Source organism: Streptomyces roseifaciens (genome assembly GCF_001445655.1).
Classification (GTDB): domain Bacteria; phylum Actinomycetota; class Actinomycetes; order Streptomycetales; family Streptomycetaceae; genus Streptomyces; species Streptomyces aureoversilis.
Window position 1 is genome coordinate 2898281 of record NZ_LNBE01000004.1, and the last position, 230686, is coordinate 3128966.

Sequence of the window (230686 nt, forward strand, 5' to 3'; positions counted from 1 at the left end):
GCTGAGCCGGGTCCCGATGACGGAGATGCGGGAGGGGGCGGAGACCCCGGAGGGCACACGGAGCCCTTCGTGGCTTCAGATCTCCTCCCGCATCAGCCGTAGGTACACCACCGAGAACAGCGCCCCCACCAGCAGCAGGAGCAGCGCCACCGCCGTCCCGTAGCCGATCAGCGACTTCAGGAACGCCTGGTCGTACATGAAGACCGGGAGCGTCTGACTCCTGTTGCCCGGGCCGCCGCGCGTCATGGCCCAGATCAGGCCGAAGACGGACAGCGTCTGGAGGGTGTTGAGCATGAGGTTGGTGGCGATGGAGCGGCGGATCATCGGCAGCGTGACGTGCCACAGGCGCCGCGGGCCACTCGCGCCGTCGACCTCCGCCGCCTCGGTGATCTCCTGCGGGATCTCCGCGAGCGCCGCGGAGTAGACCAGCATGGAGAAGGCCGTGCCGCGCCACACGTTGGCGAAGGAGACGGCCAGGATCGGCAGGGTGAACAGCCAGTTCTGCGGGGGCAGGTGGAGCTGCTCCAGGACGGCGTTGAGCGTGCCCCGCCGGTTGAAGAACGTGTAGAGCAGGAAGCCGGCCACGATCTCCGGCAGCACCCACGCGGCGATCACGACCGCGCCCGTGAGCGTCCGTACGGGACGGGAGGCGCGCCGCATGAGGCCCGCGAGGGCGAGGCCCAGGCTGTTCTGGCCGACGATCGAGGACAGCACGGTGAAGACGAGCGTCAGCACCACCGCGTGGCGGAAGCCCTCGTCGGCGAAGGCCCGGCGGAAGTTGGCGAAGCCGACGAACGAGGCGGAGGCCTGACCGGTCAGCTGCGTGTCGGTGAAGGCGATGGCCACGCAGTAGGCGACGGGCCCGGCGAGGAAGAGCAGCAGGAGGACGCTGGCGGGGGCGATCGGAAGCCAGCGCAGCGCCCGCCGTGCCCGCGGCCTGCCTTCGTCCCGGCGTCGCGCCCCGTTCCGGCCCCGCGCCCCGCCCCGGCCCCGCGCGGCGGGCACCTTGGTCGCATCCCCCGCCGCAGGCGTCCCGGCCGTCCCGCTCACCGCGCCCGTTCCCGCGCCGTCACTCCCGCCGCACCGGCGATCGACTTCAGCTCCTCGTCGTAGCGCCCGGCGGCCCGCTGCACGGAGGCGTCGCCCGTCGTCACCGCTTCCATCGCGTCCCGGATGGCGCTGGAGACCTGCGGGTAGACCGGCAGCGCGGGCCTGTAGTGGGTGAACTTCACCAGTGCCGTGAAGAAGTCGACTCCGGGCATCGACGTCAAGTACTTGCGGGAGGCCGCCACGTCGTCCCGTACGGCGATCTGCGCGTCGCGCACCGTCCACTCGGTGGCGTTGTCCGTCGTCTGCAGGGTCTCGATCACCTGCCAGGCCAGGTCCGCCTTGCCGGACTTGGCGCTGACCGACCACGTCCAGCCGCCCGACAGGCTGACCGCCCCGGGCGCCGCCCCGTTCTGCGTGGGGAAGGGCGCCCGGCCCATCACCGAGGTCCACTCGGGCCAGGGCCTGGAGCCGCCGGGCTGCCAGTACTTGCCGAGCCAGGAGCCGTCGAGGGCGATCGCGAGCTTGCCGGAGGGCAGCCATTCGGTGGCGACGCGGTTGTCGACGTTGGGGTCGAGCGCGTCGGCGGGGTCCGGGCCGAGCTTGTCGGCGAAGACGGTCCGCACGAACTCCAGCGCATCACGGAACCCGCGGCTCCCGGAGACCCACTTGCGCACCGCCGGGTCGTACAGCGGGTCCTTGCCCGTCCCGTACAGGAGCATCTCGAAGCCCTGCATGGTGGCGGCCTCGCCCGGCGCCTTGCCCGTGTACACGTTGAGCGGAGTGACCCCGGGGACCTTCTCCTTGACCCTGCGGGCCGCGTCCAGCACGTCCTTCCAGGTGCGCGGGTGCCAGTCGGCGGGCAGCCCCGCCCGCGCGAAGACCTCCTTGTTGAACCACAGGCCGCGGGTCTCGGTGCCGTCCGGCACCCCGTACGTCTTCCCGTCCTCGCCCTTCACCGCCGCCTTCGCGGCCGGGGCGAACCGGCTCCAGTCCTTCCAGCCGGCCAGCTTGTCGTCCAGCGGGCGCAGGTAGCCCGCCTTGATGTCGGAGTTGATGAGGAAGGTGTCCTCGCGGACGATGTCCGGCGCGGTCTTCGGCGACCGCATCATCTGCTGCAGCTTGGCGTAGTAGTCGGCCTGGGAGGCCTGTACGGGCACCAGCTGGAGCTTCTTGCCGTCGTGCGCGCGCTCGAACTGTCTCTTGATCCCGGCCAGGTAGTCGTCCATGATCCGGGTCTTGTTGTCGGTGGTGCGCTGGTAGGCGATCTTCACGGTGTCCGGATCGCCGCCGGAACCCCCGCCGCACGCGGTGAGGGAGGCCGCGGCGAGGGCCGCGACGGAGAGCAGCACGGGAGCGGTGGGGCGCACGGGCGACCTCCTGGGGGCAGGCCTCGGCGCCCGGGACGGGGCCTCGGCGGGCTGCGCCTTCCTGAGTTCGTACGTTCCCGCTCGGTGCCGCCTGCACGCGTCGTGGTGGCGTCTGCTCGTGTCACCCCGGGCCGGGGCCGGGGCCGGGGACGGGGACGAGGACGGGGACGAGGACGGGGACGGGGACGGGGACGGCCGGGTCAGGGCCGGCTCTGCCAGTGGTAGCGCAGTTCGGGGCGGCCGATCTGGCCGTAGCGGGGCGTACGGGCCGCCCGGCCCGCCGCCACGAGGTGTTCGAGGTAACGGCGTGCGGTGATCCGGGAGATGCCCACGGCCGTCGCCGCCGTCCCCGAGGACAGGCCGGCGTCCCCCGCGGACCGCAGCGCGTCGGTGATCGACCGGAGGGTGGCGGGGCTCAGCCCCTTGGGCAGCGCGGCGGGCTGGGGGGCGCGCAGTGCGGCGAACGCGCGGTCCACCTCCTCCTGCCCGCTGGCCTCGCCCGCGACCGAACGGAACTCGGCGTAGCGCGCGAGCCGGTCCCGGAGGGTGGCGAAGGTGAACGGCTTCAGGACGTACTGCACGACGCCGAGGGAGACCCCTTCGCGGACGACCGTCAGATCGCGCGCCGACGTGACGGCGATGACGTCGGCGGTATGCCCGGCGGTGCGCAGCGAACGCAGCAGCTGAAGGCCGTGCCCGTCGGGGAGGAAGAGGTCGAGCAGCAGCAGGTCGACGGGCGTCCGCTTGAGGAAGTGCGAGGCGTCGCCCAGGGAGTGCGCGATCCCGGCCACCGTGAAGCCGGGCACGCGGCCCACGTAGAGGGCGTGGGCGTCGGCGGCCACGGGGTCGTCCTCGACGACGAGGACACGGATGGGCCGGGGGGCGGCGGCGGGTCTGCTCATGAGGGCACTCCGGTCCGTGGGGCGGGCGTTGCGGGCACTGCGGGCGTCGGGGGCGACGAGGGCGTGGCGGGCGCCGCGGACGTCTCCGCGGGGCGGGCGGCGTGCAGGGGGAGCCGGACGGTGAACTCCGCGCCGCCGCCCGGTGCGCCGGTGACGGAGACCGTACCCCCGTTGCGGCGCACGGCCTGCCGGACGAGCGCGAGGCCGAGGCCGCGGCCGTGCGGCGCGCTGCCGGGCGACTTGGTCGACCAGCCGCGCCGGAACACCTCCTCCATCGCCTCGGGCGCCACTCCCGCCCCGGTGTCCCCGACGCGCAGCAGCAGGTCGCCGGCGTCGGCGCGCAGGGTGACGGTGACCTGCGCGTGCCGGACCTCCGCCACGCTGCGGTTGGCCTCCTCGGCGGCGGCGTCCACCGCGTTGTCGACCAGATTGCCCAGGACGGTGACGAGGTCGCGGGCCGGCAGGTGGTCCGGCAGCAGGCCGTCGTCGACGTGCGTGTCGGGGGCGAGGACGAGCTCCACGCCGCGCTCGTTGGCCTGCGCGGCCTTGCCGAGCAGCAGGGCCGCGAGGACGGGCTCCGCGACGGCGCCGACCACCTCGTCGGTGAGGGCCTGGGCGAGCTCCAGCTCCGCGGTGACGAACTCGACGGCCTCGTCCGCGCGCCCCAGCTCGATCAGCGAGACCACCGCGTGCAGCCGGTTCGCCGCCTCGTGCGCCTGGGAGCGCAGGGCCTCCGCGAAGCCGCGCACGGAGTCCAGCTCGCCGGAGAGCGCCTGGAGTTCGGTGTGGTCGCGCAGGGTCACCACGGTGCCGTGGCGCTCGCCCCCGGAGACCGGCGAGGTGTTGAGGACGACGATGCGGTCGGCGGTCGCGTGGACCTCGTCGACGCGCGGCTCGGCCGCCAGCAGGGCGTCCGTGAGGGCGGGCGGCAGGCCGAGGGCGTCGACCCGGCGGCCGATCACCTCCCCGGTGAGGCCGAGGAGTTCACGCCCGCCGTCGTTGATGAGGGCGATGCGGTGCTGCCCGTCGAGCATCAGCAGCCCCTCGCGCACCGCGTGGAGCGTGGCCTCGTGGTAGTCGTGCATCCGGCTCAGCTCGGTGGCGTTCATGCCGTGGGTGTGACGGCGCAGCCGGGCGTTGAGCAGGTACGTCCCCGCGCCGCCCAGGGCCAGCGCGCCGAGGGCCACGCCGAGCAGGGCCAGCAGCTGGCGCCGTATCTCGGCGCTGATCGCGTCGACGGTGATGCCCGCGCTCACGAGCCCGGTGACCCGGTCGCCGTCCATGACGGGCACGACCACGCGGACCGACGGCCCGAGCGTGCCCGTGTACGTCTCCGAGAAGGTCCTGCCCTGCAGGGCCGGACCGGTGTGGCCCAGGAAGCGCTCGCCGATGCGCTCCGGGTCCGGGTGGGTCCAGCGGATGCCGTCCGGGCTCATGATCGTCACGAAGTCGACGCCGGTGTCGGTGCGCACGCGGTCGGCGTACGCCTGGAGAACGAAGGGCGGGTCGGCCGAGCGCACCGCGTCCCGCACCGACGCGGAGGCGGCCACGGCGACCGCCGCCGCCGTCACCTCGCGGCGCGCCGCCTCCTCGGCCTGGCCGCGGTCCGCGACGTACGCGAAGGCCGCGCAGCCGGCCACCACGAAGGCGACCAGCACGATCTGCATCGCGAAGAGCTGGCCGGCCAGGCTGCGGGGGCGGCGGATGCGGGGTCTGCGCATGGCGGACAGTGTGCACCGGCCCGCGCCCGTGAACGTAATGCACATAAGGGTGACCACGGTCACAGAGGCGTGCATAGTCACCGGAGCCCCACTCGTCGGGAGAGCGGGGCGCCCCCAGACTGTTGCTCTGCACCCGCCCGCATCCGCTCGCTCGCACTCGCTCGCGTCCGCTTGCCCGCCGGGACCGATGCAGTGCGCCCAGAGCCGCGACGACGAGGAGACCCCGTGACGGCACAGGCAGCACCACCGGCCGTCCAGCCGCCCCGGCGGCCGGACCGGACCCACTACCTCTACCTGGCCGTGATCGCGGCCGTGCTCGCCGGCATCGCCGTCGGCTTCGCGGCGCCGGGCGTCGCGGTCGAGCTCAAGCCGCTCGGCACCGGCTTCGTGAACCTGATCAAGATGATGATCTCGCCGGTCATCTTCTGCACGATCGTGCTGGGCATCGGCTCCGTGCGGAAGGCCGCGAAGGTCGGCGCGGTCGGCGGCCTCGCCCTCGGCTACTTCATGGTCATGTCCACCGTCGCGCTGGCCATCGGCCTCGTGGTGGGCAACCTCCTGGAGCCCGGCAGCGGGCTGCACCTGACGGACGCGGTGCGCCACGCGGGCGAGGCGCAGGCCAAGGGCGGGAGCGAGTCCACGACGCAGTTCCTGCTGGGCATCATCCCGACCACCATGGTCTCCGCCTTCACCGGCGGCCAGGTGCTGCAGACCCTGCTCGTCGCGCTCCTCGCGGGCTTCGCCCTGCAGGCCATGGGCACGGCGGGCGAGCCCGTCCTGCGCGGCATCGGACACATCCAGAAGCTGGTCTTCCGTATCCTCGCCATGATCATGTGGGCGGCCCCGGTGGGCGCCTTCGGCGCCATCGCGGCGGTCGTCGGCGCGACGGGCACCGACGCCCTGAAGTCCCTCGCCGTCATCATGATCGGCTTCTACGTCACGTGCGTGCTGTTCGTGATCGTCGTGCTCGGCACCCTGCTGCGGCTGGTGGCCGGGGTCAACATCTTCACGCTGCTGAAGTACCTGGGCCGCGAGTTCCTGCTGATCCTGTCGACGTCGTCGTCGGAATCCGCCCTGCCGCGCCTGATCGCCAAGATGGAACACCTGGGCGTGAGCAAGCCCGTCGTCGGCATCACCGTGCCCACCGGCTACTCCTTCAACCTCGACGGCACGGCCATCTACCTGACGATGTCGTCGCTGTTCATCGCGGAGGCCATGGGCGAACCGCTGGCGCTGGGCCAGCAGATCTCGCTGCTCCTGTTCATGATCGTCGCGTCCAAGGGCGCGGCCGGCGTCACCGGCGCGGGCCTCGCCACGCTCGCGGGCGGCCTCCAGTCCCACCGCCCCGAACTCGTCGACGGCGTCGGCCTGATCGTCGGCATCGACCGCTTCATGAGCGAAGCGCGGGCACTGACGAACTTCGCGGGCAACGCGGTGGCGACGGTCCTCGTCGGCACGTGGACCAAGGAGATCGACAAGGAGCGGGTGGGCGAAGTGCTCGCCGGGCGGATGCCGTTCGACGAGACGACGCTGAGCGGCGACGGGCACGGGCACGGGGGCGGGGACGGCCATGAAGGCGGGGGAGCCCTGCCGGAGCCGAAGGAGCCGGCGGGTGTGCCGGCCTGAGGCCGGCTGTCAGACCCTTCTGCCAGGCTGCGGGGCATGGAAACGACTCCGCAGCTGCCGCGGTCGCCGCAGCCGCCTCAACTGCCCCACCTGCAGCTGACGATCGACTGCGCCGACCCCAAGCGGATGGTGGCCTTCTGGACGGAGGCGCTGGGGTACGTCCCCGAGCCCCCGCCGGAAGGCCACGCCACGTGGCGGGACTACTGGTCGGCCACGGGCGTGCCGGAAGCGGAACTGGCGGACGGCGCCGGGGAGACCCCGGAGTCGATCGTCGACCCCGCGGGGCGCGGACCGCGGGTGTGGTTCCAGCAGGTCCCCGAGCCGAAGACCACCAAGAACCGCGTCCACCTCGACCTCAAGGTGGGCGGCGGCCGTGGGGTCCCGCTGGCGACCCGTACGGTACGGGTCACCGTGGCGGTCGACCGGCTGACAGCGGCAGGGGCGACGGTGATCCGCGTGATGGACGAGCCGGGCATGGACTACTACGGCGTCGTACTCCAGGACCCGGAGGGCAACGAATTCTGCGTGGCGTGAACGGGGGCGGGCGACGGCTGTCGCCCGCCCCCGTTCACGAACCGAAGCCCCACCTGTCCCTTCCCCGGGCGGCGCTCAGAGCGTTCAGGGGGCGTGTGGGTGTGCAGGGCATGTCCCGCGCTGGACGTGGGTTCGTCTGCGGCGGACGCTGCCGTTCGCATGCGCGGCTCTCGTGTGCCAGGGGGATATGTGTACAGCGTTCTCTACGGCAGTTCCCGTATCACTCTCACCTCCGGCAGCGGTACCCGGCTCGAGCGTTCGGAGTTGCTTCTCCGCGACCCCGGTCCACGCCGTCGGCCGTCCGCTGCCGCACCCCTTCTCCTCGGGCGGGAGGAGGAGCTGGCCGCCGCCCGGACGGAATGTCTCGCCGGGCGGCCGGTGGAGTTCCATGCTCCCTGCGGGTTCGGAAAGACCAGCCTCCTCCTGGCCATTGCCGGGGGCGGCGGGAGGCGCAGCGCGTTCGCGCGCGTGGCCGGGAATCCGCTGGAGGACGTACTCCAACTGCTCATGGACGACTTGTACCTGTCCGTGGAGCGGGAACGGGTGAAGTACCCCCGGACGGTCTGCGAGCGGCTCGTCAATCACCTCCGGCCGCTGATCGTGCTGGACGAGGTGCCGCCCGGCTCGCGGATCCCGCGGCAGTTGTCGGCCGCCCTGCCCGACTGCGTGCTGGTGGTGGGCGCGGAGCGCCCCGTGCTGGGCGGGCCGGGGACGTCCCGGCTCCTGGCGGGGCTGCCGCCGGACGCCGCGCTCGACCTGTTCGCCCGCTCGCTGGGCCGCCCGGTACAGGACGCGGAACTGCCCGTCGTCCGGCGGTTGCTGGAAGCCGTACGGTTCCGGCCGCTGCACATCCGGCAGGCCGCGGCGCTGGTGCGGGCCGGGCACCCGGCCGAGACGCTGGCCCGCACGGCCGCGCGGGATCCGCGGGAGCTGGACCGGCTGAGTGCGGGTTCTCTGTCCGGGCCCGAGCGGACGGCCCTGGTGGCCTTGGCGCTCGTGGCCGGAACCCTGGTGCCGGGGAACTGGGTGTCGGCCGTCGGCGACATCACGTACGCGCTGCAGTCCCTGATCTCCCTGCACGAGCGCGGGCTCGTCGAGCGGCCGGAGGAGGACCGGTTCGGGCTGCCGGTGTGCCTGAAGGAGAGCCTGCGGGGGCTGTCGCTCGGTGCGATCTCGTTGAGTACGGGCGTCAACGGGCTCGCCGACTGGCTGGACGGCGCGCTGCGCGGCGACGTGCACAGCCTCACGGATGCACTCCAAGGCGTGGAGGGCATCGTCGGCCTGCTCGGCGTCGCGGCCGAGCAGGGGGAGTGGCGGGGCGTGATCCGGCTGGCGAAGATCGCCGAAGCCGCGCTGTTCGCCGGCCTTCGGTGGCAGCAGTGGAAGGAGGTCCTGGAGAAGGGCGCGGAGGCGGCCAGGAGGATCGGCGACCGGGCGTCGGAGGCGCTGTTCTCCCACCAGCTGGGCACCGTGGCCTACGTCGAGGACCGCGCCGCGGACGCCCAGGCCCATTTGCGTCACGCGCTGCGGCTGCGGGAGGAACTGGGCGATACCTCAGGCGCGGGCCTGACCAGGGCGAACCTGGAGTACATGGCGCCGTCCGGGACCCTCCCGGGCGACGGCCGTGGCGGTGGCGGGGCCGGGCGCGACTGGGTCCGGCGGGCGGCGCCGTGGTGCGCAGGGCTGCTGGTCGCCGTCGTGGCCGTCGCTGCCGTGCGGGCAGTGGTTCCCGATGGCACTCCGGGCCCGGCCCCGAGCCCCTCGGCTTCCGGCGTCAGCAGCAGCCCGGCCACCGCCGGGCCGACGGACCCCGGCCCTACCGACGAGGCGAGCAGCACGCGCGACGGCACCAGCTCCGGTCCCGGCCCGAGCCCGGCCCGTACGACGAGTTCCCCGTCCAGCCCCGGTCCCAGTCCCAGCCCCAGTCCGACCCGTACGAGCCCTTCCCCCAGCCCGAGCCCCAGCCGTACGACGGCGAGCCCCTCCCCGAGCCCCAGCCGTACGACAAGGAGTCCGTCCCCGAGCCCCAGCCGTACGACGAGGAGTCCGTCCCCCAGTCCCAGCCCCAGCCGTACGAGCCCTTCCCCCAGCCCCAGTCCCAGCCCGAGCCGTACGACGCCGAGTCCGTCCCCCAGCCCCAGCAGCAAGAGCCCCAGCCATGACGACGGCGAGCGCTTGACGTAGCCCCTGTCCCCCCGCTGCTGTCCCCCGCCCCGGTCCCTAAGCCGGCACCAGCCCCGCCACCAGCTCGGTCGCCTCCCTCGCCGGCACCCCCGCTGCCGTGAGCGCCGTCACCGCCGCCGAGCGGCCCGCTTCCGCCGGGCTCAGGACGCCGTCGTTGACCGCCTGGAGCAGGCCGAAGAGGATCTGCTCGCGGACGTAGGCCAGGGCGATGGCCGGCAGCGGGGAGGTGAAGCGGCCCTCGTCCAGGCCGCGTTGGAGCATCGCCGCGCACTCGCGGCGCACCGGCTCCAGGCGGCGGTGGATGCCTTCGACGGTGACGCTGCGCTGGGCCATGGAGATCAGCAGGCGGTAGCCGTCGGCGATCTCCCAGGCGGCGAGCATGGAGCGGGCCAGGGCCTGGGCGGGGTCGTCGACGTCGCGCAGGGCCTCCGCCTGGGCGATCTCGACCGAGTTCGCGGCGTCGTCGACGAGGGCGCTCATCAGCGCCTCGCGGCTGGGGAAGTGGCCGTAGACCGTGCGCCGGACGACACCTGCCGCCCGTGCGATCTGGTCCATGCTCGCGTCCGGGTCGCGCAGCAGCTCCGCGAGCGCGATGTCCATGATGCGGCGGCGATTGGCGTCCGCTCTGCCGGCCATTGGTCTCTTCTCTGTCCGTGGAGTCCCGTGGAGTCTCTGCATCGAGTCTCTGCCGAGGAGGGGGGCTTCGGGCGCAGCCTCCGTGGCCGACATCCTGCACCTCATTTTGCACCGGGCGTCGCCGTCCCGTAATTTGCACACTGCTGTGTAATTGCACAACCGTGTGCAAGATAGTGCGCAAGACAGGAAGGGGTGACCGATGGGCCTCGCGATGTCGACACCGGTCGACGAGATGGACGGTCCGTACAAGAGGCGATGGGCCGCGCTGGGCGTGCTCTGCATCAGCCTGCTGATCATCGTCATGGCCAACACGTCCCTGACGGTCGCCGCCCCCGACATGGTCCAGGACCTCGGCCTGGGCAGCTCCGACCTGCAGTGGGTCATCGACGGCTACACCGTCCCGTACGCCGCGCTGATGCTGATCCTCGGCGCCGTCGGCGACAAGTACAGCCGCCGCGGAGCGCTCGTTCTCGGCCTTCTCGTCTTCGGCGCGGCCTCCGTCGCCGGATCGATGGTCGACAGCTCGGCCGGGGTCATCGCGTCGCGCGCCGTCATGGGCGTCGGCGCGGCCATGATCATGCCGGCCACGCTGTCCCTGCTCGCCGCGACCTTCCCGCGCGAGGAGCGCGCCAAGGCCATCACCATCTGGACGGCCACCGCCGGTCTGGCCATCGCCGTCGGCCCGCTCGTGGCCGGTGCGCTGCTGGAGGACCACGGCTGGGCCTCCACCTTCCTCATCAACGTGCCGATCGCCTTCCTCGGCATCATCGGCGCGCTGGCGCTCGTCCCGCCCTCCAGGGCGACGGGTCCCGGCAAGGAGGCGGCCAGGATCGACTACATCGGCGGCCTGCTGTCCGTCGTGTGGGTCGGCTCGCTCATCTACATGATCATCGAGGGCCCGCACTTCGGCTGGGGCGCCAAGGCGATCGCCGCCGCGGTCATCGCGGGCGTCGGCCTGGTCCTCTTCGTCCTCTGGGAGCTGCGCCACCCGCACCCGGTCCTGGACGTCCGCCGCTTCGCCCAGCGCGCGTTCGCCGGGTCGACCATGGCCGTCGCGCTGTTCTTCCTCGCCGTCTTCGGTGCGTTCTACTACCTCACCCAGCACCTGCAGTTCGTCCTCGGCTACTCGCCGCTGGACACCGGCGTGCGGATGCTGCCGCTGGCCGGCGCGGTGTTCGTGGGCGGTGCGCTGACCGCGGTCCTCACCCCCAAGGTGGGCATGAAGGTCACCGTGGCGTGCGGCATGACCGTCGGCACGGTCGCCATCGCGCTGCTCGCCCGCGTCGACGAGTCCTCCACGTACGACGACTTCGTCCTGCCGCTGATCATCCTGGGCCTGGCCATCGGCCTGTCCCTGTCGCCGTGCACCAACGCCATCATGGGCTCCTTCCCGGAGGACCAGCTGGGCGTCGGCGGCGCCGTCAACAGCACCTCGATCGAGATGGGCGGCTCCCTGGGCATCGCCATCCTCGGCACCGTGCTCGCCAAGACCTACTCCTCCAACCTCGGTGACGCCGCCGCGAAGGCGGCCGAGGCCGGCGGCCCCAGGCTGCCGGAGAAGGCGCTCGCCGTCGCGCAGGACTCGGTGGGCGCGGGCCTGGCCGTGGCCAAGGAGGTCGGCAAGCAGGTCGCGGCCGGCGCGGCGCCGAAGGTCGGCCCGGAGAAGGCCGCCGCCCTCGGGGCGCAGCAGGCGCAGACCGTGGTCGAGGCCGTGCACAAGTCGTTCGCGGACGCCGTCGCCCACACCAGCGTCGTCGGCGCGGTCGTCCTCGGCGTGGGCACGGTGCTGGTCGCCTTCCTGCTGCCGGGCCGTGAGAAGAGCAAGCCGGAGGCCGCGGCGGCGGCCGGCGCCGAGGCCGAGAAGGAGACGGCCGCGGCCTGAAGCCGCCAGACCTCCGTATGGAGCCCCGGACCCCTGTGGGTCCGGGGCTCCGTCATGCCGCCGGGGCCGTCCTCACACCGCCCGCCACCACACCGTCGCCAGCGGCGGCAGCGTCACCGTGATGCTCGCCGGGCGGCCGTGGTGGCGGGTGGCCTCCGTCTTGACCGGGTCGGGGGTGGTGACGCCGCTGCCGCCGTAGCGGCCGGCGTCCGTGTTGAGGATCTCCTGCCACGCCGTGAACCGGCCGGGCACGCCCAGGGCGTAGCCGTGCCGCACCACGGGGGAGAAGTTGCTGACGGCCAGCAGGGGCGCGCCCTGGGCGTCGAAGCGCAGGAAGGCGAAGACGTTGTCCTCCGCCGCGTCGCCCACCACCCACTCGAAGCCCTCGGGGACGGTGTCCCGCTGCCACAGGGCGGGCGTGGCCAGGTAGGCGGAGTTCAGGTCGCGGACCAGGTCCCGTACGCCCCGGTGGTCCGCCTCGGCGGAGTAGGACGGGTCGAGCAGCCACCAGTCGGGGCCGTGGGCCTCGGACCACTCGGCCCCCTGCGCGAACTCCTGGCCCATGAAGAGCAGCTGCTTGCCCGGGTGCGCCCACATGAAGCCGAGGTAGGCCCGGTGGTTCGCGCGCTGCTGCCACCAGTCGCCCGGCATCTTCGACACCAGGGCGCGCTTGCCGTGGACGACCTCGTCGTGCGAGATCGGCAGCACGTAGTTCTCGCTGTACGCGTAGATCATCGAGAACGTCATCTCGCCGTGGTGGTACTTGCGGTGCACCGGCTCCTTCGAGACGTAGACGAGGGAGTCGTGCATCCAGCCCATGTTCCACTTCAGGCCGAAGCCGAGGCCGCCGAAGCCGCCCGCCCCGATGTGGTGCGTGGCGCGGGTGACGCCGTCCCAGGCCGTGGACTCCTCGGCGACGGTGACGACGCCGGGGCAGCGGCGGTAGACGGTCGCGTTCATCTCCTGCAGGAACGCCACCGCGTCCAGGTTCTCCCGGCCGCCGTGGACGTTCGGCGTCCACTGGCCGGCTTCGCGGGAGTAGTCGAGGTAGAGCATGGAGGCGACGGCGTCCACCCGGAGCCCGTCGATGTGGAACTCCTCGCACCAGTAGACGGCGTTGGCCACGAGGAAGTTGCGCACCTCCGTACGGCCGTAGTCGAACTCCAGCGTGCCCCAGTCGGGGTGCGCGGCGCGCAGCGGGTCCGCGGGCTCGTACAGCGGCCGCCCGTCGAACTCGGCCAGCGCCCACTCGTCGCGCGGGAAGTGCGCAGGCACCCAGTCCATGAGCACCCCGATGCCGGCCGCGTGCAGCGCGTCCACCAGGTGCTTGAAGTCGTCCGGGGTGCCCAGGCGGGCGGTGGGGGCGTAGAAGCCGGTGATCTGGTAGCCCCAGGAGCCGCCGAAGGGGTGCTCGGCGATCGGCATCAGCTCCACGTGCGTGAACCCGAGGTCCTTGACGTACGCGGGCAGCTGCTCGGCCAGCTGCCGGTACGTCAGGCCGGGGCGCCAGGAGGGCAGGTGCACCTCGTAGACCGAGAAGGGGTGCTCGTGGACGGGCTTCTCCGTGCGGGCCGCCATCCACTCCGCGTCCTGCCAGGTGTGGTGCGAGGCGTGCACGACCGACGCGTTCGCCGGCGGGGCCTCCGTGCGGCGCGCCATGGGGTCCGCGCGCATGGTGTGCGAGCCGTCCGGGCACGTGATCTCGAACTTGTACAGCGCCCCCTCGCCGATGTCCGGCAGGAACAGCTCCCACACCCCGGACGCGCCCAGCGACCGCATGGGGTGGCCCGTGCCGTCCCAGTAGTTGAAGTCGCCGACGACCCGTACGCCCAGGGCGTTCGGCGCCCACACCGTGAACCGGGTCCCCGCCACCTCCTCGTGCACCATCGGCGTCGCGCCCAGCGCCTGCCACAGCTGCTCGTGGCGGCCCTCGTGGATCAGGTGCAGGTCGAGGTCGCCGAGCGCGGGCAGGAAGCGGTACGGGTCGCGGACCTCCAGCTCCGTGTCCTCGTAGCCCACCAGCAGGCGGTAGTCGGGGAGCTCGCTGAGGGGCAGCACCGCCGCGAAGAGGCCGTCCCCCTCGTCGTACAGCTCCACCCGCAGGCCCTTCGCGCTGACCGCCACGGAGCGTGCGAAGGGGCGCAGGGTGCGGAACGCCACGCCGCCGGGCACCGGGTGCGCTCCCAGCAGGCCGTGCGGGTCGTGGTGCGCGCCGTGCAGCAGCCGGTCGCGGTCCTCCGTGCCCAGCGGCTCGGCGGGCCGCACCCCGCGCCGCGCCGGGGGCGTGCGCTTCGGGCCCCGTGCCGCTGCGGGCTTGCGCGGCGCGTCCTCCTTGCGCGGCGCGTCCTCCGCTCCGGGCAGCAGGCCGGGCACCGGTTCGGGCTCCCGCTCCGCCTTCGCGCCCCGCCCCGGCAGGAACGTGGCCGGGACCCCTCGCGCGGCACCGGGATCTCCGGGTCCGGGCTCGTGGGGCGAACGACGGGACGGCGGTCGAGCGGTCACGGTGCGGTCCTCCTCGGAGCCTCCCGGCCGGCGGCGCCGGGAGCGGAATCGGTGGTACGGGAACGGCGGGAACAGCGGGGACGGCGGGAAAGGGGAGTCACGGGGTCTGCTCCCTCTCCGGACGGGACGGGCGCCCGCCCGGCGGGCCGGCCGCACCGGGCGGCTCCGCCGCGCCCCCCGCCGGCTCCGCCAGCCGGCGGATGGCCGCCATCGGGACCGGGAGCCAGTCCGGGCGGTGCCGGGCCTCGTAGAGGACTTCGTAGACGGCCTTGTCCGTCTCGTGGGCGCGCAGCAGCTGCGGGTCCTCGCGCGGATCGCCGTGCACCGAGCCGTAGCCCTCGCAGAACGCGGCGCGGGCGCGCTCGGACCAGCTGGTGCCGCTCGCCCGGCCGACCGCCGCCGCGTAGTCGAAGGAGCGCAGCATGCCGGCGACGTCGCGGGCGGTCGGCTGCGGCCGGGAGCGTTCGGCCAGGGGCCGGGCCGGCTCGCCCTCGAAGTCGATCAGGGCCCAGCGCCCGTCCTCGGCGGTGCGCAGCGCCTGTCCGAGGTGGAGGTCGCCGTGGATGCGCTGGGCGCGCCACGTGCGCCCGGCGCGGCCGAGGGCGGCCAGGTCGTCGTAGGCGCTCCGCAGGGCGGCCCGGAACGGGCGCAGCGCCGGGACGGCGTCGGCGGCGGCGTCCAGGCGGCGGGTCATGGCGGCGGCGAGGTGCTCGAGCTGGGGGCGGCGCAGCACCACCGTGGGCAGCGCCTCGGCGAGCGCGCCGTGCACTTCGGCGGTGGCGTGGCCGAGCGCGCGGGCGGAGGCGGTGAAGTCGGCGCGGACGGCGAGGGCGCTGAGGGCCAGCTGCCAGCCGTCGGCGGAGCCGGGCAGGTAGGGCTGGAGCACGCCGAGCGTCATGGGTTCGGTGCCCGCGCCGGGCACGACGGCCTCGAACCAGGCGGCGGGGGCGGGCACCCGGGCGCAGCCGGTGCCGGCGAGGGCGCGGGGGAGTTCGAGGTCGGGGTTGGTGCCGGGGCAGACGCGGCGGAAGAGCTTGAGGATATACGTTTCGCCGTAGACGACCGAGGAGTTGGACTGTTCGGCGCCGATGAGGCGGGGGGCGAGCCCGGCGCCGATCACGACGCCCTCCTCGCGGCTGAAGCGCAGCGGTCCGAGCCGGCCGGGCAGCCGCAGCCGCTCCAGCAGGAGGCTGGCCAGCCGGGGGTCGGTCAGGCCCTCGTAGACGGCGCGGCCGTGCAGCGGGCCGCCGACGGGGCGGCCGATGAGCGCGGGCGCCAGGTGCGGCGGCAGGACGTCGTGGACGCCGAGCAGGAGCTGGTAGCAGTCGTCGGTGCCGGCGTGGACGGCGGGGGCGGCGTTGGCCGGGGCGTCCGCGGGCCGGCCGCCGGCGGGGGCGCCGGGCTGCTGGGCGCGGACGAGCAGGTGGAGCAGGCCGGGGACGGTGGCGCCGGTGTGGTGGGGCAGCAGCTCGGTGGCGGCGACGAGCGTGAAGCCGGTGATGGGACGGCCCTTGCCCGCGAACCACCGCTGACGCGGCAGCCACTCGGAGAGCAGCGGCACCAGCGAGCCCAGCAGCCCCGCATCGGCGGCCTCCTGGCCCGGTGCGTGGGCCGCGGGAGCGGCGCGGACCGAGGACAGCAGCGGACCGGGGGCGCCCCCCTTCCGTCCGGTGTCCCGGCGTCCGGTGCCCCGGCGGGACGGTGCAGCGTCCGACATGGCGTCGCGTCCTTTCCCCGGGGCACGGCATATGGGGCAAAGTGTCCCGGATCGCGGTCCCGGATTGCGGCATTGACCGGTGCGCGGTGCTGGGGTCCCCCGCCGGAGGCGGGGGGTGTCGGGCGAGGATCGTCCGTTCGGTCGGCGCCTGCGGCCCCTGGTGCGGGCGTGCGGCGGCCGGGCAGCGGCCCCGCGGCGGTCCCGAAGCGGAAGCGATCCGTTCGGCCCGGCCCGTGCGTAGTAGTGAGGGTGCCCAGGGTTCGCGGGGGAAAACCGCCCGTGCGCGACGGGCCGGCGGGCGCCGGCGCGCACGGGAGCGCCCTCAGTGGCCGGCCTGCGGCGGCGCGCCACGGCGGAGCCGGAACCAGTAGAAGCCGTGACCGGCCAGGGTCAGCAGATAGGGCAGTTCGCCGATGGCGGGGAAGCGCACCCCACCGATCAGCTCGACGGGATGCCGGCCGCTGAACGCCCGCAGGTCGAGCTCGGTCGGCTGTGCGAAGCGGGAGAAGTTGTTCACGCAGAGCACGAGGTCGTCCTCCCGCTGCCCCGGCAGCCGCACTTCGCGCAGGAACGCGAGCACGGCGGGGTTGCTGGAGGTGAGCTCGGTGTACGAACCGAGCCCGAAGGCCGGGTTCTGCTTGCGGATCTCGATCATCCGGCGGGTCCAGTGCAGCAGCGACGAGGGGCTGCTCATCGCGGCCTCGACGTTGGTGACCTGATAGCCGTAGACCGGGTCCATGATGGTCGGCAGGTACAGCCGGCCCGGATCGCACGAGGAGAAGCCGGCGTTGCGGTCGGGCGTCCACTGCATCGGGGTGCGCACGCCGTCGCGGTCGCCGAGCCAGATGTTGTCGCCCATGCCGATCTCGTCGCCGTAGTAGAGGATCGGAGAGCCGGGCAGGGAGAACAGCAGCGCGGTGAACAGCTCGATCTGATTGCGGTCGTTGTCGAGCAGCGGGGCCAGCCGGCGGCGGATGCCGATGTTGGCGCGCATCCGCGGATCCTTGGCGTACTCCGCGTACATGTAGTCGCGCTCTTCGTCGGTGACCATCTCCAGCGTCAGCTCGTCGTGGTTGCGCAGGAAGATGCCCCACTGGCAGCGCGACGGGATGGCCGGCGTCTTGGCCAGGATTTCCGAGACCGGGTAGCGCGATTCCCGCCGCACGGCCATGAAGATGCGCGGCATCACGGGGAAGTGGAAGGCCATGTGGCATTCGTTGCCGCCGGTCTCGTAGTCCCCGAAGTAGTCGACGACGTCCTCGGGCCACTGATTGGCCTCGGCCAGCAGCACGGTGTCCGGGTAATGGGCGTCGATCTCGGCCCGGACGCGCTTGAGGAACGCGTGCGACTGCGGCAGGTTCTCGCAGTTGGTGCCCTCCTCCGCGAAGAGGTACGGCACCGCGTCCAGCCGGAAGCCGTCGATGCCGAGGTCCAGCCAGAACCGCAGCGCGGCGAGGATCTCCTCCTGCACGGCGGGGTTCTCGTAGTTGAGGTCCGGCTGGTGGGAGAAGAAGCGGTGCCAGTAGTACTGCTTGCGGACCGGGTCGAAGGTCCAGTTCGAGGTCTCGGTGTCGACGAAGATGATGCGCGCGTCCGGATACCGCTTGTCGTCGTCGGCCCAGACGTAGTAATCGCCGTAGGGGCCTTCGGGGTCGCTGCGCGACTGCTGGAACCACTCGTGCTGATCGCTCGTATGGTTCATGACAAAGTCGATGATGACGCGCATGCCGCGCTGGTGCGCCGCGTCCACGAACTCCACGAAGTCGGCCAGGTCGCCGAACTCCGGGAGCACCGAGGTGTAGTCGGACACGTCGTAGCCGCCGTCGCGCAGCGGCGACTGGAAGAACGGCGGCAGCCACAGGCAGTCGACGCCCAGCCACTGCAGGTAGTCCAGCTTGGCGGTCAGACCCTTGAGGTCGCCGATGCCGTCGCCGTCGCTGTCCTGGAAGGACCGGACGAGCACCTCGTAGAAGACGGCGCGCTTGAACCAGTCGGGGTCCAGGTCCTTGGCGGGAGTGTCCTCGAAAGTGTCGGGGACGGGCTCATTGACGATCATGGTGTGGGTGACCCTCCGATCGGTGAGGACGGTCGCAGCGAGAACACGTGCGCGGGCGCGATGGAACGGCCCGGCTCGAGGCGCACATAGTTGTCCCTGCCCCAGTGATAGGTCTCTCCGGTGAGCTCGTCGCGCACCGGGACGGACTCGTGCCACGCGAGGCCGAGTTCCGGCATGTCCAACGAGACCGTGGCCTCCTGGGTGTGGTGGGGGTCGAGGTTGACGACCGTGAGTACGCACGAGCCGCCCGCCCGCTTGGAATAGGCGATGACGGCGTCGTTGTCGGCGTAATGGAAACGCAAGTTGCGCAGTCGCTGCAGGGCGGGATGGCGCCGGCGCAGCCGGTTCAGCAGGGTGATCAGCGGGGCCAGGCTGCGGCCCTCGCGTTCGGCCGCGTCCCAGTCGCGCGGGCGCAGCTGGTATTTCTCCGAGTCCAGGTATTCCTCGCTCCCGGGGTGCACCGGAGCGTTCTCGCACAGCTCGTATCCGGCGTACATGCCCCAGGTCGGCGAGAGCGTCGCGGCGAGCACGGCGCGCGCCTCGAAGGCGGCCCGGCCGCCGTTCTGCAGATAGGCGTGCAGGATGTCGGGGGTGTTCACGAAGAGGTTGGGCCGCATCGACGCGGACGCCTCCCCGGAGAGCTCGGTGAGATAGTCCGTGAGCTCCTGCTTGGTGTTGCGCCAGGTGAAATAGGTGTAGGACTGCTGGAAGCCGATCGCGCCGAGCGTGCGCATCATCGCGGGCCGGGTGAAGGCCTCGGCGAGGAAGACGACGTCCGGGTCGGTGCGGCCGATCTCGGCGATCACCTTCTCCCAGAACGCCACCGGCTTGGTGTGCGGATTGTCGACGCGGAAGATCCGTACGCCGTGCCCCATCCAGAACCGCAGCACCCGCAGGCTCTCGCGGACCAGCCCGTCGAAGTCCTCGTCGAAGGCCAGGGGATAGATGTCCTGGTACTTCTTGGGCGGGTTCTCGGCGTAGGCGATGGTGCCGTCGGCGCGGTGGTGGAACCACTCGGGGTGCTTGGCGACCCAGGGGTGGTCCGGGGAGCACTGCAGGGCGAAGTCGAGGGCGACCTCCATGCGCAGCTCGCGGGCGCGCGCGACGAAGTGGTCGAAGTCCTCGAAGGTGCCGAGGTCGGGGTGGAGGGCGTCGTGACCGCCCTCGGCCGAGCCGATCGCCCAGGGGCTGCCGACGTCGTACGGGCCCGCGGTGAGCGCGTTGTTGGGGCCCTTGCGGTAGGCGGTGCCGATGGGGTGCACCGGCGGCAGGTAGACGACGTCGAAGCCCATCGCGGCGATGGCCGGCAGCCGCCGTGCCGCCGTGCGGAGCGTACCGCTGCGGGCGGGCCGGCGCCCTTCCGCGGGCGTCGCCCCCTCCGAGCGCGGGAACATCTCGTACCAGGAGCCGAACAGGGCCCGTTCGCGTTCCACCAGCACCGGCACGGGGCGGCTGGTGGAGACCAGCTCGCGCAGCGGGTGCTCGGCCAGCGCCGCCGTGACGGGCGGCGCGAGGGCGGCGGCGAGCCGTGCGGTGGGCGGGCGGCCCGGGTCGCGCAGCGCGTCGACCGCGGCCAGCACCGCCTCGCGGCCCTCCTTCTTCGGCACCCCGGCGGCGGCGCGCTCGTAGATCAGCGCCCCTTCCTCCAGGACGAGTTGGACGTCCATCCCGGCCGGGATCTTCACCGAGGCCCGGTGCCGCCAGGTCGCCACCGGATCGCTCCAGGCCTCCACCGCGTACGTCCAGCGGCCCTCCGAGCCGGGGGTGACGTCCGCGCCCCAGCGGTCGGAGCCGGGCGCGAGTTCGCGCATGGGGGTCCAGGGGCCGCTGCGGCCCGCCGGGTCGCGCAGCACCACGTTGGCGCCGAGCGCGTCGTGGCCCTCGCGGAAGACGGTGGCGGTGACCTGGAAGGTCTCGCCGACGACCGCCTTGACCGGCCGGCGGCCGCAGTCCACGAGCGGCCCGAGGTCCAGGACGGGGATACGACCGATCATGGGATCACCTGGGAGTTCGACGGAATCGGAGGGGCGGTGCGGGTGGGGCGAAACATCGGGTCTGGCGAGTTCTGCTCTTTCTATCTGCTCCGCCGGCGGTCGGCCGGGTGCGGGCATGACTGCTCCTGACCGCGTTCACTCGGGTGGGTGCGGAAGACGTGCGGAGGGGCGTGGGACGCGTACACGAGGCGGCGGCGGACTGCGACTCCCTGCATACCGCTTGAGCTTTCCCACCGGTCCCGGCCGGGCATGCCCGCACCGTGGGACCTACCGGTGCGTAGTTCCCGTGGCACCCGGTGGGGAGGATGGTCGGCACGCCGTCACCCGTACGAAGTCTCCCCGTTGGGCCGATCGTGTGCAATGCGCGAAAACCGGGTAACCGGCGGCCAGACGGGGGAATGGCGCTCCGCTCCGGTCGTCGAAGGCCGTAGCGGTAACCGGCCGCCGCCGTTCCCGCTGTACGCGCGGCGTATTTACGCCTCGTACAGGTGCATCAGCCGCGGGGACGACGCGTGCGGTCCGCTTCTCCGTACCGTCCACCATACGGACGCCGTTCCCGGCCATGCACCCGTCCGCCGGGCGTACCGGGCGTACCGGGCGCACCGGGCGGCAGCCGGGGCTCCGGCAACCGCCCCAGGGGGCGCACTTCCCGCCTGCACCTGCCAGGAGCAGGCAGTTGCCGCGAAGCGCCACGAAGCCCCCGGGCGTCCCCGCTACCGTCGTGGGGGTGAAGGCCATTCGTCGATTCAGTGTGCGCCCCGTTCTGCCGGAGCCCCTACGACCGCTCAGTGAGCTGGCGCGCAATCTGCGCTGGTCCTGGCACCCCGAGACCCGTGAGCTCTTCCAGGCCGTCGACCCCGAGGGCTGGCGGGCCGCCGCCGGCGACCCGCTGCGGCTGCTGGGCTCGGTCCCCGCGGCGCGGCTCGCGGCCCTCGCGGACGACCGCCGCTTCCGCCGCCGGCTCGCCGCCGCAGCCGACGACCTGCAGGACTACCTCACCGGCCGGCGCTGGTACCAGGAGCAGCCCGAGGGGCTGCCCGCCGCCATCGCCTACTTCTCGCCCGAATTCGGCATCACCGCCGCCCTCCCGCAGTACAGCGGCGGGCTCGGCATCCTCGCCGGCGACCACCTGAAGTCCGCCAGCGACCTCGGCGTCCCCCTCATCGGCGTCGGACTGCTCTACCGGCACGGCTACTTCCGCCAGTCCCTCTCCCGCGAGGGCTGGCAGCAGGAGCACTACCCCCTGCTCGACCCCAACGAGCTCCCGCTCACCATGCTGCGCGAGCCCGACGGCAACCCCAGCCGCATCGCCCTCGCCCTCCCCGGCGGCCGCTCCCTGCGCGCCTACATCTGGCAGGCCCGGGTCGGCCGGGTGCCGCTGCTGCTCCTCGACTCCGACGTCGAGGAGAACGGCCCCGGCGAGCGCGAGGTCACCGACCGGCTCTACGGCGGGGGCGGCGAGCACCGGCTGCTGCAGGAGATGCTCCTGGGCATCGGCGGCGTCCGCGCCGTGCGCACCTACTGCCGCCTGACCGGCCACCCCGAACCCGAGGTCTTCCACACCAACGAGGGCCACGCCGGCTTCCTCGGCCTGGAGCGCATCCGCGAACTGGTCGACGACGGGCTGGACTTCGACGCCGCCCTGGAGCGCGCCCGCGCCGGAGCCGTCTTCACCACCCACACCCCCGTGCCCGCCGGCATCGACCGCTTCGACCGCGAGCTGGTCGCCCGCCACTTCGGCGCCGCCGGCGAACTGCCCGGCATCGACGTCGAACGCGTCCTCGAACTGGGCCTGGAGACCTACCCCGGCGGCGAGCCCAACCTCTTCAACATGGCCGTCATGGGGCTGCGGCTCGCACAGCGCGCCAACGGCGTCTCCACCCTCCACGGGCAGGTCAGCCGGCAGATGTTCGCCGGCCTGTGGCCGGGCTTCGACGCCGAGGAAGTGCCCATCGACTCCGTCACCAACGGCGTCCACGCCCCCACCTGGGTCGCTCCCGAGGTGATGCGCCTGGGCGCCCGCCGGGTCGGCGCCGGCCGCGCCGAGGACGCCCTGGCCGTCGGCGGCGCCCAGCGCTGGGACGCCGTCGCCGACATCCCCGACGCCGACATCTGGGAGCTGCGCCGCACCCTGCGCGAACAGCTCGTCGAGGAGGTGCGCGAGAGGCTGCGCGCCGCCTGGCGCGAGCGCGGCGCCGGCACCGCCGAGCTCGGCTGGATCGACGGCGTGCTCGACCCCGGCGTCCTCACCATCGGCTTCGCCCGCCGCGTGCCCTCCTACAAGCGCCTCACCCTCATGCTCCGCGACCGCGACCGCCTCATGGACCTCCTCCTGCACCCCGAGCGGCCCGTGCAGATCGTCGTCGCCGGCAAGGCCCACCCCGCCGACGACAGCGGCAAGCGCCTCGTGCAGGAGCTCGTGCGCTTCGCCGACGACCCGCGCGTGCGCCGCCGCCTGGTCTTCCTGCCCGACTACGGCATGGCCATGGCCCAGCGGCTCTACCCCGGCTGCGACGTCTGGCTCAACAACCCGCTGCGCCCCCTGGAGGCCTGTGGCACCTCGGGGATGAAGGCCGCCCTCAACGGCTGTCTCAACCTCTCGGTGCTCGACGGCTGGTGGGACGAGTGGTACGAGCCCGACTTCGGCTGGGCGATCCCCACCGCCGACGGCGCGGCCATGGACGACAACCGCCGTGACGACCTGGAGGCGGCCGCCCTCTACGACCTGCTGGAGCGGCGCGTGGCCCCGCGCTTCTACGACCGGACGCAGGGCGGGCTCCCCGGCCGCTGGATCGAGATGGTGCGCCGCACGCTGACCACGCTCGGCCCGAAGGTCCTCGCCGGGCGCATGGTGCGCGAGTACGTGGAGCGGCTCTACGCCCCCGCCGCCGAGGCCCAGCGTGCCCTCACCCCCGCCGCGGCGAGCGAGCTGGCCGCCTGGAAGGCCCGGGTGCGGGCCGGGTGGCCGGGCGTGGCCGTCGACCACGTGGAGGCCGTCGCCGACACCGCCCTCAACGGCACCGCGACCCTGGGCTCGACGGTCTCCCTGCGGGTGAGCGTCACGCTCGGCTCGCTGGACCCGGCGGACGTGGAGGTGCAGGCCGTGGCCGGGCGGGTCGACCCCACCGACCGGCTGAGCCAGACCGCCACGTTCCCCCTCAAGCCGGCCGGCGGCCCCGCCCTGGACGGCCGCCGCCTGTACGAGGGACCGCTCACCCTCGACCGCACGGGCCCCTTCGGCTACACCGTCCGCATCCTGCCCTCGCACCGGCTGCTGTCCAGCGGCGCGGAGATGGGCCTGGTGACGCTGCCGTCGGAGGCGACGGGCGAGGCGGCGGGGGTGCTGTTGCGCTGACGCGCGGTCGCCCCGTGCGTACATGCGTAGGGCGCCGTCCGGGGGAGTCATGCTCACCCCGGACGGCGCCCGGTTCAAGGGGTTCGCCGCTGTCTCGCGGTTCGTGCGTGGCTGGTCGCGCAGTTCCCCGCGCCCCTCACGGGGCGCATGGAGAACTCAGAAGCTCAGCTTCCAGCTGTTGACCGTGCCGCTGTCCGCCGAGTACACGTCCTGCACCTGCAACTTCCACGTGCCGGTGGCGGAGACGCCCGAGGCGTCGACCGTGTAGCTGGCCTTCACGTCCTCCGCGGAGTCCCAGGCGTCCGAGTCCTTCAGCCGCCACGTCTTGCCGTCCGGCGCGACCAGGTCGATCCGCAGGTCGCCGCGGTAGGTGTGGGTGATGTTCACGTCCACCTTGAGGGCGGAGGAGCCGTTGCCGCTGCGGGTCACGACGACCGGCGAGGTCACGGCGCCGCCCGCGTCCGGGATCGCGACGGGGGTGTTGTTCTCGAAGACGCTGCCGCCGCCCGTGGTGTTCACGGTCCACTTGAAGGACGCGCTCGAGGACTTGCCGGCCGAGTCCTTGACCGTGACGGTCACGTTGCCGGTGCCGGTGGCGGTCGGCGTGCCGGAGATCAGACCGGTGGAGGCGTTGATCGACAGGCCCGCGGGCAGGCCGGTGGCCGAGTAGCTCAGGGCACCGGAGTTGCTGCTGGTGGCCTTGATCTGCAGGGAGACGGCGGTGTTCACGATGCTCGTCTGGTCACCGGGCGCGGTGATGCTGACCCCGGTCCCGGGGGTGGCCCGGCTGCCGACGTTGACGGCCGCCCAGGCGTTGGCCACGTTGTTGTACGTCTCGCTGCCCACGCCGAAGAGCTCACCGGCGGCCCACAGCGTCGCGTCGCGCGCACCGGCGTAGTTGGTGTTCGACTGCATGCGCCCGGTCAGCGCCTTGAACCAGATCTTCGCGGCGTTGTCCCGGCCGATGCCGGTCACGGGCAGGTTGTCGGAGGTCGGCGAGTCGTAGGAGACGCCGTTGATCACCTTCGCGCCGCTGCCCTCGGAGGCGAGGTAGAACCAGTGGTTGGCGGGGCCCGACGAGTAGTGCACGTCGATGCCGCCGATGCCCGAGTACCAGGCGTCCTTGGAGCGGGTGTCCTTGCTGGGCTTGTCCATGTAGCGCAGCGGGGAGCCGTTGCCGTTGATGTCGATCTTCTCGCCGACGAGGTAGTCGCCGACGTCGTTGGGGTTGTTCGCCCAGAACTCCACGGCGGCGGCGAAGATGTCGGAGGTGGCCTCGTTGAGGCCGCCGGACTCGCCCGCGTAGGTGAGGTTGGCGGTCGCCGAGGTGACGCCGTGCGTCATCTCGTGCGCGGCCACGTCGATCGAGGTCAGCGGCTTGGCGTTGCCGGAGCCGTCGCCGTACGTCATGCAGAAGCAGTCGTCCGACCAGAAGGCGTTGACGTAGTTGTTGCCGTAGTGCACCCGGCTGTACGCGCCCACGCCGTCACCGCGGATGCCGCTGCGCCCGTGCACGTTCTTGTAGTAGTCCCACGTCAGCTGGGCGCCGTAGTGCGCGTCCACGCCGGCGGTGGCCGCGTCGCTGGTGGTGCCGTTGCCCCAGACGTCGTCGGCGTCGGTGAAGAGGGTGCCGGTGCCGGAGGAGCCGCGGTTGAGGTTGTAGGTCTTGTGGCCGCCGCGCGAGGCGTCGTTGAGCTGGTAGGAGCCGCCCGACTGCGAGGTGCCGATGGTCACCTGACCGCTGTACTTGCTGTTGCCGGTGCCCTGCTTGACACCCTGGAACTCGAAGAGCTTCTCGCCCGTCCGCGCGTCGGTGATGACGTGCAGCTCGTTGGGCGTGCCGTCCTCCTGGAGGCCGCCGACGACGGTCTCGTAGGCGAGGACCGGCTTGCCGCTCGCGGCCCAGATCACCTTGCGGGGCGCCCGGTCGGCCTTGCCGGCCTTCGAGCCCTGCGCGCCCGCGGCCTTCACGGCCTCCTTCTCGGCGGCGGCCGCCGAGAAGGACGGGGTGGTCGTCGCGATCGTCATCCGGGCCTTGGTCGCCTTGGCGACGCTCTTGACGCCGCCGCCCTTGGTGGCGTCCACGACGAGGTCGCCGCCGAGCACCGGCAGGCCCTCGTACGTCCGCTCGTAGCGGGTGTGGGTCGTGCCGTTGACGTCCTTGACGACGTCCTTGACGACCAGCTTCTCCTTGGCGCCGAGGCCCAGGGTCCGCGCGGTCTCCGCCTTGGTCGCGTCGGCCTGGCGGATCAGCTCGGCGCGCTGCGAGGGAGTGAGCTTCACGGGCATGGCGCCCGGGTCGGCCTTGGCGACGACCTTGCGCGGTGCGCTGCCCGCTCCGTCGTCGGTGCGGGCGGCCGCGGTCCCGGTCTGGGTGCCGACGGCGAGCATCGCCGAGACGGCGACCAGCGCGCCGGCGGCGACGGCTCTCTTCTGGGGGGTGGGTCTCACGCTGACTCCTTCTGCGAGGGCAGATCAGGCAGAACAGAACAGGTGGAGCTGGGGCCGATGGATCCCGTCCGATGGGTCCGGTCCGATGAATCCGGCGGGTGCGGTGAAACGTCGTGGAGCGCTGCGCTTCCCCGTGTGCGGTGGCCGCCGGGTGCTGCCGGTCGGTGCCGCGGGACGGGGGTGGGAGGCGTGGGGCCTCGGGGGACAGCAGGCGATGCAACGTGCCGGTGGAGCGGGGCCGACGCCCGGTGGCCGTGCCGTGGGGAGCCGCGCGTCAGTGGAGGGAAGAGTGCCATCGCAGGCATGTACGTGTCAGGAGTCCGGAGGCAAGTTGGCCGGAATCCGTCCGTTGACGAAAGAACGAGGTCCGCATAGCGGTGCGGGGCGGTGCCTGTCGCGGCCGCCACGCGTCCGGGCCGGTCGTAAATGGCTGGCGCGCGTCGTGACGCGGCGGGATCCTCCGGAGTGTCCCGGCCGGTGCGAGCCCCTGTGATCGCGCTCCGGCCCGCCCGGAAGGGGAGCCATGACGACCGCCGACGCGTCCGAGCAGCCCGAGCCGTCCGGGCCCCGGCCCGAAGTCCGTACCGTGGCCGGAGCGGTGCGCGGTACCCGGGAGGCGGGTGCGGCGGTCTTCCGCGGCATTCCGTTCGCCGAGCCGCCCGTGGGCCCGCTGCGCTTCGCCGCGCCGCGGCCGGTCCGGCGGTGGGACGGGGTGCGGGACGCCGTGTCGTACGGACCGCCGCCACCGCAAGGCGGCCATTTCGGCATGGACGCGCTGGCGCAGGACGCGGTGGGCGGCGACTGGCTGACGGTCAACATCTGGTCCCCCGAGCCCGGCCCGGGCACAGGGCTCCCGGTGATGGTGTGGATCCACGGCGGGGCCTACACCATCGGCATGTCCGGCCTCCCCGAGTACGACGGCGGCCGCCTGGCGCGGGACGGCGGCGTCGTCGTGGTGACGTTCAACTACCGCGTGGGTCCCGAGGGCTTCGGGCAGTTCGAGGGGGCGCCCGCCAACCGGGGCCTGCTCGACCAGATCGCCGCCCTGGAGTGGGTGCGTGACAACATCGCGGCCTTCGGCGGCGACCCGGACCGCGTCACGGTCTTCGGCCAGTCGGCGGGCGGGGGATCGGTCGCCGCGCTGCTGGCGATGCCACGTGCGGCCGGGCTCTTCCGCCGGGCCGTCGCGCAGAGCGCGCAGGGCACGTTCTTCTCGCCGGAGCTGGCCGCCGACATCGCCGGTGCCTGCGCGGCCGGGCTGGGGCTGAGGCCCACGGCGGCCGACCTGGCCACGGTGGCCCCGGCGCGGCTGTCCGCCGCCGGCGATGCGGTCGGCGCCGAGGCGGCCCGGTGGGCGGACCGCTGGGGGCGGGTCGCGCACAGGCCGATCCTGTTCTCGCCGGTCGTCGACGGCGATGCCCTGCCGGTCACTCCGTGGCAGGCCCTGGCCGACGGCGCAGGCCGGGACGTCGGCCTCCTCGTCGGCCACACCCGGGACGAGCAGCGGCTGTTCACCGCGCTCGACGGACTGCTCGGCCAGGTGACGCAGGAGCAGGCGACCGCCGCCCTGGACGCCTTCGCCCCGGGCCCGGACGGTGCGCGCCGCTACCGCGAGGGTCTTCCTGCCGCGAGCCCGGAGGAGCTGTACGAACTGGTCCAGTCCGACTGGCTGTTCCGCATGCCTAGCCTCCACCTCGCCCAGGCGCAGACCGCCGCGGGCGGCCGGGCCCACGTCTACGAGCTGACCTGGCCCGCCCCGGGCATGGGCGGTGCCTTCGGCGCCTGCCACGGCCTCGACGTGCCGCTCGTCTTCGGCAACCTGGACCGCGGACAGCCGGCCGTGCTGATCGGCGAGGGCCCGCCCCCGGAGGCGGAGGCGCTGTCCGCCCGCATGCGCGCCGCATGGACGGCGTTCGCCGCCCACGGCGACCCCGGCTGGCCCGCGTACGACGCCGGACAGCGCCTCGTGCAGCTCTTCGGCACCGCACCGGCCGTCACCGCCTACCCGGAGGAGACTTCCCGCCTGGTCTGGCAGGACCACGCCTTTCCCGTGCTGCCGCTGACCGGCGGGTAGCGCAGGCCCGGCCCGGGCCGCCCCCGGGCGGCCCCGTCAGGCCAGGCTGTCCCGCCAGGCCCGGTGCAGGTCCGCGAAGCGGCCCGTGCCCCCGGTCAGTTCGGCCGGGGAGCCGTCCTCCACGACGCGGCCGTCGGCCATCACCAGGACGCGGTCCGCGATCTCGACCGTCGACAGCCGGTGCGCGATGACCACCGCCGTACGGCCGCGCAGCACCGTGGTCATCGCACGCTGCACCGCCTGCTCGCCCGGGATGTCCAGCGAGGACGTGGCCTCGTCCAGGATGAGTACCGCCGGGTCGGCGAGCAGGGCCCGCGCGAAGGCCACCAGCTGGCGCTGTCCGGCGGAGATCCGGCCGCCGCGCTTGCGCACGTCGGTGTCGTAGCCGTCCGGCAGGGCCGTGATGAAGTCGTGGGCGCCGATCGCCTTCGCGGCCTGCTCGATCTCCTCCCGGCCGGCCCCGGGGCGGCCGATGGCGATGTTCTCCGCGACGGTGCCGGAGAACAGGAAGGCCTCCTGCGTCACCATCACCACACCGCGCCGCAGCTCCGGCACGGCGAGCGTGTCCAGCGGCACCCCGTCGAGGAGCACCCGGCCCTCGGTGGGGTCGTAGAAGCGGGCCAGGAGCTTGGCGAGGGTGGACTTGCCGGCCCCCGTCGAGCCGACCACCGCGACCGTCTGCCCGGCGTGCAGCGTCAGGTCGAAGCGGGGCAGCACCTCGCCGCCCGTGCGGTAGGCGAAGCGCACCCCCTCGAAGACGACCTCGCGGCCGGGCAGCCCCGCCCGCCGCTCCGGCAGCGCGCGCGGCTCGGCGGGCTCGGGCACGCCGGGCCGCTGGGCGAGCAGGCCCGCGATCTTCTCCAGCGAGGCCGCGGCCGACTGGTAGGAGTTGAGGAACATCGCCAGCTGGTCGATCGGGTCGTACAGTCGCCGCAGATAGAGCACCGCCGCCGCGAGCACGCCCAGCTCCAGGCCGTCGCCCGCCACCCGGTAGGCGCCCCAGAGGACGACGGCGGCCAGCACCACGTTGGCCACGAGGCGGGAGAGGAAGACGTAGCGGGCCATCTCCAGCAGTGCCCGGGTGTTGGAGTGCCGGTGCCGGTCGTTGAGCTCCGCGAAGTGCGCGGCGTTGGCGCGCTCCCGGCGGAAGGCCTGGACCGGGCGGATGCCGTTCATGGTCTCGGTGAACTTCACGATCACCGAGGCGATGGCCGTGGAGCGCTCGTGGTAGACCGTGTGCGCGCGCCGCCGGTAGGAGCGCATCAGCAGCTGCAGCGGGACGAAGGAGAGGACGGCGACGGCGCCGATGCCCCAGTCCAGGTAGAGCAGGGTGGCCGAGATGTACACGACCGCCAGGCAGACCCCTATGAGCTCCTGCAGCCCTTCGTTGATCAGCTCGCGGATCGACTCGACGTCGGTGGTCGCGCGGGAGATGAGGCGCCCGGAGGTGTAGCGCTCGTGGAAGTCGACGCTGAGCGACTGGGCGTGGCGGAAGATCCGGCCGCGCAGGTCGAGGAGGACGTTCTGGCCGATGCGCGCGGACAGCCGGACGAAGACGTACTGCAGCAGGCCCGCGGCCAGGGCGCACACCACGTACGCGGTGCCGACGGCGATCAGCGGGCCGTAGTCGTCGCGGCGGGCGGCCGGCACGGCCCGGTCGATGGCGAAGGCCACGAGGAGCGGCCCCGCCTGGACGGCCGCCTGCTGGAGCAGCATGACGAGGGCGGTGAGCCGGACGCGGCCGCGCGCCGGGGCGAGCAGCGAGCGCAGCAGGGCGCGCGAGGCGCCCTTGGGGGCGGGCAGGACGTCCTTGTCGAAGGAGTCGCCGTCCTCCGCGCCGCCCGCCGCGGGGCCGGTCCGCTCGTCGTCGGCTGCGGTGGGGTCGGGTGCGGTGGTGGTCATCGCCGGCCTCCCTCGTGCCGTGCGTACGTCCGGTCCGCCGCGGCACTCCGGTCCTCGTCGCCCGCCATGAGCGAGGCGTACTCCCGGCTGGTGCGCAGCAGTTCGTGGTGGGTGCCGACGGCGGTGATGCGCCCTCCGGAGAGCAGGGCCACGCGGTCGGCCAGCAGGACCGTGGAGGGGCGGTGGGCGACGACGAGGGCGGTCGTGGTGGCCAGCACCTCGCGCAGGGCCGCCTCGACCAGGGCCTCGGTGTGCACGTCGAGCGCGGAGAGCGGGTCGTCCAGGATGAGGAAGCGCGGGTCGCCGACGACGGCGCGGGCCAGCGCGAGCCGCTGGCGCTGCCCGCCGGACAGGCTCAGGCCCTGCTCGCCGACCTGGGTGCCGGTGCCCTCGGGGAGGGAGTGCACGAAGCCGGCCTGGGCGACCTCCAGGGCGCGGTCCAGATCGGCCTCCCGGCCGGCGTCGGCGCCCATCAGGACGTTCTCCCCGACGCTCGCGGAGAACAGCGTCGGGTCCTCGAACGCCACGGAGACCAGCTCGCGCAGGCGCTCGCGCGGCATGGCGGCGATGTCCTCGCCGTCCAGCGTGATCCGGCCGGACGTCGCCTCGTGGAGCCGGGGTATGAGGGCGGTCAGCGTGGTCTTGCCGCTGCCCGTGGTGCCGACGAGGGCCATCGTCTCGCCGGGCCGGATGTGCAGGTCGACGCCGTGCAGGACGGGCGGGGCGTCCGCGGGGGCGTCGGGGTAGCGGAACCCGACGCCCTCCAGGCGCAGCCCGCCGCGCTCGCCCTCCGGGCGCGGGGAGGAGACCGCGCCGGCCTTGCCGGAGGCGGCCCGGTCGGCGGGGGCCGGGACGTCCATGACCTCGAAGTAGCGGTCGGCGGCCGTGGCGGACTCGTTGGCGATCGCGATCAGGAAGCCGAAGGACTCCACAGGCCAGCGCAGCGCCAGCGCCGTCGACAGGAACGCCACCAGGGTGCCGGCCGAGAGCTCGCCGTCGGCGACCTGCAGCACGCCGAGGACGAGCGCCGCGCCGATCGCCAGCTCCGGCAGGCTCATGATGACCGCCCAGAGCATCCCCAGCAGGTGCGCCTTGCCCAGCTCGGTGCCGCGCAGCCGGCCGGAGAGGGCGTCGAAGGCCCGCTCCTGGCCGCGGTGCCGGCCGAAGCCCTTGATGATGCGGATGCCGAGGACGCTCTCCTCGACGATCGTGGCGAGGTCGCCGGACTGGTCCTGCGCGGTGCGCGCGGCCCGGGAGTAGCGCTCCTCGAAATACGCGCAGAGGATCACCAGCGGCGCCACCGGGGCGAGCAGCACCAGCCCCAGCGTCCACTCCTGCACCAGCAGGACGACGAAGCCCACCAGGATCGTCACGCCGTTGACCAGAAGGAACGTCAGCGGGAAGGCCAGGAAGATGCGCAGCAGCATCAGGTCCGTCGTGCCCCGCGAGAGCAACTGCCCCGAGGGCCAGCGGTCGTGGAAGGAGACCGGCAGCCGCTGCAGGTGCCCGTAGAGGTCCGCCCGCATGTCCGCCTCGACCTTCGCCAGCGGTCGCGCCACGAGGAAGCGGCGCAGCGCGAAGAGCGACGCCTCCACCACGCCGAGCACGAGCACCAGCGCGCCGCCCAGCCACACCCCCGAGGGGTCCTTGCCGGCGACCGGGCCGTCCACGATCCACTTGAGCGCGAGCGGAATGACGAGGCTGGCGCAGGACGCGACGACGGTCACGGCGGCGCCGGCGATCATCGTGTTGCGCACCGGCCGCACGTAGGGCCACAGGCGCAGCAGCGAACGGACGGCGGACCGTCTCCCGGGCGGGCTGGGGGCTTCAGAGGTATCGGTCATCACGACCGAGAGTACGGTTCACCACTGACACCGCTCACTCGGTTTTTGCGCCCAGAACCTTACGGGGCTGCGGAATTGGAGCCTCCGTTCCTGCTTCCGCCCGCTCCCTCGTCACCCGCCACAGGAGCACCGAGCGCGCTCCCACCGTGATGCGCGCGCCCGCCGCCCGGCGCTCGCCCGGCGCCGCCCCCTGCTCCTCCCGCGCGGTGTCCACGAGCAGTTCGTAGCCGTCCGCCCACGGCGGGCCCGGCAGGGTGAATCCCGCGTCGGCCGGGCCCGCGTGCAGCACGGCCAGGAAGCTGTCGTCCGTGACCGGCTCGCCCTGCTGCCCGCGCTGGGGGATGTCCCGGCCCGAGAGGTACATGCCGAGCGTGGCCGCCGGCGCGTACCAGTCGGCCTGCGTCATCTCCGTGCCCCCGGCCGTGAACCAGGCCAGGTCCCGCAGCCCGTCCGCGCTCTGCGGGCGGCCCGAGAAGAAGGAGCGGCTGCGCAGGACGGGGTGGGCACGGCGCAGCGCGAGGAGCCGGCAGCACAGGTCCGCGAGGGCGCGCCAGCCCGGCTCCTCCAGCAGCGACCAGTCGGTCCAGCTGGTCTCGTTGTCCTGGCAGTAGGCGTTGTTGTTGCCGCCCTGGGTGCGGCCCATCTCGTCACCCGCGACGAGCATCGGCACGCCCGTCGACAGCAGCAGGGTGGTCAGCAGGTTGCGCAGCTGGCGCCGCCGCAGGGCCCGCACCGCGGGGTCGTCCGTGGGGCCCTCCGCGCCGCAGTTCCACGACCGGTTGCCGTCGGTGCCGTCGCGGTTGCCCTCGCCGTTGGCCTCGTTGTGCTTGTGCTCGTAGCTGACCAGGTCGCGCAGGGTGAAGCCGTCGTGGGCCGTGACGAAGTTGACGGAGGCGTAGGGGCGGCGGCCGCCCCAGGCGTAGAGGTCGCTGGAGCCCGAGAGCCGGTAGCCGAGGTCGCGCACGTCGGGCAGGGCGCCGCGCCAGAAGTCCCGGACGGCGTCGCGGTAGCGGTCGTTCCACTCCGTCCACAGCGGCGGGAAGGAGCCGACCTGGTAGCCGCCCGAGCCCACGTCCCACGGCTCGGCGATGAGCTTGACGCGGCGCAGCACGGGGTCCTGGGCGATGACGGCGAGGAACGGCGAGAGCATGTCGACGTCGTGCATGGAGCGGGCGAGCGCCGCCGCCAGGTCGAAGCGGAAGCCGTCGACGCCCATCTCCGTCACCCAGTACCGCAGGGAGTCGGTGATCAGCCGCAGGACGTTCGGCTGGACGACGTGCAGGGTGTTGCCGCAGCCGGTGTAGTCGGCGTAGCGGCGCTGGTCGCCCTGGAGCCGGTAGTAGCGGCGGTTGTCGATGCCCTTCAGGGACAGCGTGGGGCCCAGCTCGCCGCCCTCGGCGGTGTGGTTGTAGACCACGTCGAGGATGACCTCCAGGCCGGCCGCGTGCAGGGCGCGCACCATGCGCTTGAACTCGCCCACCTGCCGGCCGTCGGTCCCGGACGCCGCGTAGGCGGCGTGCGGGGCGAAGTAGCCGATGGAGTTGTAGCCCCAGTAGTTGCGCAGCCCCCGCCGCAGCAGGTGGTCCTCGTGCGCGAACTGGTGCACCGGGAGCAGCTCCACGGCCGTCACCCCGAGCCGCACCAGGTGCTCGACGGCCGCGGGGTGCGCGAGCCCGGCGTACGTGCCGCGCAGCTCCTCGGGGACGCCCGGGTGGCGCTTGGTGAAGCCGCGCACGTGCAGCTCGTAGATGACGGAGTCGGGCCAGGGCGTCTTGGGCCGGTGGTCGTCCGCCCAGTCGTCGCCGTCCGCGACGACCACGCCCTTGGGGACGTACGGGGCCGAGTCGCGCTCGTCGCGGACGGTGTCGGCGACGTGCTGCTGGGGCCAGTCCCGCACGTGCCCGTACACCTCGGGCGGCAGGGAGAAGTCGCCGTCCACGGCGCGGGCGTAGGGGTCCAGCAGGAGCTTGGCGGGGTTCCAGCGGGCGCCCGTCCAGGGGTCCCAGCGGCCGTGGACGCGGTAGCCGTAGCGGCGGCCGGGCAGCACCCCGGGCACGAAGCCGTGCCATATCTCGTGCGTCAGCTCGGTGAGGGGCAGCCGCGTCTCGCCCTGCGGCGGGCCGTCCGGGCCGCCGTCCCCTCCGCCGTCGAACAGGCACAGCTCGACGGCTTCCGCCCCGCCGGCCCACAGGGCGAAGTTCGTCCCCGCCGTGCCGTCGGCGGCGGTCCTGAAGCGGGCGCCGAGCGGCTCGGGGCTGCCGGGCCACACCGTGGCGCCGGGCAGCGGCCGCAGGGCCGGGTCCGGGCGGGGGCGTCCGTTGACGGCGGCGCCCGGGGCCCCCGCGGGCCGTCCGGCCGTGCGGTCGTCCTCGGGGTGCCGGGTCCGGCGGCCGCCGAACTCGTCCCCCCGCTCCGCCTCTTGCTCGGGTGCGCTCGACACGTCTTCGCCTCCGGCGGCTCGCGGGCAGCGCGCCGGGCGCCCGGCGTCCCGTGCCGGGCGGCGGCGGTTCCGTCCTTGCCCCCAGTTCTGCCCAGAACCACGCGTGCGCTCACACGGGTGATCGGGCGCCGGGCCGGGCGGCACAGGGGTCTGCCCGCCTGCGGGCAGCGGCCCGCCCCCGGGCCGGAGCACGCGGGTGGCCGGATTATGATGCTCACCTTCAGCCACGGGGATCACCCTCGCCGCATGTCTCGTACCACCGTTCCCATTTGGGACCGAACGGTGACATTCCACGGGACGGCGGCGCAGGAGCCCCTGTGGTTATCTATCGCCAGCGCGTGAGCCGCGCTTTCGGGGGCGCCGCGTGGCCGCGGGCCGTGCGAGGGGAGAACACCGATTTTGAACGTGCAGCTGATACCGAGAGGGCGCGCAGCCCGGCGCAGGGGTCTGTTCGCGCTGCTCCTCGGCGCGCTGATGCTGCTGGTCACGGCCTGTGGCGGCGGTGACGACGACGGGAAGAAGAGCGGCGCCAAGAAGGTTCCGGACGGCCCGTCGGAAGCCGTCGTCTCCATCGCGCCGGAGGACGGCGCGAAGGACGTCGCGACGGCCGGTGCGCTCAAGGTCACCGCCCAGAAGGGCAAGCTGACCTCCGTCAAGGTCGCCGACGCCAAGGGCCGTACGGTCGAGGGCAGGATCACCGACGACGGTGCGGCCTGGGAGCCCACCGCCCACCTCGGTGCGTCCGGCAAGTACACGGTCGACGCCCTGGCCAAGGACGACGACGGCCGCCCGTCGGCCAAGCACGCGTCGTTCACGACGCTCACCCCGCAGAACACCTTCGTCGGCTACTTCACGCCGGAGGACGGCAGCACGGTCGGCGTGGGCATGCCCGTATCGGTCACTTTCAGCCGCGGCATCACCGACCCCAAGGCCGTCGAGCGCGCCATCAAGGTGAAGACCGAGCCGGCCGTCGAGGTCAAGGGCCACTGGTTCGGCAACGACCGCATCGACTTCCGGCCCGAGCAGTACTGGAAGGCCGGCACCAAGGTGACGGTCGACCTGAACCTCGACGGCGTCCAGGGCCGCCAGGGCGTGTACGGCTCGCAGTCCAAGACCGTGAAGTTCACGGTCGGCCGCAGCCAGGTCAGCACGGTCGACGCCAAGTCCCACCAGATGACGGTCGAGCGGGACGGCAAGGTCGTCAGGACCATCCCGATATCCGCCGGCGCCCCCGCCAACCCCACGTACAACGGCCAGATGGTCATCAGCGAGAAGCACGAGGTGACGCGCATGAACGGCGCCACCGTGGGCTTCACCAAGGGCGACGGCAAGGGCGAGTACGACATCCCGGACGTGCCGCACGCGATGCGCCTGTCCACCTCCGGCACCTTCCTGCACGGCAACTACTGGTCCGGCTCCTCGACCTTCGGCGCGGAGAACGCGAGCCACGGCTGCGTGGGCCTGGAGGACCAGCGCGGCGGCGGCGACCCGAACACGCCGGCGGCCTGGTTCTACAAGAACTCCCTCATCGGTGACGTCGTGGTCGTCAAGAACTCCGACGACAAGACGATCAAGCCGGACAACGGGCTCAACGGCTGGAACATGCCGTGGTCCGAGTGGGGCAAGAGCACCCCCCAGGCCGGCTGACGGCCCCTCGCACACGCCCTGCGGCCCGGAACACTCGCGACCGAGTGTTCCGGGCCGCCCGGCGTTCGGGGCCCGATCGGGGGGAGCCGTCGAACCCCCGTGTCACTAACCTGGTGCCATGACTGTGCATCTTGAGGTTGCCGAGGGCGTCGGAACCATCCGCCTGGACCGTCCGCCGATGAACGCGCTCGACATCGCCGCCCAGGACCGGATCCGCGAGCTCGCCGAGGAGGCGACGCGCCGCGAGGACGTGCGGGCCGTCGTGCTGTGGGGCGGGGAGAAGGTGTTCGCCGCAGGGGCGGACATCAAGGAGATGCAGAAGATGGACCACGCCGCGATGGTGGCGCGCTCCCGCGGCCTGCAGGACTCCTTCACCGCCGTCGCCCGCATCCCCAAGCCCGTCGTCGCCGCCGTCACCGGCTACGCCCTCGGCGGCGGCTGCGAGCTGGCGCTCTGCGCCGACTTCCGCATCGCCGCCGACAACGCCAAGCTCGGCCAGCCCGAGATCCTGCTCGGCCTGATCCCCGGCGCGGGCGGCACCCAGCGCCTGGCGCGGCTGATCGGCCCGTCCAAGGCCAAGGACCTCATCTTCACCGGCCGTATGGTCAAGGCCGACGAGGCGCTCGCGCTCGGCCTGGTCGACCGTGTCGCGCCCGCCGCCGAGGTGTACGAGCAGGCGCACGCGTGGGCGGCCCGGCTCGCCGCGGGCCCCGCGCTCGCGCTGCGCGCCGCGAAGGAGTCCGTGGACGCCGGTCTGGAGACCGACATCGACACCGGCCTCGCCATCGAACGGAACTGGTTTGCGGGCCTGTTCGCGACCGAGGACCGGGAGATCGGCATGCGCAGCTTCGTCGAGGACGGGCCGGGCAAGGCCAAGTTCGTCTGACGTGCGGCCGGTTGGCGGCGGTCCCGGAGCGGGCCGCCGCCGCCCTCCGGCGTTGACGCACGGTCGTGCCGGCGTCCACCCCGGGGTGCCTCTTGTGGGGGAATCACGCGCAGTACGCGACCGCGTGGAACCGCCGTTCCGGCCGTTTCGGGCGATCTTTCCGGCCCCTCTGGTCGCCGCAGGTCAGTCTGGGTTTCCGGGCCGATTTCCTGCCCTTGGCATATGTCGTCGCAGGGGCTCGGAGGGGGTCGTTCCGGTCAGGTGAATCCCTACGTTCCAGCCCCGGCCGTGCTTGCGGCGGCCATGATGGGGGCATGGCGGGCCTGGAAGGAACGGAGCAGCCACGGCAGCGAGCCGGCACGGCCGCTGTGCGCTGGTCGCCGACCGTGGAGGATGAGCTGGCGCTCAAAGCGCTCGATCTGTTCGGCAACCCCACACAGGGCGAGGTGCGCCTGCCCTCCCGCCCCGAGTCGGCCGTCGCGGCCCGCCGGCTGACCCAGTCGGTGGTCCTGCGCCAGTGGGGCCTCTCGGGCCAACTCACCGAGCACGCCGTCCTGCTGGTCTCCGAGCTCGTCGGCAACGCCGTCCGCCACACCGGCGCGCGCTACTTCGGCCTGCGGATGCTGCGCCGGCGGGGCTGGCTCCGCATAGAGGTCCGCGACCCCTCGCGGGGGCTGCCCTGCCTGATGCCCGTGCACGAGCTCGACGTCACGGGCCGGGGGCTCTTTCTCGTCGACAAGCTCTCGGACCGCTGGGGGGTGGACCTGCTGGCGCGCGGCAAGACCACCTGGTTCGAGATGCGGGTCGCCGACCGCTGAGGCACGGCACGGCCTGGACACAACGAAGAGGCCCCCATCCGTCGGCATGCGACGGGCCGGGGGCCTCTTCGGGCGCCGCGGAGAATGGGGTGTGTTCCGCGGCGGATGACGACCTGGCTCGGGTCAATGAGGGTCGTGGCTTCCGACTATGGCAGACGGGGTGCGTTCCAGCCAAAACGGCTATTTGTTCAATTCGGGCAAGGCTGCCTATTTCTCTCCGCAATCAAAGGTGAGGTGGGCCACGTGCCTTGAATTCTTCGAATGGATCAGCGGAAGCACTTATTTTTATGCGGAATTACACAGAGTGAGATCTGGCCGTGATCAGCCTGATCGAAAGGGCGGCTAATCTGTGCCGGTCATACCAGCACACCAAGGGGAGGCTCACATGGCTGACATGGAGAGCGCACGCGAGACGTTCGCCAAGTTCGACATCGACGGGGACGGCTTCATCACGGCCGCCGAGTACAAGAAGGCCATGGCGCAGCTCGGCGACCACTTCGTCACCGAGACCGTCGCCCAGTCGATCATCGACTCCAAGGACGGCAACGGCGACCGCCTGCTGTCCTTCGAGGAGTTCTGGAACTCCGTCAACAAGGGCTGACCCGCACGGAACGGCCGACCCTCGTGGAAGGCCGGCCCGGGCCGCGCCGTCGCGGCCCGGGTCAGCGCCAGCCGCGCCGCTGCGCCCCGGCCCGGCGCCGCCGGTCGTTGCACAGCAGGCACCGGCCCCAGCCCGGCGGCAGGGGATCGGTCTTGTCCCCGTACAGCGGGTCCACGGGGCCCTTCGGGTGCTCCGAGCAGCCCGTGGCCGCCAGGCCGCCGCCCAGGGCGTTCGCCGCGGTCAGCGCTCTGCGCAGGGCGTCCACCAGCTGCTCGGCCTCATGGGGCGCGGGTGCGGCGGCGTCGAGGGAGAAGGCGATGTCCGAGGCGGTGGTGAGCGCGCTCTGGAGTTCGCGCAGGTCTGCGTAACTCATGTCCGTGAGCGTAACGGCCGCCACTGACAACCCCGTCCCGCCGCCCGTCGCACAAGGCCCTGCGGTACGGTCGCGCCATGCCGGAGGCCCAGTACATCGCCGTGATGACGACGACCGACAGCGAGGAGCGTGCCAGGCACCTCGCCACCACCGCCGTCGAGGCGCGGCTCGCCGCCTGCGCCCAGATCGACGGCCCCGTCACCAGCGTCTACCGGTGGCAGGACGAGGTGCACAGCGACACCGAGTGGCGCGTCCTCTACAAGACCGCAGCGGACCGCTACGGCGAGCTGGAGGCCCACATCAAGGGCGCGCACACCTACGGGAACCCGGAGATCGTCGCCACCCCCGTCGCCGCGGGCAGCGACGCGTACCTCGCCTGGCTCCGGACGGAGACGCGCGTCAGCCGCGGCTGAGGACCCAGCTCCGCTCGGCGCCCGCCGAGCCCGTGTCGCGGACCGTCCGCACCCCCTCGCCCGTCGCGTCGCGCGACGAGCCGGTGCGGTGCGTGGCCTGCTCCCAGATGCGGCCGTCCGCCTCCGCGACGACCTTCTGCCGCCCGCCCGAGCCGACCGGCTCGGTGCGGAAGCGCTGCCCGGCCGCGTCCGCGTCGCACGGCACGGTGACGAGCAGCGCGCCCTGTCTGCCGATGCAGCGGTAGGGCTGCGCCTGTGAGGAGAACTGGTGCGTGGCCGAGCTGTAGACCCAGGTCTGGGCGGCCCGCCCGGACTCCCGGCACGGCTGCAGCGCCACCAGCCAGGGGCGCAGCGTGCCGCGCGGGTCGCGGTAGCCCGATCCTTCGACGGTCAGGCAGCCGCCGTGCACGCCGTTGTGGATGCGCACGGCGCCGGCGGGCGCCGCAGGCGTGGTCCCGGCGTCGGCGCCGGCCAGGGGAGCCGTGACGCCGAGGGCGGCGACGGCGCCGAGGATCGCTGCGGTGGCGCGGAGGGAATGGCGCATGGCGAGAGCTCCTCGATCAAGGGGTGGTAATGGAACGAGGGCGTTGACATTACTGACGGCAGTGATCCGCTGACACGCTGTTTCCGGCCATGGTCATTTCCACTCGCACGCCATGATCAGCCGGGATATCCTCACCGAAACTTTATGAAGTACGGACAAAGGACAGTAAGGCACTTGAAGGCGATACGTAAGAGCGTCGTGGCCGTCACGGGGGTCGCTCTCGCTCTGAGCCTGGCGGCGTGCGGCGGCTCCGGCGGCGGCAAGGACGAGCCCTCGGGCTCCGGCGGCGGGAAGAGTGACAACGGCGCAGACAAGGCGCTCAAGGCCGCGGAGCCGGCCGGCACGCTCAAGGCGGCCGCGGCCAAGGGGGCGCGGGAGAACACGTACCGCACCAAGGGGACGCGCAAGGACAAGGACGGCGAGTACGTCACCGAGGGCGCCTTCCAGGCGAAGCCCCACGCGTCCGTGATGAAGGACGTGGGCCCGAAGACGGCCGAGTACCCGGACGGCGTCAACCACGTCATCACCGTGAACGACAAGATGTACTTCAACGGGGAGAAGATCGCCGGCAAGAAGTGGTGGACGTTCAGCGTCGAGGGCGTCGACAAGAGCAAGGATCCGTCGTCGGAGCTCTTCGTCCGGATGACGTCGGCCCTCGCCACGTCCAAGGACGTGAAGAACGCGGGCGTCGAGACGGTCGGCGGCCGCCGCGCGGCCCGCTTCCAGGGCACGGTCGTCGTGTCCGAGCTCGCCGCCTACAAGGGCGACGCGATCACGGACAAGGACCGCGACTTCGTCGTGAACGGCTACAAGAGCGACGGCGTGCAGCAGGTCGAGCTCGTCGTCTGGGTGGACGGGGACGGCGTGGTCGTGAAGACCGAGGAGTCGGGCAAGGGCTCCAAGGGCGAGTTCCGCCGGACCGACGAGTACCGCGACTGGGGCGCGGACCTGGGCATCAAGCCCCCTCCGGCCGCCGAGACGGCGACCGAGAAGGAGGTCCTGGAGCACGAGATGAAGAAGCAGCAGAAGTAGCTGAAGTAGCTTCCCGCACGCGAGAGGCGCCCCCGCCCGGCATCGGCCGGGCAGGGGCGCCTCTCGCGCAGTGGTGCGGCTCAGCGGCGCGTCAGCACTCGATGATGTTCACGGCCAGACCGCCGCGCGCCGTCTCCTTGTACTTCACGCTCATGTCCGCGCCCGTCTCCTTCATGGTCTTGATGACCTTGTCGAGGGAGACGTGGTGCCGGCCGTCGCCGCGCAGGGCCATGCGGGCCGCGGTGACCGCCTTGGCGGCGGCCATGCCGTTGCGCTCGATGCACGGGATCTGGACCAGGCCGCCGACCGGGTCGCAGGTCAGGCCGAGGTTGTGCTCCATGCCGATCTCGGCGGCGTTCTCCACCTGCTCGGCGGAGCCGCCCAGGACCTCGGCGAGGCCGCCGGAGGCCATGGAGCAGGCGGAGCCGACCTCGCCCTGGCAGCCGACCTCGGCGCCGGAGATCGAGGCGTTCTCCTTGAAGAGCAGGCCGATGGCGCCCGCGGCGAGCAGGAAGCGGACGATGCCGTCCTCGTCCGCGCCGGGCACGAAGTTCATGTAGTAGTGCAGGACGGCCGGGATGATGCCGGCGGCGCCGTTGGTCGGCGCGGTCACGACGCGGCCGCCCGCGGCGTTCTCCTCGTTGACGGCCATGGCGTAGATCGTGATCCACTCCATGGCGCGGGCCTGCGGGTCGCCCTCGGCGCGCAGCTGGCGGGCGGTGTTCGCGGCGCGGCGGCGGACCTTCAGGCCGCCCGGCAGGATGCCCTCGCGCGACATGCCGCGCGCGACGCACGCCTGCATCACGCCCCAGATCTCCAGCAGGCCCTCGCGGATCTCCTGCTCGGTGCGCCAGGCCTTCTCGTTCTCCATCATCATCGCGGAGATCGACAGGCCCGACTCGCGGGACATCCGCAGCAGCTCGTCGCCGGTGCGGAAGGGGTACTTCAGGACGGTGTCGTCCAGCTTGATGCGGTCCTCGCCGACCGCGTCCTCGTCCACGACGAAACCGCCGCCGACGGAGTAGTAGGTCTTCTCCAGCAGGGGGGCGCCGGCCTCGTCGTAGGCGAAGAGGGTCATGCCGTTGGCGTGGTACGGCAGGGAGCGGCGGCGGTGCAGGATCAGCTGGGTCGACTCGTCGAAGTCGATCTCGTGGGTGCTGCCGATCTCCGCGCCGAGCAGCCGCAGCCGCTTCGACTCGCGGATGCGCTCGACCTCGGCGTCGGCGAGCTCGACGTCGACGGTGCGCGGGGAGTAGCCCTCCAGGCCGAGCAGGACGGCCTTGGGGGTGCCGTGGCCGTGGCCGGTGGCGCCGAGCGAGCCGAAGAGCTCGGCCCGGACGGAGGTGGTGTGGGCCAGGAGGCCCTCGTTCTTCAGCCGTCGCGTGAACATCAGCGCGGCCCGCATGGGACCCACCGTGTGGGAGCTGGACGGGCCTATGCCGATCGAGAAGAGATCGAAAACGGAGATGGCCACGGTGGCTGCTCCCTGTCTGCTTGGAGGTGGTACGGGTCGTGCTGGGGGGCGCCCACGGTGGTACGGGGGCGGCGCGTGGTGCGGGGCACCGGGCGCTCACTCTTCAGTGTGCCCGGTGCCCCGTACCGATGCGTAAATCGGATGCCGATGTGTTACTTCAGGCCGGGGTACAGCGGGTGCTTGTCCGCCAGGGCCGTGACGCGGCCGCGCAGGGCCTCCGCGTCGTAGACCGGCTTCAGCGCCTCGGCGATGATGTCGGCGACCTCACGGAAGTCCTCCGCCTGGAAGCCGCGGGTGGCCAGCGCCGGGGTGCCGATCCGCAGACCCGAGGTGACCATCGGCGGCCGCGGGTCGTTCGGGATGGCGTTCCGGTTGACCGTGATCCCGACCTCGTGGAGGCGGTCCTCGGCCTGCTGGCCGTCCAGCTCGGAGTTGCGCAGGTCCACCAGCACCAGGTGCACGTCCGTACCGCCGGAGAGGACGGACACGCCCACCTCGGCGACGTCCGGCTGCACCAGGCGCTCGGCCAGGATCTTCGCGCCCTCCAGCGTACGCTGCTGGCGCTCCTTGAACTCCTCGCTGGCCGCGACCTTGAAGGAGACGGCCTTCGCAGCGATCACGTGCTCCAGCGGGCCACCCTGCTGACCGGGGAAGACAGCGGAGTTGATCTTCTTGGCCAGCTCGGCAGTGGAGAGGATCACACCGCCGCGGGGACCGCCGAGGGTCTTGTGCGTGGTGGTCGTCACGACGTGCGCGTGCGGCACCGGCGAGGGGTGCAGCCCGGCGGCGACGAGGCCCGCGAAGTGGGCCATGTCGACCATCAGGTACGCGCCGACCTCGTCGGCGATCCGGCGGAAGGCGGCGAAGTCCAGCTGGCGCGGGTACGCGGACCAGCCGGCGACGATCAGCTTCGGGCGGTGCTCCTTGGCGAGGCGCTCGACCTCCTCCATGTCGACCAGGTTGGTCTTCTCGTCGACGTGGTAGGCGACCACGTTGTAGAGCTTGCCGGAGAAGTTGATCTTCATGCCGTGGGTCAGGTGCCCGCCGTGCGCGAGGTTCAGACCCAGGATGGTGTCGCCCGGCTTGAGCAGCGCGAACATCGCGGCGGCGTTGGCCTGCGCACCGGAGTGCGGCTGGACGTTCGCGTGCTCGGCACCGAAGAGCGCCTTGATCCGGTCGATGGCGATCTGTTCGACGACATCGACGTGCTCGCAGCCACCGTAGTAGCGGCGGCCGGGGTAGCCCTCGGCGTACTTGTTGGTGAGGACCGAGCCCTGGGCCTCCATGACCGCGACCGGAGCGAAGTTCTCCGACGCGATCATCTCGAGGGTGGACTGCTGGCGGTGGAGTTCGGCGTCGACAGCGGCGGCGACGTCGGGGTCGAGCTCATGGAGGGAGCTGTTCAGCAGAGACATGAGTTCTTCCTGGACTTCCTGGGCGAGGGAGGGCGAGGGGTGGGGTCAGCCTGCGGTGAAGCCGTCGTACTCGGCGGCGGAGAGGAGGTCCGCCGGCTCGTCCGTGATCTTCACCTTGAACAGCCAGCCGCCCTCGAAGGGGGCGGAGTTCACCAGCGAGGGGTCGTTCGCGACGTCCTGGTTGGCCTCGGTGACCTCGCCGGTCACCGGGGAGTACAGGTCGCTGACCGACTTGGTCGACTCCAGCTCGCCGCAGGTCTCGCCCGCGGTGACGGTGTCACCGACGGCCGGGAGCTGGGCGTAGACGACGTCACCGAGCGCATTGGCGGCGAACTCGGTGATGCCGACCGTGGCCACGCCGTCCGCGTCGACGGCCGACAGCCACTCGTGCTCCTTGCTGTAGCGCAGCTGCTGGGGGTTGCTCATGGCTAGATTCTCCTGGATGCGCGTGAGTGCTTGTGCAACGGGTCTTGACAGAGGGAGACGAGAGAGGGCAGGGGAGCCCCCGGGCGAGCCACGGGGAAGATCAACGCTGCCGCTTGTAGAAGGGCAGGGCCACGACCTCGTACGGCTCGTGGCTGCCGCGGATGTCCACGCCCACGCCCTGCGTGCCGGGGGCGGCGTGCGCCGCGTCCACGTAGGCGATGGCGATCGGCTTGCCGAGCGTGGGGGAGGGGGCGCCGGAGGTGACCTCGCCGACGACCTCGCCGCCGGCCACCACCGAGAAGCCGGCACGCGGCACGCGGCGGCCCTCGGCGACCAGGCCGACCAGCTTGCGCGGCGGCTGCGCCTCGGCGCGCTCCGCGGCCGCCTGCAGCGCGGCGCGGCCCACGAAGTCGCCTTCCTTCTCGAACTTCACGACCCGGCCCAGGCCCGCGTCGAACGGGGTGGTCGCGGTCGTCAGCTCGTGCCCGTACAGCGGCATGCCCGCCTCCAGGCGCAGCGTGTCGCGGCAGGAGAGCCCGCACGGCACGAGGCCGGCGTCCGCGCCCGCCTCGGTGAGGGCCTGCCACAGCTTCACGGCGTCGCCCGGCGCGACGAACAGCTCGAAGCCGTCCTCGCCGGTGTAGCCGGTGCGGGCGATCAGCGCGGGCACGCCCGCGACGGTGCCCGGCAGGCCCGCGTAGTACTTCAGGCCGTCCAGGTCGGCGTCCGTCAGGGACTTCAGGATGGCGGGCGAGGCCGGGCCCTGGACGGCGAGGAGGGCGTAGGCGTCGCGGTCGTCGCGGACGGCCGCGTCGAAGCCGGCGGCGCGCTCGGTCAGCGCGTCCAGCACCGTCTGCGCGTTGGAGGCGTTGGCGACGACCATGTACTCGGCGTCGGCGAGGCGGTAGACGATCAGGTCGTCGAGGATGCCGCCGTCCTCCCGGCAGATCATCGTGTAGCGGGCGCGGCCGACGGCGACGCTCCCTATGTTGCCCACGAGGGCGAAGTCCAGCAGGGCGGCGGCCTGCGGGCCGGTCACGGTGATCTCACCCATGTGCGAGAGGTCGAACAGACCGGCGCGGGTGCGGACCGCGACGTGCTCGTCGCGCTCGCTGCCGTAGCGCAGCGGCATGTCCCAGCCGGCGAAGTCGGTCATGGTCGCGCCGAGCTCGCGGTGCAGGGCGTCGAGGGCTGTGCGGCGAGGGGTGTCGGTCATGGTGTGGGCTCCCGGACATGGCAGTGAGGACGTCCTCCCCATCTGTCATCGGAACCTGAGAGGTTCACCGGAAGCCGCCGCGACACGCGGGGGTCCGGCTTGCACCTTGGGTGGAGCCGCGCACGGTGCGGCCCGCTTTTCAGATCTGCCTCGTCCGCGCGGTACGGGGCCTGAGAGATTCAAGGGAGGAACTTGCTCCTTCGGCGCCCAGCGCACACGGCGTAGCGTGCAGCCTGGGACTCTCCCGCGCGGATTCGAGCGGCCGGTATGCAGTTGGATACGCAGTTGGCGCGCACATCATTGCACGTACGGACGCGTTACGGACTGCCTGGCGGCCCCCGAATTCGATTACCTTTCCTTTACGTTCTGTGGGTAGGGGGCAGTGACGGGCAGTGACCGGGGCCGGGGGAGGGGCGGAGCGGATGGGAACAGCACCGACGGCAGGGAGGACCGGGCCGGCGCGGGCGCACGGCGCGGCCGCGGCGGAGAGCGGCGCGGCGCGGCCCCGGAGGGAGGTGTGCGACCTGCGCTCCGGAGCGGGCCGCGGAGAGCTCCGCTTCCCCGCAGGGGACGTGCTGATCGTCTCCGGGCTGCCCGGCAGCGGGAAGTCCACGCTCATCCGGCGGGCCGTGTCCGTGCTGGACGCGCAGGACGGCATCGTCTGGTGCGTCGACTCCCAGGACACCCGGGAGCGGCTGGAGCGGCACGCACCCCGCTGGCTGCCGTACGCGGCCTACCGGCCCTTCGCCCGGCTCGCGCACTACGCGGCGCTGTGGCGCGCCCTGCGCTCCACCGCGAGCGCCGTCGTGCACGACTGCGGGCAGCGCGGCTGGGTCCGCCGCTGGGTCGCGCGTGACGCACGGCGCCGGGGCGGCGCGGCCCACCTGCTCCTCCTCGACGTGCCGCCGGGCACCGCACTGGCCGGGCAGGCGGCGCGGGGCCGCGGCGTCTCGCCGTACGCCTTCCGCCGGCACCGGAAGGCGATGGCCCGGCTGCTCGCGGCGGTGTCGGAGCCGCCGGTCCCGGACCGCCCGGGTCACCTGCCGGCAGGGGTCGCCTCGGTGGTCCTCCTGGACCGCGGGGCGGTGGACGCGCTGCGGAGGATCACCTTCGAGTAGGCGCGTGCGCGGCGCCGCCTACAGCGGCAGCGGTGCCGGCAGTGTCGAGCCGTCTCCCGCCAGGGGGAGTTTCGCCAGGAGGTCCTTCACGACGGCGAGGGCCTCCGTGATCGCCGACTGGACGCCTTCCGAGTCCTTCTTCGCCGCCGCGTCGATCAGCTTCTCGATCGCCTTGTGCAGCTTCTTCAGCAGGTCGTGGACGTCGTCCGGCGGGGCCGCCGCCGGACGCCCCGAGGAGGGCGGGGACTGCCGCAGGGAGTCCGTGAGCCGGTCCGCCGACGACCGCAGCCGCTGCTGCATCTCCTTGAGCGCGCCGGTGTCCGGCGTCCTGGACTGCGCCTCCTTGCCGATCCGGGAGACCAGCGTGAGCGCCTCCCCCAGCTGTCCCACCGCGTCGAGCTGCTGGTGGACGGCGGCCGCGGACTTCGGTTCGGTGGCCGGGAGCACGACGGACATGTCGGGGTCCGGTGCGTTCACGGCGGCCAGGGAGGGGCCCGCGACGCCGACGGCCACGGAGCCGCAGGCGGCGACGGCTATCGCCGAGGCGGCGAACTTGTTGACACGCATGCTGGAGGTTCCCTTCGGTGCGAGGAACCGGCGGGCCGGCGGGGCCGGCGCAGCCGGTGGCGCTGCAGGGCAGCTGCCCGATCACCGTCCGGCCTGCGGTGCCCCTGTGCAACCGGGTGGCTGCGGCCAGTGCCGTGACGGGAGGGGATGAACGCCCGTACGGCCCGCCCTGACCTGGGACATCACCGGCGATTTCGGCCACCGGCAGGAGCCCGCGGGGGTACAGCCGTTAGGGTGCATGTGCGGCTACGTCGAGAGTGGTTGGGCGGCATTGGACGAGTTGGACGAGATGAGCATCCCCGGGCAGTACGGCTGGAGTCCGGCCACCGGCGGCGGCGCGCCCGCGGCCGCCCCGCCCGGCTGGCCCGCCAATGAACTCGAAGAGGTGCTCGCCGCCTCCGTGGGCGTGCCCGGCACGGGCGCCCGCATCGTGGAGGCGCTCGGCCGCAGCCACGTCTGGGTTCCGCTTCCGTCCGGCGGCGGTCCGGACAGCGCCGACCTCGACCTGCCCACGCTGGAGCTCGGCGGCCAGGCCTTCGTGCCCGTCTTCAGCTCCGAGGGGGAGTTCCTGAGGGTCGCGGGCGAGCGGATGCCCTACGCCGTCGCCCCGGCCGTCGAGTTCGCCCGCGGCCTGCCCCCGCAGGTGGGCATCGTCGTCAACCCCGAGGGCTCCGTGGGCGCGCCGCTGCCGCCGCCCGCCGTCGCCGAGCTGTGCCGGGCCGGCCGCACCGTCCTGGACGGCGACGCCACCGGCGGCCGCGTGCGGCTCTTCGAGCCCGACTGGCAGGACGAGCCCACGGCCTTCCTGGCGGCCGCCGGGCCGGAGTTCGCCGCCGCCGGGGTCGTCCGCACGGCGCGGCGCGCCCTCGCGAGCGTCGAGGGTGCCGATCCGGCCCTGTTCATCGGCGTCGAGCTCGACCTGCCGGACCCCGACAGCCGGTCCGCCGCGCTGGCCGCCGTCGGCCGCGCGCTCGGCTCCGTGCCCGTTCCCTGGCCCGTCCAGCTGGTCTTCCTGGACGTGGCGCGGGACCCGGTCGGCGACTGGATGCGGGACCGGATCCGTCCGTTCTACGACCGCGACCTGTGACTCCTCCCCTGTCCGCCCCGGCGGGCTCGTAAGCTGGTCGGACGACCACGGGTGCGCGACGGCGCTCCCGGGTCGCAGCAGTCAAGGCCGAGAGAAGAGGCGGACCCAGGTGAGCGCGGGCGCGGAGAGCGGCGTGGAGCAGATGCTGCGCCAGGTGGCGCCCGGACGGTACGACGCGTACGAGGAGCTGCTGCGTTCGCTGGCCGAGGGCCGGGTCTGGATGCTGCTCTGGCACGGCCAGGCGGGCTCGCCCGACGCCCAGTACGGCAACATGGAGGTCGAAGGGCTCGGCTACGCGCCGTGCGTGACCTCCGCGCAGGAGCTCGCGGCCAGCGGCTGGAACCGGGCCCACGAGGTGATCTCCGGCCGGGACGTGGCCGAGGCCCTCTACCCCGGCCGCTGGGGCCTGTGGCTCAATCCGCACGCGCCCGGCGGCGGCGTGGGCATCCCCTGGCTCGACCTGCGCCGCATCGCCGGCGGCCTGGACCGGCTGCCGGCCGGCCCGCTGCGGGTGAGCGAGCCCGGCGTGGACATCCCGCAGTTCTACGCCCTCCTCGGGCAGAACGCCCACCGCACCCCCGCGGTGCGCTCGCTGCGCCGCGCCTGGGTGCAGCCCGCGCTCGGCACCGCGTACCTGGCCATCGGCCTGGACCTCTACGACAGCTCGCAGGGGTCCGTGGAGTCCGTGCGGCTGATGATGCAGCAGTCGATCGGCGCGGTCCCGGAGGGGCTGCCCGTCTCCACGGTGGCGATGTCGGACGAGCACGACCCGGTCGCCATGTGGATGCGGGCCAACGCCCGGCCGTTCTACGACCGCGACGCCTACGGCGGCGCGGCGGCGGGCGGCTCGCAGGCCGCGCCGACGGGCTACGGATACCCTCCGCAGCCCCCTCAGGCCGGCGTCTACTGACCGCCGACGGGCCGCAGTTGTCCGTATAACGGAACTCCTCTCCACACATCACGGTTGCGCATCCTTTGCCGACCGGGTCTGGCGGGTGATCGCGGGGGCGTTGAAGACTCCCGCCACAAGGACTCCCGGTCCTGCGTACGGTCCCGCGTACGTCCTGTGCACGGCCTGCTCTGCGTGAACTTCCCGCACCATCGCACCTTTCGCACCAGTGATGTGAACCAGCCGCATGCGCGGCGGGCGTTGGGCCGGTCGGCACCGGCCGAGAGGGGTCCCTCAGACGATGACGGCACCACTGCACGACACGGGCGCGGCGGAGACCGCAGCCGTCGACGTCGCCGCCGGCGTCCCGGCCAAGGCCATCGAGGGCCGTTCCCCCTGGCGGATCGCCTGGATCAGGCTCAAGCGGGACAAGTTCGCGCTGGCCGGCGGTGTCGTCGTCCTGCTGCTCATCCTGGTGGCAGTCCTCGCGCCGGTGATCGTGAGCCTGCTGGGCCATCCGCCCAACGAATTCCACGAGGACCAGATCGACCCGCTGTTCAGCACCCCCAAGGGGGACTGGGGCGGCATCAGTTCGGACTTCCTGCTGGGCGTCGAACCGACGAACGGGCGCGACGTCTTCAGCCGCATCGTCTACGGGGCCCGGGTCTCGCTGCTCGTGGCCTTCCTCTCGGCCGTCGTCGCCGTCGTCATCGGCACGGTGTTCGGCATCGTCGCCGGCTTCTTCGGCGGCTGGGTCGACGCGGTGATCAGCCGGGTGATGGACCTGCTGCTGGCCTTCCCGCAGCTGCTCTTCATCATCGCGCTGGTGTCGGTGGTCCCCGACTCCCTCTGGGGGCTGACCGGTTCCGGCGTGCGCATGGGCGTGCTGATCGCGGTGATCGGCTTCTTCGGCTGGCCCTACATCGGGCGGATCGTGCGCGGCCAGACCCTCTCGCTGAGGGAACGGGAGTACGTCGAGGCGGCGCGCAGCCTCGGCGCGGGCCGCGGCTACATCCTCTTCCGCGAGCTGCTGCCCAACCTGGTGGCTCCGATCACCGTGTACACCACGCTGATGATCCCCACCAACGTCCTCACCGAGGCCGCCCTCAGCTTCCTCGGTACCGGAGTCAAGCCCCCCACGGCATCGTGGGGCGAAATGCTCGCCAGAGCCGTCGACCACTACGAGGCGGACCCGATCTTCATGATCATCCCGGGCCTCGCCATCTTCGTCACCGTCCTCGCCTTCAACCTCTTCGGTGACGGCGTACGGGACGCGCTGGATCCCAAGGGTTCGCGCTAGCGCCCGGCCTCCGGCGGCTCCGCTCCGCCGGCTCGCACGTGTCCCACCGCCCCTGTCGGTCCGTCAGGAGGCTCTGTCCGCAAACCCGCCGCCCGCTTCCCCGGACGGCGACGAACACGGAGGTCGCGACACCTTGAGAACACAGAGAAATTCGAGGCGGAGGCCGGCCGCCGGGGCGGCCCTCGTGGTCGCGGCCCTGGTCACCACCGCCGCCTGTGGCGGCGGCGGGAGCAAGAGCAGCAGCGGGGACGGCAAGGGCGCGGGCTTCAACGCCGGCGTCGGCAAGCTCGCCGCGGCCTCAGACAAGAAGGGCGGGGAGCTCAAGTTCATCGGCACGCAGGACGCCGACTCCTGGGACCCGCAGCGCGGTTACTACGGATTCGTGTGGGACTTCGCCCGCTACTACACGCGGACCCTGGTCACCTCGAAGCCCGCGCCCGGTGCCCAGAGCTCCGAGGTCGTGCCGGACATGGCCACCGACACCGGCAAGGTCTCGGACGACAAGAAGACCTACACCTTCACCCTCAGGCCGGGCCTGACCTGGGAGGACGGCCAGCCGGTCACCGCCCAGCACATCAAGTACGGCATCGAGCGCACCTGGGCCACCGACAAGATCTCCGGCGGGCCCACCTGGCTGATGCAGGTCCTGGACCCGGAGAAGACCTACAAGGGCCCGTACAAGGACGAGAGCAAGGACAAGCTGGGTCTGAAGGCGATCGAGACGCCGGACGAGAAGACGATCGTCTTCAAGCTGCCCAAGCCCAACGGCGACTTCCTGCAGATGCTCGCGCTGCCCGCCGCGGCCCCGGTCCGCCCCGACAAGGACACCGCCGAGCGCTACGGCCAGAAGCCGTTCTCCAGCGGGCCGTACAAGTTCGTCTCGTACAGCCCGAACAAGGGGCTGGAACTGGTCCGCAACGACAAGTGGAACAGGGACTCCGACCCGGTCCGCAAGGCCCTGCCGGACAAGATCTCCGTCACGCTGATCACCAACGCCGACGACATGGACAACCGGCTCCTCAAGGGCGACTACGACCTCGACATCAACGCCACCGGCATGGGCTCGGCGGGCCGGCAGAAGGCCCTCAAGGAGCGCAAGGGCAACGTCGACAACCCGCAGACCGGCTTCATCCGCTACGCGGCGTTCCCCAAGACCGTCGCCCCGTTCGACAACGAGCACTGCCGCAAGGCCGTCATCTACGGCGCCGACCACACCTCGCTGCAGACCGCGCGCGGCGGCCCCCAGGCGGGCGGCGACATCGGCATCAGCATGCTGCCGCCGGCCGTCAAGGGCCACGACGCCGGCTACGACCCGTACAACATGAAGCAGGGCAAGCCCGACGTGGCCAAGGCCAAGGAGGAGCTGAAGGCCTGCGGCAAGCCGGACGGCTTCAGGACGACCATCGCGGTGCGCAACAACAAGATGCAGGAGGTCGCCTCCGCGGAGTCGCTGCAGGCGTCCCTGAAGGCCATCGGCATCGATGCGCAGATCGACAAGTACGACGGCGCGCAGAGCACCGGCATCATCGGTTCGCCCAAGAACGTCAAGGCCAAGGGCTACGGCATCATCATCATGGGCTGGGGCTCGGACTTCCCCAGCGGCCAGGGCTTCCTGCAGCCGATCGTGGACGGCCGCTTCATCCAGCAGAGCGGCAACCAGAACTACCCCGAGCTCGACGACCCGGCGGTCAACAAGCTCCTGGACGACGGCATCGCCGAGACCGACCCCGAGAAGGCCGGGAAGGTCTACCAGGAGGCCAACAAGAAGGTCATGGAAGGCGCCTGGTACCTGCCCTTCACCTACGAGAAGAACATCATCTGGCGCAGCTCCCGGCTGACCAACGTCTACACAGCCGACGCCTACAACGGCCGCTACGACTACGCCTCGCTGGGCGTCGTCAAGTGACAGTCCGTCCGCTCCGCCGGCGCACCCGCCGCTAGGCACGAAGGGCAGGTGAGGGCCGAGCGCGACGACCGGGGACGCCCCCCTCTTCCCCAGGGGGGCGCCTCCGGGCCGCCGCCGGGCCGACCGCAGTGTTCGCTTATATCGTCAGGCGGCTCTTCGCCGTCATCGTGATGCTGCTCGTGGTCATCCTGGTGACCTTCGGCATCTTCTTCGCGATCCCGAAGTTCACCGGTTCCGACCCCGCGCTGATGTACGTCGGCAAACAGGCGGACCCGGAGGCCATCGAGGGCATCCGGCAGAAGCTGGGGCTCGGGAAGCCGATCCTCGAACAGTTCTGGAACTTCGTCACCGGGCTCTTCGCCGGCCGGGACTACGTCAGCACGGGCGACTCCATCCACTGCCCGGCGCCCTGCTTCGGCTACTCGTTCCGCCACGAGAGCCCCATCTGGCCCGAGCTGACCAGCCGGCTGCCCGTCACCCTCTCGCTCGCCGGCGGCGCCTGCCTGCTGTGGGTCACCGGCGGCGTCCTGACCGGCGTCGTCTCCGCCCTCAAGCGCGGCACCGTCTGGGACCGCACCGCCATGACCGTGGCCCTGAGCGGCGTCTCCCTGCCGATCTACTTCACGGCCCTGCTCTCGCTCGCGGTCTTCAAGTACAAGCTCGGCTGGGTCGGGGGCGAGTACACCTCGTTCGCGGACGACCCCGGCGGCTGGTTCGGCGGCCTGATCCTGCCCTGGGTGACCCTCGCCTTCCTCTACGCGGCCATGTACGCCCGGCTGACCCGGGCCACCATGCTGGAGGTCCTCGGCGAGGACTACATCCGCACGGCCCGCGCCAAGGGCCTCGCCGAACCCGTCGTCATCGGCAAGCACGCGATGCGCTCCACCATGACCCCGATCCTCACCGTGCTCGGCATGGACCTCGGGGCGCTGGTCGGCGGCGCCATCCTCACCGAGACGGCCTTCAGCCTGCCCGGCCTGGGCCAGGCCGCGGTCGCGGCGATCAACGAGCGCGACCTGCCGATGATCCTCGGCGTCACGCTGATCACCGCCTCCGCCGTCGTCTTCGCCAACCTGGTCGTGGACCTCCTGTACGCCGTGATCGACCCCCGAGTGAGGCTCTCGTGACCACCGACCCCGCCCCGCACCCGGGGCAGCCGCCCGCCGCCTTCCTCGACGTGCGCGACCTGCGCATCCACTTCCCCACCGACGACGGGCTGGTCAAGTCCGTCGACGGGCTCTCCTTCCAGCTGGAGAAGGGCAGGACGCTCGGCATCGTCGGGGAGTCCGGGTCGGGCAAGTCGGTCACCTCGCTCGGCATCATGGGCCTGCACACCGTCGGCCAGTACGGCCGCGGCAAGGCCCGCATCTCCGGCGAGGTCTGGCTCGACGGCAAGGAGCTGATGACCGCCGACCCCGACGAGGTGCGGCGGCTGCGCGGCCGCGAGATGGCGATGATCTTCCAGGACCCGCTGTCGGCCATGCACCCGTACTTCACGATCGGCCACCAGATCACCGAGGCGTACCTGGTGCACAACGCCGGCGCGGACAAGAAGGCCGCCCGCAAGCGCGCCGTCGAGCTCCTGGACCGGGTCGGCATCCCGCAGCCGGACCGCAGGGTGGACGACTACCCCCACCAGTTCTCCGGCGGCATGCGCCAGCGCGCCATGATCGCCATGGCGCTCGTCAACAACCCCGAGCTCCTCATCGCGGACGAGCCGACCACCGCCCTGGACGTGACCGTGCAGGCGCAGATCCTCGACCTCATCCGCGACCTGCAGAAGGAGTTCGGCTCGGCGGTCATCGTCATCACCCACGACCTCGGCGTCGTCGCCGAGCTGGCCGACGACATCCTCGTGATGTACGGCGGCCGCTGCGTGGAGCGCGGGCCCGCCGAGAAGGTCTTCTACGAGCCCCAGCACCCCTACACCTGGGGCCTGCTCGGCTCCATGCCCCGCATCGACCGAGAGCAGACCGAGCGGCTGATCCCGGTCAAGGGCTCCCCGCCCAGCCTGATCAACGTGCCGTCCGGCTGCGCCTTCAACCCGCGCTGCCCGTACGCCGACGTGCCCGCCGGCGGGGTCACCCGCACGGAGCGGCCCGAGCTGCGCCCGGTGTCCGGCGGCGCCGCCGCCCCGGGGAGCGGCGGGCACTGGTCCGCCTGTCACCTGCCCGCGGAGGAACGGACCCGCATCTGGACCGAAGAGATCGCGCCGAAGCTGTGAAGGACCACGAGATGACCATTCCCGCGCAGCAGGCGAACGACGGGCCCGCGGCCCTCCTCACGGTCGAGGGCCTGGTCAAGCACTTCCCGATCACCAAGGGGCTGCTGCGCCGCCAGGTCGGCGCGGTGCAGGCCGTGGACGGCCTCACCTTCGACGTCCGCACGGGGGAGACCCTGGGCGTGGTGGGGGAGTCCGGCTGCGGCAAGTCCACCATGGGGCGGCTGATCACCCGGCTGCTGGAGCCGACGGGCGGCCGGGTCGCGTTCCAGGGCAAGGACATCAGCCACCTGAGCGTGGCGGGCATGCGCCCGCTGCGCCGCGACATCCAGATGATCTTCCAGGACCCGTACTCCTCGCTGAACCCCCGGCACACCGTCGGCACCATCGTCGGCGCGCCGTTCAAGCTGCAGGGCATCGCCCCCGAGGGCGGGGTGAAGAAGGAGGTGCAGCGGCTGCTGGAGCTGGTGGGGCTCAACCCGGAGCACTACAACCGCTACCCGCACGAGTTCTCCGGCGGCCAGCGGCAGCGCATCGGCATCGCGCGCGCCCTCGCGCTCAAGCCGAAGCTCGTCGTCGCGGACGAGCCGGTGTCCGCGCTGGACGTGTCGATCCAGGCTCAGGTGGTCAATCTGCTCGACGACCTCCAGGACGAGCTCGGCCTGACGTACGTGATCATCGCGCACGACCTGTCGGTCATCCGCCACGTCTCGGACCGCATCGCCGTGATGTACCTCGGCAAGCTCGTGGAGCTCACCGACCGCACGTCGCTCTACACCAAGCCGATGCACCCGTACACCAAGGCGCTGCTGTCCGCCGTGCCCGTGCCCGACCCCAAGCGGCGCACCAAGCGCGAGCGCATCCTGCTCAAGGGCGACGTGCCCTCGCCGATCTCGCCGCCGTCCGGGTGCCGCTTCCACACCCGGTGCTGGAAGGCGACGGAGGTCTGCGCGGCGCAGGAGCCGCCGATGGTGGCGCTGGAGCCGGGGCACCAGGTGGCCTGCCACCACCCGGAGAACGCGCCGGAGGGGGCCCCGGCGGGCTGAGGGTCCGGAAGGGGCTTCCGGCTGAGTAAGAATGTCTGGTGCTCACCGACCTGTTCAGCCCCTCCGTCCAGCATTCGCTGGACATCGCCGGGATCTTCGTCTTCGCGATCTCCGGTGCCCTGCTCGCCGTCCGGAAGAACTTCGACGTCTTCGGCATGGCGGTCCTGGCGGAGGTCACGGCGCTGGGCGGCGGGCTGATCCGGGACGTGATCATCGGTGCCGTGCCGCCCGCGGCCTTCACCGACCTCGGCTACTTCCTCACGCCGCTGATCGCCACGGTGATCGTGTTCTTCCTGCACCCGGAGGTCGAGCGGATCACCAAGGCGGTGGGGGTCTTCGACGCCGCGGGGCTCGGGCTGTTCTGCGTCACGGGCACGGTCAAGGCGTACGGGCACGGGCTGGGCCTGGTCTTCGCCGCCACGCTCGGGCTGGCCACGGCGGTCGGCGGCGGCGTGCTGCGCGACATACTCGCGCACGAGGTGCCGTCGCTGCTGCGCTGGGACCGCGACCTGTACGCGGTGCCGGCGATGGTCGGGGCCGCGCTGGCCGCGCTGCTGCTCCGCTTCGAGGCGCTCGACGGCGCGACGTACGCGCTGCCCGTGGTGACCGCGTTCGTGCTGCGGCTGTTCGCGATGCACTTCCACTGGCGGGCGCCGCGCGCGTGGCACCGCCGGAGCGCGGCTTCGGAAGAGGTGTGACGGCGCGGTGTCACCCGGGTCGTTGACCCTTCACCTAGAGCCTACCGATGGGTAACTTCCGGGTGTAGCGTGACCGGCATGGCACAGGCAACCATCGGTGACAGCGAATTCGACCGCGACAGCGCACTGACCCCCCGCGCCCCCGGCGTCCACGACGTGGAACTTCCCGCCGGGTGGAGCATCGGCGGCGCCGTCAACGGCGGCTACCTCCTCGCCCTCCTCGGCCGGGGCCTCGGCGCGCACCTGCCCCACCCCGACCCGTTCACCGTCACCGCGCACTACCTGTCCGTCACCCGGCCCGGCCCCGCGGTCATCCGCACCGAGACCGTGCGCACCGGCCGCGCGCTCTCCACCGGCCAGGCCTCCCTCGTGCAGACCGCCGCCGACGGCACCGAGACCGAGCGCATCCGCGTCCTCGCCACCTACGGCGACCTCGGCGCCCTCAGCGACGACGTCCGCACCACGGCCAAGCCGCCCGCCATGCCCCCGTACGAGCACTGCCTCGGCAAGGAGCACGGCGACGCCTCCCACCCCCTCGCCGAGATCGCCGCCCGCCTCGACATCCGCCTCGACCCCGCGACCGCGGGCTGGGCGGTCGGGCAGCCCGGCGGGAGCGGCGAGATGCGCGCCTGGTTCGGCCTGGCGGACGGCCGCCCCCTCGACCCGCTGGCACTGCTGCTCGCGGTCGACGCACTCCCCCCGACCACCTTCGAGCTGGGCCTGACCGGCTGGGTGCCCACCGTCGAGCTGACCGCCCACATCCGCTGCCGGCCCGCCCCCGGCCCCGTCCGCATCGCCGTCACCACGCGCAACCTGGCGGGCGGCTACCTGGAGGAGGACGCGGAGGTCTGGGACAGCGAGGACCGGCTCGTCGCACAGTCCCGGCAGCTGGCGGTGGCCCCACGGCACTGACGGGCCGGAGCCCGCCCCGTGCCACAGGCACGGGGCTACGCCACCTCCCGCCCCAGCCACGCCGCCAGCCGCGCGTACGCGTCCGCGCCCTCGGGCGCGGGCCGCACCGGACCGAACGGGACCTCCCCGCCCCGCCGGTCCGCCGGCAGGAACTGCTGCGCCCAGCCCAGCGCCGGTTCGGCCAGCTCCTGGTCCAGCGGGAGCGGGTGCCCCAGCGCCTGCGACAGGTCCCAGGCGTGCGTGACGCTCTCCAGCACCATGCCGGACGTCAGGTACACGGCCCCGGGGAACGTCCCCCACTCCACGCTCACCTGCCGCGCCAGCTTGGCGTCGTCCGCCCAGGCCGCCGCCAGCCGCGCCCGCCCCTCGTCGTAGGCCCGGCCCCAGGCGTCGTCCGCGACGTCCGTGGGCGGCTTGCTCCACTCCACCGTGCCCTTCTCGCCCAGCTGCGCGCCGTCGTGCACGCCGGCCACGAGGTGGCCCAGCAGGGCCCGCACGTCGAACTCCGCGCACGGGGTCGGGTCGCCGAGCCGCTCCGCGGGCACGGCGGCGACGAGGGCCGCCACCTGGGCGACGGCGCGGTCCATCAGGGGGCGGGGGTCGGTGAGGGCGGCCGTGCCGGTCATGTGCGACTCCAGGAGATCCGTCGGTTCGGGAACACGCAGAGCATCCCGCCATAACCTGACAACCGTCGTCAGGTTTTCCTACGGACCCCGGGGCATCCTTGATCCCGTGAAATCCGACCGCCTGCTGTCGATCCTGCTGTTCCTCCAGACCCGCGGCCGCGTGCCCGCCCGCGAACTGGCCGACCGGCTCGAGGTGTCCGTCCGCACCGTCTACCGCGACGTCGAATCCCTGTCGGCCGCAGGCGTGCCCGTCTACGCCGAGCGCGGCCGCCACGGCGGCATCGCGCTGCTCCCCGGCTACCGGACGGACGTCACGGGCCTCACCGCCGACGAGGCCCGCGCCCTGTTCGTCCTCGCGACCGGCAGCACGCACGCCGACCTCGGCCTCGACGGCGCCCTCGGCTCCGCCCTGCACAAGGTCATGGCCGCCCTGCCCGCCCCGCACCGCCCCGCCGCCGAGGCCACCAGCCGCCGCATCCTCGTCGACCCCGTGCGCTGGCTGAACGGCCCCGGGGGAGGCCACGAGGGTGCCGACGTCGGCGAGCTGCAGGCCGCCGTCTTCACCGACCGGCGGCTGCGCCTGCGCTACCGCCACGGAGGACAGGAACAGCCCCGCACGTACACCGTCGACCCCTACGGCCTCGTCGCCAAGGCCGGCGTCTGGTACCTCGTCGCCGACCGGCGGGCCCGGCCCCGGCTCTTCCGCGCCGACCGCATGACCGCCGTGACCGTCACCGCGGACGCGGTGCGCCGCCGCGCGGGCGTGGAGCTCGCCGACGCGTGGGAGGTGCTGCGGCGCGGGGTCGAAGAGCGCCCGGCGGACCTCCGGGTGACCGCCACGGTGCGGCGCTCGCGGCTCGACATGTTCCTGCGCATCCTCGGCCCCCTCCTGGCCGTCCCGCCCTCCGCGGACGACCCCGCCGTCGTCGAACTCCGCCTGCCCGAACTCCGCGCCGCCCGCTCCCTGCTCTCCTTCGGCCCCGACGTCGAGGTCCTCTCCCCGGAGGAGGTCCGGGCGGACCTCGCGCGGGTCGCGGCGGCGACGGCCGAGCTGTACGGGGGCGGGCCGCGGCGCCCTGACGGCGCCCCACGGGCAGGCGGCGGCCCGGGGGCCGGAACGCCCGGTACGGCGCCCGGCCGCGCCTCGTAGAATCGTCCCCACCATGGCCTACCTCGACCACGCCGCCACCACCCCGATGCTCCCGGAGGCGGTGCAGGCGATGACCGCCCAGCTCGCCCTCACCGGAAACGCCTCCTCGCTGCACGCCGCCGGGCGGCGGGCGCGCCGCACCGTCGAGGAGGCCCGCGAGTCCCTCGCCGCGGCGCTCGGCGCGCGCCCCAGCGAAATGGTGTTCACCGCGGGCGGCACGGAAGCCGACAACCTCGCCGTCAAGGGCCTGTACTGGGCCCGCCGGGCCGCCGACCCCGCCCGCATACGCATCCTCGCCAGCCCCGTCGAGCACCACGCCGTCCTCGACGCCGTGCACTGGCTCGGCGAGCACGAGGGCGCCACCGTCGAGTACCTGCCCGTCGACTCCTACGGCCGCGTGCACGCCGACGCCCTGCGCGAGGCCATCGCCCGCAACCCCGGCGACGTGGCCCTGGCCACCGTCATGTGGGCCAACAACGAGATCGGCACCGTCATGCCGGTGCACGAACTCGCCGCCGCCGCGGCCGAGTTCGACGTCCCGCTGCACGCGGACGCCGTGCAGGCCGTCGGCCAGCTCGACGTCGACTTCGCCGCGTCCGGGCTGGCCGCGATGACCGTCAGCGGGCACAAGATCGGCGGCCCGTACGGCATCGGCGCGCTCCTCCTGGGCCGCCGGTACGCGCCCGTGCCGCTGCTCCACGGCGGCGGCCAGGAGCGCCACGTGCGCTCCGGGACGCTCGACGTGCCCGCCGTCGCCGCCTTCGCCGTCGCGGGCGAGCTCGCCGCCGCACGGCGCGCGGACTTCGCGCGCGAGGTCGGCGCGCTGCGCGACAGCCTGATCGCGTCCGTACGGACGGCCGTCCCGGACGCCGTCCTCGGCGGCGACCCCGACCCCGCCGGCCGGCTCCCCGCCAACGCCCACTTCTCCTTCCCCGGCTGCGAGGGCGACTCCCTGCTGCTGCTCCTGGACGCGCAGGGCATCGAGTGCTCCACGGGCTCCGCGTGCACGGCGGGCGTGGCCCAGCCGAGCCACGTCGTCCTGGCCACGGGCACGGACGCGGACCTGGCGCGCGGCACCCTGCGCTTCTCGCTGGGCCACACCTCCACGGAGGCGGACGTCGCGGCCGTGGCGGAGGCCATCGGCCCGGTGGTGGAACGGGCGCGCTCGGCGGGCCTCAGCTAGCGGGCGCCGCTTCCCGTACGAGCCGCAGGTACCGGTCCCAGTCCCAGTGGGGCCCGGGATCGGTGTGATCGGTCCCCGGAACCTCGGAGTGGGCGACGATGTGCGTGCGGTCCACGGGGATCCGGTAGCGGGTGCAGATCCCGGCCGCGAGGCGGGCGGACGAGGCGTACATGGCGTCCGTGAAGCCGCGGGGCCGGTCCACGTAGCCCTCGTGCTCGATGCCGATGCTGCGCTCGTTGAACCGGCGGTTCCCGGCGTGGAAGGCCACGTCCAGCTCGCGGACGGTCTGGGCGATGTGCCCGTCCTTGCGCACGACGTAGTGCGCGGCGGCCTCGTGCAGGGGGTCGCGGAAGACGCGGAGGGCGTCGCCGTAGCCGCCCTGGACGACGTGAACGACGATGCGGTCGACGGCGTAGTCGTCCGGCCGCTCGGCGCGGCGCCAGTTCGCCGACGACGCGGCGACCCACTCGGCGCCGGGATGATCGAGCACGCCGTCGGTACGCGGCCTCTCCTTGCGGGACACCCGCCACCACCAGCGCTCGATCTCGTCCCGCCCGGCGTATCCAGCAGTGCCGGCCGCGGCGAGTGCGGCGGCGCCCCCGATGAGCACCCGCCGCCGCCCTATGTGCTCCGCTTCCACCCCGTGCCCCCTGACGTGCGCGTCCCCTACCTGACCGAAACGCACACGGCACCGCCACCGTTCCAGGACCGGACCACCCCGGGGCCGCCGGGCCACCGCCGGACCGCGCTGCGGCGGAAGGAGGGCCCGGCGCCCCGGCATGTCCCTTCCGCCGCGACGGCGGGCAACCGGGACGGCGCGGTCCGGCGGTGCCGAGTGGCCTCGTGCCGGCCGGGCACCACGGGTGGGCGTCGCCGTGGGAGCCGTCGTCTCGGAGCGTCGGCAAGATCTCCCGCCGCGACGGCGGGCAACCGGGACGGTGCGGTCCGGCGGTGCCGCACGGCGCCGTCCGCCGTGCCGTACGGGCCCCGTACAAACCCGGGAGCCACGGCGCGAGCCGCCCCCGTACCCTGGTAGGGCTATGACTGACTTTCCCGGTGCCCCCGACCTCCGCGCCCCCCGCAAGGGGCTCCGCGTGCTCGCCGCCATGTCCGGCGGCGTCGATTCCGCCGTCGCCGCGGCCCGCGCCGCCGAGGCCGGCCACGACGTGACCGGCGTGCACCTCGCGCTGTCGGCGAACCCGCAGTCCTTCCGCACGGGCGCGCGCGGCTGCTGCACCATCGAGGACTCCCGCGACGCCCGCCGCGCCGCGGACGTCATCGGCATCCCCTTCTACTGCTGGGACCTGGCGGAGCGCTTCCGCGAGGACGTCGTCGAGGACTTCGTCGCCGAGTACGAGGCCGGGCGCACGCCCAACCCCTGCCTGCGCTGCAACGAGAAGATCAAGTTCGCGGCGCTGCTGGACAAGGCGCTCGCGCTGGGCTTCGACGCGGTGTGCACCGGCCACTACGCGACGGTCGTCCTCAACGAGGACGGCACCCGCGAGCTGCACCGCGCGAGCGACATGGCGAAGGACCAGTCCTACGTCCTCGGCGTGCTGGACGACCGGCAGCTGGCCCACGCGATGTTCCCGCTGGGCGACACGGTCACCACGAAGGACGAGATCCGCGCGGAGGCGGAGCGCCGCGGCCTGGCCGTGGCGAAGAAGCCCGACAGCCACGACATCTGCTTCATCGCCGACGGCGACACCCGCGGCTTCCTGGCGAAGCGCCTCGGCCGGGCCGAGGGCGACATCGTCGACGAGACGGGCGCGAAGGTCGGCACCCACGAGGGCGCGTACGGCTTCACGATCGGCCAGCGCAAGGGCCTGCGCATCGGCCACCCGGCCCCGGACGGCAAGCCGCGCTACGTCCTGGACATCTCGCCGGTGAACAACACGGTGACGGTGGGCCCGGTGGAGGCGCTCGACGTCATCGCCCTGACGGCCATCCGCCCCCGCTGGTGCGGCGTGGCCCCCGAGGGCTCGGGCACGTACACCGCCCAGCTCCGCGCCCACGGCGGGGAGACCGAGGTGACGGCCGAGCTGGTCGGCGGCGAGCTGCAGGTGGCCTTCGCCGAGCCGGTCCGCGGCGTGGCCCCGGGCCAGGCGATCGTGCTCTACGACGGCACGCGCGTGGTCGGTTCGGCGACGATCGCGACCACCGAGCGCGCGGCGGCGCGGGCGGCGCACAGCGCCTGATCCGCGGCCGGGCCCGCGCGCCCGGCGGGGCGCGCGGGGGCGTGCGTCACGACTTGGTGCGCATCACGTTGTTGACCGCGCACTTGCCGCTGACGCTGGTGCCCGCCTTCGGCACGTAGGACTGGGAGACGTCCTGCGTGTCGGTCTTGCCGGGGCCGACGTAGGGGATGGTGCGGTTGCGGGTGCCGATGAGCGTGCCGCTGGAGTCGGTGAACTTCACCGAGAACGTGTAGGTGTAGTTGTCCGTCAGGCTGGGGTTGGTGACGGAGATCTTCGCGGTGATGCCGCGGGTGTCGCTGTAGTCACAGCTGACGATCTTGAGGTCGCGCGAGGCGCTGCCGCCGGTGCTGCTGCCGCCCGTGGTGAGCCCGCTGGTCGACGTCCCGCTGCTCGTGGAACCGCCGGTGGTGAGGCCGGAGGTGCCGCCCGTGGTGAGGCCGCCGTCCGTGCTCGTACCGCCGCCGGTCGTGCCGCCGGTGCTGGAGTCGCCGGTCGTACCGCCCGTCGTGGTCGTGCCGCCCGAAGTCGAGCTGCTGCTGCTGTGGCTGGAGCCGCCGCCTCCGCAGCTGCCGCCGTGGCTGCCACGGGCTCCGGTCAGGGCGACGACGGCAATTCCGAAGACCGCGGCCGCGCGGACATGACGAAGCTTCACTGGTAACTTCCCCCGATAATTGGCTGGAAACAGCGCCTGTTGACGCCCGGCTGACGAGTGCACGTCACGCTAACAGCGCTCTTACAAGCCGCCAAACCAAGCCGCTCCCTGTGACGAACCCGCAACCGAACGGGGCCGTAACAGGGACAGCACAAGGACAGGAACGGTCCGAAAACCGCCCAGAGCGGCCGGACCATCGCGGCCGCGTACGGTGGCGTCCATGAACATCGCCGTCTTCTGTTCCGCCGCCGACCTCGACGCCCGCTACACCGCCCCCGCCCGCGAGTTCGCCGAACTCATCGGCAGGGGCGGCCACACGCTGGTGTGGGGAGGCTCCGAGTCCGGCCTGATGAAGGTCATGGCCGACGGGGTGCAGGAGAGCGGCGGCCGGCTGGTGGGCGTGACGGTGGAGTTCCTCGCCGCGCGGGCCCGGGGCAACGCCGACGAGATGGTCGTCACCCGCGATCTCGCCGAGCGCAAGGCGCAGTTGCTCGCGCGGGCCGACGCCGTCGTCATCATGGTGGGCGGCACCGGCACGCTCGACGAGGCGACGGAGATCCTGGAGCTGAAGAAGCACGGCATCCACGACAAGCCCGTCGTCCTGCTCAACGCGGCCGGCTTCTACGACGGCCTCAAGGCGCAGTTCCAGCGGATGGAGGACGAGGGCTTCCTGCCGCTTCCCCTGTCCGAGCTGGTGTTCTTCGCGGAGGACGGGCTCGGGGCGATGGCGTACCTGGAGGAGTCGGCGGGTCTGCAGTAGCACCCGCGGTAGGGCAAGCTGGCTCCCATGGCAACACATCTGATCACCGGGGCCGGCTCCGGCATCGGGGAGGCGGTCGCGCGCCGTCTCCTCGACCGGGGCGACGAGGTCCACCTCTTGGCGCGGGACGCCGGCCGGGCCAGGGAGCTGGCCGCCGCGTTCCCCGGCGCCCACACGCTCGTGGCCGACCTGTCCAACCCGGACCGGCTCTCCTGGGCCCTCGACAAGCAGCCGCTGCCCGACCGGGTCGACACGCTGCTGCACGTCGCGGGCGTCGTGGACCTCGGCGACGTCGGCGAGCTGACGCCGAAGACGTGGAACGCCACGCTCGCCGCCAACCTGGTCTCCCCGGCCGAGCTGACGCGGCTCTTCCTGCCGCAGCTGCGCGTGGCGAAGGGGCACGTCGTCTTCGTCAACTCGGGCGCCGGGCTGCACGCCCACGCCGGCTGGAGCGCGTACGCCGCGAGCAAGCACGGCCTGAAGGCGCTCGCGGACTCGCTGCGGGCCGAGGAGCACGCGGCCGGCGTGCGCGTCACCAGCGTCTACCCCGGCCGCACCGCGACCCCCATGCAGGCGAAGGTGCACCAGCAGGAGGGCAAGGAGTACGACCCGTCGCAGTGGATCGACCCCGAGTCGGTCGCGTCGACGATCCTGCTCGCGATCGACCTCCCGCGCGACGCGGAGATCAACGACCTGTCCGTCCGGCCCGGTCGCTGACGCAGCGGCGTACGCTGGCGGCATGAGCAGCAGCGCAGTGCAGGACACGGCGGCCGTCGGGTGCTCGGTCAAGGAGATACGGTCCCTGGTCGTCGAGCTCAACAAGCGCATGGACGCGCACCAGCGCGGCCGCAGCGCCGAGTTCGACCTCACGCCCACACAGGCGAAGGCCCTGGAGGAGCTCGGGCGGCCGAGGACGGCGCGCGAGCTGGCGGCGATCCTGAGCTGCGAGCCGCCGAACGTCACCTATGTGGTGGACAAGCTGGAGAAGCGCGGCCTGGTCGTGCGCGAGCCGCACCCGCAGGACAGGCGGGCCAAGCGGCTCGTCCTGACCGATGCGGGGCGGGAGTTGCGCCTGGAGCTGCTGCGGCGCATCGGGCGCGACTCGCCGCTGGACCACATGTCGCACGAGGAACGGGCTGCCCTGCGGGACCAGCTGGCGAGGGCGCTGGAAGGCGCGTAGGGCGTGCAGGCCGCGATGTGCGGGCACGAGGAAGCCCCCGGGACGGATGCCCCGGGGGCTTTCGTATAGCTCTCGTAAAGTTATAGCTGTAATGATTGTCTGAGTAATCGATACAGCTTTAACTATCTCCATGATCGCTCAGACCCGCTCCTCCGCGGCCGCCCCCGCCGCACCCGCCCCGCCGGCCGCCCCTGCCCGCCCGGGGCTCGGCATCTTCACCCTCGCCCTCGGCTTCGTGCTGGCCTCGCTCGACGTCACGATCATCAACGTCGCCGGCCCCTCCCTCCGCGCGGGCCTCGGACTCTCCCTGTCCGGCCTGACCTGGGTCGTCAGCGGCTACGTCCTCGCCTTCGCCGCCCTCCTGCTCCTGGCCGGCTCCCTCGCCGGCCGCTACGGGGCGCGCCGCACCTACCTCGCCGGGCTCGCGCTCTTCACCGCGGCCTCGCTGCTGGCCGCGGTCGCGCCCGGGGCGGGCGTGCTCATCGCGGGACGGGTCCTGCAGGGCGCCGGGGCGGCGCTGTTCATGCCCAGCTCGCTGACGCTGCTCCTCGCCGCCTTCCCCGGCGCCCGGGAGCGGGCCCGCGTCCTCGGCCTGTGGTCCGCGATCGTCTCCGTGGCCGCCGGGCTCGGCCCGGCCGTCGGCGGCCTCCTCGTCGGCACGTTCGGCTGGCGCTCCGTCTTCCTGATCAACCTGCCGCTGGGCCTGCTCGGCCTCGTGCTCGCCCGCCGCGTCATCGCCCCCCTGCCGGGCCGGCCCGCCCCGCTCGCCGCGGCCGGCCACGCGCTCGGCCTGCTCGCCCTGGCCGCCCTCAGCTACGGGCTCATCGAGGGCCCGGACCTCGGCTGGGGCGCGCCGCGCGTGCTGGTCCCGCTCGCCGTCGCCGTCCTCGCCGGCGCCGCCTTCGTCGTCCGCGAGCGCCGTGCGGCGGTCCGCGTCCTGCCCCGCGCGCTCTTCTCCGACGCCCGCTTCCCGGCCGCCAACGCCATCGGCTTCCTCTTCAACTTCGGCCTCTTCGGCGGGCTGTTCATGCTCGGCCTCTTCCTGCAGAACGCGCGCGGCGCGAGCCCCGTGCAGGCCGGCCTGGAGCTGCTGCCCGTCCAGGCCGTCTGGCTCCTCGGCAACGTCCTCTACGCGAAGACCGGCCCCCGCATCGGCAACCGCGTGATCCTCGCGGTCACCCTCGCCGTCTCCGCCGCCGGCACCCTCGTCCTGGCCCTCACCGTCTCGCCCGGCATGCCGTACTGGGTGCTCGCGACCGTCCTCGCCACGCTCAACGTCGGCATCGGCATGGCCTCCCCGGCGATGACCGGCGCCACCATGGAGTCCGCCGGCACCGAGCACTCCGGCATCGCGGGCGCCGCCCTCAACGCCAACCGCCAGATCGGCTCCCTTGTCGGCGTCGCCGCCGTCAGCGCCGCGCTCACCGCGGCGGACGGCTGGTACGCGGGCGCGGCGGCGTCCTTCGGGCTGACCGCGGGCGCCTACGCGGCGGCCGGGCTCGTCGCCTGGATCGGCCTGCGCGCCGGCCGCCGCGCGCCCCGTAGTCTTCCTGCGTGAGCGACAAGAGCGACAACGACCAGGGGTCCGGTGGCCGTCCGCCGGGAGCGGGGAAGATCTGGGGCGCCGGTGCGGCCACCGGCGTCGGGTCGATGCCCGGCGGCGACGCCCGCGAGGCCGCGAGGACCGTCACCGGTTCCCTGGAGACCCTGCCGTACCTGCCGGAGCTGCCCTCCCGCGGCCCCGGCGCCGACATGATCGGGCGCACCACCGGACTGCTGGTGGACGTCTACGCGCACGTGGAGCCCAGCGGATGGCGCGTCAGCGACCGCCCGGGCCGCGACACCAAGCGCGCCCGCTCCTGGCTGGGCGAGGACCTGGACGCGCTGGAGGAGTACACACAGGGCTACGAGGGCGCGCTCAAGGTCTCCGCCGTCGGCCCGTGGACCCTCGCCGCCGCCCTCGAACTGCGCGGCGGCGAGGCCGCCCTCGGCGACGCCGGCGCCTGCCGCGACCTGACGGCCTCGCTGGCCGAGGGCCTGCGCAACCACCTCGCCGACGTGCGGCGGCGGGTGCCCGGCGCCCGCGTCGTGCTGCAGCTCGACGAGCCGTCGCTGACCGCCGTCCTCACCGGCCACGTGCGCACCGCCAGCGGCTACCGCACCTACCGGGCCGTCGACCGGGCCGTGGTCGAGGGCGCCCTGCGCGATCTGGTGACGGTCGCCCGCGAGGTCACCGGCGAGGCACCGGTCGTGCACTCGTGCGCCCCCGGCGTGCCCTTCGCGCTGCTGCGCCGGTCCGGCTTCCAGGGCATCTCGTTCGATTTCTCGCTCTTCACCGAGCGTGAGGAAGAAGCGGTGGGAGAGGCGGTGGAGGCGGGCACCGCGTTGTTCGTGGGCGTGGTGCCGGGCACCGACGGCCCATTGTCAGACCCTGCCGGTAGCGTCATGGGTGTCAGGACGCTGTGGCGCAGGCTGGGGCTGGCACCGGGGACTCTCGCGGAGTCCGTGGTCGTCACGCCCTTGTGCGGGCTCGCGGGCGCTTCGCCCGCATATGCCCGTGCGGCCCTCGCCCACTGCGCCCGGGCGGCGAAATCACTCGCAGACAACCCTGAGTGACGGCGCTCATGGATCAACGGGAGGACGAGACGGTGGCTGTCGAACGGCAAGGCGAAGAGCTCGCGGCGGGCTCCGCCGTGCCCGCGGAGGCGCGGGAGAAGCACGCACTGCTGGCCGAGCAGGTCGAGGAGCACCGCTTCCGGTACTACGTCAAGGACGCCCCCGTCGTCAGCGACGCCGAGTTCGACAAGCTGCTGCGCTCGCTGGAGGCCCTGGAGGAGGAGCACCCGGAGCTGCGCACGCCGGACTCGCCCACCCAGAAGGTCGCCGGGGCCTATGAGACGGAGTTCACGGCCGTCGAGCACCGCGAGCGCATGCTCTCCCTCGACAACGCCTTCGACGACGAGGAGCTGGCCGCCTGGGCCGAGCGCATCGCCAAGGAGATCGGCGGCGGCACGCCGTACCACTTCCTGTGCGAGCTCAAGGTCGACGGCCTCGCCGTCAACCTCACCTACGAGCACGGCCGCCTCACCCGCGCCGCCACCCGCGGCGACGGCCGCACCGGCGAGGACATCACGCCCAACGTCCGCACCATCTCCGAGATCCCCGACCGCCTCAAGGGCGACCGCATCCCGGCCCTCGTCGAGGTCCGCGGCGAGGTCTACTTCCCGATGGAGAAGTTCGAGGAGCTCAACGCCGCCCTGGTGAAGGCCGGCAAGCCCCCCTTCGCCAACCCGAGGAACGCCGCGGCCGGCTCGCTGCGCCAGAAGGACCCGCGCGTCACCGCCACCCGCCCGCTGCACATGGTCGTCCACGGCATCGGCGCCCGCGAGGGCTTCGACATCGACCGCCAGTCGCAGGCCTACGGGCTGCTGCGCGAGTGGGGGCTGCCCACGGCGGCGCATGCGGAGGTCGTGGGCTCGCTCGACGAGGTGCGGAAGTTCGTCGCCCACTACGGGGAGCCGAAGGTCCGGCACTCCATGGAGCACGAGATCGACGGCGTCGTCGTCAAGCTCGACGAGATCCCCCTGCAGGGGCGGCTCGGTTCCACGGCCCGCGCCCCCCGCTGGGCCATCGCCTGGAAGTACCCGCCCGAGGAGGTCAACACCAAGCTCCTCGACATCCGCACCGGCGTCGGCCGCACCGGGCGGGTCACCCCGCAGGCCGTCTTCGAGCCCGTCACCGTCGCCGGCTCCGAGGTCGAGTTCGCCACGCTCCACAACCAGGACGTCGTGAAGAAGAAGGGCGTCCTCATCGGCGACACGGTCGTCATCCGCAAGGCGGGCGACGTCATCCCCGAGGTCCTCGGCCCGGTGGTGGACCTGCGGGACGGCACGGAGCGGGAGTTCGTCATGCCCGCGGAGTGCCCCGAGTGCCGCACGCCGCTGCGGCCCATGAAGGAGGGCGACATCGACCTCCGCTGCCCCAACGCCCGCACCTGTCCCGGCCAGATTCGCGAGCGGCTCTACTACCTGGCCGGTCGCGAGTGCCTCGACATCGAGCACTTCGGCTACGTGGCGGCCACCGCGCTCACCCAGCCCCTGGAGCCCGCCAGCCCGCCCATGACGAACGAGGGCGGCCTCTTCGATCTGGAGATCGAGGAACTGCTGCCCATCAAGTCCTACGTCGTGGACCCGGACTCCGGCCTGCCCAAGCACGACCCCAAGACGGGTGAGGAGAAGGTCGTCACCTTCTTCGCCAACCAGAAGGGCGAGCCGAAGAAGAACGCCCTGGCCATGCTGGAGAACATCCAGGCGGCCAAGCAGCGCCCCCTGGCCCGCATCATCAACGGCCTGTCCATCCGTCACGTGGGCCCGGTCGCGGCCGCCGCCCTCGCCCGCGAGTTCCGGTCGATCGACCGGATCGCCGCGGCGACGGAGGAGGAGCTCGGCGCCGTGGAGGGAGTGTCCGGCACCATCGCCACCGCCGTCCGCGAGTGGTTCGCCGAGGACTGGCACCGCGAGATCATCGAGAAGTGGCGCGCCGCCGGCGTCCGGATGGAGGAGGAGGCCGGGAAGGACGAAGGCCCGCGCCCCCTCGCCGGCCTGACGGTCGTCGTCACCGGCACGCTCGCCTCGTACACCCGCGACGGCGCCAAGGAGGCCCTGCAGAGCCGGGGCGCCAAGGTCACCGGCTCGGTGTCGAAGAAGACGGACTTCGTGGTCGTCGGCGACAACCCCGGGTCCAAGTACGACAAGGCCATGCAGCTGAAGGTCCCCGTCCTGGAGGAGGACGGCTTCGCCGTGCTCCTCGCCGAAGGCCCCGACGCGGCGCGGGAAGCGGCCGTCCCGCAAGAGGGCGCGGGAGCGGGCGGGGGCGCGGGCGAGGACGAGAGCACCCACGGCGAGGCGTAGCGGGCAGGGGGTGCGGGTAGCCCCTCCGCACCCCCCACCACCCGCGCCGTCACCCGCCCCACGCGGAGCGGCGCCGCCGGCGGAAGGCAGGTTCGCACACCGGTCGCCACCCCAGCGGAGTAATGCCCGCATAGTCAGTGGGCATTACCCCTACAGCGCATACCAGATGGCTACAAGAGGCCGGATCCCAATCGGGCAACCGCTGCCGATCGCTGCCCGCCGTAGCCTTCTGCGGCCTACTGTTGAGATGTGCGCCTGCCGTGGCGCGGGCACCGCCGGCTGTGAGAGGGACGGGCATGAAACCCACCGACAGCGCCGAACCGGCATCCCGGCTGCGCCGGGTTCCTCCGCCCGCGCTGCCGACGGTCTGCGTCGCCGTGGCGGTGCTCGCACTGGCCGCGGGGATCTGCCGGGTGCTCACCGCGGGCCACTCCGTCTTCCCCGGACACACCGTCGGCTGGTCGCTGGCCGTTCTCACCGGCCTCATCGTCGCCCACCTCGTCGCCCTCGGGCGCGACCGCTGGTGGGGCGGCACGGGCTCCGGCGCCGCCCTCACCCTCGCCGTCCTCCTCCTCTACGGCTGGCTGCCCGCCGTCCTCATCAGCATCGCCGTCGTCCTGCTCGTCGCCACGGCGCGCCGCCACCGCTGGCGCCAGGCCTTACTCCACGGTGCCGTCGACATCCTCGGCATCGGCGCCGCCGGGCTCGCCCTCGCCGTGTGCGGCGTCGTCTCCACCGTCGAGCGCCCCTGGCTGCCCGACGAGTGGCCGCTCACCGCCATCCCCAAGGTGGCCCTCGCCGCCTTCATGTACCTCGCGGTCACCCGCGCCCTGCTCTGGTACTCCATGGCCCCCCGGGCCGGTCTCAGCACCATCGCCCGCACCGCCCTCGTCCGGCAGGCCCTCGTCGGCGGCGCCCTCCTCGGCATCGCCCCGCTGATCGCCGTCGTCGCCGACCACGCGCCGCTGCTGCTGCCGCTGTTCGCCGTCCCTCTCATCGCCCTCGACTCCACGCTGTGGATCGCCCGCGCCCGCGCCGAGGAACAGCTGCGCGACCCCCTCACCGGACTGCCCAACCGCCAGTGGCTGCTGGAGCGCACCTGGAGCGCGCTCGACGAGGCCGAGCGCGCCGGTACCCGCTCCGCCCTCGTGCTCATCGACCTCGACCGCTTCCGCTCCGTCAACGACACCCTCGGCCACCTCGCGGGGGACCGGCTGCTGCTGCAGATAGCCGAACGGCTGCGCCTCGCCCTGCCGCGCGACGCGGAAGCGGCGCGGCTCGGCGGCGACGAGTTCGCGGTGCTGCTGCCCACCGCCGACTCCCTCACCAGCGCCCAGCGCGTGGCCCGTTCCCTGGTGGCCGCGCTGGGCTCGCCGCTCGACCTCGACGGGCTCACCCTCGTGCTGGAGGCCAGCGCCGGCGTCGCCGTCTACCCCGATCACGCCCTCGACGCCGAGGGGCTGCTGCGCCGGGCCGACGTCGCCATGTACCAGGCCAAGCGCGACCGCAGCGGCGTCGAGGTCTACGAGGCCCGCCGCGACGGCAACACCCCCGACCGCCTCGGCCTCCTCGGCGACCTGCGGCGCGCGCTCGACGCGGGCGACGTCGAGCTGCACTACCAGCCCAAGGTCGGCTTCGACGGGCACGTCGCGGGCCTGGAGGCGCTGGTGCGCTGGGTCCACCCGGAGCGGGGCCGGGTCTCCCCGGACGAGTTCATCGCGATCGCCGAATCCTCCGGCCTCATGCCGAGGCTCACCGAGTACGTGCTGGAGACGGCCCTCGGCCAGGTGGCGAAATGGCGGGCCATGGGCCTGGAGGTGCCGGTCGCCGTCAACGTCTCCCCGCGCGACGTTCACACTCCCGGGTTCGCGGGATCGGTCGCGGCGCGGCTGGCCCGGCACGGGGTCCCTGCGGGGGCGCTCCAGCTGGAGATAACCGAACACGTCCTGCTGGAGGACCCGCAGCGGGCCGCGGACACCCTGGCGGGGCTGACGGGGCACGGGGTGAAGATGTCGCTGGACGACTTCGGCACGGGCTACTCCTCCCTGGTCCACCTCCGCCGGCTCCCGGTCAGCGAACTGAAGATCGACCGCTCGTTCGTCGCCCGCCTCGCCATCGACAACGAGGACGCCGAGATCGTCCGCTGCACGCTCGACCTCGCCCACTCCCTCGGCCTGCTCGTCGTCGCCGAGGGCGTCGAGGACGACGAGACCTGGGAGCGGCTGCGGGACCTCGGCTGCGACGCGGTCCAGGGCTGGCTCGTCGCCGCGGCCATGCCGCCGGACGAGACCACGGCCTGGCTGCGCCTGCGCAACGAGTCCGGCTGGCACAGGGAGGCCGAGCGCGTGGCCGCGGCGGCGTCCGCCCCCGCGGAGGAGGACGCGGTCACGTAGGGGTCGAGGCCGGTCAGGCACCGCCGGTTTCCCCGGTGGGGGTTGCGCGCCGCGGGGGCGGAAGAAACAGCCAGGCCGAGCCCGTGCGAGGGTGCCGAGGCCGACGCCCGCACTCCCCTCCGCCGCGACGGCGGCCCGCCCCCACCGGGGGCCTCGGCGGTGCCGAAGCGATCCCGGCCCACGGCGCCCCGTAAAGCGTTTAGCAGGCACTGCGCCCCGCGCCATAGGATTGGGCGCACAACCCGCCCAGAATCCGTCACAACCCCTGAGGATCGCCGCATGCCTGGCATCACGCGCGAGGAGGTAGCCCACCTCGCACGGCTGGCACGTCTGGAGCTCAAGGACGAAGAGCTCGAGCACTTCGCCGGCCAGCTCGACGACATCATCGGCGCGGTCGCCCGCGTCTCCGAGGTCGCCGAGCAGGACGTCCCCCCGACGTCCCACCCGCTGCCGCTGACCAACGTCATGCGCCCGGACGAGGTCCGTCCGTCGCTGACCCCGCAGGAGGCGCTCTCCGGCGCCCCCGCCCAGGAGCAGCAGCGTTTCAAGGTGCCGCAGATCCTGGGGGAGGACTAAACCGCTATGACGGACATCATCAAGCTCACCGCTGCCCAGATCGCGGAGAGGATCGCCTCCGGCGAGCTCACCGCCGTCCAGGTCACCGAGGCCCACCTGGCCCGGATCGAGGCCGTGGACGAGAAGGTGCACGCCTTCCTCCACGTGGACCGCGAGGGCGCCCTCGCCCAGGCCCGCGAGGTCGACGCCAAGCGCGAGCGCGGCGAGAAGCTCGGCCCGCTGGCCGGCGTCCCGCTGGCGCTGAAGGACATCTTCACCACCAAGGGGATCCCGACCACGGTCGGCTCGAAGATCCTCGAGGGCTGGATCCCGCCGTACGACGCGACGCTCACCAAGCGCCTGAAGGACGCGGACGTCGTCATCCTCGGCAAGACCAACATGGACGAGTTCGCGATGGGCTCCTCCACGGAGAACAGCGCCTACGGCCCGACCGGCAACCCCTGGGACCTGACCAAGATCCCCGGCGGCTCCGGCGGCGGCTCCAGCGCGGCGCTCGCCGCGTACCAGGCCCCCCTGGCCATCGGCACGGACACCGGCGGCTCGATCCGCCAGCCCGCCGCCGTGACCGGCACCGTCGGCGTCAAGCCGACCTACGGCTCGGTCTCGCGCTACGGCATGGTGGCCTTCTCCTCCTCCCTCGACCAGGGCGGCCCCTGCGCCCGTACGGTCCTGGACGCGGCCCTGCTGCACGAGGTCATCGCCGGCCACGACCCGATGGACTCCACGTCCATCGACGCCCCGGTCCCGCCGGTCGTCGAGGCCGCGCGCAACGGCAGCGTGCAGGGCATGCGCGTCGGCGTCGTCAAGCAGTTCCGCGGCGAGGGCTACCAGGCCGGCGTCGTGCAGCGCTTCGACGAGTCCGTCGAGCTGCTCAAGGAGCTGGGCGCCGAGATCGTCGAGCTGGACTGCCCGTCCTTCGACCTGGCCCTGGCCGCGTACTACCTGATCGCGCCGTCCGAGTGCTCCTCGAACCTGGCGCGCTTCGACGGCCTGCGCTACGGCCTGCGCGCCGGCGACGACGGCACCCGCTCCGCCGAGGACGTCACCGCCCTCACCCGCGAGGCCGGCTTCGGCCCCGAGGTCAAGCGCCGCGTCATGCTCGGCACGTACGCCCTGAGCTCGGGCTACTACGACGCCTACTACGGCTCGGCGCAGAAGGTCCGCACGCTCATCACGCGCGACTTCGAGAAGGCCTTCGAGCAGGTCGACGTGATCGTCTCGCCGACCACCCCGACCACCGCCTTCGCGATCGGCGAGCGCGCCGACGACCCGATGGCGATGTACCTCGCGGACCTGTGCACCATCCCGACCAACCTGGCCGGCAACGCGGCCATGTCGCTGCCCTGCGGCCTGGCGCCCGAGGACAACCTGCCGGTCGGTCTGCAGATCATCGCTCCCGCCCTGAAGGACGACCGGCTCTACAAGGTCGGTGCCGCGGTCGAGGCCGCGTTCACCGCCCGCTGGGGTCACCACCTGCTTGAGGAGGCACCGTCGCTGTGAGCACCGAGGTGAGCAAGGCGAGCGCTCTGAAGAAGGCCAAGGGCTTCAAGAAGTCCAAGCCCGGCACGTATCTGTCGATCGGCACCACGCTGTTCGGCGCGGTCAGCGTGATCAAGCAGGCGAAGAAGGCGCGCGGCGAGCAGGACACGCTCCAGCTGGTCGACGCGATCGTCTCCGCCGCAGCCATCGCCACCGGCGTCGCGCTGCTGGTGCGCGAGCTGCGCCGGATGAACAGCGACGACGTCCTCGCGCACTGAGCCAGGACCTGAGAGGTTAGTTTTCCGTGACCGTCACTGAACTGGTGTCGTACGAGGACGCGCTGGCTTCCTACGACCCCGTCATGGGCCTGGAGGTCCATGTCGAGCTCGGCACCAAGACGAAGATGTTCTGCGGCTGCTCCACGGAGCTGGGCGCGGACCCCAACACCCAGACCTGCCCGGTCTGCCTCGGCATGCCCGGCGCCCTGCCGGTGGTCAACGCCACCGGCGTCGAGTCCGCCATCAAGATCGGCCTCGCGCTGCACTGCGAGATCGCCGAGTGGTGCCGCTTCGCCCGGAAGAACTACTTCTATCCGGACATGCCGAAGAACTTCCAGACCTCCCAGTACGACGAGCCGATCGCCTTCAACGGCTACCTCGACGTGCAGCTGGAGGACGGCGAGGTCTTCCGCGTGGAGATCGAGCGCGCCCACATGGAGGAGGACACCGGCAAGTCCACGCACGTGGGCGGCGCCACCGGCCGCATCCACGGCGCCCAGCACTCCCTGCTGGACTACAACCGCGCCGGCATCCCGCTGATCGAGATCGTCACCAAGCCGATCGAGGGCGCGGGCGAGCGGGCCCCGGAGGTCGCCAAGGCCTACGTGGCCGAGCTGCGCGAGCTCATCAAGGCGCTGGGCGTCTCCGAGGCCCGGATGGAGATGGGTCAGATGCGCTGCGACGTCAACCTGTCGCTGCGCCCGCACGGCCGGGAGAAGTTCGGCACCCGCTCCGAGACCAAGAACGTCAACTCGCTGCGCTCCGTCGAGCGCGCGGTGCGCTTCGAGGTCCAGCGGCACGCCTCCGTCCTCTCGGCCGGCGGCACGATCGTGCAGGAGACCCGCCACTTCCACGAGGAGGACGGGTCGACCACGTCCGGCCGCATCAAGGAGGAGGCCGAGGACTACCGCTACTTCCCCGAGCCGGACCTGGTGCCGGTGGCCCCCTCCCGCGAGTGGGTCGAGGAGCTGCGGGGCACCCTGCCCGAGCTGCCGCGCGTGCGCCGCAACCGCCTCCGTGAGGACTGGGGCGTCACCGAGCACGACATGCAGTCGATCCTCAACGCGGGCGCGGTCGACCTGATCGTCGCCACCGTCGAGGCCGGTGCCGACTCCGCCGCCGCCCGCAAGTGGTGGATGGGCGAGCTGGCCCGCAGCGCCAACGAGTCCGGTACGGACCTCGCGGCGCTGCCGATCACCCCGGCGCAGGTCGCCCGGGTGGCGGCGCTCGTCGCCGAGGGCTCGCTCAACGACAAGCTGGCCCGCCAGGTCATCGAGGGCGTGCTCGCGGGCGAGGGCGACCCGGACGCGGTCGTCGAGAAGCGCGGCCTGAAGGTCGTCTCCGACGACAGCGCCCTGGGTGCCGCCGTGGACGAGGCCATCGCGGCCAATGCCGCCATCGCGGACAAGATCCGCGCCGGCAAGGTCGCGGCGGCGGGTGCACTGGTCGGCGCGGTCATGAAGGCCACGCGCGGCCAGGCCGACGCGGCCCGTGTCCGTGAGCTCATCCTGGAGCGCCTCGGCGTCGAGGGCTGACCGGCTGAGAGCCGATCGGCCCCGGGCCGATCAGCTGCTCATCGGCAGCGTTCTGCGACACCTCATGGCCGCCCCTTTTCGAAGGGGCGGCCATTGTCTGTCCGGGAATGGTCCGGGAATGGCTGGTTTCCTTTGCTCTATGGCCTTCGTGTCCCCCGTCCGGCATGATCCCGACTGCGGGCCCACCGTGTGCCCGCATCCGATTTCTGGGGGTTGGCACATGAGACGGTTGAGCAGGACGCTGGCTGCACTCACGCTGGCGGGAGCCGGCCTGCTGGTGGCGACGGTCCCGGCCGGCGCGGCCACGGAGGCGCCGGCCACGGTGAAGTGCGAGGCGGGCTGGGGGAGCCTGCCCAAGGTCGGCACGGACACGGCCTACCGCCCGCTGCTGGACATCCGGGCCGGGAAGCACGAGTGCTACGACCGTCTGGTCTTCGACGTCCAGGGCATCGGCGACCGCCCGATCGGCTACCGCGTGGAGTACGTGGACCAGCTGCGCCAGGACGGCTCCGGCGACGTGATCCCGGTCGGCGGCGGCGCGATCCTGGCGGTCCGCGTGGCCGCTCCGAGCTACGACCCGAGCACCGGCGAGCCGCGCTACCCCGGCCACGCCGGACAGCCGCTGACCGGCGTGGACCTCACCGGCTTCCGCACCTTCCAGGACACCCGCTTCGCCAGCAGCTTCGAGGGCGACACCCTGATCGGCCTCGGCGTCCGCGCACGGCTGCCCTACCGGGTCTTCCAGGAGCGCAACCGCATCGTCGTGGACGTCGCCCACACCTGGTAGTCCCTGCGCAGAGCCTGTGATCCCCGCGCCGGACGGCCCCTGGCGGGCCCGGTGTGGGGTGGGCCACAAAGCGGACAAAGGATCTTTTTCCGCTGTCACAGTGGTTCGGCAAGGGGCCCCCACCGCGCCTCTCGCGCTGCGGGGCCCCAGGCCCAGCAGCTCATGCGCTCGGAAATGCACGGGGCAGTTCTCCCGGCGGGATCGACGCGACGACCGGGAAGCAGCCCGAATGACCTCACTCGCCCGATGGTGCCTGCGCCGTCGTTTCGCCGTGATCGTGCTGTGGCTCGTGGCCCTGGCGGGCACCGCCGCGGCCGCGACCCTGGCCGGCCCGGCGTACTCCAACGACTACGCCGTCCCCGGTACCGAGGCCGCCCGCGCGGGCGCGCTCCTGGAAGCGGGATTCCCGGGCCAGGGCGGTGACGACACCATCGTCTGGCACACCGACCGGGGCACCGTGCGCGCCGCCGCCGTCGAGCAGCGTATGACCGAGACCCTGCGCGACGTCGCGGCCCTGCCCGGCGTCGAGTCCGTCAGCGGCCCGTACAGCGGCCCCGACGGCGCCGCCAGGATCAGCCCCGACGGGCACACCGCCTACGCCTCCGTCACCTTCGCCTCGCCCGGCGACCCCGGCAAGGAGCTGGTGCACCAGGTCGTCGAGACGGCCCGGTCCGCGGCGGACGGCGATCTGGAGGTCGCCCTCGGCGGCACCGGCATCGCCACCGGCGAGGCCGCGAGCGGCCACCTCAGCGAGATCATCGGCATCGCCGTCGCCGCCGTCGTGCTCTTCGTCGTCTTCGGCTCGCTGGCCGCGAGCCTGCTGCCGATCGCCACGGCCCTCGTGGGCGTGGGCACCGCCTACATGGGCACCCAGCTGCTCGGCCACGTCATGACCGTCGCCGACTTCGCGCCCATGCTCGGCACCCTCATCGGACTCGGCGTGGGCATCGACTACGCCCTGTTCATCGTCACCCGGCACCGCAAGGGCCTGCGGGCGGGGCTGCCCGTGGCCGTCGCGGCCGAGCGGGCCGTCGCCACCACCGGCCGCGCCGTCGTCTTCGCGGGCGGCACCGTGTGCGTCGCGCTGCTCGGCATGCTCATCCTGCGGCTGAGCTTCCTCAACGGGGTCGCCATCGCCGCCTCGCTCACCGTCGTCCTCACCGTCGCCGCCTCGGTCACGCTGCTGCCCGCGCTCCTCGGGGTCATCGGCGACCGTGCCCTCAGCCGCCGCGAGCGCCGCCGCCTCGCGGACAGCGGCCCCCGCCCGGAGCTGCCCACCGGGCTGGCCGCCCGCTGGTCCGCCTTCGTGGAGCGCCACCCCAAGCTGCTGGGCGCCGTGGCCGCCGCCGTCATGCTCGTGCTCGCGCTGCCCACGTTCTCCCTCCACCTGGGCACCTCCGACCAGGGCAACAACCCGGCCTCGTCCACCACGCGCCAGGCGTACGACATGCTCGGCCGCGGCTTCGGGCCCGGCGTCAACGGCCCCCTGACCCTCGTGGCCGACCTCGACAGCGCCGCCGACCGGCTCGCGTTCACCGAGCTCCCGGACGCCCTGCGGCACACCGAGGGCGTCGCCTCCGCCTCGCCCGCCCAGGTCAGCCCCAGCGGCGACACGGGCGTCATCAGCGTCGTCCCCACCACCTCCCCGCAGTCGCGCGACACCAGCGACCTCGTGGACCGGCTGCGCGGCACCGTGCTGCCGAAGGCGACCGCCGGCACCGGTGTGGACGTCCAGGTCGGCGGCATGACCGCGAGCTACGACGACTTCGCCGCCATCATCCTCGGCAAGCTGCCGCTCTTCGTCGGCACCGTCGTCGGCCTGGGCTGCCTGCTGCTCCTGCTGGCCTTCCGGAGCATCGGCATCCCCCTGAAGGCCGCGCTGATGAACATCGCCGCCGTCGCCTCGTCCTTCGGCATCGTCGTCGCGATCTTCCAATGGGGCTGGGGCGCCGAGTTCCTCGGCCTCGGCGGCGCCGGGCCGATAGAACCGTTCCTGCCCGTCGTCATGGTCTCCGTCCTCTTCGGCCTGTCCATGGACTACCAGGTCTTCCTGGTCAGCCGGATGTACGAGGAGTGGCTCGCCACGCGCGACAACACCCGGGCCGTGCGCGTCGGCCTCGCCGAGACCAGCCGCGTCATCAACTCCGCGGCGGTGATCATGATCTCGGTCTTCCTCGCCTTCGTCCTCAGCGGGGACCGCGTCATCTCGATGTTCGGCATCGGCCTCGCGGCGGCCGTCGCCCTCGACGCCTTCGTGCTGCGCACGCTGCTCGTCCCGGCGCTCATGCACATGCTGGGCGGCGCCAACTGGTGGCTGCCGGCGTGGCTGGAGCGCCGCCTGCCCCGGATCAGCATCGAGCCGCCGGAGCCGGTGGACGCGCCGGAGCCGGTGGACGGGGCCCGCGAGCCGCTCCCGGTCAGTCCCGAGAGGAGCCTTGCCGGGGCGGGCGTATGAGCACGTGGCCCGAGTCGAGGTCGACCGGGCCGCGCGCGGGGTCGCCGTCACCGACGTCCTCGCGGGTCATTTCGAGCCGGTTCTGTTCCTCGTCGGTGTGCTTCCGGCCCGGTGCGAACACTTCCTCGAACACGTTGAACATCTTCAACTCCCGTCGCCGCACTGTCCGTCCAGTCTAGGCGGACGTGTGTACGGTCCCGGCAAAGTCGTGCGCCGCGATGCGTCAGCTCACTTCTAGCCGCAGGATCCGGTCGTCCTCGCCGCCCGGCTTCCCGCGCCCGTCGGTGTTGCTCGTCGTCAGCCACAGCCCGCCGTCGTCCGTGGCCAGGACCGTGCGCAGCCGCCCGTACTCGCCCTGCAGGAACGCCTGGGGGCCGGCCACCGGCTTCGTGCCGTCCAGCGGGATCCGCCACAGGCGCTCGCCGCGCAGGCCCGCCATCCACAGGGAGCCCTTGGCGAAGGCGAGGCCGCTGGGGGAGGCGTCGGAGGTCTTCCACTGCTCGACGGGGTCGGTGTAGCCGGACCTGCCCGCCTTGCCCTCGACGACGGGCCAGCCGTAGTTGCCGCCCGGCCGGATCAGGTTGAGCTCGTCCCAGGTGTTCTGGCCGAACTCCGACGCCCACAGGCGCTTGCCCGCGTCCCACGCCAGGCCCTGCACGTTGCGGTGGCCGTAGGAGTGGACCACCGAGTTCTCCTCGGGGTTGCCGTACGCGGGGCGGCCGTCCGGGGTCATGCGGAGGATCTTCCCGCCGAGGGACTTCCTGTCCTGGGAGAGGCCGCGCTCCCCGCTCTCGCCCGTCCCGGCGTAGAGCATCCGGTCGGGGCCGAAGGCGATGCGCCCGCCGTTGTGGACGTTGCCCTTGGGGATGCCCCGGAGCACCGTGTCGGGCGCCCCCAGCCGCTGCCCCGCGGGCTTGCGCTCGTCGTAGCGCAGGCGTGCGATGCGGTTGTCCGAATCGGTGGTGAAGTACGCGTACACCAGGCGGTCGGTGGCGAAGTCGGGCGAGACCGCCAGGCCCAGCAGGCCGCCCTCGCCGCCCTTGACGACGCCGGGCACCTCGCCCACCTCGCTCTGCGCGCCGTCCTTGACCGCCACCCGGGCGATCTTTCCGGTGTCGCGGGACCCGACCAGGAGGTCGCCGCCGGGGAGCGCCGCGACGCCCCACGGCGAGCCGAGCTTCGCGGTGAGCGTCCGGACGACCTTGACCGAGCCCTTGGCGGGCGCCGGCGGGGTCGAGGGGGTGCCCGAAGAGGCCTCCTCGCCGGGCGACTTGGCCGCCGAACCCTGCCGCGGGCCCTCGCCCGGGAAGCCGTCCTCGCTCGAACAGCCCGCGACGCCGAGCAGCAGGGAGCCGGCCAGGAGCAGAGAGGCGGCCGGCCGCAGAGAGGTGGCGGGCCGCAGAGAGGCGCCGGGGCGCAGAGAGGCGGTCGGTCGCGGAGAGGCGGTCGGCGCGGCGGCGCCGGTACGGACACGGGGACGTCGTCGCACGGTTCGTTCCTCTCGCCGGGGCGCACTGCGTGTACGCGGCACTGTGCCACACCGGGGGCCGCCGTCCGGGGGAGAATCGCACGGGTGCGCCACGTGCGCCGCGTCAGTCCCAGGACCCCATGGCGCGGGGGAGCGCCGCTATCTCCGCGAAGTCCTCGGGGGTGAGCCGCAGTTGCGCCGCCGCTGCGTTCTGCACCGCCCACACCGGCTTCTTCGTGCCCGGTACGGGTATGACGTGCCGGCCCTGCGCCAGTACCCAGGCCAGGGCGACCTGCGCGGCCGTCGCGTCGTGGCGCAGCGCGACCCGGCGCAGGCCCGCCACGATCGGCTGGTTGGCGGCCATCATCTCGGCGGTGAAGCGCGGGTGGCGCGCCCGGAGGTCCTCCGGCTCGAAGCCCTGCCCCGGCGTGAGCGTGCCGCTGAGGAAACCATTCCCCAGGGGCATGGCGGCCAGCATGCCGACACCCCGGGAAGCGCACCAGGGCACCAGCGCATCGAGCGCCTCCCGGGACCACACCGACAACTCCACCTGCACACAGCTCACCGGGAACACCTGCTGCACCCGCTCCAGCTGCCGGATCGTCGCCTCGTACAGCCCCGCGCGCGACCGGCGGTGCTTGCGCGCGCCGATCGCACACCAGCCCAGCGCCCGCACCTTGCCCGCGGAGACCAGCTCGGCCATCGCCCCCCAGGTCTCCTCGACCGGCACCTCGGGGTCGGGCCGGTGCAGCTGGTAGACGTCGATCACGTCGGTCTGCAACCGGCGCAGCGAGGCGTCGCAGGCCCGTTTCACATAGCCCGGGCGGCCGTTGGCGACGATGTGGCTGTCGCCCACCAGCAGCCCGCACTTGGTCGACACGAACGCCTCGGAGCGCCTCTCCCGCAGCACCCGTCCCACCAGCAGCTCGTTGGTGAACGGCCCGTACATGTCCGCGGTGTCCAGCAGGGTCGTGCCCGCGTCGAGCGCCGCGTGCACCGTGCGCAGCGCGCCCTGCCCGCTCCGCTGGGAGGCGGTGTATCCCCAGTGCATGGGCATGCACCCCAGGCCGATCGCGCCCACTTCGAGCGCCGCCGCACCGATATTCCTGCGCTCCACCGGCCGTACCCCTCCCGTTCCTCGCCCCCAAACTAACCTCTGCCGTGCCGGCCCGATCGCATAGCCTCCAGGCATGAGTGCAGATGACAGCGGTTCCGCCCGCCCCCTGGTCTGGCTGCCCTTCCCGCCCGAGCGGATCGAAGGGCTCCCGGAGAGCCTCGACTACGCCTTCTGGGACGGCGGGCCGGACTACCCGACCGACCCCGCCCGCTGCGACTTCTACGCGGTCCCGTACGTCACCGACCCCGAGCCGTGCCTGCGCCCGCTGCCCGCCATGACGCGCGTACGGGTCGTGCAGGCGCTCACCGCGGGCGTGGAGCACCTGCTGCCCGCCGTGGAGCGGCTGCCGAAGGGCGCCGTGCTGTGCAACGCCCGCGGGCTGCACGACGCGAGCACCGCCGAACTCGCCCTGGCCCTCACCCTCGCCTCGCTGCGCGACATCCCCGGCTTCGTGCGCGCGCAGGACGCGGGGGAGTGGCGGCAGGGCTTCCGGCCGGCGCTGGCCGACAAGTCGGTGCTCATTGTGGGTTACGGTTCGATCGGCAGCGCCATTGAGGACCGGCTCGTGCCCTTCGAGTGCGCGCGGGTCACACGCGTCGCACGCTCCGCGCGGGACAGCGCGCGCGGTCCCGTGCATCCGATCGCCGCCCTGCCCGGCTTGCTGCCCGACGCCGACGTCGTGATTCTCGCGACCCCGCTCACCGAGGAGACCCGGGGGCTCGTCAACGCCGGTTTCCTGGCGCGGATGAAGGACGGGGCGCTGCTGGTGAACGTGGCGCGCGGTGCCGTCGTCGACACCAAGGCCCTTCTGGCCGAACTGGACGCAGGTCGGCTGCGTGCCGCACTGGACGTCACGGACCCCGAGCCGCTGCCGCCCGGGCACCCCCTGTGGAGCGCCCCGGGGGTGCTGATCACCCCCCATGTGGGTGGGCCCTCTTCGGCCTTTCTGCCGCGCGCCGAGCGGCTCCTGCGTGATCAGCTGGCCAGATTCGCCCTGGACGCGCCACTGCAAAATGTCGTAGTCATCGCCCGCTAGTTACCACGTAGAGGTACCGTTCGACTGCACTCAGTGTCCATAACCCCGTGGCTGATTACGCTATGTATATGAGCTATGTCCCTGAGTGACGAGTCTGGTGTATCGTCCGGACGGGGGCTGCGGCGTGCACAGGAACGGCCGCAGCGAGGACCGGAACTCGAGGGGGGCGACGGGCGATGCACGGCCAATGGACGATCAACCCGACGCGGCTCACGCACCGACCACGACCGCACTGTGCACCGCGACCGCACTGCGTGGCCACGCTGCTCCTGTGGCTCCCATGGATCCCGCTGCTGCGGACGGCGGCGCGGTGAGCGCCCCAGGGGCGGCCCTGTCCCGCCCGTCCGGCGGCTCGGGCCCGGTCTCCCAGCTGCTGCTGGCCCTCGTCTGCGGCGGCTATGCCACGGGCGCGGCCTTCGGCTGGGGATCGAGCGAGCTCGCCTCCGCCATGGGCGACTTCGGCCTCGGCGGCGCGGCCGTCCTCGCCGCCGTCTCCTGCTTCTGGTACGGGCGCACGCACCGCACCCGGTTCCGGCTCGCCTGGTTCCTCTTCGCCGCGTCCTCGGCCATGGCCGGCCTCGGCAACGTTGTCTGGGGCTGGTACGAGGTCGTCATGGACGCCCGCGTCCCGACGCCCTCCGTGGCCGACTTCTGCTTCCTGCTCTTCGCGCCGCCGGCCATCATCGGCCTGCTGGTCCTCGCCCGCCGCCCCGTCACCCGGGCCGGCTGGGTGTGCCTGGCCCTCGACGCCTGGCTCACCGGCGGTTCGCTGCTCACGCTCTCCTGGAGCCTCGCGCTCGCGCACACCGCCCACTTCGAGGGCGAGAGCGTCGCCCACGCCGCGCTCTCCCTGGCCTATCCGCTGCTGGACATCGCCCTGGTGTCCATGGTGCTGGCCCTGCACTTCCGGCGCTCGACAGCCAACCGCTCGGCCATCAACACCGCCATCGCGGCCCTCGCCCTGACGGTCCTGTGCGACGCCCTGTTCACCTCGCCGCTGCTGCGCTCGCACTACCGCTCGGGCCAGATCCTCGACGCCGGCTGGTTCGCGGGCTACATGCTCATGGCGTACGCCCCCTGGGTCGCGCGCGAGGACGGCGACGACGCCGCCCCGCCCCGCTCGGCCCAGCACCCGCACCACCCCAGCCGTCCCATCGCCGGCTCCCTCGCGGCCCTCACGCCGTACCTGGCCGCAGCCGTGTGCACCCTGGGCATCCTCTACAACGTCCTGGACGGCCACCAGGTCGACAAAGTCGTCCTGTTCACCGGCTGCACGGTCGTCCTGGCCCTGGTGATCCGCCAGGGCATCATGCTGCTGGACAACATCTCCCTCACCCAGGAACTGGCCCAGAAGGAGAACCACTTCCGCTCCCTCGTCCAGGGCTCCAGCGACGTGATCATGATCGCCGCGCCCACGGGCATACTGCGCTACGTCAGCCCGGCCGCCGCCGGGGTCTACGGGCGCGAGGCCGAAGACCTCGTCGGCTCCGAGCTGGCCTCGCTGATCCACCCGGAGGACCTGGGCAGAGTCGTCCACGAGGTGCGCCGCTTCCTCGCGGCGCCGCCCGCCGAGGAGCCCACGACCCGCATCGAGTGCCGCTTCCGCTCCGGCGGCGGCGAGTGGCTCAACGTCGAGTCCACCGTCAACCGCCACCACGGCGGCCTGATCTTCAACAGCCGCGACGTCACCGAGCGCGTCCGCCTCCAGGCCCAGCTCCAGCACACGGCCGAGCACGACCCGCTCACCGACCTGCCCAACCGCGCCCTGTTCACCAAGCGCGTCCAGCAGGCCCTCACCGGCCGCAGAGCGACCGACGCGGGCACCGCCGTGCTCTTCATCGACCTCGACGGCTTCAAGGCGGTGAACGACAGCGTCGGCCACCAAGCCGGCGACGAGCTGCTCGTCCAGGCGGCCCGTCGCCTCCAGGACTCCGTCCGCGCGGGCGACTCCACGGCCCGCTTCGGAGGCGACGAGTTCGCGGCGCTGATCATCGGTGACGGCACCCGTGACCCCGCCGCCCGGGAGTACCGCATCCACGAGATCGCCGACCGGCTGCGGATCACCCTCTCCCAGCCCTACCGCGTGGAAGGAGGCACCGAGGTCCGCGTCGCCGCCAGCATCGGCGTGGCCTTCGCCGAGCCCGGCATCACCCCGGGCGAGCTGATGCGCAACGCCGACCTCGCGATGTACCGCGCCAAGCAGGCCGGCAAGGGGCGCGTGGAGCTCTACGCACCGCAGATGCAGGCCGACGTGGTCCGCCGCGCCGAGCTCGCCACCCGGCTGCGCACCGCCCTGCACGAGGGCGAGTTCGCCCTGCTGCACCAGCCCGTCGTCGACCTGGGCACGGGCACGGTCACCGCGGTGGCCGCCCAGCCCCGCTGGCGCTCCGCCCAGGGAATACTGTTCACTCCTGCGGAGTATCTCCGCGTGGCCGAGAACGACCGGGGCGACGAGGCCGCCCGCATCGCCGAGCTGGGCCGCTGGACGGTGGAGAAGGCCGTCGAGCAGGCCGCCCAGCGCTGCCGCGCGGGCCACCCCGTGCCCGTGTACGTCCGGCTGTCGGCCGCCCGGCTGATGGACAGGTCGCTGCCCGCCAAGAACCTGGAGGGGCTGCTGATCCGCCACGGGCTGCCCTCCGGCGCGCTCGTCCTGGAGCTGTCCGGAAGCGACCCCCGGGTGCCCCTGGACGAGCTGGAGCGGCGCCTGGCCGCCCTGCGCCGGATGGGGGTGCGGATCGCCCTCGACGGCTTCGGCAGCGGCTATGCCGCCATCAGCGCCCTGCGCCGGCTGCCCATCGACACCCTCAAGCTCGACCGGGGGCTGGTCGACGGCGTGGTGGAGTCCGCCCGGCTGCACAAGATCACCGCCGGGCTGCTGAGGATCGCCACCGACCTGGGCATGCAGTCCGTCGCCGACGGGGTCGACGTGCCCGAGCAGGCGCTCGCCCTGCGCGCCATGGGCTGCACCCATGCCCTGGGCGCCGCCTTCGCCGGGCCGCTCGACGAGCACCGCCTGCGGCACGCGCTGAACCTCGGGGCCTACCCCGTCCCCGGCGCGCCGGTGGATGGCGCAAAAGCGTGGGTCGGAGGCGGCGCCCTGCCCGCAGGAGCAGTACCGTCCGCTACGCGATCCGGGTCCGCGGGGGGCGCCGGATCACTCGCCCATGCTCCATTGCGCTCAAATAATGAGACGCCCGTCCCACCCACTTGACACTTCCCAGGTGGCGGGTGGAGGGTCGGTTCCATGCGCACCCGAATTCTCGTACTTGGAAAGCGCGTCGGCTGAAGCAGGCCCTTCACACGCCCTGCTGACCACACCGGCGCGCTCCCCTCGCTTGCCTCACGGCACGAGGGGTTTTTTGTTGCACTAGAACGTGACAGACCCACCCAAACCGACCTCCGCTCAACCAGTCGAACCCGTCGATCGAACCCGTCGAAATCCTTCGAGAAGAGAATGTCGATGACCGAGCAGGCCACCGGGGCCCACCATCCGCAGCCGCGGGCCCGTAACGGCGCGGCGCACCAGCCCGCCACCGTCGAGCACGTCACGGGCGCGCAGTCCCTCATCCGCTCGCTGGAGGAGGTCGGTGCCGAGATCGTGTTCGGGATCCCGGGAGGGGCGATCCTCCCCGCGTACGACCCGATGATGGACTCCTCGAAGGTCCGCCACGTCCTGGTCCGCCACGAGCAGGGCGCGGGCCACGCCGCGACCGGATACGCCCAGGCCACGGGCAAGGTCGGCGTCTGCATGGCCACCTCCGGCCCCGGTGCCACCAACCTCGTCACGCCGATCGCCGACGCCCACATGGACTCCGTCCCGCTGGTCGCCATCACCGGCCAGGTCGCCTCCAAGGCGATCGGCACGGACGCCTTCCAGGAGGCGGACATCTGCGGCATCACCATGCCGATCACCAAGCACAACTGGCTGGTGACCGACCCCGCAGAGATCCCCCGCACCATCGCCGAGGCCTTCCACGTCGCGTCCACCGGCCGCCCCGGCCCCGTGCTCGTCGACATCGCCAAGGACGCCCTGCAGGCGCAGACCACCTTCAGCTGGCCCCCGCACACCGACCTGCCCGGTTACCGCCCGGTCACCAAGCCGCACAGCAAGCAGATCCGCGAGGCCGCCAAGCTGATCAGCCAGGCCGCCCGCCCCGTGCTCTACGTCGGCGGCGGCGTCCTCAAGGCCCGCGCGACCGCCGAACTGAAGGTGCTCGCCGAGCTGACCGGCGCCCCCGTCACCACCACCCTGATGGCCCTCGGCGCCTTCCCCGACAGCCACCCGCAGCACCTGGGCATGCCCGGCATGCACGGCTCGGTCGCCGCCGTCACCGCCCTGCAGAAGGCCGACCTGATCATCGCCCTCGGCGCCCGCTTCGACGACCGCGTCACGGGCAAGCTGGACTCCTTCGCCCCGTACGCCAAGATCGTCCACGCCGACATCGACCCCGCGGAGATCGGCAAGAACCGCGCCGCCGACGTGCCGATCGTCGGTGACGCCCGCGAGGTCATCGCCGACCTGATCGTCGCCATCCAGGCCGAGCACGCCGAGGGCCGCACGGGCGAGGCCGCCGGGACGGGATACGCGGCCTGGTGGCAGGACCTCAACCGCTGGCGCGACACCTACCCCCTCGGCTACGACCAGCCCGACGACGGCAGCCTCTCCCCGCAGCAGGTCATCCAGCGCATCGGGCAGCTCGCGCCGAAGGACACCATCTACGCCGCGGGCGTCGGCCAGCACCAGATGTGGGCCGCCCACTTCATCGACTACGAGCAGCCCGCCACCTGGCTCAACTCCGGCGGCGCCGGGACCATGGGCTACTCCGTCCCCGCCGCGATGGGCGCCAAGGCCGGCATGCCCGACCGCACCGTGTGGGCCATCGACGGCGACGGCTGCTTCCAGATGACCAATCAGGAACTGGTCACCTGCGCGCTCAACGACATCCCGGTCAAGGTCGCCATCATCAACAACGGCGCCCTCGGCATGGTCCGCCAGTGGCAGACCCTGTTCTACAACCAGCGCTACTCCAACACGGTGCTCCACGCGGGCCCGGCCGTCTCCAACGGCGGCTCCGCCACGGGCGCCGGCACCGAGCCCTGCGCCGGAACCCGCGTCCCGGACTTCGTCAAGCTCGCCGAGGCCATGGGCTGCGTCGGCATCCGCTGCGAGCGCCCGGACCAGCTCGACGCCGTCATCGAGAAGGCCAACGCCATCAACGACCGGCCCGTCGTGATCGACTTCATCGTCCACCAGGACGCCATGGTCTGGCCGATGGTCGCCGCAGGCACCTCCAACGACGAGATCCTCGCCGCGCGCGGAGTCCGCCCGGACTTCGGCGACACCGAGGACGACTGACGGACCGCCGACGACAGATGACAGAGGCCTGACGAGGAAGAGAACCTGATGACCAAGCACACGCTCTCCGTCCTGGTGGAGAACACCCCGGGCATCCTGACCCGGATCGCCGCCCTGTTCGCCCGCCGCGGCTTCAACATCGACTCCCTCGCCGTCGGGGTCACCGAACACCCGGACATCTCCCGCATCACGATCGTCGTCAACGTCGAGTCGCTGCCGCTGGAGCAGGTGACCAAGCAGCTCAACAAGCTCGTCAACGTGCTGAAGATCGTCGAGCTGGAGGACAGCGCGGCCATCCACCGCGAACTCGTCCTGGTGAAGGTCCGCGCCGACAACGAGACCCGCTCCCAGATCGTCGAGATCGTCCAGCTCTTCCGCGCCAAGACCGTCGACGTCTCCCCGGAGGCCGTCACCATCGAGGCGACCGGCGGCAGCGACAAGCTCGGCGCCATGCTCAAGATGCTGGAGCCCTTCGGCATCAAGGAGCTGGTGCAGTCCGGGACGATCGCCATAGGGCGCGGCGCCCGGTCCATCACGGACCGCAGCCTGCGCGCGCTCGACCGCTCGGCCTGAGGCCGCCCTCCCGCAACCCCTGCGGGCCCCGCACCCCCTGCGGACCCCGGACCCCGCGCGGATCCGCATACCGAGACCCGAAATCTTCCGTCCGCCCGCCCGTCATACGGTGGGACGCACAACCGGAAAACCGGAAACAAGGAGAATCCCCAACGTGGCTGCCGAGCTCTTCTACGACAACGACGCCGACCTGTCCATCATCCAGGGCCGCAAGGTCGCGGTCCTCGGCTACGGCAGCCAGGGCCACGCCCACGCGCTGTCCCTGCGCGACTCGGGCGTCGACGTCCGCGTGGGCCTGCACGAGGGCTCCAAGTCCAAGCAGAAGGCCGAGGAGCAGGGCCTGCGCGTCGTCACCCCGGCCGAGGCCGCGGCCGAGGCCGACGTCATCATGATCCTCGTCCCGGACCCGATCCAGGCCAAGGTCTACGAGGAGTCCGTCAAGGACAACCTCAAGGACGGCGACGCGCTCTTCTTCGGCCACGGCTTCAACATCCGCTTCGGCTTCATCAAGCCCCCGGCCGGCGTCGACGTCTGCATGGTCGCCCCCAAGGGCCCGGGCCACCTGGTCCGCCGCCAGTACGAGGAGGGCCGCGGCGTGCCGTGCATCGCGGCCGTCGAGCAGGACGCCTCCGGCAACGCCTTCGCGCTGGCGCTCTCCTACGCCAAGGCCATCGGCGGCACCCGCGCCGGCGTCATCAAGACCACCTTCACCGAGGAGACCGAGACCGACCTCTTCGGCGAGCAGGCCGTGCTCTGCGGCGGCGCGTCGGCGCTCGTCAAGGCGGGCTTCGAGACCCTGGTCGAGGCCGGCTACCAGCCGGAGATCGCGTACTTCGAGTGCCTCCACGAGCTCAAGCTGATCGTGGACCTGATGTACGAGGGCGGCCTGGAGAAGATGCGCTGGTCCGTCTCCGAGACCGCCGAGTGGGGCGACTACGTCACCGGCCCGCGCATCGTCAACGAGGGCACCAAGGCCGAGATGAAGAAGGTCCTGGGCGAGATCCAGGACGGCACCTTCGCCAACAACTGGATGAAGGAGTACCAGGCCGGCCTGCCCAAGTACAACGAGTACAAGAAGGCCGACGAGGACCACCTGCTGGAGACCACCGGCAAGAAGCTGCGCAAGCTGATGAGCTGGGTGGACGACAAGGAGTAGGCGCACTCCGCGCCGCACGGGCGCCGGGCGGGCCGGGAAACCGGCCCGCCCGGCGCCCGTGGGCGAAGCTCGCGCGACGGCGCGGCAACCGCCGATACACTGCACACCAACAAGCGCGTACCAGGCTCACAGCGTCGTGCGTCTTCCACGCGGCTGCCTGCCCCCTTCACCGCCTGCGGCCGTCGGGACGGCCGTCCGCCATGGACCAGTGAGGACTGAGGACTCCGTGAGCACTGTTTCGCCCCGCAAACCCGTCGTGCTGATCGCCGAGGAGCTCTCCCCGGCCACCGTCGACGCGCTCGGCCCCGACTTCGAGATCCGGCACTGCAACGGCGCCGACCGCGCGGAGCTGCTGCCCGCCGTCGCCGACGTCGACGCCGTGCTCGTGCGCAGCGCCACGAAGATCGACGCGGAGGCCATCGCCGCCGCGAAGAAGCTGCGGGTCGTCGCCCGCGCCGGCGTCGGCCTGGACAACGTCGACGTCTCCGCCGCCACCAAGGCCGGCGTGATGGTCGTGAACGCCCCGACCTCCAACATCGTCACCGCCGCCGAGCTCGCCTGCGGCCTGCTCATCGCCACCGCCCGCAACATCCCGCAGGCCAACTCCGCGCTGAAGAACGGCGAGTGGAAGCGCTCCAAGTACACCGGCGTCGAGCTGTCCGAGAAGACCCTCGGCGTCGTCGGCCTCGGCCGGATCGGCGTCCTCGTCGCCCAGCGGATGTCCGCCTTCGGGATGAAGGTCGTCGCCTACGACCCGTACGTCCAGCCCGCCCGCGCCGCCCAGATGGGCGTCAAGCTGCTGACGCTCGACGAGCTCCTCGAGGTCGCGGACTTCATCACCGTGCACCTGCCCAAGACGCCCGAGACGCTCGGGCTCATCGGCGACGAGGCCCTGCGCAAGGTCAAGCCCAGCGTCCGGATCGTCAACGCCGCGCGCGGCGGCATCGTGGACGAGACGGCGCTCGCCGCGGCGCTCAAGGAGGGCCGCGTCGCGGGCGCGGGCCTCGACGTCTACGCCTCGGAGCCGTGCACCGACTCCCCCCTCTTCGAGTTCGACAACGTGGTGGCCACCCCGCACCTCGGCGCCTCCACCGGCGAGGCACAGGAGAAGGCCGGCATCGCCGTCGCCCGGTCGGTGCGGCTCGCCCTCGCCGGAGAGCTGGTGCCGGACGCGGTCAACGTCCAGGGCGGTGTCATCGCCGAGGACGTCAAGCCCGCCCTGCCGCTGGCCGAGAAGCTCGGCCGGATCTTCACGGCCCTGGCCGGCGAGGTCGCCGTCCGGCTCGACGTCGAGGTCTACGGCGAGCTCACCCAGTACGACGTCAAGGTCCTGGAGCTGTCCGCCCTCAAGGGCGTCTTCGAGGACGTCGTCGACGAGACGGTCTCCTACGTCAACGCCCCGCTGTTCGCACAGGAGCGCGGCGTCGAGGTGCGGCTGACCACCAGCTCCGAGTCGACCGAGCACCGTAACGTGGTGACCGTGCGCGGCACGCTGGCCGGGGGCGACGAGGTCTCCATCTCCGGCACCCTCGCCGGCCCGAAGAACCAGCAGAAGATCGTCGCCGTGGGCGAGCACGACGTGGACCTCACCCTCGCCGACCACATGGCCTTCTTCCGCTACGCCGACCGCCCCGGCGTCGTCGGCACCCTGGGCCGCATCCTCGGCGAGGCCGGCATCAACATCGCCGGCATGCAGGTCTCCCGCGCCACGGAGGGCGGCGAGGCGCTCGTCGCCCTCACGGTCGACGAGTCGGTCACCCCGGCGGTGCTGTCGGAGATCGCCGAGGAGATCGGCGCGGCGTCGGCCCGTGCGGTGAATCTGACGGACTGACGGATCGTCGGACCGGCGGATCGTCGGACCGAGGTACGGAAGCGCCCTCGGCAGGCCCGGCAGCCCCTCGGGGCGGCCGGGCCTGCCGTCCGTACGGGACAGGGGAGTTCGGCCTGCGGCCGCGGCGCCCCCATCGGCGGCGGGACGCGCCTTCCGCCGCACCCCGCGGCTCTCCTAGCCTTCCCGTCATGGGTGTACTGGAACAGCCCGCGGCTCCGGCGTCCGCCCCGTACCGCCGGATCGCCGCCGAACTCCGCGCCCGCATCGCCTCCGGGGAGATCGGCCCGGGGGAGAAGGTCCCCTCCGTGCGGCGGATCGCCCAGGAGTGGGGCGTCGCGACGGCGACCGCGGCCAAGGTCCTGTCGGTGCTGCGCGAGGAGGGCGTGGTGCGGGCGGTGCCCGGGGTCGGCACCGTCGTGGCCGCCCCGTGCGGCGGGGCGGGGCCGGAGGAGGGGGCCTGCGCGGAGCGCAACGGGCGGCCGCCCCGTGCGGCAGGTGCGCCGAGGGCGCTCACCCCTGAGCGCATCGTGCGGACGGCGATCGCGCTGGCCGACGCCCACGGCGCCGCGGCCCTGTCCATGCGCGCCCTCGCGGCCGAACTCGGCGTCCCCACCATGGCGTTGTACCGGCACGTGCCGGGCAAGGACGACCTCGTCGCCCGGATGGCGGACACCGCCTTCGGCGAGTGCGGCCCGCCCGGAGGCTCGCCCGGCGACTGGCGCGGCCGCCTGTACGCGGCCGCCCGGTACCAGTGGGCCGTCTACCGCCGTCATCCGTGGCTGGCCAGGGCCATGGTGTCCGTCCCCCGCCCACGGCTCCCCGCGTGCGCCACCGGCCCCATGGAGCGGGCGATGGCTCCGGCGCCGGGGCCCGGGCCGGGCCTGGAGGCGGGCGCGGTGGTCCGCATCGGGGTCACGGTCGCCGGGTACGTGCGCGGCGTGGCCGTGAACCTGGAGGACGGGGCCGCCGCCCGGCGGGCACGGGGCGGCACCGATGCCGACCTGGACGCAATGTTCGAGTTCGGGCTGGCCCGGCTGCTGGACGGGCTGAGCGCGTACGTCGAGCAGCGGCACGGCGGCTGTTCGTAGGGGGCTGCTGCGGGGGTTGCCGGTCGGGCGCCCCGTGCGGGTTGCGGGGCGGCCGCAGCCTCCGGGCGGCTGTCGGCGGGCGCACCTGCCGGACACTCCCCGCCGCAGCGGTGCGCTACTGCATAGCGGCGCTGCCCGGCGGCGCAGAGCCTGGCGGCGGGCGCCCACCGGCCAGGCGCCGCCCCATGCGGCCCCCGGTCAGGCGCCCCGTGCCGCGCGCAGAGCGGCCACCGTGATCGTGGCGGAGAGCAGCAGGACGGCCGTTCCGCCGACGGCGGCCACGTTCATGCCGTGGGTGAAGGCCTCGCGCGAGGTGGCCAGGACCGCCTCGCCGGCCCGCCCGGGGAGGTGTGCGGCGACGGCCGCCGCCCCGCCGAGGGTCTCGCGGGCCGCGTCCAGCGCCCCGTGCGGCAGGTCCGCGGGCAGGCCGTCCGCCATGTCGCGGCGGTAGACGGCCACGCCCACGCTGCCGAAGAGCGCCATGCCCAGGGCCCCGCCCAGCTCCTGGCCGGTCTCCAGCAGGGAGGCCGCGCTGCCCGCCTTCTCCGGCGGGGCGCTGCCGAGCGCCATGTCGTTGACCAGGGCCATGACCACGACGATGCCGGAGCCGATGACCGAGGACCCGGCCAGCGTCAGGGCCAGGGAGTCCGTTCCGACCCCCGCCAGCAGCCCGTAGCCGGCGGCCGCGACGACGAAACCGGCCGCCATGACGTAGGCCTTGGGAGCCCGCTGCCCGGCCGCGGCGGCGAGCGGGGCGGCGCAGCCGACCGCCACGGAGGGGATGACGCCCCACAGCGCCGCCTCCAGCGGGCCCTTGCCGAGCACGGACTGCAGGTACTGCGTGGTGAAGTAGGCCGAGCCCATCATGCCGAACGTGGCCAGCGTGTTGATCCCGACGCCCGCCCCGAAGGCGCGGTGGCGGAACAGCTCGCGGCTGATCATCGCGTCGCCCCGGCTGCGCTGCCGCCGCACGAACGCGGCGCCGATCAGCAGGCCGGCGGCCACGCACGCCGCGGGCGCCACCGCGAAACCCTCCGCGGCGATCTCCTTGACCCCGTAGATCACGGGGATCACGGCGCCGATCGACAGCGGCACGCTCAGCAGGTCGAACCGGCCCGGGCGCGGGTCCTTGGACTCCGGTACGAGCAGCGGCGCGAGCACCAGCAGCAGCACCATCGCGGGCACGTTGACGAGGAACGCCGAGCCCCACCAGAAGTGCTCCAGCAGCACCCCGCCGAGCACCGAACCGAGCGCGATGCCGCCCGCCATGGCGCCCGACCAGATGCCGATCGCCTTGGTGCGCTGCCGGTCGTCGTGGAACAGGTTGCGCACCAGCGCCATGGTCGAGGGCATCAGGGTGGCCCCGCCCAGGCCCAGCACGGCGCGTGCGGCTATCAGCGTCTCCGCGCTCTCCGCGTACGCGGCGAAGACCGACGCGACGCCGAAGGCGCACGCTCCGGCCAGCAGCAGCCTGCGGCGGCCGATGCGGTCCCCGAGCGCCCCCATGGTGATCAGCAGCCCGGCGAGGGCGAAGGCGTAGCTGTCGAAGATCCACAGCTGCTGGGTGCCGGTCGGCTCCAGCTCCCGGCCGATGGCCGGCATGGCGAAGAAGAGGACGGAGACGTCCATCGAGACCAGGAGGAGAGGCAGCAGGAGGACGACGAAGGCCGTCCACTCCTTGCGGCCCGCGAGGGTTCGGACGGGCGGGGTCGCCAGTGGGGTCGTCATGAGCAGCGAATATACGCACGTCTTAAACGCTTGTCTATGACGCTTGTATAAGACGAACGTCTCGTACGGTCGTCTAGGACAGGCGTATGGCCGCGGCTAGGCTGCCGGCATGGGACATCGCGAAGATCTGCTCGACGGCGCCAAGCGCTGTCTGCTCGAGAAGGGCTGGACGCGCACCACGGCGCGCGACATCGTGGCCGCCTCAGGGGCCAACCTCGCCTCCATCGGCTACCACTACGGCTCGAAGGAAGCGCTGATGACGGAGGCGTTTCTGCAGCTGACCGCGGACTGGGTCGACGGGGAGGCGCCCACGATCGCCTCGGCGGCGGACCCGGAGGCGCCGCGCGAGGAGCGCCTCGCCGCCACGCTGGACGCGGTGATCGCGGGCTTCGCGAAGGACCGCGAGTTCTGGTCGGCGCAGCTCGAGGTGATCGGTCAGCTGGTGAAGAACCCTGAGCTCAGGGCGAAGTTCGCCGCGGTGCAGCCCGCCGGGCGCGAGGGCATGGTGGCGCTGTTCGAAGGCGTCGACGACAGCGAGGTCGGCCCGGAGGCGACCCGCACGGCGGGCGCCTTCTACTACGCCCTGTTCGTGGGGCTGTGGATGCAGTGGCTGATCGACCCCGCCGCGGCGCCGACCGGCAGGGAGATCGTCGAGGGCGCCCGGCGGGTGCTCGCGGACACGGTGCTGGACGCGCCGGAGGAGGCGGAAGGGGCGGAAGGCTGACGGGCGCCGCCCGGTCCGCCCCGCGCCGGGCTCGGCGGCAGGGCGGCCGGGCTCAGCGGTAGGAGTCGATCAGGCGCGCCAGATGGCGCCCCGCGATCAGCAAGGGCTCCTCGCTGCGGGCGATCTGGGCCGTCAGCTCGGCGCCCTCCAGCGTGTTGATCACCGTGTGCGCGAGCTCGCGGGCGTCCTGCGCGGCGAAGCCGGCGGCGAGGAGCCTGTCGTGCACCAGGCCCCGCCAGCGCTCGAACGCCTCGGCGGCCGCCGACCGGATGCCGGGGGCGTTCGCGGCGGCGCCCAGGGACGTGGCGGTGACGGGACAGCCGTCCAGCCAGTCGGAGGCGCGCAGCTCCGCGGCGACGAGCCCGGCGACGGCGACCACCGCCTCGGCCGGGTCCGGCCGGCTCTCCAGCGCCGTGCGCAGCATGCCGGCGAACTCCCGGTCGCCGTGCCGGATCGCCTCGGTGGCGAGCTCCTGCTTGCCGCCGGGGAAGAAGTGGTAGACCGACCCGAGCGTGGCGTTCGCCTCCCGGGAGATCTGCTTGATGCCGGTGCCCTCGTAGCCCTGGCGCTGCATCAGCCGGGACGTCGCGCGGACGATCCGCTCGCGCGTGCCGAGGCCGGCGTCGGGTCCCGCGGCGGTTTCGTCGTGGTCGTGCTCCGGCGTGGTCTTCACCCTCCCGAGAATATAGGTAGAGCGTTCGCTCTAGAGGCGTGCTACGTTGATGCCGTCACTAGATAGAGCGTTCGTTCTAGAGGGGTGTGGATTCATGGTTTCCGCGGACAAGCGAGCAGTGACCGTCATCGGCCTCGGCCCCATGGGGCAGGCGATGGCGGGGGCGTACCTGGACGCCGGCTACGAGGTGACGGTCTGGAACCGCACCGCCGCCAAGGCCGACGCCCTGGCCGCACGGGGCGCGCACCGCGCGGCCGGCGTCGAGGAGGCGCTGGCCGCGAACGGGCTGGTGGTGCTGAGCCTGACCGACTACGACGCGATGTACGCGCTCCTGGAGCCCGCCGCGGGCTCCCTGGCCGGCCGGGTCCTGGTGAACCTCAGCTCGGACACCCCGGAGCGGGCCCGCGAGGCCGCCGCGTGGGCCGCCCGGCACGGGGCCGAGCACCTCACGGGCGGGGTGCAGGTGCCGCCTTCCGGCATCGGCAAGCCGGAGTCGTCCACCTTCTACAGCGGCCCCAAGGAGGTCTTCGAGGCGCACGAGGCCGCCCTGAAGGTGCTCACCGGAACCGACTACCGGGGCACCGACCCCGGCCGGGCCGCGCTGTTCTACCAGATCCAGATGGACATGTTCTGGACCGCGATGCTCAGCTACCTGCACGCCACCGCGATCACCGCCGCGAACGGCATCACGGCGCAGGAGTTCCTGCCGTACGCGCAGTCCACGATGGCCTCGATCCCGGGCTTCCTCGCGTTCTACGCCCCGCGCATCGACGCCGGGCGGCACGACGGCGACGTCGACAAGCTCGCCATGGGGGTGGCCAGCATCGACCACGTCGTCCACACCGCCGAGGGCTCGGGGGTCGACGCCGCCCTGCCGGCCGCGGTCCGGGAGGTCTTCCGGCGCGGCGTGGAGCGCGGCCACGGGGACGACAGCTTCACCCGTCTGCTGGAGGTCTTCAAGGCCGGCTGAGTGCCTCCGGGGCGAGCCGGGCGGGCTGGGCCGAACGGGGGTGCGCCGAACGTACTGAAGGCGGCAAAGGTGTGGTCACGGGCCGAATTCGGGAGCTTGTCGGGCGTTGTCCGCGATATGGCCGGATTGCTCGTAGCCCGAACCTCGAAAGAGGCTTGGACTGGATGAACCGGATGTAGAGGACAACAGTCCGAACGCCTGGAAGGAAGCACATGACCGACATCGGGATCCAGCCCACCACCTCATCGGCTCCCTCCTTCCCCAGCGACCGCACCTGCCCCTATCAGCCGCCCGCGAGGCACCAGGACCTGGCCGCCCGCGGACCGCTGACGCGCGTCACCCTGTACGACGGGCGCGTGGTGTGGCTGGTGACGGGCCACACCGAGGCCCGCGCCCTGCTCACGGACCCCCGCGTCTCGTCCAACCGTCAGAATCCGGCCTTTCCCGTACTCGCCCCGCGCGCCGAGAACCAGGCGTCCGTGGTGATCCCGCTCCTCGGCGTGGACGACCCCGAACACGCCCGGCAGCGCCGCATGCTGATCCCCCGCTTCAGCCTCAAGCGGGCCGCCGCCATGCGGCCCCGCATCCGGAGCATCGTCGACGGCCTCATCGACACCATGCTCGCCAAGGGCGACAGCGCGGAACTCGTCTCCGCGTACGCCCTGCCCGTGCCCTCCATGGTGATCTGCACCCTGCTCGGCGTCCCCTACGACGACCACGACTTCTTCGAGGCGTGCTCCCGGCGGATGCTGGCGGCGCCGACCGCCGCGGAGGCCACCGCCGCCCGCGACGACCTGCGCGACTACCTCCACCGGCTCGTGGACCGCAAGGAGGCCGAGCCCGGCGACGGCCTGCTCGACGAGCTCATCGCCGACCGCCTCGCCGACGGCCAGGTCGACCGCGACGAACTGGTCATGATGGCGCTGCTGTTGCTCGTCGCCGGCCACGAGACCACGTCCAACATGATCGCGCTCGGCGTGTACACCCTTCTCGAACACCCTGACGAGCTCGCCGCCCTGCGCGCCGAACCCGGCCTCATGCCCGCTGCTGTGGAGGAGCTGCTGCGCTTCCTGTCCATCGCCGACGGCTTGATACGGGTCGCCACGGAGGACATCGAGATCGGCGGGCGGACCGTGCGCACCGGCGACGGCGTCATGATCGGCACGTCCGTCGTCAACCGCGACGCCGGCGCCTACGCCGACCCCGACGCCCTGGACGTCCGCCGCTCGGCCCGCCACCACGTCGCGTTCGGCTACGGCGTCCACCAGTGCCTGGGGCAGAACCTGGCCCGCGCCGAGATGGAGATCGCCCTGTCCGCGCTCTTCACCCGTATCCCGGGCCTGCGCCTCGCCGTTGCTCCCGGCGAGGTGTCCGTCAAGCCCGGCGACACCCTGCAAGGACTCCTCGCTCTCCCGGTCGCCTGGTGAGCCCGTCGAAACGGAATCCGCCATGAGTTCTCTTCGCGTCTCCATCGACTCCGACGTGTGCATCGGCGCGGGCCAGTGCGTCCTGACCGCACCGGGCGTCTTCGACCAGGACGAGGACGGCTTCGGCCTCGTCCGCCCCGGCCTCGGGGACGGCGGGGGCGACCCGCTCGTCAGGGAGGCGGCGCGCGCCTGTCCCGTCCAGGCCGTCACCGTGGAGGAGGGCTAGCGGGCCGCGGCCGCGCGCCGGCGGCTACAGGCGGGAGGCCTTCAGCGCCATGTGGAGCAGCAGCCGCCCCTCGCCCTCGTCCAGGTCCAGGCCGGTGAGCTGTTCCACGCGCGCCAGGCGGTAGTACAGCGTCTGGCGGTGGATGCCCAGGGCCGCGGCCGTGCGGCCCGCCTGGCCCGCGCAGTCGAGGAACACCTCGGCGGTGCGGGCCAGTTCGGCGTGGGCGGGGGCCAGCAGGGGGCGGACCGAGGTGTCCTCGGCGGCCCCGGCCGGCAGGGCGGCCAGCACGCGGTACGGGCCGATGTCCCCCCACTCCGCCACCGGCCCCAGGCGCGGCTCCGCGGCCGCGGCCCGGGCCGCGGCCAGCGCCTCGCGCCAGGCCTCCGGCAGCTCCGCGAGGCCGCGGCGGGGGGCGCAGCAGCCGCTCGGCGGCGGTGCGGGCCGGGGCGATCGTGGTCGTCGTGCGCAGCCGCACCAGGGCGGCCAGCACGCGGTACGGGCCGATGTCCCCCCACTCCGCCACCGGCCCCAGGCGCGGCTCCGCGGCCGCGGAGCCGCGCCTGGGGCCGGTGGCGGAGTGGGGGGACATCGGCCCGTACCGCGTGCTGGCCGCCCTGGTGCGGCTGCGCACGACGACCACGATCGCCCCGGCCCGCACCGCCGCCGAGCGGCTGCTGCGCTCCCCGCGCGCGGGGAGCGCAGCAGCCGCTCGGCGGCGGTGCGGGCCGGGGCGATCGTGGTCGTCGTGCGCAGCCGCACCAGGGCGGCCAGCGCCGCCGAACCGTCGGGCAGGGGGTCCGGCACGGTGCACAGGGCGGCCACCCCCGACTGCCCCGCCAGCGCCGACCCCACGCCGTCGGGCGCGGACGGGTCGCCCTCGCCGTGCTCGCCCTCGCCCAGCGCCCAGGGCGCCACGGCGACCAGCCCGAGCGGCCCGTCAGCCGCTTGGCCCATCGCCTCCCGCAGCGCCGCGGCCGCCGCGTCGCGCCCCGCGGGCCGCCCCGCGAGCACCTCGCGCAGCAGCTCGCCCAGCTCCGCGCCCGCCCGCGCCTCGGCGGCCAGCAGCTCACCGATCCGGGCGGCCGTCTCCATGGCCTGTGCGAGCCGCGGATCGGCGTGGGGGACGCTCAGGTCCAGGCCGGCCAGGTGCTCGTCGTCCAGCAGCCACACGTAGCCGTGCACCACCCCGCGGTGGCGCACCGGCAGGCAGATGCGGCCCTTGAAGACCCCCGCCGCCGGGTCCGGCGGGATCCGCAGCGGGGCCTGGGCCCGCGCGATGCCGAACGCCTCGAACCACGCCCGTACGGCCGCGGTGGACCGCCGCTGCAGGATCGAGCGGGTCCGCACCGGGTCCATCATCACGTCGAGGTCGTCCTCGCCGCCGTGGGCGCCGAACGCGATCAGTACGAAGTCGCGGTCCTCGAGCGTCGCGGGGGCGCCGAGCGCCGCCGATATTTCGTCGACGAGGTGCTGATAGTCGCCGCGCATGGCCCCGCCACGCTCCTTCCCCCGATTCGTGCGGGCTGCCCGGCCCACCGTGAGGCGGGTCATTTTGGCCCGGAATCAACCCAAGGTTCTATGTACAGGTCACCATTGTCATACATCTGTCTGAGATCCGGGCCACGGATGCGTGACAGCTGTCGATGGTCCAGGATCGGGGTGATCTCTAGTTTTCACGATGAGTTCCTTATGCCGTCCCCCCAGGTGGGGACGGCCGTCATCGTGGAGGTGCCCGTGCTGGGTCCCGTGATCCTCGCTGCGTCGCGCAGCGACAAGATGCGCCGTTTCGTGTCGGCTGCCCCGGGCACCAAGCAGGTCGTCGACCGCTTCATCGCGGGCGAGACCGTCGACCAGGTCATCCCGATCGTCAAGGACGCCGCGGCCAAGGGCCTCGAGGTCACCCTGGACGTCGTGGGCGAGGACATCACCACCGTCGAGCAGTCCCACGCAGCCCGCGACGCCTACCTGCAGCTGATCGGCCGGCTCGAGGAGCTCGGCCTGGGCACCCGGGCCGAGATGTCGGTCAAGCTCTCCATGTTCGGCCAGGCCCTGGAGGGCGGCCACGAGCTCGCCCTCGCCAACGTCCGCCCCGTCGTCGAGGCCGCCGCCGCCATCGGCACCACGGTTACGCTGGACGCGGAGGACCACACGACCCTCGACTCGATGTTCGCCATCCACGAGGAGCTGCGGAAGGACTTCCCGCAGACCGGCTGCGTCATCCAGGCGTACCTCTTCCGCACCGAGGACGACGCCCGCCGCCTGGCCGCCGCCGGCAGCCGTGTGCGTATCGTGAAGGGGGCGTACAAGGAGCCCGCCTCCGTCGCGTACCAGGACAAGGCGGAGACCGACAAGGCGTTCGTCCGGATCATCAAGATCCTCATGGCGGGCGAGGGCTATCCGATGATCGGGTCGCACGACCCGCGTCTGATCGCCATCACACAGGAGCTGGCCCGGCAGGCGGGCCGCAAGCTGGACGAGTACGAGTTCCAGATGCTGTACGGAATCCGCAGCGAGGAGCACGTCCGCCTGGCCGCCGAGGGCCACCGGATGCGCGTCTACACGGCGTACGGCACCGACTGGTACGGCTACTTCATGCGCCGGCTCGCCGAGAAGCCCGCGAACCTGCTGTTCTTCGCCCGGTCCATCCTCACCAAGGGCTGACCCCCGACATCCCCCCGCAGAGCCCCGAAGGAGAAACGGAACCCATGGACGCTGTGACCCAGGTCCCCGCCCCGGTCAACGAGCCGGTCCACGGCTACGCCCCCGGCAGCCCCGAGCGCGCCCGCCTCGAGGCCAAGCTCAAGGAGCTGGCGGCCAACCCGATCGACCTGCCGATGACCATCGGCGGCGAGAAGCGCATGGGCGGCGGCGAGCCGTTCAAGGTCGTCCAGCCGCACAACCACGCCGCCGTCCTCGGCACCTTCAACCACGCCACGCAGGCCGACGCCCAGGACGCGATCGACGCCGCCCTCGCCGCCGCCCCGGCCTGGCGGGCGATGTCCTTCGACGACCGCGCCGCGATCATCCTGCGCGCCGCCGAGCTGCTGTCCGGCCCCTGGCGCGAGACGCTGGCCGCCTCCACCATGCTGGGCCAGTCCAAGACCGCCCAGCAGGCCGAGATCGACACCCCCTGCGAGCTCGTCGACTTCTGGCGCTTCAACGTGCACTTCGCGCGCCAGATCCTCGCCGAGCAGCCGGTCGCCAACTCCACCGGCGTGTGGAACCGCAGCGACCACCGGCCGCTGGAGGGCTTCGTCTACGCGATCACGCCCTTCAACTTCACCGCCATCGCCGGCAACCTGCCGACCGCCCCGGCCCTCATGGGCAACGTGGTCGTCTGGAAGCCGTCCCCCACCCAGACCCACTCCGCCGTGCTGCTGATGCAGCTCCTGGAGGAGGCGGGCCTGCCCAAGGGCGTCATCAACCTGGTGACCGGCGACGGCATCGCCGTCTCCGAGGTGGCCCTCGACCACCCCGAGCTGGCCGGCATCCACTTCACCGGCTCGACCAAGACCTTCCAGCACCTGTGGAAGACGGTCGGCAACAACATCGAGAAGTACAAGTCCTACCCGCGCCTGGTCGGCGAGACCGGCGGCAAGGACTTCGTCGTCGCCCACCCGAGCGCCGACCGCGCGGTCCTGAAGACCGCCCTGACCCGCGGCTCCTTCGAGTTCCAGGGCCAGAAGTGCTCGGCCTCCTCCCGCGCCTACGTCCCCCGCTCCATCTGGGAGGACGGCTTCAAGGAGGAGTTCGCGGCCGAGGTCGACGGCATCACCATGGGTGACGTCACCGACCTGTCGAACTTCATCGGCGCCGTCATCGACGACCGCGCCTTCGCCAAGAACAAGGCTGCGATCGACCGCGCCAAGGCCGACCCGGCCTGCACGATCGTCGCCGGCGGCACCTACGACGACTCGGTGGGCTACTTCGTCCGCCCGACCGTCATCGAGTGCACCGACCCGGAGAACGAGGTCTTCACGACCGAGTACTTCGGCCCGGTCCTCGCCGTCCACGTCTACGAGGACGCCGACTTCGACGCGATGCTCGCCCAGATGGAGTCCGTCTCGGCGTACGCGCTGACCGGTGCCGTCATCGCGAACGACCGCGCCGCGGCCGCCGACGCCATGGCCAAGCTGCGCTTCGCCGCCGGCAACTTCTACATCAACGACAAGTCGACCGGTGCCGTGGTCGGCCAGCAGCCCTTCGGCGGCGGCCGCGCCTCCGGCACCAACGACAAGGCCGGCGCCGCGTCCAACCTGACGCGGTGGGTCTCGACCCGCTCCATCAAGGAGACCCTGGTCGCGCCGACCGACTACCGCTACCCGCACATGGGCTGACCCGCCCCGTAGCCGAATTCCGCCCCCGTCCGGCCGACCAGCCGGGCGGGGGCGGAATGCTGTTCGGCGGGGCCCTCCGTTCAGCTCTCCCGAGGGCGCTCCGTTCAGCGGAGGACGCTTTAACTCCACCCCGCCACGATCAGCGACAGCCCGGCCGCGAACCCGCCTCCCAGCAGCGCCAGGTACAGCCCGTACAGATGCCGCAGGCGCCGCCCCGCGGCACCCAGCGCCGCGAAGGCGAGCCCCACGCCCACCGTCCGCACGGAGCGCGCCGCCCCCGCCTCCACGGCGAAGTCACCGGGCGCCACGTGCGCCCGCCCCGCGGCCGCCGCGTACACCTTGAACGGCACGCCGTTCCACGGCTGGTGCGCCACGGCCGCGGCCCCCTCCGCGGAGAGCTCCCGCACGACCTCCGCGTGCATCCGCGGCGTCGTCAGCGGCGCCGGCAGCCGTACGCCGGACGCGGCCACCTGCAGGGCGAGCAGCCCGCCCACGAGCGTCCCCGCGAGCGCGGCGACCGACAGCCGCAGGGCCGCACGGGGCGCCGCCGCGCAGGCGACGGCCAGGAACAGCTCCGGCATCAGCGGCCAGCTCAGGGCCTCCGCGAACGCCCAGGCGAACGCGATCGGCAGGCCCCAGAGGGATGCCACGACCGCGGCGGTGCGGCGCCGCAGCGCGGAGTCCCGCTCCGGATGCGCGGCCGCCTCGACGGCGAGCTCCGCGACGGCGGCCCGGGCCCGCTCGGGGGAGACGGGGCCGTGCAGCGGCTCGCCGATGCGGACCCGCACCAGGGCCGGGCGGAGCCGCCCGTGCTTGGGCAGCAGCCGGTCCGTGCCCGCCAGCCCCACGGGTACCACGGGCACCCCCGCCTGCTCGGCGAGCAGCAGCGCGCCCCGGTGGAACCCGCCGAGCCCGCCGTCCTTCCCCCGCGTGCCCTCCGGGAAGAGCACCACGGCGCGCCCCGCGCGCAGTTCGCCGGCCGTCCCCAGCAGGTCCCCGAGCCCGCCGCCGGTGCGCCGCACGGGGAACCCCGCGGCCAGCCACCGGCACACCCGGCGCCGCCCCGGGCGCGCGAACCAGTAGTCGGCCGCGGCCCCGATCATCGGCGCGTGGCGCGCATCGAGCGCCGCGAGCAGCGCCGCGGTGTCGGCGTGCGAGGAGTGGTTGGCGACGACGACACAGCCGCCCCGTGGGAGGCGGCCGCGCCGGGAGACCCCACCGGTGAGGGTGAGCGCCACCAGCCACAGCGCACGGCGCAGCCAGGCGGCGAGAACGGCCCGCCGGGGAGTCCGGGGCGCGCGGGGAGCCCGCCCCGTGGGAGCCCCGGCGGGGCCGGACGCAGAGACGGAACGGACGCTCGGCCCGCCCCACGCGCGAACCCGGAAGCGCCGCCTGCCGTGCGCCCCGGCCAGGTCGCCCACCGGGCGGCGGTGCAGTGCGCCGTGGGCTGCTCGGTGCCGCGCGCCGCCGTCGCGCAGGCCCTCGGCGGTGTCCGACAGCGACTGCCCGGTTGCCCCGCCGGTTTCCGCGCGGGGCGGCCCCGGGCGGGCGCCGTCCCCCGCCGGGTGCGGCATGTGCGGGGCGGCGGTGCCGTCGGTGTCGGCGGCCGGGCACGGGGCGCCCGATCCCGGGCCGCCGAGCCGGTTCCGGGCGCCCCCGCCCGTCCGCCGCGTGCGCTCGCCGGACCGGCCGATGCCGTACGAGCCGAGCAGCGTCGTCGGCGGGCGGAGTTCCGGACCGGTGCCGGTCGCGGTCGCCGCCCCGTGCCGCAGCGGCCTCCGCACCGCCCGCCCCAGGCGGCTGCGGAGCGCCGCCACCCGGAGGCCGCGCCGGTGCCCGGGCCCCGTGCCGGGGCGCCTGTACGCCCTGCCTCGTGCGCGCCGTGCGCGCCGTGCGGCCCGCGCGGCCGGGTCGCGACGCAGCCGCCCCGTGCGCAGGGATCCGGAGGGAGAGGTCGTCGTCACAGCGTCACCACCATGGCCAGGAGCAGGGCGAGGAGAAGGGAGTCGATGCGGTCGAGGAGGCCGCCGAAGCCCGGCAGCCAGGTGCCGGCGTCCTTGACGCCCGCCTCCCGCTTGAGCATGGATTCGAGCAGGTCGCCGAGGACACTGCCGGCCAGGACCGCGGCCCACAGCGTGACGGTGAAGGCGCCCGCGGCCTCCAGCCCCGCGGCCACGGCCATGCCCGCGCCGAGGACGCCCGCCCAGGTCTTGGCGGGGGAGTGGGGGGACAGCGGGCGGGCGAGGGCGCCGCCGAGGGGGCGCAGGAGCATGCCGCCGCACCACGCGCCCACGTCGCCGAACGCGACCGCCACGGCGACGGCGATCGCCGTGCCGTCCAGTACCACAAGTCCCGTCAGTGCGACGGGAATCCACAGCAGGCCGAAGACCGTACGGGCCGCGCGCTCGCCGCCCCGTGCGGTGTCGCCCGACAGCACCGCGGGCAGCACGCCGGCGACGGTGAGCAGGGCGAAGGTCTCCAGGTCCAGGGCGTCCGCGAGGCGCCAGTGCTCCAGCAGCGCCGGCAGCGGGAGGAGGACCACCGCGGTGCGCAGCACCGCCCGCTCGCCCCGCCCCAGGCGGGCCAGCCGGGCGTACTCGCCGACCGCGATCAGCCCCAGCAGCCAGACCAGCGCCGTCGCCCCCAGCTCGTGCAGGAACATCGCCCCGAGGAAGAGGGGGGCCGCCACGGCCCAGGTCAGCCAGCGGCGCCGCAGTTCGCGGCGCATCGCCACGCGCGCGGGGAGGCACGCCACCGCCAGGCCGCCCGCGCCGAGCACCCCGGCGACCACGGGTATGACCCGGGGCAGGACGTCGCTCGTGAACAGCGTGCTCACCGGGCCGCACCCGCCTCGCCCAGCACCCGCCACAGCCGGCCCAGCCGGAAGGCCGCCGTCAGCGCCGAGCCCACCGCCACGACGGCCAGCACGGGCACGGCCCAGCCCGTGGCGGCGGCCACGACGGCCAGCAGGCACCGCTCCGTCTTGCCGACCGGCCCGCCGTTGAGCCGCTCGGCCCCTGCCGCCGCGCCCGCGAGGGACACCCACGAGGGCAGCGTCGCGGCGAGCGCGGCCGTGGCCACGAGCCACAGCGGGGCCAGCGTCAGGAAGCCGGCGAGGACGAGCAGATCGGCGGCGCGGTCGCCGAGTTCGTTGAGGACCGAGCCCCTGTGCGTGGTGCGCCCCGTGTCGCGGGCGAGCGCGCCGTCGAGGTTGGCGAAGGCGAGCCGGGCCGCCAGGAGGAGGGCGACGGGCGCGGCGGCCGCCGGTGCGGGCAGCAGCGCGAGCGCCGCCCCCGCACCGGCCGCGCAGAGCACGCCGGCGGCGGTGAGGGTGTCCGGTGACACGCCGCGCCGGGCGAGTGCGGTACGCAGTCCGCCGAGGCGGGCCGCGTACCAGGGCTTGAGTGCGTACAGGCCGTTCATGGGCCCCACTTTCGCCGCAGGGGGCGGGGCCGCGGATCGGCGGGGGTACTCAAACCCCTACTCAGTCGCTACTCAGTACGAGCCGGGCGGTCCTGCGGGGCGCCGTGGGCACCCCGCCGTCTCAGATAGTAGGAAGCCCGAGTAATTGTGCAGACAGCGCGGTACAGCTGTCCTAGCGTGGAGGAAGCCGAACGTGCGCTCCATCGAGCGACAAGCGGTTGCGGCCCCGTGCGCGAGTGCAGGCGATCCCTGCGGCACCCCGGCCCCCGCCCTTTCCCCGGCGCTCTTCCCACCGCTCCCGGGGCCCCGCAGCCGGTGCCCCCTCCCGCAGGCGCAGCAGAGGAGACGTGACTTCCCATGGCCGAAACCGCCGTCCGCAGGACCCGCCGCATCGCCCGTACGGCCGACCGCACCGACCGCACGACCGACCGGATGAACGCCGCCGCCGCACTCCAGCGGGCGCTGGACCGCCGGGACAACGGCGGCGTGACCGGCCACTGAGGGCCCGGCCGCTGAGGGCCCGGCCGGTGCGCCGTCAGCCCCGCCGCGCGGGGCGGACGACGTCGAAGTGGTCGATGCGTGCGCCGTTCTCCGCCAGTGCGGTCACCCGCAGCCGCGGGCGCCCGCCCCGTGCGGCCGGCTCGGCCTCGACCGCGAGGAACGAGAAGCCGGTGTAGCGCACGCGCGACCACTCCACCGTCTCCGGGTGCTTCGCCCGCCCCTCCTCCCAGAAGTAGCTCTCCACGCTCTCCAGGTCCCTGACGTGACCCTCGTAGCTGTCCGGCACCGGGAAGTCGTAGAGCGACTTCCCGGCCCCGCCGGCGGTCACGTAGACGATGCCGTCGCGCGTGGAGTCGGCGGTGCCGCCGATGGGGACCTCCCGCCCCACGCGCGTGCCGCGGAGCGCGTCGGTGCGCTCGTAGACGTGGTTGTGGCCGTTGATGACGAGGTCGACCCCGTGCTTCTCGAAGAGCGGCAGCCACTCCTCCCGCACCGCCCCGTCCGAGGCGTGCGCCTTCGTCGTGGAGAAGGCGCAGTGGTGGAAGAAGACGACGAGGAAGTCGAGGCCGCGCGTACGGCGCAGTTCGCCCAGCCGGCGGTCGAGCCAGGCGGTCTGCCGGCCGTCGCTGTAGCCGGTGTTCGCGGTGATCTCGTAGGAGATGTCGTTGGCGTCCAGGGCGACGATTCCCACGTTGCCGTAGACGAAGGAGTAGACGCCCGGGGCGCTCACGGGGTCGAAGCCGTTCCGCGGGAGGGACCAGCGGGCGCTCTGGCCGCCGTAGCCGTCGGGCGAGTACCAGGCCTCCATGTCGTGGTTGCCGGTGGTCACCATCCAGGGCACGGATGCGGCCACCGACTCCGTCTGGGAGAGGAACTGGTCCCACACGCGCGCGTCGTAGACGTCGGTGGGCTTGCCCGCCCCGCTGTCGTCGGCGTAGCAGATGTCGCCCGCGTGCAGGTGGAAGGCGGGGTTCTGGCCGAGGATCAGCTGGTCGTTGGCCAGGGCCTGGTAGCTGACGCCCTGGTCGCCGAAGGCGGTGAAGGTGAACCGCTCCGCCTTGCCGCCCTTCTCCGGCCGCTCCGGTGCCGTGCGGAAGGTGCCGATGCGGGCGAAGTGGCGAGGGTCGGCGGGGTCGTGGCCGTCGTGCCCGACGCCGTAGTAGTACGTCCGGCCGGGCCTGAGGTTGTCCAGTGCCGCGTGCAGGTACACCTGGTCGACGGCGGGGAGCTTCTTGGACAGCGGCGGGGTGTGCAGGGTGCGCACCTCGGCGTCCAGCTTGACGCCGAGGTCCCACGGCGCGTGACCCACTCGCACGTACGGCCGCTTCACCGCGAACGGCACCTGCCAGGAGATCCGCATCTGCGTGCGCGGGTCGGCGCCGAACGCCAGGTGCCGGCCGAAGGGCGCGACGTGCCTGCCGTCGACCCGCGACGTGGCGGGGGAGTCCAGCAGGGCCGGGGCGGGGGCCGGGCCGGTGTACGCCCGCGCGGCGCCGCCCAGGACGCCCGTGCCCGCCGCGGCCCCGGCCGTCACCGCGCCGGCGCGCAGCACGCCGCGCCGGGTGAGGGGCCGGGCGAGCCGGGCCCGCAGGTACGCGTGCTGCTCGGCCATCGTCATGCGGTCCGCGAGGTGCTCGGGGATCCCTACGCGTGGTGTGTCCATGACGGCAACGTGCCAGGAAGCGGCAACTTCGTTGCGGACTTTGGGTGAACGTGACCTGACTGGAGCGCAATCCGTCCGCATGGTGGACGTCGTGTGTCATCCAGCGGGACGGGAGAGTACGGTCCCGGTATGTCTCGCAGCATTCGCCTCGCAGTGATCCCCGGTGACGGAATCGGCCGGGAAGTCGTGGCCCAGGGCCTCAAGGTGCTCTCGGCGGTCCTCCCCTCCGACGTGAAGCTGGAGACCGAGGAGTACGACCTCGGTGCCCGGCGCTACCACGCGACCGGCGAGGTTCTGCCCGACGCCACGCTCGAGTCCCTCAAGGGCCACGACGCGATCCTGCTCGGGGCCATCGGCGACCCCTCCGTGCCCGCCGGCGTCCTGGAGCGCGGTCTGCTGCTCAAGCTGCGGTTCGCCTTCGACCACTACGTCAACCTGCGGCCCTCGAAGCTCTTCCCGCACACGGCCACCCCGCTGGCCGGCCGCCCCGACATCGACTTCGTCGTCGTCCGCGAGGGCACCGAGGGCCCGTATACCGGCAACGGCGGCTCCCTGCGCACCGGCACCCCCGCCGAGGTCGCCACCGAGGTCAGCGTCAACACCGCCCTGGGCGTGGAGCGCGTGGTGCGCGACGCCTACGAGCGGGCCCAGGCCCGCTCCCGCAAGAAGCTGACCCTCGTCCACAAGAACAACGTCCTCGTCTACGCCGGACAGCTGTGGAAGAGCACCTTCGACCGGGTGGGCCGGGAGTACCCCGAGGTCACCACCGACTACCTGCACGTGGACGCGGCGACCATCTTCATGGTCACGCAGCCCGAGCGGTTCGACGTGATCGTCACCGACAACCTCTTCGGTGACATCCTCACCGACCTCGCCGCGGCCGTGACCGGCGGCATCGGCCTCGCCGCCTCGGGCAACATCAACCCCGACGGCGCGTTCCCGTCCATGTTCGAGCCCGTCCACGGCTCCGCGCCCGACATCGCGGGCACCGGCAAGGCCGACCCGACGGCCACCGTGCTCTCCGTGGCCCTGCTGCTGCGCCACCTCGGCCACGAGGCCGAGGCCGCCCGCATCGAGACGGCGGTCGCCGAGGACCTGGCCGAGCGCGACGGCGCCGCGCCGCGCTCGACGGACGAGACCGGAGACGCCCTCGCCCGGCGCGTAGCCGGCTAGCCCCCAGCCGCTGACTCGGCGCGCGGTGGGGTGCGACCATCGACCCGGGCCGCGCGCACGTTTTCCGTCCACGGCCCCACGAGCGATAATCGAACGTGGGGCCGCGGCATGAGGGGAAGCTCGGATGTCCTGACACCGTCAGGGACGGGGCGAGCTCGCGGTCCGCCACACACAAAGGTGAAGGACACGCACTCATGACGACGCCCACGATCGAGCTCAAGCCCTCTTCGCACCCGCTGTCGGACGCGGAGCGGGAGCAGATCCTGGCCAACCCCGGCTTCGGCCGCCACTTCACCGACCACATGGTGACGATCAAGTGGACGGAAGGCCGGGGCTGGCACGACGGCCAGCTCGTTCCGTACGCGCCGCTGTCGATCGACCCGGCGAACATGACGCTGCACTACGCGCAGACGATCTTCGAGGGCGCCAAGGCGTACCGCCAGCCCGACGGCTCCGTGGCCATCTTCCGGCCGGAGGAGAACGCCCGCCGCCTGCAGGCCTCCGCCCGCCGCCTGGCCATGCCCGAACTGCCCGTCGAGACCTTCATCGAGGCGTGCGACGCCCTGGTGAAGCAGGACAACGCCTGGGTGCCCGGCTCCGGCGAGGCCTCGCTGTACCTGCGCCCGTTCATGTTCGCGACCGAGGTGGGCCTGGGCGTCCGCCCGGCCAACGAGTACATGTTCGTGGTCATCGCCTCGCCCGCCGGCGCCTACTTCCCCGGCGGCGTGAAGCCGGTCTCGGTGTGGCTGAGCGAGGAGTACGTGCGCGCGTGCCCCGGCGGCACCGGCGCCGCCAAGGCCGGCGGCAACTACGCGGCCTCCCTCGTCGCCCAGGCCCAGGCCATGGAGCACGGCTGCGACCAGGTCGTCTGGCTGGACGCCATCGAGCGCCGCTGGATCGAGGAAATGGGCGGCATGAACCTGTACTTCGTGTACGGGGACAAGATCCTCACCCCGGAGCTCACCGGCTCCCTCCTGCCGGGCATCACCCGCGCCTCCCTGATGACGATCGCCGCCGACCTCGGCTACGAGGTCGCGGAGGGCCGCATCTCCGTGGACGACTGGAAGAACGGCTGCGCCGACGGCACCCTCACCGAGGTCTTCGCCTGCGGCACCGCCGCCGTCATCACCCCGGTCGGCACCGTGAAGTCGGCACGTGACGGCTGGACGGTCGCCGACGGCCGGCCGGGCGAGGTCACGATGAAGCTCCGCAAGGCGCTCCTCGACATCCAGACCGGCGCCGCCGAGGACACCCACGGCTGGATGCACCCCCTGGGCTGAGGCCCGCCCGCACCCGGCCGATCCGCCCTCCCCGGCCCCGTACGCAAGCCCGTACGGGGCCGGAGTGCGTGAACCCCGCGTGCGTCGGGCCGCGCCGTGAACGCAACGCACGCAAGTACGCATGATCGTTGCCGCTCGTACCCTTGTCCGGCCCCGTGCGTTCCGCCACCGTGATCGACCATGGGACAGCACTGGAAGAAGATCTGGGTCGGTTCGGCCGGCAACATGGTCGAGTGGTTCGACTGGTTCGTCTACGCGTCGTTCGCGACGTACTTCGCGGGCGCCTTCTTCCCCGCGGGCAACGACACCGCGAAGCTGATGAACACCGCCGGCATCTTCGCCGTCGGCTTCTTCATGCGCCCCGTGGGCGGCTGGCTGCTCGGCCGGGTGGGCGACCGCAAGGGCCGCAAGGCGGCGCTCACCATGACCGTCACCCTGATGTCCGCCTCCGCCGTGCTCATCGCGATCGCCCCGACCTACGCGGTCGCGGGCTACGGCGGCGTCGCCGTCCTCCTCGTGGCCCGGCTGCTGCAGGGCCTGTCGGTGGGAGGGGAGTACGCGGCCAGCGCCACGTACCTGACGGAGGCCTCCGCGCCGGGCCGCCGCGGCTTCGCCTCCAGCTTCCAGTACGTCTCCATGACGGCGGGGCAGATCCTCGGCCTGGGGCTGCAGATCGTCCTGCAGCACACGCTCTCCAGCGACGAGCTGCACAGCTGGGGCTGGCGCATCCCCTTCATCGTGGGCGCGCTCGGGGCGGCCGTCATCTTCTACCTCCGGCGCAACATGCTGGAGACGGAGGCGTACACGGAGGCCACGGCGGAGAGCACGGAGGAGAGCGCCGCGCAGGCGGCGGAGCGCGGCACCATCCGCGCCCTCATGCGGCACAAGCGCGAGGCCTTCCTCGTCATCGCCCTCACCATGGGCGGCACCGTCGCGTACTACACGTACACCACCTACCTGACGAAGTACCTCTCCAACAGCGCGGGCCTGCCCAAGCAGACCGCGACCCTGGTCAGCTTCTGCGCGCTGATCGTCTTCGCCTGTCTGCAGCCGCTCGCGGGCGCCCTCTCCGACCGCATCGGCCGCCGCCCCCTGCTGATCACCTTCGCGGTGGGCTCGACCTTCCTCACCGTGCCGATCATGACGCTGCTCAAGCACGCCGGCTCGTTCTGGCCGGCCCTCGGCCTGTCCCTGCTCGCCCTGGTCGTCGTCACCGGCTACACCTCGATCAACGCCTGCGTGAAGGCCGAGCTGTTCCCGACGGGCATCCGGTCGCTGGGCGTGGCCCTGCCGTACGCGATCGCCAACGCGCTCTTCGGCGGCACGGCCGAGTACGTGGCCCTGTGGTTCAAGAAGGGCGGCATCGAGTCGGGCTTCTACTGGTACGTGGCGGGCTGCGCCGCGGTGTCGCTGGTCGTCTACCTGACGATGCGGGAGACGCGCGACATCGACCTCAAGCGGGTGGGGCGCGCGCCCGGGGCCCTTCCGGAGGCGGGCGCGGGCAAGGACGCGGGCAAGGTGCCCGCATCCTGAGACCCGCCCGCACCGCGGGCCCGGCGTGTGTCAGGATGCACCTATGCTCCCGTTCGCCATGATTATTGGCAGCAGGCGCGCCGGTCCGCAGTGACCGCCCCGTACCACCCCGTACGGAGCGGACACCGTCGTCCCAGACCCGCGCGCAGACCTCTCGCACCCGCGAGAGGTTTTTGCGTTTTCCGGACCACCCCACGCCGGAGGACGCAGGGCGAGGGTGAGCATGGGGACGGTGGAACGGGTAATTCCGGTAGACCGACATCCTCACAGGAGTCAGAGCAGCATGACGGACGCAACCGACGGCCCCGACGATCGCTTTCACGTCTTCGACACCACCCTGCGCGACGGTGCGCAGCGCGAGGGAATCAACCTCACCGTCGCGGACAAGCTGACCATCGCCCGGCACCTGGACGACTTCGGCGTCGGCTTCATCGAGGGCGGCTGGCCGGGCGCCAACCCCCGGGACACCGAGTTCTTCCAGCGCGCCCGGGAGGAGATCGGCTTCCGCCACGCGCAGCTCGTCGCCTTCGGCGCCACGCGCAAGGCCGGAGTGCGGGCCGAGGACGACCGGCAGGTCGCCGCGCTGCTCGACTCCGGCGCCCCGGTGGTCACCCTCGTCGCCAAGTCCCACGACCGCCACGTCGAACTCGCCCTGCGCACCACCCTCGACGAGAACCTCGCCATGGTGCGGGACACCGTCTCGTACCTGCGCGGGCACGGCCGCCGCGTCTTCGTCGACTGCGAGCACTTCTTCGACGGCCACCGGGCCAACCCGGAGTACGCCCTCCAGGTCGTCCGCACCGCGCACGAGGCGGGCGCCGACGTAGTGGTGCTGTGCGACACCAACGGCGGCATGCTCCCCGCCCAGGTCGGTGCGACCGTGCGGGAGGTCATCGAGGCGACCGGCGCGCGCCTCGGCATCCACGCGCAGGACGACACCGGCTGCGCGGTCGCCAACACGCTCGCCGCCGTGGACGCCGGCGCCACGCACGTGCAGTGCACCGCCAACGGCTACGGCGAGCGCGTCGGCAACGCCAACCTCTTCCCCGTCGTCGCCGCCCTGGAGCTCAAGTACGGCCGCCGGGTGCTGCCCGCGGGGGCGCTGGCCGAGATGACGCGCATCTCGCACGCCATCGCCGAGGTCGTCAACCTCACGCCGTCCACGCACCAGCCCTACGTGGGCGTCTCGGCGTTCGCGCACAAGGCCGGCCTGCACGCCTCCGCGATCAAGGTCGACCCGGACCTGTACCAGCACATCGACCCCGAGCGGGTCGGCAACACCATGCGCATGCTGGTCTCCGACATGGCCGGCCGCGCCTCCATCGAGCTCAAGGGCAAGGAGCTCGGGGTCGACCTCGGCGGCGACCGGGAGCTCATCGGCCGCGTCGTGGAGCGGGTCAAGGAGCGCGAACTGGCGGGCTACACCTACGAGGCGGCCGACGCCTCGTTCGAGCTGCTGCTGCGCGAGGAGGCCGAGGGGCGCGCCCGGCGCTACTACCGCGTGGAGTCCTGGCGGGCCATCGCCGAGGACCGGCCGGACGGCATCCACGCCAACGAGGCCACCGTGAAGCTGTGGGCCAAGGGCGAGCGCATCGTCGCCACGGCCGAGGGCAACGGCCCGGTCGACGCCCTGGACCGGGCGCTGCGCGTCGCCCTGGAGCGCATCTATCCGCAGCTGGCCGCGCTCAAGCTGACCGACTACAAGGTGCGCATCCTGGAGGGCGGCCGCGGCACGGGGTCGATCACCCGCGTCCTGGTCTCCACGAGCGACGAGCGCGGCGAGTGGTCGACGGTCGGCGTCGCCGAGAACGTCATCGCCGCCTCGTGGCAGGCGCTCGACGACGCCTACGCGTACGGGCTGCTGCGGGCGGGCGTCGAGCCGCTGGAGTGAGCCGGGCCGCGCGCCCCGGAGCGCAGCCGGGGGCGCGCCGCAGCCGGCGCAGGCGGCACGGACGTCACAGCCCCTGAGGAGCCAGCCCGGCGCCGAGCAGGTCGTACGCCCGCTCGGCGTCGGCGTGGGCCGCGCCCAGCACGGCGACGGCGCTGCGGCCGGACGCCAGGCGCCGCCAGTTGTCCCGGGCCAGGACGTGGTGGACGGCGATGATCTGCGCCGCCGCGAGCCCCGCCGTCACCTCGTCCGCACCGGCCTCCGCCAGGGCTTCGGCCAGTGCCCGTTCGTCCTCGGCGGCGTAGCGCGTGAGGCGGGCCTGCAGGCTGGGCGTCGAGTAGAGCATGTCGCGGAAGGCCAGCACGGCGGGGACGTCGCACAGGCCCGTGACGGGGTCGTGGGCGTCGAGCCGCGCGTGGAAGTGGGCGCGCAGGGCGGCCAGCGGCGCCGTCCCGGAACCGCGGTCGCGCACGACGCGCGCCGCCTCCCCCTGGTGGTCGGCGATGCGGTGGAGGGCCAGGTCCTCCTTGGCGGGGAAGTAGCGGAACAGCGTCGGCTTCGACACCTCCGCGGCCGCCGCCACCTCGGCCACCGACACCTGGTCGAAGCCGCGCTCCAGGAAGAGCGCGATGGCGGTCTCGGACAGCGTCTGCCGCGTGCGCTGCTTCTTGCGCTCCCGCAGCCCCGTCTCCTCGTTCACGGGCCCACCCTAGCAGAACGAGCGTTACTCGGAATCTTTTGTTACTCGGTTGCATTTTCTGTCCGGGCGGTCTTTCATGAGGGCATGACGACGACCACCGCCGCCGCCGACGCGACGACCGCCACTGACGCCCCCGACGCAACCGACGTCCTGATCGTGGGCGCCGGGCCCACCGGACTCACCCTCGCCTGCACCCTCGCCCGCGCCGGAGCGACCGTACGGGTCATCGACAAGTCCCGGGAGTTCCACCGCGCCTCGCGCGGCAAGGGCCTCAACCAGCGCAGCCGCGAGCTCTTCGACGACCTCGGCGCGGGCTCCGGGGCCACCGCCTCGGGCATCGAGCACATCACCCTGCGCAAGTACCGCGACGGCGTCGCGGTCGCCGACACCGTCACCTTCGGGGACCGCACGCCCACGCCCGACACCCCGTACGCCAGCGGGCTGATCGTGCCCCAGTGGCGCACCGAGGAGGTCCTGCGCGACAAGCTGGCGGAGTACGGCGTGGCGCCCGAACTCGGGTGCGAGCTGACCGGATTCGCCCAGAGCACGGACGGCGTCGTCGCGACGCTCGCCGACGGGCGGCGCATCGAGGCCGCCTACCTGGTCGGCTGCGACGGCGGCCACAGTCCGGTGCGCAAGGCCCTGGGCGTGGGCTTCGAGGGGGCGACCGACGCCGAGGAGTGCATGGTGGTCGGCGACGTCCGCGTCGACGGTCTCGACCCCGCCTACTGGCACCAGTGGTTCGACGAGGACGCGGCGGTCCTGCTCTGCCCCTTCCGCGGCAGCGCCCACTGGCAGCTGCAGGGCAGCCCCGAACGCGGCGCCGACGGCCGGCCGGCCAAACCGACGCTGGAGTCGTTCCAGCGGCTCGTCGACCGCTGCTCCCGGGACACCGGCATCCGGCTGTCCGACCCCACCTGGCTCTCCAGCTACCGCATCAACGTGCGGATGGCCGACCGCTTCCGCGTCGGCCGGGTCTTCCTCGCCGGGGACGCGGCCCACGTCCACTCCATCGCGGGCGGCCTGGGCATGAACACCGGCATCCAGGACGCCTTCAACCTCGGCTGGAAGCTCGCGCACGTGGTGCTCGGCCGCGCCGCGCCGGGCCTGCTGGACACGTACGAGGAGGAGCGGCTGCCCGTCGCCGCCTGGACGCTCGACCTCACGAACGAGCGGCTGCGCGCGGTGACCGAGGGCGTGAAGGAGGCCGGCATCGGCACGGAGGCGGTCCTCACGGACGACGTCACCACACTGGGCGTCGGCTACGGCTGGAGCTCGCTGGCATGGGGCGGCGCGAAGGCCGGCGGGCGGGCGCCCGACGCGCCCTGCCGGAACGGCCGGCTCTTCGACGTCTTCGCCGGGCCGCACTTCACGCTGCTCGGCTTCGGCCGGGGGAGCGCGGCGGCCCTCACGGAGGCGGGGGAGAAGTGTGCGGGCCTGCTGCGCACGCACCTCATCGAGGACGGGGACGACCCCGACGGACACGCCCGCCGTGCGTACGGGGTGGAAGGGGACGGGCTCGTGCTCGTACGGCCCGACAACCACATCGCGCTGAGCGCGGGTGCGGACCGAGGCGCCGAGGTCGTCGACCGTCTGCTGCGCCTCGGCCGGTGACACCGCACGGGGTCAGGCCTGCGGGGCGGCCTTGACCGCGGAGATGTCGAAGGTCAGCTTCACCTTGTCGCTGACCATCACCCCGCCGGTCTCCAGGGCGGCGTTCCAGGTCAGGCCCCAGTCGGAGCGCAGGATCTCGGCGCCGCCCTCGAAGCCGACGCGCTCGTTGCCGTAGACGTCGGTGGCCGAGCCGTTGAACTCCAGGTCGATGGAGAGCGGGCGGGTGACGTCCTTGATGGTGAGGTCGCCGGTGATGCGGTAGCGGTCCCCGCCGAGCTGCTCGGCGGCGGTGGAGCGGAAGCTCATCAGCGGGAAGCGCTCGGCGTCGAAGAAGTCGTCGCCGCGCAGGTGGGCGTCGCGGTCCTTCATGCCGGTGTCGACGCTCGCGATCCGCACGTCGATGGCGGCCGTGGAACGGGACGGGTCGGTGCCGTCGAGGCCGAGGGTGCCCTCGTGCTCGGTGAAGGCGCCCTTGACGTTGGTGACCATGGCGTGGCGGACGGTGAAGCCGATGCTGCTGTGGGCGGGGTCGATGGTGTAGTCGCCGGTCAGGGCGGCCAGCGCGGGGTCGACGGCGCGCGGGGCGGGGACGGCGGGGGTTGCGCTCTGCTTGCGGCTGAAGAGGCCCATGGTGTGCTCCTTGGCTGAGTTCGGGCCGGCCAGATTCGTTGAATGTTCAACTTGACCGTGAAAGCACCGTAGCGCGCTCTGGTTGAATATTCAACATCTATGTGAGGGTGAATTCCGGCCGACGCCGCCCCGAGGGCATTGCCACGCCCCCCGCCCCGTGCCACGGTGTGCCTCCGGCACCGTCCGCACCGTCCCGCACCACGCGCCCCGGGGAGGACCCGCCGTGCTGTCCGGTTCCGCCGCACCCCTCCCGTCCGCCTGGACCCGCAGAGGATTCCTCGCCGCCTCCGTCGCCGGCACCCTCGGCATCACCGGCGCCGCCACCGCCGGAGCCCGCGCCGACGACGAGGCCGCCTTCGCCGCCCTCCGCGCCCGCTGGCGCGGCCTCATGCTCGGCACCGGCTTCGACCCCGCCGCAGAGCCCTACGCCTCCGCCCTGCGCCGCACCGGAGAACTCGCCCGCACCTACCGCGCCGGACTCGCCCCGGGCCCCGGCTCGCTCTGGCCCGACGCCCCCTTCGACCCGCCCTCCGGCATCACCCGCAGCTACGCCCGCCTGCACACCATGGCCCAGGCCCACGCCCAGCCCGGCACGGGGCTGACCGGCGACCCGGCCCTGGCCGCCGACACCCTCGCCGGGCTCGACCACGTCCACGCCCGCGTCTACCACCCCGCCACCACCCGCTACGGCAACTGGTGGGAGTGGCAGATCGGCAGCCCCAGGCTCCTCCTCGACAGCCTCACCCTCCTGTACGACCAGGCCGGCGCCGCACGGCGTACCGCCTTCCTCGCTGCCGTCGACCACTTCGTCCCCGACGCGATGCTCGGCGACTACACCGGCACCAGCACCGGCGCCAATCGCGTCGACCTGTGCCGCGTCGTCGCCCTCCGCGGCATCCTCGGCGCCTCCGCCGCCAAGACCGCCCTCGCCCGCGACGCCCTCTCTCCGGTCTTCCCCTACGTGACCCGCGGCGACGGCCTCTACGCCGACGGCTCCTTCGTCCAGCACAGCCGCGTCGCCTACTCCGGCACCTACGGCCAGGTGCTGCTCGACGGACTCGGCCGGCTCCTCGCCCTGCTCCGCGGCTCCCCCTGGGAGATCACCGACCCGGCCCGGCGGACGGTCCACGACAGCGTCGAGAAGGCGTACGCCCCCCTCGTCCACGACGGGCTCGTCATGGACAGCGTCTCCGGCCGCGCCGTCAGCCGCGGCCTGCAGGGCGCCGAGCCCGGCCGGCAGCAGCAGAGCGACCACCAGCGCGGCCACGCCCTCATCGCCGCCGTCGCCCTCCTCGCCGGCAGCGCGAGCCCGGCCGAACGCACCCGCTGGCACGCGATGATCAAGGGCTGGGCCGCCCGCGACACCACCCTCCCGCTGCTCACCGACCCCGCCCTCGGCGTCGCCGACCTCGCCCGCCTCGCCGCCGCCTGCGCCGCCCCCGTGCCCCCCGCGCCCGCGCCCGTGGGGCACCGCCTCTTCCCCGCCATGGACCGGGCCGTGCACCGCCGCCCCGGCTGGACGGCCAACCTCGCCATGGCCTCCGACCGCATCGCCCACTACGAGAACGGCAACGGCGAGCACCCGCGCGGCTGGCACACCGGCGCCGGAATGCTCTACTGGTGGCGCGCGGGCGACGGCGCCCCGTACACGGATGCCTTCTGGCCCACCGCCGACCCCTACCGGATGCCCGGCACCACCGCCTCCGCCAAGCCGCTCGCCGACAACGAGGGCGGCGCATGGGGCGAGCCCCGGCCCGACGTGCGCTGGGTCGGGGGAGTGACGGACGGCGAGTTCGCCGTCGCCGGCCAGCACCTCAAGGGGCTCTCCTCCACCCTGGAGGCCCGCAAGACCTGGATCTTCGCCGCGGACGCCGTCGTCTGCCTCGGCGCGGGCATCACCGCGCGCGACGGCACCCCGGTCGGCACGACCGTCGAGCACCGCAACCTCGGCGCGCACGGGGCCCCCGCCCTCCTCGTCGACGGCGTGCCCCAGCCCGTCACCGACGGCTGGAGCGCCCGCTACGAAGCCGCCCGCTGGGTCCACCTCGAAGGCCACGGCGGCTACGTCCTCCCCGGCGGCGCCCCGCTCCACGCCCTGCGCGAGGCCCGCACCGGCGCCTGGCGCGACATCAACGCCGGCGGCGCCCCCGACCCCGTCACCCGGCGCTACCTCACCCTCTGGCGCCCCCACGGCACCGATCCCGCCGGCGCCGCGTACGCCTACCTCCTCATGCCCGGCGCGGGGCCCCGCGCCGTGGCCGCCCGCGCCGAGGACGACGCCTGGCTCGCCCTCCTCGCCAACACCGCCGCCTGCCAGGCCGCGCACCTGCCCGCCCTCGGCCTCACCGCCGCCGCCTTCTGGGCCCCCGGCGCCGCCGGCTCCCTCGCCGTCACGGCCCCCGCCGCCGTACTCGTCCGCGACCGCGGCCGGACCGCTACCCTCCATATGGCCGAACCGGTCCGGACCGGAACGCCCTTCGAGATCACCTGGGACCGCCCCGTGCGCCGGGTGACGGCGCACGACGCCACGGTGCGCGTCCTGTCGACAGGCGACAGCCTCCGGCTGCGCGTCACCCCCGGCACCGCCTGCGCCCCCCACCGCTGCACCGTGACCCTGCAATGACCCGGTGTGACGCCCTCCGGGGCCCCGCGCCCGTCAAGTTCGCCAGCCTACGGGCCGGAGGCAAGAGTTTTGTGGAACCCCCACAGCCTGACCCCCCTATAGGGGGGACCCCTACTCCCGGCGGCTGCGCGGCTCTGTGCCGCCTGCCCACCAAAAGGCACATGACGTTGTATGGAAACGACATGAGTCCCGGGCGTCCTCGCCACGTACCGTCTATGCATGAGCAATCTCGAAGGTGCGCCCGTAGAGGCGAGTGACGTCCGTGGGCGCGTCGCCGAGCTGCACGCCATTCGCGAGCAGGTTCGGCGTGGTCCGAGCGAGCGGGCGACCCAGGCCCAGAAGGCCAAGGGGAAGCTGACGGCCCGGGAGCGTATCGACCTCCTGCTGGACGAAGGGTCCTTCTCGGAGGTGGAGCCGCTGCGCCGGCACCGCGCCTCGGGGTTCGGACTGGAGAGCAAGAAGCCCTACACCGACGGTGTGATCACCGGCTGGGGCACGGTGCACGGCCGCACCGTGTTCGTCTACGCGCACGACTTCCGGATCTTCGGCGGCGCGCTGGGCGAGGCCCACGCCACCAAGATCCACAAGATCATGGACATGGCCATCGCCGCCGGCGCGCCCCTGGTGTCGCTGAACGACGGTGCCGGTGCCCGTATCCAGGAGGGCGTCTCCGCCCTGGCCGGCTACGGCGGCATCTTCCAGCGCAACACCAAGGCCTCCGGCGTCATCCCGCAGATCTCCGTGATGCTCGGCCCCTGCGCGGGCGGCGCGGCCTACTCGCCGGCCCTGACCGACTTCGTGTTCATGGTCCGCGAGACCTCGCAGATGTTCATCACCGGCCCCGACGTCGTCCGCGCCGTCACCGGCGAGGAGATCACCCAGAACGGCCTCGGCGGTGCGGACGTGCACGCCGAGACCTCGGGCGTTGCGCACTTCGCGTACGACGACGAGGAGACCTGCCTGGAGGAGGTCCGCTACCTCCTGTCGCTGCTGCCGCAGAACAACCGGGAGAACCCGCCGCGCGTGGCGAGCGAGGACCCCGCCGACCGGCTGGGCGAGGCCCTGCTGGACCTGGTGCCCGCCGACGGCAACCGCCCGTACGACATGCGCAAGGTCATCGAGGAGATCGTCGACGAGGGCGAGTACCTGGAGATCCACGAGCGCTGGGCCACCAACATCATCTGCTCCCTGGCCCGGCTCGACGGCCAGGTCGTCGGCATCGTCGCCAACCAGCCGCAGTCGCTGGCCGGCGTCCTCGACATCGAGGCCAGCGAGAAGGCCGCGCGCTTCATCCAGATGTGCGACGCCTTCAATATTCCGATCATCACTCTTCTGGACGTCCCCGGCTTCCTCCCCGGCGTCGACCAGGAGCACGGTGGAATCATCCGCCACGGCGCCAAGCTGCTGTACGCCTACTGCAACGCCACGGTGCCGCGCATCTCGGTCATCCTGCGCAAGGCCTACGGCGGCGCGTACATCGTCATGGACTCGCAGTCCATCGGCGCGGACCTGACCTACGCCTGGCCGACCAACGAGATCGCGGTGATGGGCGCGGAGGGCGCCGCCAACGTGATCTTCCGCAAGCAGATCGCCGAGGCGGACGACCCCGAGGCGATGCGGGCGCGCATGGTCAAGGAGTACAAGGCCGAGCTGATGCACCCGTACTACGCCGCCGAGCGCGGACTGATCGACGACGTGATCGACCCCGTCGAGACCCGGCAGGTGCTGATCCGCTCGCTGGCCATGCTGGCCACGAAGCACGCCGACCTGCCCTCCCGCAAGCACGGCAATCCGCCCCAGTAAGGGAGAAAAGCATGAACGACACGCTGGTACGCGTGGAGAAGGGCACGGCGGACGCCGAGGAGCTCGCGGCCGTCACCGCCGTCCTCCTCGCCCGCGCCGCCGCCACCACGAACCACGCGGCGCCGCCCCGCCCGCGCCGTTCCACGGCCGTCTGGCGCCGCCTGGAGCGCACGCCGGGCTTCCGCGCGCCGCACAGCTGGCAGGGCTGAGACCAGAACACCGAGAGGGCCCGGGGCATTGCCCCGGGCCCTCTCGGTATGGCCGCACCGGGCAGGCGCCGGCAACGCAGAAGGCCCCCGCACACACTCCGTGAGGAGCGTGGCGCGGGGACCTTTTCGCGTCGGTGCGACCGACGCCTCACCGAAGGCGCGCCATCAGGGCGTGCTCGACCAGGGTGATCAGGGCGCTCTTGGCCTCGTTGCGGTGGCGGGCGTCCGTGGTGATGATCGGCGCGTCGGGGCCGATCTGCAGCGCCTCGCGGACCTCGTCCGGCGTGTAGGGCTGGTGCCCGTCGAAGCCGTTGAGGGCGATGACGAAGGGCAGGCCGCTGTTCTCGAAGTAGTCGACCGCGGGGAAGCAGTCGGCGAGACGGCGGGTGTCCACGAGGACGACGGCGCCGATGGCGCCGCGGACCAGGTCGTCCCACATGAACCAGAAGCGGTCCTGGCCGGGGGTACCGAACAGGTACAGGATCAGGTCCTGGTCCAGGGTGATGCGGCCGAAGTCCATGGCCACGGTCGTCGTGGTCTTGTCCGGCGCGTGGGTGAGGTCGTCGATGCCCGCCGAGGCGGACGTCATGACGGCTTCGGTCCGCAGCGGGTTGATCTCCGAGACCGCGCCGACGAACGTGGTCTTGCCCACGCCGAAACCGCCCGCCACCACGATCTTCGCGGAGGTGGTGGAGCGGGCTGCCTCGCCGCTAGAGGTTCCGAAGTCCACTGAGCACCCTTTCGAGCAGTGTCACGTCAGGCTGGCCGCCGGCGGACTCGTCGCCGCCGGGCTGATGGATGGCGACGAGCCCGGCCTCCGCCAAGTCGGCGACGAGGATTCGGGCGACGCCGAGGGGAATGGTGAGAAGTGCCGAGATCTCGGCGACCGACTTGATCTCGCGGCACAGGTGGCAGATGCGCTGGTGTTCCGGCAACTGCCCTTGGAGCTGGGCCGGCTGGGCCGTGGTGTGCACCAGCGCCTCGATGGCGAGCTGGTAGCGCGGCCGGGTCCGGCCGCCGGTCATTGCGTAGGGGCGGACCAGCGGATTGCTCCGCTTGCCACCGGAAGGGGACGAGGACGCCCTGCGGTGCTGCGGCGTCTGAGGTACTTGCGGGGGCCGTGCCGGCTCCCCCTGCGCACGCTGGCTTGGTGCGGAGGGGAAATTGAAGCGGTTCAGCGGAGGCTGAGCCTGCTGATCATTGCCGTACGGGTAACCGCCGGGGGGCGTTGCCACGTCTCCTCCTCAACGTGCCTGTCTGCTGCTGGTCGCGCCACCGCACCCTATGGCGCGGTGGCGCGAAACGCACTGCCTCTTTGCTAGTTGAGAAGGCTCCCCTGCAGTTCGGCGCGGAGGTCCGGGGTGAGGACGTTGCCCGCGCGGTCGACGAGGAGGGCCATCTCGTAGCCCACGAGGCCGATGTCGCACTCGGGGTGCGCCAGCACGGCCAGCGAGGAGCCGTCGGAGATGGACATGATGAAGAGGAAGCCTCGTTCCATCTCCACCACGGTCTGATTGACCGGACCGCCTTCGAAGATGCGGGAGGCACCGGCGGTCAGCGAGGTCAGGCCGGAGGCCACGGCCGCCAGCTGGTCGGCGCGGTCCCTCGGGAACCCTTCGGACATCGCCAGAAGGAGTCCGTCGGCGGAGACCACGACGGTGTGGGACACCCCTGGGGTGTTCTCCACGAAACTGGTGATCAACCAGTTCAGGTTCTGCGCCGCCTGGCTCATCGGGCTCACACTAACGCTCCTGATCGTAGGTGCCGCCGGGGCCGAAGCCCTGGTCGTGTTGCTCATGCTGCTCATGTGTGGTGGCCGAACCGCTGTCGGTCCCCACGGTGCGCCCCTGCTGGACACCGCGGCGCAGGTTGCTCAACCTGCCACGGATGTCCTCCGGGGCACGGGAAATCTGGGAACCGCCCTGCGGCGTCTGCGCCGCCTTGCCCTCGATCAGATTGGCCTTGGGCACTCGGCGGGGCAGTCCGGAGGGGGTCACTCCGCCGGCCTTCGGGTCCCGGAGCTGCTCGGCACGGTGCCAGCGCTCGTCGTTCTCCGACCGCCAGTCGGGGCTTTCACCCTCGTGAGGCTGCTGTAGGTCCTGCTGGGGCTGCTCCGGTTCGCCGGCCCCCACGGCCTCTTCGACAGACTCGGACTGCTGCCACTGCGTCGCGCGTCGCGGCAGACCGGACCCGGTCAGCGAGTGGGAGCCGCTCGTAGAGGGGCCCGGACGGTCGAACTCTACGCGCTCGGGCTGCGCCGTGTCAGCGGGCGGCAGTGATTCCGAATCCGCTCCGTAACCCTGCGGGCCGCCGTCCTGGTACGCACCGGGCTGCTGCCACACGTCGTTGCGGGTCGGGACCTCGGGCTCGGCGTACGCCTGCTGCTGCGGGTAACCGGCCTCCGTGTAGCCCTGCTCGGAGTAGCCCTGGTCGGCATAGCCCTGCTCGGCGTAGCCGGAGTCCGGGTAGCCGTGCTGCGGCTGCTGCTGCTCGTAGGACTGCTCGTACGGCTGCTCGGGCAGCGCCGGGAACTCCTCGGTCCGGTGCGGGCCCTGCTGGTCGTACTGCTGCTGGTCGTACGCCGGCTGCTGCTGCTCGTGCTGCTGCGGCACCTCGTCGCGGAACAGCGGGCGGCTGTCGGCGGCAGCCTCCAGCGCGGCACGCCGCTCCTCACGGAGGCGGGAGCGGTTCACCGGGTCCAGCGTGGCGCCCGGAGCACCCTGCTGCGGCTGCTCGTAGCGGGAGTCGTCGAAGCCCAGCTCCGCCGCGGTCCGCATGCGGCCCATGGCTCCGGCAGCGGCACCGGCGCCGGCAACGGCACCGGCCTGGCCGCCGGGGCCGGCCTGCTGCTGACCCGGGACCATCTGGGAGACCGTGAAGTCGTCGCCGGACAGCTCGTCCTCGCCACCGCCACCGTGCGTGATCCGGTCCGGCAGCATGACCAGCGAGGTCGTGCCGGCCTGCTCGCCCGAGGGGCGCAGCTGGACGCGGATGCCGTGGCGCGTCGCCAGACGGCCGACCACGAACAGGCCCATGCGCTGGGAGATCGTGGCGTCCACGGTCGGCGGGTTGGCCAGCTTGTGGTTGATGTCCGCGAAGTCCTCGGCGGTCAGGCCGATGCCCTTGTCGTGGATCTCGACCATCACGCGGCCGTCGGGCAGCCGCGTCGCGGTGACCCGGACCTTGGTGTGCGGGGAGGAGAACGTGGTGGCGTTCTCCAGCAGCTCGGCGAGGAGGTGCACGAGGTCGGTCACGGCGAGGCCGTGGATCTCGGCGTCCGGGACGCCCGAGAGCTCGATGCGCTCGTAGGCCTCCACCTCGGAGGAGGCGGCGCGCAGCACGTCCACCAGCGGGACCGGCTGGTCCCAGCGGCGGCCGGGCTCCTCGCCGGCGAGGACCAGGAGGTTCTCGCCGTTGCGGCGCATACGGGTGGCCAGGTGGTCCAGGCGGAAGAGGTTCTCCAGCTGGTCCGGGTCCGCCTCGTGCTCCTCGAGCTCGGTGATCAGGGTCAGCTGACCCTCGATGAGGCTCTGGTTGCGGCGCGAGAGGTTGGTGAAGATCGCGTTGACGTTGCCACGGAGCAGGGCCTGCTCGGCGGCGAGCCGGACGGCCTCGCGGTGGACCTGGTCGAAGGCGCGGGCGACCTCGCCGATCTCGTCCCGGGTGGTGATCGGGATCGGCTGGACCCGGGTGTCGACCCGGCCCGGGTCGGTCCGCGACAGCTGGTCGACCAGCGCGGGCAGGCGCTGCTCGGCCACGTCGAAGGCGGCGCGCCGCAGGCGGCGCATGCTGCGGCTCATGGAACGGGCCATCATGCCGGCCACGAAGAACGCGAGCAGCAGGGCCACGACCATGACCGAGCCGTTGAGGATCGCGTCGCGCTGGGCGTCGGAGGAGATCTTCTCGGCCTCGTCCACCGCCTTGTCGGTGAGGTGGACCTCGACCGAGCGGTAGGCGTCGAACTTGGCCGTGGCGGCGTCCTGCCAGCCGGCCGCGGTGATGCCCGCGGTCTCCAGCTGTTCCTTGGTCTTGCCCGCCATGATGGCGTTGGCGATCTTCTCCTGCTCCGACGACTTCGCCTTGGTGGCGATGGCGTCGTTGAGCCGGCTGATGTCGTCCTCGGTGCCGCTCGCGTCGTACTCGGCGCGGGCGATGTACTCGAGGAAGTAGTAGGAGGAGAAGGACGTCCGCTGGAGCTGCTGCTCCTTGGGGTCCTTGGCCGGCTTGACGAGCAGGTGGGTACCGATCGAGCGCTCGAGCGACTCGGCGGCCTTCGCCAGGGAGACGGCGTAGACCATGCGGCCGTAGGAGACGACGTTGTCGTTGCCCAGGCCCGAGCCCAGCTCGTTGGCGAAGGCCATGAGCGGACGCTGGATGGCGCCGTAGCCGTCCTCGGTCTGCACCCCGGTCATCGCGGGCGTGTAGGCGGCCTTGCGCAGCTTGGGCAGCGTGCCCTCCGCCTCGCGGAAGAGCTTCATGCGGCGGCGCAGGCCGGCGGTGTCCGGCATGTCCTTGACGGTCTTGTCGAACTCCGCGCGGGCGGCGTCCGTGGCGTCCCGGGTCTTCTTGATGACCGGGTCGTCGGGGTTGTTCTGCAGGAGCGGCTGGGCCGTCAGGTCGCGCTCGTCGATCACCGCGTGGGCGTAGGTGGCCGCGGCGCGCACCACTCGCGCGGTGTTCGCGGCGTCCTTGGCCTGCTCCCAGGTGTCGACCTGCTCCTTCACGTGCAGGCCACCGACCACGACGGCCACGATCACGGGGATCATGAGGATCGCGTTCAGCTTGACGGGCACCCGCCAGTTGCGGGGGGAGAACCGGCCGCCCGAGCCCCCGGAGGGAGCCGGGGTTTCGGGCACGCTCGAAGCAGGGGAAGGCGAAGGCGGCACCGCTCCGCGCGACGGCGGGGTGAAGTTGCCCCGCTCGTCCTGCGTCTGCTGTGCGGCGCCCGTCTTTCTGCGCGTCACTCGACCAACAACCTCTCGGCGTCGGCACCCGGGTTGTGTGCCGTTTTTCGGCTGAGCCGTTACTGCTCAGTTCCTGGAATTCCAGCACGTCGGGGGTGCGCATTCCAAACAGCGGGGGCTCCCGCCAGGCCACTCGATTTGCCCGACATAAAACGGGCATTAAGAGCGAGCGGCGCCAAATGGCGGGCGAAATGTGCGCAGAGTGAAGTCGACCGAACGCGGTGGGTTGCCGCGTCCGGTCGATTCTCTGTCGAAACGTTATGAACTCTGCGTCGGGTCGTGTCCAATGCCACAGCCCCTCCGTAACGTTTCACGCGACGATCTGGGCGATGCGGAAGTTGTCGGCGAAGAGCAGACAAAGGGCCGGTGGAGAACCGGCGGAGAACCGACGAAAAGCTGACGAAGAGCTGACGAAGAGTTACTTCAGCCGGGCCATCAGGGCGTGCTCGACCAGGGTGATCAGCGCGCTCTTCGCCTCGCCGCGGTGGCGGGCGTCGGTCGTGATGATCGGCGTGTCCGGCCCGATCTGCAGCGCTTCGCGGACCTCTTCGGGGGCATAGGGCTGGTGTCCGTCGAAGCCGTTGAGGGCGATGACGAAGGGCAGGCCGCTGTTCTCGAAGTAGTCGACGGCGGGGAAGCAGTCGGCGAGACGGCGGGTGTCCACGAGGACGACGGCGCCGATGGCGCCGCGGACCAGGTCGTCCCACATGAACCAGAAGCGGTCCTGGCCCGGCGTACCGAAGAGATACAGGATGAGATCGTCATCCAGGGTGATACGGCCGAAATCCATCGCCACGGTGGTCGTGGTCTTGTCCTGAACGTGGCTCAGATCGTCGATGCCCGCCGAGGCGGACGTCATGACGGCTTCGGTCCGCAGCGGACTGATTTCCGAGACCGCGCCGACGAACGTGGTCTTGCCCACGCCGAAGCCGCCCGCCACCACGATCTTCGCGGAGGTGGTGGAGCGGCCGGTGCCGCCGCCGGCGACGCCTCCGCTAGAGCTTCCGAAGTCCACTGAGCACCCTTTCGAGCAGTGTCACATCCGGCGTCCCGCCGGACTCGCCGCTGCCGCCCGGCTGGTGGATCGCCACCATGCCGGCCTCCGCCAGGTCCGCGACCAGAATGCGCGCCACACCGAGCGGCATGTTCAGCAGTGCCGAGACCTCGGCGACCGACTTGACCTCGCGGCACAGGTGGCAGATCCGCTGGTGCTCGGGGAGCAGGCTCCCGAGCACGGCCGGGTCGGCGGTGGAGCTGACCAGCGCCTCGATGGCGAGCTGGTAGCGCGGCCGGGTGCGGCCGCCCGTCATGGCGTAGGGGCGGATCAGCGGCTCTTCGCCTTCACTCCCGTACGGCGCGTGATGAGAGGCACCGTACGGGCCGGGCGAGGCGGGCGGGGTCATGAATCCTCCGGACGGGACAGCAGGACTGGCAATAATGCCGTCGAGCGCGGGCCGGTGGGGGGTTTTCGGCCGTACGGTCGGACGGGATCAGCAGGAAACATCGGTCAGTTCAGCAGGCTGCCCTGGAGCTCGGCGCGGAGGTCCGGGGTGAGGACGTTGCCCGCGCGGTCGACGAGGAGGGCCATCTCGTAGCCCACGAGGCCGATGTCGCACTCGGGGTGCGCCAGCACGGCCAGCGAGGAGCCGTCGGAGATGGACATGATGAAGAGGAAGCCTCGTTCCATCTCCACCACGGTCTGATTGACCGGACCGCCTTCGAAGATGCGGGAGGCACCGGCGGTCAGCGAGGTCAGGCCGGAGGCCACGGCCGCCAGCTGGTCGGCGCGGTCCCTCGGGAACCCTTCGGACATCGCCAGAAGGAGTCCGTCGGCGGAGACCACGACGGTGTGGGACACCCCTGGGGTGTTCTCCACGAAACTGGTGATCAACCAGTTCAGGTTCTGCGCCGCCTGGCTCATCGGACTCAACTAACGCTCCTGCTGGTAATTGGTGGGGTCAACGGTGTGGTTGCCCGTGGTCGAGGTGTTGCCGGCCTGACGCCCCTGCTGGATGCCCCGGCGGAGGTTGGTCAGACGGCCGCGCACGTCGTCGGGTGCACGCGAGACCTGCGGGCCGACCTGCTGGATCGGCTGCGTCGCCTGCGCGGCGCCCTCGACGAGGTTCGCCTTGGGGACGCGGCGCGGCAGCCCGGAAGCGGTCTTGCCGCCCGCGGAGGGCTCGCGGACCTGCTCGGCCCGGCGCCACGTCTCGTCGTTGGGGGACTGGCGCCAGTTGTCGGCCGGGGCCTGCTGGGGCTGCTGGGCCTGAGGCGCCTGGCGGGTCTGCGGGACCGGACGGGCCTGCGACGGCCGGGTCGGCCGGCCGGCCTGCGGGGCCCGGGGGACCGCGCCCAGCGGACCGCGCTCCGGGTCCTGGAGGGACTGGCGCGGCCGGCGCTTCGGCAGGTTCTGACCGGAGGGCGCGTCAGGGGTCTGCTCCGGCGCGGCCTCACCCTCGCCGGCGGCACCGCGGAACCAGTTGGACTCCAGCTCCTCGAACAGCGGCGAGCTGTGCCCGGACTCACGGAGAGCCGGCTGGGCGAACTGACCGGTGGTGCTGGTCAGCGGGTCGTCGTCGAGCTCCGGGCGGGCGTACTGGCCGGACGTGCTGCCGGGTGCCTCGCCGAGGGCGGGGCGGTCGTACTGGCCGGAGGTGCTGTTCGGCGTGTCGCCCTGCACGGGGCGGGTGAACTGACCGGAGGTGCTGTTCGGGGCGTCGCCCTGCGCGGGGCGGGCGAACTGGCCGGACGTGCTGTTCGGCGCGTCGCCCTGCACGGGGCGGGCGAACTGGCCCGACGTGCTGTTCGGCGCGTCACCGTGCTGCGGCCGGTCGAACCCGCCCGCGGTGCCCCGGGACTCCGGAGCCGACCCGATCGCCGGGAACTCGGCGGTGTCGCCAGGCCCGGCGCTCGGCAGCGCGGGGCGCGAGGCGGGGAACTGACCCGTGCTCTCGACGTCCTCGTGGCCGCGCGGGCTGTCCTGCGCGGAGCGCGCGGAGCCGCTGTCGGCCACGGGCCAGTCGTCCACGGGGGCGGCGGGCGCCTTCGGGGCCTGGGGCGCGGCAGCGGGCTGCTCGCTGCCCCAGCTCGGGGCCTGGCGGGCCGGAAGCTCGCCGGCACCGTTGCCACGGCCGGGCTGACCGGGCTGACCGGGCTTGCCGGGCTGCTGCTGCCGGCCGCGGCCGCCGCCCTTGCCCGCCTGGGGCGGGGGCGGCACGGCGGCGGGGCCGCCGTTGCCACGGGTGGGCAGCGCGGGGCGGCCGCCGGGGCCCTGGGCGGGCGCACGGTCCGCACCGCCGCGCGGCGCGGTGTCGAAGAGGCTGCCCGCGGCGGGGTTGGCACCGCCGCCGGGAGCCGGGGCGGGACGCGTCGGCAGACCGCTGTCGGTCGCACCCTGGCGCGGGGGCAGCGCGGGGCGCTGCTGGCCGGCGGCCGGGGGCACCTGACGGCGCGGCGCGGAGCCCGCGACGCCGGGGTTGCCGCCCGGGGCGCCGGGCGCACCGGTGCCGCCGGCCGGGGGCACGGCGCCGGGCATCGGCTTCTTGCCGCCCTGGGCGACGTCCACCGGCAGCATGACGAGCGCGGTCGTACCGCCCGAGTCGGACGGACGGAGCTGGATGCGGATGCCGTGTCGCAGGGACAGGCGGCCGACCACGAACAGACCCATGCGGCGCGAGACCGAGACGTCCACGGTCGGCGGGCTGGCGAGCCGCTCGTTGATCGCGGCCAGGTCCTCCTGGGAGAGGCCGATGCCGGTGTCGTGGATCTCGACCAGCACCCGGCCGTCGGGCAGCGCGTGACCGGTGACCTTGACCTTGGTCTGCGGCGAGGAGAACGAGGTCGCGTTCTCGAGGAGCTCGGCGAGGAGGTGCACGAGGTCGTTGACGACGCGGCCGGCGACCTCGGTCGGCGGCACGCCGCTCAGCTCGATGCGCTCGTACTGCTCCACCTCGGACGCGGCGGCACGGAGCACGTCGACGAGCGGGACGGGGCGGGTCCACCGGCGGCCCGGCTCCTCGCCCGCGAGGACGAGGAGGTTTTCGCCGTTACGGCGCATGCGGGTCGCGAGGTGGTCGAGCTTGAACAGCGAGGACAGCTGGTCCGGGTCGGCCTCGCGGCTCTCGAGCTCGGAGATGAGCGAGAGCTGACGCTGGATGAGGCCCTGGCTCCGGCGCGAGAGGTTGGTGAACATCGCGTTGACGTTGCCCCGCAGAAGGGCCTGCTCGGCGGCGAGGCGGACGGCCTCGCGGTGCACGTCGTCGAAGGCCGCGGCCACCTTGCCGATCTCGTCGCGGCTGTGCACGCCGACGGACTCCACGGACGTGTCGACGTCCTGCGGGTCGGTCTCGGACAGCTGCTTGACGAGCTCGGGGAGGCGGTCCTGGGCGACCCTCTGCGCGGTGTCCTGCAGACGGCGCAGCGAGCGCACCATGGAGCGGGCCACGACGAAGGCGCCGACGAGCGAGATGCCCAGAACGAGGATGATCAGAACACCGTTGAGGATCGCGTCCTGCTGGGCGTCCTCACGCAGCTCGAGGGCCTTCTGCTCCATCTGGGAGAGCAGGGTCTGCTCGATCTTGGACATCTCGCCGAGCTTGACCGACGCCAGGTCGTACCAGTCCTTGTAGGACCTCGGCTCGCTCTTGAGGCCGTCCGGCTTGCTGAGGACGCGGTCGGTGTAGGTCTTGGCGGTCGTGATGTCCGCGTTGCCGCCGTTGATCGCCTGCAGCAGCTGCTGGGAGTCGCCGCCGCGGATGGCGATGAAGCGGCGGATGGCCTCGTTCTCGGCCTCGTACGCCTCGTGGCCGTACTGCTGGTCGTTGCCGGAGAGGTACGGGCCCTTCTTGTTGGCGAGGGCCGCACTGATCACGGCGCGCTGGATCGACGCGTACTCCTTGGCGGCGGAGAACGTCGCCAGCGCACGCGTGCTGGTGATCATTTCGGGGTTGCTGGTCGCCTGGGCCATGTCCTGCGACAGCGAGAGCAGCGAGTTGATCAGACCGTCGTAGTTGTTGACGGTCCGGGCGATGTACTCGGGCTCGTTCTGGTAGGCGTTCTTGCGGACGTCCTGGATCTTCTTCAGCTGCCGGCTGATGTCGACCAGGGTGGTCTGCACACCGACCATCGTCGGGTCGGTCGGCTTCACGCCCTGGGTGGCCCCGGTGAAGGCGTTGATCGCCTGGTTGGTCTTCTCCCGCGACGCGGTGACCCCGTCGTCGTCGGTCAGGCCCCGGGCCAGCGGTCCGGCGGACTTGTCGCGCTCCTCCTGGAGCGCGTTGGCCAGGAGGGTCGCGCGACCGGTCATCTCCGTGAGGAGCTTCATGTGGTCGAGCTGCTCGACGTTGTTGAGCGCGTCGTTGATGCGCAGGCCACCCAGCGTCGTCGCGGCGACGACCGGCAGGGCCAGCAGGGATACGAGGCGGGTACTGATGCGCCAGTTGCGCAGGGCTATTCGTGAGCCGGGCCCAGCGGGCAGCTTGGCCTTGTTCGCCTTGGCCTTCGCCTTTGACGTGGCCTGCTGGCGGTCTGCGGAACCGTCGCCCGCCGGCCCTTCGGCGGGCGTGCCGCGGTCGTTCGCACCGCGCGGCTCCGGCTCCGCCGCAGCGCTGCCATCCCTCTTGAAACGTCCCTGCACTAGCGTCGCAACCTCTGGACCAGGCGCCCCGCCGGTCGAAGGCGGGACGGTGTCGAGTCGTGGGGGGACCGCGGTTGCCCCCTGGCGGTCCGTGGAATTCCAGCACAGTGCCAGATCTCCAACAAGGCCGGTGCGCCTCGCCCGCACCGGCATCACGCTCAGTGCCGGAAATCGTCACGGGGCGTAGAGGACCAGGGCCTTTATAAGGGGCATAGGCGGGCAAGTTAGCCGGTCGGCGAGGAGGGTCGTCCGGTGTCCCAGATTCCATGATCAGGAGCGGAACGTCAGGTTCAGCCCTGCAATGTCCGTTTCGTGAAAGCCGGAAGGCCGCCCGCTATGCGGCATTTTTCAGTGCTCTCGTGAGCAAACTCACAAGCAAGTCAGGACTTCTCCCGCGGACGCGTGGGGATAGGCGCGCCTAGCCTGTTCCTTTACGCAGGCCGCGAGAACACCCCCCGCGCACCCAGCGCACCACGACACCGCGAGGCAGCAAGTGAAGACCAGCACGACGAAGCTGACGTCCCGGAACGCGACCCCGAAGGCGAACCGGAAGACCGCCAACCCGCTCCGTACGACGCTCGTCCACCTCGAGGACGGCGCCTCCCTGCGGATCGCCGAGGCCGTCGCCCACGCCACCGAGCTGCCGCAGGTCACCGCGAACCCGCGCCGCACGGTGCTGATGACGGCGCCGGTCGTCGTCATCCCCCAGGACTGAGCGCCGCTCCCACGGGGCCGGCCGCCCGGTCCGGCCCCGCGGATCCGTCGCGCACGGGCGGCCGGCGGCCCCCGCGATAGCCTGGGGTGTCAGACTCCGGCCGGATCAGATAAGGGGCAAAAGCTTCCCGTGCGCATCGCCAGGTTCTCCATCGACGGCAACGTCGGCTACGGCGTCGTGGAGGGGGATGCCGCCACAGAAGGCGGCCCCGTCCTCGACATCATCAAGGGCATCCCCTACGGCGACTTCGAGCGCTCCGGGACCAAGGTCCCGCTGGACAAGGTCCGCCTGCTCCCGCCCGTCCTGCCCAGCAAGGTCGTGGCCATCGGCCGTAACTACGCCGAGCACGCCGCGGAGCTGGGCAACGAGGTCGGCGACGTCCCCGTGGCCTTCCTCAAGCCCTCCACCTCGGTGATCGGCCCGGGCGGCGCCATCGAGTACCCCTCCTTCTCCAGCGAGCTGCACCACGAGGCCGAGCTGGCCGTGGTCATCGGCCGCATGTGCCGCGAGGTCCCCCGCGAGCGCGTGAAGGACGTCATCCTCGGCTACACCTGCGCCAACGACGTCACCGCGCGTGACGCCCAGCAGCGCGAGAAGCAGTGGGCCCGGGCGAAGGGCTTCGACACCTCCTGCCCGCTCGGCCCCTGGATCGAGACCGAGCTCGACCCGGCCGACCTCGGGATCATGTGCACCGTCAACGGCGAACAGCGCCAGCTGGGCCGCACGAGCGACATGGTGCGCTCCATCGAGGACCTGATCGTCCACATCACCGAGGCGATGACGCTGCTCCCCGGCGACGTCGTCCTCACCGGCACCCCGGCCGGGGTCGGACCCCTGAACGTCGGCGACGAGGTCGCCGTCACCATCGAAGGCATCGGCACTCTCACCAACAAGGTGATCAAGCGTGGCTAACGCGAACGTCCGCGTACGTTTCTGTCCCTCGCCGACCGGCAACCCCCACGTGGGCCTGGTCCGCACCGCCCTGTTCAACTGGGCGTTCGCCCGGCACCACGGCGGCACCCTGGTCTTCCGCATCGAGGACACCGACGCGGCGCGCGACTCGGAGGAGTCGTACCAGCAGCTGCTCGACTCGATGCGCTGGCTGGGCTTCGACTGGGACGAGGGCCCCGAGATCGGCGGCCCCCACGCGCCGTACCGCCAGTCGCAGCGCATGGACATCTACAAGGACGTCGCGCAGAAGCTCCTGGACGGCGGCTACGCCTACCGCTGCTACTGCACCGCCGAGGAGCTCGACGAGCGCCGCGAGGCCGCCCGCGCCGCCGGCCGCCCCTCCGGCTACGACGGCAAGTGCCGCGTCGTCACGCCCGAGCAGCAGGCGGCGTACGAGGCCGAGGGCCGCGCCTCCATCGTCCGCTTCCGGATGCCCGACGAGGCGATCACCTTCACGGACATCGTCCGCGGCGAGCTGACCTTCACCCCCGAGAACGTGCCGGACTACGGCATCGTCCGGGCCAACGGCGCCCCCCTGTACACGCTCGTCAACCCGGTCGACGACGCGCTGATGGAGATCACCCACGTCCTGCGCGGCGAGGACCTGCTCTCCTCCACCCCGCGGCAGATCGCCCTGTACAAGGCGCTGATCGAGCTGGGCATCGCCAAGAGCGTCCCCGGGTTCGGCCACCTGCCGTATGTGATGGGCGAGGGCAACAAGAAGCTCTCCAAGCGCGACCCGCAGGCCTCCCTGAACCTCTACCGGGAGCGCGGCTTCCTCCCGGCGGGCCTGCTGAACTACCTGTCGCTGCTCGGCTGGTCGCTCTCCGCCGACCAGGACATCTTCTCGATGGAGGAGATGGTCGCGGCGTTCGACATCAAGGACGTCAACGCCAACCCGGCCCGCTTCGACCTCAAGAAGGCCGAGGCGATCAACGCCGACCACATCCGCCGCCTGGACGTGAAGGCGTTCGCCGAGGCCTGCGAGCCCTGGCTGCAGGCCCCGCACGCCCCGTGGGCGCCCGAGGCCTTCGACCGGGCCGCGTGGGAGGCCATCGCCCCGCACGCCCAGACCCGCCTCACGGTCCTCTCCGACATCACCGCCAACGTCGACTTCCTCTTCCTCGACGAGCCGGCCGAGGACGAGGCGTCCTGGGCCAAGGCGATGAAGGAGGGCTCGGACGCCCTGCTGCGCACGGTCCGCGCCAAGCTCGCGGACGCCGAGTGGAACGCCGATGCCATCAAGGCCGCCGTCGTCGCGGCGGGCGAGGAGCACGGGCTGAAGCTCGGCAAGGCCCAGGCCCCGGTCCGGGTCGCGGTCACCGGCCGTACGGTCGGCCTGCCGCTGTTCGAGTCCCTGGAGATCCTCGGGCGCGAGCGCACGCTCGCCCGCGTCGATGCGGCGCTGGCGAAGCTCACCGCCTGACGCACGGCCCGCACGGGGCCCGGCAGCCTCTCCCGAGGCCGCCGGGCCCCGTCGCGTCCGCACAGGGGCGTCTATCGATTTTGGCGCCCCGTCCTCCTTCGGGTAATGTTCTTCCTGCGCCGCCCGAGAGGGCCGAGAGGCCGGAGCGGAGGGCGCAAGCCGGACAAGCCCCCCTGAGGGGGGTGGAGTTACGGTGGGGTATGGTGTAATTGGCAGCACGAGGGTTTCTGGTTCCCTTAGTCTAGGTTCGAGTCCTGGTACCCCAGCAAGAGAAATTCTTCGCCGAAATTCTCTCGCAAAACTACTGATAAAGTAGGAAGCGCGCGAAAGCGCAAAAAGCGAAGTGCAAGCCCCCGTTGTGTAGCGGCCTAGCACGCCGCCCTCTCAAGGCGGTAGCGCCGGTTCGAATCCGGTCGGGGGTACCACAGAGAGAATGCCTCCCGCATAGGCGGGGGGCATTTTTTCGTGCGGCCTTCCATGCGCCCCGGCCCGGCCCGATAATCCCCTCATGGCCCATCCCCGCGGCGGCCGCTGCCGGCTCCGCCGCGCCACGAAGCCCTGCCCGCCGCGGAGTTCGGGCACCGGCGGGGCGCCGGAGTTGCGTCAGCACGACATCCGTCGCCGCGAGCCCGCCGCACTGGACGCCCTCGCAGCGGCCCATTCCAGGAGCGTCGAAGTGGATCCTCTCGTCCGCACGGCCGAACTGACCGTCGTCCCCACCGTCAGCCCGCCGGGCCTGCGGATCGTAGGGGTGGTCGACGCCGACTCGCACCGCCACCTCAGGGACGCCCTGCAGTCGGTGGCCTCCGTCCGCGGCGACCTGTGCCTGGAGATGTCCCGGGTGGAGTTCCTGGACCTCGCGGGGCTGCGGCTGCTCATGACCTTCGCCAGGGCCCGCGCCGCCCGCCACTGCACCGTGGAGCTGGCCGGGGTGCCGCCCCACCTGCTGCAGGTCATCACCCTCATCGGGTGGGACACCACGCCCGGCCTGCGGCTGGGGGCCGCGCATGGCTGCTGACCGCGCCGGCCTGGCCGGGTTCGTCCACCACGCCTGCCTGTACGGCTCCGACGCGGAGTTCCTGGCGATGGCGGTGCCCTTCGTGGAGGGCGGATTCGCCGCCGGGGAGCCCGTCCTCGCCGCCACGACGCCCGCCAACATCGAGCTGCTCCGGGAGGCCCTGGGGGAGGGCGCCCACCACCTCGACACCGCCGAGACCGCCCACTTCGGGCGCCGCCCCGTCGAGCGGGTGTCCGCGTTCCTGCGCTACCACGGGCGCCGCGCCCGCCCCGGGCGGCGGACGCGGATCATCGCCGAGCCGGTGTGGGGCGGCCGGTCCGCCCGCCAGACCGCCGAGTGGAAGCGCATGGAGTCCGGGCTCAACGTGCTCCTCGCGGACCTGCCGATGTGGATGATCTGCCCGTACGACACCCGCGTCGTCCCCGGGGACGTGGCCGAGGCCGCCGTGGCCACCCACCCCGTGCGCCTGGACGGCGAGCGGCAGACGCCATGCGACGCCTACGCCGACCCCGCGGCCTACGCCGCTGCGGTGCAGGGTCCCGCCCCGTGCCCGCCCTCCTCGGCGTGCAGCACGGAGCCCACGGCCGACGTCCCGGAGGTGCGCCGCCTCGGCCGGGAACGGGCTGCCGGCGCAGGTCTGACCGGCAACCGGCTCGCCCTCGCCGAGCTGGCCGTGCACGAGGCCGCCTCGTACCTCCTGGCCCCCGAGGGGGCCCGCCTCACGCTGCGGGCCTGGGAGGAGCCGGGCGCCGTGGTGTACGAGCTGCGGCGCACGGGGCCCGAGGGCGCCGCCGTGCCGCCGTTCGCCGGGTACCGCCCGCCCGCACCGTCCGGCGACGCGCAGGGGGCCGAGGACGGCCTGTGGCTCGCCCGCAGCCTCGCCGACTTCGTGGAAGTGAGCACACAGGGGCCGGAGACCGTCCTCACCCTGCGCATGGCGGGCCCGGGGGACGCGGAACGGCTGTGAGGGGCGCAGGGGCGCAGGGGCGTAGGGGCGTGGGGCGCCGTGGCCTGACGGCGTGGGGCCGCGAGGCGTCGGCGCCTCGTGCCCGGCCGCATGGGGCCCCGGGTGCCCCGTGCGGTCGCGCTCCGTGCGGCGCCTCGTGCGGGCCGGGCCCCGCGCCTCAGGCGGGCTCTTCGCCGCCGGCGAAGCGCCGGGCGGACTCCTCGGCGTGCGCCAGGCGGCGCAGGCTCAGCAGCACGGGCTCGTAGAGGACGGTCAGCGCGGCGACTGCCGCGACCAGCCTGCGGTTACGCGGGGGAGAGCTCCCCGAGCTCTGTCGTGCCGCCGGCCGATCTGCGCCGGCATGCCGGCGCACGGTCTCGGTGCGGCCTACGGCACGGAGCCGGTGGCGCGCCGCGGGGAGCGCGCGGCGCAGCGGTTCGCGAGCGCCTGGGGGACGCAAGAAGCGGCGCACGGGGCGGGGGCCCCGTGCGCCGCTTCGTCGTTCCCGTCCTTGCTCAGCCGTTGCGGCGCAGCGCTTCCGTCAGGCGCACCGCGGCGTCCAGCACCGCCTGGGCGTGCATGCGGCCCGGGTGGCGCGTCAGGCGCTCGATCGGTCCGGAGACCGAGACGGCGGCGACCACGCGGTTGGAGGGCCCGCGCACGGGGGCGGAGACCGAGGCGACGCCCGGCTCCCGCTCGCCGATCGACTGGGCCCAGCCCCGGCGCCGCACGCCCGAGAGCGCCGTCGCCGTGAAGCGGGCCCCCTGCAGACCGCGGTGCAGCCGCTCCGGCTCCTCCCAGGCCATCAGCACCTGGGCGGCCGAGCCGGCCTTCATGGGCAGCGTGGAGCCCACCGGCACCGTGTCCCGCAGGCCGGACAGACGCTCCGCCGCGGCCACGCAGATGCGCATGTCGCCCTGGCGGCGGTAGAGCTGCGCGCTCTCGCCCGTGACGTCCCGCAGGTGGGTGAGCACGGGGCCCGCCGTGGCCAGGAGCCTGTCCTCGCCCGCCGCGGCCGCCAGCTCGCTCAGCCGCGGGCCGAGGATGAAGCGGCCCTGCATGTCCCGCGCCACCATCCGGTGGTGCTCCAGGGCCACCGCGAGCCGGTGCGCCGTCGGACGCGCCAGGCCCGTGGCCGTGACGAGCCCGGCCAGGGTCGCCGGCCCGGACTCCAGCGCGCTCAGCACCAGAGCCGCCTTGTCGAGTACTCCCACGCCGCTCGAGGCGCTACCGGTGTTGTCCATGCAACGATACTTGCGTCTCACACTGTGAAACGCAAGTTCAATTTTCCCGGAGAAGCGCCAACCTGGATGGAGAGCACCCACAGGCACACGAATGTGACCGGCGAGGACGCCGGCCGGAGGGACAGCGATGGGACGCACACTCGCGGAGAAGGTCTGGGACGACCATGTCGTCAGGCGCGCCGAGGGCGAGCCCGACCTCCTCTACATCGACCTGCACCTGCTGCACGAGGTCACCAGCCCGCAGGCCTTCGACGGTCTCCGCAAGGCCGGCCGCCCCGTGCGGCGCCTGGACCTCACCATCGCCACCGAGGACCACAACACCCCGACCCTCGACATCGACAAGCCCATCGCCGACCCGGTCTCGCGCACCCAGCTGGAGACGCTGCGCAAGAACTGCGCCGAATTCGGCGTCCGGCTGCACCCGCTGGGCGACGTGGAGCAGGGCGTCGTCCACGTGGTGGGACCGCAGCTGGGGCTGACCCAGCCCGGCACCACCGTGGTCTGCGGCGACAGCCACACCTCCACCCACGGTGCGTTCGGCGCGCTGGCGTTCGGCATCGGCACCAGCCAGGTCGAGCACGTCCTCGCCACCCAGACGCTGCCGCTGGCCCCGTTCCGCACCATGGCGGTGACCGTCGACGGCGAGCTGCCCGAGGGCGTCACCGCCAAGGACCTGATCCTCGCCGTCATCGCCCGCATCGGCACCGGCGGCGGCCAGGGCTACGTCATCGAGTACCGCGGCACGGCCATCGAGCAGCTCTCGATGGAGGCCCGCATGACCGTGTGCAACATGTCCATCGAGGCGGGTGCCCGGGCCGGCATGATCGCGCCCGACGAGACCACGTTCGCCTACCTCGAGGGCCGGCCCCACGCCCCCCGCGGGGCCGACTGGGACGAGGCCGTCGCGTACTGGCGCACCCTGCGCACCGATGACGACGCGGTCTTCGACCACGAGGTCGTCATCGACGCCTCCGAGCTCTCCCCGTTCGTCACCTGGGGCACCAACCCGGGGCAGGGGGCGCCCCTGTCGGCGCACGTTCCCGACCCGGCCTCCTACTCCGACCCCTCCGACCGCCTCTCCGCCGAAAAGGCCCTGGAATACATGGGGTTGACGGCGGGTCAGCCGCTGCGCGACATCCGCGTGGACACCGTGTTCGTGGGTTCGTGCACCAACGGCCGGATCGAGGACCTGCGCTCCGCCGCAGCCGTCCTGGAGGGCCGCCGGATCGCCGACGGCATCCGCATGCTGGTCGTCCCCGGCTCCGTCCGGGTGGCCCTGCAGGCCGTCGACGAGGGACTGGACAAGGTCTTCACCGCGGCCGGTGCCGAGTGGCGCCACGCGGGCTGTTCGATGTGCCTCGGCATGAACCCCGACCAACTGGCGCCGGGCGAGAGGTCCGCGTCGACCTCCAACCGCAACTTCGAGGGCAGGCAGGGCAAGGGCGGCCGCACCCACCTGGTCTCGCCCCAGGTGGCCGCCGCCACCGCCGTGGTGGGCCATCTGGCCTCCCCGGCCGACCTGCCCGGCCCGGCCGGCGCGTCCGACGTCCGCACTCCCCTGGGGGCCTGAACAGCCATGGAAGCTTTCACCACGCACACCGGCCGCGCCGTACCGCTGCGCCGCAGCAATGTCGACACGGACCAGATCATCCCCGCGCACTGGCTCAAGAAGGTCACCCGCGACGGCTTCGAGGACGGGCTCTTCGAGGCCTGGCGCAAGGACCCCGAGTTCGTGCTGAACCGTCCCGAGCGCCGGGGGGCCAGCGTCCTGGTGGCCGGTCCGGACTTCGGCACCGGTTCCTCCCGTGAGCACGCGGTCTGGGCGCTGCAGAACTACGGCTTCAAAGCGGTCGTCTCCTCGCGTTTCGCCGACATCTTCCGTGGCAACTCGCTCAAGAACGGTCTGCTGACCGTCGTCCTGCCGCAGGAGACCGTCGACGCCCTCTGGGAGCTGACCGAGGCCGACCCGGCCGTCGAGGTGACCGTCGACCTCGTGGCGCGCCAGGTCCGGGCCGGCTCGATCACGGCTGATTTCGACCTTGACGAGAACGCCCGGTGGCGCCTCCTGGAGGGGCTCGACGACATCGGCCTGACCCTGCGGCACGAGCCCGACATCGCCGCCTTCGAGGCCGGAAGGCCTTCTTTCAAGCCCTCCACGGCCCAGATCTGACACGGATTTCGCGCCCCTCCGGGCGCCCGGGGCGACGCTCGGGGGACCCCGGATTTTCGCTGCTCACCAAGGGTTTGGCATGATGCGCCCCCTGTCTTCGGACAGGGGGCGCATCGCTCTGTTGAGGCCCTGTGAAGCGACAACTCGCCTCAGATGGCACAATCGGTGCATGGAACGCGACAGCCAACTCGAGCTATACCGGCTCGTCGCGGACCGACTCAAGGAAGCGCACTCCCGGGTGCGCGCACTGCAAGTCCCGGAGGGCGTACGGATGGCGCTGTCCCGGAAGCTGCTGGCCATCACGGCCGCGGCGAAGCACGATCTCTCAGGCGCCGCAATGCGTCTGGACCGGCTGATGAACGACCTCGACGAGGGCCGTTTCCCCGAAGAGCCCGACCGTGACGGAACTCCGTGATGGTCGAGTTCGTTGCGGCACAAGGGTGATTAGACCGTTTCGTGTTTGATTTGCGGTATATATCTGCCTAACGTGCGAAAAGGCTGGAGCGCATTCGTTCCAGCAATGTCTCCGAAGGGGAAGACGTGAACAAGGCGCAGCTCGTTGAAGCGATTGCCGACAAGCTCGGCGGCCGTCAGCAGGCCGCAGACGCCGTCGACGCGGTGCTCGACGCGATCGTCCGTGCAGTCGTCGCGGGTGACCGGGTCTCGGTCACCGGCTTCGGTTCGTTCGAGAAGGTCGACCGCCCGGCCCGTTACGCCCGCAACCCGCAGACGGGTGAGCGCGTGCGGGTCAAGAAGACCTCGGTGCCGCGCTTCCGCGCGGGTCAGGGCTTCAAGGACCTGGTGAGCGGCTCGAAGAAGCTGCCGAAGGGTGGCGAGGTCGCCGTCAAGAAGGCGCCCAAGGGCAGCCTTTCGGGCGGCAAGGTCACCGCCAAGGCCGCGGCCAAGAAGGCCACCGCCAAGAAGGCGACGGCGAAGAAGGCCACCACGGCCGCCACCGCCAAGAAGGCCGCCGCGAAGAAGACCACGACGGCGAAGAAGACCACGGCCGCCGCCAAGAAGACGACGGCGAAGAAGACGACGGCGAAGAAGGCCACCACGGCCGCCACCGCCAAGAAGACCGTCGCCAAGAAGGCCGCCCCGGCGAAGAAGGCCACCGCGGCCACCGCCAAGAAGGCCGCCGCGAAGAAGACCGCCCCCGCCAAGAAGGCCACGGCGACCAAGGCCACGACGCGCAAGACCACCACCGCGCGCAAGACCACCGCCAAGAAGACCGCTGCCAAGAAGTAAGGCGGCGAACGGCGTCACGCGCCGGGCCGGGCTCCCCTCGGGGAGCCCGGCCCGCGGTGTGTCCGGGCTCCGGTCAGAGCGTCTGAAGCGTCACCAGCGTCACGCGGCGGCCCTCCGGGGCCCCCTCTGCGCCCGTGGCGCCCTCCGTGCACTCGATGCGCACGCGCTGCCCCGGCCGCAGCAGGCGCAGGCCCCCCGCGTCGAAGGCCGCTGCGTCGAAGGACAGCGGGGTGCCGTCGTCCAGGAGCACGCTCCCGGAGCGCGTCTGAGGGTCGAAGGTGTAAGCGGTGGCCTGCATGTCAGCAGCCTAGTCGGCGCGGGGCGGAGCGTTCCGCCCCGGCCGCCCCGTGCCGCTGCGCACCGCCCGCACGGGGCGGCCGCCCCGTGCCCCCGCGGCCCCCGCCGCCCGGCTCCGCGGGGGCGCCCACGAGGGCGGCCGTACGGGGCCCCACGCCCAGGGCCAGGGCGGCCCGCAAATCCGCCTCCGTATCCACGTCCCGGCGCACGGAATCCACCCCGGTCAGCCCGATCTCCCGCGCCCCCGAGTCCCGGTGCCGGGCGCGCGAATGTCCTTCGAACGCCGGCGCCAATTCCATTCCCGGCGCCGCCGCCAGCAGTGTCGTTCCGATTCCCGCCGCGTCCGCGAGAAATGCGCGGGGGAATTCCGTCGCGGAATCGAGGACCCGGCCCAGTTCCGCCGGGCGCAGGGCGGGGAGGTCCGCGTTGAGGGTCGCCACGGCGGCGCCGGCCCGCCCGGCCCGTACGGTCCGCGCCCCGTGCGCAAGGGCGCGGTTCAGGCCGCCCGGCCCACCGGGTTCGGCCAGGACGCGCGCCCCGAGGGCGGTGAGCTCGGCCCCGGCCAGCGGATCGTCCGTGACGACCACCACATCCCGTACCGCCGCACAGGCCAGTGCCGCGGCCACGGTGTCCACGGCGAACGCCAGCGCGAGCGCGGCGCGGGGCCCCTCCCCGGCCCCGGTGCCGAGACGGCTCTTGGCCAGGGCCAGCGGCTTCACCGGCACCACCAGCGTCCAGACCACATCCGCCCCCTCTCTTCGCATCCGCCTCATTGTCACCCGCTGCCGCAGCCGCCCGCGGAGCGCGGGGTTACGGTGTTCTCGACAGACCGGGGACCTGGGGCGACACTTGTGCGGCCTCCGGGTTCAGCACAGCTCCAAGGTCCCAAGAGAAGGGTGTCCGAGTGTCCCGCCACAGAATCGGCTTCTGGTACCGCTTTACGGCGGTGTTGGCTAAACCGCCGCTCGTGGTTCTGTTCAAGCGGGACTGGCGGGGAATGGAGCACATTCCGGCCGACGGCGGTTTTATTACCGCCGTCAACCACAACTCGTATCTCGACCCGCTCTCCTACGCCCACTACCAGTACAACACCGGGCGCGTCCCCCGCTTCCTCGCCAAGGCCGCCCTGTTCAAGGGCAGCTTCGTCGGCGCCGTCCTGCGCGGCACGGGGCAGATCCCCGTCTACCGGGAGTCGGCCGACGCCGCGGCCGCCTTCAAGGCCGCCGTCGCGGCCATCAACAAGGGCGAGTGCGTGGCCTTCTACCCCGAGGGCACCCTGACCCGCGATCCCGACATGTGGCCCATGGAGGGCAAGACCGGCGCCGCCCGCGTCGCGCTCCTCACCCGCGCACCGGTCATCCCGGTTGCCCAGTGGGGCGCCAACGAGGCCATGCCGCCGTACGCCAAGGAGAACAAGCTCCGGCTCCTGCCCCGCAAGACGCTCAAGGTGATGGCCGGCCCGCCCGTCGACCTCTCCGCGTACTACGACAAGGAGCCCACCGCGGACGTCCTGCGCGCCGCGACCGACGACATCATGACCGCCATCACCGCCCTCCTCGCCGAACTGCGCGGCGAGCCGGCCCCCGCCGAGCCGTACAACCCCAAGAAGGCCCGCGCCGCGGCCCGCCGCAAGGCCCAGGAGGACGAGAAGTGACGCGCTGCGCCGTATACGGCACCGGTTCCTGGGGGACCGCCTTCGCGATGGTCCTCGCGGACGCCGGCTGCGAGGTCACCATGTGGGGGCGGCGCGCCGCCCTCGTGGAGGCCGTCAACACCACCCGCACCAACCCCGACTACCTCCCGGGCGTCGAGCTCCCGCGCTCCGTGCGGGCCACCACCGACCCCGCCGAAGCCGCACGGGGCGCCGAATTCACGATCCTCGCCGTGCCCTCCCAGACGCTGCGCGGCAACCTCGCCGAGTGGGCCCCCCTGCTGCCCGCGGACACCGTCCTCGTCTCCCTGATGAAGGGCGTCGAGCTGGGCACCGCCAAGCGCATGAGCGAGGTCATCGAGGAGGTCGCCAAGGTCCCCGCCGGCCAGGTGGCCGTCCTGACCGGCCCCAACCTCGCCAAGGAGATCGCCGCGCGGCAGCCCGCCGCCGCCGTCGTCGCCTGCCGCGACGAGTCCGTGGCCAAGCGCCTCCAGGCCGCCTGCCACACCGCCTACTTCCGCCCGTACACCAACACCGACGTGGTCGGCTGCGAGCTCGGCGGCGCCGTCAAGAACGTCATCGCCCTCGCCGTCGGCATCGCCGACGGCATGGGGCTCGGCGACAACGCCAAGGCCTCCTTGATCACCCGCGGCCTGGCCGAGACCACCAGGCTGGGCCTGGCCATGGGCGCCGACGCGCACACCTTCGCCGGCCTCGCCGGCATGGGGGACCTCGTCGCCACCTGCGCCTCCCCGCTCTCCCGCAACCGCACCTTCGGCGCGAGCCTCGGCCGCGGCATGACCCTCGCGGAGACCATCGCGGTCACCAAGCAGACCGCCGAGGGCGTCAAGTCCTGCGAGTCGGTGCTGGATCTGGCGCGCCGCCACGGAGTCGACATGCCGATCACGGAGACCGTGGTGGAGATCGTGCACGAGGGCAAGCCGCCGCTGGTGGCCCTCAAGGAGCTGATGTCGCGCAGCGCCAAGGCCGAGCGGCACTGACGCCGCCCGCACCACGAGGTACTCTCGTCGCGATATGAGCAGCGAGATCACCCCCCAGAGCCCTGGCCGGAAGCCGCGTGTGGCGGTCGTCTTCGGCGGCCGCAGTTCCGAGCACGCCATTTCCGTGGTCACCGCCGGCGCCGTGCTGCGCGCCATCGACCGCACGAAGTACGACGTGCTGCCGATCGGCATCACCACGGACGGCCGTTGGGCCCTCACCGCCGACGACCCCGAGCGGATGGCCATCACCGACCGCGCGCTGCCGAGCGTCGAGCAGCTCGCCCAGTCGCCCGACGGCTCCGTCGTCCTGCCGGTCGACCCCTCCGACCGCGAGCTCGTCTACACGGAGCCGGGCACGATGCCCAAGGCGCTGGGCGAGGTCGACGTGGTCTTCCCCGTCCTGCACGGCCCCTACGGGGAGGACGGCACCCTCCAGGGCATGCTGGAGCTCTCCGGCATCCCCTACGTGGGCGCCGGAGTGCTCGCCTCGGCCGTCGGCCAGGACAAGGAGTACATGAAGCGCGTCTTCATCTCCTTCGGCCTGCCCGTCGGCCCGTACGAGGTCGTCCGCCCCCGCGAGTGGGACACCGACCCGGCCGCCGCCCGGAAGAAGATCGTCGACTTCGCCGGCGAGCACGGCTGGCCCGTCTTCATCAAGCCCGCCCGCGCCGGCTCCTCCATGGGCATCACCAAGGTCGACGACATCTCCGGCCTCGACGAGGCCGTGGCCGAGGCGCGCCGCCACGACCCGAAGATCCTGGTCGAGTCGCTGCTGCGGGGCCGGGAGATCGAGTGCGGCGTCCTGGAGTTCGAGGACGGGCCGCGCGCCAGCGTCCCCGCCGAGATCCCCCCGGTCACCGCCCACGACTTCTACGACTTCGAGGCGAAGTACATCGACTCCGCCGCCGGTCTCGTCCCCGCACCGCTGACGCCGGAGGAGACGGCGAAGGTGCAGGAGCTCGCCGTGCAGGCCTTCGACGCCGCCTCGTGCGAGGGCCTCGTGCGCGCGGACTTCTTCCTCACCGAGGACGGCGAGTTCGTCATCAACGAGATCAACACCCTGCCGGGCTTCACGCCGATCTCCATGTACCCCCGCATGTGGCAGGAGACCGGCGTCGGCTACACCGAGCTGATCGACCGCCTCATCCAGGCGGCCCTGCGCCGGCCCACGGGCCTGCGCTAGACGACCCCCACCGGGATCGTCCTCGCGACGGCGCCGGCGAGATCGGTGAGCGCACCGAGATCGCCGGCCTCGCCGACGACCTTCCTCGGCAGCGTCACCTCCACGAACGCCTCCCGCAGGGTGGTCGTGCAGCGGACGCTGCCGTCCGGCCGCCGCTCCGGCAGCCAGTCCACACCGTCGATCTCCACCGAGTCCGCGGCGGGGTTGTAGTGTTCGGAACCGGGCTTGATGATCTCGGGACGCTCCACCCCGCAGCGCAGGGCGATCGCGGGATCACCCCACACGGCGGTGAAGTCCGAGACGGGATCGGCGGTGCGCCGCTGTTTCCCGTCCACGGTCTTCGGCAGCTCCTTGTGCAGGGCCCGGCAGAGCCCGGCCGCCCGCGCCGACGGCGTGGGGACCGCGGGACCCTCCGCGCCGCCCGACGGCGAGCAGCCGGCGGCCGCGCACAGCACGACGACAGCGGACAGGCCGAAGGGCCGGCGGAGGGAAGACTTCACCGGGCGAGCATACGGGGGACCTACAGATGGACGACCGGGCAGGTCAGTGTGCGGGTGATGCCCTCCACTGCCTGGATCCTGGCCACCACCATGCGGCCGAGCTCGTCCACGGTCTCGGCCTGGGCACGCACGATCACGTCGTACGGACCGGTCACGTCCTCGGCCTGGATCACCCCCGAGATCTTCGAGATGACTTCGGCCACGGTCGACGCCTTGCCGACCTCGGTCTGGATCAGGATGTACGCCTGTACCACGGAACCTCCAGGGCGGCTACGAGGATCATGTGGGGAGAAGAGACGCCACGGTACCGCGTCGCCGCACGGCGCGGGGAGACCCGCGCTGCCTGCGCGGCGCGGCGTATGTCACAACCGATACTCCTAGGAGGAGCTCAGTGAAAGGCACCGTGGGCGAGTTGGGGGAGTTCGGGCTCATCAGAGAGCTTACTTCCCGGCTCACCACCACCCCTGCGGTCCGGCTCGGGCCGGGTGACGACGCCGCGGTGGTGGCTGCGCCCGACCGGAGGGTCGTGGCCAGTACGGATGTGCTTCTGGAGGGGCGGCACTTCCGCCGCGACTGGTCGACCGCCTACGACGTCGGGCGCAAGGCCGCCGCGCAGAACCTCGCCGACATCGCGGCGATGGGCGCGGTGCCGACCGCGATCCTGCTCGGCCTGGTCGTCCCCGCCGAACTCCCCGCCACCTGGCCGACCGAGCTGATGGACGGCATCCGCGACGAGTGCCAGGTCGCCGGTGCGGCGGTCGTCGGCGGCGACGTGGTGCGCGGCGAGACCATCACCGTCGCCATCACGGCCCTCGGCGACCTGCGCAACCACGAGCCGGTCACCCGCTCCGGCGCACAGCCCGGCGACATCGTCGCCGTCACCGGGTGGCTCGGCTGGTCCGCGGCCGGACTCGCGGTGCTCGCCCGCGGTTTCCGCTCGCCCCGCGCCTTCGTCGAGGCCCACCGGCGCCCCGAACCGCCGTACCACGCGGGCCCCGCGGCGGCGGGCCTCGGCGCCACCGCGATGACGGACGTCAGCGACGGCCTGATCGCCGACCTCGGCCACATCGCGGAGGCCAGCAAGGTCCGCATCGACCTGCACACGGCGGCCATCGACGTGCCCACCCAGATGTCCGACATCGGCCAGGCCGTCGGCGTCGACCCGCTGCAGTGGGTGCTGACCGGGGGAGAGGACCACGCGATCGTCGCGACGTTCCCGCCGGACGTGAAGCTGCCCGCCCGCTGGAAGGTCATCGGCGAGGTCGTCAGCCCCTCCGCCCTGCCCCAGGTCACCGTGGACGGGGCCCCGTGGGACAAGGCCGGCGGCTGGGACCACTTCGGGGAACTGGAGCCGGGGGAGCAGCACGGGGCGGGGCCCCACGGGCCGCACGGGGCGCCGCTGTAGATTCGGCCCCATGCCGATACCCCCACGCGTGCTGACCGTCGCCGGATCCGACTCCGGCGGCGGTGCGGGCATCCAGGCCGACCTCAAGACCATGCTCGCCCTCGGCGTGCACGGCATGAGCGTGGTCACGGCCGTGACCGCACAGAACTCCCGCGGCGTGCAGGGAGCCTGGGAGCTGCCCGCGGAGGCCGTACGGGCCCAGTACCGCAGCGTCGTCGACGACATCGGCGTCCAGGCCGTGAAGACCGGCATGCTCGCCTCGGAGGAGCTCGTGCGGACCGTCGCCGAGCTCCTGGCGGGCACCGCCGCCCCCGTGGTCGTGGACCCGGTGGGCATCTCCAAGCACGGCGACGCCCTGCTCGCCGCCTCCGCCCTGGACGCGGTCCGCACGAAGCTGCTGCCGGCGGCCACCGTCGCCACCCCCAACCTGGACGAGGTCGCGTGGCTCACGGGCCTGCGGGTCGCCTCGGAGGCCGACATGCGCCGGGCGGCGGACGCCGTGCTCGCGTACGGGCCCCGGTGGGCGCTCATCAAGGGCGGGCACCTGGAGGGGGACGCGCTGGACCTCCTCACGGACGGCGCCGAGGAGCACTGGCTGCGGGCCCCGCGCCACGACAACCGCCACACGCACGGGACGGGGTGCACGCTGGCGAGCGCCATCGCCTCCGGGCTCGCCAAGGGGCACACGGTGCCGGAAGCGGTGACCGCGGCCAAGGACTACGTCACCGGCGCCATCGCGGCCGGATTCCCCCTGGGGGACGGCATCGGGCCGGTCGACCACGCGTGGCGGTGGCGTTCTTAGCGCACGGGGCGGGGGAGGCCCGGCCTTACGGCGGTGAACAGTCCGGGCTCAGGCCGTGAGCGGACACGGCAAGAAGCCGGCCCACCGCTAGGTGGACCGGCTTTCAAGGCAACCAGATGGGCAGCGCCACGACGTGAGACGTCACAGCGAGACCGGCTCGCCCCCGCTCGCGCGGGGGACAGCACTCGCTTAGCGCGAGACCTTGTCGGCCTTGATGCACGAGGTGCAGACGTTGAGCCGCTTCGGCGTCCCACCGACCACAGCACGCACCCGCTGGATGTTGGGGTTCCAACGACGGGGGGTACGGCGGTGCGAGTGCGAAATAGCGTTGCCGAAGCCCGGCCCCTTGCCGCAGACGTCGCAGTTGGCAGCCACGGGTTACTCCAAAGACGGGTCACCCCCGCTTACGCGGAGACGACAGGCACGTACGGAAAATCCCTGCGTGCCGAAATCTGTAGTGACCGGCATTACCAGGGGGATGGCCTGATTCTCATCAGGCAACCGGAGCAGCATACAACGGCCGCTCCCGTTCGACGAAACTACCATGGCTGCCCGGGCTGTGACCTGTCCGACCTGTCTGACCTGTCCCGTCCCCCCGGCCGCCCGCCCTCCCTCCGGGCCGCGCCCCGGGACTAGTCTGCGATCACCGCCCCACCGCCCCCGGGAGTCCGAGGAGGACACGCACGTGCCGCACCCGCTGGACGCCTCCGCGGTACGCACCTGGTGCGCACTGGCTCTCGACGCGCTGGGGCGGGCCCGCGAGGAGATCGACGCCATCAACGTCTATCCCGTCCCGGACGGCGACACCGGCACGAACCTGTACCTGACCGCCGAATCCGCCGCCAGGGCCGTCGACGCCGTCTTCGACGGCCACGCCACCACGGGCCCCGCCTCCCGCCCCACGCTCCCCGACGCCGTCCGCGCCATGGCCCACGGCGCCCTCATAGGCGCCCGCGGCAACTCCGGCACGATCCTGGCCCAGCTCCTGCGCGGCATGGCGGAGGTCCTGGCGGGAGGCGGGGAGCCGCGCCCCGCGCCCTCCCGCACGGGGCGCCCCGCCGCCGACGCCGAGCTGCTGCGCCGCGCCCTGCTACGGGCCGTGGAATCCGCGTACGAAGGCGTCGCCCGCCCCGTGGAGGGCACCATCCTCACCGTCGCCGCGGCCGCCGCCGACGCCGCCGCAGCAGCGCAGGGCGACGGCGCCGCCGTGGCCCGCGCCGCGGACGAGGCGGCCCGCTCCGCCCTCGCGATGACCCCCGGCCAGCTCGACGCCCTCGGCCGGGCCGGAGTCGTCGACGCCGGCGGCCTCGGCCTCGTGGAGGTGATCGGAGCGCTCGCCAGGACCCTGTCCGGGGAGGCCTACCCGCGCGGCACGCGCGCGTGGACGCGGCCGGTCCCCGTAGCGCCGCAGCCCCCCGCACCGGCGGAGGGCCCCGTGCCCTGCCCCGCCACCGCCCCCGGCGGCGCCTCGCCCGCCTTCGAGGTCATCTACCTCCTGGACGCCGACGACACCGCCGTCCCCCGCCTGCGCACCCGGCTCGACGCCCTCGGCGACTCCCTCGTCGTCGTCGGCGGCGACGGCCTGTGGAACGTCCACGTCCACGTGGACGACGCCGGAGCCGCCGTCGAGGCCGGCATCGAGGCGGGGCGCCCCCACCGCATCCGCATCACCCACTTCGCCGGAGCCGCCGCAGAAGTCGCCGCCGCAGCCCCGGCAGGCGACCCCGGCCGCACCCGCGAGCCCGCCCAGCGCGCCGTCGTCGCGGTCGTCCCCGGCGAAGGGCTCGCCGGGCTGTGCACGGACGCCGGCGCCACCGTCGTCGCGGCCCGCCCCGGGGAGCCCCCCGCCAGCGGGGAGCTCGTCGACGCCATCCGGCGCGCCAACGCCCGCGAGGTCGTCCTGCTCCCCAACGACCCCGAGCTGCAGCACGCCGCGGCCGCCGCGGCAGAGCAGGCCCGCGCCGCAGGCGTCCGCGTCGCCCTCATCCCGACCCGCGCCGCCGTCCAGGGCATCGCCGCGCTCGCCGTCCACGAGCCCGCCCGCCGCTTCGACGAGGACGTCGTCGCGATGACCTCCGCCGCCGGAGCCACCCGCTACGCCGAGCTCGCCGTCGCCGAACGGCAGGCCTGGACCATGGCCGGCGTCTGCCAGGCGGGCGACGTGCTCGGCCTCATCGACGGCGACGTGGCCGTCATCGGCTCTGACCTCGCCGCCACCGCCGCGACCGTCCTGGACCGCATGCTGGCCGCGGGCGGCGAAATGGTCACCCTCGTCCTCGGCGCGGACGTCCCCGACGCCGTCGCCGACCGCCTGGAGCGGCACGTACGGGGCGGTCACCTCGCCGTCGACACGGTGGTCTACCGGGGCGGGCAGCAGTCGCCGCCGCTGCTCATCGGCATCGAGTGACGTCGGGCGCGCCGGCGGACGAGACACCGGACGAGGCGCCGAATGGCACCGTCTGTCAGTGCCGTGGTGTGCAATGGGACGCGTGCCAGCGCTTCACGAACCCCTGAAGAAGATCCTCGGCGGCAGCACCGCGAAGGTGATGGCCGAGCACCTCGACCTGCACACGGCCGGCGATCTGCTGCACCACTACCCGCGCCGCTACGCCGAGCGCGGTGAGCTGACGCGCCTGGCCGACCTGCCGCTGGACGAGCACGTCACCGTCGTCGCCCAGGTCGCCAAGGCCGCCATGAAGACGTTCAACCACGGCAAGGGCGTCCGCCTGGAGGTCGTCGTCACCGACGGCAGCGGCTCCCTGACCCTCGTCTTCTTCGGCCGCGGCGCCTACGCGCGGGAGAAGGAGCTGATCCCCGGCCGCCGCGGCATGTTCGCGGGCAAGGTCTCGGTCTTCAACCGCACCCGCCAGCTCCTCCACCCCGACTACGAGCTCCTGGACCGCGACAGCGGGGCCGGCGCCGCCGAGGCCTTCGCAGGCCGTCTCCTGCCGATCTACCCCGCCTGCAAGCAGTTCCAGTCCTGGAAGCTCACCAAGGCCGTCGACACCCTGCTGGATCTGTTCGAGGCCGAGCAGTGGCAGGGCCTCACCGACCCGCTGCCCCCCTCGCTGCGCGACGGCCGCGGCCTGGCCGCGCTCCCCGACGCCTTCCGCAAGGTCCACCGGCCCCGCACCAAGGCCGACATCGAGGACGCCCGGGCCCGTCTGAAGTGGGACGAGGCGTTCGTCCTCCAGGTCGCCCTCGCCCGCCGCCGGCACGCCGACTCCCAGCTGCCGGCCGTGGCCCGCAAGCCCGTGGCCGGCGGCATCCTCGACGCCTTCGACGCCAAGCTGCCCTTCACCCTCACCGAGGGCCAGCGCACCGTCTCCGCGGAGATCTTCGACGACCTGGCCACCGAGCACCCCATGCACCGCCTCCTGCAGGGAGAGGTCGGCTCGGGCAAGACCATGGTGGCCCTGCGCGCCATGCTCGGCGTCGTCGACGCCGGCGGCCAGGCCGCCATGCTCGCCCCCACCGAAGTGCTCGCCCAGCAGCACCACCGGTCGGTCACCGAGATGATGGGCGAGCTGGCCGAGGGCGGCATGCTCGGCGGCGCCGAGCAGGGCACCAAGGTCGTGCTGCTCACCGGCTCCATGGGGACGGCCGCCCGCCGTCAGGCGCTGCTCGACCTCGTCACGGGCGAGGCCGGCATCGTCATCGGCACCCACGCCCTCATCGAGGACAAGGTCCAGTTCCACGACCTCGGCCTGGTCGTGGTCGACGAGCAGCACCGCTTCGGCGTCGAGCAGCGCGACGCCCTGCGCTCCAAGGGGAAGCAGCCGCCGCACCTCCTGGTGATGACCGCGACCCCGATCCCGCGGACCGTCGCCATGACCGTCTTCGGCGACCTGGAGACCTCCGTCCTGGACCAGCTGCCGGCCGGCCGCTCGCCCATCGCCACCCACGTGGTGCCCGCCAAGGACAAGCCCCACTTCCTCGCGCGCACCTGGGAGCGGGTGCGCGAGGAGATCGAGGGCGGCCACCAGGCCTACGTGGTCTGCCCCCGCATCGGCGACGACCTGGGGGAGGAGGGCGACGCCAAGGCGCCCGCGAAGGGCGCCGCGAAGAGCGCCTCCAAGGGCGGGCCGGAGGACGAGGCCGGGCAGGCCGCGGCGGGGGGCGACGGCGAGCGGCGCCCGCCCCTCGCCGTCCTGGACGTCGCCGCGCAGCTCGCCAAGGGCCCCCTGAGCGGGCTCCGCGTGGAGGTGCTGCACGGCCGCATGCAGCCCGACGCCAAGGACGACGTGATGCGCCGCTTCGCCGCCGGCGAGGTGGACGTCCTGGTGGCCACGACCGTCATCGAGGTCGGCGTGAACGTGCCCAACTCCACCGTCATGGTGATCATGGACGCGGACCGGTTCGGCGTCTCCCAGCTCCACCAGCTGCGCGGCCGCGTGGGGCGGGGCTCGGCCCCGGGCCTGTGCCTGCTGGTCACCGACGCCCCGGAGGCGAGCCCCTCCCGCGCCCGCCTCGCCGCCGTCGCCGGCACCCTGGACGGCTTCGAGCTCTCCCGCATCGACCTCGAACAGCGCCGCGAGGGCGACGTCCTCGGCCAGGCCCAGTCCGGCGTCCGCTCGTCCCTGCGCATGCTCACCGTCATCGACGACGAGGAGGTCATCGCCGCCGCCCGGGAGGAGGCCGCGGCCGTCGTCGCCGCCGACCCGGAGCTGGAGGCGCTGCCCGACCTGCGCACCGCGCTGGACGCCCTGCTGGACGAGGAGCGGGAGCAGTACCTGGACAAGGGCTGAGCCCGCCCGTCCGGCCATCAGGCCTGCGCCCCCGCTGGGCAGCACCCGCGGAGGCGCCCGGCGGGCTCCGACGCCCTAGGCTGAAGGGGCGGCGCCCCGGCCGGCCGACCGTCAGGCCCGGCGCAGCCCCGCTGCACCGTCAGACCTCCACACCTCCACACCGTCGCGAAGGACCGAGGACCCCATGACCCGCGTGATCGCCGGCATCGCCGGCGGACGCCGCCTGGCCGTGCCGCCCGGCACCGGCACCCGCCCGACCTCAGACCGGGCGCGCGAGGGCCTGTTCTCCACCCTGGAGTCCCTGCTGGGCACCCTCCACGGCACCCGCGTCCTGGACCTGTACGGGGGCTCGGGCGCGGTCGGCCTGGAGGCCCTCTCGCGCGGCGCCGCGCACGTCCTGCTGGTGGAGGCCGACGCCCGCGCGACGCGCACCATCCGGGAGAACGTCCGCACGCTCGGGCTGCCCGGAGCCGAGGTCCGCTCCGGCAAGGCCGAGCAGATCGTGGCGGGCCCGCCCCCCGCGGCCCCGTACGACGTGGTCTTCCTCGACCCGCCCTACGCCGTCACCGACGAGGCGCTCCGCGAGATTCTCCTCACACTCCGTGCCGGGGGGTGGCTTGCGGACGAGGCGCTGGCCACCGTGGAGCGCAGCACCAGAGGCGGGGAATTCCCCTGGCCGGACGGTTTCGAGGCACTGAGGGCCCGTCGCTACGGCGAGGGGACGCTTTGGTACGGTCGCGCCGCCTCGACGTGCGCCGAAGAGACTTCTCCCCGCGCGTCATGAATGGACCGGAGAGCGAGGAGACACCGTTGCGCCGCGCCGTCTGTCCGGGGTCGTTCGACCCCGTCACCAATGGACACCTCGACATCATCGCCCGCGCTTCCAGGCTGTACGACGTCGTCCACGTCGCAGTGATGATCAACCAGTCGAAGAAGGGCCTGTTCACGGTCGACGAGCGGATAGACCTGCTCCGCCGGGTCACCGCCGAGTACGGCAACGTGAAGGTGGAGTCCTTCCACGGCCTCCTCGTCGACTTCTGCAAGCAGCGTGACATCCCCGCCATCGTCAAGGGCCTGCGGGCGGTCAGCGACTTCGACTACGAGCTGCAGATGGCCCAGATGAACAACGGGCTCTCGGGCGTCGAGACCCTGTTCGTCCCGACCAACCCGACGTACAGCTTCCTGTCGTCCAGCCTGGTCAAGGAGGTCGCAGCCTGGGGCGGCGACGTCTCCCACCTGGTCCCGCCGCTGGTGCTGGAGGCGCTCACCGAACGGCTCGGCGAGCGCTGACACCCCGCCCCTCCCGGCAGCTGTCGGGCGGAGGCCGACTGCCCGTACAGTCGACCCCGTTCGTGTCGTCCGGCAGAAGAAAGTGGCGAGCGCCAGGTGGACGTCCAGAAGAAGCTCGACGAGATCGTCACGACCGTCACCGGCGCCCGGTCCATGCCGATGTCCGCCTCCTGCGTGGTCAACCGCGCCGAGCTGCTCGCCCTGCTCGAGGAGCTCCGCGCCGGGCTGCCCGGCTCGCTCGCCCGTGCGCAGGAGCTCATCGGCGACCGCGAGCAGCTGGTCGCCGAGGCCCGTGAGGAGGCCGAGCGGATCATCGAGTCGGCGCGCGCCCACCGCGGATCGCTGATCTCCGACACCGAGGTCGCCCGGCAGTCCCAGGAGGAGGCCGACAGGATCCTCGCCGAGGCCCGCCGGCAGGCCGAGGAGATCCGCGCCGAGGCCGACGACTACGTCGACAGCAAGCTCGCCAACTTCGAGGTCGTCCTCACCAAGACCATCGGCTCCGTCGGCCGGGGCCGCGAGAAGCTGCTGGGCCGCGCGGACGGGGGCGGCGGCTACGGGGGGCCGGACGGAGACGCGGACGCCCCGGAGCCCAGCTCCGACCCCCGTGTCCAGCGTCAGCAGGCCGACGCCTACGTCGACGCGAAGCTCGGCGCCGTCTCGGCGGTCCTGAGCAAGACCCTGGAGGCCGTCGGCCGCGGCCGCGAGAAGCTCCTCGGCGCCCGCCCGGCCGACGAGCTGGGCGCCCACATGGCCGCCCAGGACGGCTTCCACGCCGCCCGCCCCACCAGCGACGCCGACTTCCTCGCGGGACTGGCCGTGCCCCAGGCGGCGGCCTCCCCGGAGCCCGCCGCCGCGCCCCATGCGCCGCCCCACGCAGCGCCCCACGCGGGTTACGACGGCTACTACGAGCCGCAGGGCTACGGAGCCGATCCGTACGTCTACCAGCAGCAGTACGAGGCGGACGGCTCCCACGGGCAGCATGCCGACCCGTACGCGGTCCAGGGCGGCTATCAGCAGGCCGACCCGTACGCCTGGCCCTCCCCGGCCCCGGGCGACGGCTACGGCTCCCAGGGCGGCTACGTGCCCCAGCAGCACCAGCCTGCACAGCACCAGTCCGCTCAGCACCAGCCTGGAGAGCACCAGCCCGCACCGGGCCGGCCCCAGGCGGGCGGAGCACTGGACGAGACGAGCCTCTTCGACACGTCGATGATCGACCTGGAGCAGCTCCGCCGTTACGAACAGGGCCGCTGACCGGCGCCGCAGGACGGCCGATTGGGTCTACGGCGACCCGTCCAGTATCCTGGCTCTTCGGTCGCGTGTGCATTCGCGATCTCGGCTGCCCTCATCGCATGCGTCACCGCATACGGCTCCGGGCCGCCGTCACCGCAGCGTAGAAAGCAGGAAGCCCTGAACGCCCGCCTCGATCACCGTTCCCCTCTCGTGTTCGACACACGCGAGCTGGGTCGGCGTCCCGGTGCGCTGAAGAGGGTCTCCCGCTCCGTACCGGCCCCCGATCACCTCGGTATCGAGGTCATCTCCGTGGCCGAGGGCGCGACCGTCGAGCTCGACCTCCGACTGGAGTCGGTCATGGAAGGGGTGCTTGTCACAGGCACCGCCCGTGCACCGCTCACCGGGGAGTGCGTAAGGTGTCTGGAGCCGCTCGAGCGTGAGCTCGAAGTGGACTTCCAGGAGATGTACTCCTACCCCGACGCCGATGACCGGAGCCGCCCCGCGGATACCGGCGACGACGCCGAGGAAGACGAAGAGGACATGCTCTTTCTCGAGGCCGACTTGTTCGACCTCGAACCCGTGCTGCGTGACGCGGTGGTGCTCGCACTGCCGCTGCAGCCGGTGTGCCAGGACGACTGCCCCGGCCTGTGCTCCGAGTGCGGAGCGCGGCTGGCGGACGACCCGGACCACCACCACGAGACCGTCGACATTCGTTGGGCGGCACTGCAGGGACTCGCCGGTTCCGACCAGGACGGCGAGAAGGACAACGCACCCCGCTCCGTCGGGGATGACTCACAGGAGAAGTAGCCGTGGCTGTTCCGAAGCGGAAGATGTCGCGCAGCAACACGCGCCACCGCCGGTCGCAGTGGAAGGCTGCGGTCACCCCCCTGGTGGCGTGCGAGCGCTGCCACGAGCCGAAGCAGCAGCACATCGCGTGCCCGAGCTGCGGCACCTACAACAAGCGCCAGGTCCTCGAGGTCTGATCGGCGGGTGACAGGCTCCATGTCAGACGCCACTACGCCGAAGAGGGCGCCGGCGGACACGGCCTCGTCTCACACGCTTCTGGAAGGGCGGCTCGGGTACAGACTCGAGACCGCCCTTCTGGTGCGTGCGCTGACCCACCGTTCCTACGCGTACGAGAACGGCGGTCTGCCGACCAACGAGCGCCTGGAGTTCCTCGGGGACTCCGTCCTGGGCCTCGTGGTCACGGACACGCTGTACCGCATCCACCCCGACCTGCCCGAGGGCCAGCTGGCCAAGCTGCGGGCCGCGGTGGTCAACTCCCGTGCACTGGCGGAGGTGGGCCGTGGGCTCGACCTCGGCTCCTTCATCCGGCTCGGCCGCGGTGAAGAAGGCACGGGCGGCCGCAACAAGGCGTCCATCCTCGCGGACACCCTTGAAGCGGTGATCGGTGCGGTCTATCTCGACCAGGGTCTCGAGGCTGCTGCCGAGCTGGTTCACCGGCTCTTCGATCCGCTGATCGAGAAGTCCTCGAACCTCGGCGCCGGCCTGGACTGGAAGACCAGCCTCCAGGAGCTGACCGCGACGGAGGGGCTCGGCGTGCCCGAGTACCTGGTCTCCGAGACCGGTCCCGACCACGAGAAGACCTTCACGGCTGCTGCCCGCGTCGGTGGTGTCGCGTACGGCACCGGCACCGGCCGCAGCAAGAAGGAAGCGGAGCAACAGGCGGCGGAAGCCGCCTGGCGCGCCATCCACGAGGCGGCGGAGGCTCGCGCAGCCGCCGCCGAAAAGGCCGAGGCCACGCAGAAGGCCGAAGCCGTGGACAAGGCGGAGGCTGGCAAGGCCGAAGCCGCGGAGCAGACCGGGGTCGAGACGACCGAGGCCGACGCCGCATCCTGACGCACACGTCCCCGAACGCCGGGCGCTCCTGACTCCAGGGCCGCCCGGCGTTCGGCGATCGTGCCGCCGCAGTACCGGCGTCGAGGCGCCGCAGTACCGAAGCACCCACCGCAGCATCCGCGGGATCCGCCGTATCCGGGCGGCGCCCGCGAGCCCTTCCCGGAGGAGCACCGTGCCCGAACTGCCCGAGGTCGAGGTCGTCCGGCGCGGACTGGCCCAGTGGGCCTGCGGCCGCACCGTGGCCGACGTCCAGGTGCTGCACCCCCGGGCGATCCGGCGCCACCTCGCCGGCCCCGAGGACTTCGCCGCCCAGCTGGCCGGCCGCCGCCTCGGAGTGGCCCGGCGGCGCGGCAAGTACCTCTGGCTGCCGCTGGAGACGGAGGGCACCGCGGCCCCCGACCGGGCGGTCCTCGCCCACCTCGGCATGAGCGGCCAGCTCCTCGTCCAGCCGCACGAGGCCCCCGACGAGAAGCACCTGCGCATCCGCATCCGGTTCGACGACACCGCCGGCACGGAGCTGCGCTTCGTCGACCAGCGCACCTTCGGCGGGCTCTCCCTGCACGACACGGTGCCCGGCGACCCCGAGGGGCTCCCCGACGTCATCGCACACATCGCCCGCGACCCGCTCGACCCCGCCTTCGACGACGAGGCCTTCCACGCCGCGCTGCGCCGGCGCCGTACGACGCTCAAGCGGGCCCTGCTCGACCAGTCGCTCATCAGCGGGGTCGGCAACATCTACGCCGACGAGGCGCTGTGGCGCTCCCGGCTGCACTACGACCGGCCCACCGCGACCCTGACCCGGCCGCGCAGCGCCGAGCTGCTCACGCACATCCGCGAGGTCATGAACGAGGCCCTCGCCGTCGGCGGCACCAGCTTCGACAGCCTCTACGTCAACGTGAACGGCGAGTCCGGCTACTTCGACCGCTCGCTGGACGCGTACGGGCGCGAGGACGAGCCGTGCCGCCGCTGCGGTACGGCCATGCGCCGCCGCCCCTGGATGAACCGCTCCAGCTACTTCTGCCCGCGCTGCCAGCGCCCTCCGCGCCCGCGCGCCGCGTAGCCGCTTCCTGCGCCGGGTAGCACCCGGGACGCCTTCTTACGCCCGCCTTCTTACGCCCGGCGCTCCGCGTCGTACTTCTCCTGAGCCGCGAGGATCTCCGGCATGCGCTCCTCCAGCAGCCCGATCAGCCCCAGGAGGCGGTCGGCGACATCCTGACCCAGCGGCGTGAGCGCGTAGTCCACGCGGGGCGGGTTGGTCGGCTGCGCCTCCCGGTGCACCAGGCCGTCGCGCTCCAGCGCGTGCAGCGTCTGGGACAGCATCTTCTCGCTCACGCCGTCGACCCGGCGGCGCAGCTCGTTGAAGCGCAGCGTGCACTCGTACAGGGCCACGACCGTCAGCGCGCCCCATCGCCCCGTGACGTGCTCGAGGGTGCCGCGCGAGGGGCAGGAGCGGGCGAACACGTCGAAGGGCAGGTCCGGGTCCATGGCCGCAAGCATACTCCCGCACAGCGCTAACTTCTGGATTGCGCTTTCTAAAAGTTAGTGCTTTCCTTCTGGTCGTGCCGCTCGGCACACGCCGCCGTGTGCCGCCCGGCATGCACCCGTCCATTGGAGGCCCCATGACCGCCGCCCTGCCCCAGCCCGTCGTCTCCGTCGCCTACCACTCCGGCTTCGGCCACACCGCCGTCCTCGCCGAGGCCGTCCGCGACGGCGCCGCCGACACCGGCGCGACCGTCCACCTGGTCAAGGTCGACGAGATGACGGACGCCGAGTGGGCGCAGCTCGACGCGTCCGACGCGATCGTGTTCGGCTCGCCCACCTACATGGGCACCGCCAGCGCCGCCTTCCACGCCTTTGCCCAGCAGACCTCCGGCCGCTGGGCCGACCGTGCCTGGCAGGACAAGATCGCCGCAGGGTTCACCAACTCCGCCTCCAAGAGCGGCGACAAGCTGGCCACCCTGCAGTACTTCTCGCTCCTGGGCGCGCAGCACGGCATGCACTGGGTGGGCCTCGGCCTGCTGCCCGGCTGGAACAGCTCCGTGGCCTCCGAGAACGACCTCAACCGCCTCGGCTTCTTCCTCGGTGCGGCAGCGCAGAGCAACGCCGACCAGGGCACCGAGGGCGTCCACAAGGCGGACATCCTGACCGCCGAGCACCTCGGTGCGCGGGTGGCCGAGGCCGCCCGGGTCGCGGTCGCCGGCCGCGCCGCGCTCTGAGCCGCCGGGTCGGCCCCCACGGGGCGTCAGGCGCCGCATGGGGCGGGCTCCGGACAGCAGCACGAGGCGAGCCCTGGTCGCCGCACGGGGCAGGCTGCGGGCACCGCATGAGGCGCTCCTCGGACACCCCCATGAGGCCGTCCCTGCCGCCGCATGGGGCGGGCCCGCCGCACCCGCCGCATGGGGCAGCCCGCCGCGCACCGCGCGGCGGTCAGTAACCGAAGTCCTGCGTCCACCAAGGGCCGCTCGCGCTGGTGTTCAGCCCGATCCCCAGGGTGCGGTAGTCGCGGTTGAGGATGTTCGCCCGGTGGCCCGCGCTGTGCATCCAGGCGTCCATCACGGCGCGGGCGTCCGGGTGGCCGCGGGCGATGTTCTCCCCGCCGAGGTTCCGGATGCCGTGCTTGGCGGCCCGGTCCCATGGCGTGCGGCCGTCCGGGTCCGTGTGGTTGAAGAATCCGCGCCGCGCCATGTCGTCGCTGAACGCCTGGGCGAGCCCCGTCAGCCGGGCGCTGGCCTTCAGCGGCCGGAGGCCCGCCTTGGCCCGCTCCTGATTGACCAGGACGAGCAACTGCCGCGCCACCGACGGGTACAGAGAAGCCTGATCGGCCGCCTGCTGTTCCTGCCCGGCGGGCTGCGCGTGGTCGGCGACCCGGGTCCGCCCCTGGGCCTGGGCTTGCGCCTGGGCTTGGGCATCGGGCGCCGGGGCTGCGCCTTCCCGGCCCGGAGCGTCGGCGGCCTGCGCATCGCCGGAGCCGCCGCCCGGCCCCGTACCCCCTTCGCCGCCTGGTCCGTTGCCCGCTCCCTGCGGCCCCGGAGCCCCGTCGGCAGGTGCTGCCGGCGGGCCGGACGGGGAGGAGGCGGCGCCGACGGGCACTGCGGTGTCCCCGTGCGGTGCGGGAGGCCGTTCGGCGTTGCGGCTCACGTGCGACTGGCCGCGGCCGGAGGGCCCTGCGTCGGGCCGCGTGAACTCGGTGACGGGCGGCTCTTCGGTCCGCACCTGCCCGCCGCCGTGGCCGTCGTTGCCGAGCTGGAGGGTGCCCCCGCCGGAGAACAGGCCGGAGGTCATCGCGACCACACCCATGGCCATGGCGGCGGACGCGCCCAGCAGCCCCGTACGTACCGGGGTCTTCGGCCGGGCACGCGACCGCCGGGGATCAGGGGGCCATTCCCCGGCCGTGGCGCCGGGATCGTCGGAGGGGTCGGGGGCGGAGGCGCCGCTCGTCCTCCCGGCTTGCGGGGGAGCGGGGACGGGGCTGCCTGCGGTCCTGGGGGCAGAGCGTCGGTGGCGACCCATCCGCTGCCTTCCTTACGTGTTCGGCTCGGTGTGCGTCACTCGTACGGGGAGGGGAGACCTGTCGACCGGCGACTGTACGGCAATAGACGAGGGGTCGAAGTGCTGATTATGCAATTGGCCGGTTAGCGTGCAGACATGAACGAGAATGTCCGTCTCACGGCGTGGGTCCGTGGACATGTGCAAGGTGTCGGCTTCCGGTGGTTCACGCGGGAGAACGCTTTGCGCATCGGAGCACTCGCCGGCTTCGCGTCGAATCTGGCCGACGGAAGGGTCCAGGTCGTCGCGGAGGGCCCGCGCGAGGGGTGCGAACTTCTGCTCGATTGGCTGCGGGCGGGCGACACGCCCGGGCGGGTGGAAGGTGTCACCGAGATCTGGGGTGACCCGCGGGGCGGTTATGACGGGTTCGAGATCCGCTGACCATAACGGTTCGGAAAACGGGAAATGGTCCGGGAGGGCGTGCGCGGGGGCCGTGAAGAGCGGGGGGCGAGGGTCACGATGACCTTAGTGATATGCCTTTGGCATATGCGTGGGAGAGAAATTCCCTGATGGTTGCCAAGACGGTCCGGGCGTGGAAGGCTGCGAGGCAACGGATGATCTCCACGCCCCTCCGGGCCCCGGCCGTGCCGGCGCCGCGCATTGACCGCCGCGCCCCCCGGGACGCCCGCGGATACGGGGTGTGATCGTGTTGACCGTCAAACTTTTTGGTGAGACTCTGGAAGCCCCGCGCACCTTAGCTGTTTGGCATTGAAGACTGCAGTAGCGATGGCAGACACCGCGGGTGCGAATCCCTCACGACCCACACCGCTTCGGTCGGTCACTCAGTGTGGAGGACCATCCATCATGGCAAAGGCGCTTCTCGGTTACGTCGGCGGCTCCGACCCCCGAGTCCTCGCCGAGATGCGACGGCTTCAGCAGCGTGTCCAGGACCTCGAATCCGAGCTCATCCGGATGCAGGCCGAGAATGACGCGCTGTCTGCCGCCGCTCACCACGGCGACTCGCTGCTCGACAGCATCGACGTTTCCCAGGCGGAGCCTGCGCTCGCCTGACCGGAGGCCCTGCCCCGGGGGCCGGTCGGGCTGCACTGTCAGCCGCTTGAGAGTTGCAAGGGACGCTTCGGCGTCCCTTCGTCATTTCAGATCATCGTATCGTCGTGGTGTTTCCCAGCGGTTGCGGCTATTTTTTCCCACTTTTCGGTGCGCCCCTAACGACTGATGTGCCCTGCCCCTTCCCAGGTGAAACCAATTGAAGGGCGCGGCACGCCAGCATGCCGTCCGGGGCGGCTCCCGTAGAGGCCCGGCCGGTAGAGTCCTTCCGCGTGCACCTCAAGAGCCTGACCCTGCGGGGGTTCAAATCCTTCGCCTCCGCGACGACCCTGCGCTTCGAGCCCGGGATCACCTGCGTCGTGGGGCCCAACGGCTCCGGCAAGTCCAATGTCGTCGACGCCCTGTCCTGGGTCATGGGCGAGCAGGGGGCCAAGTCCCTGCGCGGCGGCAAGATGGAAGACGTGATCTTCGCCGGGACGACCGGCCGCCCGCCGCTGGGCCGCGCCGAGGTCTCCCTCACGATCGACAACTCCGACGGAGCCCTGCCGATCGACTACTCCGAGGTCACCATCACGCGGATCATGTTCCGCAACGGCGGCAGCGAGTACCAGCTCAACGGCGACACCTGCCGGCTGCTCGACATCCAGGAACTGCTCTCGGACTCCGGCATCGGCCGCGAGATGCACGTGATCGTCGGCCAGGGCCAGCTCGACTCCGTGCTGCACGCCGACCCCGCCGGTCGCCGCGCCTTCATCGAGGAGGCGGCGGGCGTCCTCAAGCACCGCAAGCGCAAGGAGAAGGCGCTGCGGAAACTCGACGCGATGCGCGCGAACCTCGCCCGCGTCCAGGACCTCACCGACGAGCTCCGGCGGCAGCTCAAGCCGCTCGGCCGGCAGGCGGCCGTCGCGCGCCGCGCCGCCGTCATCCAGGCCGACCTGCGCGACGCCCGCCTGCGGCTCCTCGCCGACGACCTCGTCGCCCTCCGGGAGGCGCTGCGGGCAGAGCTCGCCGACGAGGCCGCCCTCAAGGCCCGCAAGGACGGCGCCGAGGCCGAGCTCAAGGCCGCCCTGCAGCGTGAGGCGGCCCTGGAGGAGCAGGTGCGCACGCTCGCCCCGCGCCTGGCCACCGCCCAGCAGACCTGGTACGAGCTCTCGCGCCTCGCCGAGCGCGTGCGCGGCACGGTCGGACTCGCCGACGCCCGCGTCACGAGCGCCACCTCCGCCCCCGCCGAGGAGCGGCGCGGCCGCGACCCGGAGGACCTGGAGCGCGAGGCGGCCCGCGTCCGCGAGCAGGAAGCCGAACTCGAGGCCGCCCTGGAGGCGGCGAGCCGGGCCCTGGAGGACACCACCGAGCACCGTGCGGCCCTGGAGCGGCAGCTCGCGGAGGAAGAGCGCCGCCTGCGTGACGCCGCCCGCGCCATTGCCGACCACCGTGAGGAGCTCGCCCGGCTTCAGGGCCGCGTCACCGCCGCCCGCGGCCGGGCGGCCTCCGCGCAGGCCGAGATCGACCGGCTGGCCGCCGCCCGTGACGAGGCCCGGGAGCGGGCGGCCGCCGCCCAGGAGGAGTACGAGCGGCAGCAGGCCGAGGTCGAGGGGCTCGACGCGGGGGACGCCGAGCTGGCCGGCCGGCACGAGGCCGCCAAGCAGGAACTCGCCGCCGCGGAAGCCGCACTGACCGAGGCGCGCGAGGAGGCGACCGCCACCGAACGCCGCCGCGCGGCGACCGGCGCCCGCCGCGACGCGCTTGCCCTGGGCCTGCGCCGCAAGGACGGCACGGGGGCGCTGCTGGCGGCGCAGGATCGTTTGTCCGGGCTGCTGGGCCCGGCGGCCGAACTGCTGACCGTCGCTCCCGGCTACGAACTGCCCGTCGCGGCCGCCCTGGGCGCCGCGGCGGACGCACTCGCCGTCACCGACACCGCCACGGCGGCCGAAGCACTGCGGCTGCTGCGCAAGCAGGACGCGGGGCGGGCGGCGCTCGTCGTGGCACGGGGCCTGGAGCGCGGCGCGGCAGCGGCCTGCGCACCGGGCCCCGTGCAGCCGCCCGCACGGGGCGGAGCGAACACCGCCCCATGCGGCCCCCGCCCCGCCCTCGAACTCGTCGACGGGCCCACCCCCGTCCTCGACGCCGTGCGTGCACTCCTGCGCGACGTCGTGGTCGTCCCGACGCTGGAGGACGCCGAGGAACTGGTCGGCGAACGGCCCGGGGCCGTCGCCGTCACCGCCGAGGGCGACCTGCTCGGGGCCCACTTCGCGCAGGGCGGCTCCGGCGGCGCGCCGAGCCTCCTGGAGGTCCAGGCCGCCGTCGACGAGGCCACCGCCGAACTGGCCGACCTGGACGCACGGTGCGACGGCCTGCAGGCGGCCCAGCACGCCGCGGCCGCACGGCGCGCGGAGTGCGCCGCCCGCGTGGAGGAACTGGCGTCCCTGCGCAGCGCGGCCGACCGGGAGAAGTCCCAGGTCGCCCAGGCCCTCGGGCGGCTCGCCGGGCAGGCGCGCGCGGCGGCCGACGAGGCCGGCCGGACGGCCGCGGCCGTGGCCCGTGCCGAGGAAGCCCTCGCGCGGGCCGGCGAGGAGGCCGAGGAGCTGGCCGAGCGCCTGGCCGTCGCCGAGGAGTCCGCCCCGGCCGAGGGCGACGGGGAGCCCGACACCTCCGTACGGGACCGGCTCGCCGCGGACGGCGCCAACGCCCGGCAGACCGAGATGGAGGCGCGCCTCCAGGTCCGTACGCACGAGGAGCGCGTCAAGGCCCTCGCGGGACGGGCGGACGGCCTGGACCGGGCGGCCCGCGCCGAGCGCGAGGCACGGGCCCGCGCGGAGCGGCGCCGCGCCAGGCTGCAGCACGAGGCCCGCGTCGCCGCGGCCGTCGCGTCGGGGGCCCGGCAGCTCCTCGCGCACGTCGAGGTCTCCCTCGTGCGCGCCGACGAGGAGAAGCGGAGCGCCGAGGAGGCGAAGGGCGCCCGGGAGCGCGACCTGGCGGCCGAACGCAACCGGGGCCGCGAGCTGAAGAGCGAGCTGGACAAGCTCACCGACACGGTGCACAAGGGCGAGGTGCTCGGCGCGGAGAAGCGGCTGCGCATCGAGCAGCTGGAGGCCAGGGCCCTGGAGGAGCTCGGCGTCGAACCCGCGGGCCTGGTCGCGGAGTACGGGCCGGACCAGCCCGTACCGCCGTCCCCGCCGGCCGAGGGCGAGGAGCTGCCGGAGGACCCGGACCACCCCAGGAACCGCCCCGTGCGGTACGTACGGGCGGAGCAGGAGAAGCGGCTCCGTGCCGCCGAGCGCGCCTATCAGCAGCTGGGCAAGGTCAATCCGCTGGCGCTGGAGGAGTTCGCGGCGCTGGAGGAGCGGCACAAGTTCCTCTCCGAGCAGCTGGAGGACCTCAAGAAGACCCGCAGCGACCTGCTCCAGGTCGTCAAGGACGTCGACAAGCGCGTCGAAGAGGTCTTCACGGAGGCGTACCGGGACACGGCCCGGGAGTTCGAGGGCGTCTTCTCCCGCCTCTTCCCCGGCGGCGAGGGGCGGCTCGTCCTCACCGACCCGGACGACATGCTGGCCACCGGTGTGGACGTCGAGGCGCGGCCGCCGGGCAAGAAGGTCAAGCGCCTGTCGCTGCTGTCGGGCGGGGAGCGCTCGCTGACGGCGGTGGCGCTGCTGGTCGCGATCTTCAAGGCGCGGCCGAGCCCGTTCTACGTGATGGACGAGGTCGAGGCGGCGCTGGACGACACCAACCTCCAGCGGCTGATCGGGATCATGAGGGAGCTCCAGGAGAGTTCGCAGCTGATCGTGATCACGCACCAGAAGCGGACGATGGAGGTCGCCGACGCGCTCTACGGCGTCTCGATGCAGGGCGACGGCGTCTCGAAGGTGATCAGCCAGCGACTGCGTTGATCTTGTAATCGCGCAGTAGCGGCTTCACTTCTTCAAGTGTTGAACTCAACGTGTGGGAAGCCTCCTGGAAACTTCTTGGTTACGACCTATTGACTTAAGAAAATGAAGACATAGGGTCTGCAGCGTTGCTAATACCTTCAAGTGGTGGGCCCCCAAGTCCTGTGCCCCACTTGAAGTGCCAGCCCCCCACGCCCGGCAGTGCCGCCGGGCCTCAGGAGTACACGTTGACCAGCACTGCGACGGCGCAGGGGTCCGAGGGCCGCAAGGCCCAGCCGGATCACCTCGGCCATGTCATCTTCATCACCGCGGCCGCGGCCATGGGTGGCTTTCTCTTCGGCTACGACAGCTCCGTGATCAACGGCGCGGTCGAGGGCATTCGCGGGAAGTACGACATCGGCTCCGCAGCCCTGGCCCAGGTCATCGCCATCGCCCTCATCGGCTGCGCGATCGGCGCCGCCACCGCGGGCCGGCTCGCGGACCGCATAGGCCGGATCCGCGTCATGCAGATCTCCGCGACGCTCTTCACGATCAGCGCCGTCGGCTCGGCCCTGCCGTTCGCCCTGTGGGACCTGGCGTTCTGGCGCGTCCTCGGCGGCATCGCCATCGGCATGGCCTCGGTCATCGGCCCGGCGTACATCGCCGAGGTCTCGCCGCCCGCCTACCGCGGCCGCCTCGGCTCCTTCCAGCAGGCCGCGATCGTCGTCGGCATCGCCGTCTCGCAGCTCGTCAACTGGGGCATCCTCAACCTCGCCGACGGCGACCAGCGCGGTCACCTCCTGGGCATCGAGGCCTGGCAGCTGATGCTCGGCGTCATGGTCGTCCCGGCCGTCCTCTACGGCCTGCTCTCCTTCGCGATCCCCGAGTCGCCCCGCTTCCTGATCTCCGTCGGCAAGATCGACAAGGCGAAGAGCGTGCTGGCCGACGTCGAGGGCCACACCGTCGACCTCGACAAGCGCGTGGCCGAGATCGAGCTGGCGATGCACAGCGAGGAGAAGTCCACCTTCAAGGACCTCCTCGGCGGCAAGGCGGGCTTCCTGCCCATCGTCTGGGTCGGCATCGGCCTGTCGGTCTTCCAGCAGCTCGTCGGCATCAACGTGGCCTTCTACTACTCGGCCACCCTCTGGCAGTCCGTCGGCATCGACCCGAGCGACTCCTTCCTGTACTCCTTCACGACGTCGATCATCAACATCGTCGGCACCGTGATCGCGATGATCTTCGTCGACCGGGTCGGCCGCAAGCCGCTCGCCATCGTCGGCTCGGCCGGTATGGCCGTCTCCCTCGCCCTCGAGGCCTGGGCCTTCTCCGCGCAGGCCGGCGACGGCTCCCTGCCGACCGCACAGGGCACGGTCGCCCTCGTCGCGGCGCACGCCTTCGTGCTCTTCTTCGCGCTCTCGTGGGGCGTCGTGGTCTGGGTCTTCCTCGGCGAGATGTTCCCCAACCGCATCCGCGCCGCGGCACTCGGCGTTGCCGCCTCCGCCCAGTGGGTGGCCAACTGGGTCATCACCGCGAGCTTCCCGAGCCTGTCGGACTGGAACCTCTCCGGTACGTACGTCATCTACGCGGTCTTCGCCGTGCTCTCCATCCCCTTCGTGCTCAAGTACGTCAAGGAGACGAAGGGCAAGGCGTTGGAGGAGATGGGCTAACCCCCCCCCGCCGCCCTCTCCTCAACAGGACGCTGCCCCGGCTCACCGACGAGCCGGGGCAGCGTCCTGTTTGCGTACGGGTGCGGGCGGGGCGGCGGCGTGGGGCGCGGCCCCGTGCGGTGGGGCGCGGGGCGCGGCCAGCTGCAACGGCGGGGACCGGCGGCCCCGTACGGGGCCGGGCCTAGTGCGCCGCGCTGTCACCGCGGGGCGCGCCCCATGCACGAAGCCGAGCCGTTGCTGAGGGGCGCCCCTCGGGTTCGCGGCCCGCCGCGCAGTCCCTCCTGCCGCCGCGCCGCGCAGCCGCAGCGCACGTGCCGGGCGGCGCTGGACCGACCTCAAGCAGGGCCGTACCGAAGCCGAGCCTTGCACGCGGCGTCCCGTCGATTCCCGGGCCGCAGCACACTCCCTCCCCGCCGCGGCGCTCAGCAGGCCCGGCGGCGCCGGACTGGCCTGTCGCGTCGGGTGCTGCTGCGTGCTTGCCCGTCGGTGCCGTACCTGCCTGCCGAGTGCTTCCCGTCGGCTTCCGGCAGGCCTCGTGCGCGCTTGCCTTCCGCCGCTGTGGTGCTCAGCCCCAACGCCGAGGCCCGGCGGTGCCGTACCGGCCTGCCTCGTCGGGTACTGCCGCGTGCTTCCCGTCGTTTCCGGCAGGCCTCACGCGCCGTTGTCTTCCGCCGCTGTGGTGCTCAGCCACAGCGCCGCGGACCGGCGGTGCCGTACCGCCCCGCAGCAGGCCCGTAGCGGCGGGACCACCCCGCGCCGCGCGGCCCGACGCGGCCCCACGCCGCCCCACGCCGCCCCGCGGCGCTACGCGCCCGGCGCACCGCTCGCCGCGAGGCGAAAACGCGGGTGCCCCCACCGTCAGGACGGTGGGGGCACCCGCGTTCGGCTAGCGGCGGCGGCGCGTCAGGCGCCGACCTTCACGCGCTCCTCGTCGCCGGCGGCGGCACCCGCGGCGTCCGCCGCGGCAACCTCGCGCGGCACCGGCAGCACGGCCATGATCAGCGCAGAGATGGCGATCGTGGCGGCCCAGCCCAGCCCGTACTTGCCGACGAACGTCGAGGCCAGCGGACCGGTGAACCAGTCGCACTTGGTGAAGCAGATGCCCGCGGCCAGCGCGACGGTCCAGGCCGTCATCGCCTGCCAGCAGAAGCCGCCCACGTACCAGTAGCGGCTGGTGCGGCCGGTGTCCATCAGCGCCTCCGCGTCGTAGCGCACGGCGCGGGCCTTGCGGCGCGCCATGTCGACCGTGTAGACGCCGATCCAGGCGGAGAAGGAGACCGCGAGCAGGATCAGGAAGGTGATGAAGGAGCTGAGGAAGCTCTTCGCGACCAGCATCAGCAGCAGGCCGCCGACCAGCGAGATGATGGCGTTGATGCTGACGGCCATGGCACGGGGCAGCTTCACGCCCATGGTCTGGGCGGTGAAACCGGCCGAGTACATCGAGAGGCTGTTGATCAGCAGCATGCCGACGATGGCGGTGATCAGGTACGGCACGGCCAGCCAGGTCGGCAGGATGTCGCCGAGGAAGGAGACCGGGTCCGGCGCGTCGGCCAGGCCCGGGGTGGCGACGGCCATGACGGCGCCCATCAGGACCATGGGGACCATCACGACGCCCGCACCGGAGACCGTGGCGGTGACGATCTTCTTGCCGGACGCGGCGTGCGGCAGGTAGCGCGCGAAGTCGGGGCCGGTGGGGACCCAGCTGATGCCGCCGGCGGCGATGGTGCCGATGCCGGCGATCATCATCGCGGTGGTGCCGGCCGGCTTCGAGAAGACCTCGTCCCACTTGATGTTGGCGATCAGGTAGCCCAGCACCAGGACGCTGAAGACGCCGAAGAGGTACGTCGACCACTTGTTGCACACGTTCAGCGCCTTGCGCCCCATGCCGCTCACGAGGAACGTGCAGGCGACGAAGGCGAAGAGCGTGATGACGATCAGCGCGGTGTTGCTCTTGACGCCGAGGAGCAGGTCGAGAACGGTCAGCACCGCGTAGGCGCCGGTGACCGCGTTGATCGTCTCCCAGCCGAAGCGGGCGACCCACAGGATCGCGCCGGGGAAGAGGTTGCCGCGGACGCCGAACGTCGCGCGGGAGAGCATCGCGCCGGGCGCGCCGCCCCACTTTCCGGAGACCGACAGGACGCCGACCATGCCGAACGACGCGAGCGCGGCGCAGGCGGCGACGATCAGGACCTGCCAGAAGTTCAGTTCGTTGAAGACCACCAGGGCGGCGCCCATGGTGAGCAGCAGCACGCTGATGTTGGCGGCGACCCAGGTCGGGATGAGCTCACGGACCCGGCCGTGTCGCTCGTGATCCGGAACGGGCTCGATGCCGCGGGTCTCTATCGCGCCGCCGGATTCGGCGGTGGACAGGTTGGACGCGTTGTCCATGTGGGGGGCTCCGTGCGGGTGAAGCGGGGCGGGAAGCCGGGCAGAAAAGGTCTTTGGGGACTCTACGCGCGTCGCACAGCCCCACGCCATCGTACTTTGCTCCAAGTTTAGGCTTTTAGTGCCATTGGTCCTTGTCGCAATCTCCAAAGGCGCACGTCACCGGCGACGTCGCCGGCGAGGCCGCCTCTCGGGGCCGCGGTGTCCGATACTGGGGGCGTTATGGAAATCGTCATCCTTGCTGTAGTCATCGCTGTGGTCGCGCTCGGCGCGATCAGCGGGCTCGTGGTCAGCAGCCGTAAGAAGAAGCAGCTGCCCCCGGCCCCGCCGAGCAGCCCGTCCGTCACCGCGCCGCCCGCCGAGCCCCACGTCGGCGAGGAGGCCGAGACCCCCAGCGCCGAGCCGCGCCGGACCGTGGAGGAGGTCGAGCTCCCGGCCCCCGAGGCGCCGGCCGCCGAAGCCCCCGCCGAGGCGCCCGCCGCCCCGGCCGAGCCCGAGGCGCCCGCCGCGCCCGCGGTCGAGGTGCCCGAGCCCACCGCCGGCCGCCTCGTGCGGCTGCGCACCCGTCTCTCGCGTTCCCAGAACTCCCTCGGCAAGGGTCTGCTGACCCTGCTGTCCCGCGAGCACCTCGACGAGGACACGTGGGAGGAGATCGAGGACACCCTGCTGACCGCCGACGTCGGCGTCGCCCCCACGCAGGAGCTCGTCGAGCGCCTGCGCGAGCGCGTCAAGGTGCTCGGCACGCGCACCCCCGAGGAGCTGCGCGCCCTGCTCCGCGAGGAGCTGCTGGCCCTCATCGGCACCGACGCCGACCGCAGCGTCCACACCGAGCCCGGCGTGGGTGTCAACGGCGAGGAGAAGCCCGGCGTCGTCATGGTCGTCGGCGTCAACGGCACCGGTAAGACCACCACCACGGGCAAGCTCGCGCGCGTGCTCGTCGCCGACGGCAAGTCCGTCGTCCTCGGCGCCGCCGACACCTTCCGTGCGGCTGCGGCCGACCAGCTGCAGACCTGGGGCGAGCGCGTCGGCGCCCGCACGGTCCGCGGGCCCGAGGGCGGCGACCCGGCGTCGATCGCCTTCGACGCCGTCAAGGAGGGCATCGCCGAGAACGCCGACGTCGTCCTGGTCGACACGGCCGGCCGCCTGCACACCAAGACCGGCCTCATGGACGAGCTCGGCAAGGTCAAGCGGGTCGTCGAGAAGCACGGCGCGGTCGACGAGATCCTGCTCGTCCTGGACGCCACCACCGGTCAGAACGGCCTCGTGCAGGCGCGTGTCTTCGCCGAGGTCGTCAACATCACCGGCATCGTCCTCACCAAGCTCGACGGCACCGCCAAGGGCGGCATCGTCGTGGCCGTCCAGCGTGAGCTGGGCGTACCCGTGAAGCTCGTCGGCCTGGGCGAGGGGGCGGACGACCTCGCCCCGTTCGAGCCCGAGGCGTTCGTCGACGCGCTCATCGGCGACTGACGCGCCGTACGCCCGTCCGCAACGCCGGTCCCGCTGGAGCGCCCCCCCGGGGCGCTCCGCAGGCCGGGCGGGCGGCGTCCGGGAGAGAAAGGGCCCCCTCCGCAGGTGCAGCTGCGGAAGGGGCCCTTTCGTGTGGGGCCCGGCCGGAAGGCCGCCGGGGCTCAGGACGCCGCCGACCGGTGGCACACATACGCGAGGGTGCCGAGGAGCAGCCGGGCGTGCGGGGGGCGGCCCGCGGTGTCCAGCGTGGGCGGGCGGAGCCAGCGCATGGGGCCGAGGCCGGCGTGGTCCGAGGGCGGTGCGGTGACGTGCTCCCCGGGGCCCAGGCAGCGCAGGTCGAGCCGGGCGTCGTCCCAGCCCATGCGGTAGAGCAGCTGGGGGAGCTCGTCGGCGGCACCGGGGGCGACGAAGAACAGCGCCCGGCCGTGCGGCGTGAGGGCCACGGGGCCGAGCGGCAGCCCCATGCGCTCCAGGCGGGCCAGGGCGTGCCGCCCGGCGGCCTCGGCGACCTCCAGGACGTCGAAGGAGCGCCCCACGGGCAGCAGCACGGCCGCGCCCGGCACCTCGGCCCATGCGGCCGCCGCCGCGTCCAGCGTGGCGCCCGCGGGCACGCGTGGGGCGAAGGAGAGCGGGTGTGCGCCGGGGGAGGGGCAGTCGTCGGCACCGCACGAACAGACCGCGCCGGCCGGGCGACCGCCGCGGGAGGCGCGGGCGCCGGGCACCACATCCCACCCCCACAGCCCGGTGTACTCCGCCACCGTCGTGACGCACTCGTACGCGCGTCCGCGGCGCCGAGAGCTCGAGCGCAGGTCCCGGATGCCGCCGATTGTGAAGCCCATGCCCCCTCCAACGGGTCGTGCTCGCGGATGGTTACGAGTCGGAGTGTCTCGAACACGGACCGTTGTCGAATCCCTTCCGGCGGCGGCGTGACGGTGTGCGACGGGTGGTGCGGTGCCGACCATGCGCCGGGGCGTGCGTCGATCCACTCCGTCCCTGGGCCCTCCCTGATCGTCCCGTGTCAAGTCAATCGCGTGGAGGTGCGGTTGAGTTCATTCCTTGGGGTGGCGAATGGTGGCGTTTACTGGACTGCTCTCGCGTCAGCCGTGATCGTAGGATTACTTTCGGTGCACGAACCCATGGGAGATGCGCCCCACCGGTGGGTATGCCGGAGGCATGAACCGTCTCGTCGCCCGGCCGGAATTCCTCGCGGCCCGGGGGTGCATCGCCGCACGGGCCGCCGCAAAAAGCGGCAAGCTGTGCGTGGTTCACACGGTTCACGCACAGACAGCAGAGTTCGGGATGGGGGCTTCCAGGTGGGCGGCAACGGCAGCGGCACCGGCGGTGCCGAGAAGGCTGACAAGCGCCCCAACGAGCAGTTGGGCTCCTGGTTCCTGCGCAGCGGATGGTCCAAGGGCGAGCTCGCGCGGCAGGTCAACCGCAGGGCACGGCAGTTGGGAGCCCACCACATCAGCACGGACACCTCGCGCGTGCGCCGCTGGCTCGACGGCGAGCAGCCGCGCGAGCCCATCCCGAAGATCCTCTCCGAGCTGTTCTCCGAGCGCTTCGGCTGCGTCGTCGGCATCGAGGACATCGGCCTGCGCTCCGCCCACCAGTCCCCGTCCGTCTCCGGCGTCGACCTGCCCTGGGCGGGCCCGCAGACCGTCGAGCTGATCAGCGAGTTCTCCCGCAGCGACCTGATGCTCGCGCGGCGCGGCTTCCTCGGCGCCTCGCTCGCCCTGTCCGCCGGCCCCGCCCTCATCGAGCCCATGCAGCGCTGGCTGGCCCCCGGCCCCGCCGGCAGGGACGGCTCCGGCGCCGCGCAGGACCGCACCCCGCGCGCGGGCCGCCTCTCCGGCCCCGAGCTCGACCTCCTCGAGTCGACCACCATGATGTTCCGCCAGTGGGACGCCCAGTGCGGCGGCGGTCTGCGCCGCAAGGCCGTCGTCGGCCAGCTCCACGAGGTCACCGACCTCCTCCAGGAGCCCCAGCCCGAGGCCACCTCCAAGAGGCTGTTCCGGGCCGCCGCCGAACTGGCCGAGCTCGCAGGCTGGATGAGCTACGACATCGGCCTGCACCCCACCGCCCAGAAGTACTTCGTCCTGGCGCTCCACGCCGCCAAGGAAGCGGGTGACCGCTCCCTCGGCGCGTACATCCTCTCCAGCATGGGCCGTCAGATGATCCACCTCGGCCGCCCGGACGACGCCCTGGAGCTCATCCACCTCGGCCAGTACGGCTCCCGGGAGACGGCCACCGCGCGCACCCAGGCGATGCTGTACGCCGTGGAGGCCCGCGCGTACGCCAACATGGGGCAGCCCTCCAAGTGCAAGCGCGCGGTCAACATGGCGGAGGACTGCTTCTCCGACTGCTCCTCCGGCGACGGCGATCCCGACTGGATCCGCTTCTTCTCCGAGGCCGAGCTCAACGCGGAGAACGCCCACTCCTACCGCGACCTCGCCTACGTGGCCGGCCGCAGCCCCACGTACGCCTCCCTCGCCCGCCCCAAGATGGAGCGTGCCGTCGAGCTCTTCGCGCAGGACACCGAGCACCACCGTTCGTATGCGCTCAACCTCATCGGCATGGCCACCGTCCATCTGATGGAGGGCGAGCCCGAGCAGTCCACGGTCCTCGCCGGCAAGGCCCTCAAGATCGCCAAGCAGGTGCGTTCGGAGCGGGTCAACAACCGGCTCCGCAAGACCGTCGACAATGCCGCGCGTGATTTCGGGGACGTCGCCGAAGTCGTCGCCCTCACCGAGCAGATCACCGTCCACCTGCCGGAATCGGTGGAAGCCGTTCAAGCGGTCTGACCACCACCCGGCCCCCGTACCCGGCCGCGACGCTCCTCCCGAACAGCCCGACTCGGCTCCCCCACGCCAGGTCACGCCGGGCGGACGTCGCGGCCGGCCCCGTGCGCCGGCGCGAGCGGCGCAGGGGCGGCGAAGGTTAGCGGCGATCACCCGCCCGCCCTGGCCGATTCACCCGGGCGTAACACTCCCGCCGTCTTCGTCACTGCGGCGAAACAACCAGCTGCATCGGCTGAAATCCCGCTGCGCCAACCTCATGGCGAAAACCGGCCCGCTCGGGCCGCCGCTTCGAGGAGACACCGACCATGAATGGCGCGGATACCGCATTCGTATTGATCAGTGCCCCACTCGTGATGCTGATGACACCGGGGCTGGCCTTCTTCTACGGCGGCATGGTGCGGGTCAAGAGCGCCCTGAACATGCTGATGATGTCGTTCATCTCGCTCGGCATCGTCACCGTCCTGTGGGTGCTCTACGGCTATTCGCTCGCCTTCGGCGACGACGTCGGCGCAGGACTGCTCGGCGATCTCGGCCACATCGGCTTCAAGGGCATCACCCCCGAGACCCTGACCGGAGGCAAGGAAGGCATTCCCGTCTTCGCCTTCGCCCTCTTCCAGCTGATGTTCGCCGTGATCACTCCGGCGCTGATGAGCGGGGCGCTCGCCGACCGCGTGAAGTTCAGCGCCTGGGCCCTGTTCATCACCCTCTGGGTCTCGGTCGTCTACTTCCCCGTCGCCCACTGGGTCTGGCAGGCCGACGGCTGGCTGTTCAAGCTGAAGGTGATCGACTTCGCGGGCGGCACCGCCGTCCACATCAACGCGGGCGTCGGCGCCCTTGCCGCGGTCCTCGTCGTCGGCAAGCGCATCGGCTTCAAGAAGGACCCCATGCGCCCGCACAGCCTGCCCCTGGTGGTGCTCGGGACGGGCCTGCTGTGGTTCGGCTGGTTCGGCTTCAACGCCGGCTCCGCGCTCGCCGCCAACGGCGCCGCCGCCAACATGGCCATGAACACCCAGGTCGCCACCGGCGCCGCCATGCTCGGCTGGCTCGCCTACGAGCGCATCCGGCACGGCGCCTTCACCACTCTGGGCGCCGCCTCCGGCGCCGTCGCGGGCCTCGTCGCCATCACCCCCTCCGGTGCCGCGGTCAACGCCTTCGGCGCCCTCCTCATCGGTGTCGTCGCCGGCGCGGTCTGCTCCTGGGCCGTCGGCCTGAAGTTCAAGCTCGGCTTCGACGACTCCCTCGACGTCGTCGGCGTCCACCTCGTGGGCGGCGTCATCGGCACCCTCCTCGTCGGCCTACTCGCCACCGACGGCGTCGGCGGCCTCACGCAGCTCGGCCGCCAGGCCATCGGTGCCTTCTCCGTCATGGCCTACTCGTTCACCGTCTCCTGGCTGCTGGCCAAGCTCGTGGACAAGACCATCGGCTTCCGCGCCACCGAGGAGGACGAGATCAGCGGCATCGACCAGGTCTTCCACGCCGAGACCGCCTACGACCACACCGGCGTCGGCGCCGTCACGCGCACCGCCGCGCCCGCCCTTCACCGGCCGGCCGCAACCCCCGAGCAGGCCGACCGGGAGCAGGCCGACGGGGAGCGGGCCGACCAGGAGCAGGCCGCCGCTCCGAAGAACAAGAAGGTGGACGCATGAAGCTCATCACCGCGATCGTCAAGCCCTTCCGCGTCGACGAGATCAGGGAGGCCCTCCAGACCTTCGGGGTCCAGGGCCTGACCGTCAGCGAAGCCAGCGGCTACGGCCGCCAGCGCGGCCACACCGAGGTCTACCGCGGCGCCGAGTACCGCGTGGACCTCCTCCCCAAGGCCCGCATCGAGGTCCTCGTCGAGGACGACGACGCCGAGGACGTCATCGACGTCATCCTCAAGAAGGCCCACACCGGCAAGATCGGCGACGGCAAGGTCTGGGTCGTCCCCGTCGAGACCGTCGTCCGCGTACGCACCGGCGAGCGCGGCCCCGACGCCCTCTGAACCCCGCCAGCCCGCCGTGAAGGGAGCCGAGTTGACCGACCCGCAGACCTGCCCCGCCGACTCGGAACCCAGCGGCTACGCGGCGGCCCGGTTGCGCCTCCTGCACCAGGGGGCGCTCACCGGGCCGCCGCGCCGCGCCGCCCTCGCCCGTCTCACCGACCAGTGGCTCGGCGCCCTGCTGGGCGAGACGCGGGGCGTCGCCCTGGTCGCCGTCGGCGGCTACGGGCGGGGCGAACTGTCGCCCCGCAGCGACCTCGACGTCCTCCTGCTGCACGACGGCACCGCGGACATCTCCAAGATCGCGGCCATTGCCGACCGCGTCTGGTACCCCGTCTGGGACATGGGGCTCGCCCTCGACCACTCCGTGCGCACCCCCGCCGAGGCCCGCCGCACGGCCGCAGGCGACCTCAAGGTCCACCTCGGCCTCCTCGACGCCCGCCACCTCGCCGGCGACGAACAGCTCACCGCCGCACTGCGCACCACCGCCTACGCCGACTGGCGCGCCCAGGCCCCCGCCCGCCTCGCCGAGCTGCGCGAGCTCGGCGAGGAGCGCACCCGGCACCAGGGCGAACTCCGCTTCCTCCTCGAACCCGACCTCAAGGAGGCACGGGGCGGCCTCCGCGACGCCACCGCCCTGCGCGCCGTCGCCGCCTCATGGCTCGCCGACGCGCCCCGTGCGGGGCTCGAACGCGCCCGCACGCACCTCCTCGACGTCCGCGACGCCCTCCACCTCACCACCGGGCGCGCCACCGACCGGCTCGCCCTCCAGGAGCAGGACCAGGTCGCCGCGGCCCTCGGCCTCACCGACGCCGACCGCCTCCTGCACGGGGTGTACGAGGCCGCCCGTACGGTCTCCTACGCCGCGGACGTCACCTGGCGGGAGGTCGGCCGGGTCCTGCGCGCCCGCTCCACGCGGCCCCGGCTGCGCCGCATCCTGGGCGGCCGCGGGGGGCGCGGCGGCTTCGTCGAGGTCGAGCGGCTCTCCCTCGCCGACGGCGTCGTGGAACAGGAGGGCGAGGCCGTGCTGGCCCGCACCGCGCGGCCCGAGCGCGACCCCGTGCTGGCGCTGCGCGCGGCCGCGGCGGCGGCTCAGGCCGGCTTGCCGCTGTCGCCCCATGCGGTGCGCCGCCTCGCGGCCTCCGCGGGCCCCATGCCGCAGCCCTGGCCGGCCGATGCCCGCGAGCAGCTCGTGACCCTCCTGGGCGCGGGGCCGCCCACCGTGCCCGTCTGGGAGGCCCTCGAAGCCGAGGGGATCGTCTCCCGGCTCCTGCCCGAATGGGAGCACGTGCGCTGCCGCCCCCAGCGCAACGCCGTCCACCGCTGGACCGTCGACCGGCACCTCGTCGAGACGGCCGTACGGGCCGCCGCCCTCACGCGCCGCGTGGGGCGCCCGGACCTCCTCCTCGTCGCCGCCCTGCTGCACGACATCGGCAAGGGCCTGCCCGGCGACCACTCCGTCACGGGCGAGACCCTCGCGCGTGACATCGCCCGCCGGATCGGCTTCGGCACCGCCGACACCGACGTCCTGGCCACGCTCGTCCGGCACCACCTGCTGCTCATCGACACCGCCACCCGGCGCGACCTCACCGACCCGGCCACCGTCCGGACGGTCACCGACGCCGTGACGGACACGGCCACGCTGGAGCTCCTGCACGCCCTCACCGAAGCCGACGCCCTCGCCACGGGGCCCGCCGCATGGAGCGCCTGGCGGGCATCGCTCGTCGCGGACCTCGTCCGCCGGGCCACGGCGGCCCTCGCGGGCGGCGGGGAGGAGGGGCCCCGTGTGCCGGGCCCGCTCGCCCCGGAGGTGCTCCGGCTGGCCCGCGAGGCGCTCCGTACGGGCGGACCGGCGCTGACCCTGGAGCCCCGCCCGGAGGGCACGGTGCCGTCAGAGGACGGCGCCCCGGCCCCGGTCGGCATGGAGCTGCGGATCGCCGTCCCCGATCAGCCCGGCGTCCTGCCCGCGGCCGCCGGCGTCCTGGCGCTGCACCGCCTGACGGTGCGGGCCGCGGACCTGCGAGCCGTGGACGGGGCGCTGCTGCTGAGCTGGCGGGTGGCGGCCGAGTACGGTGCCCCGCCCGAGGCCGCCCGTCTGCGCAACGACCTCGTGCGCGCCCTGGACGGCTCCCTCGACGTCCCGGGCCGCCTGGCCGAGCGCGAGGCCGCGTACAGCAGGCGCCGGCGGGGCGTGGTGCATGCCCCGCCGAGCGTGACCGTCGCCGCGGTGGCCTCGCACGGGGCCACGGTCCTGGAGGTGCGCGCCCAGGACGAGCCCGGCCTCCTGCACCGCATCGGGCGGGCCCTGGAGGAGGCGGGGGTGTGGGTGCGCAGCGCCCGCGTGAGCACGCTCGGGGCGAGTGCGGTGGATGCGTTCTACGTGACCGCCCCGGACGGGGCCGCGCTCGCGCCCCGTGCGGCCTCCGCGGTCGCCCGCGCGATGGAGGAGGCGCTGGGCGGCTGACCGGACCGGGAGGGTGCGGATACCCTTGGGGGTCAGCCGCCGACTTGACACTCAACAAGAAGGATCCGCGACCACCGTGTTCGATACCCTCTCCGACCGCCTCGCAGCGACTTTCAAGAACCTCCGGGGCAAGGGCCGCCTCTCCGAGGCGGACATCGACGCCACCGCGCGCGAGATCCGTATCGCCCTGCTCGAGGCGGACGTGGCCCTGCCCGTCGTCCGTTCGTTCATCAAGCAGGTCAAGGAGCGGGCGCTCGGCGCCGAGGTCTCGCAGGCCCTCAACCCCGCCCAGCAGGTCATCAAGATCGTCAACGAGGAGCTCATCGGCATCCTCGGCGGCGAGACCCGGCGCCTGCGCTTCGCCAAGACCGCGCCGACCGTCATCATGCTCGCCGGTCTCCAGGGTGCCGGTAAGACGACGCTCGCCGGCAAGCTCGGCAGCTGGCTGAAGGCCCAGGGCCACAGCCCGCTGCTCGTCGCCTGTGACCTCCAGCGCCCCAACGCCGTGAACCAGCTCAGCGTCGTCGCCGAGCGCGCCGGCGTCGGCGTGTACGCGCCGCAGCCGGGCAACGGCGTGGGCGACCCCGTCCAGGTCGCCAAGGACTCGATCGAGTTCGCCCGCACCAAGCAGTACGACATCGTCATCGTCGACACCGCCGGCCGCCTCGGCATCGACGCCGAGATGATGCAGCAGGCCGCCGACATCCGTGACGCGGTCTCGCCGGACGAGATCCTCTTCGTCGTCGACGCCATGATCGGTCAGGACGCGGTCAACACCGCCGAGGCCTTCCGCGACGGCGTCGGCTTCGACGGCGTGGTGCTCTCCAAGCTCGACGGCGACGCCCGCGGCGGTGCCGCCCTGTCGGTCGCGCACGTGACCGGCAAGCAGATCATGTTCGCCTCCAACGGCGAGAAGCTGGACGACTTCGACGCGTTCCACCCGGACCGCATGGCGTCCCGCATCCTGGGCATGGGCGACATGCTCAGCCTGATCGAGAAGGCCGAGCAGACCTTCAGCCAGGACGAGGCCGAGAAGATGGCGGCCAAGCTGGCGAAGGGCCCCAAGGAGTTCACGCTCGACGACTTCCTGTCGCAGATGGAGCAGGTCCGCAAGATGGGCTCCATCAGCAAGCTCCTCGGCATGCTGCCGGGCATGGGGCAGATCAAGGACCAGATCAACAACCTGGACGAGCGCGACGTCGACCGCACCGCCGCGATCATCAAGTCGATGACCCCGGCCGAGCGCCAGGACCCGACGATCATCAACGGCTCGCGCCGGGCCCGCATCGCCAAGGGTTCGGGCGTGGACGTCAGCGCCGTCAAGAACCTGGTCGAGCGGTTCTTCGACGCCCGCAAGATGATGTCGCGCATGGCGCAGGGCGGCGGCATGCCGGGCATGCCGGGTCTGCCGGGCATGGGCGGCGGCGCCGGCCGCAAGAAGAAGCAGCAGAAGCAGGCCAAGGGCAAGCGCCAGAGCGGCAACCCGATGAAGCGCAAGGCCGAGGAGCAGGCCGCGGCCGCGCGCCGCGAGCAGCAGGGGGCCGGTGCCCTGGGCCTGCCCGCGGGCCAGGACGCGAAGGACTTCGAACTGCCGGACGAGTTCAAGAAGTTCATGGGCTGACCCAACGGTCCCGGAAAGCATCGTGCGGCACCCCCGCGCGGCGCCCGCCCCGCAGTACGTCACAGCCCCCCGCGGCCGAGCAGGCCGCGGGGGGCTGTCGCATGCACTGCGCTAGGCGCGGGCTATCAGATAGCGGAAGACATTGGGCATCCACACCGTGCCGTCACGGCGCAGGTAGGGGTGGAGCGCCTCGGAGAGCTCCTTGACGACCTGCTCCTCGTCGGTGGCGCGGACGGCCGCGTCGAAGGCGCCGGTGGAGAGCATGCCGCGCACCGCGCTGCCCATGTCGGCATAGCCGTAGGGGCACGCCACGCGCCCCGAGCCGTCCGGCCGGAGCCCGGCCTGCTGGGCCAGGTTCTCCAGGTCGTCGCGGCCGCACGGCCGCCAGCGCGCCGGCGCGCACATGGGGTCCGCGAGCCGGGCCGCGACTCGAAGCGCCCCCGACGCCGCGCAGCGCTCCTGAGGGCCCCAGCCCGCCAGCACCACGGGGGCGCCCCGCTCCGCGCACGAGGCGGCCCGGGCCAGCGCCGTGGCCATGCCCTGAGCACTGCCGCCCGCGCAGTACAGCGGGTCGAAGGCAGTGACGAGGCTGAAGGGCGGGCCGTCGGCGTCCATGACGCTCTCGGGGGCCCCGTGCCCCAGGCGCGCGGCGCCGGCGCCCTCGGGCAGCAGCCGCTCGCGGGCGAGGGCGAGCCGGCGCCCGTCCGGGTCCACGCCGGAGACCGCGGCGCCCCGGGACGCCGCCATGAGCAGGGCCAGGCCGGAGCCGCAGCCCAGGCTGAGCAGCCTGGTGCCGGAGCCGACCTCCAGGCGCTCGTACACCGCTTCGTAGAGCGGCACCAGCATCCGTTCCTGGATTTCCGCCCAGTCGCGGGCCCGAGACTCGGGCGACGAAGAGGACGGCCGGTGCCGCCGTACGAGCGTAGGTGTCATGGAAAGCGCCCCAATCCGCCGAGAGACGTGTGCATGCCCGATCCGCCGCCCCCCGTGTACTGCCGTGCGCACTGCTGGAGAAAGCACCCCCTTGTGCCAGGGAACTGCTCATCGGTTCCCGAGTCCAGTGGAAGGCGCCGGCACGTTCCCGTACGCCCACGATGGCATGTGCCGGGCGCATCCGCACGGGCGCCGCAAGGGGGCGCGGACCCGTCGGGGGCGGCGTACGAAGGGCGCGGGGCGGGGCGAGGGGAGCGGATTCACGCTCCGACGGATCGGCCCCGTACCATTCGCACCATGGCAAAGGCTCCCATTCTCACCCCCCAGGCGGACGACTTCCCGCGCTGGTACCAGGACTTGATCAACAAGGCCGAGCTGGCCGACAACGGCCCGGTGCGCGGCACCATGGTCATCCGACCGTACGGGTACGGGCTCTGGGAGCGCATGCAGCAGGAGATGGACGCGCGCATCAAGGACGCGGGCGCCTCCAACGCGTACTTCCCCCTCTTCATCCCGCAGTCGTACCTGACCCGCGAGGCCGAGCACGTCGAGGGCTTCGCCCCCGAGCTCGCGGTCGTCACGCACGGCGGCGGCAAGGAGCTGGAGGAGCCGGTCGTCGTCCGGCCCACCTCCGAGACGATCATCAACGAGTACTTCTCCAAGTGGGTGCAGAGCTACCGCGACCTGCCCCTGCTGATCAACCAGTGGGCCAACGTGGTCCGTTGGGAGATGCGCCCGCGCGTCTTCCTGCGCACGAGCGAGTTCCTCTGGCAGGAGGGCCACACGGCGCACGCCACGTACGAGGACGCGCGCGACTACGCCGCCCGCATCCACCGCGACGTCTACTACGACTTCATGGTCAACGTCCTGGGCATCGACGTCGTCCTGGGCCGCAAGACGGCCAAGGAGCGCTTCGCGGGCGCGATCAACACCCTCACCCTCGAGGGCATGATGGGCGACGGCAAGGCGCTGCAGATGGGCACCAGCCACGAGCTGGGCCAGAACTTCGCCAAGGCCTTCAACACCTCGTACCTGTCCAAGGACGGCCACCAGGAGCTGGTGTGGCAGACGTCCTGGGGCGTCTCCACCCGCATGGTGGGCGGTCTGATCATGTCGCACGGCGACGACAGCGGCCTGCGCGTGCCGCCGCGCCTGGCGCCGGTCCAGGCCGTCGTCCTCGCGATCAAGGGCGACGACGCCGTCATCGCCAAGGTGCGCGAGATCGGCGACCAGCTGAAGGCCGCCGGGATCCGGGTGCAGGTCGACGACCGCACCGACACGCCGTTCGGCCGCCGCGCCGTGGACTGGGAGCTCAAGGGCGTCCCGGTGCGCATCGAGGTCGGCCCCCGCGACCTGGAGAACGGCACCGCGATGCTGGCCCGCCGCATCCCGGGCGGCAAGGAGCCGGTCCGTCTCGAGGAGCTCGTCGGGCTGCTGCCGAAGGTCCTCGAGGAGGACCAGGCGCTGCTGCTGAGTCAGTCGCGCGAGCGCCGCGAGGCCCGTACGACCGACGTGACGACGATCGAGGAAGCCGCCGAGGCCGCCGTGGCCGGCGGCTGGGCGCGGATCCGCTGGGCCGACCTGGGCCCGGAGGGCGAGGCCAAGCTGGCCGAGCAGGCCGTGTCCGTGCGCTGCCTGGTGGCCGAGGACGGCTCGGTGCCGGAGGCGGACGACGCCCCGGGCACGATCGCGATCGTGGCGCGCGCCTACTAGGCACCGCGCCGGGGGCCTCGCCCCGTGCGGCACCGTGGGGGCGACGAGCCCTGCCGCGGTGCCGCCGTCGTTCACGCTCCGCGGGGCGCCTTCGGGCGCCCCGCTGTCCGTAGGGGCGCACGCCCCCCGGTGCGCGCTTACTGATGAGTCAGTACGTCCCGGGTTGCGAACGGGTGCGCGGCTTCTCCATAGATCTGCGCACCCGCCCTCGTCAGGACGCATGAGCGTGAAACTGACTGGTACGTGCAAATTATTTGGGATGGCCCGGTATCGGAACACCGGGCGGTCCCGGCTCGTTGTCACGACGTGAGCACGACACCACCTGTTCTCGCCGCAGAGCTGGCGCAGGCGTGGGCCGACATTCAGCGGCACCACCCCGAGCTGCCGGATCTTGCCGCGCCCGAATCGCTGATCGGGGAGTCGTCGTCCGCATGCGGCGCCGAGCTCTCCTTCGAACGGCTGCTGCACGAGGCAGTGCACGGCATCGCGGCCGCCCGCGGTGTCCGTGACACCTCCCGCGCAGGCCGCTACCACAATCGCCGGTTCCTGGCGATCGCCGAGGAGCTCGGACTCGACCACAGCGAGGATCCGCATCCCAGTAGCGGCTTCTCCCTGGTCGTGCTCAACCCGGAGGCGCGCAAGCGCTACCGCCCCACCATCGACAGACTGCAGCGCGCCCTCAAGGCGCACACGGTCGCCACCACCGCTGACACCTCGCGGACGTTCCGCGGGCCGGCGGCACGGCACGGCTCGTCCGGCGGCGGGGTACGGGTCAAGGCGGTGTGCGACTGCGGCCGGAACGTGCGGGTCGTGCCCTCCGTGCTCGCCCAGGCGCCGATCATGTGCGGCGGCTGCGGGCAGCCCTTCCGGATCCCGGAGGCGGTCACGGTCGGCTGACCTGGAGGGGTGTGGCACAATGGGACGCTGTACTCGACAGTCGCATAGGACCCCTCTCTCCTCCGGCTGGCGCGTCCATCGGGCATCCGAGTACCGCAACCCCACGTGGCATCTCGTTGTGCCCAACCACGTCAAGACCAGGAGACACCACTCCCGTGGCAGTCAAGATCAAGCTGAAGCGTCTGGGCAAGATCCGTTCGCCTCACTACCGCATCGTCATCGCCGACTCCCGTACCCGCCGTGACGGCCGGGCCATCGAGGAGATCGGTCTGTACCACCCGGTGCAGAACCCCTCGCGCATCGAGGTCGACTCCGAGCGTGTCCAGTACTGGCTGGGTGTCGGCGCGCAGCCGACCGAGCCCGTCATGGCCATCCTCAAGGTCACCGGCGACTGGCAGAAGTTCAAGGGCCTGCCGGCCCCGGCCCCGATGCTCGTCGCCGAGCCGAAGAAGGACCACAGCGGTCTCTTCGACGCCGTCGTGAGCGCCGCGGGCGAGGCGAAGGGTGAGGCCATCACCCCGAAGGCGAAGAAGTCGGAGAAGAAGGACGAGGCCGCTGAGGCCGAGTCCGCTGAGTCGACCGAGGCCTGAGGATGCTCGAGGAGGCCCTTGAGCACCTCGTGAAGGGCATCGTCGACAACCCCGACGAGGTGCAGGTCGCTTCGCGCAACCTGCGCCGTGGGCGCGTGCTGGAGGTCCGGGTTCACCCGGACGACCTCGGCAAGGTGATCGGCCGCAACGGCCGCACCGCTCGTGCCCTGCGCACCGTCGTGGGCGCCATCGGCGGCCGTGGCATCCGCGTCGACCTCGTCGACGTGGATCAGGTCCGCTGAGAAGCGGTTGAGCACCGGCACGGGCCGGGAAGGGCTTGGGCCCTTCCCGGCCCGTTGTCGCGTACGGAGAGCAGAGAAGGAAACATGCAGCTCGTAGTCGGCAGGATCGGCCGCGCCCACGGCATCCGGGGCGAGGTCACGGTTGAGGTGCGCACGGACGAGCCCGAGCTCCGGCTCGGCCCCGGCGCCGTCCTGGGCACGGACCCCGCCGCCGCGGGGCCGCTGACCATCGAGTCCGGCCGCGTGCACAGCGGGCGGCTCCTGCTGCGCTTCGCGGGCGTGGGCGACCGCACTGCCGCGGAGGCGCTCCGTAACATCCTCCTCATCGCCGAGGTGGACCCGGAGGAGACCCCGGAGGACCCCGAGGAGTTCTACGACCACCAGCTGATGGACCTGGAGGTCGTCACGGTCGACGGCACCGTCATCGGCCGGATCACCGAGATCTCCCACCTGCCCTCGCAGGACCTCTTCATCGTGGAGCGGCCCGACGGGGCCGAGGTGATGATCCCCTTCGTCTCCGAGATCGTCACGGAGATCGACCTCGACGAGCAGCGCGCCGTCATCGATCCGCCGCGTGGCCTCATCGACGCCGACGAGGCGGAGATCGCTTCGTCGCGTGAGGCGGAGCATGAGGCGGGGCAGGGCTCCCCGGCCGGTTCCGCGGACGGCTCCGTGAACGGCGGCGGGAACGGCAGCGGGACCGGCTCCGAGCGGGGCGACGCCTGATGCGCCTCGACGTCGTCACGATCTTCCCCGAGTACCTCGAGCCGCTGAACGTCTCGCTCGTCGGCAAGGCGCGGGCACGGGGCCAGCTCGACGTCCGCGTGCACGACCTGCGCGCGTGGGCGCACGACAAGCACAACACCGTCGACGACACCCCCTACGGCGGCGGCCCCGGCATGGTCATGAAGCCGGAGCCCTGGGGCGAGGCCCTCGACTCGATCATCGAGTCGGGCGAGGGGCGGCCCGTGATCGTCGTCCCGACGCCCAGCGGCCGGCCCTTCACCCAGGAGCTCGCGGTCGAGCTCTCCGAGAAGCCGTGGCTGGTCTTCACCCCCGCCCGCTACGAGGGCATCGACCGCCGGGTCATCGAGGAGTACGGCGACCGCGTCGACGTCCGCGAGGTGTCCATCGGCGACTACGTGCTGGCCGGCGGCGAGGCCCCCGTCCTCGTCATGGTCGAGGCCATCGCCCGGCTGCTCCCCGGCGTGCTCGGCAACGCCGAGTCGCACCGCGACGACTCCTTCGCCCCGGGCGCCATGGCCGACCTCCTCGAGGGCCCCGTCTACACCAAGCCCCCGGAGTGGCGCGGCCGCGGCATCCCCGACGTCCTGCTCAGCGGCCACCACGGCAAGATCGCCCGGTGGCGCCGCGACGAGGCGTTCCGGCGCACGGTGCGCAACCGCCCCGATCTGATCGAGCGCGCGGACCCCGCCGCCTTCGACAAGAAGGACCGCGAGATCCTCTCGATCCTGGGCTGGGGCCCCGGCCCCGACGGCCGATTTGGGCGAGTGGCCCCGGACGTGGAAGAATAAGCCGTTGCCCTGCGCCCGGCGTGCGCCCCTGCCACAGGGGGAACGACGCTCGCCCGGTGTTCCGGCACCATCCCCACTTCAGTACGAATTCCGCTGATGACCTGTGGCATCGGCGAGGAAGCAGACGAATATGTCCTCCCTGCTCGACAACGTCAACGCCGCGTCGCTGCGCACCGACGTCCCGGCCTTCCGCCCCGGCGACACCGTGAACGTCCACGTCCGCGTCATCGAGGGCAACCGCTCGCGTATCCAGCAGTTCAAGGGTGTCGTCATCCGCCGCCAGGGCGCGGGCATCAGCGAGACCTTCACGGTCCGCAAGGTCTCGTTCTCCGTCGGCGTCGAGCGCACCTTCCCGGTGCACAGCCCGATCTTCGAGAAGGTCGAGCTCGTCACCCGCGGTGACGTCCGTCGCGCCAAGCTGTACTACCTCCGTGAGCTCCGTGGCAAGGCCGCGAAGATCAAGGAGAAGCGCGACAACTGAGCTTCCGTCCGGCGTCCGTGCCTGGCCGGATAGGCTTTCGGCTCGATGGACACCGACGTACAGCTTTCGGAGCGCGACCGCTCTCCCCGCCCTGCAGAGGGCGCGGAGCAGGGGTCGCGCTCCTCGCGTTTTCCCGCCTCCCCGGCCGCCTGGGCCAAGGCCGCCCGGGCGTGGCTGCGGGGCGGTGGCCCGCTGCGCCGTGCGGGGGTGCTGCTGACGCTCTGCCTGGTCTTCCTGCTGCTGCTCAGCAGCTACGTGGTGCAGCCCTTCCTGATCCCCAGCGGGTCGATGGAGAACACGCTCCGGGTGGGCGACCGGGTGCTCGTCAACAAGCTCGCCTACGGCTTCGGGGACAAGCCGGAGCGGGGCGACGTGGTGGTCTTCGACGGCACCGACTCCTTCCTCCACGATGTGCCGGCGGAGAACCCGGCGGCGGCGCTGATCCGCAAGGGGGCCTCGTCCGTCGGCCTCATGGGGCCCGCGGCGACCGTCTACATCAAGCGCGTGGTGGGTATCGGGGGCGACAGGGTCACCTGCTGCGACGCGCGCGGCCGGCTGCAGATCAACGGATACCCGGTGGACGAGGGCTTCCTCTACCCGGGCGACGCGCCTTCACGCGCGCCGTTCGACGTCGTGGTCCCCGAGGGCAAGCTGTGGGTGATGGGCGACCACCGGGGCGACTCCCGCGACTCCCGTGACCACCTGGGGGAGCCCGGCGGTGGCATGGTGCCAGTGAGCAGGGTTGTCGGGCGGGCCGACTGGATCGGCTGGCCGTTCGGGCGGATGACCGAACTGAAGCGTCCCGAGGTCTACGCGCGCGTGCCGGACGCCGACGCCTCCGCCGGGCACACGGAGAAGCCCGCCGGACGGAGCGGGAGGCCGGGTGGGTAGCAGGGGGCGCACGCTGCCGGGCCCCGCGGGCCCGGCGGATGCGGGGGCACTGGGGGCGGGACCGGCCACGGGGGGCCGCGCCGCGCGGCGGAAGGCGGCGCGGCGGGTCAAACGGCGCCGGCGCCGTTCCGCGGTCAAGGAGGTGCCGATCCTCATAGCGGTGGCGCTCCTGATCGCCTTGGTGTTCAAGACGTTCCTGGTGCAGGCGTTCGTCATCCCTTCCGGCTCCATGGAGCAGACCATCCGGATCGGCGACCGCGTCCTGGTGGACAAGCTGACCCCCTGGTTCGGCTCCCGGCCCCAGCGCGGTGACGTCATCGTCTTCAGGGACCCCGGCGGCTGGCTGGACGGGGAGCAGCTGACGACCGGGCCCGACCCGGTGGGCGTCAAACAAGCCAAACAGCTGCTGACTTTCATCGGCCTGCTTCCGTCCGCGAACGAGCAGGATCTGATCAAGCGTGTGATCGGTGTCGGCGGTGACACGGTCAAGTGCTGCGACGCGAACGGCAAAATCACGGTCAACGGAACGCCGCTCGACGAGCCCTACCTGCACCCCGACAACGCCCCCTCGAAGCTCGACTTCACGGTGCGGGTGCCTCAGGGCCGCTACTTCGTGATGGGTGACCACCGTTCCAACTCGGCTGATTCCCGCTTCCACCTGGACGATCCCGGGCAGGGCACCGTGCCGCAGGAGCTGGTCGTCGGCCGTGCGGTCGTGATCGCTTGGCCGCTGGGCCACTGGCGACAGCTGTCCGAAAGAGACACTTTCGCAACGGTCGATGACGCGCCGCCGGCGGAGGCGCGAGCACGCGGTCCGGCGCATAGTGTGTCCCTCATGGATCAGCAAGGATTGATCCAACTCCCGACCCCTGCGGAACTCCCGCTCGTTATGGGAGTGGTGGGCCTGCGTCGTGTGTACGGCGGCCTGCAGCGTGGAGAGCGGAGCGAGAGGAGTGGATGTGGGGGACTTGGCGGTCGGCGCACGGTCCGGTCACGAAGAGCCCGAGAAGCGGCCCGGGGAGGCTGACGGGTCGCCAGGGGCGGGCGTGCCGGCGGAGGCCATGTCCCAGGCATCCCAGGAGGCTGCGGGCGGACCGGCGCGGACGGACGGCGAAGACGTGAGCCCGGAAGCGGACGGAGAGGGCCCGCGCGGTGCGGCACCCAAGAAGCAGCGGTCCTTCTGGAAAGAGCTGCCGATACTGATCGGCATCGCCCTGGTCCTCGCGCTGTTGATCAAGACGTTTCTGGTGCAGGCGTTCTCGATCCCGTCGGACTCGATGCAGAACACTCTCCAGCGCGGTGACCGCGTGCTGGTGGACAAGCTCACCCCCTGGTTCGGCGCCGAGCCCGACCGCGGCGAGGTGGTGGTCTTCCACGACCCGGACAACTGGCTCGGGGACGAGGCCCAGACGCCCCAGCCCGGCCCGCTGGGCGGCGGCGTGCAGAAGGTCCTCAGCTTCATCGGCCTCATGCCCTCGGCCGAGGAGAAGGACCTCATCAAGCGGGTCATCGCGGTCGGCGGGGACACCGTGGAGTGCCAGAAGGGCGGCCCGGTCAAGGTCAACGGCAAGGCGCTGTCGGAGAAGGACTATCTCTTCCCCGACAACACCCCGTGCGACGACCAGCCCTTCGGCCCGATCAAGGTGCCCAAGGGCAAGCTCTGGGTGATGGGCGACCACCGCCAGAACTCCCTGGACTCGCGCTACCACCCGAACCAGGACCACGGCTTCGTCCCCGTGTCCGAGGTCGTGGGCCGCGCTTTCGTGGTCGCCTGGCCGATCAACCGCTGGTCCTTCCTCGGCGTTCCCGGCACCTTCGACCAGCCGGGGCTGAACGCCGCTGCCGCGGCCGCGCCCTCCGCGCTCGGTCTCGCCGGAGCGGTGCCGCTCGTCCTGTGGCGCCGGCGCAGGCTCACCGCGCGAAGCGGCACCGAGGGGCTCACCCTCCGGAGCGCCCCCAGGGACTGACCGGCAGAGCCTCCCGAAGGGCTGACTCGCCTGCATACCGCCCGGTAGTGTGCGGTTCCCGTGCCCCCGGGCATGCGGAGTCCGATCTTCTACGCGGGGCGGGAGCACTGGGATGAGCGGAGCGGGACGTACGGACGACGGCCACGGCCGCGCGGGCAGGATGCTGTCCGGGCTGGCCGTGGCCGTCGGCTGTGTGCTCTTCCTCGGCGGCTTCGTCTGGGGCGCCCTGCTCTACCAGCCCTACACCGTCCCCACCGACTCGATGGCGCCGACCATCGGGCGGGGCGACCGGGTCCTCGCCCAGCGCATCGACGGCGGCGACGTGCGGCGCGGGGACATCGTCGTCTTCAAGGACAGGCTCTGGGGCGACTCCCCGATGGTCAAGCGGGTCGTCGGCACGGGCGGCGACACCGTGGCCTGCTGCGACGGGCAAGGGCGCATCACGGTCGACGGCAAACCGATCGAGGAACCGTATCTGCAGGCCAAGGGCCCGGCGTCGCCCACCGCCTTCTCCGCCACCGTCCCCGAGGGACAGCTCTTCCTGCTCGGAGACCACCGCAACGACTCCGTGGACTCCCGCGGCCACCTCACCGACGCCTCCCACGGCTCCGTGCCGCGCAGTGCGGTGAAGGCACGCGTGGACGCCACTGCCTGGCCCGTGGGCGGCTGGGGCATGATGGACAGACCCGAGTCCTTCGCCGTCCTCCCGGGCGGCACCTCGCAGCCCGGCCCGCTGCCCCTGGTGCTGACAGCCGTGGTCGCCGGCGCGGTGCTCATCCTGGGCGGCGCGGCGTACGGGCCCGTGGCGCGCTTCGTCACGCCGAGGCGCAGGGAGGAGGTGCCCGCCCATGGCTGAGAAGGGGCACGCCCGCACGGCGGGGGAGACGCCCACCGGAGCGGGGGAGCCGCGCAGGGCGTCACGGGTCGTCCTGCTCGACCCCGACGACCGCATCCTGCTGATGCACGGCTACGAACCGGGCGATCCCACGACGACCTGGTGGTTCACCCCGGGCGGCGGCCTGGAGGGCGCCGAGAGCTGGGAACAGGCGGCGCGCCGGGAGCTGGCCGAGGAGACCGGGATCACAGAGATCGACCTGGGCCCCGTCATGTGGTGCCGCACCTGCTCCTTTCCTTTCGACGGCCGCCGCTGGGACCAGGACGAGCGCTACTTCCTGGCCCGCACCGCGCAGCCCGGGAAATGGACCGGCGGCGGGACGGAACTGGAGCGGCGCAGCGTCACGGGGCTGCGCTGGTGGACCTGCGAGGAACTTCTCGCGACCCGTGAGACGGTGTATCCGACCAGGCTCGCCGGGCTGCTGCGTACGCTGCTCGACGAGGGACCCCCGCGTACGCCGGTGCTCCTGGAGACGGAGCGCGCCTGACGCACAATGGGGGGACGCACGGCTGAAGGGGAACATGCCATGAGCGCCGAGGACCTCGAGAAGTACGAGACCGAGATGGAGCTGAAGCTCTACCGGGAGTACCGCGATGTCGTCGGTCTGTTCAAATACGTGATCGAGACCGAGCGCCGTTTCTACCTCACCAATGACTACGAGATGCAGGTGCACTCCGTCCAGGGCGAGGTCTTCTTCGAGGTCTCCATGGCCGACGCCTGGGTCTGGGACATGTACCGCCCGGCCCGGTTCGTGAAACAGGTGCGGGTGCTCACGTTCAAGGACGTGAACATCGAGGAGCTGAACAAGAGCGACCTCGACCTTCCGGGTGGCTGAGTTCTCCACAACCGACGGGTAATCCACCAAGATCCAACAATTCCGGGTGCCGGCGGCACGGTGGGCGCCGGAGGTGGTGCCCGTGAACGCCCGAGAAGCACTCGGTCGCTACGGCGAGAATCTCGCCGTCCGCCGGCTGGCCCAGGCCGGCATCGTCGTCCTCGAACGGAACTGGAGATGCCGCGAGGGCGAGATCGACATCGTCGCCATGGAGGCCGACACCCTGGTGGTGTGCGAGGTCAAGACCCGCCGCACCGGTGCCTACGAACATCCGATGGCCGCCGTCACCCCGGCCAAGGCCGACCGGCTGCGCCGCCTCGCCGAGCGCTGGCTGGCGCGGCACGGCGGACCGCCCGCGGGCGGCGTGCGGATCGACCTGGTGGGCGTGATCGTCCCCGACCGGGGAGCCCCCGCCGTGGAGCACGCCAAGGGGGTGGCGTGATGGGCTTCGCCCGTACGTGCTCGGTGGCGCTGGTCGGGGTCGAGGGAGTGATGGTCGAGGTCCAGGCCGACCTGGAGCCAGGAGTCGCCGCCTTCACCCTCGTCGGCCTGCCCGACAAGAGCCTGGTGGAGAGCAAGGACCGCGTCCGCGCAGCCGTGGTGAACTCCGGCGCCGAATGGCCGCAGAAGAAGCTGACCGTGGGCCTGAGCCCCGCGGCCGTGCCCAAGGGCGGCAGCGGCTTCGACTTGGCCGTCGCCTGCGCCGTCCTGGCCGCCTCGGAGCGCCTCGACCCCCGGGAGATCGCCGATCTGGTGCTCATCGGGGAGCTCGGCCTCGACGGCCGCGTCCGCCCGGTGCAGGGCATCCTCCCGGCGGTCCTGGCCGCGGCCGACGCGGGCTACCGGCAGGTGGTCGTCCCCGAGCGCACGGCCGCCGAGGCGTCCCTCGTGCCCGGCGTCTCGGTCCTCGGCATCCGCAGCCTGCGCCAGCTGATCGCGGTCCTGACGGACGAGCCGGTGCCCGAGGAGGAGCCGCTGCAGGAGGGCAGCCCGGATCCGATGCTTGCAGGGCTCTCGGTGCCCGGGGCGGGGTTGGGTACGGGGGTCGTGCAGGGGGAGCGCCGGCCCGACCTCGCCGAGGTCGCGGGGCAGGCCAGGGCCCGGATGGCCCTCGAAGTGGCCGCCGCCGGGCGGCACCACCTTCTCCTCCAGGGCCCGCCCGGAGCAGGCAAGACCATGCTCGCCGAGCGGCTGCCCGGCCTGTTGCCGCCCCTCACATCCCAGGAGTCCCTCGAGGTCACTGCGGTGCACTCCGTAGCGGGCACTCTTCCCGCGGGCCAGCCTCTCCTCGACCGGGCCCCGTACTGCGCTCCGCACCACTCGGCGTCCATGCCCTCGCTCGTCGGCGGCGGCAGCGGGCTGCCCCGCCCGGGAGCCGTCTCCCTGGCCCACCGCGGCGTGCTCTTCATGGATGAGGCACCAGAGTTCTCCGGACGGGTGCTGGACGCTCTGAGGCAGCCGCTCGAGTCGGGGCACGTCATCGTGGCCCGCTCCGGCGGTGTCCTGCGGCTGCCCGCCAGGTTCCTCCTGGTCCTCGCCGCCAACCCCTGCCCGTGCGGACGGCACGGCATGCTGGGGGAGGGCTGCGACTGCACTCCACAGGCCGTCAGGCGCTACCGCGCACGCCTGTCCGGCCCCCTCCTGGACCGTGTCGACCTGCGGGTCACGGTCGAAGCAGTGGCCCGTTCCGAGCTGACGGGCCCCCGGGCAGGGGCGGAGACGACCGCCGAGGTGGCCGACAGGGTCCGCGCCGCCCGGGAGCGGGCCGCGGCCCGCCTCGCCGACGTGCCCTGGCAGACCAACAGCGAAGTTCCCGGCCACGAACTGCGGACGCGCTGGCGCGTCGCCCCCGGCGCCCTCGACGAGGCCGAACGCGACATGGAGCGGGGCATGCTGACGGCACGTGGCCTCGACCGCGTGCTGCGCGTCGCCTGGACGGTGGCGGACCTCGCCGGCCACGGCCTCCCCGACGCCTCGGACGTCAACTGCGCGCTCGAACTGCGCACGGGCGTCCACCGCGGCGCGGTCGTGGCCGGAGGCCATCCGTGACGGCCCCCGCCTCCGAGGACCGTGTGGCCCGTGCCGCTCTCACCCGTCTGACCGAGCCCGGGGACGAGCGCGTAGGGCGGTGGATCAGGCAAATGGGCGCCGTGGGGCTGGTGCGGGGGCTCACGGGGGCGGGCCCGGCGCCGCAGGGGGCCGGCCGCGAACGGCTCGCCGGGTGCCGGGAGCGCGCCGCCGCTCTCGACCCCCACGGCGACCTCGACGCCGTCGCCCGGCTGGGCGGCCGCTTCCTCTGCCCCGGAGACCGGGAATGGCCTCAGCAATTGGACGACCTCGGTGATGCCCGCCCGCTCGGCCTCTGGGTGCGCGGCGGGGCCGACCTGCGGCTGTGGGCGCTGCGCTCCGTCGCCGTGGTCGGGGCGCGCGCCTGCACCGACTACGGCTCGCACGTCGCCTCCCTCCTCGGAGCCGGGCTGGCCCGCCGCGGCTGGGTCGTCGTCTCCGGCGCCGCGTACGGCGTCGACGGTGCCGCTCACAGGGGAGCGCTCGCCGCGGGCGGGGCGACCGTCGCCGTGCTCGCCTGCGGGGTCGACGTGCCCTATCCGAGGGGCCACGCCGACCTGATCGACCGGATCGTGGAACGTGGTCTGGTGCTCGCCGAGTTGCCTCCGGGCGGTCACCCCACCCGCAGCCGCTTCGTCCTGCGCAACCGCGTCATCGCCGCATTGACGAGGGGAACCGTGGTCGTGGAGGCCGAGTACCGCAGCGGCTCACTGGTGACGGCCCGTCGCGCGCGGCTGCTGGGCCGCCAGACGATGGGCGTGCCCGGGCCGGTGACGTCGGGCCTGTCGGCGGGCGTGCACGAACTGCTCCGCGAGGACGCCGCCCTGGTCACCGACGCGGACGAGATCGCCGAGCTGGTCGGCGGCATCGGGGACCTCGCCCCCGAGCGGCGCGGTCCCGTCGTCGCGCGCGATCTGCTGGCACCGGCGGCGGCCGTGGTGCTGGAGGCCGTGCCCGGCGGAGACGGCGGGGACGGGGAGCTCATCGCGCGAAACGCGGGCCTGAGCAGGGATCAGACGCTTGCCAGGCTGTACGAGCTGCAGTCGCTCGGTTTCGTGGAACGCCGGGGTGATCACTGGCAGTTGGCCGCTCCGCCGTCAACATCCGACACCTCCAAGCCCCCCGGACGGCGCCCGTCCGCGCGGCGAGGCGGTTCTTGACCTGGGGCGATCGGGTGAAAAGGTTAAGGGGACGACCGCGGCCGCCGATACGGCGAGGCCCGTACCGACGCCGGCCCCCGGCGCCGCACGCCGGCGCTTCCGGCAGGGGAACGTATCCGCACACCGACGAAGAGGACTCATCGCATACCGCAACGCAGCAGTCACGCTACGCTCACGGGATTCCAGCCATTCGTACCACTCGATCCACGTCACAGCAGAACGGCTCAAGACGACGAATGCCCCAGCACACCTCCGGTTCGGACCGCGCGGCGGTGCCGCCCGCGGCACGCGGCCCCGAGCGCCCTCCCGCACCCTCGACGCTCGATGAGCTGTGGCGGTCGTACAAGGCCTCGGGCGACGACCGGCTGCGGGAGCAGCTGATCCTCCACTACTCGCCCCTGGTGAAGTACGTGGCGGGGCGCGTGAGTGTCGGCCTGCCGCCCAACGTCGAGCAGGCCGACTTCGTCTCCTCGGGGATCTTCGGACTCATCGACGCCATCGAGAAGTTCGACCCCGCCCGGGAGATCAAGTTCGAGACGTACGCCATCACCCGGATCCGTGGCGCGATGATCGACGAGCTGCGTGCGCTCGACTGGATCCCGCGCTCCGTCCGGCAGAAGGCGCGCGCGGTCGAGCGCGCGTACGCCACGCTGGAGGCCGAGCTGCGGCGCACGCCCTCGGAGGCCGAGGTCGCCGCCGAGATGGGCATCGCCATCGAGGAACTGCACGGTGTTTTCAGCCAGTTGTCGCTGACCAACGTGGTCGCCCTGGAGGACCTCCTGCACGCCGGCGCCGAAGGCGGCGAGCGGCTGAGCCTGATGGACACCCTCGAGGACACCGCCGCCGACGACCCCGTCGAGGTCGCCGAGGACCGCGAGCTGCGCCGCCTCCTCGCCCGCGCGATCAACACCCTGCCCGAGCGCGAGAAGACCGTGGTCACCCTCTACTACTACGAGGGCCTCACCCTCGCCGAGATCGGGCATGTGCTCGGCGTCACGGAGAGCAGGGTCAGCCAGATCCACACGAAGTCGGTGCTCCAGCTGAGGGCGAAGCTGGCGGACGTCGGCCGCTGACGGGGGCGGCGGGGGTGGCGGGGCCCGGTGAGGCCGGCGAGGCCCCTGAAGGCCGACAGGGGTCCTGCGAGGAGGCGCGGGGGCCGGCGGACCGGTAGGGCCTGTCGGGCCGGCAAGGGGCGCGAATCCTCCCTCGGCGTCGTCCCGCCCCCCGGCAATCCGTAAAGTGGGGACGTGCCCAGGATTCGAGCGGCCTCGGTGGCCGAGCACCGGACGATGCAGCGCGGCGCCCTGCTGGACGCCGCCCGTTCCTTGCTGTCCGAGGGCGGCACGGAGGCGTTGACGTTCCCTGCCCTGGCCGAGCGCACCGGTCTGGCGCGCTCCTCGGTCTACGAGTACTTCCGCTCGCGCGCAGCCGTGGTGGAGGAGCTCTGCGCGGTCGACTTCCCCGTCTGGGCGGCGGAGGTCGAAGCCGCCATGGAGGGCGCGGACACGCCCGAGGCGAAGATCGAGGCGTATGTGCGCCGGCAGCTGGCCCTGGTCGGCGACCGCCGTCACCGCGCCGTGGTCGCGATCTCCGCCGGCGAGCTGGACGCGGGTGCACGCGAGAAGATCCGTGCTGCCCACGGCGGGCTCATCGCGATGGTCGTGGAGGCGCTCGTCGCCCTCGGCCACGAGCAGCCGCGCCTGGCCGCCATGCTGCTGCAGGGCGTGGTCGACGCCGCCGTGCGCCGGATCGAGCTCGGCGCGGCCGAGGAGCCCGACAGCATCATCGAGGCGGCCGTGTCCATGTCGCTGCGCGGCGTCAGGGGCTGACCACCGGCGCGCCGGGCCCGCCCGACAGCGGCAGTAGCCGGGAGGGCGGTCTGCGCAGCATCCACGGCGGCAGCAGGGACAAGGGGTCGAGGTAGACCCGGCCGCGGAGCAGCCCCCAGTGGAGGCAGCCCCCGGAGCAGTGGAACGGGCCCGCCTGCAGCGTGCCGATCACCTGTCCCGCCGCCACCTGGTCCCCTTCCTTCACCGTCGCCTGCACCGGCTCGTACGTGGTCCGCAGCGGCGGCTCGCCCGTCCCCGGGTGCTGCACCGACACCACGCCCCGCCCCGCGACGGTGCCCGCGAACGAGACGGTGCCGGGCGCGGCAGCCCGTACCGGCTGACCGGCGCGGGCGACGAGATCCACCCCTCGGTGCCCGGCCGCCCAGGGCACAGGCGGGGGCCGCCAGGCCCGTGCGAGCAGGGGCCGGTTCCCTCGCGACCCGCTGACGGGCCAGGCCCGCTCGCCCTGCCCCGCGCCGCCCGCCGGCCCGGACGGCCCTGACGGTTTGGATGGCCCAGACGCTTTGGACGGTCCGGGCCGCCCGGGAGGGCCGGGGGGCTCCGGCGGTTCGGGGCCCACGGCCGTGGATGCAGGGGGCGCCCCGGGCGGGGCTTGCGCAGCCCGGGCTCCGGAGGCGGGGGCAGGGGTGGGCGCGGCCGTCTTCGCGGCCCCCGCGCCCGCGGCCGTACCACTGGCCACCGCGCCCGCGAGAACACAGAGCGTGACCACGCCGGCCGCGGCGAGCAGGCGTCGGGTGAAAGATCCGATGAGAGTCATGCCCGTACGGTGGCGGACCCCGGGCATTCGCGGGGATCTTGACGGAGATCTGTGGACTACTCGCGGGTTGTGCACAACGTCGTCACCCGCGCCTTCCCGGGTCCCGTACACTTCTCATGGCGATCCGGGTCACCGGATCGACTTCGCACGCCCCGCTACCGGCGCGTCAGTCCCTTTCGGGCAGCCCGGTGGCCGTGTCTCTCGGTCCGCGGAACGGTTCTCGCAAGGGCATCGTCCACGGCAGGCATGTCGGGGCGTCAGGAGCGGCGGCCGCCCGGCCGTCGTGGAACCGAGTATTTCAAGGAGCGCGGCCATGGCCGTCGTCACGATGCGGGAGCTGCTGGAGAGCGGCGTCCACTTCGGTCACCAGACCCGTCGTTGGAACCCGAAGATGAAGCGTTTCATCTTCACGGAGCGCAACGGCATCTACATCATCGACCTGCTCCAGTCGCTGTCGTACATCGACCGCGCCTACGAGTTCGTCAAGGAGACCGTCGCGCACGGCGGCTCCATCATGTTCGTCGGTACGAAGAAGCAGGCCCAGGAGGCCATCGCCGAGCAGGCGACCCGCGTCGGCATGCCGTACGTCAACCAGCGCTGGCTGGGCGGCATGCTCACCAACTTCTCGACCGTCTACAAGCGCCTGCAGCGCCTGAAGGAGCTCGAGCTCATCGACTTCGAGGATGTGGCCGCCTCCGGCCTCACCAAGAAGGAGCTCCTGGTCCTCTCCCGCGAGAAGGCCAAGCTGGAGAAGACCCTCGGCGGTATCCGCGAGATGCAGAAGGTGCCGAGCGCCGTCTGGATCGTGGACACCAAGAAGGAGCACATCGCCGTCGGTGAGGCGCGCAAGCTCCGCATCCCGGTCGTCGCGATCCTCGACACCAACTGCGACCCCGACGAGGTCGACTACAAGATCCCGGGCAACGACGACGCGATCCGCTCCGTCACGCTGCTCACCCGTGTGATCGCCGACGCCGTCGCCGAGGGCCTCATCGCCCGCTCCGGTGCCGCCACCGGTGACGCGAAGGCCGACAAGGCCGCCGGCGAGCCCCTCGCCGAGTGGGAGCGCGACCTGCTCGAGGGCGAGAAGAAGGCCGACGCCGAGGCCGAGAAGCCGGCCGAGGCCGAGGCCGCTGCCGAGGCTCCGGCCGCGGACGCCGAGCAGGCCTGACAACTCAGTCGGTAGATACGGCGGGGGACGGCGCGACACGCGCCGCCCCCGTCGTGCACCCGTAGTCACCCACGACTTTCGAGAGAGATTCACAGACCATGGCGAACTTCACCGCCGCTGACGTCAAGAAGCTCCGTGAGCTCACCGGCGCCGGCATGATGGACTGCAAGAAGGCGCTGGACGAGGCCGAGGGCAACCTCGAGAAGGCCGTCGAGATCGTGCGCGTCAAGGGCCTCAAGGGCGTCGCCAAGCGCGAGAGCCGCACCACCGAGAACGGTGCCGTCGTCTCCGCCATCGCCGACGACAACACCTCCGGTGTCATCGTCGAGCTGAAGTGCGAGACCGACTTCGTCGCCAAGGGCGAGAAGTTCGTGGCCGTCGCCGAGGCTCTGGCCGCCCACGTCGCCAAGAGCGCTCCGGCCGACGTCGACGCCCTGATGGCTTCCGAGATCGAGGCCGGCAAGACCGTCCAGGCGTTCGTGGACGAGGCCAACGCCACCCTCGGCGAGAAGATCGTCGTGGACCGCTTCGCGTACTTCGCCGACGGCCTGGTCTTCGCCTACATGCACCGCACCGCCGCGGACCTGCCCCCGCAGGTCGGCGTCCTGGTCGAGCTGGACAAGGCCAACGCCGAGGTCGCCAAGGACATCGCGCAGCACATCGCCGCGTTTGCGCCGAAGTTCCTCTCCCGTGAGGACATCCCGGCCGACGTCCTGGAGAACGAGCGCCGCGTCGCCGAGGCCACCGCCCGCGAGGAGGGCAAGCCCGAGGCCGCCCTGCCGAAGATCATCGAGGGTCGCGTCACCGGCTTCGTCAAGGAGAACGCCGTTCTCGAGCAGGCGTTCGCCAAGGACAACAAGAAGACCGTCCAGAAGGTCCTGGACGAGGCCGGTGTCACGCTGAAGCGCTTCGCGCGCATCCGCGTCGGCGCCTGAGCCCGTCAGCAGGGCAGCGATTGACCTGCGACCCGCTAGGGTCGTACGCAGCCGATCCCTCACCGGTCGGCCGCTGATGTGACGAGGAGGCCATTGCCGTACAGGGAACCGAAAGGACCCATCCGGCAATGGCCTTCTTCGTATGTGCACGAGGAGAGCTCCAATGAATCAGGGTGCGGACGCCCGGCAGGCCGCCGACGACACCATTGCTGACCACGGCCCACGCCGCCGGTTCTTGCTCAAACTGTCCGGCGAGGCGTTCGCTGGCGGGGGCGGCCTCGGCGTCGACCCCGATGTCGTGCACGCCATCGCCCGCGAGATCGCGGCCGTCGTCCGCGAGGGCTACGAGATCGCCGTCGTCATCGGCGGCGGCAACTTCTTCCGCGGCGCGGAGCTGCAGCAGCGCGGCATGGACCGGGCCCGCTCGGACTACATGGGCATGCTCGGCACCGTGATGAACTCCCTCGCCCTCCAGGACTTCCTGGTCAAGGAAGGCATCGAGACCCGCGTGCAGACCGGCATCACCATGGGGCAGGTCGCGGAGCCGTTCATCCCGCTGCGCGCCGTGCGCCACCTGGAGAAGGGCCGCGTCGTGATCTTCGGCGCGGGCATGGGCATGCCCTACTTCTCCACCGACACCACTGCGGCCCAGCGCGCCCTGGAGATCCACGCCGAGGCGATCCTGATGGGCAAGAACGGCGTCGACGGGATCTACGACTCCGACCCGAAGAAGAACCCCGACGCGGTCAAGTTCGACGCCCTCGAGTACAGCGAGGTGCTCGCACGGGGCCTGAAGGTCGCCGACGCCACCGCCATCAGCCTGTGCATGGACAACAAGCTGCCGATCCTGGTCTTCGAGCTGCTCGCCGAGGGCAACATCGGCCGTGCGGTCAAGGGTGAGAAGATCGGCACGCTCGTGAGCGACCGGAGCACGCGGGACTGACGACCCGCACAGCCGTCCGTAGCGGCCTGGCCCGATACGGACGGCAACTCCGTGCCGTGGGAAGACCTCGGCACGGGGATGGACAACTGCCTGCCGGTCGGACACCGTGCAGGAGAAGACGCGCGCAGGGGCGAGGCTCTGCTTACTGATAACACCAGGAGCAAGTGGTGATCGAAGAGATCCTCCTCGAGGCCGAGGAGAAGATGGACAAGGCCGTTGTGGTCGCCAAGGAGGACTTCGCGGCGATCCGCACCGGGCGTGCGCACCCGGCGATGTTCAACAAGATCGTGGCGGACTACTACGGTGCGCTGACGCCCATCAACCAGCTGGCGTCCTTCTCGGTGCCCGAGCCGCGCATGGCCGTGGTCACCCCGTTCGACAAGAGCGCGCTGCGCAACATCGAGCAGGCGATCCGCGACTCCGACCTCGGTGTCAACCCGAGCAACGACGGCAACATCATCCGGGTGACCTTCCCGGAGCTGACCGAGGAGCGCCGCCGGGAGTTCATCAAGGTGGCCCGGGGCAAGGGCGAGGACGCCAAGGTCTCGATCCGCTCCGTCCGCCGCAAGGCCAAGGACGCCCTGGACAAGCTCGTCAAGGACAAGGAGTCCGGCGAGGACGACGTGCGCCGCGCGGAGAAGGAGCTCGACGACACCACCGCGAAGTACGTCGCGCAGGTGGACGAGCTGCTCAAGCACAAGGAAGCCGAGCTCCTCGAGGTCTGATGAACGAGACATCCTGGGGGGCCCCGCCGAGCGCCGGATACCGGGGGTCCACCGACCGGGGGCCGTCCTCTGCGGCCCGTTCGGCGGGTCCTGTGCACGAGGCGGGCATCGCGGCGCAGACTCGGCCCATGCCCATCGTGCCCCCCTCAGGCGGAGATCAGGACGACCGTGACCAGGGGGCCGCTCATCTTCGCGGCCCCCTGTTCCGCGATGAACAGGAGCCCGACATCAGGCCCCAGGACCCCGCCCCGGTGCCTGCCTCCCCCGAGTCGCCGAAGGCAGGAAAGAAGAGCGCCGGCCGTGACCTGCGGGCGGCGATAGGGGTCGGCGTGGGCCTCGGTGCGGTCATCCTCGCCTCCCTGTTCATTTACAAGCCCGTCTTCCTCGGCGTGATCGTGATCGCCGTCGTGGTCGGGCTGTGGGAGCTGACCTCCCGCCTCGCCGAGCGCAAGGCGATCCGTGCCCCGCTGGTGCCGCTCGCGGTCGGCGGAGCCGCCATGGTCATCGCCGGCTACGCCAGCGGCGCCGAGGGTGCGTGGGTGGCCGTGGCCTTCACGGCCCTGGCCGTCCTCGTGTGGCGGATGACGGAGTCGCCGGACGACTACCTCAAGGACGTCACGGCGGGCATCTTCGCGGCCTTCTACGTGCCGTTCCTGGCCACTTTCGTGGCCCTCATGCTCGCCGCCGGGGACGGCGCGTGGCGGGTGCTCACCTTCCTGATCCTGACCGTGGTCAGCGACACGGGTGCGTACGCGGTGGGCTGGAAGTTCGGCAAGCGCAAGCTGGCGCCGCGCATCAGCCCCGGCAAGACGCGCGAGGGGCTGCTCGGGGCGGTCGCCTTCGCGATGGTCGCCGGCGCCCTGTGCATGCAGTTCCTGATCGACGGCGGCGTGTGGTGGGAGGGGCTTCTCCTCGGCCTCGCCGTCGCCGTCAGCGCCACGCTGGGAGACCTCGGCGAGTCCATGATCAAGAGGGATCTCGGGATCAAGGACATGGGCGCCCTGCTGCCGGGGCACGGCGGCATCATGGACCGGCTGGACTCGCTCCTGCCGACCGCGCCCGTGGTGTGGCTCCTCATGGTCGTCTTCGTCGGCTCCTGAGCTGGGCCGGGTACCCTGGAAGGGCTCGCCGCTGTGCGGCGGGCCCTTTTCCGGCCCCGCGCCTGCGGGGGTGCCCCTGTGAGATCTCCGGGTTCCGGCTCGTCCTGCCGCTGGCTCCGCGATTGCGGAGGTCATCCGCCGTCGTCAATGAGGTGTTTTTGCTCATGGCCCCCGCGCCTGGAGAACTGACGTTCGTCGCCCCCCGTGGGGCCAAGCTGCCCCCGCGGCACCTTGCCGACCTCTCGCCCGCCGAGCGCCGCGAGGCCGTCTCGGCGATCGGTGAGAAGCCGTTCCGCGCCAAGCAGCTCTCGCAGCACTACTTCGCCCGGTACGCCCACGATCCCGCCGCATGGACCGACATCCCGGCGGCGGCGCGCGAGAAGCTCGCCGCCGAGCTGCTGCCGGAGCTCATGAGCGTCGTGCGTCACATCTCGTGCGACGACGACACCACCCGCAAGACCCTCTGGCGGCTGCACGACGGCAAGCTGGTGGAGTCCGTGCTGATGCGCTACCCCGACCGGGTCACCATGTGTATCAGCTCGCAGGCCGGCTGCGGCATGAACTGCCCGTTCTGCGCCACCGGCCAGGCCGGTCTGGACCGGAACCTGTCGACGGCCGAGATCGTCCACCAGATCGTGGACGGCATGCGGGCGCTGCGCGACGGAGAGGTCCCCGGCGGCCCCGCGCGGCTGTCCAACATCGTCTTCATGGGCATGGGCGAGCCGCTGGCCAACTACAAGCGGGTCGTCGGCGCCATCCGCCGCCTCACGGACCCCGAGCCGGACGGCCTGGGGCTCTCCCAGCGCGGCATCACGGTCTCCACGGTGGGCCTGGTCCCGGCGATGCTGCGCTTCGCCGACGAGGGCTTCAAGTGCCGTCTGGCCGTCTCCCTGCACGCACCGGACGACGAGCTGCGCGACACCCTGGTGCCGGTCAACACGCGCTGGAAGGTCCGCGAGGTCCTCGACGCGGCGTGGGAGTACGCGGAGAAGTCCGGCCGCCGGGTCTCCATCGAGTACGCCCTGATCCGTGACATCAACGACCAGGCATGGCGCGGCGACCTCCTGGGCCGGCTCCTCAAGGGCAAGCGCGTGCACGTCAACCTCATTCCGCTCAACCCCACCCCGGGGTCGAAGTGGACGGCCTCGCGCCCCGAGGACGAGCGGGCCTTCGTCGCGGCCATCGCCGCGCACGGGGTGCCGGTCACCGTCCGAGACACCCGCGGCCAGGAGATCGACGGCGCCTGCGGGCAGCTGGCAGCAGCCGAGCGCTGAGCCAAGGCCGCAGGTCAGACACCGATGCATGGGGAGGGCACTGATACGGTGCCCTCGCACAAATGAACAATCCGACAGGGGAGCGCCCACGGGGCGCTGAGAGTGCGGCACAGCCCGCAGACCCTCGGACCTGATCCGGGTCATACCGGCGTAGGGAGTCAGCTCGATCATGAACACCAACCTGCGGCGTGCCGCCGGCGCAGTCGCCGTCGGCGTGCTCGCCCTTCCGGCCCTGGCCGCGTGCGGCGGCTCGGACGGCTCCGGGGACTCCGGCACGTCCGAAGGCAAGGACAAGACCGTCACCCTGGTCTCGCACAACTCCTTCGCAGCGTCCGAAGAGGTGCTCAAGCAGTTCACCCGGCAGACCGGGTACAAGGTGAAGGTCCTCAAGGGCGGCGACGCCGGCCAGGCCGTCAACCAGGCCATCCTGTCCAAGAGCCACCCGCAGGGCGACGTCTTCTTCGGCGTCGACAACACCCTGCTCTCCCGGGCGCTGGACAACGGCATCTTCGCGCCGTACGAGGCCAAGGGCCTGGACCGCGTCCCGAGGAAGCTCCAGGCCGACGCCGGCGAGCACCGGGTCACGCCCATCGACACCGGCGACATCTGCGTCAACTACGACCGCGCGTACTTCGCCGGCCACAAGCTGACCCCGCCGACTTCCCTCGACGACCTGGTCAAGCCCGAGTACAAGAACCTGCTCGTCACCGAGAACGTCGCCACGTCCTCCCCGGGCCTCGCCTTCCAGCTCGCCACGATCGCCAAGTACGGCGACGACGGGTGGCAGGACTACTGGAAGAAGCTCAAGGACAACGGCGTCGAGGTCGTCGACGGCTGGGAGCAGGCCTACAACGAGCGCTTCTCCGGCTCCGCGGGAGGCAAGAAGGCCAAGGGCGACAAGCCCCTCGTGGTCTCCTACGCCTCCAGCCCGCCCGCCGAGGTCCTGGGCGTGAAGCCGCAGCCCGCGGAGGGCCCGACCGGCGTCGCCACGGGCACCTGCTTCCAGCAGACGGAGTTCGCCGGGCTGCTGAAGGGCGCGAAGAACACCGAGGGTGGCAAGGCCCTGATCGACTTCCTGCTGAGCCGTACGTTCCAGGAGGACATGCCGCTGCAGATGTTCGTCAAGCCCGCCAACCAGGACGCCAAGCTGCCCGAGGTGTTCACCAAGTACGGCGCGCAGGTGAACGAGCCCGGCACCATGGCCCCCGAGAAGATCGCCAAGAACCGCGACCAGTGGGTCAAGGCATGGTCCTCGCTCGTCCTGAAGTAGGGCCCGGGGCCCCTGCACGGGGCCCCGCGCGAGGCCCCGGCGGGGCCGGGCGGCGGACAGCGGTGCGGCTCGGCCTCATGGCCCTGCCGCTCGCCTTCTTCGCGGTCTTCTTCGCCTACCCCGTCGCCTCGATCGTCTCCCGGGGGCTGAAGGACGGCGGGCAGTGGCAGCTCGGCCGCATCGGCGAGGTCGTGACAGACCCGGCTATCGGCCACGTGCTGTGGTTCACCACCTGGCAGGCGGCCGCCTCCACCGCCCTGACGCTCGCCCTCGCCCTGCCCGGGGCGTACGTCTTCGCGCGGTTCGACTTCCCCGGCAAGCGCACGCTGCGCGCCGTGGTGACCGTGCCGTTCGTCCTGCCGACCGTCGTCGCCGGCTCGGCCTTCCTGGCGCTGCTGGGGCGCGGGGGGCTGCTGGACGAGTGGTGGGGGGTGCGCCTCGACACCACTGTCTGGGCGATCCTGCTCGCCCACGTGTTCTTCAACTACGCCGTGGTCGTCCGCACCGTGGGCGGCCTGTGGGCCCAGCTCGACCCGCGCCAGGAGGAGGCGGCCAGAGTCCTGGGCGCGGGGCGCTTCACGGCCTGGAGGCGGGTCACGCTGCCGGCGCTGGCGCCGGCCGTGGCCGCCGCGGCCCTCATGGTCTTCCTCTTCACCTTCACATCCTTCGGCGTCGTGCAGATCCTCGGCGGTCCCCGCTACGCCACGCTGGAAGTGGAGATCTATCAGCAGACCGCCCAGATGCTCGACCTGCCGACGGCCGCCGTCCTGACGCTGCTGCAGTTCGTGGCCGTCGCAGCGCTGCTGGCCGTGCACGCATGGACGGTGCGGCGGCGGGAGGCGACCCTGCGGCTGGTCGACCCGGCGCGCACGGCGCGGCGCCCGCGGGGCGCGGCCGAGTGGGCGTTCCTGGCGTCTGTCCTGGCGGTCGTCGCCGTGCTCATCCTCGCCCCGCTCGTGGTCCTCGTGCTGCGCTCCTTCGACGGCCCGGACGGCTTCGGGCTGGCTTTCTACCGCGCCCTGGCCTCGGCGGACGGCAACGCCGGCACGTTCGTCGTCGCCCCGCTGGAGGCGATCGGCAACTCGCTCGCGTACGGCCTGGCGGCCACGGCCATCGCGGTCGTCATCGGCGGGCTCGCGGCTGCGGCGCTGACCCGGCGCGAGGGGCGGCTCGTCCGCGGCTTCGACGCCTTGCTGATGCTGCCGCTCGGCACGTCCGCCGTGACGGTCGGCTTCGGCTTTCTCATCAGCCTGGACGAGCCGCCGCTGGACCTGAGGGCGTCCTGGATCCTGGTACCGCTCGCACAGGCCCTTGTGGGCGTGCCGTTCGTCGTACGGACCGTGCTGCCGGTCCTGCGCGCCGTGGACGTACGGCTGCGCGAGGCCGCCGCCGTGCTGGGGGCCTCCCCCCTGCGGGCATGGCGGGAGGTGGACCTGCCCTTGGTCGGCCGTGCCCTGGGGGTCGCGGCAGGCTTCGCGTTCGCCGTGTCGCTGGGAGAGTTCGGGGCCACGGTCTTCATCGCCCGCCCCGACAGCCCCACGCTGCCGGTGGCGGTGGCCCGGCTCCTGGGCCGCCCCGGGGAGCTCACCTACGGGCAGGCGATGGCCCTGAGCACGATCCTGATGCTGGTGTGCGCCGCGGCGCTGCTGGTGCTGGAACGTATCCGCACCGACCGTACGGGGGAGTTCTGATGGCCCTGCTGCGACTGGAGAAGGTCGACGTCCGCTTCGGGGAGCGTGCAGCGCTCGACGCGGTGGACCTGGAGGTCGCCGAGCACGAGATCGTCTGCGTGCTGGGCCCCAGCGGCAGCGGCAAGTCCACGCTGCTGCGCGTGGTGGCCGGGCTGCAGCGCGCGGATGCCGGGCGCGTGCTCCTGGCGGGGCGCGACCAGAGCGGCGTTCCCACGCACCGGCGCGGAGTGGGCCTCATGTTCCAGGACCACCAGCTGTTCCCCCAGCGGGACGTGGCGGGCAACGTCGCCTTCGGACTGCGCATGCGCGGCATGGGGCGGGCCGAGACGGCACGGACGGTCGCCGAGCTGCTGGAGCTGGTGGGGCTGCCCGGTGCGCAGCGCCGCTCCATCGCCGCCCTGTCCGGCGGCGAGCAGCAGCGGGTGGCTCTCGCACGGGCCCTCGCGCCGCAGCCCCGGCTGCTGATGCTCGACGAGCCGCTCGGGCAGCTGGACCGCGGCCTGCGGGAGCGCTTGGTCGTCGAACTGCGCGACCTCTTCGGCCGGCTGGGGACCACGGTGCTGGCCGTCACCCACGACCAAGGCGAGGCGTTCGCCCTCGCCGACCGCGTGGTCGTGATGCGTGACGGACGGATCGCTCAGGCCGGCACGCCGCTGGAGGTCTGGCGCCGCCCGGCCTCCGAGTTCGTGGCCCGTTTCCTCGGCTTCGACAACGTCGTCGAGGCGACGGTCGGCGGCGAGTGCGCGGACACCGTGTGGGGGAAGGTCCCGGTGCCGCCGGGGTCGCGGCAGGGCACGGGCCGGCTGCTCGTACGGCCTGCCGGCGTGCGCCTCGTGCCGGAGACGGAGGGGCTCCCGTGCACGGTCACCGGGCGGACGTTCCGGGGCGACCACGTCGTGCTGATGCTGCGCCCCGCGGACGGCCCCGTGCTGGAGGCGGCATGCGGGCTGCACGGGGCCCCCGCCGCCGGCGACCGCGTGGGCGTCGCTTTCGACGTCGCGGATGTCGTCGTGCTGGACGACGCCGGTACCGCGAACGGCTGAGCAGGACCTCCTCAGCGGCGGCGACCCCACTCGGAACGGATACGCCTGAGCCCCGGCTGCCGGTGCGGCGGCCGGGGCTCAGGCGGCGGTCAGCGGACTGCCGACGGCTGGAGTTCCTGTGGTTCGGGTTCGGCCTCCGCGGGGGTGTCCGGCTCGCCGAACCAGGCGACCGCAACGGCACCTGCCACCGCCAGGACGAAGCCGAGAACGGCGACCCAGGCAAAGCCGGGGCGCGAGTTGTCACCGAGCAGCAGGACGCCGATCATGCCCGGGAGAATGGTTTCGCCGACCACCAGCGCGGCCGTGGCACCGTTGACCGAGCCGATCTGCAGCGCCACCGTGTGCAGGTACATGCCGACTGCACCCGATATGAGGATCGCGTAGAGCGCCGGGTCGGCGATCAGCTTCGGCAGGTCGAACGGGTCGATGCCGTCCAGGATGCGCACGCCGACGCCGATCGCACCGAAGCCCAGACCGGACAGCAGACCGGCCAGGATCGCGGCCCGCCCGCCGAGCAGGCGGACGGCCACCGTGCCGCCGCCCATCAGCACCACAGAGATGATCAGCAGCCACCAGTGGGTGGACATCGGCGTGTCGCCGCCGCCCTCGTGGCCCGCCGCCGTCGCCAGCAGCACCAGCGCCGAACAGACGACACCGATCGACGCCCACTCGGGCTTGGTCAGCCGGATGCCCAGGAGCTTGATGCTCAGCAGTGCGGTCACGACGAGGTTGGCGCTGATGACCGTCTGGGAGAGGAAGAGCGGCAGCATGCGGGCGGCGAGCGCGCCGAGCCCGAAGCCGAGGAAGTCGAGGAACGTACCGACCATGAACTCCCACGTCACCGCGGCCTTCGCGGTGGAGGACAGGCTCGGTCCACCGTGCTGGGTGGTGCCCGACGAGGAGGCCTTCGCGGCCTCCTGGCGGGCAGATTTCCGCGAGCCCACGGCTTGCAGGACCGAACCTGTGCCATAACAGGCCGAGGCCGCGACAGCCGTCACAAGGCCGATGATCACCAATAGCTCCGTTCGCCGGATATCCGTCGTGCTCCTCAAGCAGACGCGCAATTCGGCGACGAAGTTGCCTTGAGTCAAGAACTGGTCAAGAACTGGTGCGCTGCGGCCACTCGGCGGGCCCGGGTTCCGGGCCCGCCCGGCGCGCTCACCGCGACATGGGCAGCGTTACGAGCTCCGCGATCGCCCATGTCAGAGGCGTCAGAACGGCCAGCAGTACGCCGGCGCGCAGGATGGCCGCTCCGCGCAGCATGGAGGCGGGGATGCCGAGACGCTGCAGGGCCGCCGTGGTGCCGGTCCGGTTCTGCCGGCTGTCCAGGGCCGCGGTGATGGCCGTGGCCGTGACGCACGCCATGACGAGCGCCGCGCCGAGGCCGGTGAGGGGGCCGAAGGGGCGCGGCCCGGAGGAGTCCCATGCCGCGCCGTAGAGTTCGGCGGCGGCGAGGGCGCCCGAGGCGACCGCGCACAGCACGCCCAGCGGACGGCCGATACGGGTGGCGGCGTCCTGCAGTATCCGGCCGGCCAGCAGCCGCACCGCGCCGGGCCGCCCGGCGGCGAGCAGGACCCCGCACCAGTGGGTCAGCCCGGGGCCGGCCAGCACGAGCCCGAGAGAGGCCAGGAGCCACCCGCCCAGCACGCCGGGGGAGGTGCCGTCCGTCCGGCCGGGCAAGGAGATCAGCCTGTCAGGGTCGGGCGCGGGGCCGTGCCCCACGTACGCCTCCAGGGCGAGCCCGACCGCGATGATCGCGATGCCCCACGGGAGGCCGGCGTAGGCGGGTCTGGGCATGGGGACCGGAGCGGGGGCGGGCGACGGTGCCTGGGGCGCCTCGGACGGTGCCTCGGCGCTCTCCACCTCCTCTGAGCCCTCCACGGGCTCCACGGCGGGCTGCTGCACCCTGGCAGCGGCATCCCGCCGCGGGTGCAGAGCGAGGACGCACGCGCCCGCTGCGAGGGCGGGCAGGAGGCCGAGGAGGGTCAGTGCCGCGCCCCACGGCAGGTGTACCTGCCCGTCCAGCAGCCGTCTCGCCGAACCGCTCAGCGGGCCGCCGACGTCACCGCGGAGCACCTTGTAGAGCAGCAGGGCGAAACCGCTGCCGAGCGTGCACGAGATCGCCGTCGACGCCGCTGCGAGGACCGAGAGCCGCACGGGGCCGAGCCCCGCGGCGTCCAGGCCGTCACGGGGGCGCGTGGCGGGGTCCGTACGGGCCACGGCGACGGCGAACTGCACGACCGCTGCCAGCGGCACCGCGCACCAGACCAGCCGCACGAGCGACTGCCCCGTCGACTTCGGATGGGCCACCGCGTACCCCAAAGTGCACAGCAGCAGGAAACCCACGCCCGCCGCGGCCGCCGCCACCAGCAGCCTCCGGAGCAGGACCAGCGGGTGCGCGCCGCGCGCTAGGCGGAGACTGAGCACGCCGCCCTGCCCTCTCCCTCGGGCGCGTCGGGTACCGGGATGGCGGTGCCTCGGCGGCCGTCGACCAGGGAGACCGTACGGTCGGCCAGGGTGGCGATCTCGTCGTCCAGCGTGGCGATGACGACCGTGATGTGGTGCGAGCGGGCGGCCGTGGTCAGCGTGCGCAGCACCTGCGCACGGTCCGCGTTGTGCAGCGGCGCCGTCGGCTCGTCGGCGAACAGGACGGTGGGCTCGCTGGCGAGCGCCCGTGCGATGGCGACCCGCTGGCGCTGCGCCTGGAGCAGGGCGGCCGGCCGCTTGCGGTGGCAGTCGCCGACGTCGAGGCGCTCCAGCCACTCACTTGCGGTGCGCTTGGCGGCCCGGTGCCCGACGCCGCGCAGCAACAGCGGCAGGGCGGCGTTCTCCCAGGCGCTCAGCTCCGGCACGAGGTGCGGCTCGCTGTCGATCCAGCCGAAGCGCTCCCGCCGCAGCCGCTCGCGAGCAGCACGCGAAAGGGTGTGGACGGGGGCGCTGTTGAACCACACCTCTCCGGGGTCGGGGAGGAGCTGTCCGGACAGGCATTTGAGGAGCGTGGTCTTGCCGGAGCCGCGTGGCCCGGTGATGGCGAGAATCTCTCCCTCGCGTACGCCGATGGAGACCCCTGCGAGCGCGGGGGAACCACTGTGGGCGTAATGCAAGCCGCGTGCCCAGAGCACGTCGTTGTCCGGCGGGGCCACCATATCGAGCACCTCGGGTCGCTGTAGGGTCCGTTCCCCTGTCCGGGGGAACGAACCGGAGGCCATTGGGTCACTGGCACCGTACGGAACCGGGATCCTAGCCTTTGCCCAGGCTCGGCGCTGGACCGCCGACTTTCCTCCGGTCGGCCTCATGCCCCAGGGGTCGCATATGAGTCGGAGCGCAAATGCGACGGAACGTGCGACCGGGTGTGCGGTGGGGCGTGGTGTGCGTGCGACGGGCGTGCGTCTCGCGTGCGAGGGGCGCGCGGTGCCGTGCGCCGGGTGGCCGGCCTACGCGCGCATGCAGCAAAGCCGTGGCCCACGCGCGCGTGACCAGTGGGGGGTCGCGCGGGGCCACGGCGGGTGGGGCGAGCCGTGAGTGGTGCCGTGCGGCTCGCCCTGGTCCGGTCGTGAGGTCCGGTCAGATCCTGGTCCAGGCCTCCGCGAGCACGCCGCGGACGATCTGCTCGATCTCGTCGAACGTCGACTGGTCGGAGATCAGCGGCGGGGCGACCTGGATGACCGGGTCGCCACGGTCGTCGGCCCGGCAGTACAGGCCGTTCTCGAACAGCTTCTTGGACACGAAGCCATAGAGCAGCTGCTCGCACTCCTCCGGCGTGAACGACTCCTTGGTGGCCTTGTCCTTGACCAGCTCGATGCCGTAGAAGAAGCCGTTGCCGCGCACGTCGCCCACGATCGGCAGGTCGTGCAGCTTGGAGAGCGTTGCGTGGAACGCCGCCTCGTTGTCCAGCACGTGCTGGTTGAGGCCCTCGCGCTCGAAGATGTCGAGGTTGGTGAGGGCGACCGCCGCCGAGACGGGGTGGCCGCCGAAGGTGTAGCCGTGCAGGAAAGTGTTGCTGCCCTTGAAGAACGGTTCGGCGATCCGGTCGGAGATGACGGCCGCACCGATGGGGGAGTAGCCGGACGTCATGCCCTTGGCGCAGGTGATGATGTCGGGCACGTAGCCGAACTTGTCGCACGCGAACATCGTGCCGAGGCGGCCGAAGGCGCAGATGACCTCGTCCGAGACGAGCAGCACGTTGTACGTATCACAGATCTCGCGCACCCGCTGGAAGTAGCCGGGCGGGGGCGGGAAGCAGCCGCCCGCGTTCTGGACCGGCTCCAGGAAGACGGCCGCGACCGTGTCGGGGCCTTCGAAGAGGATCTGCTGCTCGATCTGGTCGGCGGCCCAGCGGCCGAAGGCCTCGGGGTCGTCGCCGTGGATCGGGGCCCGGTAGATGTTGGTGTTGGGCACCTTGTAAGCACCGGGGACGAGCGGCTCGAAGGGTGCCTTGAGGGCCGGCAGGCCGGTGATGGCCAGTGCGCCCTGGGGCGTGCCGTGGTAGGCGACGGCCCGGGATATCACCTTGTACTTGGTGGGGTTGCCGGTGAGCTTGTGGTACTGCTTCGCGAGCTTCCAGGCGGTCTCCACGGCCTCTCCGCCGCCGGTGGTGAAGAAGACCTTGTTGAGGTCGCCCGGGGCGTGGTGGGCGAGCCGCTCGGCCAGCTCGATCGCCTTGGGGTGCGCGTAGCTCCACACCGGGAAGAAGGCCAGCTCCTGAGCCTGCTTGGCGGCCGCCTCGGCCAGCTCGGCCCGCCCGTGGCCCGCCTGGACCACGAACAGCCCCGCGAGGCCGTCCAGGTAGCGCTTGCCCTTGTCGTCGAAGATGTAGGTGCCCTCACCGCGCACGATGGTCGGCACGGGGGCGTTCTCGTACGACGACATGCGGGTGAAGTGCATCCACAGGTGGTCGTATGCAGTCTGGGAGAGGTCCTTGCTCACGGCTATCGGGTTCCCCATGTGTAGGTCTGCTTGCGGAGCTTGAGGTAGACGAAGCTCTCGGTGGAGCGCACGCCCGGCAGGGTCCGGATGCGCTTGTTGATCGTTTCGAGGAGATGGTCGTCGTCCTCGCAGACGATCTCGATGAGGAGGTCGAAGGAGCCTGCGGTCACGACGACGTACTCGACCTCGTCCATCGCGGTCAGGGCGTCGGCGACCGGATCGAGGTCGCCCTCGACGTTGATGCCGACCATCGCCTGCCGTCGCAGGCCCACGGTGAGCGGGTCGGTGACGGCGACGATCTGCATGACGCCCTGGTCGAGCAGCTTCTGGACACGCTGCCGCACGGCTGCCTCCGACAGCCCCACGGCTTTGCCGATCGCCGCGTAGGGGCGGCGGCCGTCTTCCTGGAGCTGCTCGATGATCGCCAGGGAGACTGCGTCGATCGGCGGCGTGCCGTGCACGCTCTTCGGGTCTGGACTACGAGTGGCCACAACTCCACTGTGCATGCGTCTCGCCCGTGTGGCAACCCTCAGGCGATGAAATTCGTTGTATGGGCGCCATGGAATAACTGATTCCGTCGTTCATGGGTGTGAGGTATGTCGAAAGCGTGGCCTTACTGACTAGGCTGACGGTCTCACCCAGTGGACATCTGACAGGAGGGGTGGCAGCCATGACCACCGAGCTGCGTCGTCTTCGCAATTTCATCGACGGGGAGTTCCGGGACGCCGCCGACGGGCGCACCACCGAGGTGGTCAATCCGGCCACGGGCGAGGCCTATGCCACCGCCCCGCTGTCGGGCGCCGCGGACGTGGACGCCGCCATGGCCGCGGCCGAGGCCGCCTTCCCGGCCTGGCGCGACCTCGTACCCGGAGAGCGCCAGAAGGTACTGCTCAAGATCGCCGACGCCTTCGAGGCGCGCGCCGAGGACCTGATCGCCGCGGAGTCCGAGAACACCGGCAAGCCCGTCGCTCTCACCCGCAGCGAAGAGGTCCCCCCGATGGTGGACCAGATCCGCTTCTTCGCGGGCGCCGCGCGGATGCTCGAGGGCCGCTCCGCGGGCGAGTACATGGAGGGCCTGACCTCGATCATCCGGCGCGAGCCGATCGGCGTCTGTGCCCAGGTCGCCCCGTGGAACTACCCGATGATGATGGCGGTGTGGAAGTTCGCCCCGGCGCTCGCAGCGGGCAACACCGTCGTCCTCAAGCCCTCCGACACCACCCCCGCCTCCACCGTCCTCATCGCCGAGATCATCGGCGGTGTGCTGGAGGAGCTCGGGCACCCGAAGGGCGTCTTCAACGTCATCTGCGGCGACCGGGAGACCGGCCGCCTCATGGTCGAGCACCCGGTGCCGGCGATGGCCTCGATCACCGGCTCCGTGCGGGCCGGCATGCAGGTCGCCGAGTCCGCCTCCAAGGACCTCAAGCGCGTCCACCTGGAGCTCGGCGGCAAGGCCCCCGTCGTCGTCTTCGACGACGCCGACATCGCCAAGGCCGTCGAGGACATCTCGGTCGCCGGCTACTTCAACGCCGGCCAGGACTGTACGGCCGCCACCCGCGTGCTCGTCCACGAGTCGATCCACGACGAGTTCGTCACCGCGCTCGCCAAGGCCGCCGCCGACACGAAGACGGGGCAGCCGGACGACGAGGACGTCCTCTACGGCCCGCTCAACAACGCCAACCAGCTCAAGCAGGTCGCCGGCTTCATCGAGCGGCTGCCCGGCCACGCCAAGCTCGAGGCGGGCGGGCACCGGGTGGGGGAGAAGGGCTACTTCTTCGCCCCGACCGTCGTCTCCGGCCTCAAGCAGGACGACGAGATCATCCAGCACGAGGTCTTCGGCCCCGTGATCACGGTCCAGTCCTTCGCGGACGAGGACCAGGCCGTCGCCTACGCCAACGGCGTCGAGTACGCGCTGGCCTCCTCGGTGTGGACCAAGGACCACGGCCGCGCCATGCGGATGTCCAAGAAGCTCGACTTCGGCTGCGTGTGGATCAACACCCACATCCCGCTGGTCGCCGAGATGCCCCACGGCGGCTTCAAGAAGTCCGGCTACGGCAAGGACCTGTCCGCCTACGGCTTCGAGGACTACACGCGCGTCAAGCACGTCATGACGTCGCTGGACTGACGGAGCCGGCCCGCCTCGTGCGGTGAGCTGGGGCCTGCCCCATGCGGTGGGGCGGAGACTGCCTCATGCGGTGAGGCCGGGGCCTGCCCCATGCGGCGGGGAATCCCGCCTCATGCGGTGAGGGCGGCCCGCCCCATGCGCCAAGGCGGTGCCCCATGCCGTCCCGCGGCACGGGGCGGATGCAGACACCCTGCAGTGGTCCGTACCGGGCGTTTCCGGTACGGACCACTGCGCGTCGTGCCCCGGTATCATCGACGGTCGGCCGTTCCCGGCCGTCAGGGTGTCGGGAAGTGCGGTCGCCTCCCGGACAGGCCGTACATTGTCCGCGAAGATCCGACCCCGCCATGCTGCCGGAATGCGAGAGAAGCCCGTGAAGCCCCTGTCCCGCCGGACCCTGCTGCGCGCGCTGGGCGCCGGTGCCGGGGCCGCCGCACTCGCCGGGTGCGGAGTACCCGCCGCGTACGTCGAGCCGGTCGACCGGGCCGCCGAGGACCGCTCCAGCCGCGACAAGAGCCTCGTCTTCGCCAACTGGCCCCTCTACATCGACGTCGACGAGGACGACCCGCAGAAGCGCCCCACGCTCGACGCGTTCGAGAAGCACAGCGGCATATCGGTGAAGTACACCGAAGAGATCAACGACAACGACGAGTTCTTCGGCAAGGTCAGCCCCGCCCTGATGAACCATCAGGAGACAGGGAGGGACCTCATCGTTGTCAGCGACTGGATGGCCTCCCGCTACGTGCGCCTGGGCTGGGTCCAGGAGATGGACCGCTCCCGCCAGCCGAACGTCGACCGCAACCTCGACCCGCTGCTGCGCAAGCCCTCCTTCGACCCCGGCCGCCTGCACACCGTCCCCTGGCAGTCCGGCATCACGGGCATCGCGTACAACCGCAAGAAGCTCGGCCGGGAGATCCGGCACACCTCCGACCTGTGGAAGGACGACCTGCGCGGCCGGGTCACACTGCTGGCCGGCCTGGACGAGGCGTACTCGCTGCTCATGCAGGGCAACGGCGCCAACGTCACCCGCTGGACCGCCGACGACTTCCACACCATGACCGACCAGCTGCGCCGCCTCGTGCGCAAGCGGCACATCCGCCGTTTCACCGGCAACGACTACATCAAGGACCTGTCGTCCGGCGACGTGCTGGCCTGCCAGGCGTACTCCGGCGACGTCATCCAGCTCCAGGCCGACAACCCCGACATCGAGTTCGTCGTCCCCGAGGAGGGCGCCGAGCTGTGGGCCGAGAGCCTCATGGTGCCCAACCTCGCCCGCCACAAGCGCAACGCCGAGGCACTCGTCGACTACTACTACCGGCCCGAGGTGGCGGCCGAGCTCGCCGCGGCGGTCAATTACGTCTGCCCCGTGCCGGCCGCTCGGGACATTCTCGCCTCGTCCTCCGACAAGGAACTCGCGGAGCTCGCCGGGAACCCGCTCATCTTCCCGAGCGACGACATGCGCAAACGCCTCGCGACGGCACGCGACATGACCGCGAAGGAGCGGCCGGGCTTCACCAAGGAGTGGAACGAGATCGTCGGGCTCTGATCGTGCACGCCGCTAGGCCGCCCCATGCGCGGGGCCCCGTGCACGCCGCCCCATGCCGCATGGGGCGGCGGCGTGCGCCCACCGCCCCATGCCGCGCCTGCCGCCGCCCGGACCTCGTTCAGTCCCGCAGCAGCGACCGCAACGTACCGACCCGGTTGGTGGTGATCGCGTCGACGCCTGCTGCCAGCAGCCGGCGCATCGTGAAGCGGGTGTCCGCGGTCCAGGCGGAGACCAGAAGCCCGTCGGAGTGGTTGCGGGCGACGAGTTCGGGGCTCACCAGCCCGAAGCGGTAGTTCAGCCAGCGCGGGGCGACGGCGCTGAGCAGGGCCTGGCGCGGCGGCATCAGCGTCGTCCACGTCAGGGCGGTCTCCGCGGCCGGATCCGCGCGACGTACTGCGAGCATCGATGTCACACCACCGCAGTAGTACACGCGCTCCGCGGCTCCGCTCGCGTGCACCTCGGCGACGGCGGCCTCGGCGGCCGACGCGTCCGGCAGGTCGATGAACAGCCGTGGTCCGGAGCGCTCCGCGCCGAGCTGCAGGGCCTCGCACAGGGTGGGTACGCCGCCGCCGGTCAGCTCCCGCAGCTCGTCCGCCGCGAGCGAGTCCAGGACCCGCGTGTGACCCCACAGGCGCTCGAGCGTCGCGTCGTGCAGCAGCACGGGCACGCCGTCGCGCGTCAGCCGGACGTCGACCTCCACCGCCCCCGCCCCGGCCCGCAGGGCCGAACGGATCGAGGCGAGGGTGTTCTCCCGGAAGAGGTACGGATCACCGCGGTGGGCGACGGCGGTGACGGTGCGGGCTTTTGCAGCAGGGGAGTTCGGGCCGGTCATGGGACCCATTGTGGCGGCGGCGTGCGTCCGCCGAGCTCAGGCCCGCCAGGCCGCGGTGTAGGCGTCGATCTCCGCCCGGAGCGCCTTCTTGCCCGTCTCGTCCATGAACGACGCCTCCACGGCGTTCTTGGCGAGGCCGGCGACGCCTGCTGCGTCCAGCTCCAGGAGGCGCGCGGCGACGCCGTACTCGCGGTTGAGGTCCGTGCCGAACATGGGCGGGTCGTCGCTGTTGACGGTCACCAGGACGCCCGCGGCCACCATCTCCTTGATGGGGTGGCGGTCCAGGTCGGTCACGGCGCGGGTGGCGAGGTTGGACGTCGGGCAGACCTCCAGCGGGATGCGGTGCTCCGCTAGGTGGGCCAGCAGGGCCGGGTCCTGCGGGGCGCTGGTGCCGTGGCCGATGCGCTCGGCGCGCAGGTCGACCAGGGCGTCCCAGATGGTCTGCGGGCCCGTCGTCTCACCGGCATGGGGCACGCTGTGCAGCCCCTCGGCGATGGCCCGGTCGAAGTACGGCTTGAACTGGGGCCGGGGCACGCCGATCTCCGGTCCGCCCAGCCCGAAGGAGACCAGACCCTCGGGCTTGAGCCCGCAGGCGATCCGTGCGGTCTCCTCCGCGGCTTCCAGCCCCGCCTCGCCCGGGATGTCGAAGCACCAGCGCAGCACGACGCCCAGCTCCGTCTCGGCCGCCTTGCGGGCGTCCTCGATGGCCTCAACGAAGGCGGCGTCCGGGATGCCGCGCCTGGTCGAGCTGAAGGGGGTGACGGTCAGTTCGGCGTAGCGGATGTTCTGCCGCGCCATGTCGCGCGCGACCTCGTACGTCAGCAGCCGTACGTCCTCGGCGTCGCGGATCAGGTCGACGACCGAGAGGTAGACCTCGATGAAATGGGCGAAGTCGCGGAAGGTGAAGAAGTCGGCCAGCGCCTCGGGGTCGGTGGGCACCGGCGAATCCGGGTGGCGGGCGGCCAGCTCGGCCACGATGCGCGGGGACGCCGACCCGACGTGGTGCACATGGAGCTCCGCCTTGGGGAGCCCGGCGATGAACGAGTCGAGTACGGACATGCATGCCTCCATGGCGCGGTCGGCCGGAGCCTGTCGACGGGTGCCGTTCATCGTATGCGGGACGTACGCGACGGTTGTCCTCAGGCCTTAGCATGACGGGTATCGACTGGGGAGGGCTATGTCTGACAAGGCAGCCGGGGCCGATGGGCACTCCGAGCCGCGGGACCCCGATCCCTGGGCTCCGCCGGAGCGGCGGGTCGCACTCGACAAGCCCGGCTGGCAGCCGGCGCTCGGGCAGCATGCCGAGCCTGCTCCGGTGCCCAATGCCGCCGCTGTGATACCGCCTCAGTCGCCTGCGCAGCCGGGGCCCCATGCCGGCGTGACACCCTCCGGGCCCCATGCGTTGCCGGCGCCCCATGCCGTGGCACCGCCCCATGCGGCTCCGCAGCCGCCCCATGCACCGGCCCCGGGTGCCGTACCGCCCGTGCCCCTCGCGCCGACCGGCCCCGGCACGCCCAGCGCGTACCGGAGCAGTCCGTACGACCAGGCGCCGTACGGACTGCCCGGCGGCCCCTCTGCGCCCCCGGCCTCGGTCGCCCCCTACGGCCTGCAGACGCCGTACGGTCAGGACCCCTACGGTCAAAGCCCCTACGGTCCGGGCTCCTACCAGCCGGGTGCGTACGGCTATCCGGCGTCACTGCTCTACGCGCAGCAGCCCGTACCCAGCAACGGCCTGGGGCTGGCGGCCCTGGTGCTGGGCATCGTGGGCACCGTGTTCTCGCCCACCGTCGTGCTCGGGGCGGTGCTCGGCATCCTCGCCGTCATCTTCGGCGCCGTGGGCCGCGCCAAGGTGCGCGGCGGCGAGGCCACGAATCCCGGACAGGCCCTAGCCGGGCTGATCCTCGGTTGCGCGGCGCTCGTCGCCACCGTGCTGATGGTCATCGTCTACATCAACATCGATGTCGACGACAGCGACGGCCCCGTGCCCGACGAGGAGCCCGGTGCGACGTACGGCGCCTACTTGTCGGCGCCGGTGCTGCTCGTGGACCGCGACGCCAGCCGCTGACGCGCCTCCATCAGCGCGAAGCCGAGGAGGTTGTCGCCCCGCCAGCGAGCGGGGTCCTGGGAGCGCTCGTCGTCGGCGGCCAGGCCGATGCCCCAGACCCGGTCGAGCGGGCTGGCTTCGACCAGTACTCGCTCACCGGTGCCCAGCAGGTAGGCGCTCAGCGCCGCGTCCTGCGCGAACTTGTGGACGCTGCCCTCCACCACCAGCTCGAAGCGGTGCTGCCGCCAGGTCTCCTCGTCGAAGCCGCGCACCTTGCGGCCCGCGTCCTTCGCCTGCTTGGGGTGCGAGGCGGCGATCGCCTCGGCCTCGGCCTCCGCGTCGGCGAAGAGCCGCGCCTTGCCGGCCATCATCCAGTGTTCGGCCGTGGCGTAGACGGTGCCGTCCACCGTGAACGGCGAAGGCCACCACTGGCTGAAGCAGCTCGCCCCGATGGTGCCGTCCCAACGCGGCTGGTGGCCCCAGAAATAGACGTACTTGAACTGCTCGCCGCGGGTGACGGCGGCCGTCAGCTCCGCCACCGAACGCGGGCCGTCCGCACGCTGCTCTGCGTGCGTGAGCCCGTGCTGGTCCCCGTTGATCTTCATGCCGGGCATTCTCGCATCCGCCCCGGGCAGTGGAACTGGGCTGACCGGGCATGACCGTTCCCCATAGCATTGCCCGACGCAGTTCAACGGAGGGGACATGCTTTATGTCTGACTACAACCAGAATCCTTATGGGGCGCCCCAGCCGCCGCCCCAGCAGCCCGGCTACGGCTACCCGAACCAGGCCCAGCCGGCGCAGAGCGGTTACCCCGGGCAGAGCGGGTATCCCGCACCGGCGCAGAGTGCCTACCCGGCGCAGAGCGGCTACCCCTCCGCACCGCCGGTCCAGCCCTACCCCGTAGCCGGCTACGTGGGCGTGGTGCAGCCCAGCAACGGCATGGGCACCGCCGGCCTCGTCTGCGGCATCATCGGAGCCGTCTGCAGCCTCCTGGTCTTCCTGTGGTTCTTCGGGCTGATCCTGGGCATCCTCGGCATCATCTTCGGTGCCGTCGGCCGCTCCAAGGTCACGAAGGGCGAGGCGACCAACCGGAGCGCCGCGACCACCGGCATCGTCCTCGGCATCGTGGCCCTGGTGCTCCCCGTCCTGTGGTTCGCCTTCTTCGCGAGCCTCCTCGGCATCGGTGCCGGCTTGTAGCCGTACCGAACCCGCCGGGCCCCGGTCCCCGGGCGCACCGCTGCAGGGCCCCGTGCGGTACTCGGAGGCTTGCCTCTCACTGATTCCGTCGCAGGGTACGCATGCTGCGACGGAATCCCTTGTTGGTTGCGCCCTCCTCTGCCAGGATCGGCTTCGGCGCCCTGCGCGGTGCAGCGCAGAGGAGGGCGCAGCCGGCCGGAGGAGTGTGTTGATGGGCGCGACGGATCAACGGTTCGATGCGGCGGGTCGGTTCGCCGACGGAGCCCAGTACACCGGTGGCCGGTTGCGCCCCGGCACCTCGGGCCGCATGCACGCGGTAGTGGACCCCGCCACGGGCGAAGAGGTCCTCCGGTACGAGCTGGCCGGTCCGGAGGACGTGGACGCCGCCGTCACGGCCGCTGCGGGGGCCCTTCCCGCGTGGGCGGGAGCGACCCCGGGGGAGCGCTCCGACGCGCTGCAACGGTTCGCGGGCGTGCTTGCGGACCGCGCGGAGGAGTTCGCCCGTGCGGAGTCCGCCCAGTGCGGCAAGCCGATCCGCCTCACCAGCGAGTTCGACGTGCCGGGCACCGTGGACAACACCGCCTTCTTCGCGGGCGCGGCGCGCCACTTGGAGGGCCGGTCCGCCGGCGAGTACAGCGGCGACCACACCTCCTACGTGCGTCGCGAGCCGATCGGTGTGGTGGGTTCCATCGCGCCCTGGAACTACCCGCTGCAGATGGCCGCTTGGAAGGTGCTCCCGGCGATCGCGGCGGGCAATACGATCGTGCTCAAACCCGCCGAGCTGACGCCCCTGACGTCGTTGATGTTCGCCCAGGCCGCCACCGAGGCCGGCATTCCCGACGGCGTCGTGAACGTGGTCTGCGGGGCCGGCTCGGACGCGGGGGAGCGCCTCGTGGGCCACCCGGACGTCGCCATGATGTCGTTCACCGGATCGACGGCGGTCGGCAGGCGCGTCGCCGAGATCGCCACGCGGACGGTCAAGCGGCTCCACCTCGAACTCGGCGGCAAAGCCCCGTTCGTCGTCTTCGACGACGCCGACCTCGAGGCGGCCGTGCACGGGGCGGTCGCCGGCGCCCTCATCAACACCGGGCAGGACTGCACCGCCGCCACGCGCGTCTACGTCCAGCGCCCCCTGTACGACGCGTTCGTCTCCGGGGTCGCCGACCTGATGGCGTCCGTGCGCCTCGGCGACCCCTTCGACCCCGCCACCGACCTCGGCCCGCTCGTCTCGTACGCCCAGCGGGACCGCGTCGCCGGCTTCGTGGACCGGGCGCGCTCGTACGCCACCGTGGTCACCGGCGGCACAGCGCCCGCGGGAGAGCTGGCCAAGGGCGCGTACTACCGCCCCACGCTCGTCACGGGAGCCGCTCAGTCCAGCGAGATCGTCCAGGACGAGATCTTCGGCCCCGTGCTCGTCGTGCTGCCCTTCGACAGCGACGACGAGGGCCTCGCGCTCGCCAACGACACGCCGTACGGGCTGGCGGCCTCCGCATGGAGCCGGGACGTCTACCGCACGGGGCGGGCCACCAGGGAGATCAAGGCGGGCTGCGTGTGGGTCAACGACCACATTCCGATCATCAGCGAGATGCCGCACGGCGGTTACCGGGCATCAGGCTACGGAAAGGACATGTCAGCGTATTCCTTTGAGGAATACACTCAGGTCAAACACGTCATGTCCGACAACACCGCGGTGGCCCGCAAGCCCTGGCACCGGACCGTTTTCTCCCTGGGCTGACGTCCCGTTTCCCGTTTCCCGCGCCGGTTCTTGTTCCGGTCCTCAAACGTGTTCTCGGGCCGGTTCCGGTGACGGCCGGGAATCACGGGCCGCCGTGCTTGCGGACCTCGCCGTAGTAGACCCGGGCCCAGTATTGGCAGCTGCCGGTTTTCGCCTTGGGCAGGGTGCGGCAGTAGGCGTACAGGTCCGCTTTGAAATTCTTGTCCACGGCGAGACGCGTGGTGTGGTCGAACCTGCCCTGCTTCTTGTAGTTCCGGTAACCGAAGTCGTGTCGCTGGCAGGACGGCAGGAAGTTGAAGCCCATGGGCCGGTTGGGCGCCTGGGAGCAGCCGTCCGACGACCAGTCGAGCTTGTCGCTGCGGCTCTTGTCGTCGCGCACGGACTGGAACCGGTCCATCGAATGGTCGAAGAGCAGTTTGTCGGTGTAGGTCTGGAGTGGAGGTTTCGATGACGGTTGGGCGATTGAGGATTCGGCTGCAGCTCCCATGAGCAGTGTGGCGCCCAGTGCCGCGACGACTGTCACTCTTTTTCTGTAACCCAACGGTTTTCCCCGTTCCGTGCCGCGAGCGGGTTTGTGCTGCCCGCTCGCTCCCCTGTGAGCAGGCATCAGGTTGGCAGGTTCATGCCCGAGCGATCCATGGGGATCGTGGAACTGTTGCGTAACCAAAAGGCAACAACGGAATCCCTTGTTCAGGCCGAGTTGCTCTGCCAGGATCCTCGCTCAAAGTCCGTTGGAGCTACGGAAAGGGCACCTTGCATGGAGCGCTACCAGCCACGGACCACCGTGAACCGGCGGACTCTGCTGCGGGCCGGCGGAGCAGGTGCGCTCGCCTTCGGCGCGCTCGCGTCCCTGGCCGGCTGCGGCATCCCGCCCGCGGGGCGCCCAGAGGCCGCCCTGGGCGCCTCCGAGGACCGCTCCGCGCACGAGCAGACCCTCGCCTTCTCCAGCTGGACCGAGTACATCGACACCGGCGCGGACGGCACGAGCCGCCCCACGCTCGACGACTTCAGGCGCTCGACCGGCATCGCGGTGACGTACACCGAGGACATCAACGACAACGTCGAATTCTTCGGCAAGGCCGGCAAACAGCTCGCCGCCGGCCAGGACATAGGCCGGGACCTGATCTGCGTCACCGACTGGATGGCCGGCCGCATGATCAGGCTCGGCTGGGCCCGGCGGCTCGACGCGGCTCACATGCCCAACGCGTACGCCAATCTCGCCCCGGGATTCCGCGCCCCCGACTGGGACCCCGGGCGCGTGCACTCCTATCCGTGGACCGGCATTCCCGCGGTCATCGCCTACAACCGCAAGGCCACCGGCGGCCGCAAGGTCGACTCCGTGTCCCAGCTCCTGGACGATCCGCGGCTCAAGGGCCGCGTCGGGCTCCTCTCCGAAATGCGCGACACGGTCGGCCTCACGCTCCTCGACATGGGCAGGCGGCCCGAAGAGGTCACCGCCGAGGAATACGACGCCGCCGTCGCCCGCCTGCGCCGGGCCCGCGACCGCGGACAGATCCGCCGCTTCACCGGCAACGACTACACGGGCGACCTCAACAAGGGCGACATCGCCGCCTGCATCGCCTGGGCGGGAGACCTCGTCCAGCTCCAGGCCGATAACAGCGACATCCAGTACGCGATCCCGGACACGGGCTACATGCTTTCCAGCGACAATCTTCTGGTCCCCCGCACCGCCCGCCACCAGAGGAACGCCGAGCGCCTCATCGATTACTACTACCAGCCCAAGGTCGCCGCGCGGCTCGCCGCCGCCATCAACTACGTCAGCCCGGTCGCCGGGCTGCGGGACGAGCTCGCGAAGATCGACAAGAAGCTGGCCGAGAACAGCCTGATCATCCCCAGCGAGGCGATGCTGGCGAAGGCCCACGCCTTCCGCTCCCTGACCGCCGCCGAGGAGAAGGCGTTCGAGGCCGCCTTCTCCGAGCTCACCGGCGCCTGACCCGCCGAAACGGGCCACCGGCGCGGCGCCCGGCCCCGGACATATGAGAACGTACGCGGCTGTACGTGCCGTACGTGCTCACGCCCCCGAGACCCCTGGACCCAAGACCCATGACAACAACCGCCCCGACCGACAGCAGCAGCGGCACGGACGTCCGCCTCACCGCCATCAGCAAGAGCTACGGCGCCTTCACCGCCGTTCACCCGCTCGACCTGAGCGTCCCCGCCGGCTCCTTCTTCGCCCTGCTCGGCGCCTCAGGCTGTGGCAAGACCACCACCCTGCGCATGATCGCCGGCCTGGAGCAGCCCACCACCGGCACCGTCGAGCTCGCCGGCCAGGACGTCACCGCCCTCCCCCCGCACAAGCGCCCCGTCAACACCGTCTTCCAGAGCTACGCGCTCTTCCCGCACCTCGACATCTACGAGAACGTCGCCTTCGGCCTGCGCCGCCGCGGCATCAAGTCGGTCAAGAAGCAGGTCGGCGACATGCTCGACCTCGTCCAGCTCGGCGACTACGCCCGCCGCAAGCCCCACCAGCTCTCCGGCGGCCAGCAGCAGCGAGTCGCCGTCGCCCGCGCCCTGATCAACCACCCCCAGGTGCTGCTGCTCGACGAGCCCCTCGGCGCCCTCGACCTCAAGCTGCGCAGGCAGATGCAGCTGGAGCTCAAGCGCATCCAGACCGAGGTCGGCATCACCTTCATCCACGTCACCCACGACCAGGAGGAGGCCATGACCATGGCCGACACGGTCGCGGTCATGAACGCCGGACGGGTCGAGCAGCTCGGCGCCCCCGCCGACCTCTACGAGACCCCCCGCACCACCTTCGTCGCCAACTTCCTCGGCACCTCGAACCTCATCACCGCAGAGGTCCTCGACGTCTCCGGCGAGACCCTCCTCCTGCGCGCCGCGGATACCAAACTCGCCCTGCCCCGTGCGCGATGTACCACCGCCCCCCGTGCGGGCGGGAAGCTCCTCGTCGGGATACGGCCGGAGAAGATCACCCTGACGCACGCCGACGACGCCGGCACCATCCCCGAGGGGCGCAACCGCGTCCACGGCCGCATCACCGCGTCCAGCTTCATCGGAGTCTCCACCCAGTACCTCGTCGACAGCCCCGTGGCCACGGGGCTGTCCGTCTACGAGCAGAACATCGAGCGCGACAGCCGCCTCGCCCCGGGCGCCGACGTCGTCCTGCACTGGAACCCCGGGCACAGCTTCGGCCTGGACGCCGCGCAGAGCATCGAGGCGGGCACGGACGCGGGGGAGGGCACCTGATGGCACTCGTCACCGACCAGCCCCCTGCGCCTCCCGCGCCGCCCCTCCCCACGGCCGCACGGGGCAGGAAGCTCACCCCGTACTGGCTCCTGCTCCCCGGCATCCTGTGGCTGCTCGTCTTCTTCGCCGCCCCGCTCGTCTACCAGGCCTCCACCTCGGTACAGACCGGATCGCTCGAAGAGGGCTTCGACGTCACCTGGCACTTCGCCACGTACTGGGACGCGCTGACCGAGTACTACCCCCAGTTCCTGCGCTCCGTCGCCTACGCCGCGACCGCCACGGCGCTCTGCCTCGCCCTCGGATACCCGCTGGCCTACCTCATCGCCTTCAAGGCCGGCCGGTGGCGCAACGTCCTGATGATCCTCGTCATCGCGCCGTTCTTCACCAGCTTCCTGATCCGCACCCTCGCCTGGAAGACGATCCTCTCCGACGGCGGCCCCGTCGTCTCCGCCCTCGCGAGCCTGCACGTCCTCGACGTCACCAACGCCCTCGGGGTCACCGAGGGGCACCGTGTGCTCGCCACGCCCCTCGCCGTCGTCTGCGGCCTGACCTACAACTTCCTGCCCTTCATGATCCTGCCGCTGTACACGTCCCTGGAGCGCATCGACTCGCGGCTGCACGAGGCGGCCGGCGACCTCTACGCGCGCCCGCTGACGACCTTCCGCAAGGTGACCTTCCCGCTGTCCATGCCCGGCGTCGTCGCCGGCACGCTGCTCACCTTCATCCCCGCCACGGGCGACTACATCAACGCCGAGCTGCTCGGCTCCACAGACCAGAAAATGATCGGCAACGTCATCCAGTCCCAGTTCCTGCGCGTCCTGGACTACCCGACCGCCGCCGCCCTGTCCTTCATCCTCATGGCCTCAATCCTCGCCATGGTCACCGTCTACATCCGCAAGTCCGGGACGGAGGACCTGGTCTGATGACTGCTACGCCCGCCCGCCCGGCCGTCCTCTCCAGCCGCCCCGTGCGGTGGCTCCGCCGCAACCTCGTCGTGCTCGCGGGGCTGGCCACACTGGCCTACCTCGTGCTGCCCAACGTCGTCGTCACCGTCTTCTCGTTCAACAAGCCCAATGGCCGCTTCAACTACGAGTGGCAGCGCTTCTCCACCGACGCCTGGACCGACCCGTGCGGCGTCGCCGACCTGTGTGGCTCCCTCTCGCTCAGCCTGCAGATCGCCGTCTGGGCGACCGTGGGCGCCACCGTCCTGGGCACGGCGCTCGCCTTCGCTCTCGCCCGCTACCGCTTCCGCGCCCGGTCCTCCGTCAGCACCCTGATCTTCCTGCCGATGGCCATGCCCGAGGTCGTCATGGCCGCCTCGCTGGCCACCCTCTTCCTCAACATGGGCGTCACCTTCGGCTTCTGGACCATCCTGATCGCCCACATCACGTTCTGCCTGAGCTTCGTGGTGACGGCCGTCAAGGCCCGGGTGATGTCCATGGACCCCCGGCTCGAACAAGCCGCCCAGGACCTCTACGCCACCCCGCTGCAGACCTTCCTGCGGGTCACCCTCCCGATCGCCGCCCCCGGCATCGTGGCGGGCGCCCTGCTCTCCTTCGCCCTGTCCTTCGACGACTTCATCATCACCAACTTCAACGCCGGCTCGACTGTGACCTTCCCCATGTTCGTCTGGGGATCCGCACAACGGGGCACACCCGTTCAAATCAATGTCATCGGGACGGCGATGTTCGCCGTCGCCGTGCTGTGCGTCCTCGTCGGTCAGCTGATCGGCGGGCGCCGAAAAAGGAGCTGAGAACATGGCCGCTCGTGCCATGAACCCTGTCCAAGCACTTTCCGACGCCGCCCCCCGGCCCTACTGGCTCGACGACCCCTCCCGGCCGGAGGCGCTCCCCGCGCTCGTCGGCGACGAGCACTGCGACCTGCTCGTCGTCGGCGGCGGATACTCCGGACTGTGGACCGCGCTCCTCGCCAAGGAGCGCGACCCCGGCCGGGACGTCGTCCTCATCGAGGCCCAGGAGACCGCCTGGGCCGCCTCCGGGCGCAACGGCGGCTTCTGCTCCGCCTCCCTCACCCACGGCTGGGCCAACGGCGCGGCACGCTGGCCCGACGAGCTCACCACGCTGCACAAGCTCGGCCTGCAGAACCTCGACGACATCGAAGCCACCCTCACCCGCCACGGCATCGACTGCGACTTCGAGCGCACCGGCGAGATCGACATCGCCACCGCCCCGCACCAGGTGCACGAGTTGCAGGAGGCAGCAGAGGAGCTCGAGGCCCTCGGCATCACCGGGTACGAATACCTCGACCGCGCGGCCCTGCGCGCCGAGGTCCACTCCCCGACCTTCCTCGCCGGGCTCTGGGACCGCGACGGGGTGGCGATGCTGCACCCCGCCCGGCTCGCATGGGGCCTCAAGCGCGCCTGCACGGAGCTCGGTGTGCGCATCTACGAGCACACGCCGGGCACCGAACTGTCCTCCCGCGCCGCCGGCATCGCCGTACGCACCCCCTACGGGCGCGTCTACGCCCGGCACGCCGCGCTCGGCACCAACGCCTTCCCTTCGCTCGTCAAGCGCGTCCGCCCGTACATCGCCCCGGTCTACGACTACGCGCTCATGACGGAGCCCCTGAACGCCGAACAGCTCGACGCCGTCGGCTGGAAGGGACGGCAGGGACTGGGGGACGCCGCCAACCACTTCCACTACTTCCGCATCACGCCCGACCACCGCATCCTGTGGGGCGGTTACGACATCGTCTACCACTACGGAGGCGGCGTCCGGGCGGAATACGACCACCACCCGGCCACGTACCAGAAGCTCGCCGAGCACTTCTTCCGCTGCTTCCCCCAGCTCGAAGGGGTGCGCTTCACCCACACCTGGGGCGGCGCAATCGACACCTGCGCGCGCTTCTCTGCCTTCTTCGGCACGGCGCACGGCGGCAAGGTCGCCTACGCCCTCGGCTACACGGGTCTGGGCGTCGGTGCCACCCGCTTCGGCGCCGACGTCATGCTCGACCTGCTCTCCGGGGAGCGCACGGAGCGGACCGAGCTGGAGATGGTGCGCAGCAAGCCGCTGCCGTTCCCGCCCGAGCCGGTTCGCTCCATGGGCATCGGCATCACCCAGTGGTCGATGACGAAGGCCGACGAAAACGGCGGCCGCCGCAACCTGTGGCTCAAGGCCATGGACAAGGTGGGCCTGGGTTTCGACAGCTGAGGGCGGTCGGGAGCCTCGTGCCTCGTGCCGGGCCCCATGCCGCGCTTCGCGCTCCGGGCCCCATGCAGGCGCCGGGCCCCTGCCCCATGCAGGCGCCGGCCCCGCCCCCCCCGTGCGCCCTGGGGGCGCACGGGGCGCGCCGCCCTGCGGACAGTGAATCCTTCACCTCCGGTCGGACCCGGAAACCCGCGTAATGATCCGCACTCCGAGGCCTCTCCACCCGTGAACGCAGGACGAGCGAACACGGAACGGAGGCTCTGTCATGAGTGACGACGCGGGGAAGCGGAGCGCGGTGGAGTGGCTGGCGACGGCCGCACCCGACCCCGGGACCTGCCGGTGGGAGTGGGAGCGCAATCCCCTCGGGGTGGCGCTGCTGCCCGCCGGCAGGCTCTGGGACGTTCTCATCCTCCCCAGCGAGCTGGGCCGCCCGACCCTGGAGATCCTGACCCGCTGCACCGCCCGGGTCGGGCCCGTCCTGGCCGACTTCGGTGATTGCCGCATGGGCTTTTTCGTCCCCCCGGGCACTGCCGCGAGGTGGTTCGCCACGGGTGTACGGGCCGCCGGGGCCGGCAGTTGGGTCGTCGTCCCTCACCCGGCGCGGGCGGCTTCGGGCGTCCGCTGGGTGGTGCCGCCCGACGGGGTGGGCACGCTCACCGATCCGGCGCTGCTGGAACTGTCGATGCACGAGGCCGCCGCGGACCTGGCCGGCGGACGGGACGGGTGAGGGCCTGTGCCAGCCCCCACAGCAGCACGCCGGACAGGCACCACGCGCCCACCACGTCCAGCGGCCAGTGATAGCCGCACCGCACCAGGCCGACCGCGACGCCTGCGTTCAGGAGGACGTACGCCGCTGCTGCCCACGCGCGTGCGCGCGCGTGCCGGTTGGGGGGCCTCATGCCAGCAGGTTTGGCATGGGGCGGCACGCCGGCAGGGGCGGCGGCATGGGGCAGCGCACGGGCGGGCTCCGCATGGGGCGGTGTCACGGAGGCACCGGCATGCGGCGGCGTGCGGAACGAGTCGGCACGGGGCGCCAGAAGCAGCAGCACAGCCGCTCCGTATGCGACGGCGGCGGTGGCCGTATGCCCTGAAGGAAAGAAGCCGTCGTGCGCTCCGGTAGCGGCCATGGCCGGGGGCCCCGTGCGGCCGATCCAGGACTTCACCGGTACGACGACGGCCGGTACGGCCGCCATGGCGAGGGCCGCCCACAGCGGCGGCAGCCACGGCCTGGGGCCGCGGCGACGCAGCAGCGCGGACACGGCCATGGCCACGACCAGCACGGGCACCGCAACCGATGCGTTGCCGAGGTCGGCGAGGAACTGCGCGACTGTGCCGGGGAACGGGGAGTCCGCCACCGTACGGCCGAGGTCCTCGTCGAGCGTCCGCATGGGGCCGCGCACCGCGACCTGCCAGGTGACCAGAGCGAAGAGCAGCGCACAGAACGCCGGAAAGAGGCCGCGCACGAGGCGGGACCGTGCCGGCGGCCCCGGAACAGGGGGGGAGGTTCCGAGGCCGCCGTGAGGACCGGGGTGCCGCGCGCCCCGGGGGGTATGGGGCGGGCGGCCATCCGATCGGTGAGGATGTCCGGAGCCCAAGGCTCCAGTGGTGTGCGCGAAGGCACGGCCGGGTCGGCACTGGGGAAGTACCGGCTCGGCTCCGTCCGCAGTCCCCTGCGGACGAGGTGTTTCTCTCATCTGCAGAAACCGTACGGCAGGGCGGGCGGTCCGGACAGCCGGATCACCCGTCCACCACCCGCTCCGCACAGGTTCTTCACCCGCATCCCCCCTCACCGGCGGCTACAGGCGGGCGAAAGCGGACTCGATGATGTCCAGGCCCTCGTTGAGCAGGTCCTCGCCGATCACCAGCGGCGGCAGGAAGCGCAGCACGTTGCCGTACGTGCCGCAGGTGAGCACGAGCAGGCCCTCCGCGTGGCAGGCCTTGGCGAGCGCGCCGGCGGCCTCCGGGTTGGGGTCCTTGGTGCCGGACTTCACCAGCTCGATCGCGATCATGGCGCCGCGGCCGCGGATGTCGCCGATGATGTCGAACTTCTCCTGCATGGCGGAGAGGCGGTCCTTCATGACCTCCTCGATGCGCTTGGCCTTCG

Annotated in this window: 200 protein-coding genes, 2 tRNA genes and 2 riboswitches (2 of these 204 cut by a window edge); of the genes, 135 read left to right on the forward strand and 67 right to left on the reverse strand. The window is 72.3% G+C overall.

All coding sequences use genetic code 11. The annotated features are described in order from the left end of the window. On the forward strand, window positions 1-5 hold the 3' portion of the coding sequence (locus tag AS857_RS30275; protein ID WP_058046353.1) for a hypothetical protein. Its footprint begins 766 nt before the window's first position; 5 of the gene's 771 nt are visible here — the last part of the coding sequence; its start codon lies off the left edge, out of view; its stop codon occupies window positions 3-5. 70 nt (window positions 6-75) lie between these two features. On the opposite strand, the gene AS857_RS30280 is transcribed toward AS857_RS30275, so the two are convergent. The 4 genes from AS857_RS30280 to AS857_RS30295 all read right to left on the reverse strand — a co-directional run bounded on the left by AS857_RS30280 (window position 76) and on the right by AS857_RS30295 (window position 5040). Beyond that, window positions 76-1050, reverse strand: coding sequence for a carbohydrate ABC transporter permease (locus AS857_RS30280; RefSeq protein WP_420823979.1), 975 nt, complete (start codon window positions 1048-1050; stop codon window positions 76-78). Further along, window positions 1047-2417, reverse strand: a complete 1371-nt coding sequence (locus AS857_RS30285; RefSeq protein WP_058046354.1) for an extracellular solute-binding protein — start codon at window positions 2415-2417, stop codon at window positions 1047-1049. Before AS857_RS30285 ends, AS857_RS30280 begins: the two co-directional genes overlap by 4 nt. A 200-nt stretch (window positions 2418-2617) precedes the next feature. Next, a complete protein-coding gene (locus AS857_RS30290) occupies window positions 2618-3319 on the reverse strand; it encodes a response regulator (RefSeq protein ID WP_058046355.1) in 702 nt (233 codons plus the stop codon). Further along, a complete protein-coding gene (locus AS857_RS30295; RefSeq protein ID WP_079110729.1) occupies window positions 3316-5040 on the reverse strand; it encodes a sensor histidine kinase in 1725 nt (574 codons plus the stop codon). Before AS857_RS30295 ends, AS857_RS30290 begins: the two co-directional genes overlap by 4 nt. 225 nt (window positions 5041-5265) lie before the next feature. On the opposite strand from AS857_RS30295, the gene AS857_RS30300 reads away from it, so the two are divergent. From AS857_RS30300 to AS857_RS40140, 3 genes are all read left to right on the forward strand, one after another. Further along, window positions 5266-6666, forward strand: a complete 1401-nt coding sequence (locus AS857_RS30300) for a cation:dicarboxylate symporter family transporter (RefSeq protein WP_058046356.1) — start codon at window positions 5266-5268, stop codon at window positions 6664-6666. A 36-nt stretch (window positions 6667-6702) separates the two neighbouring features. Continuing rightward, the gene (locus AS857_RS30305; RefSeq protein WP_058046357.1) at window positions 6703-7200 is read left to right on the forward strand and encodes a VOC family protein; all 498 of its coding nucleotides are present in this window, start codon (window positions 6703-6705) and stop codon (window positions 7198-7200) included. Window positions 7201-7707: 507 nt separating this feature from the next. Continuing rightward, complete coding sequence (locus AS857_RS40140; protein WP_160330280.1) at window positions 7708-9384, forward strand: hypothetical protein; 1677 nt, start codon at window positions 7708-7710, stop codon at window positions 9382-9384. A gap of 36 nt (window positions 9385-9420) precedes the next feature. Here AS857_RS40140 and AS857_RS30315 read toward each other — a convergent pair whose 3' ends face one another. Continuing rightward, entirely contained in the window at window positions 9421-10020 is a 600-nt protein-coding gene (locus AS857_RS30315; RefSeq protein WP_058046359.1) for a TetR/AcrR family transcriptional regulator, read from the reverse strand. A 199-nt stretch (window positions 10021-10219) separates the two neighbouring features. Between AS857_RS30315 and AS857_RS30320 the strand changes: the two genes are divergently transcribed. After that, window positions 10220-11902 carry an MFS transporter gene (locus tag AS857_RS30320; protein ID WP_058046360.1) on the forward strand — a complete coding sequence of 561 codons (1683 nt, stop codon included), beginning with the start codon at window positions 10220-10222 and terminating at the stop codon, window positions 11900-11902. A 72-nt stretch (window positions 11903-11974) separates the two neighbouring features. On the opposite strand, the gene glgB is transcribed toward AS857_RS30320, so the two are convergent. From glgB to AS857_RS30340, 4 genes are all read right to left on the reverse strand, one after another. Next, on the reverse strand, window positions 11975-14404 hold the full coding sequence (glgB, locus tag AS857_RS30325; protein ID WP_420823980.1) for a 1,4-alpha-glucan branching enzyme: 2430 nt from the start codon (window positions 14402-14404) through the stop codon (window positions 11975-11977). Between the two features lie 97 nt (window positions 14405-14501). After that, window positions 14502-16121, reverse strand: a complete 1620-nt coding sequence (locus AS857_RS30330; RefSeq protein ID WP_160330281.1) for a maltokinase N-terminal cap-like domain-containing protein — start codon at window positions 16119-16121, stop codon at window positions 14502-14504. A gap of 322 nt (window positions 16122-16443) precedes the next feature. Further along, window positions 16444-18177 carry a maltose alpha-D-glucosyltransferase gene (gene treS / locus AS857_RS30335; RefSeq protein WP_058046361.1) on the reverse strand — a complete coding sequence of 578 codons (1734 nt, stop codon included), beginning with the start codon at window positions 18175-18177 and terminating at the stop codon, window positions 16444-16446. Next, a complete protein-coding gene (locus AS857_RS30340; protein ID WP_058046362.1) occupies window positions 18174-20171 on the reverse strand; it encodes an alpha-1,4-glucan--maltose-1-phosphate maltosyltransferase in 1998 nt (665 codons plus the stop codon). The genes treS and AS857_RS30340 overlap by 4 nt, the downstream gene beginning before the upstream one ends. 727 nt (window positions 20172-20898) lie before the next feature. On the opposite strand from AS857_RS30340, the gene glgP reads away from it, so the two are divergent. Beyond that, on the forward strand, window positions 20899-23526 hold the full coding sequence (gene glgP / locus AS857_RS30345; RefSeq protein ID WP_058046363.1) for an alpha-glucan family phosphorylase: 2628 nt from the start codon (window positions 20899-20901) through the stop codon (window positions 23524-23526). 156 nt (window positions 23527-23682) lie between these two features. On the opposite strand, the gene AS857_RS30350 is transcribed toward glgP, so the two are convergent. Further along, window positions 23683-25977: a M4 family metallopeptidase gene (locus AS857_RS30350; protein ID WP_058046364.1), complete on the reverse strand. Its 2295-nt coding sequence runs from the start codon at window positions 25975-25977 to the stop codon at window positions 23683-23685. A 523-nt stretch (window positions 25978-26500) separates the two neighbouring features. On the opposite strand from AS857_RS30350, the gene AS857_RS30355 reads away from it, so the two are divergent. After that, a complete protein-coding gene (locus AS857_RS30355; protein WP_058046365.1) occupies window positions 26501-28051 on the forward strand; it encodes a carboxylesterase/lipase family protein in 1551 nt (516 codons plus the stop codon). 36 nt (window positions 28052-28087) lie between these two features. Here the strand turns inward: AS857_RS30355 and AS857_RS30360 are convergent, their stop codons facing one another. Genes AS857_RS30360 through glgX form a run of 3 tightly spaced genes read right to left on the reverse strand, consistent with a single transcriptional unit; the run spans window position 28088 to window position 34237 of the window. Then, a complete protein-coding gene (locus tag AS857_RS30360; RefSeq protein ID WP_058046366.1) occupies window positions 28088-29953 on the reverse strand; it encodes an ABC transporter ATP-binding protein in 1866 nt (621 codons plus the stop codon). Continuing rightward, entirely contained in the window at window positions 29950-31797 is a 1848-nt protein-coding gene (locus AS857_RS30365; protein ID WP_058046367.1) for an ABC transporter ATP-binding protein, read from the reverse strand. Before AS857_RS30365 ends, AS857_RS30360 begins: the two co-directional genes overlap by 4 nt. Before the next feature lie 34 nt (window positions 31798-31831). After that, window positions 31832-34237, reverse strand: a complete 2406-nt coding sequence (gene glgX / locus AS857_RS30370) for a glycogen debranching protein GlgX (protein ID WP_079110733.1) — start codon at window positions 34235-34237, stop codon at window positions 31832-31834. A gap of 474 nt (window positions 34238-34711) precedes the next feature. Between glgX and AS857_RS30375 the strand changes: the two genes are divergently transcribed. The 4 genes from AS857_RS30375 to AS857_RS30390 all read left to right on the forward strand — a co-directional run bounded on the left by AS857_RS30375 (window position 34712) and on the right by AS857_RS30390 (window position 38189). Further along, entirely contained in the window at window positions 34712-35884 is a 1173-nt protein-coding gene (locus AS857_RS30375) for a L,D-transpeptidase (RefSeq protein WP_079110878.1), read from the forward strand. A 118-nt stretch (window positions 35885-36002) separates the two neighbouring features. Then, on the forward strand, window positions 36003-36770 hold the full coding sequence (locus AS857_RS30380) for an enoyl-CoA hydratase/isomerase family protein (RefSeq protein WP_058046369.1): 768 nt from the start codon (window positions 36003-36005) through the stop codon (window positions 36768-36770). A 209-nt stretch (window positions 36771-36979) separates the two neighbouring features. Beyond that, entirely contained in the window at window positions 36980-37588 is a 609-nt protein-coding gene (locus AS857_RS30385) for an ATP-binding protein (protein ID WP_420823997.1), read from the forward strand. Window positions 37589-37973: 385 nt separating this feature from the next. Next, window positions 37974-38189: an EF-hand domain-containing protein gene (locus AS857_RS30390; protein WP_058046371.1), complete on the forward strand. Its 216-nt coding sequence runs from the start codon at window positions 37974-37976 to the stop codon at window positions 38187-38189. Window positions 38190-38250: 61 nt separating this feature from the next. Here the strand turns inward: AS857_RS30390 and AS857_RS30395 are convergent, their stop codons facing one another. Next, window positions 38251-38562, reverse strand: a complete 312-nt coding sequence (locus tag AS857_RS30395) for a hypothetical protein (protein WP_058047169.1) — start codon at window positions 38560-38562, stop codon at window positions 38251-38253. Window positions 38563-38639: 77 nt separating this feature from the next. Between AS857_RS30395 and cutA the strand changes: the two genes are divergently transcribed. After that, window positions 38640-38975, forward strand: a complete 336-nt coding sequence (gene cutA, locus AS857_RS30400) for a divalent-cation tolerance protein CutA (RefSeq protein ID WP_058046372.1) — start codon at window positions 38640-38642, stop codon at window positions 38973-38975. On the opposite strand, the gene AS857_RS30405 is transcribed toward cutA, so the two are convergent. Then, window positions 38962-39519, reverse strand: coding sequence for an RICIN domain-containing protein (locus AS857_RS30405; RefSeq protein ID WP_058046373.1), 558 nt, complete (start codon window positions 39517-39519; stop codon window positions 38962-38964). The two genes, cutA and AS857_RS30405, sit on opposite strands and share 14 nt — an antisense overlap. A gap of 174 nt (window positions 39520-39693) precedes the next feature. Between AS857_RS30405 and AS857_RS30410 the strand changes: the two genes are divergently transcribed. Continuing rightward, window positions 39694-40551 (forward strand): SCO4651 family lipoprotein, encoded by an 858-nt coding sequence (locus tag AS857_RS30410; RefSeq protein ID WP_058046374.1) that lies wholly within the window; start codon window positions 39694-39696, stop codon window positions 40549-40551. A 91-nt stretch (window positions 40552-40642) separates the two neighbouring features. On the opposite strand, the gene AS857_RS30415 is transcribed toward AS857_RS30410, so the two are convergent. The 4 genes from AS857_RS30415 to gcvT all read right to left on the reverse strand — a co-directional run bounded on the left by AS857_RS30415 (window position 40643) and on the right by gcvT (window position 45082). Beyond that, a complete protein-coding gene (locus AS857_RS30415) occupies window positions 40643-42025 on the reverse strand; it encodes an L-serine ammonia-lyase (RefSeq protein ID WP_058046375.1) in 1383 nt (460 codons plus the stop codon). 152 nt (window positions 42026-42177) lie between these two features. After that, entirely contained in the window at window positions 42178-43440 is a 1263-nt protein-coding gene (glyA, locus tag AS857_RS30420; protein WP_058046376.1) for a serine hydroxymethyltransferase, read from the reverse strand. A 45-nt stretch (window positions 43441-43485) separates the two neighbouring features. Further along, window positions 43486-43866 carry a glycine cleavage system protein GcvH gene (gene gcvH / locus AS857_RS30425; protein WP_058046377.1) on the reverse strand — a complete coding sequence of 127 codons (381 nt, stop codon included), beginning with the start codon at window positions 43864-43866 and terminating at the stop codon, window positions 43486-43488. 100 nt (window positions 43867-43966) lie between these two features. Further along, window positions 43967-45082, reverse strand: coding sequence for a glycine cleavage system aminomethyltransferase GcvT (gcvT, locus tag AS857_RS30430; RefSeq protein ID WP_058046378.1), 1116 nt, complete (start codon window positions 45080-45082; stop codon window positions 43967-43969). A gap of 149 nt (window positions 45083-45231) precedes the next feature. Then, window positions 45232-45339: riboswitch (glycine riboswitch) on the reverse strand. Window positions 45340-45504: 165 nt separating this feature from the next. Here gcvT and AS857_RS30435 point away from each other — a divergent pair. Then, window positions 45505-46200 (forward strand): AAA family ATPase, encoded by a 696-nt coding sequence (locus tag AS857_RS30435; protein WP_058046379.1) that lies wholly within the window; start codon window positions 45505-45507, stop codon window positions 46198-46200. An 18-nt stretch (window positions 46201-46218) separates the two neighbouring features. On the opposite strand, the gene AS857_RS30440 is transcribed toward AS857_RS30435, so the two are convergent. Continuing rightward, window positions 46219-46767 (reverse strand): hypothetical protein, encoded by a 549-nt coding sequence (locus AS857_RS30440; protein WP_058046380.1) that lies wholly within the window; start codon window positions 46765-46767, stop codon window positions 46219-46221. A gap of 289 nt (window positions 46768-47056) precedes the next feature. On the opposite strand from AS857_RS30440, the gene AS857_RS30445 reads away from it, so the two are divergent. The 9 genes from AS857_RS30445 to AS857_RS30485 all read left to right on the forward strand — a co-directional run bounded on the left by AS857_RS30445 (window position 47057) and on the right by AS857_RS30485 (window position 56826). Then, on the forward strand, window positions 47057-47854 hold the full coding sequence (locus AS857_RS30445; RefSeq protein WP_058046381.1) for an enhanced serine sensitivity protein SseB: 798 nt from the start codon (window positions 47057-47059) through the stop codon (window positions 47852-47854). A 142-nt stretch (window positions 47855-47996) separates the two neighbouring features. Next, complete coding sequence (locus tag AS857_RS30450; protein ID WP_058047170.1) at window positions 47997-48764, forward strand: enhanced serine sensitivity protein SseB C-terminal domain-containing protein; 768 nt, start codon at window positions 47997-47999, stop codon at window positions 48762-48764. A gap of 280 nt (window positions 48765-49044) precedes the next feature. Then, window positions 49045-50043 (forward strand): ABC transporter permease, encoded by a 999-nt coding sequence (locus AS857_RS30455; RefSeq protein WP_058046382.1) that lies wholly within the window; start codon window positions 49045-49047, stop codon window positions 50041-50043. A 133-nt stretch (window positions 50044-50176) separates the two neighbouring features. Further along, complete coding sequence (locus tag AS857_RS30460; RefSeq protein WP_058046383.1) at window positions 50177-51949, forward strand: ABC transporter substrate-binding protein; 1773 nt, start codon at window positions 50177-50179, stop codon at window positions 51947-51949. Window positions 51950-52077: 128 nt separating this feature from the next. Beyond that, entirely contained in the window at window positions 52078-53076 is a 999-nt protein-coding gene (locus AS857_RS30465; RefSeq protein ID WP_058046384.1) for an ABC transporter permease, read from the forward strand. Beyond that, on the forward strand, window positions 53073-54173 hold the full coding sequence (locus tag AS857_RS30470) for an ABC transporter ATP-binding protein (protein WP_058046385.1): 1101 nt from the start codon (window positions 53073-53075) through the stop codon (window positions 54171-54173). Before AS857_RS30465 ends, AS857_RS30470 begins: the two co-directional genes overlap by 4 nt. A gap of 11 nt (window positions 54174-54184) precedes the next feature. Continuing rightward, window positions 54185-55216: an ABC transporter ATP-binding protein gene (locus tag AS857_RS30475; protein ID WP_058047171.1), complete on the forward strand. Its 1032-nt coding sequence runs from the start codon at window positions 54185-54187 to the stop codon at window positions 55214-55216. Window positions 55217-55254: 38 nt separating this feature from the next. Further along, window positions 55255-55914 carry a trimeric intracellular cation channel family protein gene (locus tag AS857_RS30480; protein ID WP_058046386.1) on the forward strand — a complete coding sequence of 220 codons (660 nt, stop codon included), beginning with the start codon at window positions 55255-55257 and terminating at the stop codon, window positions 55912-55914. A gap of 78 nt (window positions 55915-55992) precedes the next feature. Continuing rightward, the gene (locus AS857_RS30485) at window positions 55993-56826 is read left to right on the forward strand and encodes a thioesterase family protein (RefSeq protein WP_058046387.1); all 834 of its coding nucleotides are present in this window, start codon (window positions 55993-55995) and stop codon (window positions 56824-56826) included. Window positions 56827-56861: 35 nt separating this feature from the next. Here AS857_RS30485 and AS857_RS30490 read toward each other — a convergent pair whose 3' ends face one another. Further along, window positions 56862-57452 (reverse strand): TIGR03086 family metal-binding protein, encoded by a 591-nt coding sequence (locus AS857_RS30490; RefSeq protein WP_058046388.1) that lies wholly within the window; start codon window positions 57450-57452, stop codon window positions 56862-56864. A gap of 106 nt (window positions 57453-57558) precedes the next feature. Between AS857_RS30490 and AS857_RS30495 the strand changes: the two genes are divergently transcribed. Further along, complete coding sequence (locus AS857_RS30495) at window positions 57559-58602, forward strand: helix-turn-helix transcriptional regulator (protein ID WP_058046389.1); 1044 nt, start codon at window positions 57559-57561, stop codon at window positions 58600-58602. 13 nt (window positions 58603-58615) lie between these two features. Then, window positions 58616-59785, forward strand: a complete 1170-nt coding sequence (locus tag AS857_RS30500) for a cysteine desulfurase family protein (RefSeq protein WP_058046390.1) — start codon at window positions 58616-58618, stop codon at window positions 59783-59785. Here the strand turns inward: AS857_RS30500 and AS857_RS30505 are convergent. Continuing rightward, window positions 59778-60425 carry an N-acetylmuramoyl-L-alanine amidase gene (locus AS857_RS30505; protein WP_245700577.1) on the reverse strand — a complete coding sequence of 216 codons (648 nt, stop codon included), beginning with the start codon at window positions 60423-60425 and terminating at the stop codon, window positions 59778-59780. The genes AS857_RS30500 and AS857_RS30505 overlap by 8 nt on opposite strands. A 400-nt stretch (window positions 60426-60825) precedes the next feature. Between AS857_RS30505 and mnmA the strand changes: the two genes are divergently transcribed. Continuing rightward, complete coding sequence (gene mnmA, locus AS857_RS30510) at window positions 60826-61983, forward strand: tRNA 2-thiouridine(34) synthase MnmA (protein WP_058046392.1); 1158 nt, start codon at window positions 60826-60828, stop codon at window positions 61981-61983. 46 nt (window positions 61984-62029) lie between these two features. On the opposite strand, the gene AS857_RS30515 is transcribed toward mnmA, so the two are convergent. Further along, complete coding sequence (locus AS857_RS30515; protein WP_058046393.1) at window positions 62030-62635, reverse strand: hypothetical protein; 606 nt, start codon at window positions 62633-62635, stop codon at window positions 62030-62032. Between the two features lie 220 nt (window positions 62636-62855). Between AS857_RS30515 and AS857_RS30520 the strand changes: the two genes are divergently transcribed. From AS857_RS30520 to AS857_RS30580, 13 genes are all read left to right on the forward strand, one after another. Beyond that, a complete protein-coding gene (locus AS857_RS30520; RefSeq protein WP_058046394.1) occupies window positions 62856-63395 on the forward strand; it encodes an LOG family protein in 540 nt (179 codons plus the stop codon). A gap of 27 nt (window positions 63396-63422) precedes the next feature. Continuing rightward, window positions 63423-64112: an SDR family oxidoreductase gene (locus AS857_RS30525; protein ID WP_058046395.1), complete on the forward strand. Its 690-nt coding sequence runs from the start codon at window positions 63423-63425 to the stop codon at window positions 64110-64112. Window positions 64113-64134: 22 nt separating this feature from the next. Next, window positions 64135-64575, forward strand: coding sequence for a MarR family winged helix-turn-helix transcriptional regulator (locus AS857_RS30530; protein ID WP_079110735.1), 441 nt, complete (start codon window positions 64135-64137; stop codon window positions 64573-64575). 130 nt (window positions 64576-64705) lie between these two features. Then, window positions 64706-66133 carry an MFS transporter gene (locus tag AS857_RS30535; RefSeq protein ID WP_079110736.1) on the forward strand — a complete coding sequence of 476 codons (1428 nt, stop codon included), beginning with the start codon at window positions 64706-64708 and terminating at the stop codon, window positions 66131-66133. A 56-nt stretch (window positions 66134-66189) separates the two neighbouring features. Beyond that, window positions 66190-67191 (forward strand): methionine synthase, encoded by a 1002-nt coding sequence (locus tag AS857_RS30540; protein ID WP_275477393.1) that lies wholly within the window; start codon window positions 66190-66192, stop codon window positions 67189-67191. Window positions 67192-67199: 8 nt separating this feature from the next. Then, the gene (gene ligA, locus AS857_RS30545; protein ID WP_058046396.1) at window positions 67200-69485 is read left to right on the forward strand and encodes an NAD-dependent DNA ligase LigA; all 2286 of its coding nucleotides are present in this window, start codon (window positions 67200-67202) and stop codon (window positions 69483-69485) included. A 296-nt stretch (window positions 69486-69781) separates the two neighbouring features. Then, complete coding sequence (locus AS857_RS30550; protein WP_058046397.1) at window positions 69782-71878, forward strand: putative bifunctional diguanylate cyclase/phosphodiesterase; 2097 nt, start codon at window positions 69782-69784, stop codon at window positions 71876-71878. A gap of 279 nt (window positions 71879-72157) precedes the next feature. Further along, on the forward strand, window positions 72158-72454 hold the full coding sequence (gene gatC, locus AS857_RS30555) for an Asp-tRNA(Asn)/Glu-tRNA(Gln) amidotransferase subunit GatC (RefSeq protein WP_030368121.1): 297 nt from the start codon (window positions 72158-72160) through the stop codon (window positions 72452-72454). A 6-nt stretch (window positions 72455-72460) separates the two neighbouring features. Then, window positions 72461-73954, forward strand: a complete 1494-nt coding sequence (gene gatA, locus AS857_RS30560) for an Asp-tRNA(Asn)/Glu-tRNA(Gln) amidotransferase subunit GatA (RefSeq protein ID WP_058046398.1) — start codon at window positions 72461-72463, stop codon at window positions 73952-73954. Then, on the forward strand, window positions 73951-74211 hold the full coding sequence (locus AS857_RS30565) for a hypothetical protein (RefSeq protein ID WP_173864823.1): 261 nt from the start codon (window positions 73951-73953) through the stop codon (window positions 74209-74211). The genes gatA and AS857_RS30565 overlap by 4 nt, the downstream gene beginning before the upstream one ends. Before the next feature lie 26 nt (window positions 74212-74237). After that, window positions 74238-75746, forward strand: a complete 1509-nt coding sequence (gatB, locus tag AS857_RS30570; RefSeq protein WP_058046399.1) for an Asp-tRNA(Asn)/Glu-tRNA(Gln) amidotransferase subunit GatB — start codon at window positions 74238-74240, stop codon at window positions 75744-75746. A gap of 220 nt (window positions 75747-75966) precedes the next feature. Then, a complete protein-coding gene (locus AS857_RS30575) occupies window positions 75967-76533 on the forward strand; it encodes an AMIN-like domain-containing (lipo)protein (RefSeq protein WP_058046400.1) in 567 nt (188 codons plus the stop codon). 229 nt (window positions 76534-76762) lie between these two features. After that, entirely contained in the window at window positions 76763-78988 is a 2226-nt protein-coding gene (locus AS857_RS30580) for an MMPL family transporter (protein ID WP_058046401.1), read from the forward strand. Here the strand turns inward: AS857_RS30580 and AS857_RS30585 are convergent. From AS857_RS30585 to AS857_RS30595, 3 genes are all read right to left on the reverse strand, one after another. Continuing rightward, on the reverse strand, window positions 78951-79130 hold the full coding sequence (locus tag AS857_RS30585) for a DUF6191 domain-containing protein (protein WP_058046402.1): 180 nt from the start codon (window positions 79128-79130) through the stop codon (window positions 78951-78953). The genes AS857_RS30580 and AS857_RS30585 overlap by 38 nt on opposite strands. Before the next feature lie 81 nt (window positions 79131-79211). Then, window positions 79212-80390, reverse strand: coding sequence for a PQQ-dependent sugar dehydrogenase (locus AS857_RS30590; protein WP_173864862.1), 1179 nt, complete (start codon window positions 80388-80390; stop codon window positions 79212-79214). Between the two features lie 190 nt (window positions 80391-80580). Next, window positions 80581-81573, reverse strand: a complete 993-nt coding sequence (locus tag AS857_RS30595; protein ID WP_058046403.1) for an aldo/keto reductase — start codon at window positions 81571-81573, stop codon at window positions 80581-80583. Between the two features lie 73 nt (window positions 81574-81646). Between AS857_RS30595 and AS857_RS30600 the strand changes: the two genes are divergently transcribed. The 7 genes from AS857_RS30600 (at window position 81647) to AS857_RS30630 (ending at window position 92613) form a co-directional block, all read left to right on the forward strand. Then, on the forward strand, window positions 81647-82609 hold the full coding sequence (locus AS857_RS30600) for a 2-hydroxyacid dehydrogenase (RefSeq protein ID WP_058046404.1): 963 nt from the start codon (window positions 81647-81649) through the stop codon (window positions 82607-82609). A 280-nt stretch (window positions 82610-82889) separates the two neighbouring features. Then, window positions 82890-85820 (forward strand): putative bifunctional diguanylate cyclase/phosphodiesterase, encoded by a 2931-nt coding sequence (locus AS857_RS30605; protein WP_079110738.1) that lies wholly within the window; start codon window positions 82890-82892, stop codon window positions 85818-85820. A gap of 249 nt (window positions 85821-86069) precedes the next feature. Next, the gene (locus AS857_RS30610) at window positions 86070-87965 is read left to right on the forward strand and encodes an acetolactate synthase large subunit (protein ID WP_058046406.1); all 1896 of its coding nucleotides are present in this window, start codon (window positions 86070-86072) and stop codon (window positions 87963-87965) included. 48 nt (window positions 87966-88013) lie between these two features. Continuing rightward, window positions 88014-88538, forward strand: coding sequence for an acetolactate synthase small subunit (gene ilvN / locus AS857_RS30615; protein WP_058046407.1), 525 nt, complete (start codon window positions 88014-88016; stop codon window positions 88536-88538). Window positions 88539-88692: 154 nt separating this feature from the next. Then, entirely contained in the window at window positions 88693-89694 is a 1002-nt protein-coding gene (gene ilvC, locus AS857_RS30620) for a ketol-acid reductoisomerase (RefSeq protein ID WP_058046408.1), read from the forward strand. 226 nt (window positions 89695-89920) lie between these two features. Continuing rightward, a complete protein-coding gene (gene serA / locus AS857_RS30625; protein WP_058046409.1) occupies window positions 89921-91525 on the forward strand; it encodes a phosphoglycerate dehydrogenase in 1605 nt (534 codons plus the stop codon). A 188-nt stretch (window positions 91526-91713) separates the two neighbouring features. Continuing rightward, window positions 91714-92613 carry a GntR family transcriptional regulator gene (locus tag AS857_RS30630; protein ID WP_058046410.1) on the forward strand — a complete coding sequence of 300 codons (900 nt, stop codon included), beginning with the start codon at window positions 91714-91716 and terminating at the stop codon, window positions 92611-92613. A 198-nt stretch (window positions 92614-92811) separates the two neighbouring features. On the opposite strand, the gene AS857_RS30635 is transcribed toward AS857_RS30630, so the two are convergent. Next, the gene (locus AS857_RS30635; RefSeq protein ID WP_058046411.1) at window positions 92812-94341 is read right to left on the reverse strand and encodes an MFS transporter; all 1530 of its coding nucleotides are present in this window, start codon (window positions 94339-94341) and stop codon (window positions 92812-92814) included. A gap of 109 nt (window positions 94342-94450) precedes the next feature. Between AS857_RS30635 and AS857_RS30640 the strand changes: the two genes are divergently transcribed. After that, entirely contained in the window at window positions 94451-95065 is a 615-nt protein-coding gene (locus AS857_RS30640) for a TetR/AcrR family transcriptional regulator (protein WP_058046412.1), read from the forward strand. 52 nt (window positions 95066-95117) lie between these two features. Here AS857_RS30640 and AS857_RS30645 read toward each other — a convergent pair whose 3' ends face one another. Then, window positions 95118-95738: a TetR/AcrR family transcriptional regulator gene (locus AS857_RS30645; protein ID WP_275477387.1), complete on the reverse strand. Its 621-nt coding sequence runs from the start codon at window positions 95736-95738 to the stop codon at window positions 95118-95120. Between the two features lie 94 nt (window positions 95739-95832). On the opposite strand from AS857_RS30645, the gene AS857_RS30650 reads away from it, so the two are divergent. From AS857_RS30650 to AS857_RS30660, 3 genes are all read left to right on the forward strand, one after another. Then, on the forward strand, window positions 95833-96708 hold the full coding sequence (locus tag AS857_RS30650; protein ID WP_058046413.1) for an NAD(P)-dependent oxidoreductase: 876 nt from the start codon (window positions 95833-95835) through the stop codon (window positions 96706-96708). Window positions 96709-96920: 212 nt separating this feature from the next. Beyond that, window positions 96921-98135 (forward strand): cytochrome P450, encoded by a 1215-nt coding sequence (locus AS857_RS30655; protein WP_058046414.1) that lies wholly within the window; start codon window positions 96921-96923, stop codon window positions 98133-98135. A 22-nt stretch (window positions 98136-98157) separates the two neighbouring features. Next, window positions 98158-98361 carry a ferredoxin gene (locus tag AS857_RS30660; protein WP_058046415.1) on the forward strand — a complete coding sequence of 68 codons (204 nt, stop codon included), beginning with the start codon at window positions 98158-98160 and terminating at the stop codon, window positions 98359-98361. Between the two features lie 24 nt (window positions 98362-98385). Here the strand turns inward: AS857_RS30660 and AS857_RS30665 are convergent, their stop codons facing one another. Continuing rightward, window positions 98386-99849, reverse strand: a complete 1464-nt coding sequence (locus tag AS857_RS30665) for a PucR family transcriptional regulator (RefSeq protein WP_058046416.1) — start codon at window positions 99847-99849, stop codon at window positions 98386-98388. Between the two features lie 246 nt (window positions 99850-100095). On the opposite strand from AS857_RS30665, the gene AS857_RS30670 reads away from it, so the two are divergent. Both AS857_RS30670 and pruA read left to right on the forward strand, forming a co-directional pair. Further along, window positions 100096-101022: a proline dehydrogenase family protein gene (locus AS857_RS30670; RefSeq protein WP_058047178.1), complete on the forward strand. Its 927-nt coding sequence runs from the start codon at window positions 100096-100098 to the stop codon at window positions 101020-101022. Between the two features lie 44 nt (window positions 101023-101066). Further along, window positions 101067-102698: an L-glutamate gamma-semialdehyde dehydrogenase gene (gene pruA / locus AS857_RS30675; protein ID WP_058046417.1), complete on the forward strand. Its 1632-nt coding sequence runs from the start codon at window positions 101067-101069 to the stop codon at window positions 102696-102698. A 119-nt stretch (window positions 102699-102817) separates the two neighbouring features. On the opposite strand, the gene AS857_RS30680 is transcribed toward pruA, so the two are convergent. The 3 genes from AS857_RS30680 to AS857_RS30690 are packed head-to-tail and all read right to left on the reverse strand — an operon-like array spanning window position 102818 to window position 106121. Then, entirely contained in the window at window positions 102818-104662 is a 1845-nt protein-coding gene (locus AS857_RS30680; protein WP_245700578.1) for a lysophospholipid acyltransferase family protein, read from the reverse strand. Further along, on the reverse strand, window positions 104659-105534 hold the full coding sequence (locus AS857_RS30685; RefSeq protein ID WP_058046418.1) for a phosphatidate cytidylyltransferase: 876 nt from the start codon (window positions 105532-105534) through the stop codon (window positions 104659-104661). The genes AS857_RS30680 and AS857_RS30685 overlap by 4 nt, the downstream gene beginning before the upstream one ends. Beyond that, entirely contained in the window at window positions 105531-106121 is a 591-nt protein-coding gene (locus tag AS857_RS30690) for a CDP-alcohol phosphatidyltransferase family protein (RefSeq protein WP_058046419.1), read from the reverse strand. Before AS857_RS30690 ends, AS857_RS30685 begins: the two co-directional genes overlap by 4 nt. 357 nt (window positions 106122-106478) lie before the next feature. Here AS857_RS30690 and AS857_RS40510 point away from each other — a divergent pair, with 357 nt between their 5' ends. Then, complete coding sequence (locus AS857_RS40510; RefSeq protein ID WP_107105683.1) at window positions 106479-106622, forward strand: hypothetical protein; 144 nt, start codon at window positions 106479-106481, stop codon at window positions 106620-106622. Window positions 106623-106656: 34 nt separating this feature from the next. Here the strand turns inward: AS857_RS40510 and AS857_RS30695 are convergent, their stop codons facing one another. Continuing rightward, a complete protein-coding gene (locus AS857_RS30695; RefSeq protein WP_058046420.1) occupies window positions 106657-108285 on the reverse strand; it encodes a purple acid phosphatase family protein in 1629 nt (542 codons plus the stop codon). 129 nt (window positions 108286-108414) lie between these two features. On the opposite strand from AS857_RS30695, the gene AS857_RS30700 reads away from it, so the two are divergent. The 4 genes from AS857_RS30700 (at window position 108415) to cimA (ending at window position 114162) form a co-directional block, all read left to right on the forward strand. After that, window positions 108415-109458 (forward strand): 3-isopropylmalate dehydrogenase, encoded by a 1044-nt coding sequence (locus AS857_RS30700; protein ID WP_058046421.1) that lies wholly within the window; start codon window positions 108415-108417, stop codon window positions 109456-109458. A gap of 194 nt (window positions 109459-109652) precedes the next feature. Further along, window positions 109653-110738, forward strand: a complete 1086-nt coding sequence (locus AS857_RS30705) for a branched-chain amino acid aminotransferase (protein WP_058046422.1) — start codon at window positions 109653-109655, stop codon at window positions 110736-110738. Window positions 110739-110918: 180 nt separating this feature from the next. Next, on the forward strand, window positions 110919-112271 hold the full coding sequence (locus AS857_RS30710; protein ID WP_058046423.1) for an MFS transporter: 1353 nt from the start codon (window positions 110919-110921) through the stop codon (window positions 112269-112271). 283 nt (window positions 112272-112554) lie between these two features. After that, entirely contained in the window at window positions 112555-114162 is a 1608-nt protein-coding gene (gene cimA, locus AS857_RS30715; RefSeq protein ID WP_058046424.1) for a citramalate synthase, read from the forward strand. A gap of 64 nt (window positions 114163-114226) precedes the next feature. On the opposite strand, the gene AS857_RS30720 is transcribed toward cimA, so the two are convergent. Beyond that, on the reverse strand, window positions 114227-114859 hold the full coding sequence (locus AS857_RS30720; RefSeq protein WP_058046425.1) for a TetR/AcrR family transcriptional regulator: 633 nt from the start codon (window positions 114857-114859) through the stop codon (window positions 114227-114229). An 84-nt stretch (window positions 114860-114943) separates the two neighbouring features. Between AS857_RS30720 and AS857_RS30725 the strand changes: the two genes are divergently transcribed. Continuing rightward, window positions 114944-116473 (forward strand): FAD-dependent monooxygenase, encoded by a 1530-nt coding sequence (locus AS857_RS30725; RefSeq protein ID WP_079110740.1) that lies wholly within the window; start codon window positions 114944-114946, stop codon window positions 116471-116473. 12 nt (window positions 116474-116485) lie between these two features. Here AS857_RS30725 and AS857_RS30730 read toward each other — a convergent pair whose 3' ends face one another. Then, the gene (locus AS857_RS30730) at window positions 116486-117103 is read right to left on the reverse strand and encodes a YceI family protein (RefSeq protein ID WP_058046426.1); all 618 of its coding nucleotides are present in this window, start codon (window positions 117101-117103) and stop codon (window positions 116486-116488) included. A gap of 223 nt (window positions 117104-117326) precedes the next feature. Between AS857_RS30730 and AS857_RS30735 the strand changes: the two genes are divergently transcribed. The 3 genes from AS857_RS30735 to AS857_RS30745 all read left to right on the forward strand — a co-directional run bounded on the left by AS857_RS30735 (window position 117327) and on the right by AS857_RS30745 (window position 121738). Continuing rightward, window positions 117327-119726 (forward strand): polysaccharide lyase 8 family protein, encoded by a 2400-nt coding sequence (locus AS857_RS30735; RefSeq protein WP_245700579.1) that lies wholly within the window; start codon window positions 117327-117329, stop codon window positions 119724-119726. Between the two features lie 219 nt (window positions 119727-119945). Next, window positions 119946-121529: an acyl-CoA carboxylase subunit beta gene (locus AS857_RS30740; RefSeq protein WP_058046427.1), complete on the forward strand. Its 1584-nt coding sequence runs from the start codon at window positions 119946-119948 to the stop codon at window positions 121527-121529. A gap of 11 nt (window positions 121530-121540) precedes the next feature. Beyond that, window positions 121541-121738: an acyl-CoA carboxylase subunit epsilon gene (locus AS857_RS30745; RefSeq protein WP_058046428.1), complete on the forward strand. Its 198-nt coding sequence runs from the start codon at window positions 121541-121543 to the stop codon at window positions 121736-121738. A gap of 148 nt (window positions 121739-121886) precedes the next feature. Here the strand turns inward: AS857_RS30745 and AS857_RS30750 are convergent, their stop codons facing one another. From AS857_RS30750 to AS857_RS30785, 8 genes are all read right to left on the reverse strand, one after another. Next, a complete protein-coding gene (locus AS857_RS30750) occupies window positions 121887-122468 on the reverse strand; it encodes a GTP-binding protein (RefSeq protein WP_049717346.1) in 582 nt (193 codons plus the stop codon). Next, window positions 122449-122973, reverse strand: a complete 525-nt coding sequence (locus AS857_RS36745) for a DUF742 domain-containing protein (RefSeq protein WP_063278444.1) — start codon at window positions 122971-122973, stop codon at window positions 122449-122451. The genes AS857_RS30750 and AS857_RS36745 overlap by 20 nt, the downstream gene beginning before the upstream one ends. A gap of 83 nt (window positions 122974-123056) precedes the next feature. Continuing rightward, complete coding sequence (locus AS857_RS30760; protein WP_058046433.1) at window positions 123057-123470, reverse strand: roadblock/LC7 domain-containing protein; 414 nt, start codon at window positions 123468-123470, stop codon at window positions 123057-123059. 10 nt (window positions 123471-123480) lie between these two features. Beyond that, the gene (locus AS857_RS30765) at window positions 123481-126702 is read right to left on the reverse strand and encodes a sensor histidine kinase (protein WP_058046430.1); all 3222 of its coding nucleotides are present in this window, start codon (window positions 126700-126702) and stop codon (window positions 123481-123483) included. Window positions 126703-127120: 418 nt separating this feature from the next. Next, window positions 127121-127717, reverse strand: a complete 597-nt coding sequence (locus AS857_RS30770; protein WP_058046431.1) for a GTP-binding protein — start codon at window positions 127715-127717, stop codon at window positions 127121-127123. Continuing rightward, on the reverse strand, window positions 127698-128105 hold the full coding sequence (locus AS857_RS30775; protein ID WP_058046432.1) for a DUF742 domain-containing protein: 408 nt from the start codon (window positions 128103-128105) through the stop codon (window positions 127698-127700). Before AS857_RS30775 ends, AS857_RS30770 begins: the two co-directional genes overlap by 20 nt. A 104-nt stretch (window positions 128106-128209) precedes the next feature. Continuing rightward, the gene (locus tag AS857_RS30780) at window positions 128210-128623 is read right to left on the reverse strand and encodes a roadblock/LC7 domain-containing protein (RefSeq protein WP_058046433.1); all 414 of its coding nucleotides are present in this window, start codon (window positions 128621-128623) and stop codon (window positions 128210-128212) included. Between the two features lie 9 nt (window positions 128624-128632). After that, window positions 128633-132337 carry a sensor histidine kinase gene (locus tag AS857_RS30785; RefSeq protein WP_058046434.1) on the reverse strand — a complete coding sequence of 1235 codons (3705 nt, stop codon included), beginning with the start codon at window positions 132335-132337 and terminating at the stop codon, window positions 128633-128635. A 493-nt stretch (window positions 132338-132830) separates the two neighbouring features. On the opposite strand from AS857_RS30785, the gene AS857_RS30790 reads away from it, so the two are divergent. The 7 genes from AS857_RS30790 to AS857_RS30820 all read left to right on the forward strand — a co-directional run bounded on the left by AS857_RS30790 (window position 132831) and on the right by AS857_RS30820 (window position 137414). Next, window positions 132831-133052 (forward strand): hypothetical protein, encoded by a 222-nt coding sequence (locus tag AS857_RS30790; protein ID WP_420823981.1) that lies wholly within the window; start codon window positions 132831-132833, stop codon window positions 133050-133052. Between the two features lie 129 nt (window positions 133053-133181). Continuing rightward, window positions 133182-133964, forward strand: a complete 783-nt coding sequence (locus AS857_RS30795; protein WP_058046435.1) for a fumarylacetoacetate hydrolase family protein — start codon at window positions 133182-133184, stop codon at window positions 133962-133964. After that, entirely contained in the window at window positions 133957-135429 is a 1473-nt protein-coding gene (gene gltX / locus AS857_RS30800; RefSeq protein ID WP_058046436.1) for a glutamate--tRNA ligase, read from the forward strand. The genes AS857_RS30795 and gltX overlap by 8 nt, the downstream gene beginning before the upstream one ends. 194 nt (window positions 135430-135623) lie before the next feature. Beyond that, a tRNA-Gln gene (locus tag AS857_RS30805) sits at window positions 135624-135695 on the forward strand. 83 nt (window positions 135696-135778) lie between these two features. Then, window positions 135779-135854: transfer RNA gene (locus AS857_RS30810), tRNA-Glu, on the forward strand. Between the two features lie 83 nt (window positions 135855-135937). Next, window positions 135938-136447, forward strand: coding sequence for an STAS domain-containing protein (locus AS857_RS30815; protein WP_079110741.1), 510 nt, complete (start codon window positions 135938-135940; stop codon window positions 136445-136447). Further along, window positions 136437-137414: a sensor histidine kinase gene (locus AS857_RS30820; protein WP_058046438.1), complete on the forward strand. Its 978-nt coding sequence runs from the start codon at window positions 136437-136439 to the stop codon at window positions 137412-137414. Before AS857_RS30815 ends, AS857_RS30820 begins: the two co-directional genes overlap by 11 nt. 157 nt (window positions 137415-137571) lie before the next feature. Here AS857_RS30820 and AS857_RS40145 read toward each other — a convergent pair whose 3' ends face one another. Beyond that, a complete protein-coding gene (locus AS857_RS40145) occupies window positions 137572-137865 on the reverse strand; it encodes a hypothetical protein (RefSeq protein WP_058046439.1) in 294 nt (97 codons plus the stop codon). A gap of 43 nt (window positions 137866-137908) precedes the next feature. Next, the gene (gene ndgR / locus AS857_RS30830) at window positions 137909-138637 is read right to left on the reverse strand and encodes an IclR family transcriptional regulator NdgR (RefSeq protein ID WP_058046440.1); all 729 of its coding nucleotides are present in this window, start codon (window positions 138635-138637) and stop codon (window positions 137909-137911) included. Window positions 138638-138764: 127 nt separating this feature from the next. On the opposite strand from ndgR, the gene leuC reads away from it, so the two are divergent. From leuC to AS857_RS30850, 4 genes are all read left to right on the forward strand, one after another. Further along, the gene (leuC, locus tag AS857_RS30835) at window positions 138765-140207 is read left to right on the forward strand and encodes a 3-isopropylmalate dehydratase large subunit (RefSeq protein ID WP_058046441.1); all 1443 of its coding nucleotides are present in this window, start codon (window positions 138765-138767) and stop codon (window positions 140205-140207) included. 6 nt (window positions 140208-140213) lie between these two features. Next, window positions 140214-140807, forward strand: coding sequence for a 3-isopropylmalate dehydratase small subunit (leuD, locus tag AS857_RS30840; protein ID WP_058046442.1), 594 nt, complete (start codon window positions 140214-140216; stop codon window positions 140805-140807). Window positions 140808-140976: 169 nt separating this feature from the next. Further along, window positions 140977-141222 (forward strand): SCO5555 family protein, encoded by a 246-nt coding sequence (locus AS857_RS30845; RefSeq protein ID WP_058046443.1) that lies wholly within the window; start codon window positions 140977-140979, stop codon window positions 141220-141222. A gap of 125 nt (window positions 141223-141347) precedes the next feature. Continuing rightward, complete coding sequence (locus tag AS857_RS30850) at window positions 141348-142055, forward strand: HU family DNA-binding protein (protein WP_058046444.1); 708 nt, start codon at window positions 141348-141350, stop codon at window positions 142053-142055. A 73-nt stretch (window positions 142056-142128) separates the two neighbouring features. Here AS857_RS30850 and AS857_RS30855 read toward each other — a convergent pair whose 3' ends face one another. Together AS857_RS30855 and cofC are read right to left on the reverse strand one after the other, a co-directional pair. Further along, window positions 142129-142353 carry a hypothetical protein gene (locus AS857_RS30855; protein ID WP_058046445.1) on the reverse strand — a complete coding sequence of 75 codons (225 nt, stop codon included), beginning with the start codon at window positions 142351-142353 and terminating at the stop codon, window positions 142129-142131. A gap of 1 nt (window position 142354) precedes the next feature. After that, window positions 142355-143095 (reverse strand): 2-phospho-L-lactate guanylyltransferase, encoded by a 741-nt coding sequence (gene cofC, locus AS857_RS30860; RefSeq protein WP_107105684.1) that lies wholly within the window; start codon window positions 143093-143095, stop codon window positions 142355-142357. A 161-nt stretch (window positions 143096-143256) separates the two neighbouring features. Here cofC and AS857_RS30865 point away from each other — a divergent pair, with 161 nt between their 5' ends. From AS857_RS30865 to AS857_RS30875, 3 genes are read left to right on the forward strand one after another with little or no spacing between them, the layout of a single operon-like run. Then, window positions 143257-144006 (forward strand): lysophospholipid acyltransferase family protein, encoded by a 750-nt coding sequence (locus tag AS857_RS30865; protein WP_058046446.1) that lies wholly within the window; start codon window positions 143257-143259, stop codon window positions 144004-144006. Further along, window positions 144003-145004, forward strand: coding sequence for an NAD(P)H-dependent glycerol-3-phosphate dehydrogenase (locus AS857_RS30870; protein WP_058046447.1), 1002 nt, complete (start codon window positions 144003-144005; stop codon window positions 145002-145004). The genes AS857_RS30865 and AS857_RS30870 overlap by 4 nt, the downstream gene beginning before the upstream one ends. A 34-nt stretch (window positions 145005-145038) precedes the next feature. Next, entirely contained in the window at window positions 145039-146187 is a 1149-nt protein-coding gene (locus AS857_RS30875) for a D-alanine--D-alanine ligase family protein (protein ID WP_058046448.1), read from the forward strand. Here AS857_RS30875 and AS857_RS30880 read toward each other — a convergent pair. Then, window positions 146184-146687, reverse strand: coding sequence for a DUF3515 domain-containing protein (locus tag AS857_RS30880; protein ID WP_058046449.1), 504 nt, complete (start codon window positions 146685-146687; stop codon window positions 146184-146186). The genes AS857_RS30875 and AS857_RS30880 overlap by 4 nt on opposite strands. Before the next feature lie 20 nt (window positions 146688-146707). Continuing rightward, on the reverse strand, window positions 146708-146941 hold the full coding sequence (locus AS857_RS30885; protein WP_030369306.1) for an Lrp/AsnC family transcriptional regulator: 234 nt from the start codon (window positions 146939-146941) through the stop codon (window positions 146708-146710). A gap of 137 nt (window positions 146942-147078) precedes the next feature. On the opposite strand from AS857_RS30885, the gene AS857_RS30890 reads away from it, so the two are divergent. Beyond that, on the forward strand, window positions 147079-148092 hold the full coding sequence (locus AS857_RS30890) for a thiamine-phosphate kinase (RefSeq protein WP_058046450.1): 1014 nt from the start codon (window positions 147079-147081) through the stop codon (window positions 148090-148092). Between the two features lie 10 nt (window positions 148093-148102). After that, the gene (gene thiD, locus AS857_RS30895; RefSeq protein WP_058046451.1) at window positions 148103-148894 is read left to right on the forward strand and encodes a bifunctional hydroxymethylpyrimidine kinase/phosphomethylpyrimidine kinase; all 792 of its coding nucleotides are present in this window, start codon (window positions 148103-148105) and stop codon (window positions 148892-148894) included. Between the two features lie 189 nt (window positions 148895-149083). On the opposite strand, the gene rpmB is transcribed toward thiD, so the two are convergent. After that, window positions 149084-149269, reverse strand: coding sequence for a 50S ribosomal protein L28 (rpmB, locus tag AS857_RS38230; RefSeq protein ID WP_078660562.1), 186 nt, complete (start codon window positions 149267-149269; stop codon window positions 149084-149086). A gap of 310 nt (window positions 149270-149579) precedes the next feature. Here rpmB and AS857_RS30900 point away from each other — a divergent pair, with 310 nt between their 5' ends. The 9 genes from AS857_RS30900 (at window position 149580) to mutM (ending at window position 159085) form a co-directional block, all read left to right on the forward strand. Beyond that, window positions 149580-151301 (forward strand): DAK2 domain-containing protein, encoded by a 1722-nt coding sequence (locus AS857_RS30900; protein ID WP_058046452.1) that lies wholly within the window; start codon window positions 149580-149582, stop codon window positions 151299-151301. 73 nt (window positions 151302-151374) lie between these two features. Beyond that, window positions 151375-153642, forward strand: a complete 2268-nt coding sequence (recG, locus tag AS857_RS30905) for an ATP-dependent DNA helicase RecG (RefSeq protein WP_058046453.1) — start codon at window positions 151375-151377, stop codon at window positions 153640-153642. 184 nt (window positions 153643-153826) lie between these two features. Beyond that, a complete protein-coding gene (gene rsmD / locus AS857_RS30910; RefSeq protein ID WP_058046454.1) occupies window positions 153827-154426 on the forward strand; it encodes a 16S rRNA (guanine(966)-N(2))-methyltransferase RsmD in 600 nt (199 codons plus the stop codon). A 26-nt stretch (window positions 154427-154452) separates the two neighbouring features. Continuing rightward, window positions 154453-154932, forward strand: a complete 480-nt coding sequence (coaD, locus tag AS857_RS30915) for a pantetheine-phosphate adenylyltransferase (protein ID WP_275477388.1) — start codon at window positions 154453-154455, stop codon at window positions 154930-154932. 96 nt (window positions 154933-155028) lie between these two features. Next, the gene (locus AS857_RS30920; RefSeq protein WP_058046456.1) at window positions 155029-156186 is read left to right on the forward strand and encodes an ATP synthase F0 subunit B; all 1158 of its coding nucleotides are present in this window, start codon (window positions 155029-155031) and stop codon (window positions 156184-156186) included. Between the two features lie 189 nt (window positions 156187-156375). Next, entirely contained in the window at window positions 156376-156972 is a 597-nt protein-coding gene (locus tag AS857_RS30925; protein WP_173864824.1) for a YceD family protein, read from the forward strand. 2 nt (window positions 156973-156974) lie between these two features. Further along, window positions 156975-157148: a 50S ribosomal protein L32 gene (rpmF, locus tag AS857_RS30930; protein WP_015657589.1), complete on the forward strand. Its 174-nt coding sequence runs from the start codon at window positions 156975-156977 to the stop codon at window positions 157146-157148. A 19-nt stretch (window positions 157149-157167) separates the two neighbouring features. Then, window positions 157168-158025: a ribonuclease III gene (gene rnc / locus AS857_RS30935; RefSeq protein ID WP_058046457.1), complete on the forward strand. Its 858-nt coding sequence runs from the start codon at window positions 157168-157170 to the stop codon at window positions 158023-158025. 172 nt (window positions 158026-158197) lie between these two features. Next, window positions 158198-159085, forward strand: a complete 888-nt coding sequence (gene mutM, locus AS857_RS30940; RefSeq protein ID WP_058046458.1) for a bifunctional DNA-formamidopyrimidine glycosylase/DNA-(apurinic or apyrimidinic site) lyase — start codon at window positions 158198-158200, stop codon at window positions 159083-159085. A gap of 50 nt (window positions 159086-159135) precedes the next feature. On the opposite strand, the gene AS857_RS30945 is transcribed toward mutM, so the two are convergent. Continuing rightward, window positions 159136-159510, reverse strand: a complete 375-nt coding sequence (locus tag AS857_RS30945; protein ID WP_058046459.1) for a winged helix-turn-helix transcriptional regulator — start codon at window positions 159508-159510, stop codon at window positions 159136-159138. 134 nt (window positions 159511-159644) lie between these two features. Here AS857_RS30945 and AS857_RS30950 point away from each other — a divergent pair, with 134 nt between their 5' ends. After that, window positions 159645-160241, forward strand: a complete 597-nt coding sequence (locus AS857_RS30950; RefSeq protein ID WP_058046460.1) for a flavodoxin family protein — start codon at window positions 159645-159647, stop codon at window positions 160239-160241. Between the two features lie 211 nt (window positions 160242-160452). Here AS857_RS30950 and AS857_RS30955 read toward each other — a convergent pair whose 3' ends face one another. Then, window positions 160453-161535 (reverse strand): CAP domain-containing protein, encoded by a 1083-nt coding sequence (locus tag AS857_RS30955; RefSeq protein WP_107105685.1) that lies wholly within the window; start codon window positions 161533-161535, stop codon window positions 160453-160455. Window positions 161536-161670: 135 nt separating this feature from the next. On the opposite strand from AS857_RS30955, the gene AS857_RS30960 reads away from it, so the two are divergent. From AS857_RS30960 to AS857_RS30975, 4 genes are all read left to right on the forward strand, one after another. Then, the gene (locus AS857_RS30960) at window positions 161671-161952 is read left to right on the forward strand and encodes an acylphosphatase (RefSeq protein ID WP_058046462.1); all 282 of its coding nucleotides are present in this window, start codon (window positions 161671-161673) and stop codon (window positions 161950-161952) included. A 423-nt stretch (window positions 161953-162375) separates the two neighbouring features. Continuing rightward, the gene (locus AS857_RS30965; RefSeq protein ID WP_058046463.1) at window positions 162376-162582 is read left to right on the forward strand and encodes a hypothetical protein; all 207 of its coding nucleotides are present in this window, start codon (window positions 162376-162378) and stop codon (window positions 162580-162582) included. Window positions 162583-162851: 269 nt separating this feature from the next. Next, window positions 162852-166463: a chromosome segregation protein SMC gene (gene smc / locus AS857_RS30970; RefSeq protein WP_058046464.1), complete on the forward strand. Its 3612-nt coding sequence runs from the start codon at window positions 162852-162854 to the stop codon at window positions 166461-166463. Between the two features lie 224 nt (window positions 166464-166687). After that, window positions 166688-168106: a sugar porter family MFS transporter gene (locus tag AS857_RS30975; protein ID WP_058046465.1), complete on the forward strand. Its 1419-nt coding sequence runs from the start codon at window positions 166688-166690 to the stop codon at window positions 168104-168106. A 903-nt stretch (window positions 168107-169009) separates the two neighbouring features. Here AS857_RS30975 and AS857_RS30980 read toward each other — a convergent pair. After that, entirely contained in the window at window positions 169010-170494 is a 1485-nt protein-coding gene (locus AS857_RS30980) for a purine-cytosine permease family protein (RefSeq protein ID WP_058046466.1), read from the reverse strand. A 219-nt stretch (window positions 170495-170713) separates the two neighbouring features. On the opposite strand from AS857_RS30980, the gene ftsY reads away from it, so the two are divergent. Continuing rightward, on the forward strand, window positions 170714-171958 hold the full coding sequence (gene ftsY, locus AS857_RS30985) for a signal recognition particle-docking protein FtsY (protein ID WP_058046467.1): 1245 nt from the start codon (window positions 170714-170716) through the stop codon (window positions 171956-171958). Window positions 171959-172119: 161 nt separating this feature from the next. On the opposite strand, the gene AS857_RS30990 is transcribed toward ftsY, so the two are convergent. Continuing rightward, window positions 172120-172797 carry a bifunctional DNA primase/polymerase gene (locus tag AS857_RS30990; RefSeq protein WP_058046468.1) on the reverse strand — a complete coding sequence of 226 codons (678 nt, stop codon included), beginning with the start codon at window positions 172795-172797 and terminating at the stop codon, window positions 172120-172122. 474 nt (window positions 172798-173271) lie between these two features. On the opposite strand from AS857_RS30990, the gene nsdA reads away from it, so the two are divergent. The 5 genes from nsdA to ffh all read left to right on the forward strand — a co-directional run bounded on the left by nsdA (window position 173272) and on the right by ffh (window position 180822). Then, window positions 173272-174762, forward strand: coding sequence for a transcriptional repressor NsdA (gene nsdA, locus AS857_RS30995; protein ID WP_058046469.1), 1491 nt, complete (start codon window positions 173272-173274; stop codon window positions 174760-174762). Window positions 174763-175064: 302 nt separating this feature from the next. Further along, window positions 175065-176405, forward strand: coding sequence for an ammonium transporter (locus AS857_RS31000; RefSeq protein WP_058046470.1), 1341 nt, complete (start codon window positions 175065-175067; stop codon window positions 176403-176405). Continuing rightward, window positions 176402-176740 (forward strand): P-II family nitrogen regulator, encoded by a 339-nt coding sequence (locus AS857_RS31005; protein WP_058046471.1) that lies wholly within the window; start codon window positions 176402-176404, stop codon window positions 176738-176740. Before AS857_RS31000 ends, AS857_RS31005 begins: the two co-directional genes overlap by 4 nt. 31 nt (window positions 176741-176771) lie before the next feature. After that, on the forward strand, window positions 176772-179201 hold the full coding sequence (locus AS857_RS31010; RefSeq protein ID WP_058046472.1) for a [protein-PII] uridylyltransferase: 2430 nt from the start codon (window positions 176772-176774) through the stop codon (window positions 179199-179201). Window positions 179202-179277: 76 nt separating this feature from the next. Continuing rightward, window positions 179278-180822, forward strand: a complete 1545-nt coding sequence (gene ffh / locus AS857_RS31015) for a signal recognition particle protein (protein ID WP_058046473.1) — start codon at window positions 179278-179280, stop codon at window positions 180820-180822. Window positions 180823-180933: 111 nt separating this feature from the next. On the opposite strand, the gene AS857_RS31020 is transcribed toward ffh, so the two are convergent. Next, the gene (locus AS857_RS31020; protein WP_063278445.1) at window positions 180934-181755 is read right to left on the reverse strand and encodes a methyltransferase domain-containing protein; all 822 of its coding nucleotides are present in this window, start codon (window positions 181753-181755) and stop codon (window positions 180934-180936) included. A gap of 297 nt (window positions 181756-182052) precedes the next feature. Here AS857_RS31020 and proS point away from each other — a divergent pair, with 297 nt between their 5' ends. The 18 genes from proS to AS857_RS31110 all read left to right on the forward strand — a co-directional run bounded on the left by proS (window position 182053) and on the right by AS857_RS31110 (window position 196857). Beyond that, window positions 182053-183468 (forward strand): proline--tRNA ligase, encoded by a 1416-nt coding sequence (proS, locus tag AS857_RS31025; RefSeq protein ID WP_058046475.1) that lies wholly within the window; start codon window positions 182053-182055, stop codon window positions 183466-183468. Between the two features lie 306 nt (window positions 183469-183774). Then, window positions 183775-184365: a hypothetical protein gene (locus AS857_RS31030; protein ID WP_058046476.1), complete on the forward strand. Its 591-nt coding sequence runs from the start codon at window positions 183775-183777 to the stop codon at window positions 184363-184365. A gap of 155 nt (window positions 184366-184520) precedes the next feature. Further along, window positions 184521-184955 carry a 30S ribosomal protein S16 gene (gene rpsP, locus AS857_RS31035; protein WP_030369333.1) on the forward strand — a complete coding sequence of 145 codons (435 nt, stop codon included), beginning with the start codon at window positions 184521-184523 and terminating at the stop codon, window positions 184953-184955. A 2-nt stretch (window positions 184956-184957) separates the two neighbouring features. After that, window positions 184958-185197 carry an RNA-binding protein gene (locus tag AS857_RS31040; RefSeq protein WP_020868149.1) on the forward strand — a complete coding sequence of 80 codons (240 nt, stop codon included), beginning with the start codon at window positions 184958-184960 and terminating at the stop codon, window positions 185195-185197. 84 nt (window positions 185198-185281) lie between these two features. Next, window positions 185282-185923: a ribosome maturation factor RimM gene (gene rimM, locus AS857_RS31045; RefSeq protein ID WP_058046477.1), complete on the forward strand. Its 642-nt coding sequence runs from the start codon at window positions 185282-185284 to the stop codon at window positions 185921-185923. Next, entirely contained in the window at window positions 185923-186732 is an 810-nt protein-coding gene (gene trmD / locus AS857_RS31050) for a tRNA (guanosine(37)-N1)-methyltransferase TrmD (RefSeq protein WP_058046478.1), read from the forward strand. The genes rimM and trmD overlap by 1 nt, the downstream gene beginning before the upstream one ends. 130 nt (window positions 186733-186862) lie before the next feature. Further along, on the forward strand, window positions 186863-187213 hold the full coding sequence (gene rplS / locus AS857_RS31055; protein ID WP_030369336.1) for a 50S ribosomal protein L19: 351 nt from the start codon (window positions 186863-186865) through the stop codon (window positions 187211-187213). Window positions 187214-187258: 45 nt separating this feature from the next. Further along, on the forward strand, window positions 187259-188104 hold the full coding sequence (gene lepB, locus AS857_RS31060; RefSeq protein WP_058046479.1) for a signal peptidase I: 846 nt from the start codon (window positions 187259-187261) through the stop codon (window positions 188102-188104). Further along, on the forward strand, window positions 188097-189131 hold the full coding sequence (gene lepB, locus AS857_RS31065) for a signal peptidase I (protein WP_079110744.1): 1035 nt from the start codon (window positions 188097-188099) through the stop codon (window positions 189129-189131). Before lepB (AS857_RS31060) ends, lepB (AS857_RS31065) begins: the two co-directional genes overlap by 8 nt. Further along, the gene (gene lepB, locus AS857_RS31070) at window positions 189073-190071 is read left to right on the forward strand and encodes a signal peptidase I (protein WP_058047185.1); all 999 of its coding nucleotides are present in this window, start codon (window positions 189073-189075) and stop codon (window positions 190069-190071) included. Before lepB (AS857_RS31065) ends, lepB (AS857_RS31070) begins: the two co-directional genes overlap by 59 nt. 112 nt (window positions 190072-190183) lie before the next feature. Next, window positions 190184-190927, forward strand: coding sequence for a signal peptidase I (gene lepB / locus AS857_RS31075; RefSeq protein ID WP_058046480.1), 744 nt, complete (start codon window positions 190184-190186; stop codon window positions 190925-190927). Next, entirely contained in the window at window positions 190920-191453 is a 534-nt protein-coding gene (locus AS857_RS31080) for an NUDIX hydrolase (protein ID WP_058046481.1), read from the forward strand. Before lepB (AS857_RS31075) ends, AS857_RS31080 begins: the two co-directional genes overlap by 8 nt. Window positions 191454-191492: 39 nt before the next feature. Then, window positions 191493-191801 carry a DUF2469 domain-containing protein gene (locus tag AS857_RS31085; RefSeq protein WP_009714730.1) on the forward strand — a complete coding sequence of 103 codons (309 nt, stop codon included), beginning with the start codon at window positions 191493-191495 and terminating at the stop codon, window positions 191799-191801. 82 nt (window positions 191802-191883) lie between these two features. Beyond that, window positions 191884-192243, forward strand: coding sequence for a YraN family protein (locus AS857_RS31090; RefSeq protein ID WP_058046482.1), 360 nt, complete (start codon window positions 191884-191886; stop codon window positions 192241-192243). After that, entirely contained in the window at window positions 192243-193850 is a 1608-nt protein-coding gene (locus AS857_RS31095) for a YifB family Mg chelatase-like AAA ATPase (protein ID WP_058046483.1), read from the forward strand. The genes AS857_RS31090 and AS857_RS31095 overlap by 1 nt, the downstream gene beginning before the upstream one ends. Further along, on the forward strand, window positions 193847-195028 hold the full coding sequence (gene dprA, locus AS857_RS31100; RefSeq protein ID WP_058046484.1) for a DNA-processing protein DprA: 1182 nt from the start codon (window positions 193847-193849) through the stop codon (window positions 195026-195028). The genes AS857_RS31095 and dprA overlap by 4 nt, the downstream gene beginning before the upstream one ends. Before the next feature lie 236 nt (window positions 195029-195264). Next, the gene (gene whiG, locus AS857_RS31105; protein ID WP_058046485.1) at window positions 195265-196101 is read left to right on the forward strand and encodes an RNA polymerase sigma factor WhiG; all 837 of its coding nucleotides are present in this window, start codon (window positions 195265-195267) and stop codon (window positions 196099-196101) included. Between the two features lie 216 nt (window positions 196102-196317). Next, complete coding sequence (locus tag AS857_RS31110; protein WP_058047186.1) at window positions 196318-196857, forward strand: TetR/AcrR family transcriptional regulator; 540 nt, start codon at window positions 196318-196320, stop codon at window positions 196855-196857. Here the strand turns inward: AS857_RS31110 and AS857_RS42150 are convergent. After that, complete coding sequence (locus tag AS857_RS42150) at window positions 196847-197221, reverse strand: peptidoglycan DD-metalloendopeptidase family protein (RefSeq protein ID WP_058046486.1); 375 nt, start codon at window positions 197219-197221, stop codon at window positions 196847-196849. The genes AS857_RS31110 and AS857_RS42150 overlap by 11 nt on opposite strands. Before the next feature lie 727 nt (window positions 197222-197948). On the opposite strand from AS857_RS42150, the gene rpsB reads away from it, so the two are divergent. The 9 genes from rpsB to AS857_RS31160 all read left to right on the forward strand — a co-directional run bounded on the left by rpsB (window position 197949) and on the right by AS857_RS31160 (window position 207787). Continuing rightward, on the forward strand, window positions 197949-198806 hold the full coding sequence (gene rpsB, locus AS857_RS31120; protein ID WP_058046487.1) for a 30S ribosomal protein S2: 858 nt from the start codon (window positions 197949-197951) through the stop codon (window positions 198804-198806). Window positions 198807-198904: 98 nt separating this feature from the next. Further along, window positions 198905-199741 carry a translation elongation factor Ts gene (tsf, locus tag AS857_RS31125; protein ID WP_058046488.1) on the forward strand — a complete coding sequence of 279 codons (837 nt, stop codon included), beginning with the start codon at window positions 198905-198907 and terminating at the stop codon, window positions 199739-199741. Window positions 199742-199904: 163 nt separating this feature from the next. Further along, on the forward strand, window positions 199905-200684 hold the full coding sequence (gene pyrH / locus AS857_RS31130; protein ID WP_058046489.1) for a UMP kinase: 780 nt from the start codon (window positions 199905-199907) through the stop codon (window positions 200682-200684). Between the two features lie 167 nt (window positions 200685-200851). Next, entirely contained in the window at window positions 200852-201409 is a 558-nt protein-coding gene (frr, locus tag AS857_RS31135; RefSeq protein WP_058046490.1) for a ribosome recycling factor, read from the forward strand. Then, window positions 201409-202509 carry a phosphatidate cytidylyltransferase gene (locus AS857_RS31140; protein ID WP_079110745.1) on the forward strand — a complete coding sequence of 367 codons (1101 nt, stop codon included), beginning with the start codon at window positions 201409-201411 and terminating at the stop codon, window positions 202507-202509. The genes frr and AS857_RS31140 overlap by 1 nt, the downstream gene beginning before the upstream one ends. Window positions 202510-202673: 164 nt before the next feature. After that, entirely contained in the window at window positions 202674-203783 is a 1110-nt protein-coding gene (gene rlmN / locus AS857_RS31145; RefSeq protein WP_058046491.1) for a dual-specificity RNA methyltransferase RlmN, read from the forward strand. 66 nt (window positions 203784-203849) lie between these two features. Next, window positions 203850-203957, forward strand: a riboswitch (TPP riboswitch). Continuing rightward, complete coding sequence (locus tag AS857_RS31150) at window positions 203953-205053, forward strand: thiamine ABC transporter substrate-binding protein (protein ID WP_058046492.1); 1101 nt, start codon at window positions 203953-203955, stop codon at window positions 205051-205053. It overlaps the preceding riboswitch by 5 nt. Continuing rightward, the gene (locus tag AS857_RS31155) at window positions 205029-206744 is read left to right on the forward strand and encodes an ABC transporter permease (RefSeq protein ID WP_079110746.1); all 1716 of its coding nucleotides are present in this window, start codon (window positions 205029-205031) and stop codon (window positions 206742-206744) included. Before AS857_RS31150 ends, AS857_RS31155 begins: the two co-directional genes overlap by 25 nt. Continuing rightward, entirely contained in the window at window positions 206744-207787 is a 1044-nt protein-coding gene (locus AS857_RS31160; RefSeq protein ID WP_058046494.1) for an ABC transporter ATP-binding protein, read from the forward strand. The genes AS857_RS31155 and AS857_RS31160 overlap by 1 nt, the downstream gene beginning before the upstream one ends. Before the next feature lie 89 nt (window positions 207788-207876). Here the strand turns inward: AS857_RS31160 and AS857_RS31165 are convergent, their stop codons facing one another. From AS857_RS31165 to AS857_RS31185, 5 genes are all read right to left on the reverse strand, one after another. Continuing rightward, window positions 207877-208800: a DMT family protein gene (locus AS857_RS31165; RefSeq protein WP_058046495.1), complete on the reverse strand. Its 924-nt coding sequence runs from the start codon at window positions 208798-208800 to the stop codon at window positions 207877-207879. A 145-nt stretch (window positions 208801-208945) separates the two neighbouring features. After that, the gene (locus tag AS857_RS31170) at window positions 208946-210214 is read right to left on the reverse strand and encodes a hypothetical protein (RefSeq protein WP_058046496.1); all 1269 of its coding nucleotides are present in this window, start codon (window positions 210212-210214) and stop codon (window positions 208946-208948) included. Beyond that, window positions 210196-210933 carry an ABC transporter ATP-binding protein gene (locus AS857_RS31175; protein ID WP_058046497.1) on the reverse strand — a complete coding sequence of 246 codons (738 nt, stop codon included), beginning with the start codon at window positions 210931-210933 and terminating at the stop codon, window positions 210196-210198. The genes AS857_RS31170 and AS857_RS31175 overlap by 19 nt, the downstream gene beginning before the upstream one ends. A 418-nt stretch (window positions 210934-211351) precedes the next feature. After that, window positions 211352-212731, reverse strand: a complete 1380-nt coding sequence (locus tag AS857_RS31180; protein WP_058046498.1) for an aspartate aminotransferase family protein — start codon at window positions 212729-212731, stop codon at window positions 211352-211354. Next, on the reverse strand, window positions 212716-213219 hold the full coding sequence (locus tag AS857_RS31185; protein ID WP_058046499.1) for an Lrp/AsnC family transcriptional regulator: 504 nt from the start codon (window positions 213217-213219) through the stop codon (window positions 212716-212718). The genes AS857_RS31180 and AS857_RS31185 overlap by 16 nt, the downstream gene beginning before the upstream one ends. Before the next feature lie 164 nt (window positions 213220-213383). On the opposite strand from AS857_RS31185, the gene AS857_RS31190 reads away from it, so the two are divergent. Both AS857_RS31190 and AS857_RS31195 read left to right on the forward strand, forming a co-directional pair. Next, window positions 213384-214835 (forward strand): gamma-aminobutyraldehyde dehydrogenase, encoded by a 1452-nt coding sequence (locus tag AS857_RS31190; RefSeq protein ID WP_058046500.1) that lies wholly within the window; start codon window positions 213384-213386, stop codon window positions 214833-214835. A 379-nt stretch (window positions 214836-215214) separates the two neighbouring features. Beyond that, window positions 215215-216378: a polyamine ABC transporter substrate-binding protein gene (locus AS857_RS31195; protein WP_058047188.1), complete on the forward strand. Its 1164-nt coding sequence runs from the start codon at window positions 215215-215217 to the stop codon at window positions 216376-216378. 118 nt (window positions 216379-216496) lie between these two features. On the opposite strand, the gene AS857_RS31200 is transcribed toward AS857_RS31195, so the two are convergent. Then, window positions 216497-217210, reverse strand: a complete 714-nt coding sequence (locus tag AS857_RS31200) for a glycerophosphodiester phosphodiesterase (RefSeq protein ID WP_107105686.1) — start codon at window positions 217208-217210, stop codon at window positions 216497-216499. Window positions 217211-217246: 36 nt separating this feature from the next. Then, window positions 217247-218269 (reverse strand): adenosine deaminase, encoded by a 1023-nt coding sequence (locus AS857_RS31205; RefSeq protein WP_058046502.1) that lies wholly within the window; start codon window positions 218267-218269, stop codon window positions 217247-217249. A gap of 424 nt (window positions 218270-218693) precedes the next feature. Between AS857_RS31205 and AS857_RS36900 the strand changes: the two genes are divergently transcribed. After that, a complete protein-coding gene (locus tag AS857_RS36900) occupies window positions 218694-219275 on the forward strand; it encodes a DUF4190 domain-containing protein (protein WP_063804383.1) in 582 nt (193 codons plus the stop codon). Here AS857_RS36900 and AS857_RS31215 read toward each other — a convergent pair. Further along, the gene (locus AS857_RS31215) at window positions 219227-219859 is read right to left on the reverse strand and encodes an NADAR family protein (protein ID WP_058047189.1); all 633 of its coding nucleotides are present in this window, start codon (window positions 219857-219859) and stop codon (window positions 219227-219229) included. The two genes, AS857_RS36900 and AS857_RS31215, sit on opposite strands and share 49 nt — an antisense overlap. Window positions 219860-219963: 104 nt before the next feature. Between AS857_RS31215 and AS857_RS31220 the strand changes: the two genes are divergently transcribed. Both AS857_RS31220 and AS857_RS31225 read left to right on the forward strand, forming a co-directional pair. Next, the gene (locus AS857_RS31220) at window positions 219964-220452 is read left to right on the forward strand and encodes a DUF4190 domain-containing protein (protein ID WP_058046503.1); all 489 of its coding nucleotides are present in this window, start codon (window positions 219964-219966) and stop codon (window positions 220450-220452) included. A gap of 211 nt (window positions 220453-220663) precedes the next feature. Then, a complete protein-coding gene (locus tag AS857_RS31225) occupies window positions 220664-222187 on the forward strand; it encodes a gamma-aminobutyraldehyde dehydrogenase (protein ID WP_058046504.1) in 1524 nt (507 codons plus the stop codon). Between the two features lie 82 nt (window positions 222188-222269). Here AS857_RS31225 and AS857_RS31230 read toward each other — a convergent pair whose 3' ends face one another. Beyond that, window positions 222270-222794, reverse strand: a complete 525-nt coding sequence (locus AS857_RS31230) for a phospholipase (protein ID WP_338058291.1) — start codon at window positions 222792-222794, stop codon at window positions 222270-222272. A 150-nt stretch (window positions 222795-222944) separates the two neighbouring features. Between AS857_RS31230 and AS857_RS31235 the strand changes: the two genes are divergently transcribed. The 6 genes from AS857_RS31235 to AS857_RS31260 all read left to right on the forward strand — a co-directional run bounded on the left by AS857_RS31235 (window position 222945) and on the right by AS857_RS31260 (window position 229309). Next, entirely contained in the window at window positions 222945-224141 is a 1197-nt protein-coding gene (locus AS857_RS31235) for a polyamine ABC transporter substrate-binding protein (RefSeq protein ID WP_058046506.1), read from the forward strand. A 110-nt stretch (window positions 224142-224251) separates the two neighbouring features. After that, complete coding sequence (locus AS857_RS31240) at window positions 224252-225415, forward strand: ABC transporter ATP-binding protein (RefSeq protein ID WP_058046507.1); 1164 nt, start codon at window positions 224252-224254, stop codon at window positions 225413-225415. Then, window positions 225415-226338: an ABC transporter permease gene (locus AS857_RS31245; RefSeq protein ID WP_058046508.1), complete on the forward strand. Its 924-nt coding sequence runs from the start codon at window positions 225415-225417 to the stop codon at window positions 226336-226338. The genes AS857_RS31240 and AS857_RS31245 overlap by 1 nt, the downstream gene beginning before the upstream one ends. Next, the gene (locus AS857_RS31250) at window positions 226338-227168 is read left to right on the forward strand and encodes an ABC transporter permease (RefSeq protein WP_058046509.1); all 831 of its coding nucleotides are present in this window, start codon (window positions 226338-226340) and stop codon (window positions 227166-227168) included. Before AS857_RS31245 ends, AS857_RS31250 begins: the two co-directional genes overlap by 1 nt. Window positions 227169-227172: 4 nt before the next feature. Further along, window positions 227173-228585: an NAD(P)/FAD-dependent oxidoreductase gene (locus AS857_RS31255; RefSeq protein ID WP_058046510.1), complete on the forward strand. Its 1413-nt coding sequence runs from the start codon at window positions 227173-227175 to the stop codon at window positions 228583-228585. A 262-nt stretch (window positions 228586-228847) separates the two neighbouring features. Beyond that, entirely contained in the window at window positions 228848-229309 is a 462-nt protein-coding gene (locus AS857_RS31260; RefSeq protein ID WP_058046511.1) for a hypothetical protein, read from the forward strand. Here AS857_RS31260 and AS857_RS38245 read toward each other — a convergent pair. Further along, window positions 229236-230045, reverse strand: a complete 810-nt coding sequence (locus tag AS857_RS38245) for a phosphatase PAP2 family protein (RefSeq protein ID WP_160330282.1) — start codon at window positions 230043-230045, stop codon at window positions 229236-229238. The two genes, AS857_RS31260 and AS857_RS38245, sit on opposite strands and share 74 nt — an antisense overlap. Before the next feature lie 333 nt (window positions 230046-230378). Further along, a protein-coding gene (gene gabT, locus AS857_RS31270; RefSeq protein WP_058046513.1) for a 4-aminobutyrate--2-oxoglutarate transaminase crosses the window boundary here: on the reverse strand, window positions 230379-230686 show its 3' portion. 1042 nt of this gene lie beyond the right edge of the window; 308 of the gene's 1350 nt are visible here — the last part of the coding sequence; its start codon lies beyond the right edge, outside the window; it ends in the stop codon at window positions 230379-230381.

Coding starts and splice junctions, on each gene's coding strand:
- AS857_RS30490 (WP_058046388.1), bottom strand. CDS start 57,452: ATGACCGGCACGGCCGCCCTCACCGACCCCCGCCCCCTGATGGACCGC.
- proS (WP_058046475.1), top strand. CDS start 182,053: ATGGCAAAGGCTCCCATTCTCACCCCCCAGGCGGACGACTTCCCGCGC.
- AS857_RS30655 (WP_058046414.1), top strand. CDS start 96,921: ATGACCGACATCGGGATCCAGCCCACCACCTCATCGGCTCCCTCCTTC.
- AS857_RS31095 (WP_058046483.1), top strand. CDS start 192,243: ATGGGCTTCGCCCGTACGTGCTCGGTGGCGCTGGTCGGGGTCGAGGGA.
- AS857_RS31250 (WP_058046509.1), top strand. CDS start 226,338: ATGACTGCTACGCCCGCCCGCCCGGCCGTCCTCTCCAGCCGCCCCGTG.
- AS857_RS30650 (WP_058046413.1), top strand. CDS start 95,833: ATGGTTTCCGCGGACAAGCGAGCAGTGACCGTCATCGGCCTCGGCCCC.
- AS857_RS30955 (WP_107105685.1), bottom strand. CDS start 161,535: ATGGGTCGCCACCGACGCTCTGCCCCCAGGACCGCAGGCAGCCCCGTC.
- AS857_RS30710 (WP_058046423.1), top strand. CDS start 110,919: ATGGGACAGCACTGGAAGAAGATCTGGGTCGGTTCGGCCGGCAACATG.
- AS857_RS31020 (WP_063278445.1), bottom strand. CDS start 181,755: ATGACACCTACGCTCGTACGGCGGCACCGGCCGTCCTCTTCGTCGCCC.
- AS857_RS30380 (WP_058046369.1), top strand. CDS start 36,003: ATGACTGTGCATCTTGAGGTTGCCGAGGGCGTCGGAACCATCCGCCTG.
- AS857_RS31155 (WP_079110746.1), top strand. CDS start 205,029: ATGGTCCTCGCTCGTCCTGAAGTAGGGCCCGGGGCCCCTGCACGGGGC.
- AS857_RS30440 (WP_058046380.1), bottom strand. CDS start 46,767: ATGCGTGTCAACAAGTTCGCCGCCTCGGCGATAGCCGTCGCCGCCTGC.
- AS857_RS30475 (WP_058047171.1), top strand. CDS start 54,185: ATGACCATTCCCGCGCAGCAGGCGAACGACGGGCCCGCGGCCCTCCTC.
- cimA (WP_058046424.1), top strand. CDS start 112,555: ATGACGGACGCAACCGACGGCCCCGACGATCGCTTTCACGTCTTCGAC.
- AS857_RS30660 (WP_058046415.1), top strand. CDS start 98,158: ATGAGTTCTCTTCGCGTCTCCATCGACTCCGACGTGTGCATCGGCGCG.
- ftsY (WP_058046467.1), top strand. CDS start 170,714: ATGGAAATCGTCATCCTTGCTGTAGTCATCGCTGTGGTCGCGCTCGGC.
- AS857_RS40140 (WP_160330280.1), top strand. CDS start 7,708: ATGGACGACTTGTACCTGTCCGTGGAGCGGGAACGGGTGAAGTACCCC.
- AS857_RS30610 (WP_058046406.1), top strand. CDS start 86,070: ATGACCGAGCAGGCCACCGGGGCCCACCATCCGCAGCCGCGGGCCCGT.
- AS857_RS30365 (WP_058046367.1), bottom strand. CDS start 31,797: ATGACCGATACCTCTGAAGCCCCCAGCCCGCCCGGGAGACGGTCCGCC.
- AS857_RS30305 (WP_058046357.1), top strand. CDS start 6,703: ATGGAAACGACTCCGCAGCTGCCGCGGTCGCCGCAGCCGCCTCAACTG.
- AS857_RS30435 (WP_058046379.1), top strand. CDS start 45,505: ATGGGAACAGCACCGACGGCAGGGAGGACCGGGCCGGCGCGGGCGCAC.
- AS857_RS30630 (WP_058046410.1), top strand. CDS start 91,714: ATGGGTGTACTGGAACAGCCCGCGGCTCCGGCGTCCGCCCCGTACCGC.
- AS857_RS31085 (WP_009714730.1), top strand. CDS start 191,493: ATGAGCGCCGAGGACCTCGAGAAGTACGAGACCGAGATGGAGCTGAAG.
- pyrH (WP_058046489.1), top strand. CDS start 199,905: ATGAATCAGGGTGCGGACGCCCGGCAGGCCGCCGACGACACCATTGCT.
- gcvH (WP_058046377.1), bottom strand. CDS start 43,866: ATGAGCAACCCCCAGCAGCTGCGCTACAGCAAGGAGCACGAGTGGCTG.
- AS857_RS30395 (WP_058047169.1), bottom strand. CDS start 38,562: ATGAGTTACGCAGACCTGCGCGAACTCCAGAGCGCGCTCACCACCGCC.
- AS857_RS30375 (WP_079110878.1), top strand. CDS start 34,712: ATGCTGCTGGTCACGGCCTGTGGCGGCGGTGACGACGACGGGAAGAAG.
- AS857_RS30950 (WP_058046460.1), top strand. CDS start 159,645: ATGACCGCCGCCCTGCCCCAGCCCGTCGTCTCCGTCGCCTACCACTCC.
- AS857_RS30815 (WP_079110741.1), top strand. CDS start 135,938: ATGGCCCATCCCCGCGGCGGCCGCTGCCGGCTCCGCCGCGCCACGAAG.
- gatC (WP_030368121.1), top strand. CDS start 72,158: ATGCCTGGCATCACGCGCGAGGAGGTAGCCCACCTCGCACGGCTGGCA.
- AS857_RS30740 (WP_058046427.1), top strand. CDS start 119,946: ATGAGCAATCTCGAAGGTGCGCCCGTAGAGGCGAGTGACGTCCGTGGG.
- AS857_RS30355 (WP_058046365.1), top strand. CDS start 26,501: ATGACGACCGCCGACGCGTCCGAGCAGCCCGAGCCGTCCGGGCCCCGG.
- AS857_RS30520 (WP_058046394.1), top strand. CDS start 62,856: ATGAACATCGCCGTCTTCTGTTCCGCCGCCGACCTCGACGCCCGCTAC.
- AS857_RS30845 (WP_058046443.1), top strand. CDS start 140,977: ATGGAACGCGACAGCCAACTCGAGCTATACCGGCTCGTCGCGGACCGA.
- AS857_RS30760 (WP_058046433.1), bottom strand. CDS start 123,470: ATGAGCCAGGCGGCGCAGAACCTGAACTGGTTGATCACCAGTTTCGTG.
- AS857_RS31150 (WP_058046492.1), top strand. CDS start 203,953: ATGAACACCAACCTGCGGCGTGCCGCCGGCGCAGTCGCCGTCGGCGTG.
- ndgR (WP_058046440.1), bottom strand. CDS start 138,637: ATGGACAACACCGGTAGCGCCTCGAGCGGCGTGGGAGTACTCGACAAG.
- gatA (WP_058046398.1), top strand. CDS start 72,461: ATGACGGACATCATCAAGCTCACCGCTGCCCAGATCGCGGAGAGGATC.
- AS857_RS31230 (WP_338058291.1), bottom strand. CDS start 222,794: ATGCCTGCTCACAGGGGAGCGAGCGGGCAGCACAAACCCGCTCGCGGC.
- AS857_RS31205 (WP_058046502.1), bottom strand. CDS start 218,269: ATGTCCGTACTCGACTCGTTCATCGCCGGGCTCCCCAAGGCGGAGCTC.
- AS857_RS30945 (WP_058046459.1), bottom strand. CDS start 159,510: ATGGACCCGGACCTGCCCTTCGACGTGTTCGCCCGCTCCTGCCCCTCG.
- AS857_RS30960 (WP_058046462.1), top strand. CDS start 161,671: ATGAACGAGAATGTCCGTCTCACGGCGTGGGTCCGTGGACATGTGCAA.
- AS857_RS30635 (WP_058046411.1), bottom strand. CDS start 94,341: ATGACGACCCCACTGGCGACCCCGCCCGTCCGAACCCTCGCGGGCCGC.
- AS857_RS31200 (WP_107105686.1), bottom strand. CDS start 217,210: ATGACCGGCCCGAACTCCCCTGCTGCAAAAGCCCGCACCGTCACCGCC.
- AS857_RS30390 (WP_058046371.1), top strand. CDS start 37,974: ATGGCTGACATGGAGAGCGCACGCGAGACGTTCGCCAAGTTCGACATC.
- AS857_RS30980 (WP_058046466.1), bottom strand. CDS start 170,494: ATGGACAACGCGTCCAACCTGTCCACCGCCGAATCCGGCGGCGCGATA.
- AS857_RS31040 (WP_020868149.1), top strand. CDS start 184,958: ATGCTCGAGGAGGCCCTTGAGCACCTCGTGAAGGGCATCGTCGACAAC.
- AS857_RS30705 (WP_058046422.1), top strand. CDS start 109,653: ATGACGACGCCCACGATCGAGCTCAAGCCCTCTTCGCACCCGCTGTCG.
- AS857_RS31140 (WP_079110745.1), top strand. CDS start 201,409: ATGAACGAGACATCCTGGGGGGCCCCGCCGAGCGCCGGATACCGGGGG.
- cutA (WP_058046372.1), top strand. CDS start 38,640: ATGCCGGAGGCCCAGTACATCGCCGTGATGACGACGACCGACAGCGAG.
- AS857_RS30525 (WP_058046395.1), top strand. CDS start 63,423: ATGGCAACACATCTGATCACCGGGGCCGGCTCCGGCATCGGGGAGGCG.
- leuD (WP_058046442.1), top strand. CDS start 140,214: ATGGAAGCTTTCACCACGCACACCGGCCGCGCCGTACCGCTGCGCCGC.
- gcvT (WP_058046378.1), bottom strand. CDS start 45,082: ATGACCGACACCCCTCGCCGCACAGCCCTCGACGCCCTGCACCGCGAG.
- AS857_RS30690 (WP_058046419.1), bottom strand. CDS start 106,121: ATGAACGGCCTGTACGCACTCAAGCCCTGGTACGCGGCCCGCCTCGGC.
- AS857_RS30535 (WP_079110736.1), top strand. CDS start 64,706: ATGATCGCTCAGACCCGCTCCTCCGCGGCCGCCCCCGCCGCACCCGCC.
- AS857_RS30745 (WP_058046428.1), top strand. CDS start 121,541: ATGAACGACACGCTGGTACGCGTGGAGAAGGGCACGGCGGACGCCGAG.
- AS857_RS30330 (WP_160330281.1), bottom strand. CDS start 16,121: ATGTCGGACGCTGCACCGTCCCGCCGGGGCACCGGACGCCGGGACACC.
- AS857_RS30530 (WP_079110735.1), top strand. CDS start 64,135: ATGAGCAGCAGCGCAGTGCAGGACACGGCGGCCGTCGGGTGCTCGGTC.
- AS857_RS30990 (WP_058046468.1), bottom strand. CDS start 172,797: ATGGGCTTCACAATCGGCGGCATCCGGGACCTGCGCTCGAGCTCTCGG.
- AS857_RS31220 (WP_058046503.1), top strand. CDS start 219,964: ATGTCTGACTACAACCAGAATCCTTATGGGGCGCCCCAGCCGCCGCCC.
- AS857_RS31005 (WP_058046471.1), top strand. CDS start 176,402: ATGAAGCTCATCACCGCGATCGTCAAGCCCTTCCGCGTCGACGAGATC.
- AS857_RS31175 (WP_058046497.1), bottom strand. CDS start 210,933: ATGGTGGCCCCGCCGGACAACGACGTGCTCTGGGCACGCGGCTTGCAT.
- AS857_RS40510 (WP_107105683.1), top strand. CDS start 106,479: ATGGCCGAAACCGCCGTCCGCAGGACCCGCCGCATCGCCCGTACGGCC.
- AS857_RS30340 (WP_058046362.1), bottom strand. CDS start 20,171: ATGATCGGTCGTATCCCCGTCCTGGACCTCGGGCCGCTCGTGGACTGC.
- AS857_RS30550 (WP_058046397.1), top strand. CDS start 69,782: ATGAAACCCACCGACAGCGCCGAACCGGCATCCCGGCTGCGCCGGGTT.
- AS857_RS30965 (WP_058046463.1), top strand. CDS start 162,376: ATGGCAAAGGCGCTTCTCGGTTACGTCGGCGGCTCCGACCCCCGAGTC.
- AS857_RS30665 (WP_058046416.1), bottom strand. CDS start 99,849: ATGCGCGGCGACTATCAGCACCTCGTCGACGAAATATCGGCGGCGCTC.
- treS (WP_058046361.1), bottom strand. CDS start 18,177: ATGATCGTCAATGAGCCCGTCCCCGACACTTTCGAGGACACTCCCGCC.
- rlmN (WP_058046491.1), top strand. CDS start 202,674: ATGGCCCCCGCGCCTGGAGAACTGACGTTCGTCGCCCCCCGTGGGGCC.
- recG (WP_058046453.1), top strand. CDS start 151,375: ATGGGACGCGTGCCAGCGCTTCACGAACCCCTGAAGAAGATCCTCGGC.
- AS857_RS31215 (WP_058047189.1), bottom strand. CDS start 219,859: ATGAAGATCAACGGGGACCAGCACGGGCTCACGCACGCAGAGCAGCGT.
- AS857_RS30700 (WP_058046421.1), top strand. CDS start 108,415: ATGTCTCGCAGCATTCGCCTCGCAGTGATCCCCGGTGACGGAATCGGC.
- AS857_RS30605 (WP_079110738.1), top strand. CDS start 82,890: ATGGATCCCGCTGCTGCGGACGGCGGCGCGGTGAGCGCCCCAGGGGCG.
- rplS (WP_030369336.1), top strand. CDS start 186,863: ATGTCCTCCCTGCTCGACAACGTCAACGCCGCGTCGCTGCGCACCGAC.
- mnmA (WP_058046392.1), top strand. CDS start 60,826: ATGACTGACTTTCCCGGTGCCCCCGACCTCCGCGCCCCCCGCAAGGGG.
- AS857_RS30360 (WP_058046366.1), bottom strand. CDS start 29,953: ATGACCACCACCGCACCCGACCCCACCGCAGCCGACGACGAGCGGACC.
- AS857_RS31160 (WP_058046494.1), top strand. CDS start 206,744: ATGGCCCTGCTGCGACTGGAGAAGGTCGACGTCCGCTTCGGGGAGCGT.
- AS857_RS30600 (WP_058046404.1), top strand. CDS start 81,647: ATGAGTGCAGATGACAGCGGTTCCGCCCGCCCCCTGGTCTGGCTGCCC.
- glyA (WP_058046376.1), bottom strand. CDS start 43,440: ATGTCTCTGCTGAACAGCTCCCTCCATGAGCTCGACCCCGACGTCGCC.
- AS857_RS31240 (WP_058046507.1), top strand. CDS start 224,252: ATGACAACAACCGCCCCGACCGACAGCAGCAGCGGCACGGACGTCCGC.
- AS857_RS30775 (WP_058046432.1), bottom strand. CDS start 128,105: ATGACCCCGCCCGCCTCGCCCGGCCCGTACGGTGCCTCTCATCACGCG.
- AS857_RS30455 (WP_058046382.1), top strand. CDS start 49,045: ATGACGGCACCACTGCACGACACGGGCGCGGCGGAGACCGCAGCCGTC.
- ligA (WP_058046396.1), top strand. CDS start 67,200: ATGGATCAACGGGAGGACGAGACGGTGGCTGTCGAACGGCAAGGCGAA.
- AS857_RS31110 (WP_058047186.1), top strand. CDS start 196,318: ATGCAGCGCGGCGCCCTGCTGGACGCCGCCCGTTCCTTGCTGTCCGAG.
- AS857_RS30855 (WP_058046445.1), bottom strand. CDS start 142,353: ATGCAGGCCACCGCTTACACCTTCGACCCTCAGACGCGCTCCGGGAGC.
- thiD (WP_058046451.1), top strand. CDS start 148,103: ATGCCGATACCCCCACGCGTGCTGACCGTCGCCGGATCCGACTCCGGC.
- AS857_RS30295 (WP_079110729.1), bottom strand. CDS start 5,040: ATGCGCAGACCCCGCATCCGCCGCCCCCGCAGCCTGGCCGGCCAGCTC.
- AS857_RS30445 (WP_058046381.1), top strand. CDS start 47,057: ATGAGCATCCCCGGGCAGTACGGCTGGAGTCCGGCCACCGGCGGCGGC.
- AS857_RS31235 (WP_058046506.1), top strand. CDS start 222,945: ATGGAGCGCTACCAGCCACGGACCACCGTGAACCGGCGGACTCTGCTG.
- AS857_RS31180 (WP_058046498.1), bottom strand. CDS start 212,731: ATGGGGAACCCGATAGCCGTGAGCAAGGACCTCTCCCAGACTGCATAC.
- AS857_RS30780 (WP_058046433.1), bottom strand. CDS start 128,623: ATGAGCCAGGCGGCGCAGAACCTGAACTGGTTGATCACCAGTTTCGTG.
- rimM (WP_058046477.1), top strand. CDS start 185,282: ATGCAGCTCGTAGTCGGCAGGATCGGCCGCGCCCACGGCATCCGGGGC.
- lepB (WP_058046480.1), top strand. CDS start 190,184: ATGAGCGGAGCGGGACGTACGGACGACGGCCACGGCCGCGCGGGCAGG.
- AS857_RS30405 (WP_058046373.1), bottom strand. CDS start 39,519: ATGCGCCATTCCCTCCGCGCCACCGCAGCGATCCTCGGCGCCGTCGCC.
- AS857_RS30585 (WP_058046402.1), bottom strand. CDS start 79,130: ATGTTCAACGTGTTCGAGGAAGTGTTCGCACCGGGCCGGAAGCACACC.
- AS857_RS30500 (WP_058046390.1), top strand. CDS start 58,616: ATGGCCTACCTCGACCACGCCGCCACCACCCCGATGCTCCCGGAGGCG.
- AS857_RS31255 (WP_058046510.1), top strand. CDS start 227,173: ATGGCCGCTCGTGCCATGAACCCTGTCCAAGCACTTTCCGACGCCGCC.
- whiG (WP_058046485.1), top strand. CDS start 195,265: ATGCCCCAGCACACCTCCGGTTCGGACCGCGCGGCGGTGCCGCCCGCG.
- AS857_RS30320 (WP_058046360.1), top strand. CDS start 10,220: ATGGGCCTCGCGATGTCGACACCGGTCGACGAGATGGACGGTCCGTAC.
- rpsB (WP_058046487.1), top strand. CDS start 197,949: ATGGCCGTCGTCACGATGCGGGAGCTGCTGGAGAGCGGCGTCCACTTC.
- AS857_RS31080 (WP_058046481.1), top strand. CDS start 190,920: ATGGCTGAGAAGGGGCACGCCCGCACGGCGGGGGAGACGCCCACCGGA.
- AS857_RS30730 (WP_058046426.1), bottom strand. CDS start 117,103: ATGGGCCTCTTCAGCCGCAAGCAGAGCGCAACCCCCGCCGTCCCCGCC.
- AS857_RS30580 (WP_058046401.1), top strand. CDS start 76,763: ATGACCTCACTCGCCCGATGGTGCCTGCGCCGTCGTTTCGCCGTGATC.
- AS857_RS30290 (WP_058046355.1), bottom strand. CDS start 3,319: ATGAGCAGACCCGCCGCCGCCCCCCGGCCCATCCGTGTCCTCGTCGTC.
- AS857_RS31225 (WP_058046504.1), top strand. CDS start 220,664: ATGGGCGCGACGGATCAACGGTTCGATGCGGCGGGTCGGTTCGCCGAC.
- pruA (WP_058046417.1), top strand. CDS start 101,067: ATGGACGCTGTGACCCAGGTCCCCGCCCCGGTCAACGAGCCGGTCCAC.
- AS857_RS31190 (WP_058046500.1), top strand. CDS start 213,384: ATGACCACCGAGCTGCGTCGTCTTCGCAATTTCATCGACGGGGAGTTC.
- AS857_RS30575 (WP_058046400.1), top strand. CDS start 75,967: ATGAGACGGTTGAGCAGGACGCTGGCTGCACTCACGCTGGCGGGAGCC.
- leuC (WP_058046441.1), top strand. CDS start 138,765: ATGGGACGCACACTCGCGGAGAAGGTCTGGGACGACCATGTCGTCAGG.
- AS857_RS31260 (WP_058046511.1), top strand. CDS start 228,848: ATGAGTGACGACGCGGGGAAGCGGAGCGCGGTGGAGTGGCTGGCGACG.
- ilvN (WP_058046407.1), top strand. CDS start 88,014: ATGACCAAGCACACGCTCTCCGTCCTGGTGGAGAACACCCCGGGCATC.
- AS857_RS30450 (WP_058047170.1), top strand. CDS start 47,997: ATGCTGCGCCAGGTGGCGCCCGGACGGTACGACGCGTACGAGGAGCTG.
- lepB (WP_058046479.1), top strand. CDS start 187,259: ATGGACACCGACGTACAGCTTTCGGAGCGCGACCGCTCTCCCCGCCCT.
- rsmD (WP_058046454.1), top strand. CDS start 153,827: ATGACCCGCGTGATCGCCGGCATCGCCGGCGGACGCCGCCTGGCCGTG.
- trmD (WP_058046478.1), top strand. CDS start 185,923: ATGCGCCTCGACGTCGTCACGATCTTCCCCGAGTACCTCGAGCCGCTG.
- AS857_RS30725 (WP_079110740.1), top strand. CDS start 114,944: ATGACGACGACCACCGCCGCCGCCGACGCGACGACCGCCACTGACGCC.
- AS857_RS31185 (WP_058046499.1), bottom strand. CDS start 213,219: ATGCACAGTGGAGTTGTGGCCACTCGTAGTCCAGACCCGAAGAGCGTG.
- AS857_RS30485 (WP_058046387.1), top strand. CDS start 55,993: ATGGCACAGGCAACCATCGGTGACAGCGAATTCGACCGCGACAGCGCA.
- AS857_RS31000 (WP_058046470.1), top strand. CDS start 175,065: ATGAATGGCGCGGATACCGCATTCGTATTGATCAGTGCCCCACTCGTG.
- AS857_RS30315 (WP_058046359.1), bottom strand. CDS start 10,020: ATGGCCGGCAGAGCGGACGCCAATCGCCGCCGCATCATGGACATCGCG.
- AS857_RS30695 (WP_058046420.1), bottom strand. CDS start 108,285: ATGGACACACCACGCGTAGGGATCCCCGAGCACCTCGCGGACCGCATG.
- AS857_RS30640 (WP_058046412.1), top strand. CDS start 94,451: ATGGGACATCGCGAAGATCTGCTCGACGGCGCCAAGCGCTGTCTGCTC.
- rnc (WP_058046457.1), top strand. CDS start 157,168: ATGTCAGACGCCACTACGCCGAAGAGGGCGCCGGCGGACACGGCCTCG.
- AS857_RS31245 (WP_058046508.1), top strand. CDS start 225,415: ATGGCACTCGTCACCGACCAGCCCCCTGCGCCTCCCGCGCCGCCCCTC.
- AS857_RS30820 (WP_058046438.1), top strand. CDS start 136,437: ATGGCTGCTGACCGCGCCGGCCTGGCCGGGTTCGTCCACCACGCCTGC.
- AS857_RS30875 (WP_058046448.1), top strand. CDS start 145,039: ATGAGCAGCGAGATCACCCCCCAGAGCCCTGGCCGGAAGCCGCGTGTG.
- tsf (WP_058046488.1), top strand. CDS start 198,905: ATGGCGAACTTCACCGCCGCTGACGTCAAGAAGCTCCGTGAGCTCACC.